This is a genomic window from Kribbella capetownensis (genome assembly GCF_004331485.1).
In the GTDB taxonomy this organism is placed as follows: domain Bacteria; phylum Actinomycetota; class Actinomycetes; order Propionibacteriales; family Kribbellaceae; genus Kribbella; species Kribbella capetownensis.
Map to the genome: position 1 here is coordinate 1,122,950 of NZ_SJKD01000001.1, position 226,709 is coordinate 1,349,658.

221 protein-coding genes and 1 tRNA gene (2 of these 222 running past the window's edge) are annotated in these 226,709 nt (G+C 68.4%); 130 read left to right on the forward strand and 92 right to left on the reverse strand.

The window, feature by feature from the left end; genetic code table 11:
* Nucleotides 1–122, reverse strand: partial view of a hypothetical protein gene (locus tag E0H75_RS05570; RefSeq protein ID WP_131511957.1) — the beginning only. Its footprint begins 472 nt before the window's first position; the window shows 122 of its 594 coding nt (coding positions 1–122); its start codon is at nt 120–122; its stop codon lies beyond the left edge, outside the window.
* A 486-nt stretch (nt 123–608) separates the two neighbouring features.
* The gene (locus E0H75_RS05575; protein ID WP_131511958.1) at nt 609–1,550 is read right to left on the reverse strand and encodes an EamA family transporter; all 942 of its coding nucleotides are present in this window, start codon (nt 1,548–1,550) and stop codon (nt 609–611) included.
* Nucleotides 1,551–1,715: 165 nt separating this feature from the next.
* On the opposite strand from E0H75_RS05575, the gene E0H75_RS05580 reads away from it, so the two are divergent.
* The 4 genes from E0H75_RS05580 to E0H75_RS05595 all read left to right on the forward strand — a co-directional run bounded on the left by E0H75_RS05580 (nt 1,716) and on the right by E0H75_RS05595 (nt 6,747).
* Complete coding sequence (locus tag E0H75_RS05580; RefSeq protein ID WP_131511960.1) at nt 1,716–2,915, forward strand: phytase; 1,200 nt, start codon at nt 1,716–1,718, stop codon at nt 2,913–2,915.
* 342 nt (nt 2,916–3,257) lie between these two features.
* Entirely contained in the window at nt 3,258–4,424 is a 1,167-nt protein-coding gene (gene pdhA, locus E0H75_RS05585) for a pyruvate dehydrogenase (acetyl-transferring) E1 component subunit alpha (protein ID WP_131511962.1), read from the forward strand.
* Nucleotides 4,424–5,401, forward strand: coding sequence for an alpha-ketoacid dehydrogenase subunit beta (locus E0H75_RS05590; RefSeq protein WP_131365003.1), 978 nt, complete (start codon nt 4,424–4,426; stop codon nt 5,399–5,401). Before pdhA ends, E0H75_RS05590 begins: the two co-directional genes overlap by 1 nt.
* Nucleotides 5,401–6,747 (forward strand): dihydrolipoamide acetyltransferase family protein, encoded by a 1,347-nt coding sequence (locus E0H75_RS05595; RefSeq protein WP_202872832.1) that lies wholly within the window; start codon nt 5,401–5,403, stop codon nt 6,745–6,747. Before E0H75_RS05590 ends, E0H75_RS05595 begins: the two co-directional genes overlap by 1 nt.
* A gap of 48 nt (nt 6,748–6,795) precedes the next feature.
* Here E0H75_RS05595 and E0H75_RS05600 read toward each other — a convergent pair whose 3' ends face one another.
* A complete protein-coding gene (locus E0H75_RS05600) occupies nt 6,796–7,722 on the reverse strand; it encodes an NADP-dependent oxidoreductase (protein ID WP_131511964.1) in 927 nt (308 codons plus the stop codon).
* A 61-nt stretch (nt 7,723–7,783) separates the two neighbouring features.
* On the opposite strand from E0H75_RS05600, the gene E0H75_RS05605 reads away from it, so the two are divergent.
* Nucleotides 7,784–8,614, forward strand: coding sequence for a DMT family transporter (locus E0H75_RS05605; RefSeq protein WP_202872833.1), 831 nt, complete (start codon nt 7,784–7,786; stop codon nt 8,612–8,614).
* Nucleotides 8,615–8,979: 365 nt separating this feature from the next.
* Here E0H75_RS05605 and E0H75_RS05610 read toward each other — a convergent pair whose 3' ends face one another.
* On the reverse strand, nt 8,980–10,416 hold the full coding sequence (locus E0H75_RS05610) for a S8 family peptidase (protein WP_131511966.1): 1,437 nt from the start codon (nt 10,414–10,416) through the stop codon (nt 8,980–8,982).
* A gap of 284 nt (nt 10,417–10,700) precedes the next feature.
* Here E0H75_RS05610 and E0H75_RS05615 point away from each other — a divergent pair, with 284 nt between their 5' ends.
* The 4 genes from E0H75_RS05615 to E0H75_RS05630 all read left to right on the forward strand — a co-directional run bounded on the left by E0H75_RS05615 (nt 10,701) and on the right by E0H75_RS05630 (nt 14,728).
* Nucleotides 10,701–11,456, forward strand: a complete 756-nt coding sequence (locus E0H75_RS05615) for a GntR family transcriptional regulator (RefSeq protein ID WP_238162851.1) — start codon at nt 10,701–10,703, stop codon at nt 11,454–11,456.
* Complete coding sequence (locus E0H75_RS05620) at nt 11,453–12,769, forward strand: MFS transporter (protein ID WP_131511970.1); 1,317 nt, start codon at nt 11,453–11,455, stop codon at nt 12,767–12,769. Before E0H75_RS05615 ends, E0H75_RS05620 begins: the two co-directional genes overlap by 4 nt.
* Nucleotides 12,770–12,926: 157 nt before the next feature.
* Nucleotides 12,927–13,916 carry an ATP-binding cassette domain-containing protein gene (locus E0H75_RS05625; RefSeq protein WP_131511971.1) on the forward strand — a complete coding sequence of 330 codons (990 nt, stop codon included), beginning with the start codon at nt 12,927–12,929 and terminating at the stop codon, nt 13,914–13,916.
* Nucleotides 13,913–14,728, forward strand: coding sequence for an ABC transporter permease (locus E0H75_RS05630; RefSeq protein WP_131365015.1), 816 nt, complete (start codon nt 13,913–13,915; stop codon nt 14,726–14,728). The genes E0H75_RS05625 and E0H75_RS05630 overlap by 4 nt, the downstream gene beginning before the upstream one ends.
* 50 nt (nt 14,729–14,778) lie before the next feature.
* On the opposite strand, the gene E0H75_RS05635 is transcribed toward E0H75_RS05630, so the two are convergent.
* Nucleotides 14,779–16,125, reverse strand: a complete 1,347-nt coding sequence (locus E0H75_RS05635; protein WP_131511973.1) for a serine hydrolase domain-containing protein — start codon at nt 16,123–16,125, stop codon at nt 14,779–14,781.
* Between the two features lie 74 nt (nt 16,126–16,199).
* Between E0H75_RS05635 and E0H75_RS05640 the strand changes: the two genes are divergently transcribed.
* The gene (locus E0H75_RS05640) at nt 16,200–19,451 is read left to right on the forward strand and encodes an AfsR/SARP family transcriptional regulator (RefSeq protein ID WP_165553464.1); all 3,252 of its coding nucleotides are present in this window, start codon (nt 16,200–16,202) and stop codon (nt 19,449–19,451) included.
* On the opposite strand, the gene E0H75_RS05645 is transcribed toward E0H75_RS05640, so the two are convergent.
* Both E0H75_RS05645 and E0H75_RS05650 read right to left on the reverse strand, forming a co-directional pair.
* Nucleotides 19,438–20,064, reverse strand: coding sequence for a TetR/AcrR family transcriptional regulator (locus tag E0H75_RS05645; protein ID WP_131511977.1), 627 nt, complete (start codon nt 20,062–20,064; stop codon nt 19,438–19,440). The genes E0H75_RS05640 and E0H75_RS05645 overlap by 14 nt on opposite strands.
* A gap of 122 nt (nt 20,065–20,186) precedes the next feature.
* Nucleotides 20,187–20,714: a DinB family protein gene (locus E0H75_RS05650; protein ID WP_131511979.1), complete on the reverse strand. Its 528-nt coding sequence runs from the start codon at nt 20,712–20,714 to the stop codon at nt 20,187–20,189.
* A gap of 235 nt (nt 20,715–20,949) precedes the next feature.
* Between E0H75_RS05650 and E0H75_RS05655 the strand changes: the two genes are divergently transcribed.
* Complete coding sequence (locus tag E0H75_RS05655; protein ID WP_131511981.1) at nt 20,950–21,639, forward strand: DUF433 domain-containing protein; 690 nt, start codon at nt 20,950–20,952, stop codon at nt 21,637–21,639.
* Nucleotides 21,640–21,732: 93 nt separating this feature from the next.
* Here E0H75_RS05655 and paaK read toward each other — a convergent pair whose 3' ends face one another.
* The 3 genes from paaK to paaI are packed head-to-tail and all read right to left on the reverse strand — an operon-like array spanning nt 21,733 to nt 24,677.
* Nucleotides 21,733–23,028, reverse strand: coding sequence for a phenylacetate--CoA ligase PaaK (gene paaK / locus E0H75_RS05660; RefSeq protein WP_131511983.1), 1,296 nt, complete (start codon nt 23,026–23,028; stop codon nt 21,733–21,735).
* A gap of 15 nt (nt 23,029–23,043) precedes the next feature.
* A complete protein-coding gene (gene pcaF, locus E0H75_RS05665; protein ID WP_131511985.1) occupies nt 23,044–24,249 on the reverse strand; it encodes a 3-oxoadipyl-CoA thiolase in 1,206 nt (401 codons plus the stop codon).
* A complete protein-coding gene (gene paaI, locus E0H75_RS05670; RefSeq protein ID WP_131511986.1) occupies nt 24,246–24,677 on the reverse strand; it encodes a hydroxyphenylacetyl-CoA thioesterase PaaI in 432 nt (143 codons plus the stop codon). The genes pcaF and paaI overlap by 4 nt, the downstream gene beginning before the upstream one ends.
* A 73-nt stretch (nt 24,678–24,750) precedes the next feature.
* Between paaI and paaN the strand changes: the two genes are divergently transcribed.
* The 9 genes from paaN (at nt 24,751) to E0H75_RS05715 (ending at nt 36,583) form a co-directional block, all read left to right on the forward strand.
* Nucleotides 24,751–26,430 carry a phenylacetic acid degradation protein PaaN gene (paaN, locus tag E0H75_RS05675; RefSeq protein ID WP_131511988.1) on the forward strand — a complete coding sequence of 560 codons (1,680 nt, stop codon included), beginning with the start codon at nt 24,751–24,753 and terminating at the stop codon, nt 26,428–26,430.
* Nucleotides 26,423–27,808: a serine hydrolase gene (locus tag E0H75_RS05680; RefSeq protein ID WP_131511990.1), complete on the forward strand. Its 1,386-nt coding sequence runs from the start codon at nt 26,423–26,425 to the stop codon at nt 27,806–27,808. The genes paaN and E0H75_RS05680 overlap by 8 nt, the downstream gene beginning before the upstream one ends.
* Before the next feature lie 13 nt (nt 27,809–27,821).
* Nucleotides 27,822–28,340: a flavin reductase family protein gene (locus tag E0H75_RS05685; RefSeq protein ID WP_131511991.1), complete on the forward strand. Its 519-nt coding sequence runs from the start codon at nt 27,822–27,824 to the stop codon at nt 28,338–28,340.
* A gap of 9 nt (nt 28,341–28,349) precedes the next feature.
* Nucleotides 28,350–29,381, forward strand: coding sequence for a zinc-dependent alcohol dehydrogenase family protein (locus tag E0H75_RS05690; protein ID WP_131511993.1), 1,032 nt, complete (start codon nt 28,350–28,352; stop codon nt 29,379–29,381).
* 205 nt (nt 29,382–29,586) lie between these two features.
* Nucleotides 29,587–30,864, forward strand: a complete 1,278-nt coding sequence (locus E0H75_RS05695) for an ABC transporter substrate-binding protein (RefSeq protein WP_131511995.1) — start codon at nt 29,587–29,589, stop codon at nt 30,862–30,864.
* A gap of 43 nt (nt 30,865–30,907) precedes the next feature.
* Entirely contained in the window at nt 30,908–31,807 is a 900-nt protein-coding gene (locus E0H75_RS05700; protein ID WP_131511997.1) for a carbohydrate ABC transporter permease, read from the forward strand.
* Nucleotides 31,804–32,703, forward strand: a complete 900-nt coding sequence (locus tag E0H75_RS05705; RefSeq protein ID WP_131511999.1) for a carbohydrate ABC transporter permease — start codon at nt 31,804–31,806, stop codon at nt 32,701–32,703. Before E0H75_RS05700 ends, E0H75_RS05705 begins: the two co-directional genes overlap by 4 nt.
* A gap of 141 nt (nt 32,704–32,844) precedes the next feature.
* Nucleotides 32,845–34,479 carry a hypothetical protein gene (locus tag E0H75_RS05710; protein ID WP_238162852.1) on the forward strand — a complete coding sequence of 545 codons (1,635 nt, stop codon included), beginning with the start codon at nt 32,845–32,847 and terminating at the stop codon, nt 34,477–34,479.
* A gap of 325 nt (nt 34,480–34,804) precedes the next feature.
* Nucleotides 34,805–36,583, forward strand: a complete 1,779-nt coding sequence (locus tag E0H75_RS05715; RefSeq protein WP_131512001.1) for an NHL domain-containing thioredoxin family protein — start codon at nt 34,805–34,807, stop codon at nt 36,581–36,583.
* 11 nt (nt 36,584–36,594) lie between these two features.
* Here E0H75_RS05715 and E0H75_RS05720 read toward each other — a convergent pair whose 3' ends face one another.
* The 3 genes from E0H75_RS05720 to E0H75_RS05730 form a co-directional block, all read right to left on the reverse strand.
* The gene (locus tag E0H75_RS05720; RefSeq protein ID WP_131512003.1) at nt 36,595–36,843 is read right to left on the reverse strand and encodes a DUF6458 family protein; all 249 of its coding nucleotides are present in this window, start codon (nt 36,841–36,843) and stop codon (nt 36,595–36,597) included.
* Nucleotides 36,844–37,045: 202 nt separating this feature from the next.
* Nucleotides 37,046–37,816 carry a DUF4097 family beta strand repeat-containing protein gene (locus tag E0H75_RS05725; RefSeq protein ID WP_131512004.1) on the reverse strand — a complete coding sequence of 257 codons (771 nt, stop codon included), beginning with the start codon at nt 37,814–37,816 and terminating at the stop codon, nt 37,046–37,048.
* A gap of 326 nt (nt 37,817–38,142) precedes the next feature.
* The gene (locus tag E0H75_RS05730) at nt 38,143–40,002 is read right to left on the reverse strand and encodes an acyl-CoA dehydrogenase (RefSeq protein WP_131512006.1); all 1,860 of its coding nucleotides are present in this window, start codon (nt 40,000–40,002) and stop codon (nt 38,143–38,145) included.
* Between the two features lie 93 nt (nt 40,003–40,095).
* Between E0H75_RS05730 and E0H75_RS05735 the strand changes: the two genes are divergently transcribed.
* Nucleotides 40,096–40,617 carry a histidine phosphatase family protein gene (locus E0H75_RS05735; RefSeq protein WP_131512008.1) on the forward strand — a complete coding sequence of 174 codons (522 nt, stop codon included), beginning with the start codon at nt 40,096–40,098 and terminating at the stop codon, nt 40,615–40,617.
* Here the strand turns inward: E0H75_RS05735 and E0H75_RS05740 are convergent.
* On the reverse strand, nt 40,614–41,528 hold the full coding sequence (locus E0H75_RS05740) for an endo-beta-N-acetylglucosaminidase H (RefSeq protein ID WP_131512010.1): 915 nt from the start codon (nt 41,526–41,528) through the stop codon (nt 40,614–40,616). The genes E0H75_RS05735 and E0H75_RS05740 overlap by 4 nt on opposite strands.
* A gap of 232 nt (nt 41,529–41,760) precedes the next feature.
* On the opposite strand from E0H75_RS05740, the gene E0H75_RS05745 reads away from it, so the two are divergent.
* The 8 genes from E0H75_RS05745 to E0H75_RS05780 all read left to right on the forward strand — a co-directional run bounded on the left by E0H75_RS05745 (nt 41,761) and on the right by E0H75_RS05780 (nt 48,351).
* The gene (locus tag E0H75_RS05745; RefSeq protein ID WP_131512012.1) at nt 41,761–43,059 is read left to right on the forward strand and encodes an MFS transporter; all 1,299 of its coding nucleotides are present in this window, start codon (nt 41,761–41,763) and stop codon (nt 43,057–43,059) included.
* 1 nt (nt 43,060) lies between these two features.
* Nucleotides 43,061–44,221, forward strand: a complete 1,161-nt coding sequence (locus tag E0H75_RS05750) for an anhydro-N-acetylmuramic acid kinase (protein WP_131512014.1) — start codon at nt 43,061–43,063, stop codon at nt 44,219–44,221.
* A 15-nt stretch (nt 44,222–44,236) separates the two neighbouring features.
* Nucleotides 44,237–44,755, forward strand: coding sequence for an AAA family ATPase (locus E0H75_RS05755; protein ID WP_238162853.1), 519 nt, complete (start codon nt 44,237–44,239; stop codon nt 44,753–44,755).
* A gap of 98 nt (nt 44,756–44,853) precedes the next feature.
* Nucleotides 44,854–46,008: a DNA polymerase III subunit beta family protein gene (locus tag E0H75_RS44535; protein ID WP_131512016.1), complete on the forward strand. Its 1,155-nt coding sequence runs from the start codon at nt 44,854–44,856 to the stop codon at nt 46,006–46,008.
* The gene (locus tag E0H75_RS05765) at nt 46,005–47,180 is read left to right on the forward strand and encodes an MFS transporter (RefSeq protein ID WP_165553466.1); all 1,176 of its coding nucleotides are present in this window, start codon (nt 46,005–46,007) and stop codon (nt 47,178–47,180) included. Before E0H75_RS44535 ends, E0H75_RS05765 begins: the two co-directional genes overlap by 4 nt.
* Nucleotides 47,177–47,701, forward strand: a complete 525-nt coding sequence (locus tag E0H75_RS05770) for an AAA family ATPase (protein ID WP_131512020.1) — start codon at nt 47,177–47,179, stop codon at nt 47,699–47,701. The genes E0H75_RS05765 and E0H75_RS05770 overlap by 4 nt, the downstream gene beginning before the upstream one ends.
* Nucleotides 47,702–47,725: 24 nt before the next feature.
* Nucleotides 47,726–47,959 carry a hypothetical protein gene (locus E0H75_RS05775; protein WP_131512022.1) on the forward strand — a complete coding sequence of 78 codons (234 nt, stop codon included), beginning with the start codon at nt 47,726–47,728 and terminating at the stop codon, nt 47,957–47,959.
* Nucleotides 47,959–48,351, forward strand: a complete 393-nt coding sequence (locus E0H75_RS05780) for a type II toxin-antitoxin system VapC family toxin (RefSeq protein WP_131512024.1) — start codon at nt 47,959–47,961, stop codon at nt 48,349–48,351. Before E0H75_RS05775 ends, E0H75_RS05780 begins: the two co-directional genes overlap by 1 nt.
* A 2-nt stretch (nt 48,352–48,353) precedes the next feature.
* Here E0H75_RS05780 and E0H75_RS05785 read toward each other — a convergent pair whose 3' ends face one another.
* Nucleotides 48,354–49,043, reverse strand: a complete 690-nt coding sequence (locus E0H75_RS05785) for a hypothetical protein (protein ID WP_131512026.1) — start codon at nt 49,041–49,043, stop codon at nt 48,354–48,356.
* Nucleotides 49,044–49,123: 80 nt separating this feature from the next.
* On the opposite strand from E0H75_RS05785, the gene E0H75_RS05790 reads away from it, so the two are divergent.
* Nucleotides 49,124–49,723, forward strand: a complete 600-nt coding sequence (locus tag E0H75_RS05790) for a DJ-1/PfpI family protein (protein WP_202872834.1) — start codon at nt 49,124–49,126, stop codon at nt 49,721–49,723.
* Complete coding sequence (locus E0H75_RS05795) at nt 49,720–50,196, forward strand: MarR family winged helix-turn-helix transcriptional regulator (RefSeq protein WP_131512029.1); 477 nt, start codon at nt 49,720–49,722, stop codon at nt 50,194–50,196. Before E0H75_RS05790 ends, E0H75_RS05795 begins: the two co-directional genes overlap by 4 nt.
* Here the strand turns inward: E0H75_RS05795 and E0H75_RS05800 are convergent.
* Nucleotides 50,174–52,693 carry a polysaccharide lyase family 8 super-sandwich domain-containing protein gene (locus E0H75_RS05800; protein ID WP_131512030.1) on the reverse strand — a complete coding sequence of 840 codons (2,520 nt, stop codon included), beginning with the start codon at nt 52,691–52,693 and terminating at the stop codon, nt 50,174–50,176. The genes E0H75_RS05795 and E0H75_RS05800 overlap by 23 nt on opposite strands.
* A 99-nt stretch (nt 52,694–52,792) precedes the next feature.
* A complete protein-coding gene (locus E0H75_RS42920) occupies nt 52,793–54,919 on the reverse strand; it encodes a DUF8094 domain-containing protein (protein WP_165553468.1) in 2,127 nt (708 codons plus the stop codon).
* Between the two features lie 182 nt (nt 54,920–55,101).
* Here E0H75_RS42920 and E0H75_RS05810 point away from each other — a divergent pair, with 182 nt between their 5' ends.
* Nucleotides 55,102–55,692: a TetR/AcrR family transcriptional regulator gene (locus E0H75_RS05810; RefSeq protein WP_131512031.1), complete on the forward strand. Its 591-nt coding sequence runs from the start codon at nt 55,102–55,104 to the stop codon at nt 55,690–55,692.
* 216 nt (nt 55,693–55,908) lie between these two features.
* On the opposite strand, the gene E0H75_RS05815 is transcribed toward E0H75_RS05810, so the two are convergent.
* Nucleotides 55,909–55,979 (reverse strand) — tRNA-Gly (locus E0H75_RS05815).
* Nucleotides 55,980–56,312: 333 nt separating this feature from the next.
* Between E0H75_RS05815 and E0H75_RS05820 the strand changes: the two genes are divergently transcribed.
* Together E0H75_RS05820 and dcd are read left to right on the forward strand one after the other, a co-directional pair.
* The gene (locus E0H75_RS05820; protein WP_238162854.1) at nt 56,313–56,756 is read left to right on the forward strand and encodes a MarR family winged helix-turn-helix transcriptional regulator; all 444 of its coding nucleotides are present in this window, start codon (nt 56,313–56,315) and stop codon (nt 56,754–56,756) included.
* Between the two features lie 173 nt (nt 56,757–56,929).
* On the forward strand, nt 56,930–57,505 hold the full coding sequence (dcd, locus tag E0H75_RS05825; RefSeq protein WP_131512032.1) for a dCTP deaminase: 576 nt from the start codon (nt 56,930–56,932) through the stop codon (nt 57,503–57,505).
* Nucleotides 57,506–57,553: 48 nt separating this feature from the next.
* Here dcd and E0H75_RS05830 read toward each other — a convergent pair whose 3' ends face one another.
* The 4 genes from E0H75_RS05830 to E0H75_RS42925 all read right to left on the reverse strand — a co-directional run bounded on the left by E0H75_RS05830 (nt 57,554) and on the right by E0H75_RS42925 (nt 61,131).
* The gene (locus tag E0H75_RS05830; RefSeq protein ID WP_131512034.1) at nt 57,554–59,065 is read right to left on the reverse strand and encodes a hypothetical protein; all 1,512 of its coding nucleotides are present in this window, start codon (nt 59,063–59,065) and stop codon (nt 57,554–57,556) included.
* 137 nt (nt 59,066–59,202) lie between these two features.
* On the reverse strand, nt 59,203–59,469 hold the full coding sequence (locus E0H75_RS05835; protein WP_131512036.1) for a hypothetical protein: 267 nt from the start codon (nt 59,467–59,469) through the stop codon (nt 59,203–59,205).
* 88 nt (nt 59,470–59,557) lie between these two features.
* Nucleotides 59,558–60,388 (reverse strand): DUF4097 family beta strand repeat-containing protein, encoded by an 831-nt coding sequence (locus E0H75_RS05840; protein WP_238162855.1) that lies wholly within the window; start codon nt 60,386–60,388, stop codon nt 59,558–59,560.
* Nucleotides 60,385–61,131 (reverse strand): hypothetical protein, encoded by a 747-nt coding sequence (locus E0H75_RS42925; protein ID WP_165553470.1) that lies wholly within the window; start codon nt 61,129–61,131, stop codon nt 60,385–60,387. Before E0H75_RS42925 ends, E0H75_RS05840 begins: the two co-directional genes overlap by 4 nt.
* Before the next feature lie 111 nt (nt 61,132–61,242).
* Between E0H75_RS42925 and E0H75_RS05850 the strand changes: the two genes are divergently transcribed.
* Entirely contained in the window at nt 61,243–62,037 is a 795-nt protein-coding gene (locus tag E0H75_RS05850; protein WP_238162856.1) for an SDR family NAD(P)-dependent oxidoreductase, read from the forward strand.
* A 52-nt stretch (nt 62,038–62,089) separates the two neighbouring features.
* On the opposite strand, the gene E0H75_RS05855 is transcribed toward E0H75_RS05850, so the two are convergent.
* From E0H75_RS05855 to E0H75_RS05875, 5 genes are all read right to left on the reverse strand, one after another.
* Nucleotides 62,090–62,944 carry a discoidin domain-containing protein gene (locus tag E0H75_RS05855; RefSeq protein WP_131512043.1) on the reverse strand — a complete coding sequence of 285 codons (855 nt, stop codon included), beginning with the start codon at nt 62,942–62,944 and terminating at the stop codon, nt 62,090–62,092.
* Entirely contained in the window at nt 62,941–64,524 is a 1,584-nt protein-coding gene (locus E0H75_RS05860; protein ID WP_131512044.1) for an alkaline phosphatase D family protein, read from the reverse strand. The genes E0H75_RS05855 and E0H75_RS05860 overlap by 4 nt, the downstream gene beginning before the upstream one ends.
* A gap of 120 nt (nt 64,525–64,644) precedes the next feature.
* A complete protein-coding gene (locus tag E0H75_RS05865) occupies nt 64,645–65,436 on the reverse strand; it encodes an SCO4651 family lipoprotein (protein ID WP_131512045.1) in 792 nt (263 codons plus the stop codon).
* Between the two features lie 86 nt (nt 65,437–65,522).
* Nucleotides 65,523–67,679, reverse strand: a complete 2,157-nt coding sequence (locus tag E0H75_RS05870; RefSeq protein ID WP_131512046.1) for a (Fe-S)-binding protein — start codon at nt 67,677–67,679, stop codon at nt 65,523–65,525.
* A 103-nt stretch (nt 67,680–67,782) separates the two neighbouring features.
* Nucleotides 67,783–69,234, reverse strand: a complete 1,452-nt coding sequence (locus tag E0H75_RS05875; protein ID WP_131512047.1) for a GAF domain-containing protein — start codon at nt 69,232–69,234, stop codon at nt 67,783–67,785.
* Nucleotides 69,235–69,316: 82 nt separating this feature from the next.
* Here E0H75_RS05875 and adh point away from each other — a divergent pair, with 82 nt between their 5' ends.
* On the forward strand, nt 69,317–70,840 hold the full coding sequence (gene adh, locus E0H75_RS05880; protein ID WP_131512049.1) for an aldehyde dehydrogenase: 1,524 nt from the start codon (nt 69,317–69,319) through the stop codon (nt 70,838–70,840).
* Nucleotides 70,840–71,253, forward strand: coding sequence for a DUF779 domain-containing protein (locus E0H75_RS05885; RefSeq protein ID WP_131512051.1), 414 nt, complete (start codon nt 70,840–70,842; stop codon nt 71,251–71,253). The genes adh and E0H75_RS05885 overlap by 1 nt, the downstream gene beginning before the upstream one ends.
* A 44-nt stretch (nt 71,254–71,297) precedes the next feature.
* On the opposite strand, the gene E0H75_RS05890 is transcribed toward E0H75_RS05885, so the two are convergent.
* The 6 genes from E0H75_RS05890 to E0H75_RS05915 are packed head-to-tail and all read right to left on the reverse strand — an operon-like array spanning nt 71,298 to nt 77,860.
* Nucleotides 71,298–71,783, reverse strand: a complete 486-nt coding sequence (locus E0H75_RS05890) for a hypothetical protein (protein WP_131512053.1) — start codon at nt 71,781–71,783, stop codon at nt 71,298–71,300.
* Between the two features lie 16 nt (nt 71,784–71,799).
* Entirely contained in the window at nt 71,800–74,280 is a 2,481-nt protein-coding gene (locus tag E0H75_RS05895) for a GH116 family glycosyl-hydrolase (protein ID WP_131512054.1), read from the reverse strand.
* Nucleotides 74,264–74,896, reverse strand: a complete 633-nt coding sequence (locus E0H75_RS05900) for a hypothetical protein (RefSeq protein WP_131512055.1) — start codon at nt 74,894–74,896, stop codon at nt 74,264–74,266. Before E0H75_RS05900 ends, E0H75_RS05895 begins: the two co-directional genes overlap by 17 nt.
* A complete protein-coding gene (locus E0H75_RS05905; RefSeq protein ID WP_238162857.1) occupies nt 74,893–75,705 on the reverse strand; it encodes a carbohydrate ABC transporter permease in 813 nt (270 codons plus the stop codon). The genes E0H75_RS05900 and E0H75_RS05905 overlap by 4 nt, the downstream gene beginning before the upstream one ends.
* Nucleotides 75,702–76,568 carry a carbohydrate ABC transporter permease gene (locus tag E0H75_RS05910; RefSeq protein WP_131512057.1) on the reverse strand — a complete coding sequence of 289 codons (867 nt, stop codon included), beginning with the start codon at nt 76,566–76,568 and terminating at the stop codon, nt 75,702–75,704. The genes E0H75_RS05905 and E0H75_RS05910 overlap by 4 nt, the downstream gene beginning before the upstream one ends.
* Complete coding sequence (locus E0H75_RS05915; RefSeq protein ID WP_131512058.1) at nt 76,565–77,860, reverse strand: ABC transporter substrate-binding protein; 1,296 nt, start codon at nt 77,858–77,860, stop codon at nt 76,565–76,567. Before E0H75_RS05915 ends, E0H75_RS05910 begins: the two co-directional genes overlap by 4 nt.
* A 288-nt stretch (nt 77,861–78,148) precedes the next feature.
* On the opposite strand from E0H75_RS05915, the gene E0H75_RS05920 reads away from it, so the two are divergent.
* A complete protein-coding gene (locus tag E0H75_RS05920; protein ID WP_131512059.1) occupies nt 78,149–81,079 on the forward strand; it encodes a M36 family metallopeptidase in 2,931 nt (976 codons plus the stop codon).
* A gap of 189 nt (nt 81,080–81,268) precedes the next feature.
* Here the strand turns inward: E0H75_RS05920 and E0H75_RS05925 are convergent, their stop codons facing one another.
* Nucleotides 81,269–82,276 carry a LacI family DNA-binding transcriptional regulator gene (locus E0H75_RS05925; protein WP_131512060.1) on the reverse strand — a complete coding sequence of 336 codons (1,008 nt, stop codon included), beginning with the start codon at nt 82,274–82,276 and terminating at the stop codon, nt 81,269–81,271.
* A 116-nt stretch (nt 82,277–82,392) separates the two neighbouring features.
* Here E0H75_RS05925 and E0H75_RS05930 point away from each other — a divergent pair, with 116 nt between their 5' ends.
* From E0H75_RS05930 to E0H75_RS05940, 3 genes are read left to right on the forward strand one after another with little or no spacing between them, the layout of a single operon-like run.
* Nucleotides 82,393–83,310, forward strand: coding sequence for an amidohydrolase family protein (locus E0H75_RS05930; RefSeq protein WP_131512061.1), 918 nt, complete (start codon nt 82,393–82,395; stop codon nt 83,308–83,310).
* Complete coding sequence (locus E0H75_RS05935; protein ID WP_131512062.1) at nt 83,307–83,870, forward strand: cysteine dioxygenase; 564 nt, start codon at nt 83,307–83,309, stop codon at nt 83,868–83,870. Before E0H75_RS05930 ends, E0H75_RS05935 begins: the two co-directional genes overlap by 4 nt.
* 28 nt (nt 83,871–83,898) lie before the next feature.
* A complete protein-coding gene (locus E0H75_RS05940) occupies nt 83,899–84,777 on the forward strand; it encodes a bifunctional helix-turn-helix transcriptional regulator/GNAT family N-acetyltransferase (RefSeq protein ID WP_131512063.1) in 879 nt (292 codons plus the stop codon).
* 42 nt (nt 84,778–84,819) lie between these two features.
* On the opposite strand, the gene E0H75_RS05945 is transcribed toward E0H75_RS05940, so the two are convergent.
* Nucleotides 84,820–85,923 (reverse strand): TIGR03118 family protein, encoded by a 1,104-nt coding sequence (locus E0H75_RS05945; RefSeq protein ID WP_131512064.1) that lies wholly within the window; start codon nt 85,921–85,923, stop codon nt 84,820–84,822.
* Nucleotides 85,924–86,056: 133 nt separating this feature from the next.
* Here E0H75_RS05945 and E0H75_RS05950 point away from each other — a divergent pair, with 133 nt between their 5' ends.
* A complete protein-coding gene (locus tag E0H75_RS05950; RefSeq protein WP_131512066.1) occupies nt 86,057–86,452 on the forward strand; it encodes a RidA family protein in 396 nt (131 codons plus the stop codon).
* A 458-nt stretch (nt 86,453–86,910) separates the two neighbouring features.
* Here the strand turns inward: E0H75_RS05950 and E0H75_RS05955 are convergent, their stop codons facing one another.
* Nucleotides 86,911–87,534, reverse strand: coding sequence for a hypothetical protein (locus E0H75_RS05955; RefSeq protein WP_131512067.1), 624 nt, complete (start codon nt 87,532–87,534; stop codon nt 86,911–86,913).
* A gap of 319 nt (nt 87,535–87,853) precedes the next feature.
* On the opposite strand from E0H75_RS05955, the gene kdpF reads away from it, so the two are divergent.
* The 6 genes from kdpF (at nt 87,854) to E0H75_RS05985 (ending at nt 95,709) form a co-directional block, all read left to right on the forward strand.
* Entirely contained in the window at nt 87,854–87,943 is a 90-nt protein-coding gene (gene kdpF / locus E0H75_RS05960) for a K(+)-transporting ATPase subunit F (protein WP_131363646.1), read from the forward strand.
* On the forward strand, nt 87,943–89,604 hold the full coding sequence (gene kdpA / locus E0H75_RS05965) for a potassium-transporting ATPase subunit KdpA (protein WP_131512069.1): 1,662 nt from the start codon (nt 87,943–87,945) through the stop codon (nt 89,602–89,604). Before kdpF ends, kdpA begins: the two co-directional genes overlap by 1 nt.
* A gap of 50 nt (nt 89,605–89,654) precedes the next feature.
* A complete protein-coding gene (gene kdpB, locus E0H75_RS05970; protein WP_272948897.1) occupies nt 89,655–91,691 on the forward strand; it encodes a potassium-transporting ATPase subunit KdpB in 2,037 nt (678 codons plus the stop codon).
* A 49-nt stretch (nt 91,692–91,740) separates the two neighbouring features.
* On the forward strand, nt 91,741–92,370 hold the full coding sequence (kdpC, locus tag E0H75_RS05975; RefSeq protein ID WP_131512071.1) for a K(+)-transporting ATPase subunit C: 630 nt from the start codon (nt 91,741–91,743) through the stop codon (nt 92,368–92,370).
* A 91-nt stretch (nt 92,371–92,461) separates the two neighbouring features.
* Complete coding sequence (locus E0H75_RS05980) at nt 92,462–95,035, forward strand: sensor histidine kinase (protein ID WP_131512072.1); 2,574 nt, start codon at nt 92,462–92,464, stop codon at nt 95,033–95,035.
* Nucleotides 95,032–95,709 carry a response regulator gene (locus tag E0H75_RS05985; RefSeq protein ID WP_131512073.1) on the forward strand — a complete coding sequence of 226 codons (678 nt, stop codon included), beginning with the start codon at nt 95,032–95,034 and terminating at the stop codon, nt 95,707–95,709. The genes E0H75_RS05980 and E0H75_RS05985 overlap by 4 nt, the downstream gene beginning before the upstream one ends.
* 22 nt (nt 95,710–95,731) lie before the next feature.
* Here the strand turns inward: E0H75_RS05985 and E0H75_RS05990 are convergent, their stop codons facing one another.
* Both E0H75_RS05990 and E0H75_RS05995 read right to left on the reverse strand, forming a co-directional pair.
* Nucleotides 95,732–95,971, reverse strand: coding sequence for a hypothetical protein (locus E0H75_RS05990; RefSeq protein WP_131512074.1), 240 nt, complete (start codon nt 95,969–95,971; stop codon nt 95,732–95,734).
* A gap of 18 nt (nt 95,972–95,989) precedes the next feature.
* Nucleotides 95,990–96,409: a hypothetical protein gene (locus E0H75_RS05995; RefSeq protein ID WP_131512075.1), complete on the reverse strand. Its 420-nt coding sequence runs from the start codon at nt 96,407–96,409 to the stop codon at nt 95,990–95,992.
* 77 nt (nt 96,410–96,486) lie between these two features.
* On the opposite strand from E0H75_RS05995, the gene E0H75_RS06000 reads away from it, so the two are divergent.
* A complete protein-coding gene (locus tag E0H75_RS06000; protein WP_131512076.1) occupies nt 96,487–97,329 on the forward strand; it encodes a hypothetical protein in 843 nt (280 codons plus the stop codon).
* Between the two features lie 63 nt (nt 97,330–97,392).
* On the opposite strand, the gene rpmG is transcribed toward E0H75_RS06000, so the two are convergent.
* Nucleotides 97,393–97,560, reverse strand: coding sequence for a 50S ribosomal protein L33 (gene rpmG / locus E0H75_RS06005; RefSeq protein WP_131363661.1), 168 nt, complete (start codon nt 97,558–97,560; stop codon nt 97,393–97,395).
* A 108-nt stretch (nt 97,561–97,668) separates the two neighbouring features.
* On the opposite strand from rpmG, the gene E0H75_RS06010 reads away from it, so the two are divergent.
* The 3 genes from E0H75_RS06010 (at nt 97,669) to E0H75_RS06020 (ending at nt 100,678) form a co-directional block, all read left to right on the forward strand.
* A complete protein-coding gene (locus E0H75_RS06010) occupies nt 97,669–98,763 on the forward strand; it encodes a CobW family GTP-binding protein (protein ID WP_131512077.1) in 1,095 nt (364 codons plus the stop codon).
* Nucleotides 98,760–99,005, forward strand: coding sequence for a type B 50S ribosomal protein L31 (locus tag E0H75_RS06015; RefSeq protein WP_131512078.1), 246 nt, complete (start codon nt 98,760–98,762; stop codon nt 99,003–99,005). Before E0H75_RS06010 ends, E0H75_RS06015 begins: the two co-directional genes overlap by 4 nt.
* Nucleotides 99,006–99,256: 251 nt before the next feature.
* The gene (locus E0H75_RS06020; RefSeq protein ID WP_131512079.1) at nt 99,257–100,678 is read left to right on the forward strand and encodes an aromatic amino acid lyase; all 1,422 of its coding nucleotides are present in this window, start codon (nt 99,257–99,259) and stop codon (nt 100,676–100,678) included.
* Here E0H75_RS06020 and E0H75_RS06025 read toward each other — a convergent pair.
* From E0H75_RS06025 to E0H75_RS06040, 4 genes are all read right to left on the reverse strand, one after another.
* Nucleotides 100,675–101,751, reverse strand: coding sequence for an SGNH/GDSL hydrolase family protein (locus E0H75_RS06025; RefSeq protein ID WP_238162858.1), 1,077 nt, complete (start codon nt 101,749–101,751; stop codon nt 100,675–100,677). The genes E0H75_RS06020 and E0H75_RS06025 overlap by 4 nt on opposite strands.
* A gap of 253 nt (nt 101,752–102,004) precedes the next feature.
* Nucleotides 102,005–102,763 (reverse strand): IclR family transcriptional regulator, encoded by a 759-nt coding sequence (locus E0H75_RS06030; protein ID WP_131363667.1) that lies wholly within the window; start codon nt 102,761–102,763, stop codon nt 102,005–102,007.
* A gap of 24 nt (nt 102,764–102,787) precedes the next feature.
* Nucleotides 102,788–102,982, reverse strand: a complete 195-nt coding sequence (locus E0H75_RS06035) for a hypothetical protein (RefSeq protein ID WP_131512081.1) — start codon at nt 102,980–102,982, stop codon at nt 102,788–102,790.
* Nucleotides 102,979–103,875 carry a GNAT family N-acetyltransferase gene (locus tag E0H75_RS06040; protein ID WP_238162859.1) on the reverse strand — a complete coding sequence of 299 codons (897 nt, stop codon included), beginning with the start codon at nt 103,873–103,875 and terminating at the stop codon, nt 102,979–102,981. Before E0H75_RS06040 ends, E0H75_RS06035 begins: the two co-directional genes overlap by 4 nt.
* Before the next feature lie 102 nt (nt 103,876–103,977).
* Between E0H75_RS06040 and hutH the strand changes: the two genes are divergently transcribed.
* The 9 genes from hutH (at nt 103,978) to hutI (ending at nt 114,460) form a co-directional block, all read left to right on the forward strand.
* The gene (hutH, locus tag E0H75_RS06045; protein ID WP_202872835.1) at nt 103,978–105,534 is read left to right on the forward strand and encodes a histidine ammonia-lyase; all 1,557 of its coding nucleotides are present in this window, start codon (nt 103,978–103,980) and stop codon (nt 105,532–105,534) included.
* A gap of 125 nt (nt 105,535–105,659) precedes the next feature.
* Nucleotides 105,660–107,315, forward strand: coding sequence for a urocanate hydratase (gene hutU / locus E0H75_RS06050; protein ID WP_131512082.1), 1,656 nt, complete (start codon nt 105,660–105,662; stop codon nt 107,313–107,315).
* A gap of 149 nt (nt 107,316–107,464) precedes the next feature.
* Nucleotides 107,465–108,469: an ABC transporter ATP-binding protein gene (locus E0H75_RS06055; RefSeq protein ID WP_131512083.1), complete on the forward strand. Its 1,005-nt coding sequence runs from the start codon at nt 107,465–107,467 to the stop codon at nt 108,467–108,469.
* Complete coding sequence (locus E0H75_RS06060; protein WP_131512085.1) at nt 108,466–109,122, forward strand: ABC transporter permease; 657 nt, start codon at nt 108,466–108,468, stop codon at nt 109,120–109,122. The genes E0H75_RS06055 and E0H75_RS06060 overlap by 4 nt, the downstream gene beginning before the upstream one ends.
* A gap of 1 nt (nt 109,123) precedes the next feature.
* Nucleotides 109,124–109,774, forward strand: coding sequence for an ABC transporter permease (locus E0H75_RS06065; RefSeq protein WP_131512086.1), 651 nt, complete (start codon nt 109,124–109,126; stop codon nt 109,772–109,774).
* A 99-nt stretch (nt 109,775–109,873) separates the two neighbouring features.
* Nucleotides 109,874–110,803, forward strand: coding sequence for an ABC transporter substrate-binding protein (locus tag E0H75_RS06070; protein WP_131512088.1), 930 nt, complete (start codon nt 109,874–109,876; stop codon nt 110,801–110,803).
* Nucleotides 110,804–110,820: 17 nt separating this feature from the next.
* Nucleotides 110,821–111,993, forward strand: coding sequence for an allantoate amidohydrolase (locus E0H75_RS06075; RefSeq protein ID WP_131513081.1), 1,173 nt, complete (start codon nt 110,821–110,823; stop codon nt 111,991–111,993).
* On the forward strand, nt 111,990–113,300 hold the full coding sequence (locus tag E0H75_RS06080) for a formimidoylglutamate deiminase (protein WP_131512090.1): 1,311 nt from the start codon (nt 111,990–111,992) through the stop codon (nt 113,298–113,300). Before E0H75_RS06075 ends, E0H75_RS06080 begins: the two co-directional genes overlap by 4 nt.
* Complete coding sequence (gene hutI, locus E0H75_RS06085; protein ID WP_131512092.1) at nt 113,297–114,460, forward strand: imidazolonepropionase; 1,164 nt, start codon at nt 113,297–113,299, stop codon at nt 114,458–114,460. Before E0H75_RS06080 ends, hutI begins: the two co-directional genes overlap by 4 nt.
* A gap of 61 nt (nt 114,461–114,521) precedes the next feature.
* Here the strand turns inward: hutI and E0H75_RS06090 are convergent, their stop codons facing one another.
* Nucleotides 114,522–115,205, reverse strand: a complete 684-nt coding sequence (locus tag E0H75_RS06090; protein WP_238162860.1) for a DUF559 domain-containing protein — start codon at nt 115,203–115,205, stop codon at nt 114,522–114,524.
* Between the two features lie 537 nt (nt 115,206–115,742).
* Between E0H75_RS06090 and E0H75_RS06095 the strand changes: the two genes are divergently transcribed.
* Nucleotides 115,743–116,135: a phosphoribosyltransferase family protein gene (locus tag E0H75_RS06095; RefSeq protein ID WP_238162861.1), complete on the forward strand. Its 393-nt coding sequence runs from the start codon at nt 115,743–115,745 to the stop codon at nt 116,133–116,135.
* Here E0H75_RS06095 and E0H75_RS06100 read toward each other — a convergent pair whose 3' ends face one another.
* Nucleotides 116,136–116,600 carry a GNAT family N-acetyltransferase gene (locus tag E0H75_RS06100; RefSeq protein ID WP_131512095.1) on the reverse strand — a complete coding sequence of 155 codons (465 nt, stop codon included), beginning with the start codon at nt 116,598–116,600 and terminating at the stop codon, nt 116,136–116,138.
* Nucleotides 116,601–116,881: 281 nt separating this feature from the next.
* On the opposite strand from E0H75_RS06100, the gene dnaK reads away from it, so the two are divergent.
* The 5 genes from dnaK (at nt 116,882) to E0H75_RS06125 (ending at nt 121,937) form a co-directional block, all read left to right on the forward strand.
* Nucleotides 116,882–118,744, forward strand: coding sequence for a molecular chaperone DnaK (dnaK, locus tag E0H75_RS06105; RefSeq protein ID WP_131512096.1), 1,863 nt, complete (start codon nt 116,882–116,884; stop codon nt 118,742–118,744).
* Nucleotides 118,741–119,448, forward strand: a complete 708-nt coding sequence (gene grpE / locus E0H75_RS06110) for a nucleotide exchange factor GrpE (RefSeq protein ID WP_131512097.1) — start codon at nt 118,741–118,743, stop codon at nt 119,446–119,448. Before dnaK ends, grpE begins: the two co-directional genes overlap by 4 nt.
* Before the next feature lie 27 nt (nt 119,449–119,475).
* Nucleotides 119,476–120,645: a molecular chaperone DnaJ gene (gene dnaJ, locus E0H75_RS06115; protein ID WP_131512099.1), complete on the forward strand. Its 1,170-nt coding sequence runs from the start codon at nt 119,476–119,478 to the stop codon at nt 120,643–120,645.
* Complete coding sequence (locus tag E0H75_RS06120) at nt 120,645–121,100, forward strand: heat shock protein transcriptional repressor HspR (RefSeq protein ID WP_131363688.1); 456 nt, start codon at nt 120,645–120,647, stop codon at nt 121,098–121,100. The genes dnaJ and E0H75_RS06120 overlap by 1 nt, the downstream gene beginning before the upstream one ends.
* Before the next feature lie 300 nt (nt 121,101–121,400).
* The gene (locus tag E0H75_RS06125; protein WP_131512100.1) at nt 121,401–121,937 is read left to right on the forward strand and encodes a GNAT family N-acetyltransferase; all 537 of its coding nucleotides are present in this window, start codon (nt 121,401–121,403) and stop codon (nt 121,935–121,937) included.
* A gap of 31 nt (nt 121,938–121,968) precedes the next feature.
* Here E0H75_RS06125 and E0H75_RS06130 read toward each other — a convergent pair whose 3' ends face one another.
* Nucleotides 121,969–125,598 (reverse strand): S8 family peptidase, encoded by a 3,630-nt coding sequence (locus E0H75_RS06130; protein WP_165553472.1) that lies wholly within the window; start codon nt 125,596–125,598, stop codon nt 121,969–121,971.
* A gap of 185 nt (nt 125,599–125,783) precedes the next feature.
* On the opposite strand from E0H75_RS06130, the gene clpB reads away from it, so the two are divergent.
* The 4 genes from clpB to E0H75_RS06150 all read left to right on the forward strand — a co-directional run bounded on the left by clpB (nt 125,784) and on the right by E0H75_RS06150 (nt 130,233).
* Complete coding sequence (gene clpB / locus E0H75_RS06135; protein ID WP_131512102.1) at nt 125,784–128,366, forward strand: ATP-dependent chaperone ClpB; 2,583 nt, start codon at nt 125,784–125,786, stop codon at nt 128,364–128,366.
* A gap of 151 nt (nt 128,367–128,517) precedes the next feature.
* The gene (locus E0H75_RS06140; RefSeq protein ID WP_202872836.1) at nt 128,518–129,117 is read left to right on the forward strand and encodes a hypothetical protein; all 600 of its coding nucleotides are present in this window, start codon (nt 128,518–128,520) and stop codon (nt 129,115–129,117) included.
* Nucleotides 129,118–129,261: 144 nt separating this feature from the next.
* On the forward strand, nt 129,262–129,849 hold the full coding sequence (locus E0H75_RS06145) for a hypothetical protein (protein ID WP_131512103.1): 588 nt from the start codon (nt 129,262–129,264) through the stop codon (nt 129,847–129,849).
* Between the two features lie 33 nt (nt 129,850–129,882).
* Nucleotides 129,883–130,233, forward strand: coding sequence for an ArsC/Spx/MgsR family protein (locus tag E0H75_RS06150; protein WP_131512105.1), 351 nt, complete (start codon nt 129,883–129,885; stop codon nt 130,231–130,233).
* Nucleotides 130,234–130,235: 2 nt separating this feature from the next.
* Here E0H75_RS06150 and E0H75_RS06155 read toward each other — a convergent pair whose 3' ends face one another.
* Complete coding sequence (locus tag E0H75_RS06155) at nt 130,236–131,387, reverse strand: pyridoxal phosphate-dependent aminotransferase (protein WP_131512107.1); 1,152 nt, start codon at nt 131,385–131,387, stop codon at nt 130,236–130,238.
* Between the two features lie 39 nt (nt 131,388–131,426).
* Here E0H75_RS06155 and E0H75_RS06160 point away from each other — a divergent pair, with 39 nt between their 5' ends.
* Nucleotides 131,427–131,975 carry a TIGR03086 family metal-binding protein gene (locus E0H75_RS06160; protein WP_165553474.1) on the forward strand — a complete coding sequence of 183 codons (549 nt, stop codon included), beginning with the start codon at nt 131,427–131,429 and terminating at the stop codon, nt 131,973–131,975.
* A 21-nt stretch (nt 131,976–131,996) separates the two neighbouring features.
* Here E0H75_RS06160 and E0H75_RS06165 read toward each other — a convergent pair whose 3' ends face one another.
* The gene (locus tag E0H75_RS06165) at nt 131,997–132,425 is read right to left on the reverse strand and encodes a MarR family winged helix-turn-helix transcriptional regulator (protein ID WP_131512111.1); all 429 of its coding nucleotides are present in this window, start codon (nt 132,423–132,425) and stop codon (nt 131,997–131,999) included.
* A gap of 95 nt (nt 132,426–132,520) precedes the next feature.
* Between E0H75_RS06165 and E0H75_RS06170 the strand changes: the two genes are divergently transcribed.
* Nucleotides 132,521–134,056, forward strand: coding sequence for a DHA2 family efflux MFS transporter permease subunit (locus E0H75_RS06170; RefSeq protein WP_202872837.1), 1,536 nt, complete (start codon nt 132,521–132,523; stop codon nt 134,054–134,056).
* Here the strand turns inward: E0H75_RS06170 and E0H75_RS06175 are convergent.
* The 3 genes from E0H75_RS06175 to E0H75_RS06185 form a co-directional block, all read right to left on the reverse strand.
* The gene (locus E0H75_RS06175) at nt 134,016–135,974 is read right to left on the reverse strand and encodes a glycosyl hydrolase family 28-related protein (protein ID WP_131512113.1); all 1,959 of its coding nucleotides are present in this window, start codon (nt 135,972–135,974) and stop codon (nt 134,016–134,018) included. The genes E0H75_RS06170 and E0H75_RS06175 overlap by 41 nt on opposite strands.
* Before the next feature lie 87 nt (nt 135,975–136,061).
* The gene (locus tag E0H75_RS06180) at nt 136,062–136,766 is read right to left on the reverse strand and encodes a FadR/GntR family transcriptional regulator (protein WP_131512114.1); all 705 of its coding nucleotides are present in this window, start codon (nt 136,764–136,766) and stop codon (nt 136,062–136,064) included.
* A 111-nt stretch (nt 136,767–136,877) separates the two neighbouring features.
* Nucleotides 136,878–137,546: an HAD-IA family hydrolase gene (locus tag E0H75_RS06185; RefSeq protein WP_131512116.1), complete on the reverse strand. Its 669-nt coding sequence runs from the start codon at nt 137,544–137,546 to the stop codon at nt 136,878–136,880.
* Nucleotides 137,547–137,596: 50 nt separating this feature from the next.
* Here E0H75_RS06185 and E0H75_RS06190 point away from each other — a divergent pair, with 50 nt between their 5' ends.
* A complete protein-coding gene (locus tag E0H75_RS06190; RefSeq protein ID WP_131512117.1) occupies nt 137,597–138,361 on the forward strand; it encodes an SDR family NAD(P)-dependent oxidoreductase in 765 nt (254 codons plus the stop codon).
* 23 nt (nt 138,362–138,384) lie between these two features.
* Here the strand turns inward: E0H75_RS06190 and E0H75_RS06195 are convergent, their stop codons facing one another.
* Nucleotides 138,385–139,284, reverse strand: a complete 900-nt coding sequence (locus E0H75_RS06195; protein ID WP_131512118.1) for a LysR family transcriptional regulator — start codon at nt 139,282–139,284, stop codon at nt 138,385–138,387.
* Entirely contained in the window at nt 139,241–139,576 is a 336-nt protein-coding gene (locus E0H75_RS42930; protein WP_165553476.1) for a hypothetical protein, read from the reverse strand. Before E0H75_RS42930 ends, E0H75_RS06195 begins: the two co-directional genes overlap by 44 nt.
* Nucleotides 139,577–139,676: 100 nt before the next feature.
* Here E0H75_RS42930 and E0H75_RS06200 point away from each other — a divergent pair, with 100 nt between their 5' ends.
* Entirely contained in the window at nt 139,677–140,591 is a 915-nt protein-coding gene (locus E0H75_RS06200) for a LysR family transcriptional regulator (RefSeq protein WP_165553478.1), read from the forward strand.
* A 297-nt stretch (nt 140,592–140,888) separates the two neighbouring features.
* Here E0H75_RS06200 and E0H75_RS06205 read toward each other — a convergent pair whose 3' ends face one another.
* From E0H75_RS06205 to tdh, 7 genes are all read right to left on the reverse strand, one after another.
* Entirely contained in the window at nt 140,889–141,713 is an 825-nt protein-coding gene (locus tag E0H75_RS06205) for an aldo/keto reductase (protein WP_131512120.1), read from the reverse strand.
* 59 nt (nt 141,714–141,772) lie between these two features.
* On the reverse strand, nt 141,773–142,810 hold the full coding sequence (locus E0H75_RS06210) for a winged helix DNA-binding domain-containing protein (protein WP_238162862.1): 1,038 nt from the start codon (nt 142,808–142,810) through the stop codon (nt 141,773–141,775).
* 103 nt (nt 142,811–142,913) lie between these two features.
* Nucleotides 142,914–143,324, reverse strand: a complete 411-nt coding sequence (locus tag E0H75_RS06215) for a type II toxin-antitoxin system VapC family toxin (RefSeq protein WP_131512122.1) — start codon at nt 143,322–143,324, stop codon at nt 142,914–142,916.
* Complete coding sequence (locus tag E0H75_RS06220) at nt 143,324–143,599, reverse strand: ribbon-helix-helix protein, CopG family (protein WP_131512123.1); 276 nt, start codon at nt 143,597–143,599, stop codon at nt 143,324–143,326. The genes E0H75_RS06215 and E0H75_RS06220 overlap by 1 nt, the downstream gene beginning before the upstream one ends.
* 52 nt (nt 143,600–143,651) lie before the next feature.
* The gene (locus tag E0H75_RS06225; protein WP_131512125.1) at nt 143,652–144,482 is read right to left on the reverse strand and encodes an SAM-dependent methyltransferase; all 831 of its coding nucleotides are present in this window, start codon (nt 144,480–144,482) and stop codon (nt 143,652–143,654) included.
* Nucleotides 144,483–144,589: 107 nt separating this feature from the next.
* Entirely contained in the window at nt 144,590–145,771 is a 1,182-nt protein-coding gene (locus E0H75_RS06230) for a glycine C-acetyltransferase (protein ID WP_131512127.1), read from the reverse strand.
* Nucleotides 145,771–146,820: an L-threonine 3-dehydrogenase gene (tdh, locus tag E0H75_RS06235; RefSeq protein WP_131512129.1), complete on the reverse strand. Its 1,050-nt coding sequence runs from the start codon at nt 146,818–146,820 to the stop codon at nt 145,771–145,773. Before tdh ends, E0H75_RS06230 begins: the two co-directional genes overlap by 1 nt.
* A 107-nt stretch (nt 146,821–146,927) precedes the next feature.
* Between tdh and E0H75_RS06240 the strand changes: the two genes are divergently transcribed.
* The 8 genes from E0H75_RS06240 to E0H75_RS06275 all read left to right on the forward strand — a co-directional run bounded on the left by E0H75_RS06240 (nt 146,928) and on the right by E0H75_RS06275 (nt 155,571).
* Nucleotides 146,928–147,479, forward strand: coding sequence for a class E sortase (locus E0H75_RS06240; RefSeq protein ID WP_238162863.1), 552 nt, complete (start codon nt 146,928–146,930; stop codon nt 147,477–147,479).
* Nucleotides 147,480–147,507: 28 nt separating this feature from the next.
* Nucleotides 147,508–148,053 carry an orotate phosphoribosyltransferase gene (gene pyrE, locus E0H75_RS06245; protein WP_131512133.1) on the forward strand — a complete coding sequence of 182 codons (546 nt, stop codon included), beginning with the start codon at nt 147,508–147,510 and terminating at the stop codon, nt 148,051–148,053.
* Nucleotides 148,053–148,769, forward strand: coding sequence for a DUF3137 domain-containing protein (locus E0H75_RS06250; protein WP_238162864.1), 717 nt, complete (start codon nt 148,053–148,055; stop codon nt 148,767–148,769). The genes pyrE and E0H75_RS06250 overlap by 1 nt, the downstream gene beginning before the upstream one ends.
* Before the next feature lie 64 nt (nt 148,770–148,833).
* On the forward strand, nt 148,834–149,649 hold the full coding sequence (locus tag E0H75_RS06255; RefSeq protein WP_131512135.1) for a LemA family protein: 816 nt from the start codon (nt 148,834–148,836) through the stop codon (nt 149,647–149,649).
* Nucleotides 149,650–149,865: 216 nt separating this feature from the next.
* Complete coding sequence (locus E0H75_RS06260) at nt 149,866–152,841, forward strand: AfsR/SARP family transcriptional regulator (RefSeq protein WP_131512137.1); 2,976 nt, start codon at nt 149,866–149,868, stop codon at nt 152,839–152,841.
* A 103-nt stretch (nt 152,842–152,944) separates the two neighbouring features.
* The gene (locus E0H75_RS06265) at nt 152,945–153,334 is read left to right on the forward strand and encodes a hypothetical protein (RefSeq protein WP_238162865.1); all 390 of its coding nucleotides are present in this window, start codon (nt 152,945–152,947) and stop codon (nt 153,332–153,334) included.
* 47 nt (nt 153,335–153,381) lie between these two features.
* A complete protein-coding gene (locus E0H75_RS06270) occupies nt 153,382–154,263 on the forward strand; it encodes a hypothetical protein (protein WP_131512139.1) in 882 nt (293 codons plus the stop codon).
* Nucleotides 154,264–154,443: 180 nt separating this feature from the next.
* Entirely contained in the window at nt 154,444–155,571 is a 1,128-nt protein-coding gene (locus tag E0H75_RS06275) for a hypothetical protein (RefSeq protein WP_131512140.1), read from the forward strand.
* On the opposite strand, the gene E0H75_RS06280 is transcribed toward E0H75_RS06275, so the two are convergent.
* The gene (locus E0H75_RS06280; RefSeq protein WP_238162866.1) at nt 155,561–156,265 is read right to left on the reverse strand and encodes a DedA family protein; all 705 of its coding nucleotides are present in this window, start codon (nt 156,263–156,265) and stop codon (nt 155,561–155,563) included. The two genes, E0H75_RS06275 and E0H75_RS06280, sit on opposite strands and share 11 nt — an antisense overlap.
* Before the next feature lie 60 nt (nt 156,266–156,325).
* On the opposite strand from E0H75_RS06280, the gene E0H75_RS06285 reads away from it, so the two are divergent.
* The 3 genes from E0H75_RS06285 (at nt 156,326) to E0H75_RS06295 (ending at nt 158,462) form a co-directional block, all read left to right on the forward strand.
* The gene (locus tag E0H75_RS06285) at nt 156,326–156,946 is read left to right on the forward strand and encodes a TrmH family RNA methyltransferase (RefSeq protein WP_131513091.1); all 621 of its coding nucleotides are present in this window, start codon (nt 156,326–156,328) and stop codon (nt 156,944–156,946) included.
* Nucleotides 156,946–158,172 carry an alpha-amylase family protein gene (locus tag E0H75_RS06290; protein WP_131512142.1) on the forward strand — a complete coding sequence of 409 codons (1,227 nt, stop codon included), beginning with the start codon at nt 156,946–156,948 and terminating at the stop codon, nt 158,170–158,172. The genes E0H75_RS06285 and E0H75_RS06290 overlap by 1 nt, the downstream gene beginning before the upstream one ends.
* A 101-nt stretch (nt 158,173–158,273) precedes the next feature.
* Nucleotides 158,274–158,462 (forward strand): hypothetical protein, encoded by a 189-nt coding sequence (locus E0H75_RS06295; protein ID WP_131363744.1) that lies wholly within the window; start codon nt 158,274–158,276, stop codon nt 158,460–158,462.
* Here E0H75_RS06295 and E0H75_RS06300 read toward each other — a convergent pair.
* From E0H75_RS06300 to E0H75_RS06325, 6 genes are read right to left on the reverse strand one after another with little or no spacing between them, the layout of a single operon-like run.
* Nucleotides 158,451–160,181 (reverse strand): FAD-dependent oxidoreductase, encoded by a 1,731-nt coding sequence (locus E0H75_RS06300; protein WP_131512143.1) that lies wholly within the window; start codon nt 160,179–160,181, stop codon nt 158,451–158,453. The genes E0H75_RS06295 and E0H75_RS06300 overlap by 12 nt on opposite strands.
* Complete coding sequence (locus E0H75_RS06305; protein WP_238162867.1) at nt 160,178–161,047, reverse strand: intradiol ring-cleavage dioxygenase; 870 nt, start codon at nt 161,045–161,047, stop codon at nt 160,178–160,180. Before E0H75_RS06305 ends, E0H75_RS06300 begins: the two co-directional genes overlap by 4 nt.
* An 11-nt stretch (nt 161,048–161,058) precedes the next feature.
* Nucleotides 161,059–162,255 (reverse strand): thiolase family protein, encoded by a 1,197-nt coding sequence (locus tag E0H75_RS06310; RefSeq protein ID WP_131512147.1) that lies wholly within the window; start codon nt 162,253–162,255, stop codon nt 161,059–161,061.
* Complete coding sequence (locus E0H75_RS06315; RefSeq protein ID WP_131512149.1) at nt 162,252–163,301, reverse strand: maleylacetate reductase; 1,050 nt, start codon at nt 163,299–163,301, stop codon at nt 162,252–162,254. The genes E0H75_RS06310 and E0H75_RS06315 overlap by 4 nt, the downstream gene beginning before the upstream one ends.
* 48 nt (nt 163,302–163,349) lie before the next feature.
* The gene (locus E0H75_RS06320) at nt 163,350–164,117 is read right to left on the reverse strand and encodes a CoA-transferase subunit beta (protein ID WP_131512150.1); all 768 of its coding nucleotides are present in this window, start codon (nt 164,115–164,117) and stop codon (nt 163,350–163,352) included.
* Nucleotides 164,110–164,943: a CoA transferase subunit A gene (locus tag E0H75_RS06325; RefSeq protein ID WP_131512152.1), complete on the reverse strand. Its 834-nt coding sequence runs from the start codon at nt 164,941–164,943 to the stop codon at nt 164,110–164,112. The genes E0H75_RS06320 and E0H75_RS06325 overlap by 8 nt, the downstream gene beginning before the upstream one ends.
* Nucleotides 164,944–165,006: 63 nt before the next feature.
* Here E0H75_RS06325 and E0H75_RS06330 point away from each other — a divergent pair, with 63 nt between their 5' ends.
* On the forward strand, nt 165,007–165,789 hold the full coding sequence (locus E0H75_RS06330) for an IclR family transcriptional regulator domain-containing protein (protein WP_131512154.1): 783 nt from the start codon (nt 165,007–165,009) through the stop codon (nt 165,787–165,789).
* 194 nt (nt 165,790–165,983) lie between these two features.
* Here E0H75_RS06330 and E0H75_RS06335 read toward each other — a convergent pair whose 3' ends face one another.
* Nucleotides 165,984–166,382, reverse strand: coding sequence for a VOC family protein (locus tag E0H75_RS06335; protein WP_238162868.1), 399 nt, complete (start codon nt 166,380–166,382; stop codon nt 165,984–165,986).
* 163 nt (nt 166,383–166,545) lie between these two features.
* The gene (locus tag E0H75_RS06340; protein ID WP_131512158.1) at nt 166,546–167,565 is read right to left on the reverse strand and encodes an SIS domain-containing protein; all 1,020 of its coding nucleotides are present in this window, start codon (nt 167,563–167,565) and stop codon (nt 166,546–166,548) included.
* A gap of 139 nt (nt 167,566–167,704) precedes the next feature.
* On the opposite strand from E0H75_RS06340, the gene E0H75_RS06345 reads away from it, so the two are divergent.
* Both E0H75_RS06345 and fbaA read left to right on the forward strand, forming a co-directional pair.
* Nucleotides 167,705–168,424 carry a GntR family transcriptional regulator gene (locus tag E0H75_RS06345; protein ID WP_131363764.1) on the forward strand — a complete coding sequence of 240 codons (720 nt, stop codon included), beginning with the start codon at nt 167,705–167,707 and terminating at the stop codon, nt 168,422–168,424.
* A 201-nt stretch (nt 168,425–168,625) separates the two neighbouring features.
* Nucleotides 168,626–169,651, forward strand: a complete 1,026-nt coding sequence (fbaA, locus tag E0H75_RS06350) for a class II fructose-bisphosphate aldolase (RefSeq protein ID WP_131512160.1) — start codon at nt 168,626–168,628, stop codon at nt 169,649–169,651.
* A gap of 59 nt (nt 169,652–169,710) precedes the next feature.
* Here the strand turns inward: fbaA and E0H75_RS06355 are convergent, their stop codons facing one another.
* The 3 genes from E0H75_RS06355 to E0H75_RS06365 form a co-directional block, all read right to left on the reverse strand.
* Nucleotides 169,711–170,664, reverse strand: coding sequence for a type IV toxin-antitoxin system AbiEi family antitoxin domain-containing protein (locus tag E0H75_RS06355; protein ID WP_131512162.1), 954 nt, complete (start codon nt 170,662–170,664; stop codon nt 169,711–169,713).
* An 89-nt stretch (nt 170,665–170,753) separates the two neighbouring features.
* Nucleotides 170,754–171,518, reverse strand: a complete 765-nt coding sequence (locus E0H75_RS06360; protein WP_131512164.1) for a GNAT family N-acetyltransferase — start codon at nt 171,516–171,518, stop codon at nt 170,754–170,756.
* 12 nt (nt 171,519–171,530) lie between these two features.
* On the reverse strand, nt 171,531–171,980 hold the full coding sequence (locus E0H75_RS06365) for an HNH endonuclease (RefSeq protein ID WP_131512166.1): 450 nt from the start codon (nt 171,978–171,980) through the stop codon (nt 171,531–171,533).
* 145 nt (nt 171,981–172,125) lie between these two features.
* Between E0H75_RS06365 and E0H75_RS06370 the strand changes: the two genes are divergently transcribed.
* The 5 genes from E0H75_RS06370 (at nt 172,126) to E0H75_RS06390 (ending at nt 175,867) form a co-directional block, all read left to right on the forward strand.
* Nucleotides 172,126–172,533, forward strand: coding sequence for a DUF3151 domain-containing protein (locus E0H75_RS06370; protein WP_131512168.1), 408 nt, complete (start codon nt 172,126–172,128; stop codon nt 172,531–172,533).
* A gap of 43 nt (nt 172,534–172,576) precedes the next feature.
* On the forward strand, nt 172,577–173,323 hold the full coding sequence (locus tag E0H75_RS06375; RefSeq protein WP_131512169.1) for a 2-phosphosulfolactate phosphatase: 747 nt from the start codon (nt 172,577–172,579) through the stop codon (nt 173,321–173,323).
* A gap of 154 nt (nt 173,324–173,477) precedes the next feature.
* Nucleotides 173,478–174,713, forward strand: a complete 1,236-nt coding sequence (locus E0H75_RS06380; protein WP_131512171.1) for an MFS transporter — start codon at nt 173,478–173,480, stop codon at nt 174,711–174,713.
* Nucleotides 174,714–174,852: 139 nt separating this feature from the next.
* Nucleotides 174,853–175,494, forward strand: a complete 642-nt coding sequence (locus E0H75_RS06385; protein WP_131512173.1) for a DUF433 domain-containing protein — start codon at nt 174,853–174,855, stop codon at nt 175,492–175,494.
* Nucleotides 175,472–175,867, forward strand: a complete 396-nt coding sequence (locus tag E0H75_RS06390) for a PIN-like domain-containing protein (RefSeq protein WP_165553480.1) — start codon at nt 175,472–175,474, stop codon at nt 175,865–175,867. Before E0H75_RS06385 ends, E0H75_RS06390 begins: the two co-directional genes overlap by 23 nt.
* 6 nt (nt 175,868–175,873) lie before the next feature.
* On the opposite strand, the gene E0H75_RS06395 is transcribed toward E0H75_RS06390, so the two are convergent.
* Nucleotides 175,874–176,695 (reverse strand): helix-turn-helix transcriptional regulator, encoded by an 822-nt coding sequence (locus tag E0H75_RS06395; protein ID WP_131512177.1) that lies wholly within the window; start codon nt 176,693–176,695, stop codon nt 175,874–175,876.
* 57 nt (nt 176,696–176,752) lie between these two features.
* On the opposite strand from E0H75_RS06395, the gene E0H75_RS06400 reads away from it, so the two are divergent.
* From E0H75_RS06400 to E0H75_RS06410, 3 genes are read left to right on the forward strand one after another with little or no spacing between them, the layout of a single operon-like run.
* The gene (locus E0H75_RS06400; RefSeq protein WP_131512179.1) at nt 176,753–177,238 is read left to right on the forward strand and encodes a VOC family protein; all 486 of its coding nucleotides are present in this window, start codon (nt 176,753–176,755) and stop codon (nt 177,236–177,238) included.
* A 58-nt stretch (nt 177,239–177,296) separates the two neighbouring features.
* Complete coding sequence (locus E0H75_RS06405) at nt 177,297–177,992, forward strand: phosphatase PAP2 family protein (RefSeq protein ID WP_202872838.1); 696 nt, start codon at nt 177,297–177,299, stop codon at nt 177,990–177,992.
* Entirely contained in the window at nt 177,992–178,681 is a 690-nt protein-coding gene (locus E0H75_RS06410; protein ID WP_131512181.1) for a phosphatase PAP2 family protein, read from the forward strand. Before E0H75_RS06405 ends, E0H75_RS06410 begins: the two co-directional genes overlap by 1 nt.
* Before the next feature lie 2 nt (nt 178,682–178,683).
* Here E0H75_RS06410 and E0H75_RS06415 read toward each other — a convergent pair whose 3' ends face one another.
* Nucleotides 178,684–179,493 carry a DUF1206 domain-containing protein gene (locus E0H75_RS06415; RefSeq protein ID WP_131512183.1) on the reverse strand — a complete coding sequence of 270 codons (810 nt, stop codon included), beginning with the start codon at nt 179,491–179,493 and terminating at the stop codon, nt 178,684–178,686.
* Between the two features lie 74 nt (nt 179,494–179,567).
* Between E0H75_RS06415 and E0H75_RS06420 the strand changes: the two genes are divergently transcribed.
* From E0H75_RS06420 to E0H75_RS06435, 4 genes are all read left to right on the forward strand, one after another.
* Nucleotides 179,568–180,521 (forward strand): diacylglycerol/lipid kinase family protein, encoded by a 954-nt coding sequence (locus E0H75_RS06420; protein WP_131512184.1) that lies wholly within the window; start codon nt 179,568–179,570, stop codon nt 180,519–180,521.
* Nucleotides 180,522–180,863: 342 nt separating this feature from the next.
* Entirely contained in the window at nt 180,864–182,144 is a 1,281-nt protein-coding gene (locus tag E0H75_RS06425; RefSeq protein ID WP_131512186.1) for an adenylosuccinate synthase, read from the forward strand.
* A 67-nt stretch (nt 182,145–182,211) separates the two neighbouring features.
* Entirely contained in the window at nt 182,212–182,493 is a 282-nt protein-coding gene (locus E0H75_RS06430; RefSeq protein ID WP_131512187.1) for a hypothetical protein, read from the forward strand.
* Entirely contained in the window at nt 182,490–182,897 is a 408-nt protein-coding gene (locus tag E0H75_RS06435; protein ID WP_131512188.1) for a PIN domain-containing protein, read from the forward strand. Before E0H75_RS06430 ends, E0H75_RS06435 begins: the two co-directional genes overlap by 4 nt.
* Before the next feature lie 28 nt (nt 182,898–182,925).
* On the opposite strand, the gene E0H75_RS44540 is transcribed toward E0H75_RS06435, so the two are convergent.
* Complete coding sequence (locus tag E0H75_RS44540; RefSeq protein WP_131512189.1) at nt 182,926–184,872, reverse strand: protein kinase domain-containing protein; 1,947 nt, start codon at nt 184,870–184,872, stop codon at nt 182,926–182,928.
* 126 nt (nt 184,873–184,998) lie between these two features.
* Here E0H75_RS44540 and E0H75_RS06445 point away from each other — a divergent pair, with 126 nt between their 5' ends.
* Both E0H75_RS06445 and E0H75_RS06450 read left to right on the forward strand, forming a co-directional pair.
* Nucleotides 184,999–185,319 (forward strand): DUF1330 domain-containing protein, encoded by a 321-nt coding sequence (locus E0H75_RS06445; protein ID WP_131512190.1) that lies wholly within the window; start codon nt 184,999–185,001, stop codon nt 185,317–185,319.
* A 77-nt stretch (nt 185,320–185,396) separates the two neighbouring features.
* The gene (locus E0H75_RS06450) at nt 185,397–185,996 is read left to right on the forward strand and encodes a DJ-1/PfpI family protein (protein ID WP_131512191.1); all 600 of its coding nucleotides are present in this window, start codon (nt 185,397–185,399) and stop codon (nt 185,994–185,996) included.
* Here E0H75_RS06450 and E0H75_RS06455 read toward each other — a convergent pair.
* Entirely contained in the window at nt 185,993–186,697 is a 705-nt protein-coding gene (locus E0H75_RS06455) for an SDR family oxidoreductase (protein WP_131512192.1), read from the reverse strand. The genes E0H75_RS06450 and E0H75_RS06455 overlap by 4 nt on opposite strands.
* 91 nt (nt 186,698–186,788) lie before the next feature.
* Between E0H75_RS06455 and E0H75_RS06460 the strand changes: the two genes are divergently transcribed.
* Nucleotides 186,789–187,379 (forward strand): TetR/AcrR family transcriptional regulator, encoded by a 591-nt coding sequence (locus E0H75_RS06460; RefSeq protein WP_131512193.1) that lies wholly within the window; start codon nt 186,789–186,791, stop codon nt 187,377–187,379.
* A 219-nt stretch (nt 187,380–187,598) separates the two neighbouring features.
* Complete coding sequence (locus E0H75_RS06465) at nt 187,599–188,798, forward strand: alginate lyase family protein (RefSeq protein WP_131512194.1); 1,200 nt, start codon at nt 187,599–187,601, stop codon at nt 188,796–188,798.
* Nucleotides 188,799–188,926: 128 nt separating this feature from the next.
* Here the strand turns inward: E0H75_RS06465 and E0H75_RS06470 are convergent, their stop codons facing one another.
* Nucleotides 188,927–189,742, reverse strand: a complete 816-nt coding sequence (locus E0H75_RS06470; protein ID WP_131512196.1) for a siderophore-interacting protein — start codon at nt 189,740–189,742, stop codon at nt 188,927–188,929.
* A 112-nt stretch (nt 189,743–189,854) separates the two neighbouring features.
* Between E0H75_RS06470 and E0H75_RS06475 the strand changes: the two genes are divergently transcribed.
* The 3 genes from E0H75_RS06475 to E0H75_RS06485 are packed head-to-tail and all read left to right on the forward strand — an operon-like array spanning nt 189,855 to nt 192,871.
* The gene (locus tag E0H75_RS06475) at nt 189,855–190,931 is read left to right on the forward strand and encodes a FecCD family ABC transporter permease (RefSeq protein ID WP_131512197.1); all 1,077 of its coding nucleotides are present in this window, start codon (nt 189,855–189,857) and stop codon (nt 190,929–190,931) included.
* Entirely contained in the window at nt 190,931–191,971 is a 1,041-nt protein-coding gene (locus E0H75_RS06480; RefSeq protein ID WP_131512199.1) for a FecCD family ABC transporter permease, read from the forward strand. Before E0H75_RS06475 ends, E0H75_RS06480 begins: the two co-directional genes overlap by 1 nt.
* A 3-nt stretch (nt 191,972–191,974) precedes the next feature.
* On the forward strand, nt 191,975–192,871 hold the full coding sequence (locus E0H75_RS06485; protein WP_131512201.1) for an ABC transporter ATP-binding protein: 897 nt from the start codon (nt 191,975–191,977) through the stop codon (nt 192,869–192,871).
* A 24-nt stretch (nt 192,872–192,895) separates the two neighbouring features.
* Here E0H75_RS06485 and E0H75_RS06490 read toward each other — a convergent pair whose 3' ends face one another.
* From E0H75_RS06490 to E0H75_RS06505, 4 genes are all read right to left on the reverse strand, one after another.
* The gene (locus E0H75_RS06490; RefSeq protein WP_131512203.1) at nt 192,896–193,612 is read right to left on the reverse strand and encodes an MBL fold metallo-hydrolase; all 717 of its coding nucleotides are present in this window, start codon (nt 193,610–193,612) and stop codon (nt 192,896–192,898) included.
* Between the two features lie 29 nt (nt 193,613–193,641).
* Nucleotides 193,642–194,259, reverse strand: coding sequence for a DUF2238 domain-containing protein (locus E0H75_RS06495; protein ID WP_131512204.1), 618 nt, complete (start codon nt 194,257–194,259; stop codon nt 193,642–193,644).
* A 167-nt stretch (nt 194,260–194,426) separates the two neighbouring features.
* A complete protein-coding gene (locus E0H75_RS06500) occupies nt 194,427–194,798 on the reverse strand; it encodes an FKBP-type peptidyl-prolyl cis-trans isomerase (RefSeq protein WP_131512205.1) in 372 nt (123 codons plus the stop codon).
* Nucleotides 194,799–194,929: 131 nt separating this feature from the next.
* Nucleotides 194,930–195,799: an alpha/beta fold hydrolase gene (locus E0H75_RS06505; RefSeq protein ID WP_131512206.1), complete on the reverse strand. Its 870-nt coding sequence runs from the start codon at nt 195,797–195,799 to the stop codon at nt 194,930–194,932.
* Between the two features lie 120 nt (nt 195,800–195,919).
* Here E0H75_RS06505 and E0H75_RS06510 point away from each other — a divergent pair, with 120 nt between their 5' ends.
* Nucleotides 195,920–196,639, forward strand: a complete 720-nt coding sequence (locus E0H75_RS06510; RefSeq protein ID WP_131512207.1) for a hypothetical protein — start codon at nt 195,920–195,922, stop codon at nt 196,637–196,639.
* Nucleotides 196,640–196,676: 37 nt separating this feature from the next.
* Here the strand turns inward: E0H75_RS06510 and E0H75_RS06515 are convergent, their stop codons facing one another.
* Nucleotides 196,677–197,519, reverse strand: a complete 843-nt coding sequence (locus E0H75_RS06515) for an SMP-30/gluconolactonase/LRE family protein (protein WP_131512208.1) — start codon at nt 197,517–197,519, stop codon at nt 196,677–196,679.
* A 186-nt stretch (nt 197,520–197,705) separates the two neighbouring features.
* On the opposite strand from E0H75_RS06515, the gene E0H75_RS06520 reads away from it, so the two are divergent.
* From E0H75_RS06520 to E0H75_RS06530, 3 genes are read left to right on the forward strand one after another with little or no spacing between them, the layout of a single operon-like run.
* Nucleotides 197,706–198,104 carry a YciI family protein gene (locus E0H75_RS06520; RefSeq protein ID WP_202872839.1) on the forward strand — a complete coding sequence of 133 codons (399 nt, stop codon included), beginning with the start codon at nt 197,706–197,708 and terminating at the stop codon, nt 198,102–198,104.
* Between the two features lie 35 nt (nt 198,105–198,139).
* Nucleotides 198,140–199,063, forward strand: coding sequence for a VOC family protein (locus tag E0H75_RS06525; protein WP_131512209.1), 924 nt, complete (start codon nt 198,140–198,142; stop codon nt 199,061–199,063).
* Between the two features lie 36 nt (nt 199,064–199,099).
* On the forward strand, nt 199,100–199,513 hold the full coding sequence (locus tag E0H75_RS06530; protein WP_131512210.1) for a YciI family protein: 414 nt from the start codon (nt 199,100–199,102) through the stop codon (nt 199,511–199,513).
* Between the two features lie 24 nt (nt 199,514–199,537).
* On the opposite strand, the gene E0H75_RS06535 is transcribed toward E0H75_RS06530, so the two are convergent.
* Nucleotides 199,538–200,212 (reverse strand): GntR family transcriptional regulator, encoded by a 675-nt coding sequence (locus E0H75_RS06535; RefSeq protein ID WP_131512211.1) that lies wholly within the window; start codon nt 200,210–200,212, stop codon nt 199,538–199,540.
* Nucleotides 200,213–200,385: 173 nt separating this feature from the next.
* Between E0H75_RS06535 and E0H75_RS06540 the strand changes: the two genes are divergently transcribed.
* Genes E0H75_RS06540 through E0H75_RS06565 form a run of 6 tightly spaced genes read left to right on the forward strand, consistent with a single transcriptional unit; the run spans nt 200,386 to nt 205,724 of the window.
* Entirely contained in the window at nt 200,386–201,237 is an 852-nt protein-coding gene (locus tag E0H75_RS06540; RefSeq protein WP_131512212.1) for a fumarylacetoacetate hydrolase family protein, read from the forward strand.
* 2 nt (nt 201,238–201,239) lie between these two features.
* Nucleotides 201,240–201,992, forward strand: coding sequence for an SDR family NAD(P)-dependent oxidoreductase (locus E0H75_RS06545; protein WP_165553482.1), 753 nt, complete (start codon nt 201,240–201,242; stop codon nt 201,990–201,992).
* A gap of 17 nt (nt 201,993–202,009) precedes the next feature.
* Nucleotides 202,010–202,840: a beta-keto acid cleavage family enzyme gene (locus tag E0H75_RS06550; RefSeq protein WP_131512214.1), complete on the forward strand. Its 831-nt coding sequence runs from the start codon at nt 202,010–202,012 to the stop codon at nt 202,838–202,840.
* Entirely contained in the window at nt 202,833–204,335 is a 1,503-nt protein-coding gene (locus E0H75_RS06555; RefSeq protein WP_131512215.1) for a bifunctional 3-(3-hydroxy-phenyl)propionate/3-hydroxycinnamic acid hydroxylase, read from the forward strand. The genes E0H75_RS06550 and E0H75_RS06555 overlap by 8 nt, the downstream gene beginning before the upstream one ends.
* Nucleotides 204,332–205,159, forward strand: coding sequence for an SMP-30/gluconolactonase/LRE family protein (locus E0H75_RS06560; protein ID WP_165553484.1), 828 nt, complete (start codon nt 204,332–204,334; stop codon nt 205,157–205,159). Before E0H75_RS06555 ends, E0H75_RS06560 begins: the two co-directional genes overlap by 4 nt.
* A gap of 34 nt (nt 205,160–205,193) precedes the next feature.
* On the forward strand, nt 205,194–205,724 hold the full coding sequence (locus E0H75_RS06565; protein ID WP_202872840.1) for a DoxX family protein: 531 nt from the start codon (nt 205,194–205,196) through the stop codon (nt 205,722–205,724).
* Between the two features lie 51 nt (nt 205,725–205,775).
* Here E0H75_RS06565 and E0H75_RS06570 read toward each other — a convergent pair whose 3' ends face one another.
* From E0H75_RS06570 to E0H75_RS06580, 3 genes are read right to left on the reverse strand one after another with little or no spacing between them, the layout of a single operon-like run.
* Complete coding sequence (locus E0H75_RS06570) at nt 205,776–207,188, reverse strand: ABC transporter substrate-binding protein (RefSeq protein ID WP_131512217.1); 1,413 nt, start codon at nt 207,186–207,188, stop codon at nt 205,776–205,778.
* 22 nt (nt 207,189–207,210) lie between these two features.
* Nucleotides 207,211–208,062, reverse strand: coding sequence for a carbohydrate ABC transporter permease (locus E0H75_RS06575; RefSeq protein ID WP_131512218.1), 852 nt, complete (start codon nt 208,060–208,062; stop codon nt 207,211–207,213).
* Entirely contained in the window at nt 208,059–208,976 is a 918-nt protein-coding gene (locus tag E0H75_RS06580; RefSeq protein WP_238162869.1) for a carbohydrate ABC transporter permease, read from the reverse strand. The genes E0H75_RS06575 and E0H75_RS06580 overlap by 4 nt, the downstream gene beginning before the upstream one ends.
* Nucleotides 208,977–209,052: 76 nt before the next feature.
* On the opposite strand from E0H75_RS06580, the gene purD reads away from it, so the two are divergent.
* From purD to E0H75_RS06615, 7 genes are all read left to right on the forward strand, one after another.
* Complete coding sequence (gene purD, locus E0H75_RS06585) at nt 209,053–210,330, forward strand: phosphoribosylamine--glycine ligase (protein WP_131512219.1); 1,278 nt, start codon at nt 209,053–209,055, stop codon at nt 210,328–210,330.
* Between the two features lie 76 nt (nt 210,331–210,406).
* Nucleotides 210,407–211,006, forward strand: coding sequence for an RNA polymerase sigma factor (locus E0H75_RS06590; protein WP_131512220.1), 600 nt, complete (start codon nt 210,407–210,409; stop codon nt 211,004–211,006).
* A complete protein-coding gene (locus E0H75_RS06595; RefSeq protein ID WP_131512221.1) occupies nt 211,003–211,914 on the forward strand; it encodes a hypothetical protein in 912 nt (303 codons plus the stop codon). The genes E0H75_RS06590 and E0H75_RS06595 overlap by 4 nt, the downstream gene beginning before the upstream one ends.
* 42 nt (nt 211,915–211,956) lie before the next feature.
* Nucleotides 211,957–212,391: a glutaredoxin domain-containing protein gene (locus E0H75_RS06600; RefSeq protein WP_131512223.1), complete on the forward strand. Its 435-nt coding sequence runs from the start codon at nt 211,957–211,959 to the stop codon at nt 212,389–212,391.
* 27 nt (nt 212,392–212,418) lie between these two features.
* Nucleotides 212,419–213,855 carry an adenylosuccinate lyase gene (gene purB / locus E0H75_RS06605; protein ID WP_131512225.1) on the forward strand — a complete coding sequence of 479 codons (1,437 nt, stop codon included), beginning with the start codon at nt 212,419–212,421 and terminating at the stop codon, nt 213,853–213,855.
* A 3-nt stretch (nt 213,856–213,858) separates the two neighbouring features.
* Entirely contained in the window at nt 213,859–214,215 is a 357-nt protein-coding gene (locus E0H75_RS06610; RefSeq protein WP_131512227.1) for a hypothetical protein, read from the forward strand.
* 1 nt (nt 214,216) lies between these two features.
* Nucleotides 214,217–214,630 carry a hypothetical protein gene (locus E0H75_RS06615; protein WP_131512229.1) on the forward strand — a complete coding sequence of 138 codons (414 nt, stop codon included), beginning with the start codon at nt 214,217–214,219 and terminating at the stop codon, nt 214,628–214,630.
* On the opposite strand, the gene E0H75_RS06620 is transcribed toward E0H75_RS06615, so the two are convergent.
* Nucleotides 214,613–215,938 (reverse strand): FAD-dependent oxidoreductase, encoded by a 1,326-nt coding sequence (locus E0H75_RS06620; RefSeq protein WP_131512230.1) that lies wholly within the window; start codon nt 215,936–215,938, stop codon nt 214,613–214,615. The two genes, E0H75_RS06615 and E0H75_RS06620, sit on opposite strands and share 18 nt — an antisense overlap.
* 216 nt (nt 215,939–216,154) lie before the next feature.
* Between E0H75_RS06620 and E0H75_RS06625 the strand changes: the two genes are divergently transcribed.
* From E0H75_RS06625 to E0H75_RS06640, 3 genes are all read left to right on the forward strand, one after another.
* Entirely contained in the window at nt 216,155–217,387 is a 1,233-nt protein-coding gene (locus E0H75_RS06625) for a bifunctional glycosyltransferase family 2/GtrA family protein (RefSeq protein ID WP_131512232.1), read from the forward strand.
* Nucleotide 217,388: 1 nt separating this feature from the next.
* On the forward strand, nt 217,389–219,419 hold the full coding sequence (locus E0H75_RS06630; RefSeq protein WP_131512234.1) for an ArnT family glycosyltransferase: 2,031 nt from the start codon (nt 217,389–217,391) through the stop codon (nt 219,417–219,419).
* 1,065 nt (nt 219,420–220,484) lie between these two features.
* Nucleotides 220,485–220,907, forward strand: coding sequence for a hypothetical protein (locus tag E0H75_RS06640; RefSeq protein WP_131512236.1), 423 nt, complete (start codon nt 220,485–220,487; stop codon nt 220,905–220,907).
* Between the two features lie 124 nt (nt 220,908–221,031).
* On the opposite strand, the gene E0H75_RS06645 is transcribed toward E0H75_RS06640, so the two are convergent.
* The gene (locus tag E0H75_RS06645) at nt 221,032–221,610 is read right to left on the reverse strand and encodes a TetR/AcrR family transcriptional regulator (RefSeq protein ID WP_131512238.1); all 579 of its coding nucleotides are present in this window, start codon (nt 221,608–221,610) and stop codon (nt 221,032–221,034) included.
* A 51-nt stretch (nt 221,611–221,661) separates the two neighbouring features.
* Here E0H75_RS06645 and E0H75_RS06650 point away from each other — a divergent pair, with 51 nt between their 5' ends.
* Complete coding sequence (locus E0H75_RS06650; RefSeq protein ID WP_131512240.1) at nt 221,662–222,735, forward strand: FAD-dependent monooxygenase; 1,074 nt, start codon at nt 221,662–221,664, stop codon at nt 222,733–222,735.
* A 120-nt stretch (nt 222,736–222,855) separates the two neighbouring features.
* Nucleotides 222,856–223,731 carry a phosphoribosylaminoimidazolesuccinocarboxamide synthase gene (locus E0H75_RS06655; RefSeq protein WP_131512241.1) on the forward strand — a complete coding sequence of 292 codons (876 nt, stop codon included), beginning with the start codon at nt 222,856–222,858 and terminating at the stop codon, nt 223,729–223,731.
* Here the strand turns inward: E0H75_RS06655 and E0H75_RS06660 are convergent.
* The 4 genes from E0H75_RS06660 to E0H75_RS06675 all read right to left on the reverse strand — a co-directional run.
* A complete protein-coding gene (locus E0H75_RS06660; protein WP_131512242.1) occupies nt 223,728–224,216 on the reverse strand; it encodes a hypothetical protein in 489 nt (162 codons plus the stop codon). The two genes, E0H75_RS06655 and E0H75_RS06660, sit on opposite strands and share 4 nt — an antisense overlap.
* 115 nt (nt 224,217–224,331) lie before the next feature.
* Nucleotides 224,332–225,660: an FtsX-like permease family protein gene (locus E0H75_RS06665; RefSeq protein WP_131512243.1), complete on the reverse strand. Its 1,329-nt coding sequence runs from the start codon at nt 225,658–225,660 to the stop codon at nt 224,332–224,334.
* Entirely contained in the window at nt 225,657–226,334 is a 678-nt protein-coding gene (locus E0H75_RS06670) for an ABC transporter ATP-binding protein (protein WP_131512244.1), read from the reverse strand. Before E0H75_RS06670 ends, E0H75_RS06665 begins: the two co-directional genes overlap by 4 nt.
* Nucleotides 226,331–226,709 carry the 3' portion of a PadR family transcriptional regulator gene (locus tag E0H75_RS06675; RefSeq protein ID WP_131512245.1) on the reverse strand. The gene runs 143 nt beyond the window's last position, so the window shows 379 of its 522 coding nt (coding positions 144–522); its start codon lies off the right edge, out of view; its stop codon occupies nt 226,331–226,333. Before E0H75_RS06675 ends, E0H75_RS06670 begins: the two co-directional genes overlap by 4 nt.

Below are 226,709 nucleotides of genomic sequence, written 5' to 3' on the forward strand. Positions count from 1 at the left end.
CCGGTGTCCTGAGCCTTCTGCTGCGTGTCGTCGAGAACGTTCGCGCTCACAACGGTAGCCAGGCCCAGCGTGGCGACGGTCGCCACTGCCGCGGCAGCGGCGATCTTGCGAGTTACCTGCATTATGCCAGGTTTCCTTTCGGGTTTGACGGATTCGTCTTAGTGGTAACGACACCTGGCCGGGCCGGTTACAAACATTTTTGTCAGCTATTCCATCCGTGCTCGCCCTCATAGGCAGCGTGTGATGAGTTCCCTGACGGCGCAGCAAATCCGCTCTGACCAGGCAACTTGCCGCCGGCCGGGACTGTCGCCGAACCGATCGTCAGTTGATGGGGAATCGGCCGTAACCGAACCCGGAGTACGTCGTTGAGTCAGCGCGGGTGACGGATGAAACCCGGTGAATCGGAAGATTGTTTTCGGTGGGCTCGGTGGTCGCCGAACGAGCAATACCATGATGAATCGGAAATCGTTGAACCATTGCCGGAGTTTCGCGCCGTGTTTTTTCGGGGCAGGGTGCCGGCCGGCAACCATGGCCCGCTGCCGCGCGCATCGGCAGCGGTGGGAGACCCGGGTCCTCAAGGGCCCGGGTTCTTCCGTCTCTGGAAGCCGTCAGGTCCGCAGGCGCCGCTCGGCGGTGACCACGAGCGCGACGCCGATGATGATCACTGCGCCGCCGAGCAGGATCTGCCAGGTGATGTGCTCGTCGAGGATCAGCCAGCCGAGCAGTACGGCGACCGCCGGATTCACGTACGCGTAGGTGCCGATCAGCGAGATGGGCGCGTTCGCCAGCAGGTAGGAGTAGGCGGAGTACGCGAGCAGCGAGCCGAACACGATCAGGTAGCCGAGCGCGAGCCAGCCGGATCCGTCGATCCGGTCGAGGTGCAACCGGCCCGGCTCGCCGCGGACCACGCCGATCAGGACCATCGCCGTACCGCCGAAGACCATCTCGTACAGAGCGGTCACCAGTGGATCGCGCGGCAGGCCGAGACGCGGGGCGAATCGCGAGCCGGTGGCCCAGCAGATCGTTCCGACCACCAGGACGGCGACGGACAGCGGTTTCGCGCTCGTGTTGCCACCCGACAACGCGAGCAGTGCCGCCCCGCCGAATCCGATCAGTACGCCGAGCCACGTCAAGCCGCGGGGACGCTCGCCGCCGCCGACGCGCAGCAGCATCAGCCAGAGCGGGATCGCGGCGACCAGCAGCGCCGCCAGGCCGGACGGTACGGTCTGCTCCGCGATCGCGACCGCACCGTTGCCGAAGGCAAGCAACAGGATGCCGACCGTGGCCGCGCCGAGCGCCTCCCGGCGGGTGATCTTCAGTCGCCGCCACCCCGACTTCAGGCTGAGCGCGGCGGCCAGCAGCAGCGCCGCGGTGAGGAACCGGGTCGCCATCCCGAGCATCGGCGGGATCTCCGCGTCCACGACCACCCGGATGCCCAGGTAGGTCGAACCCCAGACGACGTATACGACCGCGAGCGCGGTCCAGATCATCGCGCTCGAAGCGGGCCGGGCGCCGGCGTCAGGCAGCGCGGCCGGGGCGGAAGCCGCCATCCGGGACCCTCCTCGGTTGTCAGGGGTGTCATACAAAGACGATGCTTACGCTAGGCGGGCGGGCCTCGCCGCGCAAGCCGGTTTCCAGTCAGCAATCCGCTGTTTCCCGCCAGTCCATCAGCGCCAGGCACTCTGCGCCGTACTGCCGATGGTGAGGAGAGTTGGATGCGGATCGCCGGTGTCACGCTTGCTGCGATGGTCGTCACGCTGGGTGTCCAGCCGGCGTACGCCAGTGGGCTCACGGAGGTGACCGCGGTCACCGAGACCGTGCCGAACTGGGACGACGAGGCCGGCGGCAACGCCAACGCCGACGACCCGGCCATCTGGATCGACGCCAAGCACCCCGAGCGCAGCGTCGTCCTCGGGACCCTGAAGAACGGCGGGCTGACCGTGTTCGACCTCTCCGGCCAGGAGGTCCAGCACATCGCGACACCGCCTCCGCCGGCGCCGGGTCAGGAGCCCGGGCGCTTCAACAACGTCGACCTGGTCGGCAACCTCGCGGTCGTCACCGACCGCGGCCGCGACCAGCTCAGGACGTACGCCGTCAAGGCAGGGCGACTGACCGACGTGACCACCGCCAAGGCGCCGCTCGTGTTCAGCAAGGACACCGACGAGGTCCAGGACCAGCACACGGCCTACGGCCTGGCCGCCACCGAGATCCACGGACAGCCGGTCGTCGCGGTCACGCGCCGCAGCGAGACCCGGATCGGCTTCTTCCGGCTCGTCCCCGACGGCCACGGCAAGATCACCTACCGCCCGATCGGCAACGTCGACCTGCCGAGCAGTTTCCGGCTGAGCGACGGCAGCACCTGGTCGCCGTGCGAGGAGCCCGGCGACCGTCCGCAGCTCGAGGGCATGGTCTTCGACCGCACCACCAACGACCTGTACGCCGCCCAGGAGGACGTCGGCGTCTGGCGCATCCCGCAGCACGGCAAGCCCGAGCTGGTGGAGAAGGTCCGCGAGTACGGTCAGCCGGCGGCGTACGACGAGGAGACCGAGGAGTGCGCTCCGACCGGGCCGGTCACCCGGGACGCGGGGAAGTACCTCAGCGCGGACGCCGAGGGTCTGACGATCGCCTACGAGCAGGGCAAGCGGATCATGTACGCGTCCGGCCAGGGTGACTCGACGTTCGCGTCGTACCGGATGGACGGGCGGCGGCTGGTCTACCGCGCCGGCTTCCAGATGGTCGACGGTTCGGCGGCGGACGGCGTACAGCACAGTGACGGCGCGGCGGTGACCACTCAGCCGCTCGGGCCGCGGTTCCCGCACGGTCTGTTCGCTGTGCATGACGGTGAGAACACGCCTGGTGACGGTGACCGCGAGGGCACCAACTTCAAGCTCGTCCGGCTCGAGAAGCTGCCCTGATCGCAACGCAGTTGTGACAGATGCTGTCTGGGCTGCGGACATCTGTAATATGAGCGTGGAGATATGACCAGTGGGTGGACTGGTGTCTCGTGCCAGGACCGGTTTCGGTACCGGCGTACGTGCGAGCGTCCAGACAGTTAGCGGATCAGGCAACCCGCTGGGTACGGTGTCCCGCAAGTAATACAGCCAGGCAGGCCGGTGAGGAGGTCTACTGGTAGTAGTGCCAGTGCATCAACCCTGGATCCACGCGGTCCTGCCTGCGAAGCCTCACCCGGCTGAAGGGGGCCGGCCCGCGCAACGTTGCGGTCGCGGCGATCCCGCGCTCGAACCCGAGGAGTGCATGTGAGTGAGTCGGTGCCGGGGATTACCCCGGAAGTGTTCGCGCCCGTCGAGGCGCCGGTCAGTCCGCCCCAGGCCTCCGAGGAGGTCGAGTTCGTCCAGCTGCTGACGCCCGAAGGTGAGCGCGTCGAGCACCCGGACTACTCGTTCGACCTCGACGACGAGGCGATCAAGGGCTTCTACCGGGACATGACCCTGGTCCGCCGGATCGACACCGAGGCCACCGCCCTGCAGCGGCAGGGTGAGCTCGGTCTCTGGGCGTCGCTGCTCGGCCAGGAGGCCGCGCAGATCGGCTCCGGCCGCGCCCTGAACTCCAAGGACATGGTCTTCCCGACCTATCGCGAGCACGGCGTCGCCTGGTGCCAGGGCGTCGACCCGCTGCGGCTGCTCGGCCTGTTCCGCGGCGTCGACCAGGGTGCCTGGGACCCGCGCGAGAACAACTTCCACCTGTACACGATCGTGATCGGCGCGCAGACGCTGCACGCGACCGGGTACGCGATGGGCCAGCAGCGCGACCACGCCATCGGCGACGCCGAGAACGGCGAGGCGACGATCGCGTACTTCGGCGACGGCGCCAGCAGCCAGGGCGACGTGAACGAGGCGTTCATCTGGGCCTCGGTCTTCAACGCGCCGGTGGTGTTCTTCTGCCAGAACAACCAGTGGGCCATCTCCGAGCCGATCGACCGGCAGACCCGGATCCCGCTGTACCAGCGCGCGGCCGGCTTCGGCTTCCCCGGCGTCCGCGTCGACGGCAACGACGTACTTGCTACGTACGCCGTCTCGCAACAGGCTCTCAGCAGGGCCCGGGAGGGGAGCGGCCCGACCCTGATCGAGGCCTACACCTACCGGATGGGTGCGCACACCACCTCCGACGACCCGACGAAGTACCGGCTCAGCGAGGACCTCGAGCACTGGAAGCTGAAGGACCCGATCGAGCGGGTCCGCGCGTACCTGACCCGCACCGCCGGGGTCGACCACGACTTCTTCGACCAGATCGACGCCGAGGCCGACGGGGTCGCCGCCACGCTGCGGGCCGGCTGCCTGTCGATGCCGGAGCCGGAGCTGACCGACTTCTTCGACACCGTGTACGTCGAGCAGACGCCGCAACTGGTCGAGCAGAAGGAACAGTTCGCCGCGTACGCCGCTTCGTTCGAAGGCGAGGTTCGGTGATGACGAAGATCACTCTCGGCAAGGGCATCAACGCCGGTCTGCGGGCCGCGATGGAGGCCGACCCCAAGGTCGTCGTGATGGGCGAGGACATCGGCAAGCTCGGCGGGGTCTTCCGGGTCACCGAAGGCCTGCAGAAGGACTTCGGCGAGGACCGGGTGATCGACACCCCGCTGGCCGAGTCCGGCATCATCGGGACCGCGGTCGGTCTGGCGCTGCGCGGCTATCGGCCGGTCTGCGAGATCCAGTTCGACGGGTTCGTGTTCCCGGCGTACGACCAGATCATCAACCAGGTCGCGAAGATGCACTTCCGGTCGCACGGCCGGATCCGGATGCCCGTCGTGATCCGGATCCCGTACGGCGGCGGCATCGGCGCGGTCGAGCACCACTCGGAGTCGCCGGAGACGCTGTTCGCGCACGTGCCCGGTCTCAAGGTGGTGTCCTGCGGCGACCCGGTCGACGCGTACTGGATGATCCAGCAGGCGATCGCCACCGACGACCCGGTGGTGTTCTTCGAGCCGAAGCGCCGCTACCACGAGAAGGCGGAGCTGGACGAGTCTGTGCCGCCGGCGCTGCCGCTGCACCAGGCGAAGGTGGTCCGCGAGGGCACCGACGCGACGCTGCTCTGTTACGGCCCGATGGTGAAGACCTGCTTGCAAGCCGCCGAGGCCGCGGTCGAGGACGGTCGGCAGCTCGAGGTCGTCGACCTGCGCACGATCTCGCCGTTCGACCTGCCGACGATCTTCGCGTCGGTCAAGAAGACCCGGCGGGCGATCGTCGTGCACGAGGCGCCGTACACGCTCGGCCCGGGTTCGGAGATCGCCGCGCGGGTGACCGAGGAGTGCTTCTACCACCTGGAGGCGCCGGTCCTGCGCGTCACCGGGTTCGACACCCCGTACCCGCCGTCGCGGATGGAAGAGGACTACCTGCCCGACCTCGACCGGGTGCTCGACGGTGTCGACCGGGTGATGGGGTACTGATGGGCATCCAGCACTTCCGCCTCCCCGACGTGGGTGAGGGTCTGGTCGAAGCCGAGATCGTCAGCTGGAAGGTCAAGCCGGGCGACACGGTCAAGCTCAACGACACCGTCGTCGAGATCGAGACCGCCAAGTCCCTGGTCGAACTCCCGGTCCCCTTCGCCGGCACCATCGCCGAACTCCTCGTCCCCGAAGGCGAGACCGTCCCGGTCGGTACGCCGATCATCGCGGTCCAGACCGACTCCGCGGGCGACGAGCCCCCACCGGCCGATGCCGGCACCGAAGACCTCGTTCCCGCGATCCCCGAACCCGACAACGGCGGCCGCACCGCGGTCCTCGTCGGCTACGGCCCCCGAACCACCGAAGCCAAACGCCGCCCCCGCAAGGGTTCTGGTCCCGCACCGGCTCCAGCGGTCGAGGTGCCTGCACCCGCACCCGTACCTGAACCGGTTGTTGCTAAGAGCAATGAACCGGCGGGTTCTGTGCATGTGCTGGCCAAGCCTCCGGTGCGGAAGCTGGCCAAGGATCTGGGGATTGATCTGGCCGGCGTGACTGCAACCGGGCCGGGCGGGATCATCACCCGGGCTGACGTCGAAGGGCACGTAGAGGCGCCGGCTCCTGTGGTTGAGGTTGCGCCTGTGGTTAGTGGGCGTGGGGATACTCGGGTGCCCGTGAAGGGTGTGCAGAAGGTGATGGCGCAGGCGATGGTTGCCAGTGCTTTCACCGCGCCGCATGTGACCGAGTGGATCACCGTGGACGTCAGCGCCACCATGGAGCTGGTCGACCGGCTCAAGGGTGACAAGGCGTTCCGGGACCTCAAGGTGTCGCCGTTGCTGATCGTCGCGAAGGCGGTCACCCTGGCAGCCCGTCGTACCCCGGTCATCAACGCGGCCTGGGACGAACCGGCGCAGGAGATCGTCTACAAGGGCGCGGTCAACCTCGGCATCGCCGCGGCCACCCCGCGCGGCCTGATCGTGCCGAACATCAAGAACGCCGACGCCCTCACGTTGCCCGAGCTCTGCGCTGCACTGAACGACCTGGTCGCCACCGCCCGCGAGGGCAAGACCCAACCGGCGGACCAGGCCGGCGGTTCGTTCACGATCACCAACGTCGGCGTGTTCGGCGTCGACGCGGGGACGCCGATCATCAACCCGGGCGAGGCAGCGATCCTCGCCTTCGGCGCGATCCGCAAGCAGCCGTGGGTGGTGGACGACGAGATCGTCCCGCGCTGGCTCACCACGCTGGCGCTGTCCTTCGACCACCGCCTGATCGACGGCGAGAAGGGCTCCACCTTCCTCGCCGACGTCGCCGGCATTCTCGAGGACCCCGCCCGCGCCCTGATGTTCTAGCAGTACGCCGCAAGGCCCGGGTGGACAAACCACCCGGGCCTTCGCACGTCACCGCAGCGCGAGCACCAGCTTCCCCGTCACCCGACCCGTCTCGCCCACGCGGTGTGCGGCGGCGGCGTCCTCCAGCGGGAACGTCTGCTCGACGTGCACCCGCAGCAGCCCGCGCTCGACCAGATCGGTCAACCCGAGCAGCCCGATCCGGTCCGGCTCGACCAGCATCTCCGCAGTACGTACGCCGCGTGCCTCGGCGTCCCGCCCAAGCTCCTCCGTCACCCCGCCAAGTACGGCGACCAGCAGCCCACCAGGTCGCACGAACTCCAACCACCGCCGATCCGATTCCGTCCCCACCAACCCGACCACGAGGTCAATCTCGCCGGGGTCAGCCGCCGGATCGTGGTAGTCGAGCGGCTGATCCACTCCGATCGACCGCAGGAACTCATGCTTCCCCGCGCTAGCAGTCCCGACCACCTCAGCCCCACGAGCCTTCGCGATCTGCACCGCCAGATGCCCGACCCCGCCCGCGGCAGCATCAACCAGCACCCGCTGCCCAGCCTGTACGTCGGCCACCTCGACCAGGCACTGCCATGCGGTGAGCCCGGCCAGCGGCAACCCAGCCGCCTCCACGTGCGACATCCCCGCCGGCCTCCGCACGAACTGCCGTGACGGCGCCGTCACATAGTCGGCGTACGCCGCAGCCTCCCGCGGGAACCACGGCATCCCCAGCACCTCGTCACCAACCGCGACTCCGCTGGCGCCCACGCCGAGCTCGACCACCACGCCCGACACGTCCCAACCGAGCGTGTACGGCGGCTTCCCCAGGTACACCTCCTCCGCCCGAGTCACCCAGTCCACCGGGTTGACGCCCGCCGCATGTACCTCGACCAGCACCTCAGTCGGCCCCGGCACCGGCTTCTCGACCTCGGTCAGCTCGAGAACCTCAGGCCCACCGAACTTCCACTGCCTCACAGATCGCATGCCTACAGCGTCTCAAGGCATAGGCGCAGGGCGGCGGTTGTCCCAGTGAGAGGGTGTAGCAGTGCTGGTGTTGATGGTGGTGCTCGGGGCGGCGGTCCTGCACGCGACCTGGAACGCGATGGCGCACGGTGCGCCGGACCGGGTCGCCGGGCTTGCGCTGTTCGAGTTGGCCGCGGGGATCATCGGGCTGACCGCGGTGCTGGTGATGGGTCTGCCGCCGGCCGGTACCTGGGGCTACATCATCGCGTCGGCCGTGCTGCACCTCGCGTATCTCGGTGGGCTGCTGGCCTCCTATCAACTGGGTCAGTTCAGCCAGATGTACCCGTTGGCCCGCGGTACGTCGCCCTGGGTGGTGGCGGTCGTCTCGATCGTCGTACTGCATCAGGCACTGGCGCTGGTCGAGTTGGCCGGGGTGCTGCTGATCTCGGCCGGACTGATCGCGCTGGTGTTCATCGGCCGGCCGGGGCGGCGGCAGGCGCCGGCGCTGCTGGCGGCCGTCGGCACCGGGCTGACGATCGCGTCGTACACGGTGGTCGACGGCCTGGCGGTCCACAAGATGCCCGTGCTGACCTATATGGGCTGGGTGTTCATGCTCCAGGGCTTCCTGATGCCGCTGGTGGTGCTCGCCTGGCGCGGCCCGGGCGTGCTGAAACTGCCGCGCTCAGCGGTGCTGTCCGGGCTCGCCGGTGGTGTTGTGTCGATGGTCGCCTACGGCTTGGTCTTGTGGGCACAGACGCGCGGCACCCTCGCCGCCATCGCGGCGCTCCGCGAGACCAGCATCATCTTCGGCGCCATCATCGGCGCGGTCTTCTTCGGTGAACGCTTCGGCCCGCGGCGCGCGATCGCCGCCGTGGTCGTCGTCGCCGGAATCGTGCTGATCAGCACGGCGTAGCACGTCGGCTCCCATCCACCGCCGGCGGCTGTGCCGGGTCCTACCGCCTCCACCGGCTCGCCTCCACCGCCCGCCCGCGACCATTTGAGCGGATATCCCTCCAAATGGCCCCTTGTCTGCTCGTAATTCGGAGAGAGAAGGGGCGAGTCGAGGGGTTATCCGTTCAAATGGCGGCGCACCGGTGGCCGGCGCACCGGTGGGCTGTGGCTGGGGGCTGTGGCTGGGGGCTGGGGGCTGGGGGGTCGGCTGGGCGGCTGGGTCGGCGGTTGCTGGAGGGTGGGGTGCGTAGAGCCATGTGTGGGGGAGACCGCGGACAGGGTGTGAGTGGGGGTCCTGGGCGGAGGACCCCCACTCGGTCTGGGTCGTCAGCGCTTGACGGCGTCCAGCGCGTCCGCGATGCCTTCACCGAAGAAGGCGTTGTTCGCGGTCGTGCCGGTGCAGCGGGCGTCCGGGGTGGTCGGGCAGGCGGTGTCGTCCGCCTCCTTGCGCAGCGCCCGCTCCAGGTCCTGCGGGCTCCACCACGGGTGCGCCGACTTCATCAGCGCGGCGACACCGGTGACGTGCGGCGACGCCATCGACGTACCGCTCATGTTTCCGTAGCCGCCACCTGGCAGGGTGGACAGGATCGAGCTGCCGGGGGCGGCGACGTCGATCTTGTTCAGGCCGAAGTTCGAGAAGCCGCTGCGGACCCTGGCCTGGGTGGTGCTGGCCACGGTGATCACGCCGGGCAGCTCGGTCGGCATGTCCAGGCAGCTGTTGTTGATCTGCCGGGGGACCGGGGTCGAGTCGTTCGGGCTGCCGTTGTCGGTGGTCTTGTTGGCCAGGTCGTAGTTCGAGTTGCCGGCGGCCGCGACCGACAGCACTCCGCGACCCGTCGCCCAGGCGTACGCACGCCGTACCGCTTCCTGGACCGCGCCCTGGTCGCCGTTGTCCTTGCACCAGAACTCGAACGGGTCGATGAAGTAGCTGTGGTTGGTGACGTCCATGTGGTGCTCGGCGGCCCAGACGATGCCGCAGATCGAGTACTCCGGGTAGATGAAGCCGTCATCGTTGACCACCTTGACCGACGCGATCCGCACGCCGGGAGCGACACCGACGATGCCGACGCCGTTGCGGGCCGCGGCGACCGTCCCGGCCACGTGCGTGCCGTGCGAACTGGTGGTCGGCCGCCACGCACCCGCAGTGGTGTCCGGTACGCCGTTGTTCACACAGTTCACCGAGTCCTTGGCGTCGAAGTTCGGCGCCAGGTCCGGGTGGGTGTCGTCGACACCGCTGTCGTTGATGCCGACCAGCACGCCGCGCGAGCCGTCGGTGACCGCGTGGGCCTGGTCCGCCTTGATCTGGACCATGTCCCACTGATCGAGCTCGCGCGGATCCGGCACCGGCGCCGCCTCGGCGTCCTCGACCGACTTCACTCCGGCGGCGGACTTCGCCGTACCGACCGGGCCCTCGCTGACCGCGGCGGTGCGGGTCGCGCCGACGGACTGGACCTCACGCCCGTTGTGGCCCGAGCGCACGTCGGTGCGGAAGTCCGGGTTGGTCGACTGGGCGATCACCACCCCGAGCTGGCGGTACGACGTCACCACGGTCCCGCCGGCCGCCTTCACGGCGTCCTCGACCTTGCGCACGTGACCGGGTGACGCCTTGGTGTTGACCACGTAGTTCATCAGCGGCCCAGGCGCCGCCGCCGACGCGTGGTCGGACGGTACGGCGTGGGCGGTGGCGGCACCGAGTGTCGTCAGAGTGAGCGCGGTGGCAGCCAGACCGGCTGTCCAGCGGCGCGGACGGGAGCTTCGGGACACGCTGCCTCCTCGGAGCGGGGGCCTGGGTGAGGTCGGGCCAGGCTCGGTATCCCGAGACTCTAGAGCGGATTGCGAACCCGCGGAGTTCTTCATCCACAACGCAGGGGAAACCCTGCACTTGTCACTACCTACAGTCCATCCGTTCACGCTCAGTTGCCCACATGCTGTGGATCGGCCTGTGGATAACTCGTGGACAAGCTGGGGAATACCTGGCCGCAGCGGTGGATTAGAGTGGTGTGTAAGATAGATACAACAGAGATACCGGTCGTATGGGTGGGAGTTCAGTGACAAGCGGGGTGCCGGAGAACGGGCCGACTGTGTCGGCGTCGGCGTCGGGGTCGGCGTTGGAGTTGGGCGACGAGACCGCGGAGATCGCCCGGGTGGTGGTCGAGGCGGCGCCGGGGGTGGAGAAGATCCCGGCCGCCGAGCGGGTCTACGCCTACGTGAAGGCGGCGATCCTGGACCGGGTCTACCCGGGCGGCGAGCTGCTCACCGAAGGTGAGCTGGCCACCGCGGTCGGGGTGTCGCGGACACCGGTGCGCGAGGCATTGCTGCGGCTGGAGGAGTCCGGCCTGGTGAAGCTGTACCCGAAGAAGGGCGCACTCGTTCAGCCGGTGCTGCCGCAGGAGATCGACGATGTCCTGGAGGCCCGTGAGCTGCTCGAGACGCACGCCGCCGCCAAGGTCTGGCCGCGGCGCAAGCAGCTCGTCGAGACCCTGACCCAGCGCGTCGACGAGATGCGTGAACACCGCCGCAGCGGCAACGCCAAGAGCTTCCTGGAGGCCGACCGCGCTTTCCACGAGGCCATCGTCGGTGCCGCCGGCAACCAAATCCTCGCCAAGCTCTACAACAGCCTGCGCGACCGCCAGGTCCGGATGGGCGTGCCCGGCATCGAGATGCAGCCGGCCCGGATGGACAAGTCGATCGCCTCGCACCAGGAGATGATCGACGCCCTCGGCGGGAACAGCGTGAAGCGGTTCCGCGAGCTCGTGGTCGCCCACATCGACACCGCCTCGGCGGACCTGCGGAGTTCGCGTTGACCGAACTCCTCTTCCCCCTGGGCGGACGTCGCGCCTGGGCGGTGTGGACCACTGCTGTCCTCACCTACCTGGTGACCGTGCTGCACCGTGGCTCGATGAGCGTGGCCGGCCTACAGGCCGCAGAGCGCTTCCACATCTCCGCATCCGCGTTGGCCAGCTTCACCGTCGTGCAGCTGACCGTGTACGCCGCCATGCAGGTGCCGGTCGGCGTACTGCTCGACCGGTACGGCTCCAAGCGGCTGCTGATCACCGCGTCCGGACTGCTGTTCGTGGCGCAAACTGCGTTCAGTCTGGTCGACTCGTATCCCGCTGCACTCGCGGCCCGCGCCGTACTGGGTGTGGGCGACGCACTGGTGTTCATCAGCGTGCTGCGGGTCGTCATGTCCTGGTTCCCCGCGTTGCGCCAGCCGGTGATGTCTCAGGCGACCGGAATGCTCGGTGGTCTCGGTGCGATCGTCTCGACCGTGCCGATGTCCGCGGCCTTCCACGCGTTCGGCTGGACCACCACGTTCGCCGCTGCCAGTGTGCTCAGTCTGGTGACCGGCGTACTCGTGCTGTTCCTGATCAAGGACACGCCGTACGACGAGCCGCTGCACCAGAGCAAGCAGTCGGTCACCGAAGTGCGGAACAATCTGCGGCGGGCGTGGAAGGAGCCGGGCACTCGGCTGGGGCTCTGGACCCACTTCACCACCAGCTTCTCCGGCAGCACCTTCGGACTGCTCTGGGGCTTCCCGTTCCTCGTGACCGGTGAGGGGCTGGCGCCGACGACTGCCGCGGCGATGCTGGTCCTGCCGGTGCTGGCGGGCCTCTGCTACGGCCCAATGGTCGGCCGGTACGCCGCTCGCTTCCCGTTCTACCGCTCCTGGATCGTGCTGGCCGTGATCGCGGGGTCGGTGACGATGTGGACCGTCGTACTGCTCTGGCCGGGTCAGGCGCCGCTGCCGGTGCTCCTGCTGCTGATCGTCGTCCAGGCGGCTGGTGGGCCCGGGTCGATGCTCGGACTGGACTACGCCCGGACGTTCAACCCATCCACGCGGTTCGGGGCGGCGAACGGGATGGTCAACACTGGCGGGTTCATCGCCACGCTGCTGTGTATCGGGATGGTCGGCATCCTGCTCGACGCGTCGTCGGGTGGGGCGCCTCAGACCATCACCGATTTCAAGTGGGCGCTGGCCTTCCAGTACGTGCTGTGGGCGATCGGCACCCGGCAGATCCTCAGGTATCGGCGGAAGGCCCGGGCCACGCTGGCCCGGTACAACCCGGAGATCTACGAGGCGCTGCGGGCCAACCAGGTCGTTCCGCTGAAGGGCTAGGTCGTGTCTGCTGTCCCGCAGGCACGACCTGCCAGCGGCTGGCATGACCTGCTGTCGCCTGACATCGGCTGAGATGGCCTGACAGCCGAGTGCCAGGCCGGTGCCAGAGCGGTCCGGCACGGTAGTCCCAGTGAAGTGATTCCACTGGGAGGAACCGATGACCACAACGAACCAGGTCGCCATCGAGGCTGTTGGCTTGGTCAAGAAATATGGCAGCACCACCGCCCTGGCCGGCGTCGACCTGAGTGTGCCGACCGGCACCGTGCTCGGGGTCCTCGGGCCGAACGGGGCCGGCAAGACCACAGCGGTCCGCATCCTGGGCACTCTGCTCCGCCCCGACTCCGGCCACGCCACGGTCGGCGGGTACGACGTCGTCCGCGAGGCCGGCCGGGTCCGCGAGATCATCGGGCTGACCGGGCAGTACGCCTCGGTCGACGAGGACATGTCCGGCCGCCGGAACCTGATCATGATCGGGCGGCTGCTCGGCCACTCGCGGGAGCGGTCCCGCGCCAAGGCGGACCATTTGCTGGAGCGGTTCGAGCTGACCGACGCCGGCGACCGGATCGCGAAGACGTACTCCGGCGGTATGCGCCGGCGACTCGACCTGGCCGCCAGCCTGGTCGGCGACCCGAGCATCCTGTACCTGGACGAGCCCACCACCGGTCTCGACCCGCACGCCCGCAACGGCGTCTGGGAGACGATCCGGAACCTGGTGCTCGACGGGACCACGGTGCTCCTCACCACGCAGTACCTGGAGGAGGCCGACGCACTGGCCGACTCGATCATGGTGTTCGACAAGGGCCGGGTGGTGGCCTCCGGGCGGCCGGCCGAGCTGAAGGCCCAGGCCGGCAAGCAGTCGCTGGACGTCAGTCCAGCCGAGCCGGCCCATCTCGAGCGGGTCGCGGCGATCGTCGCCGAGTCGGTCGGCGTACGCCCGACTGTGGACGTTGTGAACGCCCGCGTCAGCGCACCGGTCACCGACGGTACGTCGATGCCGGTCGTCGTACGCCGCCTCGACGAGGAAGGTATCGCGGTCACCGAACTGGCGCTGCGGCTGCCCAGCCTGGACGAGGTCTTCCTGGCCCTGACCGGGCACACCGCCGAAGAGAAGAAGTACGACGCTGTCCTGGAAGGAGCGGGCCGATGAGCACCGCCGTTGTCGATGCCCCGGCCCACGCGGGCCGCCGTACCAATCCGTTCGCCTGGGTGCAGCAGAGCCTGACCCTGGCCTGGCGCAACATCGTCCGGATCCGGCAGAACCCGGAAGCCCTGGCGGACGTCACATTCCAGCCGATCATCTTCCTGGTGCTGTTCCTGTTCGTCTTCGGCGGCGCGATCGCCCAGGGTGGGACCTGGCACGACTATCTGCCGTACCTGCTGCCCGGTCTGCTGGTGCAGACCGTGGTGTTCTCCACGATGGGCACCGGGGTCGCGCTGAACGACGACTTCGCCAAGGGAGTCTTCGACCGGTTCCGCAGCCTGCCGATCGCTCGGATCGCTCCGTTGGTCGGCGCTGTCCTCGGTGACGCGGTGCGGTACTCGCTGTCGATCGTGATCTTGATGGGGACCGGGTTCGCGCTCGGGTTCCGGTTCGGGAACGGGGTCGGCAACGGCCTGCTGGCGCTGGTGATCGTGCTGCTGTTCGCGCTGTCGATGTGCTGGATCTGGGTCTGGCTCGGGCTGACGCTGAAGACCGCCCAGGGTGTCCAAGGCGTCGCCTTCCTGGTGATGTTCCCACTCACCTTCGGCAGCAACGTCTTCGTCCAGACCAGCACCTTGCCCGGCTTCCTGCAGGCCTTCGTGAACGTCAACCCGGTCAAGTACCTCGTCGACACCATGCGAGCCCTGATGCTGGGCGGCGACCTGCAGAAACCGCTCCTCATCACCTTCGCCTGGATGATCGGCCTGGTAGCAGTCTTCGCCCCCCTGGCCATCCGAGCCTACCGCCGCCGCACCTGACCCAACCCCACGACGAAGGGGCCGAGGAAATCCTCGGCCCCTTCGTCAATTCAGAGGTGTTCGCCGAAGGCGAGGGGTTGGCGGGTGCAGAGGTAGGTTGCCCAGTGCAACTTTGTGGGGGTGCCGGTGGTGTCTCGGGTGATGCGGAGGAGTTCGCCGGCTTCGCGGCCGGAGACGGTGCGGTAGGTGTCTTCGGAGATGCGGGCGAAGACGGCCGGCTTGAGGTGTGCGGGGGCGCCGAGACCGGCGGCTTCGAGGATGCCGGACTTGACCGAGAAGATGAACGGGCGCCCCTCGGAGAACCAGGTGCCGAGGACACCTTCGAGCTCGGCCGGTACGGCGTCGCCCGGCATCCACGGGTCGGCGGGCAGCGGGTCGTCCTCGAGGACCTTGATCACCAGGTCGGTGGCCAGCGCGCTCGGGGCCGGCGACGACGTCGAGTTGAACAGCGCGATCCCGGCTGTGCCGGACGGCCGGTGAACGAACGTCGACGTGATGTGACCAGGCATACCGCCGTCGTGACCGACGAACACGCGGTCGCCGAGACGCATCAGCATGAACCCGAGCCCGAACGCCAACTGCCAGCGCTCCATGTCAGCCATCAACTGGACCTGGCACATCTCGTCCACGGTGTCCTTCGACAGCACCTCGTCCACCGGGTCGGCGACGAACATGGCCCACTTCGCCAGGTCCTGCGCCGTACTCGCCAGACCGCCGCAGGCGTTCAGTGCACCGAGATCGAGCAGCTTCTCCTGCACCGGTACGTCGCTGTACGGCGGCACGTAGTACCCGGTGGCGGCCGGTCCGCCGTCCATGCCGACCGTCGTACGGCGCATCTCCAGCGGGTCCAGGATCCGGGCCTTGATCGCGTCGTACCAGGGCCGGCCGTCGATCCGGGCGACGATCTCGCCGAGCATCGAGAAGACCAGGTTCGAGTAGTGGACCCGGTGGTGCGGCTTGCCGACCCGCTCTGCCTCGTTCCAGCCCGACACCAGCTCCTCGCGGTCCGGGAACTTCATCAGGTCCCAGACGTCGCCGACCGGCTCGCGCTGCATGCCGCTGGCGTGGCTGAGCATCTGCCGCACGGTGATGCCCTCGTGCTTGCTCTCCGGGATCAGCTTCTCGACCGTGTCGTCCAGGCTGAGCTTGCCCTCGTCGCGCAGCGCCATGATCGCGACCGCGGTCAGCGTCTTGCTCTGCGAGGCGATCAGGAACTGCGAGTCCGCCGTCGGCGGCACCCCGGGCGAACCCAGGTCGGCCGAGCCGAGCCCCTGCGACCAGGCCAGCTTGCCGGCCCGGGCCACGGCCCCGACAACGCCGGGCACCCGCCCCTTGGTCTGCCGTTCGGAAACGATTCGAGTGAGAGCGGTCTGCGTACCCGCGGAGATGTCAGTCACGACTGCCGACACTATGCGAAGGACGTGACAAAAGGCAGGGGGATTTGGACGGCCTCATGTGCGAGGCTGGAGGCGTGCGCATAGCGGTGCTTGGGCCTCTCGCGATGTGGGCGGCCGACGGGACTCCGCTGGACGTCCGCGGGGTCCGGCTGCGCGGATTGCTCGCCCGGCTCGCGCTCAGCGCCGGTCGCCCGGTGAGCGTCGAGACGCTGGTCGACGGGCTCTGGGGGAGTGAGGCTCCCAGCGCGAACGCCCTGCAGTCGCTCGTCTCCCGCCTGCGCGCCGGCCTGCCCGCGACCGAGTCGAGCGTCTCGGTCCAATCCGGCCCGGCCGGCTACACGCTGACCATGGGGGCGGACTGTGTCGACGCCCTCCAGTTCGAGGACCTGGTACGCCGGGGACGCGGGCTGATCGGCTCCGATCCGGAGAAGGCCCACGGACTGCTCACCCAGGCGGAGAAGCTGTGGCGGGGGGACGCGCTCGCCGACCTCCGGGACCTGCCGTTCGCGTCGGTCGAGGGCGACCGCCTGAGCGAGCTCCGGCTCGCCGCGGCCGAGGATCTCGCCGAGGCCGCCGTCCGCTGCGGTCACGCCCGCGACCGCATCACCGAGCTCGAACGCCTCGCCGTCGCCCACCCACTCCGCGAACGCGTCCACGAACTGCTGATCAGAGCCCTGTACGCCGATGGCCGGCAAGCCGAGGCGCTGGCGGCGTACGAGCGAGTCCGGGCGACCCTCGCGGACGAGCTCGGTGCGGACCCGGGCACCCGCCTGCGCGAGCTACACGTCGCCGTGCTGCGTGGGGACTCGGTGGACCCGGTGGCGACCGACGGTGTCGTGCCGACGCCGACCGCTGCGGCCCCACACAGCAATCTGCGTGCGCCGATGACCAGCTTCGTCGGACGCCGCGAGGACGTGGCGGAGCTGGAGCGAATGCTGAACAACGGCACGCGTCTGGTGACCATGGTCGGTCCTGGTGGTGCCGGGAAGACCAGACTGGCGACAGAGACCGGGCGGTCCTTGGTTGCGCAGAGCGGGGACGGCATCTGGTTCGTCGAGCTCGCGCCACTCGGTGACGCGGCCGAGGTCGCGCCTGCAGTCCTGTCCGCGCTCGGTGCGACCGAGTACATCGACACTCCCCAGAGCGCTCTGGGGACACCGAGGCGGCTCCCGGCGTCGCGGGCCGCGACCGAGCGGCTGGTGGACGTCATCGCGGACCGCCGGGTCCTGCTCGTGCTGGACAACTGCGAGCACCTCGTGCAGGAGGTGGCCGCCTTGGTCGACTCGTTGCTCGCGGCCTGCCCGCGACTCCGCGTGCTGACGACCAGCCGCGAGCCGCTGAGTATTCCCGGCGAGCTCCTGCATCCGGTCGGCCCGCTGGGGCTGCCGCCCGAGGATGCGGTCGACGACGAGTACCCGGCGATCCAGCTGTTCGTGGACCGGGCCCGTGCCGTACGACCGGACTTCGCGCTGATCGATGCGAACCGGGGAGCGGTCGCGGAGATCTGCCGCCGGCTGGACGGCATGCCACTGGCGATCGAGCTCGCGGCGGCGCGGCTGCGGGCGCTCACGCCGGAGCTGATCGTGGAGCGGCTGGCCGACCGGTTCCGCCTGCTGACCAGCGGCTCGCGGACCGCACTGCCCAGACACCAGACATTGCGCGCGGTCGTGGAGTGGAGCTGGGAGCTGCTCGATTCCGACGAGCAGGCGGTGGCGCGACGGCTGTCCCTGTTCTCCGGCGGCGCGACCCTGGAGGCCGCTGAGCAAGTCTGCAGCGACAGCAACCTGCCGCCCGACGCGATCCTCGGCGTACTGGCGTCTCTTGTCGACAAATCGCTCGTGGAAGCGGCAGCCGGGGAGCGCTCGGTCCGGTACCGGATGCTCGAGACGGTCCGGGCGTACGGCGCCGAGCAGCTCGAGCTGGCCGGTGAGCGCGAACGTTTCCGGCACGCGCACACGATCTACTTCAGCCGGCTGCTGCGGCAGGCCAAGCCGAAGCTGCGGACCGGCGAGCAGATCCAGTGGATCGCCCGCCTGACCGCGGAGAACGAGAACCTGCTCGACGCGCTCCGGAACGCGATCGACACCGGCTCCGCGCGCGTCGCGGTCCAACTCGTCTCGGTGCTGGGCGAGTACTGGAACATGAGCGGCCGTCCGACCGAAGCGGTCGGCTGGATGGAGGCGGCTCTCGCCGTACCGGGGCCGACGTCGCCGCACGACCGGGCGATGGCCCTGATGCTGTACTCGATCGGCACGCTGTCCATCAGCGAGGACCCGGGCGCGAACTTCCATCAGGCGATCCGTGGGCTGGCCGAGGTGCGGTGGCTGAGCCGGCGCCATGCGCACGTCGCACACTCCGGCGTCGGGATGTTCACGAACGCGGTGTGGGCGATGATCCGTCGGGACAAGGCCGGGTCGTTCCGTGAGCTCGAGGCCGCCCGCGAGCACGAGGACCCCTGGACCCGGAACCTGGCCGTGATGATGACGGCGATGTTCCGCGAGAACGACGGCGAGGTCGACCAGATGGCGGCTGACCTGGCCGTGGCGCTGGACGGTTTCCGTCAGCTCGGCGACCGCTGGGGTACGTCGATGGCCCTGCGCGGCCTGTCGAGCTTCCAGGGCAGCCGCGGCGATCACGAGGGCGCGCTGGAGTCGGTGGAGGAGGCGCTCAGCCTGATCAGTGAACTGGGCACGACCGAGGGAGTGTCCCAGCTGCTCGGTCAGAGTGCGGCGGAGCGGGTCGAGCTCGGCGACATCGACGGCGCGCGTGCGGATCTGACCAGAGCGATGCAGCTGGCGGAGGAGACCGGGTCACGTGGCGGTCAGGGCATGGCGTACCTGGGGTTGTCGCGGGTCGCCTACCGGACCGGCCGGCTGGACGAGGCCAAGGAGCTGGGCGAGCGCGCGTACTCGATGCTCGACCTCGAGGTGGAGCGGATGGCGCCGCAGGGCCAGGCGATGATGCTGGCGAACCTCTGCCGGGTGCATGTCGCGCGCAACGAGCTCGACGAGGCGCGCCGCTACGGCAAGCAGGCGATCGAGCTCGGGCTGTCCGCCGACGACATGCCGGTCGCGTCGATCATCGTCGAGGTCCTGGCGGACGTGGAGGAGTTGTCCGGCGAGCCCGAGCTCGCGGCCCGGACGCTGGGCATGGCGGCAGCGATGCGCGGCCTGCGGACGGTCGCGGACGCCGACGTCCGAGCCGCCTTCGAACGACTGCAAGAGGCCCTGGGCAACGATGCGTTCGACGCCGCGTACGACGCCGGCGCGTCGCTGCCCCGGGACCAAGTGGTGCTCGAACTGCGCAAGCGGGTCAGCTCGTCATGAGCTGAACGGCCAGCTCACGCAGAGACTGCTGCACGTCATGTTCGGGCGGTCGCGGGTCGGTCAGCATCCAGTCGTAGACGACCGTGTTCACCGCGCCGAAGAACGCCAGCCCGAGGAACCGGAAGTCCTTGCGCTTGATCTCGCCGCGGCCGACCGCGGTCTCGCCGAGGTCCGTCACGCTGCCGATCAGCAGCTCCCGGAACGCGATCCGCTGCTCCTCGACGGCCGGACTGGTACCGACCACTTCGACGAACGAGATCCGGGCCTGACGCAGATCAGCCATGATCGTGCGCAGGTAGCTGTCGACGGCCGCGGTGATCCGCTCGCCGACCGGCCGGTCGGCGGTGCGGCGCAACGCGTCACCGGTGGTCCGCACCGCCATCTCGATCACCTGCGCGTGCACTGCGAGCAGGACGGCTTCCTTGTTCTGGAACTCGTGGTAGAAGTGCCGGGTGGAGACTTTCGCCTGTGTACACAGGCGTTCCACCGAGGTCGCGGGATAGCCTTCGGTCCCGAACAACTCCAGCGCGGCGGCGAGCAGTCGCTCCCGGCGCGCGGCCTTCCACTCCTCGACGGACCGCCCGGAATAACGGCGTACGGAGGGTTCCCTCATCACACCTCTTGTCGCTACCCCGTGCCAGATGCCGGACATCTTATCCACCACTCGGCGCCGCTGTAACCGGGTTACCGAGGTGGGTGGTCATCAGGTGGAGATCACCCACCCCGGTCTCCGGATCAGTTCAGCTTCTCGTAGCCGGTGGTGCCGTCGAGGAGTTCCCGGATGATGTCGAGGTGGCCGACGTGGCGCGCGGTCTCCTCGATCATGTGGCACAGGATGTACCGCAAGGACGCGGCGTCGCCCTTCGCGGCGTACGGGCCCTGCTCGAGCGCATCCAGCGAATGCGCGGCGATGGTCTCGTTGGATCGCGCGCACTCGGCGTCGTACTCGTCCAGCAGTTGGGCGATGGGTACGTCGTCGACGAACATCTCGGCGTCGGGGTGACCGCCCTCTGTCCATGGGGTCTGGCCGGTGTCGGCGACGCCGGCCAGGTTGAGCTGGAACCACGAGTACTCGTTCCAGCGCAGATGGGCGACCAGGCCGGCCATCGTCATCAGCGGCGACGTCGGCAGAAGCTTGCGGTGGGCATCTTCTTCGCTGAGCCCCTGGCACTTCATCCGGACGAAGGAACGCTGCAGGTCGAGCCATCCGGTCAGCTGGCCGCGCTCGTCGGCGGTCAGCGGCGGACGCTGTACTTCGGTCATTGAAAGCTCCTGTACTGAAATGGAGCCACCCGGTCTCAGCCGCGGGTACGGCGGACGGGCAGCACGACGGTCGAACTCGACATCGCGCTCACCTCCTCTCGGCCAGGCAGCACCGTACACCCCCACTTCGTGCACCCACCAACCAGATTTCCGCTCGCTGGGTGCACGAAGTCGGCTCGGGGCCGTGGCATGCTCGGGTCAAGCACAGCGCCCGCACCGCGCGAAGAGGTGAGACGTGGATCCACGGTTCGACCTGCCGCTGTACACACGTGCCGAGGTGGCGCTCCAACTCGGGCTGCCCGCGACGACGCTCGGGGACTGGTTGCGGTCGGGAGCGCTGGAGGCACGCAGCGGTGGACGCGGGGAGCCGACGATCACCTTCGCCGGGCTGGTCGAGACGCACATGCTGCGACAGCTCAGGTACGCCGGGTTGTCGCTGCAGGCGATCGGTGAAGCGGCAGTCGCCCTGCGGTCCCGCGCCGGACGGCACTATCCGCTGGCGTGGTCCGGGCTGGCGCACGACGGCCGGGATCTGCTGATCGAGATCGCCGCCGAGGGTCGCGAACAGGGCTGGGAACGCCTCCGCGACAGCCAAGGCGGCCTGCCCGGCGTACTGCGCCGCGGATCGGCCGCGATCGGCTGGTCCGACGACGGGTACGCCGGAACGCTGCGGCTGGTGATCTACCACGACGTGGATGTCGTCGTGGATCCGGCACGAGCCGGCGGGCAGCCGCTCGTCGAGGGGTCCGAGGTCCGCGTCGAGGACGTCATCGATCGGGTCCGCACCGGGGCGACGTACCGCGAGATCGCAGCCAAGTTCAACCTCGAAGACTTCGAGGTGGAGGCGTTGGTCCGACCTCACATCCGCCCACCCGCCTTCCGCAAGGCCAGCCACCCACGATCCCAGGCCGACGTACTCCTCTAACGACAGGAGGTAGTCGGCTCCGAGCACGGCCTTCCGCCTGAGCATCCGGGTGGGACGACCACAGGAGGCGACTACCTCCTGTCCTTAGGAGGTCTAGCGGTTGTCTTTGATCCGCTTGGCCTTGCCGAGCGAGCGTTCGAGGGCGTGGGGGGCGAGGACCTCGACGGTGGCGGTGACGCCTACTCGGTCTTTGATGCGGCGGGCGAGGTGAGCGCCGGCGGTGGTGGAGTCGGTGAGGCCGGGGGCTGCTTCGACCTGGACAGTGAGTTCGTCGAGGCGACCCGGGCGGGTGAGGACGCAGAGGTAGTGCGGGGTCAGGCCTTCGACCAGCAGGATCTGTTCCTCGATCTGGGTCGGGAAGACGTTGACGCCGCGGACGATCATCATGTCGTCGGTGCGGCCGGTGATCTTCTCCATCCGCCGCATCCCGGGCCGTGCCGTCCCCGGAAGCAGCCGGGTCAGGTCCCGGGTGCGATAGCGCAGTACCGGAAAGGCTTCCTTGGTCAGCGTGGTGAAGACGAGTTCGCCGAGCTCGCCGTCCGGCAGCACCTCGCCGGTGACCGGGTCGATGATCTCCGGGTAGAAGTGGTCCTCCCAGATGTGCAGGCCGTCCTTGGTCTCCACACACTCCTGTGCGACACCCGGACCCATCACCTCGGACAGCCCGTAGATGTCGACGGCGTGCATCCCGGTCCGCTGCTCGACCTCGGTACGCATCTGCTCGGTCCACGGTTCGGCACCGAAGATGCCGATCCGCAGCGAGGTGTCGCGCGGATCCATCCCGCGCGCCTCCATCTCGTCCACGATGGCGAGGAAGTATGACGGCGTGACCATGATGATCTGGGCGCCGAAGTCGCGGATCAGGTCGACCTGCCGCTCGGTCATCCCGCCGGACACCGGTACGACGGTGCACCCCAACCGCTCGGCACCGTAGTGCGCCCCGAGACCGCCGGTGAACAGACCGTAGCCGTAGGCAACATGACACACGTCCCCCGCACGCCCGCCGGCCGCGCGGATCGAGCGAGCCATCAGGTCGGCCCACGTATCCACGTCCCGCTGTGTGTACCCGACCACCGTCGGCCGTCCCGTCGTCCCCGAGGAGGCATGCACCCGCACCACCTCGGTCCGCGGAACGGCGAACATCCCGAACGGGTAGTTGTCGCGCAGCTCCGCCTTGGCCGTGAACGGCAACCGGCTCAGATCCTCCAGCGACTTCAGATCGTCGGGCGCGAAGCCGACCCCGTCCAACGCGGCCCGATAGTGCGGGACGTTCTCGTACGTCGTCCTGATCGTTGTCTGCAGCAACGACAGCTGGCGGGACCGGAGTTCGTCGACGGACAGCCGTTCGCCGTCGTCGCGCAGGTCCTCGGGACAGGGATCGCCGAGCATCACAGCACCTACCGATCAGGGACGGGCGAGCAGGGTCGCGATGCCCTGACCGACTCCGATGCACATGGTTGCCAGCGCGTACCCGGCGTCGCGGTGGCGAAGCTCCAGGGCGGCGGTGAGAGCGAGGCGGGCACCGGACATCCCCAGCGGGTGGCCGAGGGCGATGGCGCCGCCGTTCGGGTTGACGTGCTCGGCGTCGTCGGGAAGACCGAGCTCGCGCAGTACTGCCAACGACTGGGAGGCGAACGCCTCGTTCAGCTCGATCGCGTCGATGTCGGACAGCGCGACACCGGTGCGGGCGAGCAGCTTGCGGGTGGCGGGCGCCGGGCCGATGCCCATGATCCGCGGCGGCACCCCGGCGGCCGCCGTGCCGGCGATCCGAGCGAGGGGCCTGACGCCGAGCCGGTTGACCGCGTCGCCGCTCATCACCAGCAGAGCAGCTGCGCCGTCGTTGACGCCGGATGCATTGCCCGCGGTGACCGTCCCCGGCGTACGGAACGGCGTCCTGAGCCCCGCCAGCGCCTCCAGCGACGTCTCCCGCGGATGCTCGTCGACCTCCACGTCCGTCACGGCACCCCGCTTGCCGGGCACGGAGACCGGCACGATCTCCTCGGCCAGCCGCCCGTTCGCCTGGGCCTTGGCCGCGCGCTGCTGACTGCGCAGCGCGAACAGGTCCTGGTCCTCGCGCGAGATCCCGAAGTCCGCCGCGACGTTCTCCGCGGTCTCGGGCATCGAGTCGATCCCGTACTGCGCCTGCAGGACCGGGTTCACGAACCGCCAGCCGATCGTGGTGTCGAAGATCTCCGCCTGCCGGGAGAACGCGGTCGTCGCCTTCGGCATCACGAACGGCGCCCGCGACATCGACTCGACCCCACCGGCGATCACGATCTCGTTGTCACCGGCAACGATCGAGCGGGCGGCCGAGGCGACCGCGTCCAGACCGGAGCCACAGAGCCGGTTGATCGTCGTCCCCGGAACGTCGACGGGCAGGCCGGACAGCAGCACCGCCATCCGGGCCACATTGCGGTTGTCCTCGCCGGCCTGGTTCGCGCAGCCGAGGATCACGTCGTCGATCAGCGAGGGATCGAGCGAGCTGTGCCGGGCCAGCAGCGCGGACACCGCATGCGCGGCCAGGTCGTCGGGCCGGACAGTCGCCAGCGCACCGCCGTACCGTCCGATCGGGGTACGCACGCCGTCGACCAGGAACGCCGCACGGGTCATGACTCCTCCTCGGACGCGATGATCGTGCCGGACAACTGACGGCTGCGGCCGCGGAACTCGGCGATCACGTCGTCGCCGCGCCGGACCGTCACGTCGTAGATCGCGTTCCGGCCGAACGCCGTCCGCTCGCGGGCCTCGGCGACCAGCAGGTCCCCGCGCCGGGCCGGGGCGACGAAGACGATGTCGCAGGCCTGCGCGACGGTCACCTGGTTGCGCGAGTTGCAGGCGAACGCGAACGCGGAGTCGGCCAGGCTGAACACGAATCCACCATGCGCGATCCCGTGCCCGTTGACCATGTCCTCGCGTACCGGCATCTCGAGCCGGGCCGTGCCCTCGCCGACGTCGACCAGCCGCATGCCGAGGCCGGCGCTGGCGGTGTCCTCCGCCCACATCGCGGCGGCCACGCGGGCCGCCAGCTCGTCACCCATGGATTCGCCCCATCGAGAACTACTCTTGTGACAACCTATCTCTGATTGTGCCGTTGACTGTAACATCGCAGCCATGACCACCACCGGGACCGATCGGCTCGCCACCCACCGCGAACGCTTGGACGCCGCCATCGCGGCCATCCGCGGCCGCGGCTACCACTCCGCCTTCCCGGAGTCTCCCAGTCCCCGGGTGTACGGCGAGACGGCGGCCGCCGACGGCAAGGCCGCCTTCGGGGCCCATCTGAGTACGACGTACGCCCTGGACACCCCGGGATCGCGCGGCACGGTCATCACCGAGCAGTCGCCGTTCGGGATCACCATGGACGTCGCCTACCCGCGGACGGTCGAGGACGGGCTGGACGAGCTGATGGCGGCGGCTCAGCAGGGCATCTCGGACTGGCGCAAGGCCGGGATCGACACCCGGACCGGGGTCACGCTGGAGATCCTCGCCCGGCTGCACCAGCGGGTGTTCGAGCTGGCCAACGCGGTCCAGCACACCAGCGGGCAGGCGTTCGTGATGGCGTTCCAGGCCGGCGGCGCGCACGCGCTGGACCGGGCGCTGGAGGCGGTCGCGTACGCCTACGAGGAGATGAACCGGTACCCGGCTGAGGCGACCTGGGAGAAGCCGGCCAAGGGCGACCCGATCCGGATGGAGAAGACGTTCACCGTCACGGGCCGTGGTGTCGCGCTGGTGATCGGCTGCAACACGTTCCCGACCTGGAACTCGTGGCCCGGTCTGTTCGCGTCGCTGGTCACCGGCAACGCCGTCGTGGTGAAGCCGCACCCGCTCGCGGTCCTGCCGCTGGCGATCACCGTCGAGGTCTGCCGCGAGGTGCTCGCCGAGGCCGGCTTCGATCCGAACCTGGTCACCCTGGCCGTCGAGCGCGCCGGTGACGGCCTGGCCAAGCCCCTGGCGACCCGCCCCGAGGTCAAGCTGATCGACTTCACCGGCGGCACCGAGTTCGGTGAGTGGCTGGAGCAGAACGCGACCCAGGCGACCGTCTTCACCGAGAAGGCCGGCGTCAACGCGGTCATCATCGACTCCACCGACGCGTTCAAAGCCATGACCGGGAACCTGGCCTTCACGCTCTCGCTGTACTCGGGCCAGATGTGCACCACGACCCAGAACATCTTCGTCCCGGCCGGCGGGATCGAGACCGACGAGGGGCACAAGTCCTTCGACGAGGTCGGGGCGGGCATCGCCGGCGCGATGGGCAAGCTGCTCGGCGACGACGCCCGCGCGGTCGAGATCCTCGGCGGCATCGTGAACCAGGCCGTGATCAACCGGCTCGAGCTGGCCCCGGAGTACGGCGAGGTCGTGCTGGAGTCCCGCGCGATCCAGCATCCGTCGTTCCCGGACGCGGTCGTGCGTACGCCGCTGCTGGTCGCCATCGACGCCAAGGACGACGAGGTGTACGGCCGCGAGTGCTTCGGGCCGGTGTCGTTCCTGGTCCGGACTGCGGACACCGCGGAGTCGATCGACGTGTTCCGCTCGACCGTCACCGAGGGCGGCGCGATGACGGCCGGGATCTACTCGACCGACCCGAAGGTGCTCGACCAGGCCCGCGACGCCGCGCTCGATGCCGGGGTCGCCCTGTCGGAGAATCTGACCGGCCAGGTGTTCGTCAATCAATCGGCTGCTTTCAGCGATTTCCACGGCACCGGCGCGAATCCGGCCGCCAACGCGACATACACCGACGGCGCTTACGTTGCGAGTCGCTTCCGCGTCATTCAATCTAGGCGTCATGTCTGACGCTTCGGATTCCGAGAACCTGCGCGAAGTACTCGCCTACTACGACACCTGGCTGGCGTTCAACCAGCGCTTCCAGCGGGTGCCCGGGGTCCAGGCCGCGGTGTACGCCGGGGACGGCGTCGCCTTCTCGGCGGCGTACGGGATGGCGGACGTGGAAGACGACGTACCGCTGACCGAACAGCATCTGTTCCGGATCGCGTCGCATTCGAAGACGTTCACCGCGACGGCCGTGTTCCAGCTGGTCGAGCAGGGGCGGCTGCGGCTGGACGACAAGGCGTCGCAGCACGTCACGGAGATCCTCGGTACGCCGCTGGGTGAGCGGACCGTCCGTGAGTTGCTGGCGCACGCCGGCGGGGTCACCCGGGACAGCGACGCCGCCGACTGGTGGCAGCTCCAGACCAAATTCCCGGACCGCGACGAGCTGCTGGAGGTACTGCGGCAGGAGTCGTCGGCCGTGACGCCGGAGAACGAGCGCTTCAAGTACACGAACATCGGCTACGGCCTGCTCGGTCTGGTGGTCGAGGCCGCGTCCGGGACGTCGTACACCTCCTATGTCCAGACGGCGATCGTGGACAAGCTCGGTTTGTCCGGACTCGGGCCGGAGCTGGATCCGGCCCGGCTCACCGAGTACGCCGCCGGCTACAGCGCCCTGTCGTACGCGCCGGACCGGGTCCCGATCGAGCACGTCGACACCCGGGCGCTGGCCTCGGCGACCGGCTTCTTCGGCAACGCCCGGGATCTGGTCACCTATTTCTCCGCGCACCTGCCCGGCGACGACCGGCTGCTGACGGACAAATCGAAGCGCGAGATGCAGCACCCGCTGTGGCAGACCTCGCAGGACGACTGGCCGAGGTACGGGCTGGGCCTGCAGATCGCGAAGACCGGCGACCGCCGGCTGATCGGGCACGGTGGTGGCTACCCGGGGCACATCACCCGGTCCATGTTCGACCGGTCCGCCGGGATCGCGGTGTCCGTCCTGACCAACGCGATCGACGGTCCCGCGGGCCAGTTGGCCGAAGGGTTCTTCCGGCTGCTCGATCTGGCCGAGTCGAAGGAGCGCCCGGGCGACGCGGCCGACCTGGCCCGCTTCACCGGTCGCTACGCGAACCTGTGGGGCGTCACCGACATCGTCCAGCTCGGCGGCCGCCTGTATGTTCTCGACCCGGCTCAGGGCAACCCCGCCGACAAACCGACCGTGCTCGAAGCCGACGGCGACACGCTGCTGGTGACCGAGGACGCCGGCTCCGGTGTCTACGGCCAGCGGTACGTGTTCACGTTCGACGCGGACGGACGGCCAGAGACGATCCGCGCCGCGATCGGCCTGCAACTCCAGCCCATTGACCGCTTCACCCTGCCGCCCCGCGTGACCGCGCGGTAAGTACCGTGCGGGTATGACGATCCACGGCGATCACCCGTTCTTGCCGCCCGAGTCCGAGCGCAGTCCGGTCCGCCGGCTGCGCGGGCGGCTGCCGTCGCCGGTCAGCCTGTGGACCAGCTCGTACGACGGCAAGCGCGCGGGGCTCACGGTGTCGTCCATGCTGGTGGCCGACGGCGAGCCCGGCTACGTGATCGGGTTGATCGATCCCGACTCGGACCTGTGGGAAACGTTGCGTCAGGCAAGGACCGCGGTCGTCGCCCTGCTCGGTGCCCCGCAGCAGCAACTCGCTGACGCGTTCGGCTACGTCGCCCCGGCTCCGGGCGGCCCGTTCCGGCTGATCGACTGGACGGACACCGAGTGGGGTCCCGCTCCGACCGGTGTCACCACCTGGGCCGGCTGCACCCTGACCACGCCCGACCCGCCCGAGGTCGGCTGGGCCCTCCAGGTCCAGCTGGAGATCGCCCACGTCGAGCTCGCCCCCGACGAGGTCCCACCCCTGGTCCACCGCCGAGGTCGCTACAGCACCGCCTAAGCTGGCAGCATGCGTGCCACGATGCTTCATGCCCCGTTCGACATCAGGCTGAACGACGTACCGGATCCGAAGATCGACGGGCCGACGGACGCACTGGTGAAAATCGTTGCCTCATGCATCTGTGGCTCGGACCTGTGGCCGTACCGCGGCGAGAACCCGGTCCCGGAGCCGCGGCGGATCGGGCACGAGTTCGTCGGGATCGTCGAGGAGGTCGGCGCCGAGGTGCGCACGGTCAAGCCCGGCGACTTCGTCATCACACCGTTCGTGGTGAGCGACGGCACCTGCCCGAACTGCCAGGCCGGGTACCAGACGGCCTGCCAGAACCGGGTCGGCTACGGCACCGACCAGGCCGACGGCGGCCAGGGCGAGTACGTCAAGCTCCCGTACGCCGATGGCACGCTGGTGGCAACGCCCGAGATGCCGGACGACGCACAGATCCCGTCGCTGCTCGCGCTGTCCGACGTGATGGGCACCGGCTGGCATGCCGCCCGCGCTGCACGCGTGAAGGCCGGCGACACCGTGGTGGTGGTCGGTGATGGCGCCGTCGGACTGTGCGGCGTACTGGCGGCCTCGCGGATGGGGGCCGAGCGAATCGTCGCATTGTCACGGCACGAACCACGTCAAAAGCTTGCCGTCGAATTCGGTGCCACGGACGTCATTTCCGAACGCGATGACGCGGCGCGGGACGCCGTACTCGAACTGACCGGCGGGGTCGGCGCGGACGCGGTGCTCGAGTGTGTCGGCACCGGGCAGGCGATGACGACGGCGTTCGATGTTGCCAGGGCCGGGGCCATGGTCGGGTTCGTCGGCGTGCCGCACGGGGTGGAGCCGCCGATCCCCGTGATGTTCCGGCGCAACATCGGTCTGGCCGGTGGGGCCGCACCCGTGCGCACGTACCTGCCGCAGTTGATGGCCGACGTACTGGCGGGCGAGATCGACCCGGGCAAGGTTTTCGACCTCGAGTTGCCGCTGGCGGAAGTGGCCGAGGGCTACAAAGCCATGCACGAGCGGCGGGCGATCAAGGTTCTGCTGCGTCCGTAGGAAAGTTTCGCGCAACGCGACTGATCAAGGTGCCCGGTTGGGCGCCCGATGTGCGCGCTCTCACACTCGTGCGGCGCGCGGGGTCACGGCTGCGCAACGCGCCTGCGCGGAGCGTTGACACCCGGCAGGCCGCGTGCCCAGAGTTGGGCCGTCAAGGGGGCATCGTTGTCACAGGCGGCTCCACCCAAGTGATCGGAGAGTGAACATGCGTGGTCTGAGTAAGACCCTCGCGGTGCTGAGTGCGGCGGGTCTTCTCGCGGTCAGCGCCTGCGGGAACAGCGATGACGGCGGCGGCGGTGGAGACTCGGCGGCGAGCAAGGACGTCACGGTCTTCACCTGGTGGGCCGATGGCGGCGAGAAGGCCGGTCTGGACGGCATGGTCTCGGTGTTCAACACCGACTGCAAGGACTTCAAGTTCGTCAACTCCGCGGTCGCGGGTGGCGCCGGGTCGAACGCCAAGCAGGTGCTGGCCAACGACCTGCAGGCGGGCAAGCCGCCGTCCACGTTCCAGGCGCACGCCGGCGCGGAGCTGAAGGACTACATCAACGCGGGGCAGGTCGACGACGTCAGCCAGCTGTACAAGGACTACGGGCTGGACAAGGCCTTCCCGCAGAACCTGATCGACAACCTGACCGTCGACGGCAAGATCTACTCGATCCCGGCCAACATCCACCGCGCCAACGTGGTCTGGGCCAACCCGGCGGTGCTGAAGAAGGCCAGCATCGACGGCGCCAAGGCGCCGGCCAGCGTGGACGCCTGGATCGCGGACATGGACAAGTTGAAGGCGGCCGGCGTGAAGGCGCCGCTGGCGATCTCCAAGGGCTTCGCACAGGAGATGCTGGTCGAGGCCGTGCTGCTGGCCGACCTCGGGGCGGACAAGTTCAGCGGTCTGTGGGACGGCAAGACCGACTGGGCCGGTGCCGACGTGACCGCGGCACTGGAGAAGTACAAGAAGCTGCTGACCTACACGAACGCCGACCGTGAGGCGATCGACTGGCCGGACGCGCTGCAGTACGTGAACAAGGGCCAGGCCGGCTACACGCTGATGGGTGACTGGGTCGCCGCGCAGCAGCTGGCCGACAAGGTGCCGGACTCGGCGTACACCTACTGGCCGGCTCCGGGGACCTCGGGAACCTTCCAGTTCCTGGCGGACTCGTTCACGCTGCCGACCAACGGGGCTGACCCCGACGGTGCGAAGTGCTGGCTGAAGACCGTCGGTTCGGCCGAGGGCCAGAAGGCGTTCAACACCAAGAAGGGCTCGATCCCGGCCCGCTCGGACGCGCAGCCGGCCGACTACCCGAAGTACCAGCAGGGCGCGATGGCCGACTGGAAGAGCAACAAGATCGTGCCGTCGTGCGCCCACGGTGCTGCCTGCACGCTGGGCCAGAACAACGACATCCTCTCCGCGCTCAGCCAGTTCAGTGGCAGCCCCGACGTGGCCAAGTTGCAGACGGCGCTCGGTAACGCGATGAAGACGAGCTGATGCGCGACGAGTTGCGGATCCGACCCGGCTGGGAGGACTGAACGTGCACGGAAGAATCCGCACCTGGGGACCTGGCGCCCTGGTGCTGCTGCCGACCGTGCTCTTGCTCGGGTACTTCGTCTACGGGCTGATCGCGTGGTCCTTCAACACGTCGCTGACCGACCGGCACACGGCCCGCAAAGGCCCGGCCCACTACGTCGGCTTCGAGAACTACGTGAACCTGTTCGGCGAGGACCGGTTCCTCAACTCGCTGAAGAACCTCGGCGTGCTCACGGTGGCGTTCATCGTGGGCACGCTGATCTTCGGCCTGCTCTGGGCCCTGCTGCTGGAGAAGGGGGTCACCGGCGAGGGCGTGTTCCGGTCGATCTTCCTGTTCCCGATGGCGATCTCGATGATCGCCTCGGGCGTGGTCTGGGGCTGGTTGCTGAACCCGTCCCAGGGTGACGACGCCCGCGGCCTGAACCGGCTCTTCGCGATTCTCCATCTGAACTTCCTGGAGAATCCGTGGTGGACCGCGGGGAGCAGATGGACGACGATGGCGGCCATCGCCCTGCCCGCGGTCTGGCAGATGTCCGGCTACATCATGGCGCTGTTCCTGGCCGGCTTCCGGGGCATTCCGCCGGAGCTGCGCGAGGCCGCCCGGGTCGATGGCGCGAGCGAGTTCAAGCTGTACCGGTACGTGCTGTTCCCGCAACTGTCGCCGATCGCGTTGTCGGCGCTGATCATCCTCGGCCACATCTCGCTGAAGCTGTTCGACCTGATCTACGCGATCACCGGGCCGAACCAGTTCCGCACCGAGGTGCCGTCGATCTACATGTGGAACACCTTGTTGCGCAGTGATCAGGCCAAGGCGGCCGCGATCGCGATCGTCCTGCTCGCGTGCGTCGCGGTCCTCGTCATCCCGTACCTCTCGTGGACCGCCCGGCAGGAGGCCAAGCAATGAGCACCGCAGAAGCCGCCACCGGTCAGGCCGCCGCGGCGCTCACCCGCAAGCCGCGGCGCAGTACGATCGCCGACGGTTCGACCCGGCGCAGCCGGACCTTCCGGTACCTCTTCCTGCTGCTCTTCCTGCTGTTCGTGCTGACTCCGGTGTACGTCGTCGTGGTCACCAGCTTCAAGACCGCCAGCGACACCACGGCCGCCGCACAGTGGTCGTTGCCGGAGACCTGGACGCTGGAGCCGTGGAGCAAGGCGTGGGACGTGCTGCGGCCGTACATGATCCGGTCGCTGTCGCTGGCGATCCCGGCCGCGATCATCTCGTCGATGATCGGTTCCGCGAACGGGTTCGTGCTGGCCCGCTGGCGGTTCCCCGGCGCGAACATCGTGTTCGCGTTCATCCTGTTCGGGATGTTCATCCCGTACCAGGCGGTGATGCTGCCGCTGCGGACGACGTTCACCGAGCTGGACGTGACCCGGGGTGTGCCGACGCTGATCATCGCGCACTGCATCTACGGCATCCCGATCTGCACACTGATCTTCCGGAACTACTACGCCACGATCGTGCCGACCGAGATCATCGAGTCGGCCCGGGTGGACGGCGCCGGACTGATCCAGACGTACGCCCGGATCATTCTGCCGATCTCGATCTCCGGGTTCGTGGTGACGTTGATCTGGCAGTTCACCTCGGTCTGGAACGACTTCCTGTTCGCCCTGTTCCTGACCCAGCAGAACAACGGTCCGGTGACGTTGGGCCTGGCGGCGCTGTCCGGCGGCCAGAAGGTCGACTACGCGGCCAGCATGGCCGGCGCGCTGATCACCTCGTTCCCGACCCTGCTGGTCTACATCCTGCTGGGCCGCTGGTTCATCGGCGGCCTGATGGCGGGTGCCCTGAAGGGCTGACCGGCAGGACGACGTACGACGCGGCCCGTGCTACTCCAAGCACGGGCCGCAGTCGTTCCGTGACGGCGTGTCGAGCTCGTTGTCCACAGGACGCGCGCAGGGGCCTGCGGCGGACTGGGACTGGACGGTAATGTCGCGGACGTGACCAAGTCACCACGAGGCCGGGACGGACGGCGCAGCCACCTGCGGCTGGTCGATTCGGCGCCGGGCCCGACCCACGGACCCACGGCTGGTGTCGACGTCGACACCACGCCGAGCGTCGCCGTGCTGGAAACCCTGCTGGAAACGCTCTCCCTGGACCTGGCCGCCGCGCCGCCGGCGCTGCACCCGGTGATCGCCGAGGCCTCCGTCGCGCGGTCCGCGGCGATGCTCGCCGACCAGCTCTGGCCGGCCGGAAGGCCGGACGAGATCGGCGAGGTCGAGCGGTTCTTCTGGGCCGATGCCGCGCGGGTGCTCGGTGAGCGCCGCGACCTCGAATCCTTTGTCCTGCTGACGAGTCTGGCCCGCACGGTCGGTCCGGCCGGGCGGTTGCCGCTGCAGCGGGCACACCTGTCCCGGCTCCGCACCGAGGCCGAGGTGCCGGAGTGGGTGACCCGGATCGCCGGCTTCCGGCTGACCAGCGCGATCGTGTCCGAGGACATCAGCGGTGACGGGCTGAGCGTCGTACTGGACTACGACGACGACCACCATCCGCACACCGTGGTGGTGTTCATCGACAACAACATCGGCGCGATCGTGAAGGACGTGTTCGTCGGACCGCCGGTGGACCGGGTGCTGGAGGCGTACCAGCGCGGTGGCCGGGTGACGATCCGGTCGGTCCGCCCGCCGACCGCGGCCGGGATCATCCTGCAGGCGCTCGGCGAGACCAACGACTACGACGATCCGCCGGTCAGCGAGGACTTCGAGTTCTTCTCGGCCCTGCTGGTGAACCGGCTGACCCAGTTGCCGGAACGCCCGATCCGGCCTCCCGTTCGCCCGCTGCTCTCCCCGCGGCAGCGCGATCAGTTGGTCGACGATTTCCTCGGGTCGCCGTACGGCGCGGGCCTGTCCGGCGACGCGGCGGACATCGTGCGGCTGTGGATCGACCATGCGGTCGACCACACCGTCGGCGGTCCGCTGCGCGTGAGCGCCGTACTGGTCGAGCTGTTCCTGGCGCACTGGCTGCCCCGGAAGGTGCTTGCCGACAGCACCTACTTCGAGGCCGTGCCGGTGGTGGTCAAAGCCTGGCTGGGATTCGCGGGGGATCGGACCCAGTTGGCGCTGGACGCCATCGATGAGGCTGTCGACGCGGTGGACGTGTGGACACCCGCCCTGGAGGCCGCGGCGATGGTCGACCCGGTCGGCTCGAAACCGGGCGAGCGGGTGTTCCTCGACGACACCACCAATGACCTCGAGGACGCCTACCGCGCCCTGTCCGGTCTCGGCTCACCGCCACAGCCCGATCTGCACGGCCTGGACAAGTCCCAGGCCGCCACCTTGTCCGTCCTCGCCCCGCACGCCTGGCTGATGGCCGGCGAAACCTTGGGCAACGCCTACGCTCCCGACGCCTTCGACATCGCCGAGCGCCTGGTCCGCGAGGCCCCCGACCTGCTCGCCAAGGCCCGCCTGTCCACTTGGCCGCGCGCCATCGTCTGGCTCCTGGCCCACCGCCACCGCCTCGTCGGCCCCGGCGAACCCCTCACCCCCTACGCCCTCGCCGCCGACCTCTCCTCATCCCCCGCCACCCTCCGCAAAACCGCCAAACTCCTCACCGACACCCTGGTCCTACCCCGCTGATCACACCCCGCCGTCCGCACCCACCCCGCCGTCCCCGCACCCCGCCGTCCCTGCACCCCGCCGTCCCCCGCCGGCCCGCCACCCCGCCGGCCCGCCACCCCGCCCGCGCCGGTTCCGCGAGTGGCATTTGAACGGATATCCCCTCGCGTTGCCGGTTCTCCCCCCGTGATACGAGCTGAGAACCGGCAACGGCAAGGGATATCCGCTCAAATGCCTGAAGTCAGGGTGGGACGGGTGGATCCCGGATCCCGGATCTTGGATGGCGGGCCTGCCCGCAAGGCGGGGCTGGGGCTGGTGTGCTTGTGCCGAGGCGGACAATGGCGGCATGCATGTGCGTGCGCCGGAGCTCAAGGGTCGTGGGTGGTTGAACACCGGAGGGCGGGAGCTGTCGCTCGCGGACTTCCGGGGGCGGTTCCTGTTGCTGGACTTCTGGACGTTCTGCTGCATCAACTGCCTGCATGTGCTCGACGAGTTGCGGCCGCTGGAGGAGAAGTACGGCGACGCGCTGGTGATCGTGGGCGTGCATTCGCCGAAGTTCGCGCACGAGGGCGAGGAAGTGGCGGTCCGGTCCGCGGTCGAGCGGTACGAAGTGGGCCACCCGGTGCTCGACGACCCGGAGCTGGTGACGTGGCAGAACTACACCGCCCGGGCCTGGCCGACGCTGGTCCTGGTCGACCCGAACGGGTACATCGTCGCGCAGTACTCCGGTGAAGGACACGCGCACGCACTCGATGCCCAGCTGGCCGAGCTGATCGAGGAGCACGAGCGCGCCGGCACACTGACCCGAGGCAAGTCGCCGTACGTCGCTCCCGCGCCGGAGCCCACCGACCTCCGCTTCCCGGCCAAGGTCGTTGCCCTCGACAAGGGCTTCCTGGTGGCCGACGCCGGGAACCACAGCATCGTCGAGCTCGCCGAGGACGCGACCACCGTCGTACGCCGGATCGGCACCGGGCAGCGCGGATTCGCCGACGGCGACGCACAGGCCAGCTTCTCCGAGCCGAACGGGCTGACGCGGCTCCCGGCCGACGTCGCGACCAAGCTCGGGTACGACGTCGTCGTCGCCGACACGGTCAACCACGCGCTCCGCGGCATCGACCTGGCGACCGGCCGGGTCACGACCCTCGTCGGCACCGGCAAGCAGTGGATGGACGGCGACGGGACCGACGTACTGAGCTCGCCCTGGGACGTCGCGTGGTGGCAGGACAAGGTCTGGATCGCGATGGCCGGAGTCCACCAGTTGTGGACGTACGACCCGTTCACCAAGGTGACGGAGGTTGCCGCCGGCACCACGAACGAGGGTCTGAAGGACGGCGCGCCGGCCGAGGCGTGGTTCGCGCAGACCAGCGGCCTGGCAGCGGACGGGGACCGGCTCTGGCTGGCTGATTCCGAGATCTCCGCGCTGCGCTGGATCGACACCGAGGTCCACACCGCGGTTGGCACCGGCCTGTTCGACTTCGGCCTGCGCGACGGCAAGGCGAGCGAAGCCCTGCTCCAGCACCCGCTCGGCGTGACCGCTCTCCCGGACGGCACGATCGCGATCGCCGACACCTACAACGGCGCCGTACGCCGCTATGACCCACGCACCGACGTGGTCGACACCATGGCCACCGGGCTGGCCGAGCCCAGCGGTGCCGTTGTCATGGGCAACGAACTGCTGGTGGTCGAGTCGGCGGCCCACCGGCTGACCCGGATCCCGCTCGGCGCGTCGGCGAAGGTGGACGAGTTCAGCACCAGGACCCAGCGGCCGCCGATGGAGGTCAGGGGTGGGGACGTGACGCTGGAGGTCGTCTTCACACCACCGCCGGGGCAGAAGCTGGACGATCGGTACGGACCGTCGACCCGGCTGCTGGTGTCCTCGACACCGGAGAACCTGCTACGTGAAGGCGCCGGCGACTCCACCGAGCTGAGCCGCCGGCTCGTCATCGACGAGCGGGTCGGGGACGGCGTACTGCACGTCGCCGTCCAGGCGGCCTCGTGTGACGACTCGGCCGAGGTCGAGTTCCCGGCCTGTCACATGCACCGCCAGGACTGGGGCGTCCCGATCCGGGTCACCCCGGACGGCGCCGCCCGCCTCGAACTGGTCCTGTCGGGCGCCACCGTCTAACCGCGCTCCCGCTACTCCTTGATGTCGCGGTGGTGTTCCTCGACGACGCGGTACTCCTCCTCGACCGCGGGGTCGATCGCGTCGGTCTCGACGCGGCGGCGCCGGTTCGTGATGTAGAAGGAGAGCAGGATGCCGGCCAGACCCGCGAGCATCAGGATGTAGCCGACGGCGGTCAGGTCGACCGCGTCCCACGAGTCCCGGACCGCGAACGCCAGGATGGCGCCCACCACCATCAAAAAGATCCCCACACCGATGCTCATGCGCGTCCTCGCTTCGCTCCGGGCGCGCACGAGACACGAGGTGCGCTGCCCTGGATGATGTGCTCGCTCCGCTCGCCCATGCCGAGCCTCCTAGTGAAGTCGCCGTACATCCTCGACGCTACTCCGCGTTGGCGGCGTTATCCATCAACACCCGATGTCGCTTGCGCCACCCCATCTGTACCCGGAGGGTAAACACGGACCGTCAGTGTGCGTGGAGCTCGATGTCACCGGAGACCGTGGTCGCCTCGAGGGAGTGAGACCCGTCGGCGTCGTTGCCGAGCTGGTTCTCCACCTCACCGCTGCGGGTGTCGGTGCTGACCTTGTAACCACCCGACGGCGCGGAGATCTCGATGTCGCTGCTGGTGCCCTTGGCCCGTACGTCGTTCGCCTCGCTCAGGTCGAGTTCGATGTCGCCGGAGGTGGTCTCGACATTCACCGGGCCGCCCTTCAGGCCGCGCGCCTCGATGTCGCCGGAGTTCGCCGTCACGTCCAGCTTGCCGGTCAGATCCGACACCTCGACGTCGCCGGAGGTCAGGTCGAGCTTCACGTCACCGCTGATGTCGCTGAGTTCGATCTTGCCGGACGTCGACTTCGTGTCGACGCCGCTGACGCCGGCGATGGACACGTCACCGCTGCCGTTGTGGCCGATCACCTTGGTACCGCGCGGGACGGTCACCTCGAAGTCGGCGCTGCACTGCCAGCCGCAGTCGCCGTCGAGCTTCAGGGTGCCGTTGTCGACGGAGTACGCGTCGCCGTGCTTCCAGAGCCAGTACTTGCGCTTCTCCTGCACAGTGGTCCGGTCGTCGCCGGACACCTTGATCGTGACGTCGGCGTTCTTGGCGGCCAGTTCGACCGTGGTGATCCGATCGTCGATCGTGTGGGTGTCGTCGGAGTCCCGGTCCCCGAAGGTCCAGAACGCCAGTCCCGCCGCGACCACCAGGAGCACAGCCCCCAGTTGCTTGCTCTCCGCCATCGTCCGCCTCTTCTTCTACTGCCCCGCCACGTTGTCCGCTCGACAGTAGGCCGACCTGCGGTGCCGCAGGATCCGGCAGATCCCCCGACGCGTCCCTGAGGGCTTCCTGAGGTCACCCCCGGCGTACGGCGGGGGACAGGGGACGGCCCTGGCTCGGACAGGGGAAGCCAAGCCAGGGCCGTTGTGTTGCCACGGGCAGAAACGCTCCTACAAACAGCCGTTCCTCACCAGGGCAGATCGTGGGGGCAACCCGGGGCAGATCCATCTGCCCCGGAACCGGGCCTCCGGCTCGACCCGCGCAAGTGGTCGAGCCGGAGGGGTTCGGGTCAGAAAGCGGATTCGGGCAGGTCCATGATGTCGAGGTCGGTGAGCTCGGCCTTGATCCGCTCGGCCCGGACCGTCGGCATGGTGGAGCGGACGAACCACTGGGCCGCGGCCACCTTGCCGGTGTAGAAGTCCAGGTCGGCGGCGGAGAGCTCGCCACCCAGCTTGTCCAGGGCGACCTCGGCCTGCCGCAGCATCAGCCACGAGCAGACCACGTCGCCGAGCACGTACAGCAGCCGCGAGGTGTTCAGGCCGACCTTGTAGATGTTGCGCGGGTCGCCGTTCTCCGCCTGCGGGTTGCTCGCCATCAGCGCCTGGCCCATCACGCCCAGGATCTTCTGCGCGTCCTCGAGGCCCTTCGCCAGCAGGCCGCGCTCCTCCTTCAGCCGGCCGTTGCCGGCCTCCGAGGCGACGAAGCCCTGGATCTGCTCGGCCAGGTGACCGAGCGCCTTGCCCTGGTCCTTGATGATCTTGCGGAAGAACAGGTCCTGGCCCTGGATCGCCGTGGTGCCCTCGTACAGGGTGTCGATCTTGGCGTCCCGGACGTACTGCTCGATCGGGTAGTCCTGCAGGAAGCCGGAGCCGCCGAATGTCTGCAGCGACTCGGTGCCGAGCAGGGTCCACGACTTCTCCGAGCCGTAGCCCTTGACCAGCGGCAGCAGCAGGTCGTTCACGCCCTCGGCGACCACGTCGTGCTCACCGGCGTACCGGGCCTGCTCGGCGCGGTCCTGGTACGTCGCCGTGAACAGCACCAGCGCCCGCAGCGCCTCGGCGTACGCCTTCTGGGTCATCAGCGACCGGCGGACGTCGGGGTGGTGGGTGATGGTGACCCGCGGCGCGTCCTTGGCCGGCTGGGTCAGGTCGGCGCCCTGCACCCGCTCCTTGGCGTACTCCAGCGCGTTCAGGTAGCCGGTGGACAGCGTGGCGATCGCCTTGGTGCCGACCATCATCCGCGCGTACTCGATCACCTGGAACATCTGTGCGATGCCGTCGTGCACCTCGCCGAGCAGCCAGCCCTTGGCCGGTACGCCGTCGCCGAAGGTGATCTCGCAGGTGGTGGACACCTTGATGCCCATCTTCTTCTCGACGTTCGTGACGAAGGCGCCGTTGCGCTCCCCGGTCAGCTCGCCGGTCTCCAGGTCGAAGTCGTACTTCGGGACCACGAAAAGGCTGAGGCCCTTCGTACCCGGACCGCCGACACCGTCGATGCCCTGCGGCCGCGCCAGCACCAGGTGGATGATGTTCTCGGTCAAGTCGTGCTCGCCCGAGGTGATGAATCGCTTGACGCCCTCGATGTGCCAGCTGCCGTCCTCCTGCAGCGTGGCCTTGGTGCGCCCGGCACCCACGTCGGAACCGGCGTCCGGCTCGGTCAGCACCATGGTGGCGCCCCAGCCACGCTCGATGATGTGGTGCGCGATCTTCTGGTCCCGCTCGGTGCCGTTGCGCCAGAGCACGTGCGCGAAGTTCGGGCCGGCGGCGTACATGTGCACCGCCGGGTTGGCGCCGAGCACCAGCTCGGCGGCGGCCCAGCGCAGCGACGGCGGGGTCGGCTGTCCGCCCAGCTCGGCCGGCAGCTCGAGCTTGAACCACTCGGCGTCCATGTAGGCGTGGTAGCTCTTCTTGAACGCCTCGGGCATCCGGACCTCATGAGCCTCGGGGTCGAACACCGGCGGGTTGCGGTCGGCCTCGGCGAAGGACTCGGCGAGCTCGTGCTTGGCCAGCCGGTCGATCTCCGCCAGCACCGCACGCGCGGTGTCGACGTCCATGTCGGCGTACGGGCCCTGCCCGAGCACCGCGTCACGGCCCAGGACCTCGAGCAGGTTGAACTCGATGTCCCGCAGATTCGACTTGTAGTGGTTCACAGGGTTCCCCTACCTCTTCGCAGCGCAATACTCACGAGTAACTTGAGTATATACCGGCCGGTAACGAAGGCAAAGTGAGATTAGGTGTGAGGTGTGACCACGACACTGATCTACGAGACCCACTCGATCACCCTGGACAACGAGCGCGGCATCTCGACCGGATGGCTGCCGGGGCAGCTGTCGCAGGCCGGGATCCGGCAGGCGATCGCGATCGGCCCGCGCCGGCGCGACGTCGATGTCGTCTTCAGCTCCGACCTGCGGCGGGCCGTCCACACGGTCGAGCTGGCCGGCCTGAGCGCGCCGCACTTCCAGGACTGGCGGCTCCGCGAGTGCAACTACGGCGAGCTGAACGGAGCGCGGTCGGGGGCACTCGAGCCGCGGGCCGAGCGCGTCGGAACGCCGTTCCCCGGCGGGCAGAGCTACGCCGACGTCGTCGAGCTGACCCGCTCGTTCCTGGCCGACGTCAAGCACTGGTACGACGGCCAGAAGGTGCTCGTGGTCGCCCACTCGGCGAACCGGTGGTCCTTCGAGCACCTTCTGGGCAGTCGCGCGCCGATCGAGGAGCTGATCGCCGCGCCGTTCGACTGGAAGCCGGGCTGGGAGTACGAGTTCTAAGGCGTGTAGACGGCGGCGCTGCCGTAGAGCTCCTGGGTGAACGCCGAGATGTAGGTGTGGGTGTCCGCCGACGTCAGGTTGTAGGTGAGGAAGACGCCGTACCCCTCGTCGACCGTGCGCTGCGCGAGGCCGGCCGCGGTCGACGAGCTCGTCGCGGTGTACGAGATGGCGGCCGGGGAGAGGCGGGCCTTCGACGTCGGGCCGCTCGGGACACCCCAGGTGCCGTAGTACGGGTTCCAGGCGTAGTCGAAGGTGTTGGCGATGCTCTGGCCGTTGTAGGTCAGCCGGTCCGAGGCCGGGCCGATGTCGTAGAGCGTGATCAGCTTGGTCGGCAGCTTCTGGCGCAGCGCCTGGACCAGGTAGACGAAGGAGAAGTCGTTCGGCTGGCCGGTGCCGTTGTTGCCGTACTCGACGTACTCGTCGTCGAAGTCGATACCGTCCAGGCCGTACTGGCTGACCGCGTCGGCGAGCTCCTGTGCGAATGCGTCGGCGGCCTGCTGGGACGGGAAGTTCGCGAAGCCGGCGCCCTGGTGGTTGCCGAGGATCGAGAGCAGGACCTTGATGCCCTTCTGCTGCAGCGGGCGGACCTGGGTGGCCACGTTGTCGAGCACGTTCTGCACGTTCTCGTTGAAGGACAGGTAGGCCTTCGTACCGTCGTAGTTGATATTCGCCGCGAAGATCACCGCGACGTCGAACACCTGCGCGCCGCCGCTTGCCAGCGTGTACTTCGCGACGTTCGTCATGGGTTCGTTGTTGACCTCGACGTACACCACCGAGATCGGGCCGTTCTTGCGGGCGCGGCACCGTTTCGGCTGCGCCTGGGCCGGCAGCGCGACCCCGGTGGTGGCCGCCGCGGTGCCCGCGGCCAGGGCTGACAACAGGGTCCTTCTCCGCATGAGCTGTGGACTCATCGATCGACTCCTCGTCAAAGGTGGGCGGTGCGCTATATCGGTTAAGTCCAGTTCGCCGCCTGGCGGCATCCGCAGGCGGTGAGTGGAGATAAACCGGTATAGCGTCACCGATCATCGATGGGCGCTCACCCGGTGTCAAGGCCTCCGGGGGTCGCGGTGGCGGTGACTGATGGACCAAGATGGATCCAGGGGCGGGAGAAACCTACGGGGGCCAGGCAGGAGAGGACCCGAGGTGAGCACTCCAGCAGCAACCGGCCAGGTCGGTACGGCGCGGACGCGGCGATCACTGGTCGCCGGGACGGTCGGGAACTTCGTCGAGTGGTACGAGTTCGGCGCCTACGGTTTCTTCGCGACCGTGATCGCGGCGAACTTCTTCAGCAGTACGTCGACCAGCGACGCGGAGAGTCTGATCAAGACCTACGCCTCCTTCGCGCTGGCGTTCTTCTTCCGTCCGATCGGGGCCGCGGTGTTCGGCCGGGTCGGCGACCGGATCGGCCGGCGGCCGACGCTGATCCTGGTGCTGCTGCTGATGGCCGGGTCGACCACGCTGATCGGCGTACTGCCGACGTACGAGACCATCGGGGCGGCTGCGCCGTGGCTGCTGACGCTGGTGCGGGCGCTGCAGGGGCTGTCGGCAGGTGGTGAGTTCGGTGGCGCGGTGTCGATCCTGACCGAGTTCGCGCCGAAGACGAAGCGTGGGCTGTACGGCGCCTGGCAGTCGTTCACGGTCGCGCTCGGACTGCTCGCGGGAGCGGGGTTGGCGGCGATCCTGGCCACGACATTGAGCAAGGAGGCGCTGAACGACTGGGGTTGGCGGGTGCCGTTCCTGGCCGCGCTGCCGCTCGGCCTGGTGGCGCTGTGGCTGCGGCTCAAGTTGGAGGAGACGCCGAACTTCGCGCGGGTCCAGAAGCGTGAGCCTGAGCCGGCCGCGGTGGGTGAAGTGGCGAAGGCGATTGCCCTGGGCATCGGTCGGCTGATGGGCTGGTCGGCGGCGGGCTACACGTTCCTCGTGGTGATGCCGTCGTACTTGCAGGCCACTCTGCACGCGACGTTCCAGCAGGCTCTGGTTGCGACGGTGCTGGCGAATCTGGGGTTCGCGTTGTCGATCCTCCCGGCCGGGTGGTTGAGCGACCGGATCGGGCGGCGGCCGGTGATGGCGACCGGCGCGGCTCTGGTCGTCGTACTCGCGTTGCCGTTGATGAACCTCTTGCAGGACAAGGAATCCGGGAACGCAGCCAAGGGGATCGCGGTGTTCGTGGCCGGGCTGGTCGTGGGGCTGATGGCCGGGCCGGGGCCGGCGATGCTCGCGGAGATGTTCCCGACCCGCACTCGCTACACCGGCCTCGGGTTGGCGTACTCGCTGTCGAACGCGGTGTTCTCCGGATCGGCCGGGCTGATCATCACCGAGCTGATCAAGCGGACGGACAACATCGACATTCCGGCCTGGTATGTGATGGTGACGTGTGCGGTCAGCGTTGGCGCGCTGCTCACCTTGCGCGGAGACGACCACCGACGGGAGTTGCGGGACTGACATGCGAGTCATCGGCCTGATGTCCGGGACGTCGTACGACGCCATCGACGCTGCTGCGGCGGACCTGCGGCTGGACGGGGACGAGTTGGTGCTGACCCCGCTCGGGATGCTCAGCCAGCCGTACTCGGACGACCTGCGCGCTGCTGTGGCCGGGTCGTTGCCTCCAGCAAGTACATCGATGGAGCAGGTGTGCCGGTTGGACACGGGGATCGGACAGGCATTCGCGGACGTCGCGCGGCAGGCGGTCGAGCAGCTGTGCGGTGGGTACGCCGATCTGATCGTTTCGCATGGGCAGACGGTGTTCCACTGGGTCGAGGGCGGCACGGTGCGCGGGACGTTGCAGTTGGGGCAGCCCGCGTGGATCGCTGAGGCGACTGGCATTCCGGTGGTCTCGGATCTGCGGGCCCGGGACGTGGCGGCTGGTGGGCAGGGTGCGCCGCTGGTCAGCATCATCGACGTGCTCTGGTTGCGCGGGCGGTCCGGCGTACCGATTGCTCTGAACCTTGGTGGGATCGCGAACATCACCGTCGTGCATGGTGAACCTGTTGCCTTTGACACCGGTCCGGCGAATGCACTGATCGACGCGGTGGTGGCCGAGCTGACGGGTGGACGGCTCGGGTTCGATGCGGATGGCGCGATGGCTGGGCGTGGACGGGTGTATCCGGAGCTGTTCGAGCGGTTGCTGGCCGAGCCGTACTACGAGCGGGCGGCGCCGAAGAGCACCGGGAAGGAGTTGTTCAACCTCTCCTATCTCGCTCGGGCCTTGGAGGGTCTGCCTGATGTGCCGGCCGACGATCTGGTCGCGACGGTGACCGCGTTGACGGCCCGGACCGTGGCGGACGCCGTACGACGGTATGGCGGGACCGAGGTGATCGCGTCCGGGGGTGGGATCCGTAACCCGGTGCTGATGCATCTGCTGGCGGGGGAGCTCGGGGCGGTGCCGTTGCGCAGTACCGACGAGCTGGGGTTGCCGTCGGCGGCGAAGGAGGCGTACGCGTTCGCCGTACTCGGGTTCCTGACGGCTCACGGACTCGGCGGGACGGTGCCGAGTTGCACGGGCGCGCGGCACTCGAGCGTGCTCGGGTCGATCACTCCCGGCCTGCGCGGACTACCTGAGGCTGAGCCTGACGTGCGGCCTCCCGTGCGTCTCTTGATCCAGTGACCCCACACTAGGACTGTGACGAGGTTGTTCGTGGTGACAGGTGCACCCGGGGCCGGGAAGACGACGGTCGTGCCGGAGTTGGTCCGGCTGAGCCCGGGAAACATGGTCGTGATGGACATGGACGAGTTACTGGACGATCACGGCCGGTTGCTCGGAATCAACATCGCCAGCCCGACGGCGGCGCCGATCTGGCCGGCGTACAACGCGCTCTGGCTGCGCATCACCGAGCTGATCAGGCGGTCGGGCATCCCGGTCCTGCTGCTGTCGCCGCTGTTGCCGGCGGAGCTGCCGGAGGGCCGATGGCTGCATCTCGACTGCTCGGACGCGGTACGGCGGAAGCGGCTGGCCGGGCGTGGTTGGGCCGAGGCGCAGATCGAGGAGGCGCTGGCGGACGCGGCCGAGATCCGCAAGCACGTGCCGCGCTCGGTGCGCGGCGACGTGTCGCCGGAGCGGTCCGCCAAGGGCATCCTCGACTGGATCCGCGGCGAGCGCTTCGGCAAGACCCTGAGCCTGTGGGGCCGGCTACGCAGTTGACGCCCGTCGACGCCGGTCGCGGAGTTGACCGGTGGGTTGGTTCAGGGCCGGGGTCGCGGCATTGACCTTCGAGTTGGTTCAGGGGTGAGGGTCGCGGCATGACTTCGAGGTTGACGATCAGTGAGTTCGCCCGGCTGGTGGGGTTGGCGCCGAGCGCCCTGCGGTTCTACGACGACTGCGGCCTGCTCCCGCCCGCGTCGGTGGACGGCTCCAACGGCTACCGCTATTACACGCCGTCCCAGCAACCCCGCGCGCGGCTCCTGCGCGACCTCCGGGAGATCGACCTCCCGCTGGCCGAGGTCCGCCTGGCCCTGGACGCCGACCCCGCGGAGTTGGCGGTTCTCGTCCGCGCACACCTCCGCACCGTCGAGGCCAAGACGGCCGCCGCCCGAGCCGCAGCCGACCACCTCCTCACTCACCTGACTGCCGACCACACCCGAGCAGTCCTAGGCGGCCCCGAATTCGCCAGCGCCATCCGCCAGGTAGCCCCCGCCGCCGCAAACCCCACCACCCCACCACCCACGTCACCCACACCCACGTCAGCCGAGGCCGCCTCAGCGCCTCCCGCTCCGCCAGCGGGCTCGGCCTCTGCCTCTTCGGCCTCAACCACCACCGCGTCGGCTCCTGAGGGGGCGGCGGGGGTGTTGGCTGCGCTTGATTGTGTGTTGGTTGAGGTGGGGGCGGATGAAGTGGTGTTTGTGGCGACGGATCGGTATCGGTTGGCGGTGCGGACTGTGCGGCCGGTGGAGTTTGACGGGGCGGCGGGGCGGGTGCTGGTGCGGGCGGATGAGCTGGCCGGGCTGAGCCGGTGGGCGGCTGCGGGTGAGGTGGTGGAGCTCGAGATCCGGGGTGAGGGTGCGGTGATCGTGCGGGACGGGGAGTCACGCGAGATCGCGGTGGTGGACGCGGAGTACCCGGCGTACCAGGGAATCCTCGACGGCCTCGCGCCCCCGGTGTGCCGAGTGGTTGTGGACCGCGCGGCGCTGCGGGCGGCGCTGGAGGGGCGCGAGGTTGTTGCCTTCGACATCGGTTCCGGGGAGCTGCGGATCGATGATGGCGGGCCGATCGAGGTGATCGGGACGGGCGCGGCGCGGATCGGGTTCACGGCGTCGTTGCTCGCGGCGGCCCTCGACGTGAGTGTCGGTCCCGACGTACTGCTCGAGATCTGCGCCCAGGACCGGCCGGTCGTCGTACGCTCGGCCGACCAGGGCACGTTCACCACGCTCGTCATGCCCGTCCGGCTGGACGGGTGAACCGGAGCTACTACGGCTGGCTGGCAGGCTCCACACTCTCGGCGTTCGGCGACAGCGCGCTCTTCTTCGCCCTCGGCTGGGCGGCGACCGGCATCGCGCCGCACATCGCCGGCCTCGTCCTGACCGCCTTCTCCCTGCCGCGCGCCGTACTCCTCCTGCTCGGCGGCGTCCTCGGCGACCGTTGGGGTCCACGCCGCATGCTGCTCGTCTGCTCGGCCGTCGTCGGCACCTGCTGCTTCGCGCTGGCAGCCGTCGCCTCAAACGTCACCGCTGCGCTGTTGCTGGTGACCGCAGCCGTAGTCGGGACGGTCGACGCGTTCGCACTGCCCGCCGCGGGCGCACTGCCTCGGTTGTTCGTGACAGAGGAGGAACTGCCGAGAGCGATGGCGTTGCGTACGTCGGTCACGCAGACCGTCACGCTCGGGGCCGGACCGATCAGCGGCGTGATCGTTGCCTTTGTCGGTCTGGTGGGTGCGTTGGTGGTGGATGGGGTGACGTTCGCCGTCCAGTTTCTGGTGCTTCTCGCGATCAGACCGCCGTACGACGTGGGTCCTGAGCGTGCACCGCGGTCGGTACTGCGGGAGGCGGGCGACGGGATCCGGGTGGCTTGGCGGGATCCGGTGCTGCGGAGTGTGCTGCTGGTCGTCGCGCTAGTTGCGGCGTTCGTGCTGCCGGTGCGGTCGTTGTGCGTGCCGTTGCTGGCCCGCGCAAACGGTTGGACCGCGTCGGAGACCGGTCTGGTTGTCGGTGTGGGCGTGGCCGGCGGGTTGATCGTGACGCTGCTCGTGGCGCGGTTCGGAACGTTCACACGACCGGGATTGGCCGGCGGGCTGGGGTGCTTTCTGGCGGCGGCCGGGATCGCCGGTCTGGGTGCGGCGACGTCTGTTGCGGTCGCGGTCGGTGTCACGTTGGTCCAAGGAGTCGGCGTCGGGATCTTCACGTCGCACATCGCGCCGGTGTTCGTCCGCAGTACGCCGCGATCGCACCTCACCCGCCTGCAGTCGCTGCTGTCGTTGGCGCAGACGATCCCGCTGCTCGGCTCCACCAATCTGCTGGCAGCACTCGACATCCAGGGTGCTCTGGTCCTGTCCGCCGTGGCGACTGCGGTCGCCGGGATCGCGCTCCTCCGCCTCGAACCGATCACCGCAGCGGAGCGTCGTACCGCAACATGACGATCATCTGGGTGAACGGGACGTTCGGTGCGGGGAAGACGACGACGGCCGGGAAGCTGGTCGAGCTCACCGAGGGGACCCGGCTGTTCGACCCCGAGTACGTCGGCTACATGCTGTCGGCGAACCTGAAGGACCAGCAGTTCACCGACTTCCAGCAACTGCCGCCGTGGCGCACCCTCGTCCCCGTCGTCATGGACGAGGTCGCCCGCTTCACCGGCCAGCACCTGGTCGCCGTACAAACAGTCCTGGTCGAGGACTACTGGCGCGAGATCTCCACCGCCCTTCACGCCCTCGGCCATCCCGTGATCCACGTTCTCCTCGACGCCGACGCCGAGACCCTCCACACCCGCATCGACGCCGACCCCGAAGGCAAAGACATCCGCCCCTGGCGCCACGACCACGTCCCCGAATATCAAGCCGCCCGAACCTGGCTCCTCCCCACCGCCGACCTAGTCATCGACACCACCAAACACACCGCCGACTCCGCAGCCACCCAGATCAAGGAGTCGTTGGCGCTGTAAGACATTGTGTCTTACATTGGGTGCATGGCAGACACGATCACGATTCGCACCGATGCGGAGACTGAGCATGCGCTGGACGTGCTGACGCACGACGGCAGTTCGCGCTCGGCGGCGATCAGGCTGGCGGTGCTCGAGGCCGCCCAGCGCAGAGAGCGTGCTGCCGCGATGCGTCGCGCAGTACTGCGGATGCCCCTCGGCGAGCCCGACGGAGTGGATGTCGCCGCCGAGATCTCGCGCGACCGGGAGGGCGAGCGCTGATGATCTACCTCGACTCGGCCGCCATCGTGAAGCTCGTGCACGCCGAGTCCGAGTCACTGGCGTTGCGGTATTGGCTCGACGAACGAGCCGACGTCGGGTGGGTGAGTTCGGTGCTGGCCGAGATCGAGTCGGCCCGGGCGCTGGCCCGGCACGCGCCCGAGGCGGTGACCCGGCTGCAGTTGGTCCTCGACCTGATGGACCTGGTGGAACTGGACGCCGGGACGCGGATCCTCGCGCAGACTGTGAAGCCGGCGGTCGTCCGCAGCCTGGACGCGATCCACCTGGCCACCGCCCTCCGCATCCACCCACAGATCACGTCGTTCGTCACCTACGACAAACGCCTGGCCGACGCGGCCCACTCAGCAGGCCTAATCGTCGACCTGCCTGCATGAGCTCAGTTCCTGGGTTCCAGGGGGTATGGCGATCGGCCGGTGAAGTGGCGGGGATTGCCGTAGTCGAGGTTGTCCTGGCCGCCGAAGTTCGTGTGCAGGAACTGCTGGGATGATCTCGCGCGACTGAAGTAACCGGCTCCGTACGGCGCGAAGGCGGGACCGGCGTCCCAGTACGGGAGTTGATGTCCGCCCTGTTCGACATAGCGGATCGACGGCTGCGTGCCTGCCGTGATGCGGGCGGCGTCGTCTGCGCACGCGGGGAGCCTCCGGGTGCCGCGTCCTGGCTCGGTCCACAGCACGTCAGCAGCCGACGGACCGTGCTGTGGGTTGAAGAAGCACGGCACCCGCTGCTCGGGCACCGACTGCTCGGCGATAGTCGACGTATAGCGCAGTACGGCGTACTGCGCGTCGGCCAACGTCTGCGTGATCGCGCCGGCCGCAACCGGGTCCCGGAAAGCCCGACTCGCCTCGAGTGCAGAGGAGTAGGCAACCCCTGCCTGTGTGTAGTCGGTCGAGCCACTCTCTGGCAGCTGCCGATACAGCTCTCCGAATCGAGTGACGTCGTCCGCCACCATCGCGCGCAAGGACGCCAGTTGTTCGGCCGCCAGTTGCAGTCGCAGGTGCCGACGCCACGCGAACCACCCTGCGATTGCGATCCCCACTACCCCCAGGCTGATGAACAGCCACAACATCTTCCAACGCTACAGAGGTAGGGCGGTGCTGTACATAAGTCTTCTTGACAACATGTTGTCGTTGTGACAGTATGTTGTCTATGAGAACAGCTTATGCGGCGGTGTATGAGACGTGGGCGGACTGGGAGATCGGGCATCTGCTGGTCGAGTTGCGGACTGGGCGGTTCACGGGGGTGCCGTGGACGGTGGTGACTGTGGGGGAGACAGTCGAGCCTGTGGTGACGATGGGTGGGATGCGGATCGTGCCGGACGTGGCGTTGGCTGACGTCGAGCCGGATGAAGGGGATCTGCTGGTGCTGGCGGGGTCGGGTCAGTGGGACGACGGGCGCGGGGACGAGTTCGCGAAGTTGGCGCAACGGTTCCTCGACGCCGGCATTCCGGTGGCGGCGATCTGTGGCGCGACGGCTGGGCTGGCGCGGGCCGGGTTGCTGGACGAGCGCAAGCACACCAGCGCGGCGAAGGAGTACCTGCAGGCGACCGGTTACCAGGGCAGCGACAACTACGTCGACGAGCGAGCGGTCATTGGCGGCGACCTGATCACGGCCGGACCGGACTCGCCGGTGCAGTTCGCGCGGGCGACGCTGCAGCGGCTCGGCCTCGCGGACGAACGCAAGCTGGATGCGTACGAAGGCGTGTTCCACCGCGCCGACCCATCGGCGTACCCGATCCTGGTCGGATGACGGTTCCACCTCGCAAGGAGTGGCCGCAGCCGGGGCCGGCGACGGAAGGTGGTGTGCTGGTGACCGACGTCATCCTCGCCACCTTCCGGCTGAACGCCCGGCTGATGGAGGCCGCCCAGGACCTGGCCGCGCACGGCGGGCTGACCGCCGCGTGGTGGCAGGTCCTCGGCGGCGTCCTGGATGAGCCGCGGTCGGTCGCCGAGGTCGGCCGCATCATGGGCGTGAGCCGGCAGGGCGTCCAGCGCATCGCCGACCTGCTGGTCGAACGCGGCCTGGCCGAGTACCAGCCGAATCCGGCGCATCGCCGCGCCAAACTGCTCGCCTGTACTGAGGCCGGCTACTGGGCGATCCGGCAGATCGCCGTCGCCCAGCACCCGTTCGCCGCCCAGCTCAGCAAGGACGTCGCCCTCGACGACTTGCGAACGACGCTCGACACGATGCGGACCCTGATCACCAGGCTGGAAGAAGCCTGACCGTCATGCTGCGCCCGTAGGTGTGCCGCGTCGTGAACGTCAGCCGCGTCCCGGTCACCGTCCGCACGATCTGTACGCCGGGATCCGCGGACTCCGGCCGGAGGTACTGCGCCCACAGGTTCACCGTGATCGTGTCGCGCTGCGTGGTCGGGTCCGCCACCGCAACCGTGGTCGTCCGATCGGCATGCCGTTGCAGCAACACGGACGCGGGCCCGTCGATCGTCAGTCCCGGCAGGTTGTGATGACCGGACGTGAACGTGTTCGCACCGGTCAGCCGCAGCCCGAGATGCTGGATCGCCTGCAGCCGTGACGTGTTCGCCAGTACCGCGATCCGCCCGTGCTGGTAGCCGCGCAACGCGGATTCCGTTGCGTTAGGCACCAATGCGTACGCGAGCGACCGCGTCGCCCGGGCCGGCTGCGAGACGGTCAACCCGAACACCTGCTTGGTCACCGCCGTGTCCGGATTCGACGTCCGCACCACCCGCCGGCTCCGCGTGACCGCCTCGAGCCCGACCGAGATCTGACTCGGCTGCAGGAAGTAGTACCCGAGCGCCACGCCGCCATCCGTGTACCGCAGCCACCGCGGATCCGTCGTACCCGTCCCACTCCACGGGCGTCCATCCCGACGTACGCCGGTGATCGCGACCGGCGCGCCCGGTGCCGCGATGCGAGTGTCGAGAGTCGTCGTCACGGCCCGCGACTTGTCGCCCACCCCGGCCGCCAGAACGACGATCTCGTCGTCCAGCAGGAACCACGACTTGGTCGCCGACGCGTTCCGGTAGACCACGAAGTCGTCCGGAAGGATGTCGCGCGACGCGTAGGCGAAGTCGTCCGACTGCACCCACCCGGTCGCACCGTACGCGCCGAGCGTCGCGCCGCCGGAGTACGCGTTGGTCCCGACCGGGAAGTACACGTAGGTGTTCTGCGACTCCGACGACGAGGTGAAGTTGAGCGGGTGCGACGGATTGTCGTAGTACGGCGTCCCGTAGAGCTCCGGGATCGTTTTGCGGGTCTCGACCGGCGCGGTCACGCCGCCGAGCGCGTACGGCGAGACGGTGGTGAAGTAGTCGATCCCGAACGCCTGGGTCTGGTCCTGGCCGGCCAGGTAGAGGTAATGCGCGCCGTCGCCCTGGAACCACGGCATCAGATTCTCGCCACTCATGTACTCGTACTTGCTGATCCGCGCCGAGTTCCGCGCCAGTGCGAACGCGAAGCCGGGCCGCCGGTGCACGGTCCGGTCCATCGCGTTGAACGCCGTACTGCTCGCCGCTGGGTTGAGGTCGGCCGGGACGATCGCCGGGTCGGCCTGGATGTCGGCGTACCGGGCGACGCTGACCGGCGAGACGAAGCTGGTCGGGTTGATCGTCGGCCGCGACGTGAACTTCGCGAACGACTTCAGCCGGCCGGCGTCGTCACCCGTGGCGTAGTCGGCCAGATCGACGATCGCCTCCACCACGACGGCCACGTCGGCGTACCCGGTGCCGGTCCGCGAGACCGCGCGGCCCTTGACGATCTCCATCATCCAGCCCTCGAAGATCAGCGGCGCGAACCCGTCCTCGACCCAGCCCTGCACCACCCCGACCAGGTCGTCGCCCTGTGCGTAGTCCGTCCCGTCGAGCACCTTGATCGTCTGCACGACCCGGCTGAGCAGGCCCTTCCCGTACGACCCGGTGTAGGCGACGGACGCGTGCTGGATGAACGAGCCGTCGGCGTAGTACCCGTCGGTGACGCCGTGCTGGAGGTTGTACGGGTCGACGGTGGCGAAGACGGTGAACTGGTCCTGCAGCGCCTTCCGGATCCGCGCGTCGTCACCCGTCAGTGCGCCCTGCAGTACCCGGTTCGCGGTGATGTCGACGAGGTTGGCGCCGGTGTGGAAGCGCGAGTCGAGGTCGACGTCGCCGTCCTTGCCGTTACGCAGATACGCGTCCATCGAGGCGACGTACGTCGTGATGAGATCGGCCGGGGCGTCGATCAGGGCCAGCGTCTTCGACACGAACGTCGAGATGCCGATCTCCCAGGTGAACCAGTTGCCGTAGTACCCCTTCGACTGGTCGCCGTAGTAGTTGTCGTGCAGCCAGCCGAGCTTCTCGGCGACCCTGGCGCGGACCTGCTCGTTGCCCTGCAGGTCGGACGCCGGGCCGGGACGCCGGAACGCGAGCGCGATCTCGTAGAGGTGCTGGTACGACGCGCTGAGGTTCGGGTCGCTGGTGCCGAGGGGGAGACCGCCGAACAGTTCGCCCGCGCCGGCGGTGTCCAGCGCCGCCAGCCAGGTCCGGGCGGTGTTGTCGAGGCTGGTGAGCTTGGCCGCGACCTCGGTGCGCGCGTTGGACTCCGGCGTACCGGCGTAGATGCCGATCGCGTTGGTGAGCAACTGGCCGGGGCCGGCATCCATCGCAGTCATGGTCTCGGCCGCGCGGGCGGCGGGTGCGGGGTTGACCGCGGTCAGCAGCGCGGTGGCGGGTACGAACGACAGCAGGCGGCGACGGGTGATGTCCACTGGTACTCCCGGGCGGATGGGAAAAACCTCACACCCGGAGTCAACCAGCCGGAACTATCCTTCAGCAACCGCTTGCCGCTGACTAATCAGGAACGCGGCTCAGGACCCTCCTGCGCCGACCAGCTGCCCGTCCATCGAGATGATGCGGATGGTCCCGCAGCTCGCCTTGGTGGGGATGACCAGCGCGACCTGGTGCAGGTAGTCCTGGTGCAGGGTCTGCGTGTACTTGACCATGCTGCTGAACGCGGTCGCCTCACCGCTGGTCCAGTACGCGTTCGAGCCCGGCTCGACGCGCTGCAGGTACTGCTCGGTCAGGGCCAGGAAGACGAGCGCCTCGCCGGACGACGTGATGAAGGTCAGCGGCTCGCCGGACGGGGTGAAGGTGTCCGAGACGCTCGCGATGTACGTCTCCTTGGCGTCCGCGACCTTCGACTTGGCGCGCTGCTCGAGGAGCTTCGCGGACCCGGGTGAGGGGACGAAGTACTTCGCCCGCGCGGACTTCGCGCCGCCGGACAGGTACGCCGCCAGGTTGGTGGCAGCGGAAGCCGGCAGGCTGTACAGCTTGTCCAGATCGGCCTTCTGTGGCGTCCGCAGCCCCTCCATTGGCGGCAGCTTCATGGAGGCAGACGGGTAGACCGAGTTGGTCAGCAGCCACGGCGTACCCGCGCTCTGCCGCTGCCAGACGCCGAGCTGGCGGCTCTCCGGCTCACCGGAGACGCCGGAGCTGACCACGAACCGCATCGGGTACGACCCGAACTCCGGAGCGCCGATCTGCGGATCGGTGTAGGTGAACGGCTTGGTCGAGTCCTTGCCGGCCGCGTCGAGTGTGCGGCTGATGACGAACCCGGCGCGGGTCTGCGCCAGGGTCGGATCCGCCTCGATCGTCTCGGACAGCTTCGCGTCGCGGTTCGCGTTGGCGCGGTTGTTGAGCTGGTTGTACTTCGCGACGACGGCCTGCGCGTCGGCGAGCGTGACGGCGGGGCGGGTGTCGGAGGCGACGATGCTGTTCTTGGCCGGGAGCAGACCGCAACTCGTTGTCGTTAGCAACAAAGCGCCGCTGGCCAGGAGTGCGGCCGTCTTCCGGACCGCCTCGTCACTCTTCTCGAACTCCGGCGACTCCACCAGCGACACCGTCTCCGGCTCGACGACCGGCTCGACGACCGGCTCCTCGTACGGTGCCTCGTACGGTGCCTCGTGCGGTGCCTCGTCGTACGCCGGGGCGCCTGCGCCGACCGGGGTGAGGAGGGCGGGGGACTTGGCTCGGGCGACTGCGGCCGGGGACATCAGCATGGGGGCGGCCGGGATGGATTGCTTGGCCGGCTTCGGCTGGGGCTGCGGGTAGGTGATCGCCGGCAGGCAGACCGGGATCTCCTCGGTGATCGGTTCGTCGGCAGGCGCTCGGTACGCCGGGGGATCGGTCGCGACCGGCGCGAACGGGCTGATCCGCTCGGGCGCGAAGGGCGAGACCGGCTCGACGGCGGGCGCGGAGGCGGCCGGAGTGGCGGCGACCGGGGTTGCGGCGACCGGGGCGGAGGTCGACGGCGCGGAGGACGCCGGCAAGGACCGAGCCGGGGGCGGGACGGACGCGATGCGCGCTGGTGTGAAGGCTGGGACCGGGGTGGCCGGGCGGCGGCGGAAGGCGAGGGCGAGGCCCAAGGCGAAGAGAACGATGCCGGCGCCGAGGACGAGCAGGCAGATGCCGAAGGCACGGTGCACCTCGACGCCGAAGCGGACGTCGGCGCCGACCGCCGGGCTGCCGTCCGCGTTCATCACCACGACGTCGAACTTGCCGTCCTCGATCGGCCAGGCGATCGACCGAGGGCCGTTGCCACCCGACTTCGCGACCCACCAGTCGAGGTCACCGGGCGGTGTCAGCCGCGGGATGCCGCCGCGCATCTGCTGGGTGCTGAACGTCGACGGAAGGTCGTACCGGATCACGCGGGTGTGGGCCGCGCCGGCCAGGTAGTTGGAGACGTCCAAGTCCTGTCCGACGCCGACGAACACGGGCTTGTCCCCGGTCGCGGTCACGTGCAGGGTCGGGCCGTGCCGGTCCAGCAGATCTGGCGCGGTGATGACGGCCAGGCCCTTGCTGGTCAACGGCTGACTGCCGGTGGAGATCGTGTTGTCCGGGCCGACCAGCCAGAAGGCGGCCGCGGCTCCGGCGACGGTGACGACCAGGCCTATCAGGGTCAGCAACAGGCCCAAGGCGGTGCGGGCGAAACGCATGAAGAGGCTCCCGTTGGTACGACGAACCCAGTCCGCGGCGGGTGGACCGGGCAACGAGCACCCACGCGGGCCCTCTCCGGGTCCCGCTGTTCACCCGTTGCCATTGACTAACTGATCCAACAAGGATCTGTTACTGTCTCGTCATTAACGAATGACGGTTCACAAACTCGAGGGTGGTGGGGATGGCTCGGCCGCGGCTGGTCAGCGACGACGCGGTCCTGGACGCCACCCGCCAGGTCCTCGCCGAGCTGGGACCGGTGAAACTGACGCTCGCGGCGGTCGGTGCCCGCGTAGGTCTGGCGGCTCCGACTCTGGTGCAGAGATTCGGCTCCAAGCGCGGTCTGCTGCTTGCCTCCGCCGCCCGGTCGCCGGTGATGGTGCTGCGGGCGGCCGAGGAGGCCGAGGCGCGCAACACCTCCCCCTTAGCGACCCTGCGGGACTTCGCGCTGACGGCCGTTGCCCACATCAAGCACCGCGAGGAGCTCGGCAACGGGCTCGGATTCGTCCAGCTCGACGTCGCCGATCCGGAGTTCCGCAAGCACGCGCTGGCGCACTCCGCCGCGATCGTCGACAGCTGCGCCCGGTTGTACCGCGCGGCCCAGGACGCCGGCGAGCTGCGCCCGGATGCCGACCTACCGGCGCTGGCTCGCCACACCCTTGTCTGTTTCAACGGCGCGCTACAGGTCTGGGCAGTGAACGGCTGGGGCTCGCTCAGTCAGTTCCTCTCCGAACAACTGGACCTGCTGCTCGCGCCCTACCTCACCCAGGACTGACGCTGTTCTTCCGCGTGCTGGTCGCGGCCACAGCTGGCCAGCCGAAAGTCTGCCGTTTCCCTTAGGAGCGTTGGCGCACCGACCCACCGCCCGCAACCACATCCCCCAGTCCGTTGACCGAGGCAACAGTCAGGTAGATCAACCGTTTGAGTAGGAGCGAAAAGCAAAGGAAAAGTCCAGGTCGCGAAACGACCCGGACTTTGTCCTGACAAGCGGAGCGGGTGACGGGAATCGAACCCGCACTGTCAGCTTGGGAAGCTGATGTTCTGCCATTGAACTACACCCGCGCTGCCTGGCGGTGGGACCCGGCAGGCGGTGAAGAGCATAGCCGATCGGGCGGGCCGCGGGCACGCCGGGTGCGGCGCGGCGGACCCGGTGGTTGCTGCCGGATCAACCGAACGGGACGAAGACGATGCCCGGTGCATCGAAAAGACGGGTGCGCGCGGTTTGCGCGAGGGGTTCTTGGGGAGTTTTCCACAAAGGGCACGCTCAGGACTGGGCAGGTTGGTCATCTTCTGGCAGATTAGAACGCGTTGCCGGGGGCAACATTTGACGCAACGTGAGGACACGGTCCTCGGGACCGGACAAGATGGTTGCGGGGCAACTGGATGAAGGGGTGAATGGTGGCAACAGACACGAGTGACGCGCTGGAGAACCTAGAGAAGGAGCTCGTCACAATGGCGCGGCGGCTGCGCAGCCTGCAGCGGACGCTGTCCGACGAGGCGCACCCGGACCTGGAGCCGGCGCAGTACGCGTTGCTGAACCACGTCGAGGAGTTGGCGCCGGTGCGGATGGCCGACCTGGTAGCCGCGCTCGAGGTGGACAAGGGCCCGGTCAGCCGGGCCTGCGCACGACTGGAGGAGGAGGGTCTGCTGAAGCGGGCCGCCGACAAGTCGGACGCGCGGGCGACTCTGCTGACCCTGACCGCGGCCGGTAAGCGCAAGCTGACGGCGGCCCGGAAGAAGCGGCACAAGGTGATCGAGGATCTGCTGAAGGACTGGTCGCCGGCGCAGGTGAAGACCTTCGCCACCCAGGTGTCGAGGTTCAACAAGCTGGCCGACTGATCGTTGCCTGAGGCCCGGGTTTCGGTGCGCCGCAACGGTGCCGGAACCATCGCCGGGACGGTCTGGTGGTGAGGTCACGCCGGGGAGCTGAGGGCTCCGGACGATCCGCCACCAGGCACCCGAACGGGCCGGCAGAACTGGGCGGAGAGGCAGCACGCTGCTAAGTTCCTGTCGTGCTGCTCTCCGACCGTGACATCTTGGCCGAGCTCGACGCGAAACGGGTCCAGCTGGATCCGTTCGATGCTGCGATGGTGCAGCCGTCGAGTGTCGACGTACGGCTGGACCGGTTCTTCCGGGTGTTCGAGAACCACAGGTACCCGCACATCGACCCCGCCGAGGAGCAGCCCGACCTGACCCGGCTGGTCGAACCCGACGGCGAGGAGCCGTTCATCCTGCATCCCGGTGAGTTCGTGCTGGGATCGACGTACGAGCTGGTGACGCTGCCCGACGACGTGGCGGCGCGGCTGGAGGGCAAGTCCTCGCTGGGCCGGCTCGGGTTGCTCACCCACTCCACCGCCGGCTTCATCGACCCGGGCTTCTCCGGGCACGTGACGCTGGAGCTGTCGAACGTGGCGACGCTGCCGATCAAGCTCTGGCCCGGGATGAAGATCGGCCAGCTGTGCTTCTTCCGGCTGTCGTCGCCGGCCGAGCATCCGTACGGCTCGGCGAAGTACGGCTCCCGCTACCAGGGCCAGCGCGGCCCGACACCGTCGCGGTCGTACCAGAACTTCCACCGCACCGACGTCTGACAAGAGAAATAGGCCCCGGGGATCCGGGGCCTCTTCGCATCAGCAAGGTCAGGCGGTCGGCTTCAGGTAGACGAGGACCGACTGCAGGTCGCCGGAGCCGTAGCCACCGCCGCCGTTCGGCAGCTGTCCATAGACGCCGCCGTACGGCGATACCGCGTCCGGCGACACCAGCTTGCCGTCGTAGAGGCTCATGTCACTCCCACCGGCGGACCTGCTGTCCGACGGGGTGTCACCGGCCGTCGGGGAGTCATTGCCCGAGGGAGTGTCGCCGGCCGATGGGCTGTCGCTCGAACTCGCGCTCGGACTGCCGGATGTCGACGCGCTCGGGAGGTCCTGACCCGTCTTGGCGTCCAGCAGCACCGGCTGCTTCTCCGTCTGCACGTATACGACTCCGTGGAACGCTGCGGTCACGCGGGGCACGACGCGTCCTCCGGACTCGCTGGTGAAGCCCCACGCCTTCTTGCCGGTGCTGTCGTCGAACCCCAGGATCTCCTGCGGGCCGGTCACCGCGGCCTCCCTGCAGACGATCGAGCTCACCTGGTCCCAAGTGCAGTCGTAGCCACCAGAGTCCCGAGCCGACAAACCCGGTGCCGACCTCACCACGGCGCCCGTTGACAGGTTCACCGAGAAGAGTGAGGCGGTCTCGCTCATGGTGGCCCCCGCGTACACCGTGCCATAGAAGAACGCGTGCTTGGCGCCGCCGGGAAGCGGCTTCAGGAAGCCCTGCTTCAGCGGGATCTGCTGCGTGACCTTGCCGGTCGCACCGTCGATGAGCAGGACCCCGGCGTCGCCGGCGTCGGTCTTGCTCTCCTGCTTCGCGCCCGCGACCACACCGTTGTGTACGGCGCCCGGGACGACGTCCGGCACGACGGTGGACTTCTTCGTCTGGGGGTCCGCGTACACCGTCGCGTTCTGCGTCTTCACGGTCAGATTGCCCCGGGCGGTCACACCGATGGCGACCTGGCCGGTCTCCGGATCGTACTGCGCGGCGATCAGACTCGGCAGACCGGCCGCGGCGATGCCGGTCCCGTTCACCGTGCTCACCGGCGTGGACACCTCGGCGAGCTTCTGCCCGGACGCCACGTCGATCCACTGCACCAGCACCAGACCCTGCGGCTTCTGAGTACCGTTGCCCTTGTCGGCCTCCCCGTAGGCGATCACCGCGACGTCCTTGCCGTCGACCTTGACCGCCATCGGGTCGGTCACGTCGCTGACTGTGGTGGTGTCCGCCGCGGTCGACTCGATCTCCCAGGCTTTGCTCGGGTCGACGACGTCGCGGCCGGTGAGACCCCGGTAGTTGGCGACCACGGCGACCTGGCCGACCATGCCGAGCTTGGGTTCGTCGTACAGCTCCCGGCCCTTGAAGTCGGGCACGGGGTAGGCCGCAGCGGCGGTGAACGCCTTGGGAGGATCGAACGACGGTGCTGCCGGTGTGGTCGGCGTCGAGGCCTGCTGGCCGTTGTCGCCGCCGGAGCTTGATTCGGAAGCCTTGTCGTCACCGCCGCTGCAGCCGGCCAGCAGCACGACCGCAGCGGTTGCGGTGATCAACGGACGCAACATCGTTGTTTCTCTCCCCAGTTTGAACCAAGAGTGACGGCGTGAACGCTAGCAGCGTCCGAAGGTCCGAACCGTCACCAAACCCAGGCGTTGCAGCAAGTTGCAAAGCGCGGCCGCCGGGCCGTTGATCGGCGAGCCGGTCATCGGACGACCGACAGGCCGGTACGGCGGTGGCCGGCCTGCGGCTCGACCAGGCTGCGCTGCGAGTCGAGGCGGCGCTGCGAGTCGAGGCGGCGCTGCGGGTCCAGGCGGTCGGCGATCCGGCGCAGGACGCCGGCCAGTTCGTAGCGGGGTCCGCTGGTGCGGGTCCGGGTGGCCTTGCGGCCGTGCCGCTCGGCGCGGGCCTCGGCGGCGCGCAACTGCTCGTTGACGCGGTGGCGGGCAACCTCTTGGTGTTCGGTGATCATCGTTGTGCTCCCCTCTGGATGGTTTTCGGCAATGCTTCGCCCAGGTCCCGCCGGGCCGTTGCCGGCGGGACCTCCTGGGTGGTGGGTGTCAGACCTTGGTGACGGTGATGTCGCCGGAGACGGTGCGGGCCCGCAGCATCAGCGCGCGGTCGCCCTCGGCCGGCTTGTCGCTCGGCTCCAGATCGCACCGGATCCGTCCGGTGACCGTCTTCAGGTCCAGGTACGTCGGGACGCCGTCGGGTACTCCGATCTGGACGTCCCCACGGGCCGTCTCGGCCTGGATGCTCGGCGCGTCGGCGATCTCGACCGTGACGTCGCCGGAGCCTGAGGTGGCGACCGAGTGGTCGCGGATCCGCTCGATGGTGATGTCACCCGAGCCGACCTTGACGCTGGCGGGGCCGGCCACGTCGCCGACCCGGACGTCGCCGGAGCCGGTGCTCAGCCCGACCGCGTCGCCAGCCTCGCCGATGTTGATCTCGCCGGAGCCGGTGCTGCCGCGAACGGAGCCCGCGACGTACTCGGCCCGGACGTCGCCGCTGCCGGTGTTCACCGCGAGGTCGCCCTCGACCCGGTCGAGACGGACGTCGCCGGAACCGGTCGACAGCCGTGCGGTGGCCAGCGGCGCCCGCGAGTTGATGTCGCCGGAGCCGGTCTTGATCCGGGCTTCCATGGTCGCCGGGGTGGCGATCCGGACCTGGATCTCCGGTCCGCGGCGGACGTTGCGCGGGCCCTCGATGATCAGTTCGCCGTCGCGGACCGCGACGACGACGTCGTCCTCGGTGCCACTGTCGACCTCGAGCGAGACTGTCGTCTCGGTGCCGTCGGTCGGCACGATCTCGACCAGGCCGGAGCCGATCTCGATCCGGAGCTTCTCGATCTTGGTCGCGTCCTCGACGATCTGCTGGCTGAAGCCGCTCACTGCGCCCACCCCGTCATCCGCTGGCCCGGGCCGTGGCCGCCACGGCGACGGCGGTCCCGGTCACGGTCGTCGCGGTCCCGGTTGCGGTCGCGGCCACGCCGGCCGCGCTCGGGTCCGAAGACGCCCTCGTCGCCGAAGGGGCCACCGGGACCGAACACGCCGTCCGGTCCGAAGACTCCGTCGGGTCCGAGCGGTCCGTTCGGGCCGAGCGGTCCATCCGGACCGAAGACGCCACGCGGCGGACGCGGGGGCCGGGGCGGGCGGTTGCCGCGGCGGTTCCGGTCGCCCAGCTCGGTCATCACGGTGCGCATCAGCCACGCGTTCGAGGAGATGCCCTCGGCCGCGGCGGCCTCGTCCACCTTGTTCTTCACCGACATCGGCAGCCGCAGCGTGATCCGCGCGGTCGGCTCGTCGGCGTCCAGGGTCACCTGGTCGGTGTCCTCGGTCTCGGTGTCGTCATCGGTGTCGTCGTCGGCCTCGTCGGGGCCGGTCAGCTGGCTCGGGGCCGGCGTGACCACGAACTCGGGACGGCCACCGGCCATCCGGAGCTCGACCGAACCGGGGGACAGCTCGCGGCTGATCTCCCCGGCGGCGTCGGACAGGGCTGAGATGAGGGCCAGGCGGCCCGCGTCATCCAGCGTGGCCCCGAGGCGCTGCGCCACGGAGCGAGTTTGATCGTCGGCCAGGGCGGTGGCGTTCTCCACGCTTCGCCGGACCGATTCGAGATAGTGGTCAAGTTCCATGTCTAGAACTATGACGTCATGGTGACGTCACTGTCAACCCCTTCTGATGTCATGGCGTCGTCATGGTGGCGCCAAGGCAGAATGTGGGTCAGTCGAAGACCGGGAGGAACAGTGTCCAGAGGAGTACTCGTCACAGGCGCGTCCAGGGGAGTCGGCGCCGCCGCCGCGCGGGCGTTCGCGCGGGCCGGCGACCGAGTCGTGCTGCACTGCCGCGGTGCGGTCGACCGGGCCGAGGAGGTACGCGCGAGTCTCCCTGGCAGCGGCCACGCGGTGGTCACCGCGGATCTCGGTGACGCGGCCGCAATCCCTTCCCTGGTTGACGAATCGGCCGCTGTGCTCGGCCGGATCGACGTACTGGTGAACAACGCGGCGTTGTTCGTCGACGAGCCCGTCGCGGGGTCGCGCCGGATCGGGCATCCGCTCGCGGAGACGCCGTACGACGAGTGGGTCGCGGCCTGGCGTCGTACTCTCGCGGTGAATCTGGAAGGGGCGGCGCACGTGACCTGGTGCGTGGTGCGGCAGATGCTGGACAAACAGCCTGAGGAGGGCGGCCGGCGGGGCGCGATCGTCAACGTTGGGTCACGCGGCGCTTACCGGGGAGAGCCTGACGTGCCCGCGTACGGCGCTGCGAAAGCCGGATTGCACGCTCTCGGGCAGTCACTGGCGGTATCGCTGGCGCCACATGACATCACCGTGACGTCAATTGCGCCCGGATTCATCGCCACCGACATGACCGAGTCGTTCCTGGCGGGTCCCGGCGGCGACGCGATCCGGGCGCAGAGCCCGTTCGACCGCGTCGCCACCGCCGAGGAGGTGGCCGACGCGGTCTACTGGCTCGCGTCGCCGCAAGCGACCTGGTCCAGCGGCTCCGTCATGGATTTCAACGGTGCCTCATACCTTCGTTGACAGCTGTCTCGCAGTGTCCCGACAGGATTAAGAGATGGAGGAAGTGGGGGGACTAACTCCCGTAGACGTCGAGTTCGACGATGCGGGAGTAGGCGTGGTCGTTGCTGTCCAGGCAGAGGATGCGTACGGCGTCCGCCTGGACCGGATCGAACGTCGACGTCACGTGCCCGAGGGTGTTGCCCCGGACCTGGGTGACGGTCTGCCAGTCGCCGCTGCCGCTGCGGACCTGGACGTCCCAGTCCCGCAACCCGTTGGTCAGGGCCGGGTACTTGGTCGAGTCGAGCGTGTAGAGCTCGACCCGGTTGACGGTGGTCGGTGCGGCCAGCGCGACGTCGTAGTCGTCGGGGAAGACCGCGCGGGTGCCGTCGTTCCAGCCGGTCAGGGTGTCCCAGTGTTCGGAGTCGTTGTCACCGTCGAGCGCGCCGCAGAGCGTGAAGTTGCCGTGCGTTGACGACGCGGCGGCCTGCTCGCCCAGCGCGAGGTTGCTGCCCGGGCCCTTCGAGGGCAGCGGATTCACCGTCACTGGGACAGTCAGCCGCGTCTTGTCGACCTGGAGGTCGATCTTGTAGCTGCCGGGCTTGGTGTCCCGCGGAACGCGGACCTCCACCGGTGCGGACACCGGCTGGTCGGGGTCGACGGCCGGGAGCCAGGAGGAGAACAGTTCCCGGGACAGTTGCAGCGGACCACTCGGGTCCAGGGTCAGGTCGGCGTACCGATCCTCGCGGCCGGTGTTGGTCATGGTCAGTGTCAGGTTGCCCGGGAAGCAGGGCAGGCCCACCACGCTCAACTGCTGCGGATCGGTGCTGACCTGTACGTCGGTTGTTGCCTGAGGCATCGAGCCGGACGTGATCAGGGTTGTTGCGGCCACAGCTCCGAAGGCGACGGCCGACTGCCAGCGAATGCTCATGCCTGCACCTCCGAGATGCCTGGGCGGCCGTCCTCGACGAGGAGTTTGGCGCGGGAGCTGACGGCGCCGTTCTGGACGCTGACCTTGTCGACGACGCGGTAGTCGGAGATCCACCGCTGCGGGGTGATGCTGCAGCTCACGTACCCGCGCTGGAAGTTCCCGAATTTCATATGCGGGTTCTCCTTGAGCAGGGTCGCGCCACCCGGATCGAGGTCCATCCCGTCGATGCCGGATGTGATCGACGTACCGACGAACTCGGCTCCGACGGTTGCGGACGCCGGATCGGTGAAGTCGAGCTTGAGGTCCGAGGCGACGCTGCGGTGCAGGTCGCCGGCGATCGAAACCAGGTTGCGGACCTTGCGTTGCGCGGCGCCACCGAGGACCCGGTCGCGGGAGGCTTCGTACCCGTCCCAGGTGTCCATCGGGACCAGGACGTCCGGACCGTCCTTGGTGTCGAGGCGGGCGATCGCGGTCTGGTGCGCCATCACGTTCCAGCGCGAACGCGACGCCGTCCAGCCGTCAAGCAGCCACTTCTCCTGCGCGGCACCGGTGATCGTGCGGGCCGGGTCCTTGGACTCCGGACCGGGCGCCTTGGTGCCGTCGCCGTTTGCCTGGTCCGAGCGGTACTGCCGGGTGTCGAGCACGCTGAACTCCGCCAGCCGGCCGAACTGGAACCGCCGGTAGAGCTGCATGTCCGGGCCCTTCGGCAGTTGGGCGAGCCGCAGCGGCATGTGTTCCCAGTACGCGCGGAACGCGTTGGCGCGACGTACCAGGAACTGCGCGGGCGGCGCACTCGGGTGCGCGTCGTCGGCCCAGTTGTCGACCACCTCGTGGTCGTCCAGCGTGACGATCCACGGCGCGACCGCGTGCGCCTGCTGCAGGTCCGGATCGAGCTTGTACGCCGCGTACCGCTGGCGGTACTCGTCCAGCGTCACGCACTGCTGCGTGATGTAGGGCTCGTTCGAGTCCGGCCGGATGCCGCGGTCGATGCCGAACTCGTAGATGTAGTCGCCGAGGAAGAACACGACGTCGTGGTCGCGCTTGGCCATGTCGGCGTACGCCGTGTACCAGCCCTCCCAGTTGGCCTGACAGGACGCGAAGGCCAGGGACAGGCTGGAGAGGTTGGCGTCTGCCGGCGGTGCGGTCTTGGTCCGGCCGACCGGACTGAACCGCCCGTTCACGCGGAAGCGGTACCAGTAGTGCCGCCAGGGACGCAGCCCTCGTACGTCGACGTGCACCGAGTGACTCGACTCGGGCCGAGCCTGGGTCGTGCCGTGACGGACGACCCGGCGGAAGTGCTCGTCCTCCGCGACCTGCCATTGGACTTCGACCGGGCGGCGATCCATCCCGCCGAACGGCGCGAGCGGCTCCGGTGCGAGCCGGGTCCAGATCACCACCCCGTCCGGCAGTGGGTCACCCGAGGCGATCCCGAGGGTGAACGGGTCTCGCCGGTCGGTGCGGCCGGTGGCGCCGGCCATCGCGCTCCCGATCTCGGGAAGACTGCCGGTCAGCGCCAGTCCGGCCGCCGCTCCGGTCAGGGTCAGAAAGGTTCGTCGAGTACTACCCACGCGCAAGCTCATCGGCACCAGTCCACCCGATCATCCGTCGGTGATCACTTCTGGGACAGGTAAGTTTCTCCCTGTGTAACATGAGGCTACGAGAAGTTCTCACCGACGAATGTGATCTGACCGGATCCGGCCTCAGCGCGCGAGTTTGCTCGCCGGCGGTGCGGTGATGCTGACCGGCTTGTTGTACTCCGACATAGTCATCACCATCGACACGCCCATCAGCGCGAACGACATCCGGCGAACCAGGTGCGCCTTGTCCATCCAGAGCGAGTAGGTCAGCGTCTTCGGCACGCCGGCCGGGACCTTCTTGCCCTGGGCCGCCAGCGCCTTCGCGGTGTTCACGGTGACGTCGTACCGGTCGAGCTTCTGGCCGCCGATCGTCTCGGTGCGGACGAACTTCAGGCTCGCCATGCTCGAGTCGAACGACTTGTAGATCTTGGTCGGGTCGCCGCCGTCGAGCAGTTCGCCGAGCTGCCCGGTCTGCTTGCTGTCGACCGTCACGAACTTGCCGGCCGGCGTGGTGCCGGGGATCGACACGTAGAGGACACCCTTGACCAGCAGGATCTTCGCGGTCCCGGTGCCGAACGCGGCGCCGGTCATCTCCATCGACATGGCGGCCGGCTTCGAGGTCTGCACGCCCTTCATGCTCATCACGGTGGTGCCGTCGGCGGTCATCGTGCCGACGATCTTCCACGACTTCTGCTTGGACAGTGCGGTGGTCATCGCCGGGACGAAGGTCGTCCGGTTCAGGTGCACCACCGGCGCCTGCTTGAGCGGCTCGGCGGTGGTGGTTGCCGCCGGCGTCGCGGCGGGCATCTGCCCCCAGTCGCGGCCGGCTTCGGGCTTGTCGTTGTTACCGCAGGCGGCCAGGCCGAGGGCCAGTGGCAGCGTGGCGACCGTGGCCACAGCGGCACGGAACTTCATGATTCTGCTTCCTCCCCAGGTGATGCGAGGACCGGATCCTACGGCCCGCATCACCTGCGAGGGAAGTGATTTGCAGCTACCTGCACTCAGCCGCGCTTGACCGAGGCGAGGAGCAGTTGGGCGACGTCCTGGACCTCGACGGACTCGCGGGCGGTGCCCTCGGCCTGCTGGGCGGTGAGGCCGTCGGACAGCATCACCCGGCAGAACGGGCAGCCGGTGGCGATCTTGTCCGCGCCGGTGCCGACCGCCTCGGTGGTCCGGTTCAGGTTGATCCGGCTGCCGATCTTCTCCTCCATCCACATCCGGGCACCACCGGCGCCGCAGCAGAACGACTTGGTCTTGTTCCGCGGCATCTCGGCGTACTCCGCGCCCGGGATGATGTCGAGCAGTTCGCGCGGGGCGTCGTACACCTGGTTGTGGCGGCCGAGGTAGCACGGGTCGTGGTAGGTGATCTTCTGGCCGTTGAGGGTGCTGTCGGCCGGCGCGACCGGAGTCAGCTTGCCCTCGCGGACCAGGCGGTTCAGCAGCTGGGTGTGGTGGATGACGTCGAGCTCGACACCGAGCTGGGAGTACTCGTTCTTCAGTGTGTTGAAGCAGTGCGCGCAGGTGGAGACGACCTTCTTCGCGCCGGTCTCCTTGAAGACCTCTGCGTTCTGCATCGCCAACTGCTGGAAGACGAACTCGTTGCCGGACCGCCGGGCCGGGTCACCGGTGCAGGTCTCGCCGTCGCCCAGTACGGCGAAGCTGACACCGGCGATGTTCAGCAGCTCGGCGACCGCCTGCGTGGTCTTCTTCGCACGGTCCTCGAAGGCGCCCGCGCAGCCGACCCAGAACAGGTACTCGACCTCGTCCAGCGTCTCAACGTCTGCACCAACCTGCTTGACCTCGAACGGCAGGTCCTTGGCCCAATCCATCCGGCCGGACGGGTTCATGTTCCACGGGTTGCCCTTGTTCTCCAGGCCCTTGAACAGGCCGTTGAGCTCGGACGGGAACGACGACTCGATCAGCACCTGGTAGCGGCGCATGTCCATGATCGCGTCCACGTGCTCGATGTCGACCGGACACTGCTGCACGCACGCACCGCACGACGTACACGCCCACAGCGCGTCCTCGTCGATCACCGCGACATCGGCGGGACCGACCAACGGCTTGTCCTGCTCGGCGAGCACCAACTCGGGCAGCGACTTGCGCTCGTCGTCGGACGACGCCAGCAGGTACGGCGCCTTGGCGTACGCGTGCTCGCGCAGACCCATCATGATCAGCTTCGGCGACAGCGGCTTCTCGGTGTTCCAGGCCGGGCACTGCGACTGGCACCGGCCGCATTCGGTGCAGGTGGTGAAGTCGAGCAGGCCCTTCCAGGTGAAGTCCTCGACCTTGCCGACCCCGAGGGCCGCGTCCTCGTCGAGCTCCTCGATGTTCTCGAAGTCGATCGGCGCGCCGTTGACCATGATCGGCTGCAGGGCGCCCAATGCCAGACCGCCGCCGTCACTGCCAGGCTTGCGCTTGAACCAGATGTTCGGCCAGGCGGTGAACCGGTGCCAGGCCACCCCCATGGTGGCGTTCAGCGAGATCGTGATCATCCAGGCGAACGAGATCAGGATCTTGATCATCGCGACCAGGTAGACCATGGTCTCCAACGCGGACACGCTCAGCCCGCCGAAGAGTGCCTCGCCGACGAAGAACGTACTCGGGAAGTGGAACTTGCTGCCCGCGCCCAACTCGTACTCCAGGCCGCGCAGCAACAGGATGCAGATCAGTACGCCGAGAATCGTGTACTCGACGTAGTACGCCTGCCAGGCGGTGGAACCGAAGAACCGGCTGTAGCGGCCCTTCTCGCCCTTCGGCAGGTTGCGCAGCCGGATCGCCATCAGCCCGATGATCGAGACCAGACCGGTCCAGGTGAGGAACTCGCTGACCCACTCGAAGACGAACCAGTGGCCGATCACCGGCAGCGCGTAGTGCGCGTCGAACAACTGGCCGAACGCCGTCACCAGGCTGAGGAACAGCCCGATGAAGCCGAACGCGACGAACCAGTGCAGTACGCCGATGTGGCTCCACTGCAGCATCCGGGTATGACCGAGCGACTCCTTGACCAGCGTGGTCGTGCGCTGCCCCGGACTGTCGGTCCGCCCGGCCGGCAGGCCGAGCTTGATGACGGACACCATGTGCCCGATCGTCTTGCCGAACAACGCGACCCCGACCGCGGCGACCGCGAGCGAGACGACGATGGCGAGGATCTGCATACCAGCGATGTTATTGGTTGGTTACCCGCGAGTCATGTCGGTGTCGGGCTCGTCACGCCAGAGATGTGATTGTGCCCTCACCGATACAGAGGTTCCGCAGGCTCTAGTCGACCAGCCGTTCCAGCCGGGCGGCGACCGCCGCGCGCCGCGGGTCGTCGGGCGGCAGACCGGCGTTGAGGGACTCGAAGATCTCCTGGTCCTCGGCGCCGGTAGGCGTCTGGGCGAAGCGCCACACCAGCTCGGAGTCTTCGGCGTCGAGGACGGCGCGGCGGAAGGTGGCGTCGAGTTCGTCGCGCTCGGCGCGCAGAGCCGGGGCGTCGGAACGTGCCAGCAGGGGACCGGCGTACAGCTCCAGGGCCGCGTGCAGATCGCCGTCCCGGAGAGCCTTCTGTACGTCGGTCACGTCCCCGGTGACATCGGCAACGATCCGGTACGGCTTGGTGTCGAGGACACCGCCACCGAGGAGATTGCGCAGTCGGTGCATCTCCGCGCGCACGGTCGTCGGATTGCCTTCGTCGCCGTACAACTGCAGCATCAGCTGTTCGGCGGTCAGTCCGGACGGATGCAGAAGAAGCAGTGCGAGTACTTCGGCCCGCCGCAGCGTCAGGGCGATCTCGCGGCCGCCGACGACCGCGATCGGCTGGCCGGCGCCGAGCACCTTCAGCCGGAGCGACGGTCGGCCGCGGCGGACCGGCGTACCGGGGATGCGGAGCAGGAAGCCCTCGTCGAGTTGTTCGATCATGCCCTCGCGTCCGTCGCCGAGGTCGATCCGGTCAGCACCGTCCGGCACGACGAGCCGGTCGGGCAGCCACTCGAGCGGCTGCACTGCGAGCACCCTCCCGGTCGGAGTGAGCAAGGCACCGGGTGCGTCGCCGAGCGCCATCAGGTGGCGCATGTTGCGGGCGCGCAGCATCTCGTCGGCCGCGGCCATCCGAACTCGCAGCTGTCCCTCCGCGAGCTGAGCAGCGGCGGTCACCAGCGCGACCATCGCGGGATGGACCGTGCGCAGCGGTCCAGAGACATCCACCGCGCCGAGCAGCTTGCCGGTGTCGGGGTCGTGGACCGGCGCGGCGGCGCACGTCCAGTCGTGGATGCGGCGGACCAGGTGTTCGGCTGAGTGGATCTGCACCGGTCCGCCGACGGCGAGCGCCGTACCCATGCCGTTGGTGCCGATCTGGTCCTCCGACCACACCGCTCCCTCCGACAACGCGATCCGGTCGGCCTGACGCCGTACGTCGGCCGCACCCTCGCGCCACAGGATCGTGCCCTGCGCGTCGGTGATGATCATGATGTGCGACGCCTCGTCGGCGATCGTGGTCAGCGTCTGCCGCAGCACCGGCAGGACCGCGCGGAGCGGATGGTTCTCCCGGATCGACTCGACGATGTCGTGGTCGACGATCACCGGCGGCGCGTCCAGCTCGGGATCGACCGCGGCCGCGAGCGACCGTTCCCAGGACGCGGCGACGAGTGGGCGCGGCGCGTCCGGTGCACGGTTCCCGCCGAGCACGTCGTCGTACAGCCGGCTCAATCGGCGGGCCTGCTCCGGTGAATCCATGCCGCCTCACTTCACGCTGCAACGTCCGTGCAACGTCGGTCGACCTAGGTTCGGTCCACCGTCGGGTTTCCAAGGAGGACCTATGACGATCTTCGCAGCTCCCGGGCAGGATGGCAGCCCGGTCACCTACAAGTCCCGTTACGAGCACTTCATCGGCGGCGAATGGGTGCCGCCGGCCAAGGGTGGATATTTCGAGAATCCCACGCCGGTCACCGGCGAGAACTTCACCGAGATCGCGCGCGGTACGGCGGATGACGTCGAGCGAGCCCTCGACGCCGCCCACGGTGCCGCGCCGGGCTGGGGACGGACGTCGCCGGCCGACCGCGCGAACATCCTGAACAAGATCGCCGACCGGATCGAGGCCAACCTCGAACTGCTCGCGGTCGCGGAGACGTGGGACAACGGCAAGGCGGTGCGGGAGACGCTGGCCGCCGACCTGCCGCTGGCGGTCGACCACTTCCGCTACTTCGCCGGCGCGCTGCGGGCCCAGGAGGGCTCGGTCTCGGTGGTCGACGACGACACCATTGCGTACCACTTCCACGAGCCGCTCGGCGTGGTCGGGCAGATCATCCCGTGGAACTTCCCGATCCTGATGGCGACCTGGAAGCTGGCGCCCGCGTTGGCGGCAGGCAATGCCGTCGTACTGAAGCCGGCCGAGCAGACGCCGGCATCGATCCACGTGCTGCTCGAGCTGATCGCCGACCTGCTGCCACCCGGCGTACTGAACGTGGTCAACGGGTTCGGCGTCGAGGCCGGCAAACCGCTTGCCTCGAGCAACAGAGTCGCCAAGGTCGCGTTCACCGGTGAGACCACGACCGGCCGGCTCATCATGCAGTACGCCTCGGAGAACATCATCCCGGTCACGCTGGAGCTCGGCGGCAAGAGCCCGAACGTGTTCTTCGACGACGTCGCGGCGGCCAAGGACGAGTTCTACGACAAGGCGCTGGAGGGCTTCACGCTGTTCGCGCTGAACCAGGGCGAGGTCTGCACCTGCCCGTCCCGGGCGCTGATCCAGTCGTCGATCTACGACCAGTTCCTCGGCGACGCGACCGCGCGGACGCAGGCGATCAAGCAGGGCAACCCGCTCGACACCGACACGATGATGGGCGCGCAGGCCAGCAACGACCAGTACGAGAAGATCCTCGCCTACCTGGACATCGGCAGGGCCGAGGGCGCCAAGGTCCTGACCGGTGGAGCTCGCGCCGAGCTCGAGGGCGACCTGGCCGGCGGGTACTACATCCAGCCGACCATCTTCGAGGGCGACAACAAGATGCGGATCTTCCAGGAGGAGATCTTCGGGCCGGTCGTCTCGGTGACCCGGTTCGACGACTACGCCGACGCGATGAAGATCGCCAACGACACCCTGTACGGGCTCGGCGCCGGGGTCTGGTCGCGCGACATCAACACGGCGTACCGGGCCGGGCGCGAGATCCAGGCCGGGCGGGTCTGGACGAACTGCTACCACGCCTACCCGGCGCACGCGGCGTTCGGCGGCTACAAGAACTCCGGCATCGGCCGGGAGAACCACAAGATGATGCTCGACCACTACCAGCAGACCAAGAACCTGCTGGTCAGCTACAGCCCGTCGAAGCTCGGCTTCTTCTGATGGTTGTCGAGCGACCGGGGCGGTGGGGCGGGGAAGCTATTGAGCGAGTGCTGCTCACGGACGAGGCGGCAGAGTTGCTCCGCCGCCTCACCGCGATGCACGGTCCGCTGATGTTCCACCAGTCCGGAGGCTGCTGCGACGGCAGTTCGCCGATGTGTTACCCGGACGGGGAATTTCGAACGGGGTCGGCGGACGTGCATCTCGGCGATCTGGTCGTCGACGGCCTGGACCAGCCGATCGCGTTCTGGATGTCCGCGAACCAGTACGAGTACTGGAAGCACACGCAGCTCACTGTCGACGTGGTGAAGGGCCGCGGCAGCGGCTTCTCGGTGGAGGCCCCGGAGGGCGTCCGCTTCCTGATCCGCTCCCGCCTCTTCACCGACCAGGAGTACGCCTCCCTGGGCTTCCTCTGACCGAGCCCCGGCCGTCCGGTGGCGTTGCCGGACGGCCGGCGCTCTTACTCTCCGAGTACGTCGCGGTAGATGGCGGAGCTGTCGTGGTTTGGGGTGGTGGCCTTCAGTTGCAGGATTTGTAGGCGTTGGTCGTCGGTTGCGTTGCGGAGTCTTAGGGCGTCTGCGACGTGGGGACGATCGACGACATGTAGCCAGAAGGTCAGGTCGATTTTCCAGGTGCTTGTGTGGAGGACGGCGTAGAAGCGTTCGTCGGTGATTGCGGGGGTCGGGCGGCGGTCGCCACGTTCGTCGCGGAAGTCGACCGTCTGCAGGTCCACTCGCTGGGCGAGTGTGGTGAGGCCGGTCAGGATGGTTGCCGCGGTGGCGTCGGGGGCGTCGAACATGATGTCGAGGTCTCGGACGACGATGAGTCCGGAGAGCGCGCTGCCGATGAGCACCGGCTGCCAGGGGAACGCGGTCTGCAGGTCGAGGCGCTCCAACAGTTGCTGAGCCTCGGCCTGTAGAGCCTGTGCGCGTTCGACGAGCGACATGCCTCGACGGTAGAGGTCAGGTTGTTGCGATCACCAAGGGTTTTCCGGGTTCGGCGGTTTGGTTGACGGGGAGGGCGGTGCCGTCGACATGGATCGTGTGGGCGTTGATGGTGCCGGCGTGGCAGGTCAGGGTGAGGGTGGTGGGGGACTTGGTGGCTACTCCCCAGCCGGTGGGGGTGACGAAGGGGACGGTCCAGTCGTCGTTGGTGCGGGTGATGTCGAGTGGGGCGAAGGTGAGGGTGGCGGTCAGGGCGTTGTAGCGGTAGCCGGTGAGGGCTTCGAGGACGGACCAGCCGGCGGCGTTGCGGATGTAGTGGTCGCCGCACTCGATCGGGTTGAACGGGTTGCGACGGGTGCCGTCGTACCGGTTCCACAGGCCCTGCAGGATGCTGAGGCCCTCGTCGATGAGGCCTTCGTAGAGGCAGTGGGCGGCGACCTGGTACTCCGAGCCGGTCCACACCTCGTCGCAGTAGCGGGTGGGTACGTCGGGCCGCCCGCCGTGCGGCCAGGTGCACATCAGCAGACCGGTGTCATCGCCGTCGGCGAACACGCGGTACGGGTGCTGGAAGTCGGCGAAGCCGGTCCGCAGGTTGTGCCGCAGTACGTTGCGCAACGCGGTCTTCACGTGGTCCTGCGGCAGCAGGTAGCCCAGGTCGAGTTGATGCGCCCACCACTGCCCGATCAGCTGGTCTGCAAGACAGCCGTCGCCCCACTGGAAGTCCGGCTTCTCCTCGGGCGACAGGATCTGCCGGTAGTACTCGCCGGTGTAGAGGAGCTCGTCGTACGCCTTGCTGCCGGCCTCGAAGAGCGTCCGGTACTCCTTCGCGTCCTCACCCAGCAGCAGCGCCATCTCCTCGGCCGCGCGCAGTGCGGCCAGCCACAGCGTGCCCATGAACGAGTTGACGCCACACAGGTCGATGTCGTGCGTGCTGGGCTGAATTCCACGCAGTACGCCGGTGCCGTCCGCGTCCCACTTCCTACGGATGTGGGTGAGCAGTCGCTGAACGTTTGGCCAGCGGTCCCGCAGCCACTCGAGTCCTGCCCCGTGCCGCACCTCGCGGTAAGTCTTCAGCACGTTGCCGAGCATGCCGTCGAGGGCCGGCTCCTCCGGACCGCCGATCACGACGTCCCACAGTTGCCGGTGGTACGTCGGCGCGATCACCCGGTGCGGGATGTACCCCTCCGGTGCCTGCATCACGTCGTACTCCGTGTCCCGCATGTTCCGCTCGAGTGCCGGGAACAGCCGGGACAGCGTCTGCTCGTAGTTCCACACATGCGTGCAGTTGAGCGGGCAGGACCCGCCGGACCGGCCTCCCCACATCACTGTGGACGCGCCGAGCACACCCTCGAAGCCGAGCACGGTTCCGTCGGCGGTCTGGAAGACAGTGGGGCTGCGTACGTCGGCCACCAGCGCAGCGAGCCGTGAGCCCGCCTCACCAGGCAGAGTGCTCGACTCGAAGGCGTCGGCCCAGGCAGTACTGAGTGCCTGCAGCGACGGCCAGCGTGCGATGAACGACTCGGCCACGGCGACGGCATCCGGCGTACGACGGGTGTACGCATTGCCGAGCCAGAAGCGGCTGTGGCCGTAGTCATGCCGCGGACCGAACTGGTTGAAGTCGACATATCGGTTCGGGAAGTGCCACGCGATCAGGAACCGTACCTGCCTCGTCTCACCCGGGTCGAGGTGGAACGGCACGGCCAGTCCGCCGTTCCACGTCGACCCGGGTGCACTGGCCCCGCTGACCAGGGTGGTCGGACCGTTGAGGAAGGCAATGAACTCCTCGGGCCGGGACCACTGTGCGCAGGTCAGTGCACCGGCGCCGTCGGTGGTGAGCACCAGTTGTCCCGCGCCGGGGTGGTCCGCGGGCAGTGTGGTGTTCTCCAGGACCAGCGAGGTCCAGTCGTCGTGCCGCCGGATCCGGTTGGTGTTGCCGCCGTACAGGCTGTTGGCGACACCGTCGATCGGCGTGACGCCATCCCAGCCGACCGAGTTCTGCAAGGCACCGGCGAGTTTGCCGTGCACTGCGATGTCCCCGGGGTTGTGCAGCGTGAACGAGAACGCGGCCACCGGCTGGGAGCTCGCCTCGGCGTCCGACGGCACCAGCGGGTTGAACACGTCCATGCTGACGTCGATCGGGAGGTCGGTGTCGAAGTCGACGCGTGCACCGGGGTAGGTAGCGGTGACTGTGGGCTCGCCGACCGGTCTCAGCAGTTCCTGCAGTCGTGCCTCGCCGGATGGTACGACGTCGTCGGTGACCAACGGGGTGCCGGAAGGACTCAGCGAAGGCCCTTGCAGCACACGGATCTCGTCCACCGGCGGCTCGACCCGCGAGAGCCGCAGCGCGAAGAAGCTGTCCGGCAGATGTCCCTCGTGGTTCCCGATGTTGTGCAACTGCCACTGCCGCAACGCACCGTTGCCGGCCAACGCGAGCGTGCCAGTGCCCAGACCGCCCAAGGGCAGCGCGAAGTGCCGAAGGTTGTCACCGGTGTAGCGCATGATTCTCCGTCCATGTACCTGCGGAGGCGAACAACGCCACCGGGCCGGGGGCAAGCAGAAGCAGTGAGGCGGTCACCGACGTACCGAGCAGCAGCGCGACAAACGCCAGTGCGAGTACGCCGAGGGGGACCAGCGGTGCACGTGCGACGAGGTGGAGTGCGGTCAGCCAGAGGGTCTTGCCCCGGAGCCCGGCAGTCACGCGCAGGCTGAACGCATAGCAGGACGCCAGCAAGGCCAACACTGTCGCACAACCGCTGACGGCCAAGGGGATCGCGAAGATCGGACCGGTGTAGATGGCCTGGTTCAGCACGGCCAGCGCGGCGATGACACCAGGGACCAGAGCCACCTCGAGGCCGGCAAGCCAGTGTCGGCGCAGGTTGCGCAGCAACAACAGCACACCACCGCGATCATCGCGCACGACCGAGTCGGCGGTGGCGACCACGGCCGCCCAGACCGGACCGATCAGCAGTGCGCCGAGCAGCACGCTGACCGGGGACAGTCCTGGGCTGAGCAGGACTACGACGCCGGACGTCGTACAGACCATGACTCCGGCCGCGGCGAGCAACGGGAGCTCGTGCCACAGCGCGCGGAAGGCGGCAGGCAGATGGTCGGTCATGCGCGCAGGCCGGTGGTCGCGATGGAGGCGATGAACGACCGCTGGAAGATGAGGAACAGCACGAGGATCGGCAGCACCACCAGAGTGATGGCGGCGAACAGCACCACGGCCGGGCCGCCGCCCATCGCGCCCTGCAACGACACGAGGCCGACCGGCAACGTCATCTTCTCCGGTGACGACAGGAAGATGTACGGCCAGAAGAAGTTGTTCCAGGAGGCCTCGAAGACGAAGATCCCGAGCGCGGTCAGGCCCGGCCGGGCCAGCGGCAGGATCACCCGGAACAGGATCCAGAAGTGGCTCGCGCCGTCCATGATCGCGGCCTCGTCCAGCTCGCGCGGGATCGACGCGATGTACTGCCGCAGGAAGAAGATCCCGAACACGTTCACCAAAGCCGGCAGCCAGATCGCCACCGTCGTGTCCACCAGGTGCAGCCAGCGCATCATGATGAAGATCGGTACGACGGTCAGTTGCACGGGTACGACGAGCGCCGCCAGCAGCACCGAGAAGATCTGGTCCCGGCCGGGGAACCGCAGCCGCGAGAACGCGTACGCCGCCAAAGCACTGGTCAGCAGCGCACCAGCGGTCGTGATCACCGCGATCTGCAGGCTGTTCCAGGCCATCTGTGCGAACGGGATCAGCTCCGGCACCTGCTGGAAGTTCTGCAGCGTCGGCGGTCGCGGGATCCACTGCGGCGGCAGCTGGAACGCGTTGATCGGCTCGGCCAGCGCGGTGATGATCAGCCAGACCAGCGGTGCGATCATCAGCAGCCCGCCGAGGACCAGGACGAGGTCGAGCAGCCGGCCCCTCACAGGTGCACCCATCGCCGGCTGAGCCGGAACTGCAGTCCGGTCACGATCATGATCACCACGAACAGCACCAGCGACAGGGCGGCGGCGTACCCGATCTCGAAGGACTGGAAGCCCTTCTCGTAGGTGTACTGCACGATGCTGCGGGTCGCGCCGTCCGGACCACCCTGCGTCATGATCACCATCGGGTCGAAGATCTGGAACGCGCCGATGAACGTGATCACGGTGGCGAAGAAGATGGTCGGCGACATCACCGGCAGCGTGACGCTCCAGAACCGCCACCACGCGTTCGCACCGTCCACCCGGGCCGCCTCGTGCAACTGGGCCGGCACGGTCTGCAGGCCGGCCAGCAGGATGATGAACGTGTAGCCGATGGTGTGCCACCAGTCGACCACGATCAGCGTCGGCAGCGCCCAGGTCGGCGACGCCAGCCAGTTGGTCGTCGCCGAGAGGTAGTAGTTGGCCAGACCGAAGGTTGGATCCAGCACGTATTTCCAGACCAGCGCGACCGCGGCCCACGAGACCAGGAACGGGAAGAAGAACGCCGTCCGGACGAAGTACTTCGTTCCGCGGGTCATGGTTCGGTGGACGCCGAGCGCGAGCAGCATGCCGATGCCGATGTGCGTGATCACCGAGGAGATCGCGAAGACGAAGGTGTTGATCACCGCGCGGATCGTCGCGCCGTCGGTGACGAGCTGGCGGAAATTGTCCAGCCCGGCGAATTCCGGCGTACTCAGCAGATCCCAGTGGAACAAGCTCAAACCGAACGCGGCGACCAGGGGCGCGGCGACGAAGACGAGAAAGAGCAGTACGGCGGGACTGATGAACAGATAGCCCGGCAACCAGTCTCGCCGCTGAGGTTTCAAACGAGTCCTTCGAGCGCGGTCTGCGCCTTGCCGAGTGCGTCGGCCGGCGACGCGTTGCCGGTCAGCACCTGCTTCCAGCCGTCCTCGACCGCCTTCTGTACGGCGGCACCCTTGTCCGGCGACGGGATCGGGGTCGCGTAGCTGAGCGCCTGGTACAGGTACTCCGTCCCCTTCGGTGCGTCGGTGAGGAACGACTCGCTGTTCGCGATCGACTTGCGGGCCGGGACGATGGTGCCGCCGAGTTGGGCGAAGAACGACGAGCCTTCGGTGGAGATCAGGAACTTGATGAAGGTCCAGGCGTCGTCCTTCTTCTTCGACGCCTTCATGATCGGGTAGCCGTTCCAGCCCACCGGTGAGCCCTGCTCGACCTTGGTCGGCCACGGCACGATGCCCATCTTCGCGGTCGCCTTCAGGTTGCGGATGCTGATGATCGGCCAGCGCCCGCCGCCGAACATCGCCAGCTTGCCCTGCGCCGCCGCGGTCGTCGCGTCGAACGTCCCACCGGGCGGCGGTGACAGCTTGTCGGCGACCAGGGCCCGGTTGAACTCGGCCGCTTCGATCGCTTTCGCGTCGTTGTACGTCGGCTTGGACCAGTCGTCACTGAAGCTGCTCGTCCCGTTGGTCAGCAGCCAGGGCATGATCGCCGCGAAGTACTCCGGGCCGGCGGCGTACCCGAAGGCCCCGGTCTTCGCCTTGATCTGCTCACACGCGTGCCGGAAGTCGTCCCAGGTCCACTTCGCCGTCGGCTCCGGTACGCCGGCCTTGGCGAACAGGTCCTTGGAGTACCACATGCACATGGTGTTGAACTCGCCCGGCAGGTAGTAGGTCTTGCCGTCGGTGGAGCTGTACTTCTTGTTCCACTCGATCAGGTTCGGGTCCATGTCGGCGTAGTACTCGTCGATCGTCGACTTGTCCTTGGCGATGTAGTCGTCGAGCGGCGCGAGCAGACCCTTGGACGCGAACAGCCGCTGGCCCTCGGTCGCCACCTGGATCACGTCCGGCACCTGGCCGCCGGCCAGCCGGGTGGAGAGTTTGTTGAAGAAGTCGCCCCAGTTCGACAGCGGGATGCCCTCGGCCTTCAGCTTGATCTCGGGGTGCTTCTCGCTGAACTTCGCGAACAGCTTGTTCCAGGTGGCCTGCTGTTCGGCCGTTCCCATGTAGACGAACGACAGTTCCTTGGTGCTCGATCCACCGCCGCCGTCACTTCCTCCGCAGCCGGCCAGTGCGGCCGCGAGCGCCGTACCGCCGGTCGCCTGGAGGAAACGTCGCCGGCTGAGCTGGGACTGGTTCATCGGAACGCCTCCTGGGGCGGGAAATCGATTTCTCGACAGCATAGGCCCGACGGCCGAAACCCTGTCAAGACCCGGCGCTTCGACAGTACGACACTCAGCGCGATCGAGTCGTAGCCGGGTGCAACGAATCGGCCGTCGCTCCTAGTACTGTTCCGTGCACGAAGGACAACCCTCGTCTCCACGCGAATCCGGTGATATCTCTTCCCCGGACTGTCCGCCAGGCTTAAGGTCAGGCGCGGACGGATCGTGGAGGGCGACCCGCGCAGACACTTTTGATGGAGCGTTTCTGTGACCACATCACGCAGACGGCGGGGGCTCTTGGCAGCCACCGCGGTCTCCGCCGCCACTGTGCTGGCCGTGACCGCCGCTGGCGGCGCCACGGCCGCGCAGACGGCCGGCCCCAATGAGGGCAAGGGCAAGGCCGCCCAGGCCGAGAACACCAAGGGCAAGGAGCGGAAGGGCAACTACGACGCCCGGACCCCGAACGCCAAGACCACCACGACCCGCTCGGCCAAGGTTGCGGGCCAGGAGTCGGCGGCGTCGGAGAAGTTCCGCAACTCGCTCGGCACCCAGGGTGTCGTCGAGTTGGACCCGAACACCGGGACTCCGGCCCAGGTGTCCAAGCTGAACGGCTTCCTGACCGGCAAGAGCGGCAAGAAGGCGACCGACGTCGCGCTGGGCTACGTGAAGGCCCACCCCGAGGTCTTCAAGCTCTCCGCCGCCGACCTCGGCACGCTCAAGCTCCGCAAGGACTACGTCGACGACCTCGGCACCCACCACATCTCGTGGATCCAGACAGTCGACGGCGTCGAGGTGTTCGGCAACGGCCTGAAGGCCAACGTCACCAAGCACGGTGAGCTGATCTCGCTGATGGGTGCGCCGGTCGCCGGGCTGGCGTCGCAGGCTCAGGCCCGGTCCGCCGCGGCCGCGCCGAAGGTGTCCGCCGCCGCGGCCCGCACCGCCGCCGCCGAGGACATCGGCGGTACGGCGAAGTCCGCGACCGCGAAGTCGGCCGGTACGGCGACCTCCTGGAGCAACGGCGACACCGCCAAGCAGGTGTGGTTCCACACCGCCGACGGGCTGCGCAAGGGCTGGCTGACCTACGTCAACGCCGGCGGCATGAAGATCTACAGCCACGTCATCGACGCCCAGACCGGCGCCCTGCTCTACCGCAAGGACCTGGTCAGTGAGGGCAACGGCGACGCACTGGTGCAGGACAACTACCCGGGCGCCGCGAAGGGCGGCACGCAGCGGGTCGAGAACCTGATCTACAACAAGTGGCTGCCGAAGAACGCCAAGACCCTGCTCGAGGGTACGTCGGTGGCCGCCTGGGCCGACGTGAACGACGACAACGCGCCGAACCCCGGCGAGACGGTCAAGGTGCCCGGCACCAAGACCGGCGCCGAGTACAAGCTGGTGCCGTTCCAGACCACCGCCTCCTCGTTCTGCTCTACGTCGTTCGTCTGCACCTGGGACCCGGCCAAGCCGGACTCCTGGAAGACGAACATGAACCAGGACGTCACCAACGCTTTCTACCTGGCCAGCAACTTCCACGACTGGCTGGCCAAGCCGCCGATCAGCTTCACCCCGGCGGCCGGTTCGTTCGACACCGCCGGCGGAGACCCGGTGCACCTGAACGCGCTGGACGGTGCGGCGACCGCTGCCAACGGCGGCCCGGACGCGAACCACATCGACAACGCGAACATGTCGACCCCGCCGGACGGCACCTCGCCGACCATGCAGATGTACCTGTGGCACTTCCCCGGGACGACGGACGCGCAGGACCCGTTCGTGCCGGCCAGCGGCGCGAACGACGCGAGCGTGCTGTACCACGAGTACACCCACGGTCTGTCCAACCGTCTGGTCGTCGACGCCACCGGCAACTCGACGCTGAACAGCATCCAGGCCGGTTCGATGGGTGAGGCGTGGAGCGACTTCTACGCGATGGACTACCTGGTCTCGCACGGCCTGGAGAAGGACACCACCGCTCCCGGTGAGGTCCTCGAGGGCAAGTACGTCGCAGCCGGTCAGCTGTTCCGCACCCAGGCGATCGACTGCCGCGTGAAGGCCGTCAGCCCGAACTGCATCCAGCCGGACGGCTCGAAGGGTGGCTACACCTACGGCGACTTCCCGACCATCGGCGGTACGCCGGAGGTGCACGCCTCCGGTGAGGTCTGGGCGCAGACTCTGTGGGACCTGCGTGAGCGCTTCGGTCGCAGCTACGCGGTCAGCCTGATCACCCGCGCGATGGAGCTGTCGCCGGCCGACCCGACCATGCTCGACATGCGCAACGCGATCGTGCAGGCCGACCTGGTCGCCAGCGGCGGCAAGAACGCCGACACGATCTGGACCGTCTTCGCCAACCGCGGCATGGGCTGGTACGCCGGTGTCATCGACGGCGGCGACTCGTTCCCGGCGGAGGACTTCCACAAGCCGCCGACGGGTGCGACCACGACGCTCAGCGGCACCGTTCTGGACAAGGACACCGGTGCTCCGGTGGCCGGCGCGCTGGTCTACATCGGCGGTCACTCCTCCGGCTACGCCGGCGACTACGCCGGCTCGACCAACTCCAAGGGCCAGTACAAGATCACCGGTGTCGCGCCGGGGACCTACCCGAAGGTCGTCATGTCGGCTCCGGGCTACGAGCTGCTGGTGCAGCCGGCGACGGTCTCCAAGAGCGGCTCGAAGTCGAACTTCATGCCGCGCCGCAACTGGGCCGCGTCGTCCGGTGGCGGTTCGGTGGTCGACTTCAACGGTCCGGACTTCACCCCGCAGTGTGGCCCGGCGATGGCGATCGACAACGCCCAGGGCACTGGCTGGGGAAGCACCACCGGTGACGACGCCGGTACGCCGACCAACCAGATGATCGAGAAGCACATCGACATCAAGCTGTCCGGCAAGGTCAACGTCTCGGCGTTCAACGTCGACCCGTCGAACACCTGTGGTGACCCGGGCAGCTCCTCGACCGGTGGCTACCGGATCGAGACCTCGGTCGACGGCACCACCTGGGCGGTCGCCCAGCAGGGCACCTTCACCGCGGACAACCGGGGCAAGTACAACCTGCTCACCCCGAGCGGCAACGCGACCGGCGTCCAGTACGTCCGGTTCGTGATGACGAGCCCGCAGGTGCCGGACTTCGCGACCAACTGTCCGGACGGTGCGTTCGGCGGTTGCCAGTTCACCGACATGACCGAGATCCAGGTCTTCGGTACGAAGTAACCCGCACCACCCCGCGAAGGCCGGCCGAGCATCCCGCTCGACCGGCCTTCCGGCGTTCTCAGCCGTCCTTCGACGGCTTCGCGGGCGGGGCCGTCGCCCTTCTCACACTGTGGGTGATGAACAGTAAGTGCAGTGAATTAGTCTAGTTTCGAGGATGTGGAGATCGGAGCCGGGAGGTCGTCGCGTTGCTCAGGTGGGCGGGGCGGCGACCGAGCCGCGCTCGATCAGGGCTGGAGCCACGGTCGTACGACGGACGCGGCGGTTGGTGTCGACGGCGGACGTGACGCGGGCGACGACGTCGGCGACCAGCTCGGCGAGCGGCCAGTGGAACGTGGACAGTGGCGGCGTGAGCAGCTGCGACATCGGCTGGTCGTCGTACCCGAGCAGGGACAGGTCCTCCGGGACACGGAGGCCGAGCTCGCGGCTGGCGGCGTACACACCGAAGGCCATCGAGTCCGCCAGCGCGAGGATGCCGGTCGGCCGGTTGCTGCCGGAGAGCAGCTCGCGGGCGACCTCGGTCGCGCCGGCCAGGTCGTGCGGGCACTGCAGGATGCGGACCTTCAGCTTCAGGTCCACGCCGATGCGCTGAGCGATCTCCTCGGCCGGCCGCTCGACCTCGAACCGGCGGGTCGGGCTGAGGACAGCGACGCGTCGGTGGCCGGCCTCCGCAAGTCGGCCGAGTGCGGTGCTGACGCCGGTCTCGTTGTCGAACACGACCTCGGACTTCGCCTTCGCGCCGGGCAGTGCGTCGCCGATCGCGATCACCGGCGCGTGCTGCGCGATCGCGGCCCAGCCCTTGTCGGCCGGGTTGATCGGGATCACCACGATCGCGTCCGCGCGGTGGTCGACCAGGTGCTGGGCGAGCTCGAGCTGGCGCTCCGCGTCGCCGGCCGAGTCGATGATCCAGGCGTTCCGGTCCGGGGCGAGCAGCTCCCGGCCGAGCGCGGCGGCGAGCCGCTGCTGCCACAGGTCCTCGAGCGACGCGCACAGGACGCCGATCGAACCGCTCCGGCCGGACGCGAGCGCCCGGGCCACCGGGTCGGCCTGGTAGCCGAGTCGGTCGGCGACATCCTGGACTCGCTGTCTGGTCTCGGGCGTGCCGTGCAAGCCGCGCAGCGCGTAGGACACGGCCGCCATCGACAGTCCGGTCTCCGCGGCAATGTCCTTGAGGGTTGGCCTGCGGCCGGTTCCGGACATGCACCGCAGCCTAGACCGCGGTGCGGACAGAAACTTGACAAGACGGTCTTTGAAGCGCTTCACTCTAAGAGTCCTGAAGCGCTTCAATCTGATCAAACCGCCGGGAGGAGGAGCCGATGATCGACGTCCACCAGCACCTCTGGCCGGCCGAGTTCGTCGACCGCCTCCGCGCTCGCTCCGAGCCGCCGTACCTCGACGGCTGGACGCTGCACACCGCGACCGAAGCGCCGTACGAGGTCGATCCGGCCGCGCACGCGGTGGACAAGCGAGTCGCCCTCGAGCAGGACACGGGTACGACGCTTGCGGCGGTGTCGCTGTCGAGTCCGCTCGGCATCGAGCAGCTTCGCGACAACGCGCTACTCGATGCGTGGCACGCGGGTGCGGCCGTGCTCCCGGAGCCCTTCAAGGCTTGGGCTTCGGTGAACCTGATCAAGCCCGACGTCGACGGCCTCGACGTACTGCTGGCCGACGGTTTCCTCGGACTGCAGTTGCCGGCGCATGTACTCACAACCCCGGCCGGGTGGGCCGAGGTCGGCGACTTGCTCGCTGTCGCCGAGCGGTCGGACAAGCCGATCCTCGTGCACCCGGGCACAGCCCGGACCGACTGCGAGGTGCCTGGGTGGTGGGCGCCCGTCGTCGACTACGCCGGCCAGCTGCAGGCCGCGTGGTGGGCCTGGCATGCGTACGGCGGCCGCCACCAGCACCCGCGACTGCGGTTGTGCTTCGTGGCCGCGGCCGGACTCGCCCCCGTCCACCACGAACGGCTGGCCGCCCGCGGCGGCCGGCTCGGCACCATCGACCCGAACCTGTACGTCGACACCTCGAGCTACGGCCCGCAGGGGATCGACGCGGTCGCACGGGTCCTCGGCATCGACCAGGTCGTGCACGGCACCGACCGGCCGTACGCCGGGATCACCGACCTCCGCCAAGGCGACGCCGCGACCGCGGTGATCCGCCACGCCAACCCACACCGGCTCCTGTACGGCGTCAATCCCGGGGCCGGGACACCATCTCCTGAGAGGGGAGTGCAGTGACTGCCCAGCCGATCACCGACGTTCCGAACGTCCCGGCGCGCCAGCCCAGCCGGCTTGTGGATCTGAACAACTGTCTGTCGCTGGACAACCTTCCGGGCCGCGACCTGGCCGCCGCCGAACTGTCCGAGCTGGCCGCGTCGGTTGCCGCGCAACCGCACCTGTGGGAGGACAAGGTCGCCTACAGCGACGAGGAGCGGGTCTTCGCCTCCCTCCATCGGGACGCGAACGTCGACGTCTGGCTGATCTGCTGGACGCCGGTCAACGACACCGGCTGGCATGACCACGACGTCTCGTCCGGCGCGGTCGCGGTGGCCAAGGGCAAGCTGGTCGAGCACAACCTGGCGATCGGCACCGACTCGGTCGAGACCGAGGTGGCGGCCGGCGACGTCTACGGCTTCGGACCGGACCACATCCACCGCCTCACCGGCCTGGACAAGGGCAGCGTCACGGTCCATGCCTACAGCCCGCCGCTGTGGCGCATGGGTCAGTACTCGGTCAAGGACGGCGTACTCCGTCGCACCTCTGTCTCCTACGCCGACGAACTCCGGCCGCTCGACTGAGAGTCCATTCTCTGACTAAAGTCAGAGAATGGAGATCGCGGCGGTCAGAAGGTTCAACCGGATCGTCACCGAGCGGGTCGGTGCGCTCAACGACGCCTATCTGTCCAGGGACCGTCCGCTCGGGCAGGCCCGGGTGTTGTGGGAGATCGGCGCGGATGGGTGCGACGTACGGGCGCTGCGGACCAGGCTCGGCCTCGACTCCGGGTACCTCAGCCGGTTGCTGCGGTCACTTGAGGAGGACGGGCTCGTTCGGGTCGAGCAGAGCGGTGCGGACGCGCGGGTCCGGATCGCCCGGCTGACCAGGACGGGTGCGAAGGAGTGGCGCTTGCTGGACCGGCGGTCCGACGAGTTGGCCGGGTCGATCCTGGCGCCGTTGAGCGAGCGCCAGCGGGATCGGCTCATCGCCGCGATGGACGATGTGTCACGGCTGCTGACCGCGTCGATGGTCGACGTCGGCATCGTCGACCCGCGGCGGCCCGAGGCGCAGCTGTGCCTGCGCGCGTACTTCGACGAGTTGGGCGACCGGTTCGACAACGGATTCGACCACGCGCGCAGCATTTCGGCGGAGGACGCCGAGCTGACGTTGCCGGCCGGCCTGCTACTGGTCGCGACGCTGCATGCCGAGCCGATCGGCTGCGGCGCGTTGAAGCTGCACGGTGAGGAGCCCGCGGAGATCAAGCGGATGTGGGTGTCCCGCGAAGCCCGCGGTCTGGGACTCGGACGGCGGTTGCTCGCCGAGCTCGAACGCGAGGCAGCCGCCCGCGGTGCGAACGTCGTACGGCTGGAGACCAATCGGTCTCTGACCGAGGCGATTGGTCTGTACCGCGCGTCGGGCTATCAGGAGGTGCCCGCGTTCAACGCGGAGCCGTACGCCCATCACTGGTTCGAGAAGTCGCTCAAGACCTGAGTATGTCCGGGGAGGCCCCGATCTCCCCGGACACTGAGGTGGTCAGCGTGCGCGAAGTACGCCGAGGAGGCCGTGGGACTCGTCGTCGGGGCCGGCGGAGAACCACAGGGAGTCGGTACCGCCGGTGGTCGCCGTGCCCTGGAGAAGTGCCCAGAGACCGTCGATCACGAGGGTCTTGCCCCGCGCGTTCTTCACCTGGCCGGCGAAGTCGTACCTGCCGTGGGACTTCGGCCGGAAGATGTTGATCCGGCCGTCGCCGAAGTTGCCGACCAGAAGCGTGCCGGCCGGCTGACCCCAGGCGCTGGGAGCGAAGGCCATACCCCACGGCGCGTTCAGCGTGCCGCGAGAGCCGACGCGGCTGACGAACTTGCCCTCGACGGTGTACTCGTCGACGAACCCGAGGCCGCGGCCGGCGATCTCATCGTTGGTCTTCGGGTCGAGCTTCGCGTAGGCGACGAAGATGTGCCCGTTCAGCGTCTGCACGTTGAAGGGAGAGAACCCCTTGGGCAGGTGGGAGTCCCGGAACGCCCACCACGGCTTCTTCACCGGCATGAAGGAGCTGTCGAAGACGTCGATCCGGCGCTGCGAGAAGTTGGCGGCATACAGCTGGTCCCCTGCTCGGGCTGTCGCGATCGCCAAACCCTTGTAGACCGCGCCCGGGGTGGTGGCCTTGATCTCGGCGGCGCCGATCAGCGGGCTGACCGGCGGACCCCAGGCCGCGATCTGGCCGGTCTCGGTGGCGAAGATGAACCGAGCGGGTGCGCTGACGGTCCCGTTGCTGAGGACGAAACCGGTGCCGGGGTTGTTGACCTGCCCGGTCGGGACCGGCATGGTCACCCGGACCGCGGACATCTTGGTCGCGGTGGTCGAGCCCGGTGCGGACGAGTACAGCGTGGACGACGACGTACCGTTGTTGGAAGCCCACACGGGGGTGGTTGCACCGAGGGACAGACCCCACGGGTTGACCAGATCGTCGTCCTGCAGCGCAGCCTTGCCTGCCTGGTCCGAGACCAGGTTGACCTGCTGTACGGCGAGCGGACTGTGGTGGGACTGGTGTGCGCTGGCGGTTGCCGGGCTGAGCAGCGCGAGACTGCTGATCAGTGCGGTCGTCACCGCGAGTGGTCGGCCCTTCGAACGGAGTGACATGTCACTTTCCTGTCGGTAGGGATGCGGAACACCATCGATACGGCCGGGTGGCCTAGGCGGTTCAATGCGCGCAGGGTAGACATGGCGGAGTAGCTCGGGGTGGGCACGCATTGGTGAGTAGAAGGGGGCGTACATGTCAGGACTTGCGATCGAGCCGTTGAATCCGGGGATCCTGCCGCCGGCGACGGGGAACTACACGCACGGCGTGGTCGTCGGTGGGGCGGAGCGGACGGTGTTCGTCAGCGGTCAGGTGCCGTGGGGCAACGAGCACGGCCGGGTGCCGGAGAGTTTCGAGGCGCAGTGCCGGATGGTCTGGCGCAACGTGCTCGCGGTCCTCGCCGAGGCGGGCATGGGAGTGCTGAACCTGGTGAAGGTGACGACCTATCTGTCCGACCGGCAGTTCCGGGCTCTCAACTCGAAGATCCGCGAGGAGGTCCTCGGCCAGCACGCACCCGCGCTGACCGTGATCATCTGCGACATCTACTCCGAGAACTGGCTCCTCGAGATCGACGCCGTCGCCATGGGCTAGCGCTGCCCAGTCAGGACGTCGGTGGTGCTGGCACGAACGCGCGCCCTCCTGCATCCATCAACCGTCACCGATCTGGTCGATGCGTGCCTGACGTCGTCTGCGGTGACACTGGGCTCGTACCGGTCCGCGGCCGCCCGTGCACCTGGACAGGAGGTGTCGGGTGGTCGGGGCGTTGTGCAGGTGCCGCTGAGCGTACCGAGTTCCCTGTTCGGCGTGACATCTCCTGTCGAAATGCACGCCCCCACCGGCCAGGCCCCGCGCCCCCACTGGCCAGGCCGCGCACCAGCCTGGTCTTCGGCCCTGCCGCTCGGTCATTTCGACGGACAACCCCTGAACTTGCCGGTTGTCAGGCCGCGTTTTTGGGGTAGAACCGGCAACTTCAGTGGATAACCCATGAAATGCGTGGGGGCGCGGGGGCAGCGGGGGCTGGCTGCAATCGACCTCCCGAAACTGCTTGGTCAGGCCCAGGTTTCGGCGTGGGTGGCTACGCCGTTCGGAGCGATGAGTTCGGTGACGACGTCCTCGGCGTCCGCGTCGAGGGGCTCGAACGGGAGCTCGGGTACGACGTACGCGCGGGCGCCGGCGACCATCTCGATGCCGGGCAGCTCGAACCAGGCCTCGCCGACCTCGCGGCTGATCTCGTAGATCGCCTGCTCGGCCGAGTCCACCGGCTCGTCCTCGCCACCGTCGTCCAGTTCGGCCGGGTGCCGTTCCTGCGCCGCGCGGCCGGCCTCGAGCAGTGCGTCCAGGTCGACCACGCGCAGGTCGAACCTCGACACCACGCTGATCACCTGGTCCTGCTCGGCCTCGTCGTCGTCCTCGTCGTCGATCGAGTCCTCCAGCAGCAGCGGCGCCGTACCGGTGTGCTCGAAGACCGCCTCGTTCCAGCCCTCGACGAGTTCCTCGAGGGCGGCGTTCTGCTCGTAGAGCGCGGACTGCTCCTCGGCGCCGGTCATCGCGAGCAGGGCGTCGGTGTGGGCCTGGAGACGCTCGGCCAGCCGGCGGCTCGCCTCGGCCAGCGCCTCCCGGGTCTGCGCGGAGAAGAACTGCTCTGCGGGGGCGGTGATGTCGACTTCAGTCACGTGCTGTTCTTCCCTTGTCTGTGCGTGGGCTGTGCCTGGATCTGGGATTGCCAGGCGTAAGTATGCGGACAGAACGGCCAGGGGCGAAGTCCGGTCCGGAATGAGGACCTGCGACTACCTGTGAGAACCCTGTGAGAGCTGTGAGAGCGGGTGTGAGAGGCCTGCGAGAACACTCCTGAGCGGGCAGCTAGCGGTGTGCAGTGGCTTCATGAGCACTTTAGCTGTGAGGCGGTGCCGTCGTGTCTGACGTCATCTATCTCGCCGTCACCGTTGTCGTCTTCGCGGCCGTCTGGCTCGCGCTGCGTGGAGTGGAGAAGCTGTGAGCGCCGAGAACATCGCCGGCCTGGTGGTGGCCGTGGCCCTGGTCCTCTACCTGGTCGCCGCCCTGATCTTCCCCGAGAGGTTCTGATGTCCGACACTGCGGCCGGCCTGTTGCAGGTCGGCTTCCTTCTCCTGTGCCTGGCGGCCGTGTACCGGCCGCTGGGCGGTTACATGGCCCGGGTCTACACGTCCGACAAGGACCTGCGGATCGAGCGGGCGACGTACAAGGTCTTCGGCGTCGACTCGAAGGCCGACCAGACCTGGGGCGTCTACGCCCGGTCGCTGATCGCGTTCTCCGCTCTCAGCGTCGTTCTGCTGTACCTGCTCCAGCGCCTGCAGCACTGGCTGCCGTTGTCGCTGGGCCTGCCGAACGTCGAGTCAGGGCTCGCGTTCAACACCGCGGCGTCCTTCGTCTCGAACACCAACTGGCAGAACTACTCGCCTGAGGTGACGCTGGGCCACCTGGTCCAGTTCGCCGGCCTCGCGGTGCAGAACTTCCTGTCGGCGGCGGTCGGCATCACGGTCGCGATCGCGCTGATCCGCGGCTTCGCCCGGGCCAAGACGGACCGGCTCGGCAACTTCTGGGTCGACCTGACCCGGACCGTCCTGCGGGTTCTGGTGCCGATCGCGATCATCGGCACGCTGGTGCTGGTCGCAACGGGTGTCGTGCAGAACTTCTCCGGCGGGCACGAGGTCACCTCGGTGGTCGGCCAGAGCCAGACCATCCCCGGCGGCCCGGTGGCCGGCCAGGAAGTCATCAAGGAGCTGGGCACCAACGGCGGCGGCTTCTACAACGCCAACTCCGCCCACCCGTTCGAAAACCCGAACGGCCTGTCGAACCTGTTCGAGATCTTCCTGCTGCTGATGATCCCGGTCTGCCTGACCCGGACCTTCGGCCTGATGGTCAAGGACAAGCGGCAGGGCTACGCGATCCTCGGCGTGATGGGCACGCTGTGGGCAGCGTTCACCTTCTCGGCCACCTTCTTCGAGAACCGGGGCGCCGGTACGGCGACCCAGGCTGCGGGCGCCGCGATGGAAGGCAAGGAGACCCGCTTCGGCGAATGGGCTTCAGCACTCTTCGCAACCTCGACCACAGGTACGTCGACCGGAGCGGTGAACTCGGCGCACGACTCGTTCACCGCACTCGGCGGCGGTACGGCGCTGTTCCACATGATGCTCGGCGAAGTCTCACCGGGTGGTACCGGCACCGGTCTCTACGGCATGCTCATCCTCGCCGTCCTGGCCGTGTTCGTGGCGGGCCTGATGGTCGGCCGGACGCCGGAGTACCTGAAGAAGAAGATCACCGCGCGCGAGATGAAGCTGGTCTCGCTGTACATCCTCACCACGCCGACGCTCGTCCTGGCCGGTGCCTCGATCGCGATGGGCCTGGCCGTGGCACGGGCCTCGATCCTCAACACCGACAGCCCGCACGGATTCTCCGAGGTGCTGTACGCGTTCACGTCGGCCGGTAACAACAACGGCAGCGCGTTCGGTGGCCTCAGCGGGAACATCCCGTTCTACAACACCGCGCTCGGCCTGGTGATGCTGCTCGGCCGCTTCGTGCCGATCGTGCTGGTGCTGGCGCTGGCGGGCTCCCTGGCCCGGCAGCAGCCCGTGCCGGTGACCCAGGGCACGCTGCCTACCCACAAGGCCCTGTTCGTGACGCTGCTGGTCGGCACCGTCCTGATCGTGACCGGCCTGACGTATTTCCCCGCTCTGACTCTAGGACCCCTCGCGGAGGGACTGTGACCACGCTAGTGAAGACCCCTTCCCCGGGTGCCAAGAACGACACCCCGAAGGTGGAGAAGAAGGCACCGTCGGGTCTGTTCGACCCGAAGATGCTGCTGACCTCCCTGCCGGACGCGCTGCGCAAGCTCGATCCGCGGGTGATGGTGAAGAACCCGGTGATGTTCGTGGTCGAGGTGGGTGCGGTCGCGTCGACGATCTTCGCCTTCACCGACTCGAGTGTCTTCGTCTGGTGGATCGTGGTCTGGCTCTGGCTGACCGTGATCTTCGCGAACCTGGCCGAGGCCGTCGCGGAGGGCCGGGGCAAGGCCCAGGCCGAGACGCTGCGCCGGGCCAAGACCGAGACGACGGCACGCCGGTTGCTCGGCGACCGTGAGGAGCAGGTCCCTGCGACCCAGCTCCAGCTCGGCGACCTGGTCGTCGTCGAGGCCGGCCAGATCATCCCCGGCGACGGCGACGTCGTCGAGGGTGTGGCGAGTGTCGACGAGTCGGCGATCACCGGTGAGTCGGCGCCCGTCATCCGCGAGTCCGGCGGTGACCGGAGTGCGGTCACCGGCGGCACCAAGGTGTTGTCGGACCGGATCGTCGTGAAGATCACCACCAGACCCGGTGAGAGTTTCATCGACCGGATGATCGCGCTGGTCGAGGGAGCGTCGCGGCAGAAGACGCCGAACGAGATCGCGCTGAACATCCTGCTGGCCAGCCTGACGATCGTGTTCCTGGTCGCCACGGTCACGCTGCCGACGTTCGCGGCGTACGCGAAGACGGATCTGAGCATCGTCATCCTGGTGGCGCTGCTGGTCTGCCTGATCCCGACCACGATCGGCGCTCTGTTGTCGGCGATCGGTATCGCCGGCATGGACCGGCTGGTGCAGCGCAACGTGCTGGCGATGTCGGGCCGCGCGGTCGAGGCCGCGGGTGACGTGAACACACTGCTGCTGGACAAGACCGGCACCATCACGCTGGGCAACCGGCAGGCGTCGGACTTCATCCCGGTCCAGGGCGTGACCGACACCGAGCTGGCCGATGCGGCCCAGCTGTCGAGCCTCGCCGACGAGACGCCGGAAGGACGGTCGATCGTCGTACTGGCGAAGACCGGGTACGGGCTGCGTGAGCGGCACACCGGAGAGTTGCCGCACGCAACCTTCGTCGAGTTCACCGCGCAGACGCGGATGAGCGGTGTGGACGTGGACGGCCGGCAGGTCCGCAAGGGCGCGGCCGGTGCGGTGAACGCCTGGATCCACCAGCACGGCGGCACCGCCGACCCGCAACTCGGCGACATCGTCGACGGCATCTCCGCTTCCGGCGGTACGCCGCTGGTCGTCGCCGAGAGCGTGAACGGGACGGCCCGGGCCCTGGGGGTCATCCACCTCAAGGACGTGGTCAAGGAAGGCATGCGGGAGCGGTTCGACCAGATGCGCGCGATGGGCATCCGGACCGTGATGATCACCGGTGACAACCAGTTGACCGCGAAGGCGATCGCCGAGGAGGCCGGGGTCGACGACTTCCTGGCCGAGGCGACGCCCGAGGACAAGATGGCGCTGATCAAGAAGGAGCAGGAGGGTGGCCGGCTGGTCGCGATGACCGGTGACGGGACCAACGACGCACCCGCACTCGCCCAGGCCGACGTCGGCGTGGCGATGAACAGCGGAACGTCGGCGGCCAAGGAGGCCGGCAACATGGTCGACCTCGACTCCAACCCGACCAAGCTGATCGAGATCGTCGAGATCGGCAAGCAGTTGCTGATCACCCGCGGTTCGCTGACCACGTTCTCGATCGCGAACGACGTGGCGAAGTACTTCGCGATCCTGCCCGCGCTGTTCGCGGCGGCGTACCCGGGGCTGGACAAGCTGAACGTCATGGGGCTGCACTCGCCGGAGTCGGCGATCGTGTCCGCCATCGTGTTCAACGCGCTCGTGATCGTGGCGCTGGTCCCGCTCGCCCTGCGCGGCATTCGCTACAAGCCGTCGTCGGCCTCGGCGATGCTGCGGCGCAACCTGCTGGTGTACGGCGTCGGCGGCCTGATCAGCCCGTTCATCGGTATCAAACTCCTGGATCTGGTGATCTCCCTGATCCCTGGTCTGCACTGACCGGGGCGGTGGGGTGGGGAAGGTCTCCAACACAGAAAGGTAGTTGTTCATGGCAAGCAATCTGCCCGGCTCGGTCCGGCAGTTCGGGGTCGCACTGAGGGCACTGCTGTTCTTCACAGTGCTGCTCGGTCTCGCGTACCCCTTGGTGATGACCGGTGTGTCCCAGGTGGTGTTCCACGGCAACGCGAACGGCTCGATCGTCCAGGTCGCCGGCAAGGACACCGGCTCGGACCTGATCGGCCAGGCGTACACGCAGGACAGTGGGAAGAAGGACGCCGACGGCAACGCGATCATGGTCGCGGGCCCGAAGTGGTTCCAGACCCGGCCGTCCGCGGTCGACTACGACGGCAAGGGTAGTTCGGCCTCGCAGCTCGGCCCGAACAACGCCGACCTGCTGGCGATGGTCGAGGAGCGGCGGAAGACGGTCGCGGCGCTGGAGGGTGTCCAGGAGTCACAGGTCCCGCCGGACGCGGTGACAGCCAGTGGCAGCGGTCTCGACCCGGCGATCAGCCCGGCGTACGCCGCTTTGCAGGTGAACCGGGTGGCGCGCGAGCGTGGCCTGGACGTCGCCAAGGTCCAGCAACTGGTCAAGGCGAACACCAAGGGCCGCACCCTGGGCTTCCTGGGGGAGCCGTACGTCAATGTCGTCACGCTGAACAACGCGCTGGCGTCGAACTGAGATAGTCGAAGCATGAACGAGCGAAGCGAGTTCATCAGTTGGCACAGTGGACTCGAGCCTCATCCGCGCCCGGAGCGAAGCGAGGACGTGGATGAGTAAGAGCGGCCGTGGGCATCTGCGGATCTACCTGGGTGCCGCGCCCGGCGTCGGGAAGTCCTACAAGATGCTGGGCGAGGGTCAGCGCCGGCTGGCCCGGGGCACGGATGTCGTGGTCGGATTCGTCGAGACCCACGGCCGCGAGCACACCGCGGAGATGCTCGAAGGACTGGAGATCGTGCCGCGGCGGATCATCGACTACCGCGGCGCCAGCTTCACCGAGATGGACCTCGACGCGGTGCTGGCCCGGCGGCCGGAGGTGGCGCTGGTCGACGAACTGGCGCACACCAACGTGCCAGGCAGCCGCAACGAGAAGCGCTGGCAGGACATCGACGAGTTGCTCGCCGCAGGGATCGACGTGATCTCGGCGGTCAACATCCAGCACCTCGAGTCGATCAACGATGTGGTCGAGAAGATCACCGGCGTACCGCAGCAGGAGACGGTCCCGGACCGCGTGGTCCGGGCCGCCGACCAGATCGAGCTCGTCGACATGACTCCGGAGGCGCTACGCCGCCGGATGGCCCACGGCAACGTCTACTCGGCGGACAAAATCGATGCTGCCCTGGGCAACTACTTCCGGGTCGGCAACCTGTCCGCCCTGCGCGAACTGGCGCTGTTGTGGCTCGCCGACCGAGTGGACGTCGGCCTGCAGCAGTACCGTGCCCAGCATGACATCGACTCGACCTGGGAAGCCCGGGAACGTGTCGTGGTCGCCCTCACCGGCGGCCCCGAGGGTGGGACCCTGATCCGGCGTGCCGCCCGCATCGCCGCCCGGTCCTCCGGTGGAGACCTGCTCGCCGTTCACGTCGCCCGCTCCGACGGGCTGACCGGCGCCGACCCGAAACGCCTCGCCGAGCAACGCATTCTGGTCGAGAGCCTCGGTGGTACGTACCACCAGGTCGTCGGCGACGACGTACCCGCCGCGCTGCTGACCTTCGCCCGGGCCGAGAACGCGACCCAGCTGGTCCTCGGCGGCAGCCGCCGCTCCCGCTTCGGCTCGCTGACCGGTCCAGGGATCGGTACGTCGACCATCCGGGACTCCGGCGACATCGACGTTCACATCGTCACGCACTCGCAGATGGGCCGCGGTCGGCTGCCCCGGCTGCGCGGCAGCCTGTCCACTCGGCGCAAGGTCGAAGGTTTCGTGCTGGCCGTCGTACTGCCGCCGCTGCTGGCGCTACTGCTCGGATTCGGTGGAGACAGCCTCAACCTGACCAGCAACGTGCTCGCGTTCCTGCTGGCCGTGGTCGTGGTCGCGCTGGTCGGTGGGTTGTGGCCGGCCATGGTGACGGCTGTGGGCGGGACCGTCGTACTGAACTACTTCTTCACGCCGCCGACGCGCACGTTCACGATCGCCGAGCTGAACAATGTGCTCGCGCTGGCGATCTTCGTCATGGTCGCGGCGATGGTGAGCTCCGTCGTCGACCGGGCCGCCCGCCGGACCAGGCAGGCAGCCCGGGCAGCCGCCGAGTCGGAGACCCTGGCGACTCTCGCCGGGTCGGTACTGCGGGGTGAGACCGCCCTGCCTGCCTTGCTGGAGCGGGTCCGAGAGGCCTTCGGGATGACGAGCGCCTGCTTGATGGAGCGGGTCGACGATGACGAGCTGACCGAGGTCTGGCGGCCCATCGCCTCGGCCGGTACGCCGACCTGCCGCCGACCCGAGGACGGCGACGCCGAGATCCCTGGGCGGGATGATCTGGTCCTGGTGCTGCAGGGTCGGCAGCTCGCCGCGGACGAACGCCGGTTGGTCGGTGCCTTCGCCGCCCACGCGGCCGCGCTGGTCGACCGCGCCCGGCTGAGCGCGGCGGCTGCGGAGGCCAAGCCGCTGGCCGAGGCGGACAAGCTTCGTACGGCGCTGCTGCGCGCGGTCGGCCACGATCTTCGTTCCCCGCTGGCATCGGCGAAGGCATCCGTGACGAGCTTGCGCAGTGACGATGTCGACTGGAGCGAGTCGGAGCGGGCCGAGCTGCTGGAGACGGCAGACGAGTCGCTGGACCGCCTGTCACGTCTGGTGGACAACCTGCTCGACCTCAGTCGCCTGCAGGCCGGCGTACTGCCTGTCTTCACCCGACCGATGGCGCTCGACGAGATCCTGCCCAGCGTCCTGGCGGAGCTCGGCGATCAGAGCGAGAAGGTCTCCGTCGACATCCCGCACACATTGCCCTTGGTCGAGGCCGATCCGGCACTGCTGGAGCGGGTCGTGGCGAACCTGCTGGCCAACGCGATCCGGCACTCGCCGCCCGGCCGGGCGCCGTTGGTCACCGGCAGTGCGCTCGGCGACACGGTCGAGATCCGGGTGATCGACCGTGGACCGGGCATCCCGCGCGAGGACCGGGACCGGGTGTTCGCGCCGTTCCAGCGGCTGGGCGACACTGACAACACGGTCGGCGTCGGTCTCGGGCTGGCGCTGGCGCGTGGCCTCGCCGAGGCGATGCACGGCACCCTGCAGCCCGAGGACACTCCGGGTGGTGGGCTGACGATGGTGGTCTCGATGCCGACCGCGAACCTGCGGCCGGCCGACGCGCCGATCCCCGGATCGCGCGAACGCTCCGAGCCGGAGGTGTCATGACCAGAGTGCTGGTGGTCGACGACGAACCGCAGATCGTGCGGGCGTTGCAGATCAACCTGAAGGCCCGCGGCTACGAGGTGCATCTGGCCGGCAGTGGTACGGCGGCCTTGAAGGTGGCGGCGCAGCACCCGCCGGAGCTGGTCATCCTCGACCTCGGGTTGCCGGACTTCGACGGCGTCGACGTGATCCGGGGCCTGCGCGGCTGGACCGAGGCGCCGATCCTGGTGCTGTCCGGCCGGACCGACAGCACGGACAAGGTCGAGGCGCTGGACGCCGGCGCGGACGACTACCTGACCAAGCCGTTCGGGATCGACGAGTTGCTCGCCCGGATGCGCGCCGTACTGCGGCGCAGCAACATCGCCCAGGACCAGCCGGTGGTGACGGTCGGCGGGATCCAGGTCGACCTGTCCGCGAAGCGGGTGACCCTGGAGACCGGCGAGGACATCCGGCTCACCCCGACCGAGTGGCACCTGCTCGAGGTCCTGGTCCGGCACCCCGGCAAGCTGATGTCGCAACGCCAGCTCCTCACCGAGGTCTGGGGGCCCGGGTACGAGAACGCGAGCGGCAACCTGCGCTTCTACATGGGCCAGCTCCGCCGCAAACTCGAGCCCGACCCGGCCCGCCCCAAACACCTCCTCACCGAACCAGGAATGGGCTACCGCTTCGAGCCGTGACGACCGGCGTCGCCTCACGCCGTCAGTAGGCGCGGATCCCTTCGGCCTCGAGGGAGACGATGTTGGGGTTGTTGCCCGCGTGCCCCCGGCCGCCGCTGCCCGGCAGGATCGCCAGGTGTACGCCGGCCAGGTCGGTGTGATGTGCCTTGCCGTCCAGGTGGTCCCCGATCCACTGGCGGACCTCCGCAGAGGACTCGCCGAGGGCGAGGTCGGCGGTCAGCTGGAGGTGCGCGAGGATCCGCGCGATCATCGCCTCGTTCACGGTCTTGCCGAACCCGACCTACGCGTTGATCCAGGAGGCGTTGCCGCCGCCGGTGTCGCAGTACCCCTTCTGCTCCTGGGCTGTCCCGCAGATGCTGTACGAGTCGATCGAGTACACCTCGGTCCCTCTGGTCTGCGAGCAGGCGGTGACGTGGATGTCGGGCTTGACCTTGCAGGTGAAGCCCTTGCTCCGCGCGGCCCGGGTCACCTTCGCCACGGTGGCCTTGGTCTGGCCGTCCAGCAGGATCTTCGGGCTCGTGCCCTTCGCCGTCAGTGTGAGGTCGTGCCGCGTGTTCCCGTCGTCATGGCTCTGTCTCGCCTTACCCCAGCCGATGCGGGGTTTCCGCTCCCTGGAGGTCCGGCTGAGGTCAGCGCCGAGCCGACCGCGTCCAGCTTCTCCGGGCTCATTGTCGGTCTCCCCTCCCGTGGATTCGGCCACAGGATGGCACGGTGGTGGGGGCACCCGATGTCCGTTTCGTTCAAGACCGAAGCGTCGTACTGCGCCAGAGTGGAGCCATGGACACCTTCACCGCTGGTCGTGATTTCGTACGCCGGGAGGCCCGGCTGGTCGAGAATCGGCTCTTCGCCACAGTCTTCGAGGACGCCGATCCGCAAGGAGTGGTCGAGGTACTGCGCGGCTATCAGAACGCCGATGGCGGCTTCGGTCATGGACTGGAGCCGGACAAACTGGTCCCGGACAGTCTGTCGCTGGATGTGGAGGTGGCGTTCAACACCCTGCTAACCTCCGGCGCCCGACCCGAAGACATGATCCGCCGGGCCGTCGACTGGCTGGACCGGACCGCGAACGCCGATGGCGCGGTGTCGCTGGCCGCGCCGGTCGTCGAGCAGTACCCGCGCGCCGAGCACATGACCGAGTGGACCTACCAGCCCGGTCTCAACCCGACGGCAGGCCTGGTCGGACGGCTGTACAAGCTCGGCTTCGAGCACCCGTGGCGCGATCGCGCCGGCGCGTGGTGCGCGACCCAATTGGCCGAGAGTCTGCCCGAGGACGCCCATGGGCTGCACGAGGCGCTGGAGTTCCTGGAACACGCCGGCGACCCGGACCTCGAACGCATCCGGGACTGGCTGCCGAAGCTCCAGTGGTTCCGGGCCGACGCCGCGGATCCGACGTACGGCGTGACTCCGCTGCACCTGGCGCCGACGCCGGACAGTGTCTGGCGGCCGCTCTTCGACGACGCGCAGCTCGAGGCCCACCTCGACCGCCTGATCGCCGACCAGCAGCCGGACGGCGGCTGGGCGATCACCTGGGAGCCGCCGAGCCAGGCCTCCACCCTCGCGTACCGCGGCATCCTGACCGTCGGCGCACTCCGCACCCTGAAGGCCTACGGCCGGCTCTGAGCTGCGCTTGAACGCACGACGGCCCGCCACGAAATGCGTGGCGGGCCGTTGACGTTTGGGTCGTTACCGCTCTTCGCGGAAGTCGACGTGCAGGCGGACTGCCGGGTCGTACTTGCGCATCACCAGGCGGTCGGGGTTGTTCCGCCGGTTCTTCCGGGTGACGTAGGTGAACCCGGTCCCCGCCGTACTGCGGAGCTTGACGATCGGGCGGAGGTCGTTGCGCTTGGCCATACTGTCCTTTCCTGGCTCACCTGGCGGGTGACCCTCATCGGACTGAACGCCGGTAAGGTGGCCGCTATTCCAGTGTTGGTTATCGTTTTCAATTAGGCGGGAGTCTGGATGCTACCGGTGACGCTGCTGACGGGCATCGACGAGCCGTTCCGGGCGGCCGTGGCGGGCAATCTGCTGGCCGCCGCGGGCCGGGCAGGCGTGCTGGTCGAGTACGACGTCAGCGGCCTGACCGGTGGGTCGGTCGTCCGTATCGCGCGGACCGCGGACGGGGTGATCGACCGCGAGGTGATCCGGATGGAGCACCCGTGCGTCTCCTGCGCGATGCGCGACTCGCTCGTCCCGCTGCTGGTCAGCATCGCCGCGGTCGACCGGTACGACGTCGCGATCGTGTCCGTCCCGGGCGCCGGGGACACGAAGGCGCTGGCCGCTGAGATCGCGCGGGACGCGGCCGGGGATCTGCTCACGGTGTCGATCATCACGACGATCGACACGGCCGGCGTGGTCGGCGATCTGACCGGGGAGCAGTTGATCCGCGAGCGCGGCATCCCGACAGCCGCCGAGGACGGCCGGGCGATCGCCGAGGTGATCGTGCACCAGGTCGAGTTTGCGGATGCCGCCGTACTGAGTGGCGATGACGAGACGGCTCGAGCGCTGGTACAGGCCGTCAACCCGCGGTTACTCATCCGGACCACATCGGCCGGGCTGCTCGGCGTACGCCTGCACGATCCGGACCCGACGGAGCCTGGGTCGATCAGCGCACCGCTGGAGGGCGGGCCGGTGCAGACCGTCGTCTGGCAGTCGGACCGGCCGTTCCACCCCGAGCGGCTGTACGACGCGTTGGAGGATCTGGTCGCCGGTACGGCGCGGGGCCGGGGGACCATCTGGATCGCGACGCAGCACCGCCACCGGCTCAGCTGGGACAGCTTCGGGACGAACATCGCGATCGGGGTCCTGGGTCCGTGGCTGGCCGATCTGCCGGCCGACCGGTGGTCCGCGGTCGGGCAGCAGCACCAGGCCCGCTCGGCCCTCGAGTGGCACCCCGAGCACGGCGACCGGGCGTCGTACCTGTCCTTCACCGGGATCGGCCTGGACGTCCGGGAATTACGGGAGCGGCTGGATGGTTGTGTCCTTCGTGCGGATGAACCGGTCCACCCCTTGACCGATCCGTTCGCCCCTTATCTGGAAGGAAGTGCGGCTGCATGAAGAAGGACATCCACCCCGACTACCGCCGGGTCGTCTTCCGGGACAAGTCCGGCAACTTCAGCTTCCTCACCGGTTCGACGCGCGAGAGCAGCGAGACGGTCGAGTGGCACGACGGCAACACCTACCCGGTGGTCGACGTCGAGATCTCGTCCGCGACGCACCCGTTCTACACGGGCCAGCAGCGTGTGATGGACACCCAGGGCCGGGTGGAGAAGTTCAGGAAGCGCTACGGCCAGAAGTAACCCCTGGCCTTCCCAGCCCGTCGCCTCACCGAGGCGGCGGGCTTTTGCTTGTCCTTGGCGTCCCTAAGGACAGGAGGTAGTCCCCGGAATACGCGCCGGGGCGAGCGGCCTGAGCGTGGCCGGGCGCTCCCGGGCGCTCCCGGGCGGAGGACCTCCTGTCCTTGGGCGCAGTGCCGCGCTGTCTCGGGTCTCAGACGTTGACCTGCGCGCGGCGGCTGTCCGAGAGCCGTGGGCGGTCTCACACTGGGCGCATGGAACCGGTGGAGGTGTCGGGTGCTGGGCTGACGCCGCTGGAGGCCGTCGCGCTCGCGCAGCGGCGGACGGCCGTGCGGTTGAGCGATGACGCCCGGAAGCGGATGAGCGAGTCCGCGGCGGCCGTGGTCGAGGTGGCCCGGCGGCAGCCGGTGTACGGACGGACCACCGGAGTCGGCGCGAACCGGGACGTGCTGACCACGGACCCCGAGCACGGCGCCCGGTTGCTCGGATCGCATTCCACCACCGGTACGACGTCGTACCCGAAGGACGTGGTCCGGCTCGGATTGTTGATCCGGGTCAACCAACTGGCGTCCGGTGGGTCCGGGCTCGATCCGGACGTCGCTGACGCAATCGTTGCCCTGCTCAACGATGGTGATCTGCCGGACCTGCACCGCGGCGGCGCGATCGGCACCGGGGATCTCGGCCCGCTGGCCGAACTCGGGCTCGCACTCGGTGAGGTCATCGACGGCACCAGCGCGCTGCCCCTGCTGTCCAGCAACGCGATCACCCTGGCCGAGTGCTGTCTGGCGTTCGTCGAGGCCTCCACGCTGATCAACGTCGTACCCCTGGTCGGTGCGTTGTCGCACGTCGCGCTCCGGGGCAACGCCGAGGTGTACGACGTTCGCGTGCACGACGCCCGCCCGCAACCCGGTCAGGTGCGGGTGGCCCGGCGGATGCGCGGGCTGCTGGACGGCCTGCCGATCCCGCCGGCCCGGGTCCAGGACCCCTTCGGGCTGCGAGCCTTCGCCCAGGTGCTTGGCCCGGCCGTCGACCACGTCGATGCTCTAGGCAACAGTTTGCGGATCGACATCAACGCGTCCGCGGAGAACCCGTTGGTGGCCGAGGACACCGTGCTGCACAACGGCAACTGGCATGCGATGCCGATCGCACTTGCTCTCGACTCGCTCCGGCTCAGCCTGCACAGTGTCGCCACCCTGTCCACGTCGCGCGTCGCGAACCTGGTCGACCCGGAGTACACCGGACTGAGCCGCTTCCTCGCCAGCGGTGCGGAGGCGAGCTCGGGCGTGATGATGATCGAGTACGTCGCCCACGACGCGCTGGCCGCAGTCCGGTCAGCAGCCCAGCCGGCCACTCTCGGTACGGCGACGTTGTCACGCGGAGCCGAGCACCACGCCAGCTTCGCGCCACAGGCCGCCGTACTCAGTGCTCAGCTTCTCGACGCGCTCCGGGAGGTGCTGGCCAGCGAACTGGTCACTGCGGTCCGGGCGATCCGGCTGGCTGGGCTCACACCTGAGGATCTTGCGCCGGCCGCGGTCGGGCCGTGGCTGGCGGACGCGTTCGCCGCGCTGCCACCCGATCTCACCGACCGGTCGCTGCGGGAGGACCTGGAGATCGCCCGCGGTCTGATGACCCAATGGGGCGATCGCCAGGTCGAGCATCCCGCCGAGTCCGGCTAGAGTTGCTTGAGGTCGAACGCGGCGGCCATCGCCTTGAAGCCGTCGGCGTTCGGATGCAGGTGATCGCCGGCGTCATACGCGGGCAGTATCTTCGTCGGCGCCGCGGGATCCCGCACCACCTTGTCGAAGTCGACCACGCCGTCGTACTCGCCGGACGTCCGGATCCAGGTGTTCAGCGCCTGCCGGTCCGCCTCACCCGCAGGCGAGTAGTAGCCGGCACCTTCGTACGGCGTGAGCGTCGCGCCGATCGCCTTCAGTCCGGCCTGATGCGCCCGCTGGATGAACTGCCGGTGCACCGCGATCAGGTCAGCCGGGTCGGTCGCTCCGCGGCTGCCGCCGATGTCGTTGATGCCTTCCAGCAGGACCACGGTCCGTACGCCGGCTTGCCCGATCACGTCGCGGTCGAACCGGGCCAGCGTCGAGTCACCCGCCGTACCCGCGTTGCTGAGCAGGCGGTTGCCGCCGATACCGGCGTTCAGGACGCCGAGTTCGCGGGACGGCGGCTGGGCCAGGAGTCGGTCGGCCAACTGGTCCGGGTATCGCAGGTTCTGGTCGACGGGCGACACGACGCCGTCGGTGATCGAGTCGCCGAACAGCACCACCGAGCCACGCACCTGGCTCTTCACGTCGACGCCTTCGATGATGTAGCGCGCCGCTCCCGGAATCGCCTGGTACTGCGATCCGTCGCCGGCGGTCTGGTCACCGGTGGCCGAGAAGCCGGTCGCGAACCCGGCCGGATGCTGCGTGAGCGGACCGGTCGGGCCCGGGAAGTAGGTGCTGATCACGAGGTCGGTGTCCTCGGGTACGACGACGCGCACCGGATCGGATACCCATTCGGCGCCGACCGGGATCGTGACGGACGTGCGGCCGCCGAACAGCACCGGGACCAGCTTGCTCGGATCGACTGTCGGCGTACCGGCAAGCTCGTCGGCCCGCGGCGTGACGGTCGCCTTGCCGACGAGGAGTGCCGACGTCCCGTACACGTTCGACAGCCGCAGCCGCAGCTCCGAGCCCCCGACCGACACATGCGCCACCTGCCGCAACGTCGTATCCGTGACCCCGGTCGCCGACATCCCCGACGTACCCGGCGGAGTCACAGCGACCGACCAACTCCCAACCCAGTCCGCCGGCGCCCCGGCCGAAGCCGTAGGACTAACCGCAACAACAACCAAAGCCACCGCAACCACAAGCTGCTTGACGCGACGCATGAGACCACCTTCGTCTGGGCGGATACGTGAGGTGTTCACCTTCGATCCCACCCGCAGTCACCACCCCGAAGCAACCAGTCGTCGACGAACGGTCGAACCGCTGCGCTGGGCGGAGAGATCAGCCGTGGAGGCGGCGGGTTAGGGCTGTGGCTGCTTGGCGGATTCGGTGGGCCAGGAGGTGGCGTTCGGAGGGGGGTACGGCGTCGGTGCGGAAGGTGACGCTGATGGCGGCGGCTGGGTGGCCGGAGTGGTCGAGGGCAGCGCTGGCTACGGAGGCCAGACCGGGGGTGATGAAGGAGTCCTCGACCGCGTAGCCCTGGCGTTTCTCGTCGGCCAGGAGACGGCGCAGCTGGGTCAGGGTCTGCGGCCCGTGGTCGGTCCGGCGTACGAAGCTCTCCGGGTTGGGGAAGAGCGCGCGGACCTGCGCCGGCGGGAGCTCGGCGAGCAGAGCGCGGCCGGAGGCGGTGAGAGTGGCTGGGAGACGGACGCCGACATCCGTGACAAGGGTGACCGGACGAGGTGGCTGTTCCTTCAGCAGGTAGACGAGCTCCCGCCCGTGCAGCACGCCGAGGTGCGCGGTCTGGCCGACCTCGGCGACGAGTTGGGCCAGCAACGGACGCGCCAGCCGCTCGAGCGGATCGTGCCGCAGGTACGCCGACCCGATCTCGAACGCCGCCACACCGAGCCCGTACCGCTTCTCCTCCGGCAGGTGCACCACGAAGCCCTCGTCGATCATTGCCCGCAGCAAGTGGTACGTCGACGAGCGCGGCAGGCCGACCGCGGAGGCGATGCGCTCCATCGGCACCGGACCGGGCTGGGTGGCCAGGAACGTCAGCACCCGCAGAGTGCGGGTCGAGGCGGGAACGTTGCCGCTCACAACGGCAGGGTAACCGCCCTGGTCTCAGATTCCGGACGATTGGTGCTTCTTGGCGCGGCTCCGCCTCAGCCAGAACCGCACGCCCTCGCCCGCGACCGCGAGCGCGAACAGCCCGCCGGTGATCGCCCAGTCGATGGACTCGTCGGCCCCGGACAGCATGATCCCGACGCCGACCGCCAGTACGGCGAAGAACAGCAGCGAGATGATCAGCCGGTTCACAGCGTCTTCTCCCCGGTCCAGGAGGCGCCCGTCACCCGATAGCCGAGCCACTCGTTCACCGCGAGCATCGGCGCGTTGCCCGCGTCGTTCCCGGTGTGCGCGGTGAGGAACCCCGCGTCCCGGGCTCGCGCCAGCGCCGTCGACTTCACCACCTTCGCCAGCCCACGTCCTCGCGCGGCCGGGATCGTGCCGGTCAGGTTCGACCAGATCACCCGCCGGTCCGGATCCGCTGTCGTCGTCACGAACGACAACACGGTGTCGCCGTCGACCACCGCCGCGCTCAGGTCGCGGCGCAGGTCCGGATGACCCCAGGCCGTCGCAAGCCAGTCGTCGTACGGCGGTGAATCCGACAGGCCACTCGGATCGCCGTCGGCGACGGCCATCGAGGCGAGCCAGAGCTGCTGCGGCGCCACCTGGTCGTAGTCGACGACTCGCAGGCCGTCGGGTGCGGGCAGCGGTTCGGGTACGGCGCTCAGGTCGGCGCTGGAACGGCTCATCCGGCGGCCGATCACGAAGCCACGCTTGGTCGCGAACTCCTTCGACGCGTCGTCGTCGCTGACCACGATCAGCAGGGACGCGGCACCGACGCGCGCCGCCTCGGCGCTGATCGCCTCGGCCAGCGCACTCCCGATGCCCTGCCGGCGCAGCTCCGGCGGCACATGCACCGTGATCCGGACCCGCGGTTTCTCCTGCTCCGGATCGGGGAGGTACACGTTCCCGTAGCCGACAACGTCCGGTCCGTCGACGGCGATCAGCACTATCCTCGTCGTGCTGTTGCGTAGCCCGGCCTCGACCCCGCGGGGCGTCATCACCAGTTGCGGCATCACGGCGGCCCAGACCCCGGCGATTCCTCCTGCATCCTCCGGCCCCGCCGTCCGGATCTCGAACACCATTCCTTGACTCTAGTGGGACGCGGGCCTTGGATGTCTCAGATTCGAGACAGAAAGTGCACGGCGCTGCTGTCGGTTCGGAGTGCCGCGCGGTGCAATGAGCAGGTGAACGAGGTGAAGAACACAGCCGAGGTGATCGTCGGCACCGGACCGCTGGCTCCCGCCGATGTGGTCGCGGTGGCGCGGTACGGCGCGCGGGTACGGATCGACGACCAGGCGCTGGAAGAGATCGCGAAGTCGCGCGCGGCGATCGAGGCCCTGGCCCACGCGGACACTCCGCACTACGGCGTCTCGACCGGCTTCGGCGCGCTCGCGACCCGGCACATCGCACCCGAACTGCGGGCCCAGTTGCAGCGCAGCCTGGTCCGGTCGCACGCGGCCGGCTCCGGACCCGAGGTCGAGACCGAGGTCGTCCGGGCGCTCGCTCTGCTGCGCCTGTCCGCCCTCGCCACCGGCCGCACCGGCGTGAAGGTCGAGACAGCCCAGGCGTACGCCGGTCTCCTCAACGCCCACCTGACTCCGGTGGTCCACGAGTACGGCAGCCTTGGTTGCTCCGGCGATCTCGCGCCGCTGTCCCACGTCGCGCTCGCGGTGATGGGTGAAGGCCCGGTGCGTGATGCCGAGGGCAACCTTCTCCAAGCCGGCGAGGCATTGGCGGCGCACGGACTCACACCGGTCGTGCTGGCAGAGAAGGAAGGCCTCGCGCTGATCAACGGCACGGACGGCATGCTTGGCATGCTCGTGCTCGCGCTGGCCGACCTCGACCGCCTGTTCAAGACCGCCGACATCGCCGCCGCGATGAGTGTCGAGGGACAACTCGGCACCGACCGGGTGTTCGCCGAGGACCTGCAGGCGCTGCGACCGCACCCCGGCCAGGCCTTCGCCGCGGCCAACCTGCGCGCGATCCTCGCCGACAGCGCCATCGTCGCGAGCCATCGGGGTCCGGACTGCAACCGGGTCCAGGACGCGTACTCACTACGGTGTTCGCCGCAGGTGCACGGTGCGGCCCGGGACACCGCCGACCACGCGGCCACGGTCGCCGGCCGCGAACTCGCCGCCGCGATCGACAACCCGGTCGTCCTTCCCGACGGCCGGGTCGAGTCCAACGGCAACTTCCACGGCGCCCCGGTGGGGTATGTGCTCGACTTCCTCGCGATCGCCGTGGCGGACGTGGCCGGCATCAGCGAACGTCGTACCGATCGCTTCCTCGATGTTGCGCGCAACCACGGGCTGAACGCGTTCCTGGCCGACGATCCCGGTGTCGACAGCGGCCACATGATCGCGCAGTACACGCAGGCCGCGATCGTCTCCGAACTGAAGCGGCTCGCCGTACCGGCCAGCGTCGATTCGATCCCGAGCAGTGCGATGCAGGAGGACCACGTCTCGATGGGCTGGTCGGCCGCACGCAAGCTGCGCAAGGCGATCGACGGGCTCCAGCGGGTGCTCGCGATCGAGATCCTGACGGGCGCGCGGGCACTCGATCTGCGCGCACCACTGACTCCGGCCCCGGCGACCGCCGCCGTCCGGTCCGCCCTGCGCGAGTACGTCGAGGGGCCTGGCGCCGACCGTCATCTGGCTCCCGAACTCGAGCACTCCGTCCGTCTTGTTGCTGACGGCACCTACTTGTCCGCAGTCGAGGCCGTCACCGGCCCCTTGTCCTAAGGAGGTGTCTGATGGGTCCACGCCTACTGCGCGGCACTCGGCACGGCACCTCGCCGCACTGCACCGAGCACCTGCTCGCGACGGCGTGGACCCATCAGACACCTCCTAGAAAGGCTGGATCACCTATGTCCGGACCCCGTCCCGTGCGCGCACCCCGCGGCACCACTCTCACCGCCCGCGGCTGGCAGCAGGAGGCCGCGCTGCGGATGCTGCAGAACAACCTCGACCCCGAGGTCGCCGAGCACCCCGACGAGCTTGTCGTGTACGGCGGTTCCGGCAAGGCGGCCCGGGACTGGAACTCGTTCGACGCGATGGTCCGGACCCTGACCACGCTGAAGGACGACGAGACGATGCTGGTGCAGTCCGGCCGGCCGGTCGGCGTACTGCAGACGCACGAGTGGGCGCCGCGGGTGCTGATCGCGAACTCGAACCTGGTCGGCGACTGGGCCACCTGGGAGGAGTTCCGCAAGCTGGAGGCGCTGGGGCTGACCATGTACGGCCAGATGACGGCCGGGTCGTGGATCTACATCGGTACCCAGGGGATCCTGCAGGGCACGTACGAGACGTTCGCCGCGGTGGCGGCGAAGAAGTTCGGCGGCACGCTGGCCGGCACCATCACGCTGACCGCCGGGCTCGGCGGCATGGGCGGCGCGCAGCCGCTGGCCGTCACGATGAACGACGGTGTGGCGATCTGCATCGACGTCGACTCGTCCCGGATCGACCGGCGGATCGAACACCGGTACCTCGACGTTCGCGCCGACTCGCTCGAGGACGCGCTGCGGCTCGCCGAGGAGGCCAAGAAGGCCCGCCGGCCGTTGTCGATCGGTGTCCTGGGCAACGCCGCGGTGATCGTGCCGGAGCTGCTCGAACTGGGCGCGCCGATCGACATCGTCACCGACCAGACGTCGGCGCACGACCCGTTGATGTACCTCCCGGTGGGGATCGACTTCGACGACTGGACCGCCGCCCGGGAGAAGGACCCGGCCGGCTTCACCGAGCGCGCGCAGGCTTCGATGGCCCGGCACGTCGCCGCGATGGTGGGCTTCCAGGACGCGGGAGCCGAGGTGTTCGACTACGGCAACTCGATCCGCGACGAGGCCCGCAAGGCCGGGTTCTCGCGCGCGTTCGAGTTCCCCGGCTTCGTGCCGGCGTACATCCGGCCATTGTTCTGTGAGGGAAAGGGCCCGTTCCGGTGGGCGGCGCTGTCGGGCAACCCGGCCGACATCGCGAAGACCGACGCAGCGATCCTCGATCTGTTCGGCGACAACGAGCACCTGACCCGGTGGATCAAGATGGCCGGCGAGCGAGTCGCGTTCCAGGGCCTGCCGGCCCGGATCTGCTGGCTCGGCCAGGGCGAGCGGGACAAGGCCGGCGTCCGGTTCAACGACATGGTCGCCTCGGGTGAACTCGAGGCCCCGATCGTCATCGGCCGGGACCACCTGGACACCGGCAGCGTCGCCTCGCCGTACCGCGAGACCGAAGGAATGCTCGACGGCTCGGACGCGATCGCGGACTGGCCGTTGCTGAACGCAATGGTGAACGTGGCCAGCGGCGCGTCCTGGGTGTCGATCCACCACGGCGGCGGTGTCGGCATCGGCCGGTCCATCCACGCCGGCCAGGTATCGGTTGCCGATGGCACCGACCTGGCCCGGCAGAAGCTGGAGCGGGTACTCACCAACGACCCCGCGATGGGTGTCATCCGGCACGTGGACGCGGGCTACGACAAGGCCGCGGAGGTCGCGGTCGAGCAGGGTGTCAGGATTCCGATGCAGGAGTCCTGACCCGGGATCATGTGACAGCGTGCGACCATGGCATTCTCCACCGTTATGGTGCACTTTCCCAGGGAACGGAAACCGGCCGACCGCGTGGTTTCGGTCTCCGGTTCCGCTAGGGTCTTTCGGGCGACCGACGACGAGCGCGAAGGGGCGCCATGATCGAGTTCGAGGACGTCACCAAGCGGTATCCGGACGGCACCGTGGCCGTCGACAACCTGTCCCTGCGGATCCCGAGCGGTCAGATCACCGTGTTCGTCGGGCCTTCGGGCTGCGGCAAGACCACGTCGTTGCGGATGATCAACCGCACGATCGAGCGCACCGGTGGGCGCATCTCGATCGACGGTGAGGACATCAACAGCAAGGACGCCGTGACGCTTCGGCGCGGCATCGGCTACGTGATCCAGCACGCCGGGCTGTTCCCGCACAAGACGGTGGTGGACAACGTCGCCACCGTGCCGAAGCTGCTCGGCTGGGACAAGCGCAAGACCCGCGCCACCGCGATGGAGTTGCTCGAGCGCGTCGGCCTCGACCTCAAGCTGGCCGAGCGGTATCCGGCCCAGCTGTCCGGTGGCCAGCAGCAACGAGTCGGTGTCGCCCGCGCGCTCGCGGCCGACCCGGCGGTCATGCTGATGGACGAGCCGTTCAGCGCCGTCGACCCGATCGTGCGCAACCAGTTGCAGGAAGAGCTGCTCCGGCTGCAACGCGACATCGGCAAGACGATCGTGTTCGTCACCCACGACATCGACGAGGCGATCAAGCTCGGCGACAACGTCGCGGTACTTCGCACCGGCGGCAAGCTCGCCCAGTTCGCGCCGCCGGCCGAGTTGCTGGCCAACCCGGCCGACGATTTCGTCCGGGGATTCGTCGGGCAGGATCGTGGTTACCGGGCCCTGACGTTCGTGCACCCGGACGACCTGCCGCTGAAACCGTTGCCGTCCGACCTGATCCTGGACGACGGCGGCGCGCCGGTCGGCTGGCGGATCGACACCGCGGACGAGATCCAGCCGCTCGGTTCCGTGTTCACCCGCGGCGACTCGTTGCGCGCGGCCCTCGATGCCGTCCTCACCTCGCCCTCCGGCCTCGGCGTCTGCGTGGACGCCGACAGCCGCGCGGTCGGTGTCGTCGACCAGGCGATCGTCGCAGAGGCGTTGCGGCCATGAGTTGGATCAACGACAACCTCGGGCTGATCTGGGAACAGTTGCGCGAGCACATCTACCTGTCGATCGTCCCGGTGATCCTCGGCTTGCTGATCTCGGTGCCGCTGGGCTACGTCGCGGTCCGGTTCAACTGGCTGGCGAACCCGCTGATCGCCTTCGGCGGGGTGCTGTACTCACTGCCGTCGATCGCGCTGTTCATCGTGATCCCGGCGATCCTCGGCACCCAGGTGCTGTCGACGGTCAACATCATCATCGCTCTCACCATCTATACGGTCTCACTGCTGATCCGGAACGTGATCGACGGACTTCGTTCCGTACCGGCCGACGTCAGACAGTCGGCGGTCGCGGTCGGGTACAGCCCGCTGCACCGGCTGATCGCGGTCGACCTGCCGATCGCCGTACCGGTGATCTTCGCCGGTCTGCGGGTCGTCACCGTCGCGAACATCTCGATGGTCAGCATCGGTGCGGTGATCGGCATCGGCGGCCTGGGTGAACTGTTCACCCTGGGCTTCCAGAAGGACTTCCTGACCCCGGTCGTCGTCGGCGTGGTCCTCTCGCTGCTGCTGGCTCTGGCGGCCGACGTGGTTCTGGTCACCTCGCAACGGCTCCTGACGCCGTGGGCCCGCATCACCGCCACTCCGGTGGAGGTGGCCTGACATGTGGGACTACCTGACCGACGCCTACAACTGGTCCGGGAACGAGGGGATCTGGACACGGATCCTGCAACACCTCTGGTACACCTTCGCCGCGCTCGGGATCTCCGCGGTGATCGCGTTACCGATCGGTCTGCGGATCGGGCACACCCGCCGGGGCGCGTTCCTCGCGATCAACCTCGGCAACGCGGCCCGCGCACTGCCGAGCCTCGGTCTGCTGATGCTCGCAGTGCTGATCACCGACCAGATCGGCTTCGTACCGGTGCTGATCGCCCTGGTGGCGCTCGGCGTACCGCCGATCCTGGCCTCGACGTACGCCGGTCTGTCCGGTGTCGATCCGGCCACGATCGACGCCGCCCGGGGGATGGGGATGACCGGTCGCGAGATCCTGACCAAGGTGGAGATCCCGATCGCGATGCCGCTGATCATCTCCGGTCTGCGTAGCGCCGCGTTACAGATCGTGTCCACGGCCACGATCGCCGCGCTGGTGGCGCTCGGCGGTCTCGGCCGCTATGTGGTCGACGGGCTGAAGCTCCGTGACTTCCCGCAGATGTTCACCGGCGCGCTGCTGGTGGCTCTGCTCGCCATCGGAATCGACGCGCTCTTCGCCCTGATCGGCCGGTTCGCCGTCTCCGACGGCCTCAAGGTCGACTGACTGTCCGACGTATCTGATGAACTGGACGAACCTGAAGTACCGCCCCATCGAAACATCCATCGGCACGGGCCGGTGGCTGACGAGACACTGGAGGCTCTCGTGTTGAGATCCACACTCATCCGTACTGCGATCGCCGGGGTGGCGGTGCTCGGCCTGGCCGGTTGTGGGGGTGGAGGCGACCAACTCGGCGACAACGACGCGGGGTCTTCGCCCGCACCCTCCAAGGTGAGCAGCATCACGGTCGGCTCCGCCGACTTCTCCGAGAGCCAGCTGCTGGCCGAGATCTACGGCCAGGCGCTGGCCGCGAAGGGTATCGAGGTCAAGAAGAAGCCGAACATCGGCAACCGCGAGACCTACATGGCCGCGATCAAGGACGGTTCCGTCGACCTGGTGCCGGAGTACACCGGGGCCGCCCTGGCGTACTTCGACAAGAACTCCACCGAGACCGACGAGCAGGGGGCCTACGACGCGCTCAAGAAGGCGGTGACGCCCGGCCTCGAGGTGCTGGACAAGTCTCCGGCCACCGACGAGGACACCATCGTGGTGACGAAGGCGACAGCGGACAAGTACAGCCTGAAGTCGCTGGCGGACCTCAAGCCGGTCGGGAAGGACATGGTCGCCGGCGGTAGCTCGGAGTTCAAGGTCCGCGAGGCCGGTCTGAAGGGTCTGAAGGAGAAGTACGGCGTCGAGTTCAAGCAGTACCTGCCGCTGGACGCCGGTGGTCCGCTGAGCCAGAAGGCGCTGCTGGACAACAAGATCCAGCTGACCAACCTGTTCACCACGCAGTCGGTGATCAAGGACAAGGGCCTGGTCCAACTGGACGACCCGGAGAAGATCCTGCCGCCGAACAACGTCGTTCCGCTGATCCGGACCGACCACAAGTCCGACGACGTCGCGACCGTGCTGAACGCGGTCTCGGCCAAGCTCACCACCGACGACCTGACCGAGCTGGTCAAGCGGATCGACGTCGACAAGGAGAGCGCTGACGCGGTGGCCAAGGACTGGCTGTCGAAGAACCCGCTGACCTGACCTTGAGCTTCGAACAGATGTGGGCGGCGCTGGCCGCCATCGGCAAGGACCCGTCCACGGGCGGGTACCACCGAGGCGGCTGGACCCCCACCGAACGCACGGCGACGCACTGGTTCCAGGACCAGTGCGCCGCCCGAAACCTAACCCTCGAATCCGACGGCCTAGGCAACCTGATCGCCTGGTGGGGTCCGTCCGGCCGACCGGGCATCGTCACCGGGAGTCATTTGGATTCGGTGATTGAGGGTGGGGCTTTTGATGGGCCTTTGGGGGTGGTTTCGGCTCTGGCGGCGGTGGATTTGTTGCGGCGCGAGGGGTTCACACCGAGTGTGCCGATCGGGGTGGGGGCGTTCGTTGAAGAGGAGGGGTCGCGGTTCGGGATGCCTTGTTTGGGGTCTCGGGTGGCGGCCGGCGTGTTGCCTGCCGAGAAGGCGTTGGGGTTGAAGGACCGCAGCGGCGTGACCCTCGCGCAGGCATTGGAGGCGGCGGGAACGGACCCGGCGGGAGTCGGACCATCGGCGTTCCTCGACCGGATGGGCACGTTCATCGAGCTGCACGTCGAACAGGGCCGCGGACTCACGGCACCCGTCGGTGTAGCGAGCTCGATCTGGCCGCACGGCCGCTACCGGTTCACCTTCAGCGGCGAGGCCAACCACGCCGGCACGACGCTGATGGAAGACCGCCACGACCCGATGCTCACCTACGCCATGACCGCCCTCGCCGCGAACAAGCAGGCCCGCCTCGCCGGCGCCCGCGCCACCTTCGGCCGGCTCTCCGTCGAGCCCAACGGCACGAACGCCGTACCGTCCCAGGTGACCGCCTGGCTGGACGCCCGCGCCGCAGACGACGCAACCCTGAACTCATTGCTCGCAGCAATCACCAAGCAGGCCACCGAGCGCGCCGAGCGGGACGGTACGACGCTCACCGTGACACCCGAGTCCGTCTCACCCATCGTGGACTTCCCGGCCGGCCTCCGCGACCGCCTGGTCGGCGTACTGAACGGCGCACCCGTCCTACCAACCGGCGCCGGCCACGACGCCGGAGTGTTCTCGGCCGCCGGGATCCCGACCGCGATGCTGTTCGTGCGGAACCCGAGCGGCATCTCGCACTCCCCGGCGGAGTACGCCGAAGAGGACGACTGCCTGGCCGGCGTCGAGGCCCTGGCCGCCGTACTGAGGGATCTCGCGAAGTGACGTCGTACTGGTGCGCGCGGGCGTTGCTCCCGGGCGGCATCGCCGACAACGTACTGGTCACCATCGCGGACGGACGCTTCACCGCGGTCGAGACCGGCGCGGACCCAGGCGACGCGACCTGCCTCGACGATCTCGTCCTACCCGGCCTCGCGAACTGCCACAGCCACGCCTTCCACCGCACGCTGCGCGGCCGCACGCAGACCGAGCGCGGGACGTTCTGGACCTGGCGCGAGCAGATGTACGCCGTCGCGTCGATGCTGACCCCGGAGTCGTACTACGCCCTCGCGCGGGCCGTGTACGGCGAGATGCTGCTCGCCGGCATCACCGCCGTCGGCGAGTTCCACTACCTGCACCACGCCCCGGGCGGACGCCGGTACGACGACCCGAACGCGATGGGTGCGGCGCTGATCGCGGCCGCCCGCGACGTCGGCATGCGCATCACCTTGCTCGACACCTGCTACATCGCCGGCGGGATCGACCAGCCGCTGAACTCGGTCCAGGAACGCTTCAGCGACGGCGACGCCGCGAGCTGGGCCGCCCGCGTCTCGCTGCTCACCAGATCCGACGACGTCGTGATCGGCACGGCCGCCCATTCCGTCCGTGGCGTGCCGCAGGAGCAACTCGGCGCGGTCGCCTCGGCGTTCCCCGACGTACCGCTCCACATCCATCTGTCGGAGCAGGTCGGGGAGAACGCCGCCTGCCTGGACGCGTACGGCCGGACGCCGGCGCAGGTGCTCGACGAAGCCGGGTTCCTCAGCGGCCGGACGAGCGCCGTCCACGCGACGCACCTCACCGATGTCGACGTCGGTCTGCTCGGCAGCTCGGCGACGTACTCGTGCTTCTGCCCGACGACCGAGCGGGATCTGGCCGATGGCATCGGCCCGTCGGTGGCGCTGCGCGATGCCGGTTCGCCGTTGACGCTCGGGTCGGACAGCCACGCGGTGATCGACCTGTTCGAGGAGATGCGCGCGGTGGAGCTGGACGAACGTCTTGCCTCGCGGGAGCGCGGCCACTGGTCCGCGTCGGAGCTGCTGAAGGCCGCGACGACTGATGGTCACCGATCGCTCGGGTTCGCCGACGCCGGCGTGATCCTGGTAGGCGCGCGCGCCGACCTGGTCGCTGTACGGCTGGACAGCGCCCGTACGGCGGGCACCGGAGGAACTGTGGAGACCGTGGTCTTCGCAGCCTCGGCCGCCGATGTGACCGACGTGATCACCGGCGGGCGGCATGTAGTTGCTGGAGGCAATCACATGACGATGGACGTGGCCGCCGAGCTCGAGGCCTCGATCGCGGCGGTGACGCAATGACGTCCCTGCTGCTGACGGGCATCGGTTCGCTCGTGACCAACGATCCCGCTCGCGGTGGATTGCTCGGCGAGGTGCGGGATGCCGCGCTGGTGATCGAGGGCAGCACGATCGCGTGGGTCGGGTCACGGCTGGAGGCGCCGGCCGCGGACGGTGCGATCGACGTCGGCGGGCGCGCGGTGATCCCGGGCTTCGTGGACTCGCACGCGCATCTGGTGTTCGCCGGAGACCGGGCCGAGGAGTTCGCTGCCCGCATGACAGGTACGCCGTACTCGGCCGGTGGGATCCGGACGACGGTCGCGGCGACCCGGCAGGCGACCGATGAGCAGCTGACCGCCAACGTCGCCCGGCTCGTCACCGAGATGCGGCGGCAGGGCACGACCACGGTCGAGATCAAGTCCGGATACGGGCTGACGGTCTCGGACGAGGCGCGGGCGCTGGAGATCGCGGGACAGTTCACGGAGGAGACGACATACCTGGGCGCGCACGTCGTACCAGCGGAGTACGCCGACGACCCGTCGGGCTACGTGTCGCTGGTGACCGGGCCGATGCTCGAGGCGGTCGTCGGGCATGCCAAGTGGCTCGATGTGTTCGTGGAGCGCGGCGCGTTCGACGAGGACCAGGGCCGCGCGATCCTCGAGGCCGGCCTGGCTCGCGGTCTGGGGGCCCGAGTGCATGCGAATCAGCTCGGCGAGGGTCCGGGCGTCCAGCTGGCCTGCTCGGTCGGTGCTGCCGCCGCTGACCACTGCACCTACCTCACCGACGCGGACGTTGACGCCCTCGCGTCCAGCGGTGTCGTCGCCGGGCTGCTCCCCGCGATCGAGTTCTCCACGCGGTCGCCGTACCCGAATGCCCGCCGCCTCATCGACGCCGGCGTCACCGTAGCCCTCGCAACCGACTGCAACCCCGGCTCGGGCTACTCCTCATCCATGCCCTTTTGCATCGCCCTCGCAGTCCGCGAGATGCACATGACCCCCGACGAAGCCCTCTGGTCCGCCACCGCCGGCGGCGCCGCCTCCCTCCGCCGCACCGACGTCGGCCACCTGACCCCCGGCGCCCAAGCCAACCTCACAGTCCTCGAAGCCCCCACCCACCTCCACCTCTCCTACCGCCCGGGCGTCCCCCTCATCAGCCAGACGTACATGGCTGGGCGGATGGGGTAAGTCGAACCGCCCCCACTCACCAAGTCCGCCCGCGGCCGAGGCGGCACGCTCCGATCGGCGTTCAAGCTGCACGGAGTTCGTGCTTGGTGAGTGGCGGGCGTCCGCCCATCCGCTCGACGGCTCCCACCACCCACTCTCCGTCGTACATCACGTCTTCCCAGCTGAAGCGAAGGGTCCGCCAACCGCGGACGGTCAGGTTCACGTGCCTGCGGCAATCCCTGACCAGCGCCCGGCGGGTGCCGTGATGTTCGAATCCGTCCGCCTCCAGGCCGATCCGCAGAACGGGATGCGCGAGGTCGAGCCGCGCCGAGAACCCATCGTCCTGAACCACCAGTTGGGGGACGAATCCGTCGATCCCCGCATGGATCAGCAAGGCGCGTAGCGCTGACTCCAGCACAGATTCCGCACGCCCGTCGGCAAGAGCCACGACCTGCTGGACGCGGCGCCGATGTGGTCCGCGGAGCTTCGCCGCCGCGTCGAGGATCTCGTCCTGGTCGACACCGCCTGCACGCAGGGCGGAGTCTGCTACAGCGAGTGCCTCGGCCAGCGGCAAGGTGCGGATGCAGTCGAGGACGGTCCGCACGGGAGTCGTCGCGTCGTCCAAGGAAGCTACGTCCGCCCAATGCAAGACGCACGGCAGTCCGGTCCGACGTCGGACCCGGCCCGGCGGCAGGGTGACATGCGGCAGGGGTGGCAGGTTGATCACTCCGAAGCCCCAGTGCCCCGCAGCGCTCAGATGAGACACAACGCCTCCGTGGCTGCGTGCGGCCGTCAAGGCGGGTGGCGCCTGCGGCAGAGCGTAGACACCTTTCGCGACGCGGCGGATCTGTCCTGCAGCCAACGCATTCCGGATGCCTCGTGCGGACACGAGGGCGCGTAGATCGGCGAAGGTCGAACTCCCGCCGCGCCTGCCGAGCACCTCGGCCACGTCTGCCACGACCCCATGATGGCGGGCTCGGGCGGACTGCGGCCCGGGTTGTCCACAGGCGGACCGCCCCCACTCATCAACGCGCCCTGCATCGCCCGATCCCGCCAGCGCCGAGCGTGCGGCTGCACGCAGTGGACGACTTACTGAGTGGGGGCGGTCCGCAAATCAGGTGCGCTTGTCGCCTGGCGCCGTCAGGCTGGGGGTATGGACAGGGAGCTGAGGGGTCGGTTGCGGGGCGCTTTTGCCTGGCGGACGGATCGGGGCGTGTGAAGTAGTTACGCCGACGTCACCGGGTGGTGGCGGGATGCGGTGTTGTTGCGGGAGTTGGGGCCGGCGTTGGGGAGTTTGTACGACGTGACGCCTACGGTCGTGGTCGGGCCGGTTTCGCGGGGTGCGTTGGTTGGGGCGTTGACGGCGGCGGCTCTTGGGGTCGGGTTCGTGGAGATGCGGAAGAACCAGGCGCCGGCGACGGACAGCGACCGGTGGGTGCAGCGGACGACCGCACCGGACTACCGCGACCGCCATGTCGTGTTCGGGTTCCGGCGGGATCTGGTCCGGGCCGGTGACCGAGTGCTTCTGGTCGACGACTGGGCGGATACGGGCGCAACCGCGGTCACTGCCCGCCAACTGGTGGAGGACAGCGGCGCGCAGTGGATCGGCGCGGCCTGCATCGTCGATGCCTTGACCGATGCCAGATTGCGCCACGACCTCCCACTGCGGGCGCTGCTCAACGTCCGAACGCTGTGATCAGAGGTCTTTCGCCATGAGCGCCATGGTGGCACCGGTGGGCAGGCGCTGCTTGCCCACCTCGGTGTACCCACGGGAGCCGTGGAAGCCCAGGCCGGCCGGGTCGGGCGGGTCGGAGCGGACCCGGGCGACAACCCGGTCGAACGGCTTCGCCGCCCGCTCGATCGCGCGGTAGACCGCCGTGCCGATCCCGCGGCGGCGACGCTCCTCGGCGACCACTATCCGCTCCACCAGCAGGAACCGGTCGGCGTACGTTGCGGCGAACCACTCGAACTCGAGACCGTCGTACGCCGACCCCGGCGTGAAGGTGAGGACGAAGCCGACCGGGCGGCTGTCCTCCTCGACCACGACAGCATGAGCGGCGATCAGGCGGAGCCAGTCGAGCCGGGCAGGTCCGAGCGGCTCGACCAACCCTTCCGCGGTGGCATTCAAAGCAAGCACCGCGGCGTCGTCAGCGGTTGTCATCGGGCGGAGCTTCACGGTGAACACCCTCCCACGGAAAGCGTTGTCCACGGCAGGGGTCAGTTCGGGTCCACCCTGGCCTGTCCCTGGCCGTGACCCGGAAAATGGGGGCTCACCTTGGGAATGACCCACGGGGTGTGCAATGTTGAGCCAGGTGTACTCAAGTTTGCTCGACCACGGATTTGAATCCGAGCCGGTCGAACGGCAACATTGAGTCCGCATCACTCAAGTTTCCGGGGGTGCGGGGGTTGTCCCCCGGACTCACTCAGTGTGGAGGTAAGCACATGGCCCGCGCGGTCGGTATCGATCTCGGTACGACGAACTCCGTCATCGCCGTACTGGAAGGTGGCGAGCCCACCGTCATCCCCAACGCCGAGGGAGCGCGCACGACGCCCTCGGTGGTGGCTTTCGCCAAGAACGGCGAGGTCCTGGTCGGCGAGGTGGCCAAGCGCCAGGCCACCACGAACGTCGACCGCACCATCCGCTCCGTCAAGCGCCACATGGGCGAGGACTGGAGCGTGAACATCGACGGCAAGAAGTTCACCCCGCAGCAGATCAGCGCGTTCGTGCTGCAGAAGCTGAAGCGGGACGCCGAGGCGTACCTCGGGGAGCAGGTCACCGACGCGGTCATCACCGTGCCGGCGTACTTCTCCGACGCGCAGCGCCAGGCGACCAAGGAGGCCGGCGAGATCGCCGGTCTGAAGGTGCACCGGATCGTCAACGAGCCGACCGCGGCCGCGCTGGCCTACGGCCTGGACAAGGGCACCGAGCAGACCATCCTGGTCTTCGACCTCGGTGGTGGCACGTTCGACGTGTCGCTGCTGGAGATCGGCGACGGCGTCTTCGAGGTGAAGGCGACCAGCGGTGACAACCACCTCGGTGGTGACGACTGGGACGCCCGCATCGTCCAGTGGCTGGTGACCCAGTTCAAGAACAAGAACGGCACCGACCTGTCCGGCGACAAGATGGCCATGCAGCGCCTCACCGAGGCCGCCGAGAAGGCCAAGATCGAGCTGTCCGCCGCGGCCGAGACGACCATCCACCTGCCGTACCTGAGCCTGACCGAGTCGGGCCCGCTGCACCTGGAGGAGAAGCTCTCCCGGGCCGAATTCCAGAAGATGAGCAACGATCTGCTGGAGCGCGCCCGCGCCCCGTTCAAGGCCGTCATCAAGGACGCCGGCATCGACGTGTCGAAGATCGACCACGTGATCCTGGTCGGCGGTTCGACCCGGATGCCCGCTGTGGCCGACCTGGTCAAGGAGCTGACCGGTGGCAAGGACCCGAACAAGGGTGTGAACCCGGACGAGGTCGTGGCCGTCGGCGCCTCCCTGCAGGCCGGTGTGCTGAAGGGTGAGGTCAAGGACGTCCTGCTGCTCGACGTGACCCCGCTGAGCCTGGGCATCGAGACCAAGGGCGGCGTGTTCACCAAGATCATCGAGCGCAACACCACGATCCCGACCAAGGGCTCGGAGATCTTCACCACGGCCGAGGACAACCAGCCGTCGGTGATGATCCAGGTCTACCAGGGCGAGCGGGAGATGGCGCGCGACAACAAGTCGCTCGGCAACTTCGAGCTGACCGGCCTGCCGCCGGCGCCGCGGAACGTCCCGCAGATCGAGGTCACCTTCGACATCGACGCGAACGGCATCGTGCACGTCAACGCCAAGGACCTGGCCACCGGCAAGGAGCAGCGGATGACCGTCACCGGCGGTTCGGCGCTGCCGAAGGACGACATCGACAAGATGGTCCGCGACGCCGAGCAGTACGCCGAGGAGGACCGGCTGCGCCGCGAGGCCGTCGAGTCCCGCAACCAGGCCGAGGGGCTGGTCTACCAGACCGAGAAGTTCCTGTCCGAGAACGAGGACAAGGTCCCCGACGACGTCAAGACCGAGGTCAAGGACGGCGTCGCCGAGCTGAAGAAGGCCCTCGAGGGTGAGGACGCCGACGCGATCAAGGCCGCGTCGGAGAAGCTCGCCCAGTCCAGCCAGAAGATGGGCGCCGCGATGTACGCGAACGCCCAGGCCGCCGGCGGCGGCTCCGAGGAGAGCGCGACGGCGGACGACTCGGCCGGCAGCAACGACGACGACGTCGTCGACGCCGAGATCGTGGACGAGGACCGGCCGCAGGACAAGACGGAGGACAAGTGACGGATCGACCCACTGGCAGCGAGTTCGGCGACGGCGAGCCCGTCGTCCGGGACAAGCGCCGGATCGACCCGGACACCGGCGCGCTGCGGGAGCCTTCCGAGGCTCCCGCACCGGGCCCCCAGCCGGGCATGCCGGGCACCCCGGGCGCACAGCCGCCGCGGGATCCCTCGGACTTGATCGGCCCGTCTGCCCAGGAGGCTCTGTTGACCGAAGCGTTGGCCGAGCGTACGGCGGACCTGCAGCGACTGCAGGCCGAGTACGTCAACTACAAGCGCCGGGTGGACCGGGACCGGGAGGCGAGCCGCGAGCTCGTCATCGGCACGGTGCTGACCGAGCTGCTCGGGATCCTGGACGACATCGGCCGGGCCCGCGAGGCCGGCGAACTCGAGGGCGCCTTCAAGGCGGTCTCGGAGTCGCTGGAGCGGGTCACCGAGAAGCTCGGCCTGGTGCGGTTCGGCGAGAAGGGTGACACCTTCGACCCGCGCATCCACGAGGCCCTGCTGCACAACTACTCCGACGAGGTGGACGGCCCGACCGCGACGATGGTCATGCAGCCGGGGTACCGCCTCGGGGAGCGGGTCCTGCGGGCGGCCCGGGTGGCCGTCTCGGAACCGACCGAGCAACTACCTGGTGACGCCGCGCAGGACGGCGTACCGGTGGAGAGTGCAGATGACGACCAGGCCGCGGACAAGTCCGCGGAGTAGGCGACACGACGGGAGGGGAGGCGTCGGATGAGCACGAAGGACTGGCTCGAGAAGGACTTCTACAAGGTTCTCGGCGTCTCCAAGACCGCCGAGGCCGATGAGATCAAGAAGGCCTACCGCAAGCTGGCGCGCAAGTACCACCCCGACTCCAACGCCGGGGACGCCAGCGCCGAGGCCAAGTTCAAGGAGGTCTCCGAGGCGTACGACGTCGTCGGCGACCCGAAGAAGCGCAAGGAGTACGACGAGGCGCGCCGGCTGTTCGGCAGCGGCGGCTTCCGGATGCCGAGTGGCAGCGGACAGGGCGGCGGGTTCAACTTCGACGTCGGCGACCTGTTCAACCGCGGCGGCAGCGGTGGCAGCGGCGGTGGCCTCGGCGACATCCTGGGCGGCATGTTCGGCGGTGGCGGCCGGACCACGACCACCTCGTCGACGGCCCGGCCGCGGCGTGGTGCCGACATCGAGACCGAGGCGTCGATCGAGTTCGCCGAGGCCGTGAACGGTGTCACCGTGGCGTTGCGGATGACCAGCGACGAGCCGTGCAAGACCTGTCGCGGTACCGGCGCGAAGTACGGCACGGTGCCGAAGGTCTGCCTGAAGTGCGAGGGCACGGGCATGCAGACCTCGGTCCAGGGCGGCGTGTTCGCCATGACCGAGCCGTGCACCGAGTGCAAGGGCCGCGGCCTGGTCGTCGACCAGCCGTGCGAGACCTGCCATGGCTCCGGCCGGGGCCAGTCGAGCAAGACCATGCAGGTCCGCATCCCGGCGGGCGTGCAGGACGGTCAGCGGATCCGGCTGAAGGGCAAGGGCGCGGCCGGCGAGCGAGGTGGCCCCGCGGGTGACCTCTACGTCACCGTGCACGTGCACACCCACCGGATCTTCGGCCGCCAGGGCGAGCACCTGACGCTGAACGTCCCGGTGAGCTTCACCGAGGCGGCACTGGGTGCCGAGATCAAGGTGCCGACCCTGGACGGCATGCCCGTCACGGTCCGGATCCCTGCTGGTACGGCGAACGGCAGCAAGCTGCGCGTCCGTGGCAAGGGCTCGGTCCGGCGGGACGGTACGAAGGGCGACCTGCTGCTCACCATCGAGGTGCAGGTGCCGCACGAACTGACCGAGGAGCAGCGCACCAAGCTGCAGGAGTTCAACTCGGCCTCGGAACACCCTGACCTGCGGGCCGGGCTGTTCGGGAGTTCCTGATGGGCCTCCCGTTCAGCCAGGTGCCGACCTGGGACGACCGCACCCCGATCTACGTGATTTCGGTGGCGGCCCAGCTGGCCGGCATGCATCCGCAGACTCTGCGCCAGTACGACCGGCTCGGCTTGGTCACGCCGAGCCGGGCGTCCGGCCGCGGCCGGCGGTACTCGGCGTACGACGTGGCGAAGCTGCGCTACGTGCAGCACCTGTCCCAGGAAGAGGGCGTCAACCTGGCGGGAATCCGGCACATTCTCGCGCTGCAGTCCGAAGTGGAGGACCTGCGCAAGCGGGTCAACCAGCTCCTGGCAGAAGTCCAGCGGGGTGTGGGTGTGTCCCGGCAGAGCAGTAGCAGCCGGGTCTTCTCGGCCGGCCCGGCCGGCGACGTGATCGCCATGGGCCGGCAGCAGACCACGACCCGCTGGATCCGGACCCAGCCGCTCGAGCTGGGACCGCGCTGACCGGCGCCGCCATACCGGCCACGGGTCAGCGCTGACCCCCTCCGACCACCGGAGGTGTTCCGATTCCCCCGTCGGAGCCTCCGGTCCGTGGAGGCCGTCGTCCCCCTCGACGCCTCCACCCGCCGAAGGTGTGCTCTCCCCCCAGCACCCTTCGGCCCCCGCAGGGTGGTCCGTTCCAGGACCGCCCTGCGGTTCGATCACACAGCGAGCAGCCCCCGGCCGGTCCGGGGGCTGCTCGCGTTCATCTGCCGGTCACCCGCGACCCTCGTCTGTCTTGGTGCGGCGGCATACCCTGGCGGGGTGACGCTGAGCCTGCAAACGGACCGGCTGCTGATCCGGGACTGGGAAGAAGACGACGCCGACGCCGCGCTCGAGATCTACGGCTCTCCCGACGTGGCGCCCTGGCTGTCACCGGCCATCGACAAGGTGACCGACGTGGCCACCATGCGCCTGATCCTGCAGGCCTGGATCGAGGCCCAGCCGAACTTCGTCCCGCCGGCCGGCCGGTGGGCGATCACCAGACGCGACGACGGCGAGGTCGTCGGTGGCCTGCTGATCCGGCTGCTGCCGCCGTACGAGGAGGATCTCGAGATCGGCTGGCAGTTGCGGCCGAGTGCCTGGGGCAACGGGTACGCGACCGAGGCCAGCCGCGCGCTGATGCGGTGGGCGTTCAAGGACGGTTCGACCGACGAACTGTTCGCCGTCGCCCGCCCGCACAACAAACGCGCCATCGCGACCGCCGCCCGGCTCGGGATGGTCTGGGTCGGCGAGACCGACAAGTACTACGACCTGACGCTCCAGGTGTACCGCATCCGCGCAGCAGAGTTCAGCGGCTGAATGGGGGTGGCCGCGGCCACCCCCCTTCGCACTACTTCAGGCCGTAGGCCTTGGTGATCTCCTGGACCAGCTTGTTGCCCTTGGCATCAACAGCGGTGATGCGGAACGACGGAGACTGCTTGGCCGTGACAGTCGTCGTGTACTGCGCTGAACCGGTCTGCCGCAACGGTAGTCGGGTCCACTGCTGACCGTCGTACGACAGCTCCAGTTGGACGGTCTTGAACGTCGCCGCCTGAGAACCGGCCTGGTGTCTCAGGCCCAGCCGGACCTCGGTGGGCTTGCCGGACGGCACTCTGCTGAGCGGATCCGCGGCCGGTACGTCGAGATCGGCCAGCACGAGCGGCATGACCTCGTCCTCGCCGCCCTGGGTCCGGAACGTCCACTCCGACTGCACCCGGGTCGAGTACTGCCAGAACTCGTGCTCCCGCGCGGTGTCCAGCGTGATCTTGTAGTCGGCACTGTCCGCCGGCACATCGGCCCAGAGTCCCGAGGCCGGCTCCGACGCGACCACGACACCATTGCGCTCCAGCGTCAGCTGCGAGTTCCCGTAGTCCATCTCGCCGATCTCGTCCGGCCCGTGGCGGTACGGGCTGATCGCGACCGACAGTCCGCCGTCCAGACGTCGTACTCCGGCTAGCGGAGTCGCGGCCACCGGGAGGCCGGAGTTCTGCACTGGTGCCACCCAGCGGGCCGAGGTGTGCTGACCGGCGCGGTAGACGCGCTCGGTGCTCGACACACCCATCAGTTGCTCTCCGCCGTTGTTGAGCGCCAGTGTGCTCGACCAGCGGATCTGGTCGCTCCCGAGGAGGTACGACGTACGCCGTGCCGGAGTACTGAACGTCGGTGCGAGCCACCCACCGAAGACGAAGCCGGCAGGCGTGGTGGCGTACCGCGTCTCCGAGGTGGGCATGCCCTCGGCGTGCGACCCGAACACCTCGTCCACCCGGGCGAACTGCTTGGGTTGTGCGGTAACGGTCGGGTTGGCAGGCACCTGGTTCCGCCAGGGGATCGCCAGATCGTAGACGTACGGCGTCGCGGCCTGTCCGGTGATGCGGACCGTGCCCTGGTGCTCGAGCAGGCGACGGACCGTCTCCCGAGAGGTGCGCATCGCAGGGATGGTGGCCGCCTCGCCCTCACCGGTCGCCCAGAAGGCGTTGACTCCGTTGTCGCCCGCCACATCGGGGTTGTAGAGCAGCGCGGCCGCAGCGCCCGCGTCCTGGGCGGCCTTGACCAGCTTGCCGTTCCAGTCCTCGTCCTTGAACTTGATGACCGCAAGCTTTCCGCGCACGTCCTGAAGGTCCTCGCTGACCTCGAGGTCCTTCACCCCGGTGAACCGCGGACCGAAGTAGTAGTCGAGTACGTCGTACTGGTCCTTGCCGGCAGTGATCCGGTACGGCGGAACCTCCAGCCGTGACGCGGTGGCGAACTCACTGGTCCCAGTGGCCGGCTTGCCCACCGGAGTGGCGGTGAAGACCCGCGGTGCGCCGGTCGTGCTGATGGAGTTGCCGCCGGTCGGAGTCCCGTCCGTGTTGAACCGGGTGTAGACCGCACCGCGCTCGCGAGCCGTCAGACCGGACTGGCCCTTGACCTTCAGGTCCACCGGTTTGCCGCGGCGCGCATCGAGGGTGACCGTCGCGTCCTTTGTGAGGCTCGCCTCTGGGCCGACAGCCAGGTCGAAGTGCTCCAGTTCGGTGTCGGTCGCTTCGCTGAAGAACACCACACTCGCCTCGTACCTGCCCGGTGCGAGCCGAGCTGTGGCAGTGCCGTTCTGCATGATCACGCCGCCCGGAATGCTGACCGGATCGCCGTCGAGTCTGCTGATGGCGACCTGACCGGCACCGGGTGCACCGGTGCGGGTGATGCCCTTGATGGTCAGGTTGTAGAGCTCGGGCTCCGCGTACCAGCCGTACGTCGTGACAATGGGGTCCGCGCCTTCTGCGGTGGCGCTGATCCGGCCGGAGAAGGTGCCCGGTCCAGCGGCAGCGCGGTTGGCGGTGACCCTCAGTGTGGCTTCACCGTTGGCCGGGACAGTGAGGTGGTCGGCGCTGAGCTTGATTGTGGCCGGACCGGCGGTCAGTTGCAGGGAGACCGCCGTACTCGCGGGGTTGCGGTAGGTCAGGACTCGGCTGACCTCGTCGTCCGCCGGGTAGGGCCAGCTGAGGAGGCCGAGCTCCAGCTCACCGGAGTCCACGGTCACGCTGGTGTCGGTCGCCTGGTCGGCGTCCACTCGGCCGGCGCCTTGTTCGTCAACGGTGTTGTTGGGCTGCGGGTCCGCAGTGGAGATCAGACGTTCGCGGAGCTGGCTGAACGACCAGTCCGGGTGTGCCTGCGCGAGCAGAGCCGCCGTACCGGCCACATGTGGCGTGGCCATCGACGTACCACTCAGCTTGGTGTAGTTGTCGTCGACCGGTTCGCCGAGGCTGGTGCCGGCAGCACGGGCCGCGACGATGTCGGTGCCTGGCGCCGAGATCTCCGGCTTCAGCGCACCGTCGCCGTACCTGGGGCCGCGGCAGGACCTGTCGCTGACCGAACCGTCGCGCAGCAGGTTCCCGACCGCCAGCGCGTCGTCGGCCGCCGCGGGGGAGGTGACGGTGGCGGGTTCGGGTGCGAAACAGTTGCCTGCAGCAACGACGAAGAGAGTGCCGGTGTCGCGGCTGAGTCGGTTGACCGCCTGGGACAGATCGTCCGTGCCGTCACTCGGCTCCTGGCCGCCCAGGCTGAGGTTGATCACATCCGCGCCCTGTGCGGTGGCCCATTCCATCCCGGCGATGATCCCGGAGAACTCACCGCTGCCGTAGTCGTCGAGAACCTTGCCGTTCAGCAGCGTGGCCTCTGGGGCGACGCCCTTGTACTTGCCACCCGACGCTGCGCCGTTGCCGGCCGCAATGCTCGCGACGTGTGTGCCGTGGCCGTAGTGGTCGCCGGCATCCTCGGTGGGCGTGAAGTTCTGCGAGGCCGCGATGCGGCCGGCAACATCCGGGTGGGTGGCGTCGATGCCGGTGTCCAGGATGGCGATCTTCGAGCCCTTGCCGGTCAGGCCGCGCTCCCACGCCGCCGGCGCGCCGATCTGCGGCACGCTCTGGTCCAGGCTCACCTTGACCTTGCGGTCCAGCGTCACGCGCTCGACCTGCGGGTCCTTCAAGAACGCGGTGGCCTCGGACTTGGTGATCGCCGCAGCCCGTGCACCGATGCTGTCGAGCGTCCGGCTGCTGGCCGCGCCCGGGATCGTCGCGTGCTGGGCGCGCGCCGTCGCGGCGGCATCGGAGCCAGCGTAGTGGACGATCACCGGCATCGTGGACGAGTGGGCATCGTCACGCTGCTCCGCGATCAAGGTGGTGACGTCGAACAGGGTCCGGTCGAGCTTGCCGCTGGTCACATCCGCAGCCGCTGCCGTCGGTACGACGTAGGTGTGGCCGCCGGACAGGGTGGTGATCGCGGAGTCGGAGCTGCTGTGGCGGTCCGGCTCGAACACGATCGCCGGCGGCCGTCCGGCGTACTGGGTGACCTGGATGCGATCGCCTGTGATCAGGGTGATGCGGCTGGTGGTCGCCGTGGTCGCCGTCGTCTCGGGGACGGGCTTGGCGCCGGCAGGGAGGGCGACGGTGCCGCCGAAGGTGACGGCTACGCAGAGGAGTGGGATGGTCCAGCGATGTCTTCGCAAGGGAGAGCCTCCGGGGCGGAACGGGCAAAGGATTTCCAGGACGGAGGACGCCGTACCGCGGCCGAAGGTTCTGCCCCGACCCTGAGATTTCCCCGGGATTTCTCAGAGTTGAGTGGAATGGACTCAAGTTTGGATAGGTTGTACCCAGTGTTTGCTGTTGCTTGAGCTGAAAGGCTGGAACCCATATGGACGTTCAGCGGTTGACCACGCTGGCCCGGGAAACCCTGTCGGTCGCGATCCGCCAGACCTCCTCGGCGGGCAATCCGACCGTCGAACCGATTCATCTGCTGTCCGCACTGCTCGCGCAGCCCGAGGGGACGACCGTCGGCCTGCTCGAGGCCGCGGGCGGTGACCTCGACGCGGTACGCCGCCGGACCGCCGAGCAGCTGAGCCGCCTGCCGAAGGCGAGCGGTGGCAGCGTGCAGGCGCCGAGCCTGTCGCCGAAGACCGGCGATGTGCTGAGCCAGGCGGAGCAGCGGGCTCTCGGGCTCGGGGACGAGTACGTCTCCACCGAGCACCTGCTGATCGCGCTGGCCACCGTCGAGGGCAACGCCAAGACCGCGCTCGGGGTCACCGCCGACGCGCTGCTGCAGGCGTTCGACCAGATGCGCGGCAACCGCCGGATCACCTCCCCGGAGGCCGAGGGCACCACCAAGACGCTGGAGAAGTACGGCGTCGACCTGACCGAGCGGGCCAAGGACGGCAAGCTCGACCCGGTGATCGGGCGTGACTCCGAGATCCGCCGGGTCGTCCAGGTGCTGTCCCGGCGTACCAAGAACAACCCGGTCCTGATCGGTGAGCCTGGCGTCGGCAAGACCGCCGTTGTCGAGGGACTGGCCCAGCGGATCGTGGCCGGCGACGTGCCCGAGTCGCTGCGCGGCCGGAGGCTGATCAGCCTCGACCTGGGCGCGATGGTCGCGGGTGCGAAGTACCGCGGTGAGTTCGAGGAGCGGCTGAAGGCCGTGCTGACCGAGATCAAGGACTCCGACGGCCAGATCATCACCTTCATCGACGAGTTGCACACCGTCGTCGGCGCCGGTGCGACCGGCGACAGCTCCATGGACGCCGGCAACATGCTGAAGCCGATGCTGGCCCGTGGTGAGCTCCGGATGATCGGTGCCACCACCCTGGACGAGTACCGGACCCGGATCGAGAAGGACCCGGCGCTGGAGCGACGCTTCCAGCAGGTGTTCGTCGGTGAGCCGTCGGTCGAGGACTCGATCGCGATTCTGCGCGGTCTGAAGGAGCGGTACGAGGCGCACCACAAGGTCGCCATCTCCGACTCCGCCCTGGTCGCCGCGGCCACGCTGTCGCACCGCTACATCACCGGCCGCCAGCTGCCGGACAAGGCGATCGACCTGGTCGACGAGTCCGCGTCCCGGCTGCGGATGGAGATCGACTCGTCCCCGGTCGAGATCGACTCGCTCCGGCGTACCGTCGACCGGCTGAAGATGGAGGAGCTCGCGCTGTCTCGCGAGGAGGACCCGTCGAGCCAGGAGCGGCTCGGCCGGCTGCGCGCCGACCTCGCCGACCGCGAGGAGGAACTGCGCGCGCTCGAGGCCCGCTGGGAGAAGGAGAAGTCCGGCCTGAACCGCATCGGTGAGGTCAAGGAGCGCATCGACGAGCTCCGCGGCCAGGCCGAGCGGGCGCAGCGCGACGGCGACTTCGAGACCGCCTCCCGGATCCTGTACGGCGAGATCCCCGAGCTGACCAAGGAGCTGGAGAGCGCTTCCGAGGAGCCCGAGGTCACCGAGGGGCCGGACGCGATGGTCAACGAGGAGGTCGGTCCGACCGAGATCGCCGAGGTGATCGCGATGTGGACCGGCATCCCGACCGGACGGCTGCTCGAGGGCGAGACCGGCAAGCTGCTCCGGATGGAGGACGAGCTGGGGCGCCGGCTGATCGGCCAGCGCGAGGCGGTCAAGGCCGTGAGTGACGCCGTACGACGTGCTCGTGCCGGCATCTCCGACCCCGACCGGCCGACCGGTTCGTTCCTGTTCCTCGGTCCGACCGGTGTGGGTAAGACCGAGCTGGCCAAGGCGCTCGCGGACTTCCTGTTCGACGACGAGCGCGCGATGGTCCGGATCGACATGTCGGAGTACGGCGAGAAGCACAGCGTCGCGCGGCTGGTCGGTGCCCCGCCCGGGTACGTCGGGTACGAGGAGGGTGGCCAGCTCACCGAGGCTGTCCGCCGCCGTCCGTACTCGGTGATCCTGCTCGACGAGGTGGAGAAGGCGCATCCCGAGGTCTTCGACATCCTGCTGCAGGTGCTGGACGACGGTCGCCTGACCGACGGCCAGGGCCGTACGGTCGACTTCCGCAACGTGATCCTGATCCTGACCAGCAACCTGGGGTCGGCCTACCTGGCTGATCTCGGACTGGACGAGAAGGCCAAGCGCGATCAGGTGATGGCGGTCGTGCGGCAGTCGTTCAAGCCGGAGTTCATCAACCGGCTGGACGAGATCGTGCTGTTCGACGCGCTCGGCAGCGAGGAGCTGACCCAGATCGTCGCCCTGCAGATCAAGGCGTTGCAGCGCCGTCTGGCCGATCGCCGGATCACCCTGAACGTCGACGAGGGCGCGATGGAGTGGCTGGCGATGACGGGCTACGACCCGGTGTACGGCGCTCGTCCGCTCCGCCGACTGGTGCAGTCTGCCATCGGTGACGAGTTGGCCCGGAGTCTGCTCAACGGCAGCGTCCGGGATGGTGACACCGTCAACGTCACCCTGAACGAGGCGAAGGACGCGCTGGACGTCAGTCCCGCCTAACTCGTTGGAATGCTGGGCCGGCTGTGTGCCGGCCCAGCTTTGTTTCTCATCGACGAGACCGTTCCGCAGCAGGCTGTCCAGGAGCGTCGGGTTGCCGTACGTGATGAGGTCCTTGCCGGTCTCCGCCCAAGGAATCGGCGAGAATGGGCGGGTGACACGAGCTGACTGGGTGAACACCACGCATGACTGGGCTGGATCAGTGGATCGGGAGCACCTGGCTCAGATCCGGGGCGACGTCGGCCGGTATGCGCCTGGCGGTCTGCTGCACCTCGTGCAGGAGGTCGTTGCCTACCCCGACGACGAGGCGGAATCGTCTGGGCGACGGGGTGTCTGCACGATCACGCTGCATGCCGACGGATCGATCACCGTGGTGGATGACGGGCGGGGAACGGATACGCGCGTCGACGAACACGGTCGACCGATCAAGAAGCCGGTCATGGCCACGCAGGACCTTCGCTTCTTCGAGGATCCCGCCGCGCCACTCCTCCCCGACGGGCACCCGCGCCGCGGCATGTCAGTGGTCGCAGCCCTCAGCGATCGCCTCACCCACACCAACCGCCGCCTCAACGGCTCCTGGACCCAGCGCTACGAGTACGGCGTACCCGTGACCGACCTCGACCCCGTCGACTCCCACGGCACCACTGGCACCTCGGTCCACTTCCACTCCACGTACTTCGGTCCCGTCAGCGTCGCCGACCTCCAGGCTTGCCTGGACTTCCGCCACCTCGACATCATCCTCAGCGAGTCCTAGAGCGTCGTTCCGCGGAAACTTTTCGTCGCCTGGCGGCACCTTGTTTCCGCGCAGCCAAGGGAACACCTGTCCGCGGCCGAGCGGTGGGGCTTGTGGGATCTGCGAGGATCAGGGGTGGGGGATGGTGGAAGGAATCTGTAACGCATGACCGAGCAGCAGGGCAACAACTCCGGCGAGGAGCCGGGCCGGGCTGGGCGCGTGGACGGTCCTGGTCCGTACCAGGGTGTCTTCGGCTCGGCCGACGGCCTCCCCGGTCCGCCGCCCGGCTCGGCGCCGTACGGTGATCGCGCTGGTTCGTACGGCGATCGGCCGGGAGCGTACGGCGGTGTGTTCGGCGCCGGCCCGACGGCGTACGCGCCGGCGGCTCCGCCCAAGCAGGTGACGATCGCCGCGGTCATCTCGCTCGGCCTGGGCGTGATGAGCATCCTGCTCGCCGGTCTGGCGTTAACGTCGGCGGGTGAGCAGATCTCCGAGGTCCTCACCGGCACGAAGGACGCGCAGGGTGTCGCTGTTGCGGCGGCTGTGATCTGCGCGTTCATCTACATCCTGCCGGCGATCTTCGTCCGCAAGCGCCGCGCGTGGGCCCGAATCATGCTGATCGTGGTCGCTGCGATCGGCATCGTGGGCGGAGTGGTGGCGCTGCCCAGTGGCATCCTCGGGCTGGCGATTCACGGCACCCTGCTGTTCCTGATGCTCCAGCAGCCGACCAAACTCTGGTTCCACCACCGCTGACCCCTCGACCGCTGACCCCTAAGGACTTCATCCGTGGAGATCTGGATCAACCCGGCCTGCTCCAAATGCCGCATCGCGACCAAGGCCCTCGACGAGGCCGGCGTCACCTACACGGTCCGCCGCTACCTCGACGACCCGCCCACCGCGGAAGAACTGACCGAGGTCCTGGCCCGTCTCAACCTCGAGCCCTGGGACCTGGTCCGCCACAACGAACCCGACGCCAAACCCCTCCGCGACCTGCCCCGAGACCCCGCCAACCGCCCCGCCTGGATCGAAGCGATTGTCACCCACCCCATCCTCATCCAACGCCCCATCCTCACCGCCGACGACCAAACCACAGCCGTAGCCCGAGACCCCGAAACCCTCTCCCACTTCCTCCCCTGAGGTCAGAGGGTTTGGAGGCGGGTCAGGGCTTCTTGGAGGACTTGGGGTTGTTTGCAGAAGGCCCAGCGAACTAGGGGGCGGCCGGGGGCTGGGTTGTCGTAGAAGACCTGGTGGGGGATGGCGACGACGCCGGCGCGTTCGGGGAGCATGCGGCAGAAGGCGATGCCGTCGGTGTGGCCCAAGGGGCGGATGTCGGTGGTGACGAAGTAGGTGCCGGCCGGACGGTGGACCTCGAAGCCTAGGGCGGCGAGGCCGTCGCAGAGCAGGTCGCGGCGCGACTGCAGGTCGGCGCGCAGGGCGTCGAAGTACTCGTTGCCCAGGGCAAGCGCATTCGCAACGGCCGGCTGGAACGGCGCACCGGACGTGAAGGTGAGGAACTGCTTCGCGGTCGTCACGGCAGTCACCACCGACGGCGCACCGGTGACCCAGCCGATCTTCCACCCGGTCACCGAGAACGTCTTGCCCGCGCTGCTGATCGACACGGTCCGCTCGGCCATTCCGTCGTACGACGCCAATGGGGTGTGCTGGCGTCCGTCGTACACGAGGTGTTCGTAGACCTCGTCGGTGATGACGACCAGGTCGTGTTCGATCGCGACCGCGCAGATGCCGCGGAGTTCGTCGTCGGTGAGGACGGTGCCGGTCGGGTTGTGCGGTGAGTTGATCAGCAGCACCTTCGTGCGCGGCGTGACGGCGGCGCGGAGTTCGTCCAGGTCGAGGCGGTAGTCGGGAGCGCGCAGCGTGACCGGCACCCGGCGACCGCCGGCGAACGCGATCCCGGCGGCGTACGAGTCGTAGTACGGCTCGAGCGCGATCACCTCATCACCCGGCTCGACCAACGCGAGCAGCGCGGCGGCGACCGCCTCAGTAGCGCCAGTGGTCACGAGGACCTGGGTATCCGGGTCGTACGACAGGTCGTAGAAGCGCTTCTGGTGGTCGACGATCGCCTGCCGCAACGCGGGGATGCCACGCGCCGGCGGGTACTGGTTCGCGCCCGCCCGGATCGCCGCGATCGCGTCCTCCAGCAGCGAGTCAGGCCCGTCCGTGTCGGGGAATCCCTGCCCGAGGTTCACCGATCCGGTCGCCACCGCGAGCGCCGACATCTCGGCGAAGATCGTCGTCCCGAGCCCGTCCAACCGCACAGCGTGTTCGCGCATGCCCCCGACCCTAACCCCCGCATCAGGCAAGATCGTGGTGTGCGGAACGACGAGCGGCTCACCCTCCTGGCGAACACCATCAAGATCACGCAGGAACTGGTCGACGCGGTGCGGCCCGCCGACCTGACCCGGTCGACGCCCTGCGGCGAGTACGACGTACGCCGTCTGCTGGAGCATGTGATCGGCTGGCAACGCGTCACCGCGGCCTGCGCGGCCGGGACCGAGCCGGAGTTCGCCGACGGATCGCCCACCTACACCCTCACCGACGACCCGGCCCGGGATCTTCGCGAAGCGGCCCTGGTCACCCACCTCGAACAGGCCCCGGCCACGATCGACATGCCCTACCGCGGCGAAACCCCGATCGAGCACGTCGTCGAGGAAGTCGTCGCCGAACTCGTCATCCACAGCTGGGACCTCGCCACCGGCCTCGGCCGATCGGTCCGGTACGACGATGCGACCGTCGCGCTGGCGCATTCCGGGCTGACCCGGATGCTCGGGGCATCCTTCGCCGCGGAGGGCTTCCGGTCACCGACCGACGTCACGGCAACCACCGAGTTCGAACGCCTGCTGGTCCGCAGCGGCCGCTAGCGCCCTCCGACGCAGCGGACCCTAGCCGGCGTTCTCGACCATGTGGTGCAGCCAGGCGCGGGCGGCCGCGCGGTCGGCGTCGCTGAACGACGCCTCCAGATCCTCCTCGACCTTGCGGACGGCCGGACCCACATCGATCAGCCGTTGCTCGCCGTCCGGGGTGAGATGCACCTGCTGGGTCCGCCGGTCATTCGGGTTCGGCCGCCGCTCGAGCAGACCGGCGCGCTCCATCCCGCTGATCAGTTCGTTCGCGGACTGACGCGCCGTACCCACCTCGCGGCCGACCTCGGCGACGGTCCGCCCCGGCACCTTCGAGACCAGCACGAGTACGCCGTACTGCTGCACGGACAGCCCGTGCTCGTCGAGGGCGTCGGCGAGCGCGGAGCGCATGCTCAGCCAGGCGTGCCGGACGAGGAAGGTCACGCAGCCGGTCGGGTCGTCGAGGTCCATGCACCCAATTCTGCCGATAAATAGGATTGACAGGTTCCTGACAATCGAGGGAAACTCGAATCCTCGTCAGGGTCCTGTCAATCATAGGAGACTTCGTGTCCTCGATCGAGCCCGCGCGGCAACGCCGCATCCTCACGATCCTCGTCGTCTCATCCCTTCTCATCTGGATCGACTCCACCGTTCTGGGCATCGCCCTCGAACGGCTCGCCGACCCGGTCGAAGGTCTCGGCGCCACGCCGGGCCAACTGCAATGGGCCATCGGCATCTACTCACTGCTCTTCGCCACCGCACTCTTCGCGGCCGGCGCACTCGGCGACCGCTACGGCCACCGGACTGTCCTGATGGTCGGTCTGGTCGTGTTCGGCGCCTCATCCGCGTGGGCGGCCTGGGCGGACGGTCCGACCTCGCTGATCATCGCCCGCGCGACCATGGGCCTCGGTGGCGCGCTGCTCGGCCCGACGTCGATGGCCATCATCGGTTGGACCTTCCCACCAGAACGCCGCGCCGGTGCGATCGCGGTCTGGTCGTCGGCGGCCGGTCTGGGCGTGGCCGTCGGTCCTGTGCTCGGTGGCCTGTTGATCGACCACTTCTGGTGGGGGTCGGTGTTCCTGATCAACCTGCCGATCGTCGCTGCCGGTCTGCTCGGCGCTCGCCTCGTTCTGCCGAACCCCAGAAGCCCGCAGCGACGCCGGCTCGACCCGCTCGGCCTCGGCTTGTCGACAATCGGTCTGCTCGGCTTGTCCTACGGCCTGATCGAGGGCGGTCACCAAGGCGGCTGGAGCCGCTGGCAGGTGTGGGCAAGCATCGCCGCCGGTCTGGTCCTGCTGGCCGGATTCCTCTACTCGGAATGGCGTGAGCACGAGCCGAGCTTCGATCCGCGGCTGTTCCGCAACCGTCGTTTCGCGACCGGCAACCTCGTGCTCGCCGGGGTGTTCCTGACTCTGACAGGTCAGAGCTTCTACCTGGCCTTCTACCTGCAGGGTGCGCGTGGCATGAGCGCACTGTCGGCCGGTCTGATGTCGTTGCCCAGCGCAGCAGGCGTCGTACTGGGCTCGCCGCTCGGTGCGCGACTGGCCGGCCGCTTCGGTGTCGCGAAGGTGTGCGGTACGGCGTTGGCCGCGTTCGCACTGTGCCACGCGCTCAACCTCACCTATCTGGTCGACACCTCGTTGGTGTGGGTCGGTCTGGTCGGGGCTCTGGCCGGGCTGGCGATCGGTGCGACTGTGGCGCCCACGACGGCGGCAGTGATCGCGACTCTGCCGATGGATCGCATCGGTGCGGGGTCGGCGGTCAACAATGCGATCCGCCAGGTCGGCAGCGTTCTCGGTGTCGCCGTACTCGGCACGATCGTGTCGTCGACGTACCAGCACGCCATCGCCCCGTCGCTGACCGGTCTGCCGGCCGGCGCGCGTGACGCGGCCTCGGTATCCGCCGAGGCCACGCGTCACACGGCCGGAGCCATCCACCGCCCGGACCTGGTCGGCGCCGCGAACGACGCCTTCCTGCACGCGATGCACACCGCCGCCGTGGTGGCGGCGTGCTTCACTCTCGCCGGGGCGATCATCCTGACGCTGGCCTTCCGGCAGCGGGTCAGTGCCACGCCGAAGGTGGTGGAGGCGGTACGACGGTAGGCCGGTCCTCGCACCAGGTCGCGCCGGACCAGTCGCCGTCGTTGCCGGACAGCAGACGTACGTCGAACTCCGGCGGACCGTCGAAGTGGAACGTGCCGCAATTGTTGACAAAAGGAGCGCCGGCATTCCGCGCGTCGACATTCTCGAACGTCGCCCAGCCGCCGACCCGGGCGTTCACCACGTTCGTCCCGGTGCCGTCGACCTTGATGTTGCGCACGGCAACATTCGTGAGCGCGTAGTCGTCCTTCACCGGCCAGTCGACGACGAACATCATCGCGTTGTAGGTCGAGTCGAGGAACGAGCTGTCGGTGATCTCGATCGTGCCGGACATCGTCGACTGCAAGGCGTACAGCCAGATCGCGCCGAGGCCGAGATCCCAGTTGAGGTCGCGCGGACCACCTCGGACCGTGGTGTTCCGTGCGAACCTCAACGTTCCCTCGAACGGGGTCGCATTGAACCGCGAGCCGGCGTGCAGGGTGCTGCCTTCGCGGATCGGGTCGGCGACCAGGTTGTCGGTGACCGCGTTGTCGCGCCCGCCGTAGACGGCGATGTTGTTGGCGAGCACCGGTGTCTGGACGGTGTTGTGGTCGTAGACGTTGTCGTGGTTGACCAGACCGTCGGGGTTCGACTCGGACCACATCGCCAGGCCGTCGTCGCCGCTGTTGCGGACGAAGTTGTTGGTCGCCCGGACGTTCGAGACGCCGAGGTGCAGGTTCATCCCGTCGGCGATGGCGTCGGTGATGATGTTGTTCCGGATCAGCAGACCGTCCATCGGACCGTCCAGCCAGATGCCGACCTTGGTGTGGTGCAGGTACAGGTTCTCGATGGTCGAACCGCCACCGATCGCGCCGCCGATTCCGTTCACTTGGTCGGTGTCGATGCGTTCCCGTACGTCGCTCTCGATCGCGAAGTCGGACAGGTGTACGTCGGTGCTGCCGCCATCCCCGGCGTACTTCCCGTAGAAGCCGGGGGCACTGTGGATGGACTTGTCCGGCGCGGGTTCGTCGAGTGGCAGGACCTTGCCTTTGATGATCGTCCACCAGTTGCCGGCGCCGCGGACGGTGACCTGGTCGACGACGATGTGCCGGTTGACCTGGTATGTGCCCGGCGGGATGAACACCGACAGGCCGAGGCGCTTGGCCAGTGCGATGGAGCGTTCGATCGCGGGCGCCGCGTCGTACCGGCCGGTGGGGTCGGCGCCGAACAGGCGTACCGACAGGGATCGCGGTGGTTGCTTGAGCGGTGCTTTGACGAGCTCGAAGTCGGCCAGGTCGACGACGTACCAGGCGGCTACGGTGTTCCGAGGTACGGCGAATCGGACGCGGTCGCCGGCTTGGTAGGTGCGGTCGAGCAGGAGTCGTTGCTCATCGTAGAAGTGATTCGGACGGAACGGTTTGGCGACCGGGTCCGGTTCGGGCTTCCACCAGCCGGGGATCGGGTCGACATTCGGGTCGTTGGAGAACGGATACATCCCGTACAGCCAGGCGTACTCCGACGTGAGTGTCATCGTGCGCTTGTGCTTGCCGTTGACCGTGACGTCCAGGGGTGCGCGGAGACCGCCGCCGGTCGGCGTGTCCGGGATGCTGTAGCGGAGGGTCAGCGCGTTCGCGGGATGGGTCAGGGTGAATTCGACGTACTGCTTGGGTTGCAGCCGTACGGCGGTCCGTCCGGAGGCTTCGGCCGGCAGGGTGTAGGCCTCGCGGCTCGGGCCGATCTTCTCGCCGGTGAAGTAGGCGTTCTCAGCCTCCTGCTCGAGGAACGGGACCTGCGCGCCGCGTCCTGCGACGAGTGACGGATCGAGGCCGGCTCGGGTGATGCGGGGAGCCGGGCGGGTGGCAGTCGCGGGGGTGGTGAGCAAGGCGCCGAGGAGAGCGGTCGTCAACGCGACCGCAGTCAGGCGAAGGTGAGATCGGGACATTGGCGGATCCCCTCCGGACGAGTTGCCTGGAGGTTATGCACCCGACTGCCACTCCGCAATATCTCGACAGTCAGAAGAAAATTTCTGTCAGCCGGTAGGGAGTTCGGGTTGGGGGGCGGGGCGGAGGGCTCGGAGCCAGAGTTCGGTTTGGGCTATGTGGGCCGAGGCGGCGGTGGCGGCGGCCGAGGGGTCGCGGCGGGCGATGGCGGCGAGGATGGCGCGGTGGCCGCGGTCGCTGGTCTGCTTGATCGCGGCGAAGTCCTCGCCCGGCTCGAAGATGCGGTAGTGACCGCCGCGCCCGCGGATCACGCTGGTGAGCGCGGTGACGGTCGGATTGCCCCCCGCCGTACAGATCGCGCCGTGGAACTCGGCGTCGAGGTGCTGGATCTCGATCGAGTCAGTGGTCGACTCGAGCCGATCGAGGATGTCGCTCAGTTGCGCGGCCAACTCCGGATCCTGCCGCGCGGCCGCCGCCGCGGTGGCATGCGCCTCGAGCACCCGGCGTACCTCCAACAACTCGAGCACACCCTCGAGCGGGATCAGCTCGACCGACAACGAGAACCGGCTGATGATCTCCGCCGGATCCAGCGCTGACACATACGTGCCCGACCCATGCCGCGACTCGATGACGCCAAGCGCCGCCAGCGAACGTGCCGCCTCGCGCAACGAGCTGCGCGACACCCCGAGGTGGTCGCACAGCTCCGGCTCCGGCGGGAACTTCGCCCCCGGCCCCAGCTGACCGGATGCGATCATCTGACGCAGGCCGGCCAGCGCCTTGTCGGTGGCTGCCATTCGCTACCTCCCTGTTCCCGCAAACTCAGGTGTGCAGCGTAAGTCCTCAGACCACTCGCGGTCACATCGCGCGGTTAACGGGGGCCGTACGGCGAGGCAACGGCCGACTCATCAGATGTCAGCGGGCGCAACCATGAACCGGAGAACGGCCGGCAGATCCCACGCGTGCCACTGCCTCGGAGCGATCCGCCGGTACGGCGTCCCGTCCGGCACCGGCTCGCCCGACACCCACACGGTCGTCATCCCGCGCTCGTGCGGCAGGGTGAGGTTGACCTGGAGATCGTCGACCATGGCCGCCCGGGCAGGGTCGATCGCGAAGCGGGTCAGGAACGCGTCGAGGCTCTCCGGATACGGCTTCGGGATCAGGTCGCCGGCGAGGATGTCGAAGACGCCGTCGAAGTGGGTCGTCAGTCCGAGCCGCGCGAGCGCCTGCTCGGCGTGGTAGACCGAGCCGTTCGTGTAGACGAAGCGGCGTCCGGGCAGCGCCTCCAGCGCGGTGGCGAGAGTCGCATTCGGAGTGAGCACCGAATAGTCGATCCGCCGCTCGAAACCGAGGAACTCGTGCGGGTCGATGGCACGGGTGACCATTGCGCCGCGCAGGGAGGTGCCGTACTCCGCGACCAGTTCGGCCTGGATCCGCCGGGCGCCGACGAGGTCGGTGTCGTAGAAGCCTGCGACCGTCGACAGGATGCCGTGCGTGAGCTGCTCGGCGAGTGCGGAGCCCGCGGGGTACAAGGTGTTGTCGAGGTCGAGGATCCAGGTGTCGAGGTCAGGCGGCATCTGGCCAGGGTAATGACAGACTGGGTGCGTCACCGACGGGAGGATCGAACGTGCCGACTGCGCTCATCACCGGACCTGCGACCGGGATCGGCCGGGCCTTCGCCGACAAACTGGCGGTGGAGGGGTACGACCTGGTCCTGGTGTCGCGGGACGAGGCGCGGCTGAAGGAGGTCGCGGCCGACCTCACCCGCCTGCACGGCGTGGCCTGTGAGGTGATCGCCGCCGACCTGACCGATCGGGACGACCTGGCCAGGGTGGAGGAGCGGTTCCGGACCGGGCCGATCGAGGTACTGGTGAACAACGCCGGCTTCGGGCAGAGGAAGCCGTTCTGGGCGAACTCGGTCGACACCGAGGAGAAGCAGCTTGACCTCCTGGTGCGCGTCGTCCTGCGGCTGACGCATGCCGCCGTACTCCCGATGATCGAGCGGGGGTCGGGAGCGGTGATGAACGTGTCGTCGGTGGCCGGGTTCTTGCAGCGCGGTCCCTACAGTGCGCACAAGTCGTGGGTGACGACGTTCTCGGCCGGGCTGGCGATCCAGTTGCACTCCAAGGGAGTCGCCGTGATGGCGTTGTGCCCGGGCCTGGTGCACACCGAGTTCCACGACCGGATGGGAATGGACAAGTCGGTCATCCCCTCGTTCATGTGGCTGGATGCGACCGACATGGTCGACGCCGCGTGGAAGGATCTGATGCGCGGGAAGGCGATCTCGATCCCGAGCCTTCGTTACAAGCTCCTGATGGCTGCTGCTCGCTACACCCCGCGCACGCTCATCGCGCGCCTGTCCACAGTGGGTCTGGACGGCCGGCGCCGCTGACCTTGGTGGCCTCTGGCAACGACTCAGAGCTTTTCGGCGACCTCGGTGAGGACGTCGAGGGTCGCGGTGACGAGCGGGTGATCGGCGCGACCCGGGCGGACGGCGGCGTACACGCGCCGGGTGGGGACGGGGTCCGGGAGCGGGCGGATCAGTGCGAGTGTCGGAGCCGGTACGGCGAGGCGTGGGACGAGCGACACTCCACCACCGGCGGCGACCAAAGCGGCGACGGCTCGGAAGTCGTCGGACTGATGGACGATGCGCGGCTGGAAGCCGGCTTGTTCGCAGGCCAGCACGACCACATCCCGGATCGGATTGCCCGGCGCGGTCATCACCCAGTCGTCGCCCGCGAGCATCGCCAGTTCAATCGCCTCGTGGGCCGCAGCCGGATGTGACGGCGGCAGTACGGCGACGAAAGGCTCGGCGTACAAGGGGATCCGGACCAGCCGCTGGTCGTCGGGTCGCGGCGAACCGCGGTGTTCGACGGCGATCGCGATGTCGACGTCACCGTCGAGTAGCTGGGTGATGCCTTGATGGCCTTCGGCATCCCGGATGACGAGTGCGAGGCCGGGGTTCGTCTCGCGGAGTCGGGCGAGGGCGGGCGCGACCAGCAAGCTGATCGCGGTGGCGAACGCGGTGATGCGGACCTCGCCGGTGCTGCCGTTCGCGTGCAGCCGCATCGCCTCTTCGGCGCGCTCGACCTCGGTGAGGATGGTGTCGGTGTGGGCCAGCAGCAGGCGGCCGGCCGAGGTGATCGCGACCCGGCGGCCGCGCCGTTCGAGCAGTTCCTGGCCGACCTCGGACTCCAGTGCGGCCAACTGCTGCGAGACCGCCGAGGGCGTCAGGTGAAGCACCTCGGCGGCCGCAGTCACGGTGCCGTGATCAGCAAGCGCGCGCAGCACTCGCAGTCGTCGTACCTCGATCACGAACCTCAGCTTCGCACAGCTCCCTGGCAGACCCGTTCGGCTCGGCCGTGGATGAGACCAGCGTCAGCGCCGGAACCGCCTCGGTAACACGCGCCGATTCGGCAACGGGCGCCACCTCGGCGACGGGTGCCGCCTTGGTCACGGTGGTCGGCCGCTGCATCAGCCGCCGTAAGGCGCGCAGCGGGCGCCGGCGTGGGCCGCGCGGTATGTGCGGGACGACCGGTGCGTTCGGCATTGCTGAGTGGGTCTGCTCGTGAATCGACTTGACCACGGAGAAGGGGATGTAGTGCATGGTGATTTCCTTTCGACCCTTCAACGGTAGGAACCAGACCCTCTATACGTCCAATGGATTCTTTTCGCAGAGTTGATGTGTTTGGTGCATGATCTTGCGTATGGAACTCCGTCAGCTCAGGTCGTTCGTGGTCGTCGCCGAGGAGATGAACGTGGGTCGGGCGGCGACCCGGCTTCACCTCACCCAGCCGTCGCTCAGCCGGCAGATCGCAGCCCTCGAGCACGATCTGGGCGTCGAGTTGTTCGCCCGGGTCCGGCGGCGCTTCGTGATGACGGCAGCGGGGGAGACGTTCCTGGCCGAGGCCAAGGATCTGCTGCGGCGCGCCGATGAAGCGGTACGGGCAGCACAGCGCACACAGCGCGGGGAGCTCGGGACGTTGCGGTTCCGGTTCGTGCAGTCGGCGACGTTCGAGGTACTGCCGCGGATCCTGGGCGCCTTCCGCGCGGCGTACCCCGAGGTCGTGCTCGACCTGGAGTCGCTGACGACCTTGCGCCAAACCGAGGCGCTGCGTGACGGCCAGATCGACGTCGGCCTGCTGCGTCCGAACACACCAGCAGCTGGGGCAGGTACGTCGCCCCGAGGGACCGCCGTCGTACAGCTTGCTCCCGGGCTGGCGTCGCGAGTGGTGTCGTCGGATCCGCTGGTCGCGGTACTGCCCGCGCGGCACCGGCTGGCCAAGCGCAAGCGGTTGCGACTGGCGGAGCTCGCCGACGAGCCGTTCGTGTTCTACTCGCGGTCCAGCGGACCCGCCGTCCACGACACGATCGTCAGCTTCTGCCGGGCGGCCGGGTTCACGCCGCGGGTCGAGCAGGAGGCGGCCGACGTCCAGACAATCGTCTCGCTCGTTGCCGCCGGGCTCGGCGTCTCGTTGCTGATCAGCCCGACGCCGCCCTCCAACCCGGACGCGGTCGTGTACCGCGAGTTGTCCGACGACCTACCACCTTGGCAACTCTCCGTAGTCTGGTCGCCGGACAACCGATCACCCGTGCTGGCCCGCTTCCTCGAGGTGCTCTAACCACCGCCCCGTCCCGCCACGCCTCCCCGCCACGCCTCACCGCCACGCCTCACCGCCACGCCTGACCGGCACGCGTCACCGGCGCGCCTCGGGCATTTGACCGGTTATCCCTTGAAATGCACGGTTCTACCCTCGGAATTCGGGCTGAGAACCGTCAACCCGAGGGGATATCCGCTCAAATGTCCGCCGACCGCCCGCCCGCCGACCGCCCGCCCGCCTGCCGCCGCCCGCCTGCCGCCGCCCGCCAGCGGGGGCGCGGGGAGCGCGGCGGGGGCGAGGGGAGTGGGGGTGAAGGGGTCAGCCGAAGACGTCTGGGTCGCCGCCGGTGCGTACGCCGGTCTCGAGGTCGGCGATCGCGGCCATGTCGTCGTTGTCGAGCTGGAAGTCGAAGACCTGGAAGTTCTCCTGGATCCGGCTCGGCGTCTTCGACTTCGGGATCACCACGTTGCCGAGCTGCAGGTGCCAGCGGATGACCACCTGCGCGGAAGTCTTGCCGTGCTTGTCCGCCAGCGTCTGCAGGGCCGGCTGCGCGAGCAGTTGGCCCTGCGCCAGCGGACTCCACGCCTGGGTGACGATGTCGTTCTCCGCGTTGAACGCGCGCAGTTCGTCCTGCGGCAGCGCCGGGTGCAGCTCGATCTGGTTCACCGCGGGACGGATCCTGGTCTCGTCGAACAGCCGCCGCAGCGCGGGCTCGTGGAAGTTCGAGACGCCGATCGCGCGCACCCGCTTGTCGGCGTACAGCTGCTCGAACGCCTTCCAGGTGTCGACGTACTTGTCCCGCTTCAGCGACTGCCAGTGGATCAGGTACAGGTCGACGTACTCGAGGCCGAGCAGGTCGATGCTCTGGTCGAACGCCTTCAGGGTGGAGTCGTAGCCCTGGTCGTCGTTCCACAGCTTGGTGGTGATGAACAGTTCGTCGCGCGGCAGGTCCGACGCGGCGATGGCTCGCCCGACGCCGGCCTCGTTGCCGTAGGCGGCCGCGGTGTCGATGTGCCGGTAGCCGGCTTCGAACGCGGTCGTGACGACGTCGGTGACGATCTCGTCCTCGACCTGCCAGACCCCCAGGCCCAGCTGCGGGATCTCGACGCCGTTGTCCAGAGTGATGGTGGGGACTGTGTTCATTCGTCTATTCCACCGGGTCCACTGGTTCTGGCCCAGTCATCCGACGTGTGACAACAACCTCATTCACCCGCCGTAACCACCTCGTACGTCTTGGCGTCCGGCTCCAGGAACCGCAGCAGCGCGGTCCCTTCCCGCTCCAGCTCGGTCAGCGTCTTCTTCAGCGTGCGGCCGAACGGCGTCAGCGTGAGAGTGGCCACACCGCGCTTCTTCTCGGCGTTCCACAGCCCCGCAACCAGGCCGTCGACCGTGTACGTCGACTTGACCCGCAGGTTCTTGGTGAACACGGCCGGCCGGTGCTCGTCGGCGATGATCCGCTCGCGCTTCGCGTGTGCCAGCAGCAGATTGTCGAACTCCGGCAGGAACCGCACCGGGACCTTCGTGTCCGGATCCGGCCGAGGCGCATCCGGTACGTCGTACAGCGTCTTGCCGGCCTCGTCGGTGAACGTCTCGAGGTCGAGCGCGTCGAAGAGAGGCTTCGCCTTCTGCAGTCCGGACCACGTCTGGAAGTCGGCGGGCGTGGCCGGCCCGAAGGCTTGCAGGTATCTGGTGACGAGCTCCTGGGCCTCGGCCTTCGGGTGGAGCTTGGCGCCGATCCAGTCCTCGGCCGGAGTGAAGCGTGCGTTGGCCGGCCAGCTCCAGCGGGCGTCGGTCGGGTACATCACCAGCGGGACGAGCATCCTGGTGCAGAACCCGAGTGCGCGTTCATTCACGGCCGGGAACTTCTGCTGCAGCGCGTCCCGCACTTCGGTGAAGGTCAGCGGCTCCTTCGCGAGCAGCTTCCGGGCCGTCGCGACCACCTTGTCCGGCTCGAGCCCTTCGCCCCGATCGCCGAGCACCCTCAACCCAGCCTCGAGCACCGGTGCCACCGTCGATCGAAACCGCAAGTAATCCGCCGCAGTCACCAGATGCAAGGTCCCGCGGAACATGGTCGCCCGCACCACCTCACGCCTCTGCACCGCCGCGTCGAGCTGCCCCTCCTCGAACCCACCGACCCGCGACCACAGCCCGACGTACGGATGCTTCGGCTCCTGCCCCTGCATCCCCACCAACCGCCCGACGGCGTCCCCGACCGACACGTCCGCCCGCTCCACCAACATCTGCCGAGCCAACGTCGCTCGACTGACCGCCCGCCCACTCATCACCACCATCCCCGCATCCTGCCCGACCCCATCGACAAAAGTCAGGCGACCGTTGCGTAGGTCAGCCGCGGCCGGGCGACTCGACCGCGAGGGAGTTGCGACGGCATGCATCCGCCAGCCGATCGTCGTACGTGACGACGAGATCGACGTCGATCAGCACAGCTGTCGCCAGGTGAAGAGCGTCCAGGCTGCGCGAGACGAGCGGCTCGATCCGGCGGGCAACGCTGATGACGTCTGACGTGAGCGGCCGTTCGTCGACGCCGGACATCGCGGCGTCGATCAAGTCGCCTGCGCTGGCCGGCGACTTCACGCGGGCGAGAACCGCACGGGAGACCTCGACCCAGGCGAGCGATGACGAAGCCAGCAGATCGCCCTCCGCGTGCCGACTGTCGAGGAAGTCCACCAGCTCGCCGGACTCCTCCTCAGCGATCACTCGCTTGATCAGTGCGCTGCTGTCGAAGTAGACCCGCATCAGAAACGATCGTCCCGGTCGAGCAGATCGAGGCTGGTGGTGCCCTTCGGGAGGCGGAGTCGCGGCATCACCTTGCGATAGGCCACTCGCGCCGGACGTACTGCCTGCGAAGCCCTCGCCTGCTCTCGATCGCTCGTTCGGGTCTCGTCTGCGATCAGGTGCAGATGGCGGCTGACTGCTTCCCGGACGATCTCCTGTTGGGACCGTCCGGTTCGGTCCGCCTCCGCCTGGAGCGCCGACGCTGCTTCGGGGGTGAGCCGCAGGTTCATCGCCATGCCTGAATGGTACCGCGGATGGTACTACCAGCGGTACCACATCAGCTGAGGGTCAGGGTTTGCGGGCGACGCCTACCCAGAGGCTGCAGCTGATGTCGGTGAAGGTGCGCTTGGCGACGAGGGCTTCGGTTTCGTCGTCGGGGTGCCAGCGGAAGGGGGCGGAGACGCCGGGGGCGACCAGTTCGAGGCCGTCGAAGAAGCGGGTGACCTCTTCCTTGCTGCGGACCTGGGCGTCGCCACCGTCGGCCTTGTAGACCTGGATCGCCTGCTCCCACAGGTCGGGCGCGAAGTCCGGCGTGCAGTGCGAGAAGATCAGGTACGACCCCGACGCGAGCGGCTCGACCAGTTCCTTGACCAGGTCGTACGGCTTGAGCGCGTCGGGCAGGTAGTGGAAGACGCCGACCAGGCTCAGCGCCACCGGCTGGCTCAGGTCGAGCAGGTCCTTGACCTCGTCCGAGCCCATGATCGACTGCGGGTCGGTCACGTCGGCGTCGAGGTACGCCGTCCGGCCCTCGGGCCGGCTCGTCATCAGGGCACGGGAGTGCGACAGCACGATCGGGTCGTTGTCCGCGTAGACGACGTGCGCCGCGGGCACGGTCTCCTGCACGACCTCGTGCAGGTTCGGGCTGGTCGGGATGCCGGTGCCGATGTCGAGGAACTGCGTGACGCCCTGCTCGGCCACGTAGCGCGCCGCGCGGTGCATCCACATCCGGTTCGACATCGCCGCCGTTCGGAATCCGGGGAACGCCTCCAGCAGATGCTCCGCGGCCTGCCGGTCGACCGCGAAGTTGTCCTTGCCGCCCAGGAAGTAGTCGTAGACGCGGGCCGGATGCGGCCGGTCCATCCCGAGTCGTGTCAGGGTGGATTCGTCGCTATCGCCCATCGAGGAACTCCCTACTCCGGTGCTGTTCGGTACGGAGCGATCGTAGCTGATCTGCGACCGTACGTGACCGGCAGCGGGTCAACCTTTTCCGGAATCGAAGGTAGTCCTCAGGCCAGCGCGGCCCGGGCTTCGATGAAGGCGGCGATGGCGCGTTCGACATCCTCGGTGGAGTGCGCGGCGGACAACTGGACGCGGATGCGGGCCTTGCCGTGCGGTACGACGGGGTAGGAGAAACCGACCACGTAGATGCCGAGGTCGAGCAGCTTGTCGGCGAGGCGGCCGGCCTGCGCGGCGTTGCCGATCATCACCGGCGAGATCGGGTGCTCGCCGGGCAGTACGTCGAAGCCGGCCTCGGTCATCTTGGTGCGGAACAGGTTGGTGTTGGCGGCGAGCTTGTCGCGCAGAGTGCTCGAGCCGCCGATGAGTTCGAGCGCCCTGAGCGAGGCCGCGGTCACCGACGGCGCGAGGGAGTTCGAGAACAGGTACGGACGGGACCGCTGCCGGAGCAGTTCGACGATCTCGCGGCGGCCGGAGACGTAACCACCGGAAGCACCGCCCAGCGCCTTGCCCAGGGTGCCGGTGACGACGTCGACCCGGTCCTTCACGCCGAACAGGGACGGCGTACCCGCGCCGTCCGATCCGACGAAGCCGACCGCGTGCGAGTCGTCGACCATCACCAGGGCGTCGTACCGCTCGGCCAGGTCGCAGATCTCGTCGAGGGGAGCGACGTACCCGTCCATGGAGAAGACGCCGTCGGTGGCGATCAGCCGGTAGCGGGCGTCGGCGGCGTCCTTGAGCTGGTCCTCCAGGTCGGACATGTCGCGGTTCTTGTACCGGTAGCGCTTGGCCTTGGACAGCCGGATGCCATCGATGATGCTCGCGTGGTTGAGCTCGTCGGAGATGACCGCGTCCTCGGCGCCGAGCAGGGTCTCGAACAGGCCGCCGTTCGCGTCGAAGCAGGAGCTGTAGAGGATCGTGTCCTCGGTGCCGAGGAAGGTGCTCAGGGCACCTTCCAGGTCCTTGTGGATCTGCTGCGTCCCACAGATGAACCGCACCGACGCCATCCCGAAGCCCCACTGGTCGAGCGCCGCGCGGGCCGCCGCGATCACCTCCGGGTGGTCGGCCAGGCCGAGGTAGTTGTTCGCGCAGAAGTTCAGTACCTCGTTGCCCGAGGCAACCGAGATCAGGGACTGCTGGGGTGAGGTGATCACCCGCTCGGACTTGTACAGCCCGGCATCCCGGATCTCGCCGATGGCCGCCGTCAGGTCGTCCCGCATCCGCCCGAACATCAGTGCTTCTCCTCCAGGGATTCCGTCGTCCAGTCCATGATCACCTTGCCGCAGTGCCCTTGCCGGGCCACGTCGAAGGCCTGCTCGAAGTCGGCGTACCCGAACCGGTGGGTGATCACCGGTGTCAGGTCCAGGCCGCGCTCCAGCATTACCGACATCGAGTACCAGGTCTCGAACATCTCCCGGCCGTAGATGCCCTTGATCGTCAGCATGTTGAGCACCACCGTGCTCCAGTCGATCGCGATCTCGTCCGCCGGCAGCCCGAGCATCGCGATCCGGCCGCCGTGTGTCATGTTCGCCAGCATGTCCCGCAGCGCGGCCGGCTTGCCGGACATCTCCATGCCGACGTCGAAACCCTCGCGCATGCCCAGGCTGTGCTGTGCTTCGGCGATGGTCTCCGAGCCGACGTTCACCGCGCGGGTGACGCCGATCTTGCGGGCCAGGTCCAGCCGGTACTCCGACAGGTCGGTGATCACCACGTTGCGCGCACCGGCGTGCAGCGCGACCGCCGCCGCCATCACCCCGATCGGACCGGCTCCGGTGATCAGCACGTCCTCGCCGACCAGCGGGAAGGACAGAGCCGTGTGTACGGCGTTCCCGAACGGATCGAAGATCGCAGCGACGTCCAGGTCGACCGGGTCCTTGTGGACCCACGCGTTGCTGGCGGGCAGGGCGACGTACTCCGCGAACGCGCCGGGCACGTGGACCCCGAGGCCGCGGGTCTTGATGCACAGGTGCCGTCGGCCGGCGCGGCAGTTGCGGCAGCGGCCGCAGACCAGGTGGCCTTCGCCACTGACCAGGTCACCGACCGCGACGTCGCGGACACCGACGCCGATCTCGACCACCTCGCCGCAGAACTCGTGCCCGGTCACCATCGGCACCGGCACGTTCTTCTGTGCCCACGGGTCCCAGCTCTGGATGTGCAGGTCGGTGCCGCACAGACCGGTGCGCAGCACCTTGATCAGTACTTCGTCGGCCTCGATCTTCGGCTCCGGGACGTCCTGCAACCACAGACCGGGCCGGGCCTCAGCCTTCACCAGCGCCTTCACGCGCACCTCCACTGACGACGATCGTCCACATCGTCGTCCCGGGCAACCACCGGCGTCCATCGACACGTCGTACACAGCCTGTGCAGTTCAACTGCATACTGTTCCGCATGCGGGGGACGTTTCGGGGACTGGGGATTGTCCTGCTCGTGGCGGGGCTGGGGCTGCTCGGGTGGGTGGGCCGGCAGTACGCCGGAACCGGGGCGAAGCCCATGACCGAGGAGCCGATCGTGCTGGTGCGGATCCCGAAGTTCGGCCAGGACTGGGAGAAGCCTGTCGTGGAAGGGGTCGGCACCGACGACCTCGCGCGCGGCATCGGGCACTACCCGCACACGCAGCTGCCCGGCCTGCCAGGGAACTTCGCGATCGCGGGACACCGGGTCGCGCACGGTTCGCCGTTCCGGAAACTGCTCGACCTGCGCAAGGGCGACCAGGTGATCGTCGAGACCACGGAGGCTGTCTATACCTACGAGTTGGACGGCTCGCCGCGCGACCTGACCGTGAAGCCGACCGACAACTGGGTACTCGACCCGGTGCCCGGCAAGCCCGGGGAGACCGCGACGAAGTCGACCATCACCCTGACCACCAGCCAGGACCTGTTCCGTTCCCCCGACCGCTCAGTCGCCTTCGGTCACCTGGTTCGAGTGATGAAGAAAACGTGAACTGCCCCGTCATCTAAGCTCGACGCCTATGAGCTACGACCGGGACGGACTGCTGGAGCAGGTGAAGTCGAAGGCCATCGTGCACGGCCGGGTGACGCTGGCGTCGGGGAAGGAAGCCGACTACTACGTCGACCTGCGCCGGATCACGCTGGACGCGACCGCCGCGCCGCTGATCGGCCCGGCGATGCTCGAGCTGACCAAGGACCTCGACTACGACGCCGTCGGCGGACTGACCCTCGGCGCCGACCCGGTCGCGATGTCGATGCTGCACGCGGCCGCGCAGCAGGGCCGGACGCTGGACGCATTCGTCGTCCGGAAGGCCGAGAAGACGCACGGCCTGCAGCGCCGGATCGAGGGCCCGGAGGTGAAGGGCCGCCGGGTGCTCGCGGTCGAGGACACGTCCACCACCGGCGGTTCGGTGCTCACCGCGGTCGAGGCGTTGCGCGAGGCCGGTGCCGAGGTGGTCGCGGTCGCGGTGATCGTGGACCGCTCGACCGGCGCCAAGGAGAAGGTGGAGTCGGAGGGGCTGCCGTACCGGGCGGTGTTCGGTCTCGAGGACCTGGGCCTCGGCTGATGAACGTCAGCCCGGTTCTGCTGATCCTGGTCGCGCTGGTCGTCGCCGGCGGCATCTTCTACTTCAACTACCTGGCCGCGAAGAAGCGGCGCGAGCTGTTCGCCGGGTTCGCCGCCCAGCAGGGCTGGTCCTACCTGCCCGACAACAACGCGCTGGCCGGGCAGTGGTCGGGTACGCCGTTCCAGACCGGTGACCACTGGCGGGTCAAGAACGTGCTGTCCGGGGCGTACAACGGTCATCAGATGGTTGCCTTCGACTACAGCTACCAGACGCATTCCACCGACTCGAAGGGCCGTCGTACGACGACCACCCACAAGTTCGGCGTGGTCGTGGTGCAGTTGCCGGGCGCACTGCCGCACCTGGAGGTCACCCACGAGGGGATCTTCGGTGGCGTGGTGGCGAACGCGCTCGGGTTCCGCGACCTCCAGTTCGAGAGCGAGCAGTTCAACCGGGCGTTCCGGGTGAAGGCAGACGACGAGCGGTACGGGCACGCGGTGGTGACGCCACGGATGATGGAACTGCTGCTGGCCCGCGGCGAGATCGGCTGGCGGATCGAGGGCAACTCGCTGCTCGGCTGGGACAAGGGCGATCACAACCCGACCGAGGTGATGAACCGCCTCACGCTGCTGCAGCAGGTGCTCGAGCAGGTCCCGCCGTACGTCTGGCGCGACTATGCCGGCGTCGACCCTCGCGTACAGCCACCACCAAGCTACTGACAGTACGGCGGACCCGAGGACCCGTAGAGTCGCACGCAGCATCACCGACACTCGGGAGCAGGGCATGACCTTCGTCATCATCGCGGTCGTCGCGATCATCGTGATTCTGGGAATCGCGCTGATCGTCTCGTACAACCGCTTCGTCAAGCAGCGGAACCTGATCCAGGAGTCCTGGCGGCAGATCGACGTCGAACTGCACCGCCGGTACGACCTGATCCCGAACCTGGTCGAGACCGTCCGGGCGTACGCCGCGCACGAGCGGCACGTCTTCGAGGAGGTCGCCCGGCTGCGGACCCAGGCGGTGAACGTGCAGGGCGCGCCGCCGGAGCAGCGGGCCGCGGCCGAGGGCGAGCTGTCCGGTGCGCTGCGTCAGATGATGATCTCGGTCGAGGCGTACCCGCAGCTGCAGTCGAACCAGAACTTCCTGAACCTGCAGCGGGAGCTGACCGACACCGAGGACCGGATCGCGGCCGGCCGGCGGTTCTTCAACGCGAACGTCGGCGACTACAACACCCGGGTCGAGGCGTTCCCGTCGAACCTGATCGCGAACGGCTTCAAGTTCGAGAAGGCCGGGTACTTCGAGGTCCGCGACGAGCAGGTGCGGTCGGTGCCGCAGGTGTCGTTCGGCACGATCGGCTCGGTCGCCGGTGAGCAGGCGCCGCCGCAGATGCAGGCCGGGCCACAGTCGTCGGGCCAGATCCAGCCGGAGATTCCGGGTGAGCAGGGCAACTATCAGGGCCAGCCGCAGATGCCTGGCTACCAGCAGCCGGGCCAGCCGCCGCATCAGGGCCAGCCTCAGGCGCAGCCACCGGTGGGCGGCCCGCCTGCGGGTTCCCCCAGCCCGCAGGACGGACAGCCGCCGTTCACCGGTGGCCACTAGGCACCGGTTCCCCGTAGTCCAGGACCCCCGAACCAGGACTCCCTACCAGTGCCAGACCCGGGTGCGACGGCGGTCAAGTCGCCACTCCCGGGTCCTGCCTCCCCCCGGTACCTGAGTCAACTGTGACCGACTGAGATACATCCGGCGTACATCGGCCTTCACGCCGGGCACGGGGGATGACACCATAGGTCGGTTCATCACGGAGAGGGCACAGCAGTGGACAGTCTGAGGTACGCAATCCTCGGACCCCTGCGCCTTGTTCACGTCCAGGGCCAGCCGCTGCGCGCAGCCAAGCCGCGGCAGTTGCTGGCAACGTTGCTTCTGCACCCCAATCGGTTCGTCTCGACCGATCTGATCGCCGACGCGCTCTGGGAGAACAGCCCGCCGCGGTCGGCCGTCGCGAACATCCGGACGTATGTCCGGGCACTCCGCGGTGTCCTGCAGGAGGCCGGGTTGCCGGCGCCGATCGACACCTCGGCCGCGGGGTACAGCATCGAGGTCGGTGTCGATGAACTCGACGCGAGCCTGTTCGAGACGCTGCTCGCGGAAGGCGGTCACCTCCGCGATGCCGGCGACAGTCGCCACGCCATGCAGGTGCTGTCCCGGGCGTACTCACTCTGGCGCGGACGCCCACTCGAGGGTCTGCCGATTCCGGCGGCCTGGGAGGGCTCGATCGCCCGCCTCGAAGCACAGCATCGCGGGCTGGTGGACACCCTGCTCGACCTGCGACTGGAGCACGGCGACGCGAGTGGCGCGGCCGTCCTGCTCAGCGCGCGTCTCACCGAGGACCCATACGACGAGCAGCTGTGGCGGCGGCTCGTCGACGCGCTCCTGGCCGCCGGCCGTGTCGGTGAAGCGCGGGCGGCGTACGGCAAGGCGGTCCAGACTCTGGCCGACGAGCTCGACATCAAGCCGGGCCCGGAGCTCGAAGCCGCCGGCGCTCGCGCCGAGAACGGCCGCTCTGCCAACTGGCCAAACCCGGGCATCCCCTCGGTCCGTACGGCGGAACCCGAGGCCGTACAGCCGGGTCCGATGGCGGCGCCCGAGCTGACCGATCCGCAGCGGCCACCGAGCCAGTTGCCGCTCGACCTGGCCGACTTCAGCGGCCGGGAGGAGCACCTGGACCAGCTGCGCGATCTGGTCTGCGGTCGTGATCCGGTGCGTCCGCCGATCGCCGTCATCTCCGGAGCGCCCGGGACCGGCAAGACCTCCCTGGCCGTCCGGCTGGGTCATCTGGTCCGGGATTCGTTCCCGGACGGGCAGATCTATCTGGACATGCACGGCGCGACGCAGCCGCGTGATCCGGCCGGAGCACTCACCGACGTACTGCTCAGCCTCAACCTGCCCGACTTCGCGATCCCGGCCGACCCGGAGCGCCGGTCAGCGATGCTGCGATCCGAGCTGGCCAGCCGCCGGGTGCTCATCATCCTCGACGACGTCGCGACCGCCGGCCAGGTGACTCCGCTGATGCCGGGGACCGGTGCGTCCGCGGTGGTCGTCACCAGCCGGAACCGGCTGATGGATCTGGCCGGCGCGGACAGCCTGCCGCTCGACACCTTCGACGACGGCGAGGCGGCGGAGTTGCTCGAGCTGGTCGCCGGTGCCGGCCGGGTCGACCGTACGTCGACTGCCGCCGAGGAGATTCTGACCGCCTGCGGGAACCTGCCGCTGGCGATCCGGATCGTCGGCAGCCGGTTGGCGCAGCGGCCGGACCTGAGTCTGCGTGAGCTCGCCCGGCGGCTCGGTGACGAGACCTCGCGCCTTGATGAGCTGAGCATCGGTGAGCTCGCCGTCCGCACCAGCGCCGACCTCAGCTACGACGCACTCAGTCCGGAGGAGGCCCGGCTGTACCGCCTGATCGGTCACTTCGCCGTCGGCGTCTTCTCTGCTCGCGCGTTGGAGGCGGTGGCCTCGCCGGCGTCGGTCCGCCGCAGCCTGGACCGCCTGATCGAGGTCAACCTGGTCCGGATCAGCTCGGTCGACCACCGCGGTACGGCGCGCTACCGGGTCCACGACCTGCTCCGGCTGCACGCGATCGGCGTCGGCGACGAGGAGCAGAAGGCGCAGGCGGTCCGGGATGTCGAAACTGTGCTCGACGCGATCCTGAACAAGATCCGCCGGGCCAACGCCGCCTTGAACTTCGAGTACTTCGGTGTCCTCGAGCACTACGGCCCGCTGGACGCGCCCGATCCCGCGCCGTTCACCGAGACCGACGCGATCGCGTGGTTCGACAGCGAGCGCAGTACGTTCGTGCCCTCGATCCGTGCGGCCGCGCAGAACGGTCTGCACGACTACGCCTGGCGGATCGCCTGCGCGTGGGCGCCGTACCTGGACATGCGGGCCGGGTTCGACGACTGGCACGGGTCGCACCATCAGGGCCTGATGAGCGCCGTCTCCTGTGGGGATCGCCGCGGTGAGGCGATCATGCACCGCAACCTCGGCCAGCTCGCGCTGTACCAGGACGACTGGGACACCGCCTGGCACCATCTGGAGGAGGCTGCACGCGTGTTCGGCGGGATCGGGGACCGGCTCGGGACCGGCGTCACCGCGGTCGGGATGGGCACCTGGCTGCGCGAACGCGGCCGGCGCGACGACGCCTTGGTGCAGTACGAGGCCGCGATCGAGGCGTTTCTCGAGGCCGGTAACGCGAACGGCGAGGCCCTGGCGCGGACCGCGGCCGCCAACATGTGGCTGCACCGCGACGACACCGACACCGCCGGCCGCTATCTCGCCCAGGCGTTCCTGCTCGCAGTACGGCGGGTGGACAGCCACCGCGAGGCCAAGGTACGGCGACGGATCGCGGCGCTCCGGGTGCAACAGGGGCGGTCCGAGCAGGCCGTGCGTCAGTTGCGGCGTGCGCTGGAGATCTTCAACGGCATGGGTGACGACCACTGTGCGGCGTACACGCGGTCCGAGCTCGGTAGGGCGTTGGTGGCGCGCGGTGAGGTGGCGGCGGCGCGGAAGATGCTGCTGGATGCGATGGATATCGGACACCGGCTGGGTGATCGCAGCGTCGAGGGTCAGGCCGCACAGCAACTCGGCCAGCTGTATGTGTCCACGGGCAATCTCGACTCGGCCCGCCGTACGCTCGACCGCGCCGCGCGCGTGTGGCAGCAGGCCGGAAACGACGAGCAGGCGGCCGAATGCCGTCGCGAACTGGCTGCTTTCGACACCGGAGTAGCCGCCGGCTGAATGTACGGCGGCTGTATCCGGCTTGGGCAGACTCACTGGCACACGACGGCACAGGCCGGCGGGGAATCGGGGGATGGAACCTATGGCCTGGGGGGAGGCAGTTGTGGAGCGCCGGAACGTCCCGCGGGTGGCGAACCCGCGGGACACCGAGGCGGCGCTGAACTGGCAGCTGGAACGGGTGGGATCGACGGCGTGGCAGGACTGGACGCTGAAGTTCCAGCGGATGGCCTTCGGCTATGCGCACGACAGCGGCTGGCAGGATTCGGCCGACGCGGTGCGGTGGCTCGACCACCATGCCCTTCTGCACGAGGGGACGGCGCCACGGGGGGCGCTGGTCTGGTACCAGGCGGTTGACCGGATCCGGGTTGCCTGCGCGGTCGGCTCCGGTCAGGTGGTCGGTCCGCTGCCCGCAGGGTCGGTGGAGGTCGCTACGCTCAGCGACTTGAGCACCGACTGGGTATGGTCGGACCCGCACTTCCCGTTCGCCCACTGAGGAGTAGTCCGATCGACCAACCAGTCACCGTCGAGGGTGACTGGCGCGTGGTGCGATGTGCCCAGGGGACCGTTGTCACCAGCCCAGCGATCGATCGCAGCCTGGACAGGCCCGTCGTCCTTGCTGAGCAGCCGTACGTCCTGCCGCCAGATCTGGCCGCGATCCAGCCCGAGGTCCTCGCGCTGGACCGATCGGTCCCGGGTGCGCAGTCGTTCAACGGCCTGAACGCCGGTCTCAGCGACGACCTCGATCCGGCCGGCGGTGACGCTCGCCTCCAGCCGGTTCGGTACTTCGACACGATGGCGTCCACCTACCTCGCCGGTGAGCAGTGGCGGACCGGCACACTGGCCGGAGTCAGCGCCGACATCACGCATCACCTCTTCACCGCTGACGGCCGGCTGGTCCCCCTGAGCAAGAACGACCTCAGCAACCAGATCGGCGTCTCAACAGTGGCTCTCACCTTGGACGGCTGGATGCTCCTGCTCCACCAGGGCCTCGGCTCCCGATCGTCACCCGGTCTGATCGCCCCCAGCGGCTCCGGAAGCCTGGAACCGAAGGACATCATCGGCAAGACCCGCCTCCCCGAGGCAGTCTCCACCGGCATGGAACGCGAACTCCGCGAGGAACTGGGCCTCCTCACTCCCGCCATGCGCAGGATTCCCCTCGAAACCACCGTCCTCGGCTTCGCCCGCTGGCTCGACAAAGGCGCGAAACCCGAGTTCTACGGCACCACCCGCATCCACGCCGAGATGGCGGACATCGACCTGAGCATCCACGAGTCCGAGCTCGAGTACGTCGGCCGGCACGAACCCATCCCTCCCGCAACTGTCGCCCGCCTCCGCGCCGGCGAGGCGTTCAGCACCCTCGGCCGTGGAGCCCTCTCGGTCCCCTTGGAAATGTGCTTGAACCGTGTGTTCGTCAATCATTGACGAACACACGGACCGTAACGGTGCTCTGGCGGCCGCGATAAGTCGGCTGAGGGGGAACTGATGGAGGAATCCGAGGTAGTCACACCTGTCCGAACAACACTGGCCCAACCACTACGTCACGGCGTCCGCCTGTGGATCCTCCACCGAGTCTGGGCCGCGTGGGGCTGGGGAAAGCTGGTCATGCCGAAGAGTTGGCCCACCGCGCTGGGGTCCGCCTTCGCGGTGATCGCTGTCATCAGCCTGGGCGTCGAGAGTCTCGGCACACCGATCGTGGCAGCGGCGCTCGCCGTCCTGGGCTTGGTGCCGCTGGTCGGCGACTGGCGCGAGGTGCGGGAGGATCTGCACGATCTCAACGACGTGAAGCAACCCATTCCTGATGTTGCCGTCGATGGTGATTGGGAGCTGATGCGCTACCCGCAGGGAAGGATGATCGTCAGTCCGTCGGTCGATCGAAATCTGGACAGGCCGTTCGTGGTCTCGAGCCGCACGTACAAGCTTCCGCCGGACCTGGCCGCGGTGAAGCCCGCGGTGATCGCGCTAGCCAGATCGAAACGGTCGAGAGCGGCGTCCCAGCCGTTCGACGGGTTCAACGTCCGTCTCTGCGAGGACCTCGATGCGGCGGGCAGCGAGGTCAGGCTGCAGCCGGCTCGATACTTCGACACGATGGCGTCCAACTATCTGGCCGGCCAGGCCTGGTGGAGTAAACGCTTGCATCGTGTTGTCGCCGATGTGACCCGCAACATCATGACGGACTCGGGCAAGCTGATCCCGCTCGCGCACAGTGGCCTGGCCAACCAGATCGGCATCTCCACGATCGCGCTGACGACGGACGGGTCGATGCTGCTTGTCCACCAGGGACCCGCGGCGCGTTCGTCGGGCGGACTGGTGGCACCGAGTGGCTCCGGCAGCCTGGAGCCCGCTGACCTGGCGGGCTGTTCCAGCCTGGTCGAGGCGATCGCGGCCGGGATGGAACGAGAACTGCGCGAGGAGCTCGGGCTGGGTAGGGCCGAGATGCGCGGCGTGGTGATCGATACCGAGGTGGTCGGGTTCGGTCGCTGGCTGGAGAAGGGCGCGAAGCCGGAGTTCGTCGGCATCTCCTGGATCCACGCCACCGAACGGGATCTGGACACGAGGATCGACCTGTCCGAACGGCAGTTCGTCGCGGATCATCTGCACATCCCGCCCCAGCAGGTCGACAGACTGCTCGCTGGTGAGCGCTTCGAGAACCTCGGCGTGGGCCTGCCGTCGGTGCCGCTGGAGCTCTGCCTGGCGCGGTGGCGGGAGCGCGAACAGTCCGTCAGTCGTTGAGGTGGTTGGTGGTGGCGGCGTGCTTCGGGGCTGCCGGGGGCTCGTCGGCGGGTGGGGTGTTGCGGGCGCGGCGCCTGGCCAGGAAGTACTCGACGACCATCGGGATCAGCGAGATCAGGACCAGCAGGATCAGGGCCGACTCGAGGTGGTCGTGGATGAACTTGACCCGGCCGAGGGCGTGGCCGAGAAGCGTGATGCCGGTCGCCCAGAGGAGCGCGCCGATGCCGGTCCAGAGGAAGAACTTGCGCGGGTCCATCTTGCCGGCGCCGGCCACGATCGTGATGAAGGTCCGCACGATCGGCACGAAGCGCGCCAGCACCAGCGCTCGCGGGCCGTACCGCTCGAAGAACTCGTGCGTCTGCTCGATGTACTTCGGTTTCAGGAACCGCGCGTTCGGGTTCTTGAACAACGTCGTCCCGAGCACGCGGCCGATGTAGTAACCGGACACGTTGCCGAGGAAGGCCGCGACGGTCAGGATCACGCAGGCCAGCCACAGCGGTATGTCGATCGTGCCGTGCGCGATGAACAGGCCGACGGCGAACAGCAGTGAGTCACCGGGCAGGATCGGGAACAGCAATCCGCACTCGATGAACACGACCGCGGCCGTGCCCCAGAGGGCCCAGTCACCCAGCCAGTTCAGCAGGTACTCCGGGTCCATCCAGTTCGGCATCAGCATCGCGACAAGAGAAAGCACGCGGACAGGGTAGCGTCCCCAGCTGTGCAGGAGCTGAGTGGAGAACTTCGCGGAGCGGACATGGTCGGGCCGAACGAGGTCGGAGTCGGCCCGTGGCAGGGCGATCGGCCCGACGATCCGCGGCTGGACCCGGAGCTGCTCGCGTCCGGTGACCGGCGCAATGTGGTCGACAAGTACCGCTATTGGACCCTCGACGCCATCGTCGAGGACCTGGACCAGCAGCGGCACCCGTTCCACGTCGCGATCGAGAACTGGCAGCACGACCTGAACATCGGCTCGGTGGTCCGCACGGCGAACGCTTTCCTGGCGGCCGAGGTACACATCGTCGGCAACCGGAAGTGGAACCGCCGTGGCGCGATGGTCACCGACCGCTACCAGCATGTCCGCCACCACCCCCGCCTCGAGGACCTGGCGTCGTACGCCGGCGAGCGGAGTCTCCCGGTGATCGGCATCGACAACCTGCCCGGCTCGGTCCCGTTGGAGACGTACGACCTGCCCGCCGGGTGCGTGCTGCTGTTCGGCCAGGAGGGACCGGGGCTGACCGCCGAGGCACACGCCATCTGCGCCGACGTGCTGTCGATCGCGCAGTTCGGATCCACCCGGTCGATCAACGCGAGCGCGGCCGCGGCGATCGCCATGCACGCGTGGGTCCGTCGCCACACCTTCGGTCAGGAGGCGTGATGTGGGCTGACCATACGATCTGGTGGCAGGTCTATCCCCTCGGCTTCACCGGCGCCGAGAAGACCGCGGGTACGTCGGTCGTGCATCGCCTGCCCCAGTTGGAGAACTGGCTCGACTACGCCGTCGAACTTGGTTGCTCAGGGCTACTACTAGGCCCGGTGTTCGCCGCGGAGACGCACGGCTACGACACCATCGACCACTTCCGGATCGATGCCCGGCTCGGTGACGACGCGGACTTCGACCGGTTGGTCGCGGCCGCGCACGACCGTGGTCTGCGGATCGCGCTGGACGGTGTGTTCAACCACGTCGCGCGATCCTTCAACGGGCCGGACGAGTGGTTCCGGCGTCGCCCGGACGGGACGCTTGACACTTTCGAGGGTCACGACCACCTTGTCGCGCTGGATCACAGCCGGCCCGAGGTGGTGCGGTACGTCTCCGAGGTGCTCAGTCACTGGCTCGAGCGGGGTGTCGACGGTTGGCGGCTGGATGCGGCGTACGCCGTACCGCCCGAGTTCTGGCAGGCGGTGCTACCGCGGGAGCGATTCCCGGACGCGTGGTTCTTCGGTGAGGTGATCCACGGCGACTACGCCGGGTACGTCACGACGAGTGGACTCGACTCGGTGACGCAGTACGAGCTGTGGAAGGCGATCTGGAGCTCGCTGAACGACGGCAACTTCTTCGAGCTCGCCTACGCCCTCGAACGGCATGACGCGCTGCTGGACACGTTCGTGCCGCAGACGTTCGTCGGCAATCACGACGTCACCCGGATCGCGACCAAGCTGGACGACGAGCGGCACCTCGGTCACGCGCTGGCGATCCTGTTCACCGTCGCCGGTGTGCCGAGCATCTACTACGGCGACGAGCAGGCCTTCCGCGGGCTGAAGGAGGACCGCCTCGGAGGCGACGACGCGATCCGGCCGGAGTTCCCGGGCACCCCCACAGGGTTGACTCCGGCCGGCTGGTCGACGTACGAGCTGCATCAAGAGCTGATCGGCGTACGGCGGCAGCACCCGTGGCTGACCGGGAGCCGGACGAAAGTCGAGCACCTGACCAACCAGGCGATCGCCCTGCGGTCCTTGAGAGGCGACGACTCGGTGCGGCTTCTGCTGAATGTCTCCGATGAGGCCTACATCTTTCCCGGTGATCCGCTGACTGTGGCGGCGCACAGCTGGAGACTGTTGACGGAACGCGTAACCCCCGACGAGGGTGCCGCGTTGTCCCAGTGACAGAAGTGAGGCTTCTCGACCAAAGTCAGCCCCAACTCGGGCGGGGCGGCACGCATTGTCGGTGTCGTACTGGGTTTGTGACGGGAAAAAGGGGGTAGTTGATGAGTTCTCTGTGGGACGAACTGATTCATGAGCTCGGGACCGTGCGCGCCCTGAGCGCTGCTGCACTCGAGGCGCGCACGGAGACGTCGCGGGTGGCGCTGATCACCCTCCTCGACGCCGAGACCGCAGAGATCTCGGCGATCCTCGACCAGATCCTGCGGGAGGCCCAGCAGACCTCAGCGGCCTAGCAACTGCGCGAAGGCCTGCTGGAGGGTCTCGGTGGCGTCGTCGGGCAGCTCGGACGCGCGGAAGGCGATGTGCGCGTCCGGGCGGACCAGGAGACAGCCGTGGTCCGGGATCTCCCGCGCCCGCGACCAGTCGCCGTACAGGTCCTCCAGCTCGCGACCAGGCCCGATCACATACGGCTCGATCGGTACGCCGAGATGCTCGGACACGGACTGCGCCGCCTTCACCCACGCCTCGCCACCGATCCCGGTGAGCAACGTGAACCGGCCCTTGCCGACCATGTCGAGAGTGCTGACGGTCTCCGAGCCGTGGGTCAGCCAGCAGTGCGGGATCCGGGCGCCCGGCCAGGTCGTCGGGTGGTAGTACAGCTCCGCATCCCGCTCGTACGCCGGCTCCCGCGTACCGTCCGGAATCACGGCAGCCGAGTGGTACCGCTGGCCGAGCTCGACACCGTGCGCGTTGAACTCGTAGTCCTTGAGCTCGATCGCGGTCCGCAGTTCGTCGCGCTGTGCGGCGCCCTCCGGGGTGTCGTCCTTCAGCGATTCGATCGTCCGACCGGCCGGTGCGTCCGGCGTCATCCCGAGCGCGCGGAAGATCTGGCCGAACTGGGTCCGGCTCTTGTTCGCCCGCTCGACGATCTGCTGCGCGATCGGGGTCCGCTCCGCGTCGTACGTCTCCAGCAGGCTCGGATCCGCCTGGCCGCGGAGCACCAGTGCCAGCTTCCAGGCCAGGTTGTACGCGTCCTGGATGGACGTGTTCGAGCCGAGGCCGTTGCTCGGCGGGTGCCGGTGGATCGCGTCACCCATACAGAACACCCGGCCCTTCGAGGCCTTCTCGGCGTACATGTGGTTGACGCTCCACACCGACGTACTCTTCAGCTTCACGTCGATCGTGTCGTCGCCGACCAGGTTGTGCACGATCTCGGTCGCCATCGCCTCGTCGACCACCGGCGCGGGCTGGGAGATGTCGTAGCCCCAGACGATCAGCCACTCGTTCCACGGCCGGACCATCCGGACCAGGCCGGCGCCGATCCCGCCGATCTGCGCGCCCGGCTGGAGCACCCAGTACAGGACGCTCGGGCGACGGGCGACGTACTTGGACAGGTCGGCCTCGAAGACGATGTTCATCGAACCCTCGATGTCCATCGCGCCCGCCATCGGCAGCCCGATGTCCTGGGCGACCTTGCTGCGGCCACCGTCCGCGCCGATCAGGTACTTGGCGCGGATCTGGTACGTCTCCCCGCTCAACCGATCGCGGACCGTCGCAGTGACGCCGTCCTCGTCCTGCTCGAGCGACACGTACTCCGTGTCGAAGCGGACTCGCGCACCACGGCCGGCCGCCGTACTCACGAGGATCGGTTCGAACAGCGTCTGCGGCAGGTCGCAGGGGAGGGTCGGGCTCGCCTCGGTGTAGTCGGCCAGCCGGCGCGGGTGCGTGCCCCAGGTGCGGATCCGGCCGATCTCCTCGCCGGCCAGGCTGGTGCAGAACGCGGTCTGGCCCATCAGATGGTGCGCTGTGCCCTTGTCGATGATCTGGTCCTCGATGCCCATGTCGCGCATCAACTCGACCGTGCGCTGGTTGGTGATGTGGGCCCGCGGCGTGTTGGCGGTCCAGCCGTAGCGGGTCAGGACGATGTTGTCGATGCCGTACGTGGACAGGAACAGCGAGGCGGCGCCACCGGCAGGACCGGTGCCCACGATGAGAACATCCGTCGTGATCACTGCTGCGCCTCCTCGGTGGTCGCGAGAATCAGGTCGTAGTCGACCGTGTAGAAGGGTTCGCCGAACGTCCTGCCGTCCGGCGCCGTACCGGCCGGGTGCTCGACGAAGTCGGCGATCAGGGAGTCCTTGACGCCGAAGACCGCGTCGCTCGCGAGGTACTTGTCACCTCTCGCGAACACATGGGTGATGAGCCGCGCGTATCCAGGCGCGGTCACCATGAAATGGACGTGGGCCGGCCGCATCGCGCCGCGGCCGCCTGCCCGCAGCAGCTCGCCGACCGGTCCGTCGTCCGGGATCGGATAGGCGACCGGCCGTACCGCCCAGAACGAGTAGTTGCCCTCAGCATCGGTCGTCAGATGGCCGCGATTCTGCGATCCGTCAGTTTCCTTTTGAACGTCGTAGAAGCCGTCCTCATCGGCCTGCCAGGTCTCCACCAGCGCTCCCGCGATCGGTTCGCCCTTGGTGCTCAGGACCCGGCCGCTCACCAGGCACGGATGTCCGGGAGCGCCGTTCGAGATGTCCCCGCCGAGCTCGACCTCGGGCGAGCCTTCGACGAAGAACGGCCCGAAGACGGTCGACTCGGTGGCACCCGTCGACTTCGGGTTGCCGAGGCCGACGGTGAGCATCGACAGCCCGAGTACGTCGGCCAGCAGGACGAACTCCTGTCTGGTGTCCGTCGAGATCTGCCCGGTCCGGGTCAGGAAGTCGATCGCGGTGAAGTACTCCGCCTCGGTCAGCTTCACCTCCCGCGCGAACTCGTGCAGGTGGCGCACCAGCGCGCTCATCACCTCCTGCGTTCGCGGGTCCTGGCTGCCGTCGAAGCTGGCCACCACCGCATCGGTCAGGTCGTCGCCTTGCAGATCCATCCGGTTGCTCCTCATGCCTCGATCACCATCGCCAGGCCTTGGCCGACGCCGATGCACAACGTCGCCAGGCCGAAGCCACCACCGCGCCGCTTCAGTTCGTGCGCGAGCGTGGTCAGAATGCGGGTTCCCGAACTGCCCAGGGGATGCCCGAGCGCGATCGCCCCGCCGTTCACATTCACCTTGTCGCGGTCCAGTTCAGGCCATTGCTGCAGGCAAGCAAGGCTCTGGGCCGCGTACGCCTCGTTGAGCTCGACCAGGGTGAGATCGTCCCAGCCGATGCCCGCCTTCTTCAGCGCCTTGTTCGACGCCTCGACCGGGCCGATCCCGAAGTACTGCGGATCCACGGCATGAACCGCCCTGCTGACGATCCGCGCCATCGGGGTTCGGCCCAGCCGGCCGGCAGTTTCCTCATCGGCGATCAGTACGGCGGATGCGCCGTCGTTCAACGTGGATGCGTTGCCGGCGGTCACCGTCCCCGTGCCGTCGGTGCGGAAGGCCGGCTTGAGTTTGGCCATCACCTCGGGGGTGCCGCCGTCGCGGATCGACTCGTCGCGGGTGAGCGGGTGCCCCTTGAGGTCGAGGCGCCCCCACGGCACGATCTCCGCGTCGAAGGCGCCGGCGGCCCATGCCTTGGCGGCCTTCTCGTGGCTCTCCAGCGCGAACAGATCCTGCGCTTCGCGGGTGACGCCGTACTTGTCGGCCAGTCGCTCGGTCGCTTCGCCGAGCGAGATCGTCCAGTCCTTCGGCATCTTCGGGTTGACCAGCCGCCAGCCGAGGGACGTCGACTCCGCGGTCATGCTGCCGTGCGGGTAGGCGCGTTCGGGCTTCGGGAGCACCCACGGTGCACGGCTCATCGACTCCACACCGCCGGCGATGACCAGGCTCGCGTCGTTGGTTTCGATCGCCCGGGCTGCCTGGATCGCGGCTTCGAGGCCGGATCCGCAGAGGCGGTTGACCGTCGTACCGGGGACGCTGGTGGGGAAGCCGGCCAGCAGCGCGGCCATCCGGGCCACGTCGCGGTTCTCCTCGCCGGCGCCGTTGGCGTTGCCGAGGAAGACGTCGTCGAGTTCCGCCGGGTCGATGCCTGTCCGGCTCGCGAGCTCTTGGAGGGTTGCGGCGGCGAGGTCATCGGGTCGTGCGGCCGCGAGTGCGCCGCCGAGTTTGCCGACGGGTGTGCGGACCGCGTCCAGCAGGAAGGCGGATCTCATCGGGTCGCTCCTTCGGGCCGGGTGCCGGCCCATGCGCGGGTGAGGATGTCTTTGACGAGCTGGAGTGGGGCTCCCTGGAACGTGCGCGCGGCCTCGTCCGCCTGGTCCTCGGTCAGGCCGAGGTCCTTCAGGTTGGTGGAGATGCCGGCGTCGGCGAACAGGTCGTACAGCCCGGTCGCCAGGTCGTTGGTCCCGAGCGCCGCCTCGAGCCGTGCCTTGGCCTGCGGTACGTCTGGTGCCTTGATCCGGGTCACCTGGGGGAGGACCGCGGCGTGGGTCTCGGCGTGCGGGAGGTTGTAGGTGCCGCCGAGGAGATGGCACAGCTTGTGGTGCAGGCCGGTGCCGGCTGTCGCCAGCGCGGAGCCGCCGAGGCAGGCGCCGTACAGAAGGTTGCTCCGGGCATCGATATCCGTTGGATCCTGCCGGACCTTTCTGAGTCCCGCCGCGAGGGCTCGAGCTCCTTCGACAGCTGTCGTCTCGGTGATCGGGTCAGCCTTGGGTGTCCACACCGCCTCGACGCAATGTGCGAGGGCGTTGGCCACGCTGGCAGCCGTGACCTTCAACGGCAGATGCTGGCTGAGGACCGCGTCATAGACCACAACCCTCGGCAACACCTTCAGGTCGGTGCCGGTGGTTTTACTGCCGCCGGAGGTCTCGCCCCAGACAGGCGTCATCTCCGACCCGGCGTACGTGGTTGGAACCGCCACGATGGGAAGGTCCCTCGTCAGCGCGACCGCCTTCGCCAGGCCGATCGCCGAGCCGCCGCCGATCGCGATGAGTCCGTCAGCGTCGATCTCGCGCGCCTTCGCGCGTGCGTTCTCCGCAACCTCGGTCGGCACGTGCTGCGTCACACCGTCGATCCGGCCCGCGAACCGATCCTTCAGCTCGACCTCAACCACATCGGCCGCGTCCCGCGCCGAGTTGGTCGCCACCACCAGCACCCGCCGTACTCCGAGCAACTCAACCTCGGCCGCCACCTGGTCGAGCGACCCGGCGCCGAACACCACCCGCCCGGGAAAGAAAGTGTGCACGAAGTTGGTCGTCATCCACGACCACCCCGCGCAGGCCCTGCGACGTACCGGACTCGATCCGCATCACGCATCGACGGCCTCCCGGTTGCGGAGACGGTGCAGAGCCGTCAGCTCCACCTCGGACGGCGGCTCGACGGACTTGATGCTGTCGGCAACCTTCAGAGGCCAGCCAGTTGCTTCGCGCGCCTGCTCGACGGTCACGCCCGGGTGCAGACGGGTCAGCGTCAGTTCGTTGGTCTGTGGGTCGGGCTCGAGTACGCCGTGGTCGGTGATGACCAGGGTCGGACCGGCGCCGGGGGCCTGCCGTTCGCGGCCGGAAGGGCCGTACCCGACCGAGGTCACGAAGTCGACCTGCTCGACGAACGTCCGCGGCGACTGCTTGACGATCACGATCACCCGCCCGGCCGCCGCCGCGATCTCCGGCGCACCGCCGGCGCCCGGCAGCCGGGTCTTGGGATCGCTGTGCTCGCCGATCACGGTCGTGTTGATGTTCCCGAACCGGTCGATCTGCGCTGCGCCGAGGAACCCGACGTCGATGCGTCCCGCCCCGACCCAGTAGTTGAACATCTCCGGCACGGACACGACTGCGGTCGCTGTCGCAGCCAGATCGTCGTCCCCGATCGACAACGGCAGCCGGCGCGGCTTCGCGTCGATCGCCCCGGATTCGTAGACCAGCCGGCAGTTCGGCGCATGCGTCCGCCGTGCCAGGTTCGCCGCCAGATTTGGCGGCCCGACCCCGACCAGGCACACATCTCCGTCCCGCAGTTCCCGCGCCGCCGCGACATTCATCATGTCCGCGGAGTTCCACTCAGCTGTGTCCTGCTTACGCATGTGCGGTCACCTCCTCCTGGGCCGCGGGCAGGCCGTTGTCCTTGGCCCACTGCAAGAACGCGGTGCGATCCCGGGAGATGGCGTCCCATTGCTGGTAGAAGTCGTTGTCGCGCACGGAGTACCCGGCGGCGTACGACGGCCACGCCCCACCCGGTACGACGCTCACCGCGGACAGCACCCAGTTCGGCAGGATCACCGCGCCGGTGTGCTCGGGGAACTCGTCGACCACCTCTTCGACCGTCACGATCGCTCGCTCCGCCGCGAGCACCGCCTCGCGCTGCACCCCGGTGATGCCCCAGAGCATGACGTTCCCGTCCCGGTCCGCCAGTTGCGCGTGGATCACCGTGACGTCGGGATTGACCGCCTTCACCGCGGCCAGTTCCTCGCCGGTGAACGGGCAGGTGACCCGGCTGATGATGTCCCGCTGCTCCTCGAGATCCGTACCGCGGTACCCCCGCAGTACGGCGAACGGCAGTCGCGCGGCACCGGCGACGTACGCGTTGGCCAGACCGGCGTGGCTGTGTTCGTGGACCACGAGCCGGTGCGGCCAGTGCTTCTCAACCGCGTCGCGGAGCCGATGCAGTGAGCCGACACCTGGGTTGCCGCCGTACGAGAAGACGAGCTCGTCCGCGACGCCCAGCCCGATCAGCTGGTCGTAGACGAGGTCGGGTGTCATTCGGACCAGGGTCAGGTGGCGCCGGCCCTGCCGGGCGATCTCGTGCGCGGCGGCGAACGGGATGAGGTGGGTGAAGCCTTCGAGCGCGACGGTGTCGCCGTCGTGGACATGCGCCGCGATCGCTTCGCTGAGAGGAACTGGACTTGGCATGCGGGCTCCGCTAGGATTTCGCTGAGCGAAAAGTTCTTCTTTCAACGAAAAGTAGGCTAGCCGATGGCTGGTGAGACGTCTAGCGGGACCTTCCTGCAGGGCCTCGAGCGTGGGCTCGCGGTGATCCGTGCGTTCTCGGCGGATGCGCCGTCGCTGACGCTGAGCGAGGTGGCGCGCGACGTCGGGATCACGCCGGCGACGGCGCGGCGGATCCTGCTCACGCTCGGCGAACTCGGGTACGTCCGCAGCGACGGCCGGCGCTTCTCGCTCACCCCGCGGGTGCTTGCGCTCGGGTGGGCGTACCTGTCGTCGCTCGATCTCGGCGAGCTGGCCGGCCCGTTCATGGAGGAGCTCAGCGCGAAGACCCGCGAGTCCTGCTCGATCGCGACGCTGGACCTGCCGGACATCGTGTACGTCGCCCGCGTCCCGACCAGCCGGATCATGACCGTCGCGCTCGGCGTCGGCGCGCGGCTACCGGCGTACCCGACCTCGATGGGGCGCGTGTTGCTGGCCGGTCTGCCAGAGGAGAAGCTGACGACCTACCTGTCGACGCTGGACGCCGAATCACTAACCCCCCGGACGCTGACGTCGCTGGACAAGCTGCGCGACACCATCGACCGCGCCCGCGTCGACGGGTATGCCTTGGTCGATCAGGAGCTCGAGCTCGGCCTGCGCTCGATCGCCGCCCCCATCCACAACGCCCGCGGCCGCACCATCGCCGCCCTCAACGTCTCCGCCCACGCCTCCCGCTCCACCCCCACCACCCTCCGCACCGACGTCCTCCCCCACCTCCAGGCAGCCGCCGCCCAAATAACCACAGCCCTAACCCACCGCGGCCACCTCTAACCCACCGCGACCACCGGCCGCGGTCGTTCGGCGGGCGTGGATCGAGACATCTCCTGGTGGGCGGGAACATGAAATGTCCTGTTCATGGCCACAGCTTCGTGTCCCAGCGCTGGGTGCTGCCGCCGGGTGATCGCCGCCGCGACCCGGACTGCGAACCCACGGCCCAGATGGCGCTCCGCGGCCGCGGCGTCCGCTCAGGTTTTCAGTTCGGTGAGGATCTCGAGGTAGTGGGGGTTGTTCATGATTCCGATGATGTTGCCGAACGGGTCGACCACGAACGCCGTGCGGAAGCCGCTGTTGTTGCCTCGCTCAACGATTCCTTCGAGCAGGGTCGCTCCGTGCGCCAGCAGGTGTTCGAGCTCGCCCTCCAGGTCGTCGACATGCCAGTGGACGATCGCGCCGGCCGGCCCGTGGCTGACGTCGTGCCGTGCGTACTTCGCGTCGACGATCCCCAGCTCACACTGGAAGTCCCCGAACCGGAACTCGACGTACGCCGGCTCCTCCACGGACGGCACCGCGTAGTACGCCTCGATCCCCAGCAGCTTCGAGTACCACTCCCGCGCCGCCTTCACGTCGTCGGCGAAGAAACTCACGGTCGCAAACCCTCGCATCATCGTCCTGCCCCTTCCTCGGTTGCTCGTGACCACAACCCTCCCAGCCAAACTGCTCACCAAATGAGCACTTTTCCGGGAGATCTTCGAAGGAGGCCGCCGAGGAGTCGTGCGACCGAGGCTGAGGTCAGTCGGGCAGGTCGGGTCAGTCGGTCTGGGTTACCTTCCGGAGGCCTCGCGGCGCGTCGGGGTTCAGGCCCAGCTTGCGGGCCAGGGACTCGATGGCTCGTTGGGCTGGGATGACCAGCGCCAGGGGAGCCAGGGTCTCGGGAAGGTCGGGACCCGGCAGGTTGACGTCGCACCGGGCGGCGAAGGTGGGGTCGCCACCGATGCCGAGGATCTTGCTTCCCTTCTCGCGGACGATGCCGGCCAACTCGGTCATGCCAGGCAGGGCAGGACCTTCGCCGGCCGCGACCAGAATGGTGACCAGATCGGCGTCGACGACCGCGATCGGCCCGTGCTTCAGGTCGGCGTACGAGAGGCCGCGGACCGGCTGCAGGCAGGTCTCCTCCAGCTTGAGCGCAACCTCGAGCGTCGTACCGAACGTGAGCCCACGCCCGCTGGCGAGTACGTCGTGCGCGCCGGCGAGCAGATCCGCCGCTTCCTCGACGGAGTTCTCCAGCATCTTCGTCGCGGCGTCCGGAACTCGGGCGATGTCCGCGTCCAGCGTCCCCGGCCGCTGCGCCAGCGCGTCGACGGCGACCGTGATAGCCGCGAGCTGCGTGGTGTAGGTCTTCGTCGCCGGGACCGCGAGCTCCTTGCCGGCCTGGGTGATCAGGGCGACGTCGGCGGTCGAGGCCAGCGGGCTGTCGCCGTCGTTCGTGATCCCGACGATCGCGGCGCCGTTGCGCTTGGCCCACTCGGCCGTGTCGATGATCTCCTGGGTCGCACCGGACTGGCTGACCGCGACCACCAGCGAGTTCGAGAGATCGAGGTTGGCGCCGTACAGCGTCGCCACCGAGGGAGCGGCGAGTGACGCCTGTCGGCCGGCGTGGATCTCGGTCAGGTAGCGGCCGTACACGCCCGCGTTGTCCGACGATCCGCGAGCCACGAAGATCACGTGCCGGCGTCCCGCGGCCAGTCGGGTGATGTCGTGCCGCAGCGGCAGCACATGCTCGAACGTGGCGGCCAGCGCGGCCGGCTGCTCGGCGATCTCGCGCGCCATCTGGGTTTCCTGAGTGGGGACAGACACCACTGCGATCACTGGTCCTATCTGGTCTTAACAGGTATGCTGCGCACGATAGCAGTGAGCGGCGCCGCGGGGCACCCCCGAGGCCCGCCCAGGTCTGGAGGATCGAGAAGCGATGGTGGCGACCAAGCGGGCCCAGGTCCGATCGGTACTGGAGCGGCTGATCGATGTCGAGCTGCATCCAGGGGATCCGATCCCCTCCGAACGCGCCCTGGTGGACAAGTTGAACGTCTCCCGGGTGACCGTCCGGCAGGCGATCAGCGACCTGGTCGAGTCCGGCGCGCTGGAACGCGTGCACGGCAAGGGCACCTTCGTCACCGGTCCACAGGTCGACTCCCAGCTGCACCTCACCTCGTTCTCCCGGGAGATGAGAGCCCGCGGCCTCGAGCCCGGGACGGTGGTGCTGTCGGCCACTGAGATCGAGGCGTCCGACGAGACCGCGAAGGGCCTGCGGGTCGCCAAGGGCACCAAGGTGATCCGGGTCGAACGGCTGCGCACCGCCGACGCCTCGCCGATGGCCTACGAGGTCGGCTACTACCCGTCCGCGCTCTTCCCCGGCCTGCTCGGCCGTGAGCTCGGCACCCTGTACGACGTCTTCGCCAGCGAGTACGACGTCGTCGTCACCTCTGGTGAGCAGACGGTCCGGGCGGACAACGCCGACGGTCACGTCGCCCGAGTCCTCGGTGTGGCCAGGCGGGCACCCCTGCTGGTCCTCGAGCGAACCACCTTCGCCGGCCGCAAGGTCGTCGAGCTGTCCTGGTCGGCCTACCGGGCCGATCGCTACCGGCTGCACATGGCCCTGACCCCGCGCGGCCCGAGAACCGGGTCCGCCTGAATGCCCGCGGCCGGACCCCGGACGGACGTCCGGCCGCAACGAACTGGATCCGTCCTGTTCATCAACTGGTCTACATCTCTGCCGATCGCTCCCCGGCCGCCCGGCCGGTCCGGCAGGCGGGCCGCCGGATACGACGAGGTACCGGGCGGCAATACTGGAGCTCGACCCACAAGAACTGTGTTGTGAGGAGTACCGCGAGACATGCCTATTGCCACCCCTGAGGTCTACGCCGAGATGCTGGACAAGGCCAAGCAGAACCGCTTCGCCTACCCGGCCATCAACGTCAGCTCCTCGCAGACGCTGATCGCCGCGATCCGCGGTTTCGCCGAGGCGGGCTCGGACGGCATCGTCCAGGTCTCCACCGGCGGTGCGGAGTACCTGTCCGGCTCGACCGTGAAGAACATGGTGACCGGCTCGGTCGCCCTGGCGGCGTACGCGCACGAGGTCGCCAAGAACTTCGGAGTCAACATCGCGCTGCACACCGACCACTGCCCGAAGGACAAGCTGGACGGCTTCGTCCGGCCGCTGCTGGAGATCTCGGCCGAGCGCGTCGCCCGGGGCGAGAACCCGCTGTTCCAGTCGCACATGTGGGACGGCTCGGCCGTGCCCCTGACCGAGAACCTCGAGATCGCCAAGGACCTGCTGGCCAAGACGGCCGCGGCGAAGATCGTGCTGGAGATCGAGGTCGGTGTCGTCGGCGGTGAGGAAGACGGTGTCGCCAACGAGATCAACGAGAAGCTCTACACCACGGTCGAGGACGGCCTGGCCACGGTCGAGGCGCTGGGCACCGGCGAGAACGGCCGCTACATCACCGCGCTGACCTTCGGCAACGTGCACGGCGTCTACAAGCCGGGCGCGGTCAAGCTGCGTCCGGAGATCCTGAAGGAGATCCAGGACCAGGTCGGCGCCAAGGTCGGCAAGGAGCGCCCGTTCGACCTGGTCTTCCACGGCGGCTCCGGCTCGACCCTGGAGGAGATCCGGGCCGCGGTCGACCACGGTGTGATCAAGATGAACGTGGACACCGACACGCAGTACGCGTTCACCCGGCCGGCTGCCGCGCACATGTTCAAGAACTACGACGGTGTGCTGAAGGTCGACGGCGACGTCGGCAACAAGAAGGCCTACGACCCGCGCGCGTGGGGCAAGGCCGCCGAGGAGGGCATGGCCAAGCGCGTCGTCGAGGCCTGCGAGAGCCTCCGCTCGGCGGGTACGGCGATCAACGCCTGACATCAGATCCTCCTGAAGGGTCGTGGTGGGGCTCACCGCTGCGTGCGGTGGGCCCCTTGTCACATGCGGGCACGGGCGAGGTCGAACTGGCGGACGCCGGTACGGCGGGATGCTCGGGCGAAGGTGGAACGGACGCGGTCGATGACGGCGGGCGGATCGTTGAGATCGGCCCAGGGAATCCAGCAGTGCTCGATCGGTAGTGGGGCGGACGAGTCGGGGAGTGGGGTTGGCGCGGCTGACTCGTCCTCATCCGGCTCGAATTCGTCGTACCAGAAGGGGAAGCGCGGCTCGAACTCGAGCACTGTGCGTTCGTCCGGGAACCAGAGGGACGTGGTCTCGGGCTGACCTGGGTCGGGTGTGTCCGCGTCTGGGGCCGGTAGCGGTGATGGGGTGGGGAAGCCGGCTCCGGCGAGGATGAAGCGCAGCCGGGATTCGGCCACCGACGCCGAGTTCGTGCAGGCGAGGGACGTGATCTCGACCGATCGTTCGTTGCCATGGTCGTGGGCTGCGCGTTTCAGCGAGCGTCTGGTGACCAGACCGGCGTACAGCGCGGCGTCGGCCAGGACCACGGCCTGGGTCTTGGGCGCGGTCGCCGCCACCTCGGCAACTGCGCGGGCAGGGGAGACCATCCGGAGCTTGTTCCACAGCTGGATGCCTGGGCCGACTGGATCGCGGATGTGACGGTGCACGCCGCCGACGCAGCCCGGGCGACCGGCCGGCGCGGTCACGTGCACGCGGGACAGGTCGAGGCCCCAGACCGGTAGGGCATGCAGGGCCGCGGCGGACTGATGGCTGGCATACACGTTGGGCCCGCCGGAGCGGAGAACGCGCGAGACCTTGCGCAGATGCAGGACTTCCTGAGTGATCAGGATGAGCGACCGGCGCTCGGCATACGTCCCCGGCCGGATCCGGCGCCAGCCGCCGGTGTCCAGCATGGAGTCGATATCCGGATCGGGGTAACCACACGCCCGAGCATCAGCCCGAGTGAACACGCCACCCCGAATCGAGGCCATCACAGCAAGTTGAGGATTCATGCCCTAGAACCTGCCGCGATCAGCCCCCTCCGCGAACCACGACTTCGAACCTGTGGAGAACCTGGGGATCACAGCCGATGCCGAACCAACACGTTCGGTTCCACATACACAGCACAACCGGCCTCGACGTCGCACTGCACGGAGACGAGAGCACCAGGAACCTCGACCGAGCCGTCCTGGTCGAACGGCAGGCCCGTCCACCGACGCCACTCCTCCAGCGACCCGGCGACCAACCAGGACGTCGGAGCCAGGCCAGCGATCTCCCCACCGGCCCGGACGTGCGTCCGAAGCCAGGGGTCGATCGGCAGGCCATCCGAGCGAGTCCGACTGGCGTACTCGTGCATCGGCGTACCGGGTTCGAGGTGTTTGTGGCTCGGTCGGACAGGTGCATGGAGCTGCCCGAGTCCAAGGTCGGTGGCAGCGTCCCGGAGGGCAGCCAGGAGGTGGCCGGCTACACCCTGGCCCTGGAACTCTTGGGCGACGCTGATGTTGAGCGCGCAGGCGACCTCCGGCTCGAGTCCACGCCGGGCGTCCGCGAACGCCCAGACAACCGCCTGTTCCCACCCTCCGGCTGGGAGCTCGTCGCGACTCCTCAGCTGTACGGCGTGGGCGTCGCCGACGACCACGCCGTCACTGGTTGTCGCCACCAAGCAGGTCGTTGGGAACGTCTCGACCGTCTGCCAGAAGTACGCCTCGGACACCCGGTTGTGGCGCATGAACTCAGGCCAACCCGCGACGTCGATGTCTGCCCCGGCCAGCTCTGGCCGCTCAGCGACCGTGGTGATGTCCAGGAGCTGCGCGGACGGTAGTTCAATACGCCTGGCGACGGGCATGAAAAAAGCCCGTCATGTCTGTATGACGAGCTCTGCGCGGGTTGGTACCCAGGGTTGCCAGAGGAGCGGCATGCCGGCCTCCGCGGGTGTGCGGTTGCCCTTCCGCTCGTTGCAGGTGGCATGGGCGGCCACGGCGTTCAGCCACTCGGTGCGGCCGCCCCTGGATCTGGGTTGAACATGATCCATGGTGTCGGCATTGTCCAGACCGCAGTACGCACACCGGAACTTGTCACGCCGGAGCACACCGTGCTTGCTGTACTTCATCCGGCCGGCCGCGTAGCGCCAGTGGGTGACGACGTACCGGACCAGGCGCAGAACGCGCGGAACCGGAAAAGGGCCGATGGTCCGCTCTCCGTGCGCCTCTTCCACCACTGCGACCTCTCGGACCAGCATCCGGATGGCGTGCTGGATCGAGACGGTGTGCAGCGGCTCGTATGACGCGTTCAGGACTATGACGCTCATCCGGTGCCTCCTTCCGGCCGTAGCTGGGAACCACGGCGGCTATCACGCAGGGTCTCAAGCATCCGTGGCCGGTCGGTGAACGGTCAACGGATTTCGCCAGACGGTCACGTACCGGTTCGGCTGCGTGATCGGCGAAGATGTGCTTATGGAATTGAACAATCTGCTCTCAGGTCCTCCCGAGACACTACTCCCAGTCGACCCGGCCGCGGCGGAACTCGCCGCCGGGGCAGCTGCGGCGGACGTCGCGGCCAAGTTCCCCACGTCCTCGCTGGCCTGGGGCGTGCTGGCCGAGGCAGCCCTGGCGGACGGCCGCACGATCGAGGCCTACGCGTACGCCCGGACCGGCTACCACCGCGGCCTGGACCTGCTCCGGCGCAACGGCTGGAAGGGCCACGGACCGGTCCCGTGGGAGCACGAGCCGAACCGAGGCTTCCTGCGCTGCCTCGCCGTACTGGGCAAGGCCGCCGCGCTGATCGACGAGAAGGACGAGGCCGAGCGCTGCGCCACGTTCCTGCGCGACTCGTCGCCCACCGCGGCCGACGTGCTGAGCTGAAACCTGGTTGTCGGGCTGGTGACTCGGCGGCATGATCCGTCGGGTGACCAGCCCGTATGCGCAGGACGAATACAGAGTCGGCTTCGACTGGGGACCGGTCGGTGCGAAAGTGGTCGCCGGCAACCTGGTGGCTGTCGTGGACGTGCTGTCGTTCACGACAGCGGTGACCGTCGCCGTCGATCAAGGCATTGACGTGTACCCGTACCGGTGGCGCGACGAGACGGCCGTTGCCTATGCCAAGCAGTACGACGCTCAGCTCGCGGTCGGCAGGTCCGATGCGGGTCCGGGCGACATCAGCCTGTCGCCGGTCACCATCCGTCAAGCGCACGGAGTCGAGCGGCTGGTGCTCCCTTCGCCCAACGGCTCGACCATCTCGCAACAGCTCAGCGACAGCGGCGCCACAGTGATCGCAGTGTCGCTCCGCAACCGGTCTGCGGCGGCGGCCTGGGTGAACGAGCGATGCGCCGAGGAGCCCGACCTCAAGGTGGTCGCGATCGCGGCAGGGGAGCGGTGGACGGACGGATCGCTCCGGCCGGCTGTGGAGGACCTCTGGGGTGCCGGTGGGTTCCTGAGCGCCCTGCAAGTGGACGGGTTGTCGCCGGAGGCCCGAGCGGCGGTGGCGGCGTACGAGGCTGTGGCAGACGAGCTGCCTGCACTGCTGTACGACTGCGCCGGCGGTCGCGAACTCACGCAGTACGGCTACCCCGACGACGTGGCGATCGCGGCGGAGGTCGACACCAGCCAATTCGTCCCCGTTCTGAGGGACGGTAAGATGAGCGCGTCAACCTGAGCTACGACTTACTGCCCGTTGATAGAGCCGGTAGGCGGCGCGCGTCCCCGCTTCCTGCCCGAGATATGGACGGTTGTAGGCGGACTCGGACAGATCGGTGCAGCAGGACGCCCACGGTCGGTCCCCGCCCCTCCGGGCAGCGGAAGGTACTACCGTGCCGGCACTCACCGGACGGATCCGCACGCCTGCAGCGACCTACGCAGAGGTACTGCGTACTCCCGGGGCGTGGAAGTTCTACCTAGCAGCGGCACCGGCTCGCATCGGTATCGCTATGACCAGCCTGGGCATCGTGTGGCTGGTCCACAGTTCCACCGGCTCGTACGCCGCCGCCGGCAGCGTGACTGGTGGATTCGCAGTCGCTGAGGCACTGGCGGGTCCACAGGTCGCACGCCTGATCGACAAGTACGGCCAGACCCGCATGCTGCCGATCACTCTGCTGGCTCATGGCCTGGCGGTGGCTCTACTGATCGGCCTCACAACGCAGTCGGCACCGCTGCCGGTGCTGGTCGCTGCTGGCGTTCTGGCCGGCGGATCGCTGCCGCAAGTAGGCGCGCAGACCTCAGCCAGGTGGTCGCATGCTCTCCGTGGCGGGCCTGGACTGTCCTCGGCGTACGCGCTGGAGTCACTCGGCACAGGCGTCGCGTTCATGGTCGGCCCGGCTCTGATCGGTACGGTCAGTAGCCTTGCCAGTCCGGTCGCCGGATCGATCCTCGCGACGACTCTGCTGCTCGCCGGCGGGCTATCGCTGTCCGTGCAACGCAGTACGGCGCCTCCACCGGCGGTGCACGAGCGTGGGACCGGCAAGGCGCGGCTGATGCGCCCGACCTTCCTCGGCCTGATCGGGACCAACGTCGGCATCGGTCTGTTCTTCGGCAGCATGCAGGTGTCGGTGACGGCGTACGCACTGAGCAGAGGTAGCCCCGGACTCGCCGGACCGCTGTACAGCGTGACCAGTCTGGTCAGTCTGTTCGCCGGACTCGCCTACGGCGCACGGCGATGGCGGACTCCACCGCTCACTCAGCTGGCGATCACCCTGGCTGGTCTGGCGTTGACCTGTGTGCCGTTGCTGATGGTCGAAACCCCGCTGCAGGCAGGTATCGCGTTAGCCCTTCCAGGCTTGGCGATCGCGCCGTTCCAGATCCTGTCCGCAGTACTGGCACAGGCAGAGGTGCACCCCGCCGTACTCACGCAGGCCTTCACCTGGCTCAACTCCGGCTGCGCCGCGGGCATCGCACTCGGCGCAGCCTTCGCCGGCCACATCGTCGACGCCCACGATCCGCACTACGGCTTCCTCCTAGCGTTGCTCTCAGCAACAGCCGCTGCCGCGGTCGCCGTCGTGATCAGGGCTGGCAAGCGGTGCCGGGAATCACGAATGACTGTGCGTGGATGATCATCGGCGTCTCCTTCGCGGCCTGTCGAGTGGTCCATCGAACTGTGTCGGTCGCGCCTGCAAGACTGTCACTGGTCGAGGATTGCATGACGAGGCTTGGTCGGAGATAAGCTCGGAGGCCACGCTCAGAGAGGGTGCGATGACGGACATTTACACCACGCCGCTCCTTACCGCGCGAGAGACGGCGCGCTATCTCAAGATGCCTGAGTCGACCCTGGACACCTGGCTGTCGGACAACTCAGGGGCGTCGCTGGTACACGCGGTCAGGCCAGAGCGAAGGGGATGGCCCAGGGTTCCGTTCGTCGGGATCATCGAGGCCTACGTGCTGCGAACACTTCGTGATGAACTCGGCTTCTCGATGCCGACTGTCAGGCGGGCGGCCGACCTGGTGAGGTCCGAGTTTGCGGATGCGTATGCCCTGGCGAGCGAGCGGATTGCAACAGACGGCATCGAACTGTTCGTGAGAGTGGCCGACGAGTCTTTGGTGCGCGCGCCAGACCGCCAAGGCGCATTTCCCGAGGTTCTTGCGGACTATCTGAGGTACATCAGCTGGGATGCGGCTGGAGCCCCTGAACGTCTCAGGCTGCCGCAGTATCCGTCAGAGGCTGAGGTGGTCATTGACCCACGGTTCGGCTGGGGCGCACCTGTGCTGGCCAAGAGCAAGGTTCCGGTCGAGGCGATGGTCTCCCTGTGGAGGACGGGCGAGCCCATCAGCGTCGTTGCCGAGGAGTACGAACTCCCCGCGGATGTAGTCGAGAATGTCCTCCGCCAGGCCGCCTGAGTTCTTCTTCGATCGAAGTCTCGGAAAGGCATCGGCCAATCGTCTCCGTGATCATGGCTGGACGGTGCACCTCATCGCGGAGTTCTATCCCGACGATGCAGCTGACATTGCGGACGAAGAGTGGATCGCCGAGGGTTGCTCGCGCGGCTGGGTCCTGCTCACGAAGGACAAGAAAATCCGCTACCGTGCACGCGAGCTAGAGGCCTTGGATCGTGGGAATCTCTTCTGCCTGGCCTCAGGCAACCTGACCCTTGATCAGATGGCGCAACGCTTCATAGACGCTGAGGCCGCCATCTTTAGGGCGACTGACAGAAACTCTGTCGGGTTCTGGCACGTCCTCGATCGCGGTCGTGTCACCAAGATGTGGCCGTAGGCATGCTCAGGGTTGGTAGGTGATTTGGCGTTCGGCTGCGGCTCGGGCGGCGTATTCGGCTGGGGTGAGGCCGATTTGTTGCTTGAACTCCTTGGAGAAGTGGGCCTGGTCGAAGTAGCCGAGGGAGGCGGACAGTTCCGCGAGCTCGGCTACTTCGCCCTGGGCCAGGAGTTCGGCGCCGTCGTGCAGGCGGTAGCGGCGGAGCACCCACTTCGGGCCGACGCCGACGTACCGGCGGAAGAGTCGCTGCAGGGTGCGGATCGGGATGTCGAACTGCTCGGTGATCTGGTCCACCCGGGCCACTGAGCGGTCCGCCGACATTGCGGTCACGATCTCCCGGACCAGTTCGTACGACGGGTCCGGGGGAGCGAGGTGATCGCGCAGGAACGCCTCGAACACCGCACGGCGCCGTACGTCGGACTCCTCGGCGAACATCAGGTCCGCGAGCCGGTCGCCGTCCGGGAACACCGCGGTCAGCGGCAGGATCTCGTCGCGGAACGACGCCACGTCCAGTCCGGTCACCGCGCCGAACCCACCGGCCCAGAACTTCACCCCGAAGGCTCGCCCGCGGCCGACCAGCTCACGCTCGAACTTGCGAGTGCAGATGCCGTTGACGAAGGCGCCCCCGGGCTGCTCGAAGGTGACGTTGACGCTCGGGAACGGCAGCACCTCGGCCGTATACGGCTCGTCCAGATCCCACTCGACGATCCAGTACCACTCCACGAAGCGGCCGATCTCAGGTCCCGCGGCGAGGCGGTGCAGCGAGCGGTGCCGGGCCTGCTCGCGCGGATGCAGGATGCCCTTCTCGCTCTCCGGCGGAGTCGTCACCAGTGGCTGTCGCTTTCTTACAAGACCGGTACGGCGGTCAACGGATTGACTACCGACATGACGGAGAACACGGTAAACCCCATCCCCGACGGTTATCACTCGCTGACCCCGTACCTCGCCGTGGCGGACGGGCCGAAGGCGATCGAGTTCTACCGGTCGGTGTTCGGGGCCGAGGTGATCAGCCGGCAGGACATGCCGGACGGGCGGCTCGGACAGGCGGAGCTGAAGTTCGGGAACTCGATGCTGCAGCTGAGCGACCAGATGCCGCAGATCGGACTGCAGGCACCGAACGGCGAGTGGGTGCATTCCTCGCTGGTGCACTACGTGCCCGACGTGGACGCGACGTACGCGAAGGCGATCGCGGCCGGGGCGAAGCCGGTGGAGGAGGTCCAGACCTTCATGACCGGCGACCGCTTCGGGACGGTGATCGACCCGTTCGGCCACCGCTGGGCGATCCTGACGAAGGTCGAGGACGTGTCACGGGAGGAAGCGGATCGGCGGGTGAAGGAGTGGCTGGCCTCCAACCCGGAGGAGCTGCAGTAGAAGAGTGAAGGCGCGCTGACCTGCGAACTCAAGCCGCCGGCAGTGTAAGGATGCCGTCATGGACCCCGCCGCCGTCTCCCCCTGGCGCCGACTGACGCGTGCGGTCGTCTACGCGGTCGTCGTCGCCATCCCGCTGGCGATGCTGGCGTTCCTCGTCCGCACCGAGTACGACCCGCTGGTGAGATTCGACCAGGACCTCATCGTCGCCGCAACCGACTACACCCGCGGCCACCCACGGTTCCGGACGTTCGTCGACACGTGGGAGCTGATCAGCCAGCCCTGGGTGATTTTCCTGTTCCTGGGCCTGCCGGTGAGCCTGTACGTCTGGTTCGGCAAGCACCTGCGGACGCGGGCCTGGTGGGCGCTGGCGACGATGGCCGCCGGCTGGGCCATCGCGGCCGGGCTCAAGCTTCTCGTCCACCGTGCCCGCCCCGAGATCGACGACCCGTTCGCCCAGCACGCCGGATACTCCTTCCCCTCCGGTCACGCCACCAACAACGCCATCGTCGTCACCGTGGTCGTGCTGTTGATATGGCCCCTGGTGGGTACCGGTCTGCGGAGGCTGCTGGTCGGCCTCGGTGCGGTCTGGGTGATCGTGACGTGTGCCGACAGGCTTTTCGCGGGCGCCCACTTCCTGTCCGACGTCACGGCCGGTGTGCTGCTCGGGTGCGGGCTGACGGCCGCGTCGTACGCGGGCTACAAGGGCTGGAGGCCGCCAACCCCCATCGACAGCACGACGGAAGGGTCAGACTGATGGCGTTCCTCGCCCGCTGGCAGGAAGACACGTCCCGACCCACGGCCAAGGAGGCGGGCCGCGACCTGGCGGTCCGCGCGCTGGCGCCTCTCGTGGTGTGGTGGTTGGTCGTGGTCGGGGTGGGCTGGCTCCTCACCGACGGCCCGCTGAAGGACCTGGGCGGCTCCGAGGAAAGCGTCAGCAAGAGCTTGGAGTCGTCACGGATGGCGTTCGGTGACGCGGTCACGCTCTTCTTCTCGTGGACGGGCGCGACGGTCAGCATCATCGGCGTGTGCCTGGTCGTGGTCGTGCTGGTCTGGCGGCGGACGAAGCAGTGGTGGTTCGCGGTCGTGCCGCTGATCGCGATCAGCCTGCAGGGGTTGGTCTTCTTCGTCACCCAGCTCCTCATCGTCCGCGAGCGGCCAGACGTCGAGAAGCTGGACAACTCGGCGCCGACGTCCAGCTTCCCGAGCGGGCACACCGGCGCCGCGACCGCGCTGTACTTCACGCTGGGGCTGATGGCCCTGCGGATCGCGAACCCGGTGCTCCGCACCGTGGTGGTCAGCGTGTGCGTGGCGGTCCCGTTCCTCGTCGCGACGGCACGGCTCTACCGGGGCATGCACTTCTTCAGCGACGTGACGGTTGCCATCCTCAACGGCTCGGTTGCGGCCCTGCTCGCCTGGTGCTGGCTGCGTCGCGACGATCGGTAGGATCAGACCCGCGCGTAGCGGGCACGCGCGAAGGAGTACACGCCGTACGCCGCCAGGCCGAGCGCGATGCCAAGCAGAATGACCGTGCCGGCGGGCAGGTCCCGCATCGATCGGAGGCCGCCGTCCAGGCCGGTCGCCTTGCCCGCCCGGTGCTGGATCGCGGCCGTGATGAAGAGGATGCCCACGGCCGCCAGTGCGATGCCCTTACCGATGTAGCCGACCCTGGCGGCGAGGACCACCCCCCGACCCGGGTGCTCCTGCAGGTCCTGGAGGAACCGTTTCCGCCAGCCCTTGTCCACGTGGTAGGCGGCGATGCCGATGATGGCGACGCCGACCAGACCGACGAGAACCCGGCCACCCGGTGCCTCCATCAGGGTTGCGGTGAATTCCTTGGTCTGTTTGTTGGTCGACGTACGACCGCCCGAGGCGAACGTGAAGGACGTCCAGGCGAGCGCGCCGTACAGCACGAGCTTGGCGCCGGCCTTCGCCTTGTCGGACGCCTCGTGCCGGGTGATGAGCTCCGTGAGCTGCCAGAGGGCGAGCAGGGCGAACCCAACCGCGATCACCCAGAGCAGGACCTGTCCCGCCGACTCCTCGGCGAGTGTCGCCAGCGCCCCCGACTGACTCGCCTCCTGGCTGCCGCCGCCGAGAGCGATCTGCGCGGTCAGGTAGGCGAGCAGCAGGTGCAGGACGCCGCTGGCGCCGTAGCCGAGGCGAGCCCCCCACTCGACCACGGGATGGTCACCGGCCCTGGCTGCGGTCCTCTTCGCCGAGTCGCTCCCCCCGCCGAGCCGATCGCCACTGCTGCTCATGATGTCTCCCTCGCCTACGTGTACCCAGCCACCACCGCTGGTAAGCCTCGCAGGCGCCGTGCAACAGTACGCGGGTGAAAGCCAAGGGTCCTGAGATCGCCGTCGTCGTCAACCCAACGAAGGTCGACCTCGCCGAGGTGCGTGAGGTTCTCCAGGACGCGGCCGCCGCGGCGGGCGTCGAGGCGCCGACGCTGGTCGAGACGACCGAGGACGATCCCGGCTTCGGCCAGACACGCGAGGCCGTTCGCGACGGCGCCGGTCTGGTGTGTGCCCTCGGGGGCGACGGGACCGTGCGGGCGGTGGCGCAGGAGCTCGTCGGCACCGGCGTCGCGATGGGTCTCCTTCCAGGCGGTACCGGGAACCTGCTGGCCCGCAACCTCGGCCTCCCGATCGACTCCCTGGCCGAGGCGGCCGCCGCGGCCTTCTCCGGCCAGGACCGCACGATCGATGTCGGATGGTTGGTCGTCGACCCCGACGAGAGCCAGCGCGCTGGTGACCTGCGCACCGGCGCGGACAACGTCCACTGCTTCACCGTCATGGCCGGGGTCGGTTTCGACGCCCAGATCATGAATGACGCGCCCGAGGGCGTGAAGGACAAGGCCGGCTGGGCGGCGTACGTCGCCAGCGGCGGAACGCACCTGAAGGACGACCCGTTCGCGCTCGACCTGGCGGTGGATGGGCGCAGTGCGGGCCCCGGCCAGGCCCGCACGGTCGTGGTCGGCAACTGCGGCGAGCTCACCGGCGGCATGGTGCTGCTGCCCGATGCCGAGGTCGATGATGGCCGGCTGGACGTGGCGACGCTCAGCCCCGACAGCCTGACCGAGTGGATCGGGGTGGCCTCGCGGGTGCTGGCCGACCGGGGCGACGGACCCTCGCTCCAGCGTGATCGGGGTCGTGACCTCACGGTGCGAGTCGACCCGCCACAGCTGTGCGAGGTCGACGGTGACGTTCTGACCGAGGCAGGCCTTCTGCGCTTCGCGGTGCAGCCGGCCTGCCTTGTGGTACGCGTCGGCCGAGACAGCGCCTGACCAGCGGCTCGGATCTCGAGACTGTTCTCGTCAGACAACGAGACAGCGGCCCGCCGGAACCGTCCCCTGCGGCAGTTTCGGCGGGCCGCTGACTAAGAGTGTGCACGCGATCACGCTGAATGGCAAGCTGTCGATTGATGAAACAACTACTTGAAGTGACTGTTTCAAGGCGATGAACGGCGGGCCGAACCGTGGACCGGGGTCCGGTAGGCTTTGGTCGCAAGAGCCTGGATGCGTTGCCGGATGAATGTCCGGTGAACGTCTCCGGGCTTCACCGTTTCCAGCGTCCGGCAGTCGCGGAGTCGTGAGGCCGTCAGCCGGCGCGTGAAGAGGAGGGCTGAGATGCCCGCAATCGTGCTCGTCGGCGCCCAGTGGGGCGATGAGGGCAAAGGCAAGGCGACCGATCTGCTCGGCAACACGGGCGAGGTCATCGACTACGTGGTCAAGTTCAACGGCGGCAACAACGCCGGCCACACGGTGGTGATCGGCTCCGAGAAGTACGCGCTGCACCTGCTGCCGAGCGGGATCCTGACCCCCGGTGTCACCCCGGTGATCGGCAACGGGGTGGTGATCGACCTCAACGTGCTGTTCGAGGAGCTCGACGCGCTGCAGGCCCGCGGCGTCGACACCTCGCGGCTCGTGGTCAGCGCCGGTGCGCACCTGATCCCGCCGTACAACCGGACTCTCGACAAGGTGACCGAGCGGTTCCTCGGCAGCCGTCGGATCGGGACCACGGGCCGCGGCATCGGGCCGACGTACGCGGACAAGATGAACCGGATCGGCATCCGGGTCCAGGACCTGTACGACGAGAAGATCCTCGAGCAGAAGGTGACCGGCGCACTGGAGCAGAAGAACCAGCTGCTGGTGAAGGTCTACAACCGGCGCGCGGTGGAGATCTCCGAGGTGCTGGACGAGCTGCTCGGGTACGCCGAACGCCTCCGGCCGATGGTGGCCGACACCAGCCTGCTGCTGAACAAAGCGCTGGACGACGGCAAGACCGTGCTGATGGAAGCCGGTCAGGCGACGCTGCTGGACGTCGACCACGGCACGTACCCGTTCGTCACGTCGTCCAATGCGATCTCTGCCGGTGCGTGCACGGGTGCCGGCATCCCGCCGACCCGGATCGATCGCGTGATGGCGGTTGTGAAGGCTTACACGACCCGCGTCGGCGAGGGTCCGTTCCCGACGGAACTGCTGGACGCGGACGGCGAGTGGCTGCGGCAGCAGGGCGCGGAGTTCGGTACGACGACCGGCCGGCCGCGTCGCTGTGGCTGGTACGACGCGGTCATCGCCCGGTATGCCGCCCGCGTGAACGGCGTCTCCGACTTCGTCCTCACCAAGCTGGACACCCTGACCGGCCGCGAGAAGATCCCGGTCTGCGTCGCGTACGACGTGAACGGCGTACGGCACGAGGAGATGCCGATGACGCAGACCGACTTCCACCACGCCGTCCCGGTCTATGAGGAGTTCGACGGCTGGTCCGACGACATCACCGGCTGCCGCACCTTCGAAGACCTCCCGAAGCAGGCCCAGACCTACGTCCGCGCTGTCGAATCCCTCAGCGGCGCCCGAATCTCCGCCATCGGCGTAGGCCCCGAAAGAACCCAAATCATCCAGCCCTGACCTCAGCCTGCGGCCACCTCGCATCCCGGGGTGGCCAGCAGTCATACCGTGGTCATACCATGGTTGGGTGGCGGTGAAGAAGAAGACGTTGTCCTTCGACGAGGAGCTGTGGTCGGCGGTCGAGCGCCGGGCCCGGGAGGCGAACACGACGCCGTCGGCGTACGTGAACGAGTTGGTCGCCAAGAGCGAGAGGTTGTACCGCGGCCTCGAGGCAATCTCCGACTGGGAGTCCGAGCACGGCGCTCTGACTGCGGATCAGCTCGACTGGGCCGATCGGGCGCTGGCGGATGCTCAGCGCGAGGCAGTGGACAGCGGGGAGCCGGACGACGGTCAGGGCACGAAGGCGTGACGCAGCTCGTGTACGACGCCGGTGCCCTCATCGCTGCCGAGCGGAACGACCCGCGGTTGTGGGCGATCCATCTGCGCGCGTTGATGCGCGGTGTCGAGCCGAGTGTGCCCGCCGCGGCGCTGGCCCAGGTCTGGCGCGGACACAAGCAGCGTGGTCTGCGTCGGCTGATCGACGGGTGCGACGTCGTACCGCTCACACAGGAACTTGCGACCCGGGTGGGAGAACTGCTGGCCGTCGCGGACCGGGCCGACGTTGTTGACGCTCAGGTGTTGGCGTGTTGCTTCGAGTCGGCGGCGACCTGTGTGACCTCGGATCGGGGCGACATCGCACACCTGGCGGAGGCTGCGCGTACCGGAGCCTGGCGTGGCAACACCCGCTGGAAGGTGCCGATCATCTCGCTCTGAACTTCGGCCTCAGCGGCCGATGCTGTTCTCAGCGGCCGATGAAGGGGAGGTCTCGGATGAAGGGGGCGTCTCGGAGGTCGTTGAGGGTGGGGCGGTCGATGGTGGGGGTTTCGATGGGGGTGCGGGCCCAGGTGGAGCCTTGGCCCTGGGTGGCTTGGTAGAAGGTGAGGGCGCCGATCGCCAGGAGTACGGCGGCGATGGTGGCGGAGAGCCAGTGCCGGCGGAAGGTAGTGCGGGCGGCGATGTGAGCTCCGCGGCGGAGTGAGGTGCCGCCGGGGACCCACCAGGCGGTGACGAGTGCGGTGAGCGCGGCGGAACCGAAGCCGAAGGCTGACAGTGGCTGCCAATCCAGACTGTTGGCCGTGGCGGCCACTCCGGTCACGACGACGCCGACGATGCCGCCCATGACGACCGGCAGGATCAGGCAGGGCAGGGTGACGAGACCTGCCATGACCAACTGCAGGGGTGTGGATGCCGCCGCGACCACGCTGTCCGAGCGGCCGGACCGACCGCGCATCTGACGGCGTCGCATCAGCGCAGTACTCGAGCGGTCGACGGTCCGCGCGATCACGAACAGCACGATGGTGATGAGCGAACCCAAGCCCGGATAGAGGGCAATCAGCCCGGTCAGCGCCACCATCAACCCGACCATGACCGCAGTACGCTTCCCGGTCGGCGGAGTCTTCTCCGGCCGAGGTGCCTGCGGCTGCGGCGAGCGCTCCGGCTGCGGACCGGGCTGTTGGTACGGCGGACCGCCCTGCTGGTACGGCGCCGGCACCGGACTCTGCTGCTGGTACGGCGACGGTGCCCCGTAGTACGGCGCGACGCCCTGCGGACCGCTCTGATACGGCAACGGCATCGCGGCAGGCGGCGCCGCAGTAGGCGTCGGGCTGTAGTTCACCGGATGAACCGGCGGAGAAGCCTCCGGCAACGGCTGAGCCGCCTTCTTGGCCGCAGCGGCCTCACGCAGCTTGTCGCGGATCGGAGCGAACGCCGACAGCGGCGGAATCACCGACGGAATGAGCCCCGCCACCTCAGTGGCTGAGTGCTCGTCCGACGGCATCTCGCGAGTCATCAACGCGGTAGGCGGATTCAGGTGCACAGTCTCCGGCGCGGGCGTCTCCTTCGCCGGCAGTGCGTCGCGGCCCTCGGCGTACCGGTTGAGCCCCTCCATGATCTCGACCTGCGTCGGCCGGTCGTTCTTGTCGGGTGCGAGCGCTGCGGCGAGCAGTGGCTTCAGCCGCGGGTCGAGTCCCTCCAGGTCGGCCTGTCCGGTGTGCACACGATGCAGCACAGCCTCGAATGGTCCCTTGCCGAACGGCCGCCGTCCGGTGGCCGCGAACGCCACAGTGGCGGCCCAGCCCCACCAGTCCGCCGACTCCGACACCATTTCGCCCTCGATGAGCTCAGGTGCGAGGTAGCCCGGCGTACCGATCACCAGACCGGTCTGAGTGAGCCGCAGGTCGTCGGCGGCCTGCGCGATGCCGAAGTCGATCATCACCGGCTTGCCGTTGAACATCATCACGTTGCCGGGCTTGAGGTCGCGGTGGATCACACCGACCTGGTGGATCGCCTGAAGCGATTCCGCCAGGCATCCAGCCAGCGGCAGCCACTTGCGCGGGGTCAGCGGCCCGCGGTCGTCGACCTGCTCGTCCAGCGGCCGTCCCGGCACGAACCGGGTCACCAGATAGGGCTGGTCGCCCTCCAGATCGTGGTCGAGGATGCCTGCCACGCCGGGGTGGCTCACCTTCTGCAGTGTGGTTGCTTCACGCTGCAACCGGGCCCGCGCGATCGGATCGTGCGCGACGTGCGGGCGCAGTACCTTGAGCGCGACCTCCTGGCGCTCGGGACCTTCGGCCAGGTAGACGACGCCCATGCCGCCCTGTCCGAGCCGCCGGATCAACCGGTACGGCCCGACCCTTTCCTCCCCCACCTCCTCGACAGGCGCGGAAGGCGGTCCCCCTGTGGCTGACATGCCATCTACGGTACGTGGGCAGCAGACCAAGCCGACCGGATGACCTCTGACGTAATCGTCTCGATTCGGCTTCTGCCGCAGGCTTGTCGCAACGGAATCATCCGAAAGAACGAGGAGACAGTCACCATGACGGCGTACGCGATCGCCTATCTGCGCAACATCGAGTTCGGCGACGACATCATCGAGTACCTGCACCGCGTCGACGCGACCCTGGCGCCGTACAACGGGCACTTCATCGTGCACGGCGACGACGCGGAGCCGATCGAGGGCGAGTGGAGCGGTGCTCCGATCGTGATCGAGTTCCCCGACTACGACCAGTTGCGCGGTTGGTACGACTCTCCGGCGTACCGGGCGATCCTGCACCTGCGCACCGACAACGCCGACAGCACGGTCATCTTCGTCAACGGCTGCGGTCGCGACCACAAGGCCACCGACGTGCTGGTCTGATCTTCGTGGCCAGATCCTTGCGAACACCGTCATCTCGGCCACTGGCTGGCGGCGCTGCCGGGCGGTTGGGTAGAGCTATGCGAATCGAGATGCTGGTGTTCGACGGTGTGGACGAGATGGACGTGATGGGTCCGTTCGAGGTCTGGAGCCATGCGCGGCGGCGGCCGGAGTTCGACATGGCGCTGGTCGGCCTGGACGGTCCGGTCGAGGTGACCGGGCTGCACGGCCTGCAGTTCAAGGCGCCCGAGGGTCTCGGTACGCCGGACGCACTCTTCGTCCCGGGCGGCGGCTGGATGAATCGGGCGGAGACGGGCTCATGGGCAGAGGCGCGGCGCGGAGTGATGACGGCGAGGATCGCCGAACTCGCGCCGACGCTCAGCCTGATCACCTCGGTCTGCACCGGCGCGATGCTGCTCGCCGAGGCCGGGCTGCTGAAGGGCCGCCCAGCCACCACGAACCGCGGCGCCTGGGCCGAACTCGAGGCGTTCGGCGCGGACCTCAAGACGAATCGCGTCGTCGACGACGGCGACCTGATCACCGCCGGCGGCGTCACCTCCGGCATCGACCTCGCCCTGTACGTCGTCGAGCGGGTGTGCGGAGCGGATGCCGCCGACGGGATCGCGGGCGCACTGGAGTACACCCGCGATCGCGACGTCTACATTGCTGCAGGCAACTAAGCCTGCGCGAGCTCCGGGTAGAGGGCGGTCAGGTCGCCGGAGATCGCTGCCTTCGCGCCCCGGGCAGTGTCGTCCGCCAAGACCTCGTGAGCGCCGGCCTCGATCCCGTCGAGTGCCTGCTTGGCGATGTCCTCCGGCCGGGACTTCGGTGCCGTGACCGCAGCGGCCATGTCAGTGTCGACGTACCCCATGTGCAGGCCGGTGACGCCGATGCCGCGGCCGAGCAGTTCAAGCCGGATCGCGTTGGTCTGCAGCCAGAACGCGGCCTTGGTGGCGGAGTACGCGCCGTGCCGCGCCACCCAGGACAGCGCCGAGTGGGCGTTCAGGATGTGGCCGCCGCCGTTGCGCTCGATGATCGGCACGAACGCCTTGGTCAGCTCGAGCGGACCGAAGAAGTTCGCTTCGAAGACCGCGCGGATGTCGTCGATCGGCGCCTCGAGGTAGGTGTCCGGCGAGCTCGCGCCGGCGTTGTTGATCAGCACGGTGACGTCCGGGGCCGCGACCGCGAGGGCGTCGATCGAGGCCTGGTCGGTGATCTCCAGCGGCAGCGGGACCACGCGCGGGTCGGCGCTCGGCTCGGGGGTGCGTGCGGTCGCGTAGACCTTCGCCACGCCGCGGTCGAGCAGGTCGTCGACGATCGCCTTGCCGATGCCGCGCTGGCCGCCGGTGACCAGGACGACGGCGCCTTCGAGTGTGGTCATGTCGCTGCTCCTGAGGGTTGGAAACCGATCTGTTTCCATGACTATAAACCGATCGGTTTCTGACATCAAATCCAGCCGGTACCCTCGTTGCATGACCACCTCGGCGACACCCCGCGAACGCCTCCTCGAGGCCGCGGGCGAACTCTTCCACCGCGACGGCGTCAACATCGGAGTGGACGCGCTGTGCAAGGCGGCCGGGGTGTCGAAGAAGTCGATGTACCAGCTGTTCCGTTCCAAGGACGAGCTGATCGCGGAGAGCCTGGCCAGCCGCGGCCCGTCGTACCAGGCGTTGCTGCATCCGGGGCCGGAGGACGAGCGCCCGGCCCGGGACCGGATCCTGACGGTGTTCGAGCGGCAGGACGAATTGGTTGCCCAGGGCGACTTCCTCGGCTGTCCCCACGTCAGTACGGCGGTCGAGCTGAAGAACCCGGAGCACCCGGGCTCGGTGGTCGCCCGGCACTTCAAACAGCACCTGACCGACTTCTTCCACCGTGAACTGGTGAAGGCTGGTGCCGAGGATCCGGGCACGCTGGCGATCCAGCTGACGATGATCTTCGATGGCGCCAGTGCCCGGGCGGTCGTCCGCGCCCAGAACCTGGGCGGCATCGGCGTACTCACTGCCGCCGCGCTGCTGGACGCGGCCGGTGTGCGTGCGAGCGAGCTGGCGGCCCAGGCGGGCTGAATCGCCGATTGCCGAGGGTAGTGGCCTGCGGTTCTGAGGCGTGCACAGAGGTGGGACAGATTCTCACTTTGTTCCACTGAGCTGGGAAAAGATCCCGGTGCGTTCCGTCGTCGACGGGATCTTGACGTGCTCACCGTCTGTCGTCAAACTTTCGAAAAGACCCTGCGCTAGTGGGGGAAGCGCAGGTGTCTACCGCCCCGAAGAACAGGACATCCGCCCATGCGAAAGAAACCCCTGGTCCTGGCTGCAGCCTGCGCGGCGCTGGTCGCCGGGACACTCAGCAGCCCAGCAGTTGCCGCTTCGAAAGCCGAGCCCAGTGCCGTGCAAGCGCCCGCGACGTTCACCCACCCAGGTGTCGGATCGAGCCAGGCCCAGCTGGACTTCGTCCGGGCCAAGGTGCAGGCCGGCGCGCAGCCGTGGACGAACGCGTTCAACCAGGCCAAGAACAGTTCCTACGCGTCGTTGTCCCGTACGCCGAAGCCGCGCGCGGTGGTCGAGTGTGGGTCGTACTCGAACCCGAACTACGGGTGCACCGACGAGCGTGAGGATGCGATCGCGGCGTACACGGATGCGCTGCTGTGGTACCTCACCCGCGACGATCGCTATGCACAGAAGGCGATCCAGCTGATGGACGCGTGGTCGGGGACGATCCGCGACCACACCAACAGCAACGCGCCGCTGCAGACCGCGTGGTCCGCGTCGTCGTGGCCGAAGGCCGCCGAGATCATCAAGCACGTGTACGGCAACTGGCCGAACGCCGGCCGTTTCGCCACCATGCTGCGCAACGTCTACCTGCCCGAGATCATCAACGGCTCGAACTCCAACGGGAACTGGGAGTTGAGCATGACCGAGGCAATCCAGGGCATCGGCGTGTTCCTCGACGACAAGGCCGTGTACGACAAGGGCATCGCGCTGTTCCGGCTGCGCGTCCCGGCGTACGTGTACCTGGAGTCCGACGGTGCGCTGCCGAAGACGGTGCCGAGCCAGAATCTCAACACCCGCGACAAGATCGTCAACTACTGGCAGAAGCAGGAGACGTTCGTGACCGGTCTGACTCAGGAGACCTGTCGCGACTTCGTCCACACCGGCTACGGCATCTCGTCGATCTCGCACGTACTGGAGACGGCGCGGATCCAGGGGATCGACATGTACCCGGAGTTCGGTGAGCGGCTGCGGCAGGCGCTCGGCTTCCAGTCCAAGTGGGAGCGCAACCTCGAGCCGGTCCCGTCCTGGCTGTGCAACGGCACGCTCAAGCGCGGTCTCGGCCCGATCACCGAGGTCGGGTTCAACGCGCTGCACACCCGGCTCGGGATCGCGATGACCAACACCCAGGTCATCACCGAGTCCCGCCGTCCGGCCGGGTCGAACAACCTCTTCGTCGCGTGGGAGACCCTCACGCACGCGGAGAACCCCGCCTGACAGGCTTCCGGGAGGGCTGAACCCATCTGCCCTTCAGCTCTCCCGGATCACCACCGGCCGGCCACGTCACGTCGACGTGGTCGGCCGTTGTCGTCGGCCGTTGTCGTTGTCAGGCCCCGTTGTCGTTGTCAGACCTGGGCCTCGCCGCGCTTCCAGTAGCCCTGGAACGAGATCGCCGGCTTCGGCATCCCGGCGGCGTTGACCAGGTGGCGGCGTACCGACTTGATCATCGACGAATCCCCGGCGACCCAGGCGTAGTCGGCGTCGTACGGCAGCTCGGCGCCCTTGAGGGCCTCGAGCAACGAGTTCGGCGGCGTGACCCAGGTGACGTCGGCGGTGCCGGGTGTCGGCAGCGGCCGGATGTCGCCGGCGTCCGGCACCTCGACGAAGACGGTCGCGTGGGCGGTGACGGGCAGCTGCTCGAGGATGCCGGCCAGCGCGGGCAGCGCGGTCTCGTCGACGACCAGGATCCGGCGGACGCTGGTCGCCGGTGGGACGTAGTCGACGCCGGAGTGGAGCAGTCCCTTGGTGCTGGTGGTGTCCACCGCGAACGGGAGGATCAGGCCGATCTGGTCACCCGGCTGCGCCTGGCTGACCCACGCCGAGGCGGGTCCGTTGACGCCGTGCAGGACGAACTCGATGTCGAGCTCGGCCACCTCGGGCCGGAGCGCCCGGATGGTGTACGTCCGCATGATGAAACGCTCGTCGACCGGCTGGGCGCACCACTCCGGATACCACTCGGGACCCGACGGCAGCTTGATCTCGCCACCGTTGGGCGGCGTGAGCAGGACCTTGATCCGCTGGTCCGGACCGGCGGACACCACGTCGGCGATCCGCGGTGCGACGAAAGTCACGCGGCGCAGGTGCGGGCTCAGGTCGTCGACCGCCGCGACGGTCGCCAGCAGCGAGTCGAACTCGATCGGCCGCTCGAGCACTGTGGTCATGTCCGGTTTCTCCAAGGGGAGCGCAGGGGAGGCTCAGATGCGGACCCGTGGACGACCGGGTTATTCTGAGGCGTCTAGAGGTTAGCCTTACCTAAGAGGGTCTCAAAGTCCAATGCCTCCGCCCAGTGCTCTCGCTGAATCCGCCGGCCGTGACACCTCTGCTGTTGCTCCGTCACGCCCGCGGCGGACCCGGCGGGTCACGCTGGTCGCCGGGCTGATCGTGTGTGTCGCCCTGCTCGCCGTGGTGTCGCTGCTCAGCATCGCGGTCGGCTCGAAGCAGATCCCGTTCTCCACGGTGATCGATGCCCTGCGCCACTACAACGAGGCGAACACCGATCACGTGATCGTGCACTCACTGCGCGTGCCTCGGACCGTGATCGGACTGCTGGTCGGGGCCGCGCTCGGGTTGTCGGGGGCCCTGATGCAGGGAGTCACGCGGAACCCGCTGGCCGATCCCGGCATCCTCGGCGTCAACGGTGGCGCCGCGTTGTTTGTTGTCGGCGGCATCTATTGGTTCGGGCTGTCGAGTCTGACGTCGTACGTCTGGCTCGCGTTCGTCGGGGCGGCAGCGGCGTCGGTGGTGGTCTATCTGCTCGGGTCGCTCGGTCGTGAGGGCGTGACGCCGGTCAAGCTGGCGCTGGCCGGTGCTGCGATGACGGCGATGCTCGGGTCGCTGACGACCGCGTTGCTGATCGGTGACGTCGATACGTTCGACCAGTTCAGGTTCTGGTCGGTCGGGTCGCTGGCCGGCCGGGGTTCCGACATCGCCGGGCCAGTCGCGCCGTTCATCCTGATCGGCATCGTGTTGGCGCTGGTGTCGGGCCGCGTGCTGAACGCGTTGTCCCTCGGTGACGATGTCGCGAAGTCGCTCGGTCAGCGGGTCGGGCTCGCCCGGTTGTTCGTCGCGGTGATCGTCGTACTGCTGTGTGGGGCTGCGACCGCCGCTGCGGGACCGATCGGTTTCATCGGGCTGACCATCCCGCACGTCGCTCGGTTGGTGACCGGCCCGGACTACCGGTGGATCCTGCCGTACTCGATGCTGCTGGCGCCCATTCTGCTGCTCGCATCCGACATTGTCGGCCGGATCGTCGCGCGGCCCGGTGAGCTGCAGGTCGGCATTGTGACCGCGGTCATCGGCGCGCCGTTCTTCATCATTCTGGTCCGTCGACGGAAGCTGGCGGACCTCTGATGGCCACAGCCGAAGCGGTTCAGGTCATCACCCGCGCGCGGGCGGCCCGGCAGGCGCGGTTGCTGCTGGTGATCGTGGTCCTCGCGGCCATCGTGTTCGTGACCTTCTGCGTCTCGCTGTCGCTGGGTGACTTCAAGATCCCGGTCATCGACGTGGTGAAGACGCTGTTCGGTGGCGGCGACAAGGCGACCGAGTTCATTGTCAACCGGCTGCGGTTGCCCAGGGCACTCACCGGCCTGATGGTCGGCGCCGCCCTCGGCATGTCCGGCGCGATCTTCCAGAGCATCGCCCGCAACCCGCTCGCCAGCCCCGACATCATCGGCGTCACGTACGGCGCCAGCGCCTTCGCCGTCTTCGCGATCGTCACGCTGGGACTGACCGGCGTCGCTGTGTCGGCCTTCGCGATCGTCGGTGCCGTACTGACCGCGTTCATCATGTACGTGCTGGCCTGGCGGCACGGGGTGTCGAGCTACCGGCTGATCCTGATCGGCATCGGAATCGGTGCGATCGCCACGAGCCTGACGTCGTTCTTGTTGACCAAGGCAAGGGTCGAGATCGCCCAGCAGGCGTTGATCTGGCTGACCGGCAGCCTGAACGGCCGGGACTGGTCGAACGTGCGGTCGATGGGGATCACGCTCGCGGTGCTGGCTCCGCTGACGGTGTTCATGGTTCAGCGGCTGCGGATCCTGCAGCTCGGCGACGAGACGGCGTACGGGCTGGGGCTTCGGGTGGAGAGTTCGCGGCTCGGGCTGATCGTGATCGGGGTGCTGCTCGCGGCGGTAGCGACCGCTGCGGCCGGGCCGATCGGGTTCGTCGCGTTCGTCGCGCCGCCGATCGCTCGGCGGCTGACCCGGTCGCCGGGGCCGGCGATGATCGCGTCCGCGTTGCTCGGGGCGCTGGTGGTGGCCTTGTCCGATCTGATCGCGCAGCATGCCTTCGGGGACACTCAGTTGCCGGTCGGTGTGGTGACCGGCGTGGTGGGGGCGCCGTACCTGATGTTCCTGCTGGCCCGGTCCAACCGGGTGGGGAGTGGTGGCTGAGAGATGGAGAACCTTGTGGAACACAGCCTCGCCGCCGACGGCCTGGCGGTCGGATACGACCAGCGCGAGATCATCCACGACCTGTCGGTGCGGATCCCGACCGGGAAGATCACCGTCATCGTCGGCGCCAACGCGTGCGGCAAGTCGACGCTGCTGAAGACCATGGCACGGTTGCTGAAGCCGTCGCGCGGGAGCGTGCTGCTGGACGGTAAGAGCATCCAGTCGATCCCGACCCGTGAGGTCGCGACGAAGCTCGGATTGTTGCCACAGTCACCGACCGCACCCGAGGGGATCACGGTCGCTGACCTGGTCGGGCGCGGGCGGTACCCGCGGACCCGGTGGATCCGGCAGTGGAGCAAGGCCGACGACGAGGCGGTCGCGGCCGCGATGACGTCGACCGACGTACTCGAGATCGCCGACCGGCCGATCGACGAACTGTCCGGTGGCCAGCGGCAGCGGGTCTGGATCGCGATGGCGCTCGCGCAGGAGACCGACATCCTGCTGCTGGACGAGCCGACGACGTTCCTCGATCTGACGCATCAGTTCGAGGTGCTTGATCTGCTGGTCGACCTGAACAAGCAGGACGACCGGACCATCGTGCTGGTGCTGCACGATCTCAACCAGGCGTGCCGGTTCGGGGATCACCTGATCGCCATGAAGGATGGCGCGATCGCGGCCGAGGGTAACCCTCGCGAGGTGATCACCGAGGAGGTCGTGCAGGACGTGTTCGGGCTCGGGGTGAAGATCGTTCCGGATCCGGTGGCCGGTACGCCGATGGTGGTTCCGATCGGACGTCATACGACTCGGGCCGACGCTCAGCCAGCCTCCGTCTCGTCAGCTGCTGCCGCGTTGGCGGCGTCCGCTGCTGCCAACGGGGTCTGCCGGCCGACGGACCGCTGACTCGCTATCTACAGCACGCGGCGCTCAGAGCGGGACGCGGAGGCCGTCGTACGCGACCTGCCAGGTGGAGAGGTCCGCGGCGAGTGCTGACTGCGACAGATGGGTGAGGATGAGCTTGCGGCAGGTGAAGCTGTCGCGGTGCCGGGTCAGTGCCTCGAGGTCGAGGTGCCAGCGGATCGGCGTCGGGCTATACCCCTCGCAGAGGAACAGGTCGACATCGTCGGCCGCGTCGAACAGCGCATCGGTCCACTCGGTGTCCCCTGAGTACGCCAGCGATCCACCGGACGTTTGCAGTTGCACGGCGTACGCCGGGGCCCCGGATGCGTGGCGTACTTCGAACGGCGTGATCCGGATGTCGTCGACTTCATGTGGACGGCGGTCGTCGTGTTCGACGACCTGGACCTGGAAGCGGCGCTGCACCTGGGACGAGCCGGGATAGAGCGTCTCCATCGCGGTGGTGAGCCGCTCACTGGTCCCGGGCGGTCCAACGACGGTGAGATCCTGCGTCCGCCGACGGAACTGGCCGTCGAGGATCAGGAACGGCAGCCCGCCGAAGTGATCGCCGTGCAGGTGCGTGATGACGACGGTCCGGATCTCGTTCGGATCGAAGGCCTGCTGCCGAAGTGCGGTCAGGCTGGTCGCTCCGCAGTCCACCAAGGTCTGTGTACCCACCGCGATGCATGTCTGGAACCGTCCGCCTGCCCCGAACGCGTCGCCACTTCCGACCACCGTCACGTCCATGGCCTCACCCTGCCATGGCTCGTGATCCGTCAGTAGCGCGGCTTGAGGCGCACCTGGTAGAGGATCAGACCGGCCAGCAGCGCCCCAAGAGTTCCTAGGGCCAGGTCGCCGAGGGTGTCGGTGTAGGCGGACTGGAGTTCGGGGGAGCTGCGGATGAAGGCGAAGTACTCGCCGACCTCCCAGATGACCGCGGCGGTCGCGCCGAAGCCCAGGGCCACGAAGGCCGTCAGGCCGCGGGAGAGATCGCGCGGGGCGAACGCGAGCAGGACGCCGGCGGTGAGGAAGCCCCAGAGGATGAAGTGCATGGCGTCGTCCCACCAGCTGACCGTGTCGAACAGGTTGAAGCGGTTGCCGACCAGGTCGATCAGCCACGGCAACGTCATCAACAGGTCTGCTGTCCAAGGGAAACGTTGGTGCAGCTTGCTCTTCGTCCGCCCGTACGCCCACCACCACAGCGGCAGGATCATCGCGCCGATCGGGTACACGACCAGCCGTGCGGTCGACGCCTTTCCCTTGATCCCGCTGAGATCCGGCCAGATCAGTGCCGACAGCAACAAACCGAACAGCAGCGCCTTCGCGGCCAGGGCGGCGTACCGCGCCCAGCTCACTGGCGTGGCGGCAACCGTTGTCGCAGTCATCGTCGTCATGCCTCTCAGTCAAACCGACCGCTGGGCGAGGCGGATGAGTACAACTACGCGAAGGACCCCCGCGATGTCCGCCATTGTGACGGATCGCGGGGGTCCCGAACAGCGGTCGGCATCGCCGGCCGGACCCTGCGGTCCCAGCTGGCTGATGCTGAGGGGACGGGCCGGTCTCAGCTGACGCTGATGAGGTCCACGACGAAGATCAGGGTCTCGCCAGGCTTGATCGCGGCGCCGGCGCCGCGGTCGCCGTACCCGAGGTGCGGCGGGATGACCAGCTTGCGCCGGCCGCCGACCTTCATGCCCTGGACACCGTTGTCCCAGCCCTGGATGACCTGGCCGACGCCGAGCTGGAAGGCCAGCGGCGCGCCCCGGTTGTACGACGCGTCGAACTCTTCGCCGGTCGAGTGGGCCACGCCCACGTAGTGCACGTTCACCCGCGACCCGGCCTTGGCCTCGTCGCCGTCGCCCACGGTGATGTCGGTGATCTCGAGATCCGCCGGCGGCGGACCGTCCGGAAAGTCGATCTCTGGCTTCTCAGTCATACCCACCAGCTAACCAGACCTGCGTCCCGATCCGCGCGCCCAGGGTCCCCTGCGGCAGGAACTTCAGGCCTCGCGTCGGCGTCGGTGTGGGGGCGTCGTACCTGGTGGAGGAGGTACGACGCCCCAGAAGGCTAGCGAGCGAGCACCTCGCGGAGTTTGGTGGCGAACTCCTCGGGTTTACCGGGCTGGCCGTACTCGTTGCCGAGGAAGCCGGCGTGGCCACTGGGGAAGACGACGGGCTCGAGGTCGAGGCGTGCGGCGACGGCCTTGCCGCCACGACCGGCCAGCTGGTTGCCGGACTCCTCGCCGACGCCGATGACGATGCGGTCCTTGGCCTTGTCCAGGGCGTCGAAGTCGGGTTGGTACGACGTACAGCCGCGGATGTTCTGGCCGAGGAGAGCGTCATCGCGGGTGCCGTCGTCCTCGGTGGGGAGGCCGAACATGGCCGGATCGGGGGCCGGCTGCTCGGTGTAGTCCGCCGGGATCTCGCCGTCATAGCTGACGATCGCGATGAACTTCGCCATCCCGGCGCCCATGCCGTCACGCTGGTAGGTCTGGTAGATGTCCTGGCAGGCCGCCAGCGCTGCCTCGCTGTCTGGCACGACGCCGGCCAGTGGCGGCTCGTGCGCGACGAGGGTGTGGAGGAGGTCGGGTCGCTTGGCTGCCAGGGCCAGCGAGTTCACCGCGCCGCCGCTGCTGGCGAACATGTCGACCGGGCCGACGTCGAGCGACTCGATCAGCGCGACGAGGTCGGCGGCGTGGTCGTCGGGCCTCAGCTCGCCGGCGCCGTCGCTGCGGACGCTCCGCTCCACCCCGCGCGGGTCGTAGGTGACGACCGTTCGGTCGGTGAAGTGTGACGCCAGGGTCGGGAAACCGCTCGCACCCATTGGCGAACCGATCACCAGCAGCACCGGCTGGTCGCGATCGGCGAGATCCCCGCGGACGTCGTACGTCAGGGTGGCTCCGGGTACGTCGAGCGTGCGGGTGACAGGATCCGGCATGACAGCTCCTCTGCTCCGGCCCATCCCCACCGGTTGGGCTCGTGAGGTGAGCCTAGACCGGGTCCAGGTGACCGGAACAGGTACGCAGAGTGCACCCATCCGGCACTAATCTCGCACTCTGTGCTGAAGAAACTCGCCGTCGTGACCGCCGCTGTCCTCGTGGCCGCCGTCGTACACGCGGGGAGTTCTGACGCGAGTACGACGGCTGAGAACTATGGGCGGTACTCGCTGATGTTCGAGAAGTCGGCGGGGCAGTACTGGGCCGGTGAGGCCGCGGCGGGGCAGTGGGCGTGGACGCCGTTGAGCGCTACCGAGTCGGACATCTCATGGGGCGATCCGAAGGCGTGGCCGCCGAAGTCGGCCGAGCACTTCATCCACGATGGCGAGTGGGTGCTGCTGGACGGCTACAACGACGGCGCCGGCCGCCCGCTCACGCAGATCCAGCGCGTTACTGCCGAGAAGATCGGCGACGCGGACTGCAACAAGCTGCAGCCGATCCCGTCAGCCGGCGGCCGCCAGCACTATGTGAAGTGGACGATCCCGGCCACCAGCTACTGCCTGGACGCGTCGGGCACGATCAAGCCGCCGAGCGGCTCGACCACTGTCAACTTCCGGCACCTACAGAAGTGGCTCCCGCCGCACCCCTGCTCCAACCCGTACTTCACTGGTCAGACGTGCATCACCCAGTTCGAGCAGTGGTGGGACGACAACAACCACTCGTACTCCCTCCAGCTATCCCGCACCTTGGAGATCGCCCGCGGCAAAGGCATGGCCTTCACCAACCGCACCACAGTCCCCGTCCCTTGGAACGCCGACGCCTGCTACTACTGGCACTACTAGGCGGGCGGTCGGCTCACGGTCAGCGCGGCCGGTCGGCTCACGGCCAGCCGGCGGGTGGGCGCGGCGCGGGGTGGGTGAGGATGCGGCCGGTGCGGTCGGAGAGCAGGCGGTCGAGGTTGGACTCGAAGGACTCCTGCATCTGCCAGTCCGCGGTCAGCATGTAGAGAGTGTTGTCGCCGAGGGTGCAGGCGAAGCCGGCGTGTTCCAGCGGCACTGTCTCGAGGATCTCGCCGCCTTCAGCGATGCGGAGGCAGGCAGGGCCGTTGTCTGCCCAGCCGGGGGTCCAGATCGCGCCGTCGGCGTCCATGACCATGCCGTCGCCGGTATGAGGTGCCCACACCCGCCGGTTCGACAACGAGCCGTTGGGTGAGACGTCGTACGCCGTCAGAGTCTGAGCGAAGGACTCGGCGATGACGAGTGTCGAGTTGTCCGGCGTGATCACCATGCCGTTGGGGAAGGCGAGCTCGTCGGCCACACGTCGTACGGCGCCGTCGGGGGTGACCAGCAGGATGAAGCCGGGTCGCTCACCCTCACCTGGGTGGAAGTCACAACCGCCGTTGACGTAGATGTTGCCGCGCCCGTCGACCACGATCTCGTTCAACCCGCCGTACTCCGAGAGGTCCGCGTGCACGACCAGATCGCCGGATGGCTCCTGTCTCAGCACCAAACCCTCCGGACCTGACGTCACCAGCAAGCGCCCATCCGGAAGCCAATCAATCGAGAACGGCAACGTGGTCGGGACGCGAGCCATCACCTCACTCTTACCGGACGCATCGACTGCCAGCACCTCCTGAGCACCCCAGTTGGAGCACCACAACCGCCCGTCACGCCACCGCGCCGACTCCCCGATCACCAGCCCACTCATCAGAACCTCGGACATCACGCGAACTCCTTCCGTCTTTACGACTACACGAACGGGAGCAGCCGAATCGACAGGGACGAGAGATGAGCCCGCATCGGGCTGCATCGTCAAACACTGGACGCGAATATCGATTATTTGCTTGACAATCGGATGGTCTATGACAGGATTTCAAGGACCTGTAGATCTTGTGGAGGAGCGTGGGTAGTGAGTGAACCAGTGATGCCCTGGCAGCAGCTGATCCGCGACGGTCGGGAGCGCGGCTTCCTGACCAAGCAGCTCTATGCGGTGTTCAGTACGCCGGTCAACGGTCTCGGGCCCATCCTCGAGGTCCTCGATGAGCATGCCGCGTGGCAGGTCAAGCTCGAGGAGGATGGGGTCATGTTCGTCGCAGGGCCGCTCGCTGACGACGCCGAGGAGCGCTGGGAGGGCGAAGGCTTCTTCGTGTACCGCGCATCGTCGCGCGACGAGGCGATCCGGATCGCCGAGGAGGATCCGATGCACCGTAGCGGTGCCCGCACCTTCCGCGTCCGGCCCTGGCTCCTGAACGAAGGCTCGTTCCGCACCCACATCAACTACTCGACCGGTCGCGCCGAGATCCTCTGACGACGCCACCGGTACCGATCGCTGAGGAGGTTCCCGTGCCGCTGCATCGCATGAAGTCCGTGACGATCGGAGTGCCGAACATCGCGGCGACCCGCTCGTACTATCAAGAGTTCGGCCTCGCAGAGACGGACGGCGGGTGGCTCGCCACGACCGACGGGGGGCCTCAGCTCCGGATCGTGGAATCTCCGACGCGGCGTCTGGTCGAGCTCGAGATCGGTGCCGACGACAACGATGATCTCGACCGGATCGACCGTCAGCTGCGTGGTCTGGACCTGACCGCGATCCGCGCGAATGGTTCGGTGACGGCTGTCGAACCCATCACCCGGACGCGAGTCGTGGTCAGCACGGCCTCGCGACTGGATCAGCCGGCCCGGCAGGCAGAGCGCTACAACGGACCGGGATTCACCGATCGGCCCGGTGTACGGGCGGCGGCCATCCTGCGCACGGAGCCGGTCCAGCCTCGGAAGCTCGGTCACGTGGTGATCGGTTCGACCGACCAGGCTCTCACTCAGGCCTTCTTCACCGACGGCATCGGGCTGAAGGTCAGTGACGTCATCGAGGGATCCGCCGCGTTCATGCGGTGCTCGACCGACCACCACAACGTCCTCGTGCACCAGGCGCCGATCAACTTCCTTCACCACACGTCGTGGCAGGTCGACGACGTCGACGATGTGGGCCGCGGTGCGACGAGAATGCTGGACGAACATCCCGAGCGGCATGTCTGGGGATTGGGCCGCCACCACATCGGATCGAACTTCTTCTGGTACCTCAGGGACCCGGCCGGCAATTTCTCGGAGTACTACTCCGACCTCGACTGCATTCCGGAGGACGACCTGTGGAAGCCGGAGGTGTGGGGTGAGGCGGAGAGCCTCTACACCTGGGGCCCGCCACCACCGCCGTCGTTCATCCATCCGGAGGATCTGGCCGAGCTCATGACCGGAGCGCATTCCACCCGCTGAGGTATCCGAGTCGAATCAAGAGAAGGGCGACGGGCCGTGGACACAGCGGATGAGGGCCGGATCGGTGCGGAGGATCCTTCGCTCGACAACCTGATGAAGCGGCTGCGGGGGATCCAGCTCTACATGGTGCGCATGGACATGGTCGCTGAGACCGACGATCCCATGGCGACCCTGATGCCGTACCTGCGCGAGCACATCCTCTGGCTCCGCGATCAGGAGCGTGCAGGCACACTCTTCCTGTCCGGTGCGAATCGCGACGAAGCCGGCTGGGACGGCAGCGGTACGGCGATCGTGCGTGCCGGCTCGCGGGCGGAGGCCGTCGCCGTCGCCGAGACCGAACCTTTCCATGTTGCCGGCGTACGGCGGAACACGGTGCACGGCTGGCTGCTCAACGAGGGCAACGTCAAACTGTCGTTCCGCCTCTTCGACGACGAGTACGAGATCGGCTGATCCCGCGCCACCAGCCCGTCCGGCTCAGGATGCTGCGGCATCCTCGCCGGACGGCTCGCGGCTGAGTAGGGTCTCCGTGGTCCGGCGGATGTGCTCCGCCAGGAGGCGCTCGGCGGTGGCGGAGTCCCGAGCGATCGCCGCATCGACGATCGCGGTGTGTTCTGCGTGGACGTCACGCTTCTCGCCGTCCCTCGGTTTGGCCCACCGGCGGTAGATCTCCGACGCGTCGTACGGGCCTCGCCTGAGCTCGAGGAGCAGCGGGCTGGCGCAGCCGGCGGCGAGAGCGGTGTGCAGCGCGGCGTGCGCGTCCGACCATTCCTCCGACACCTGTGGCTCTGGATCCTCGGTGTACATCGGCGTCCGCCCGAGTTTGTACAGAGCCGCGACGACCGAGGTCTCCCAGTCCAGGTCGGCCCGCTCGATCGCCCACCGCAGCGCGAGGGTCTCCAGTTGCACTCTGACCTCGGTCAGGTCGACGAGGCTCGCCCGGTCCAGCGTCGCGACGGTGAAGCCGTACTGCGGCACCGAGCGCACGAGGCGCTGCTCCGTCAGCCGGGTCAGGGCCTCGCGGACCACGGACAGGCTGACGCCGAAGCGGGCGCACAGTGGATTGACCTTGAGGCGTTCGCCCGGTGGCAGGCGGGCGGCCAGGATGTCGCTCCGCAACTGCTCGTACACCTCGGCAACGCGGGTTGTCATCGCTCCAGGATACAGCTTTGTCGTAAGTCTCGGCGAATAACGAGCACGGCGTGAAGAATCGATCACACGCACACCACCGGGCAGATCCGATCGCTCATGCACTTGACACCTTGATCGAGATTATGGCTAAGTATCGATATTGACTCGAGGTTCACGTCGATCAGGAGTGTGAAGTGCGCGTTGCGAACTTGAACGGCCGTCTGGTCGTCACTGCGCCCGCCGGCGCGATCGACATCCACACGGCGAGTGCCGGCAGATTCGGCCCGGACCCGCAGGGTGTGTACGACGTGTGGCCGGACTTCGTCGAGTGGGCGCGGACCGGACTGGCCGGGCATCAGCCGGTGCCGTACGACGCGGCGCAGCTCGGCGCACCGGTGCCGCGGCCGCGACAGGTCTTCGGCATCGGCCTGAACTACCGGGAGCACGCCGACGAGAGCCGCATGGATGTTCCGGCCGAACCCACGGTGTTCACCAAGTTCCCGACGTCCGTCACCGGTCCCACCGCCGTGGTCGATCTGCCCGCGTCGACGGTGGACTGGGAAGCCGAACTGGTGGTGGTGATGGGTGCGGTCGCACACCATGTCCAGGCCACCGACGCCTGGTCGCACGTCGCCGGAGTGACCGTCGGGCAGGACCTGTCCGAGCGGACCCGTCAGCTGCTGCCGCCGGTACCGCAGTTCAGCCTCGGGAAGTCGTTCCCGGGCTTCGCGCCGCTCGGACCCGAGGTGGTGACGATCGACGAGCTGCCGAACCCAGACGACCTCGAGGTGGGGTGCTCGTTGAACGGCGAGATCCTGCAGCAGGGCCGGACCAAGGACATGATCTTCGACGTACCGGCCCTGATCGAACGGCTGTCGGCCATCGTCGCGCTGCAGCCGGGCGACATCATCTTCACCGGAACGCCGAGTGGCGTCGGGCATGCCCGAGACCCGCGGCGCTACCTCAGCCCCGGCGACACGCTCACCACCTGGGTCGAAGGGGTCGGGCAGTTGTCGAACGGCTTCGTGCAGAGCCCGGTGACCTGACCGTGCGAACCGTCATCGTCACCGGCGGCACCGGCGGCATCGGACTGGCGATCGCCACCGCGGTCCTGGACTCCGACCCCGAGCGCTCGGTAGCACTGGTCGACCTCGAGGTCGGCACGGTGCCGAGCGAGTTGGCGCACTACGGCGCCCGGATCGCAGCCTTCAGGTGCGACGTCACCGATCCGGACAGCGTCGGTGACGCGGCCAAACAGATCACGGCAGCCATGCCGCCGATGATCGGCCTGGTCAACGGTGCCGGCATCGTCCACAACGACGCCAGCATCGACATCAGTATCGACACCTTCCGGCGCATCCAGTCTGTGCACGTCGAGGGAACACTGTCGTGGTGCCAGCACTTCGCTCGCGAGGTTGAGGCCGCCGGCACCAGTGCGGCCGCGATCGTCAACATCAGCTCGATCGCCGCGCAGTTCGGGCACCCGCGACGGATCGCGTACGCCGCCGCGAAGGCAGCGATCCAGTCGGTCACCAAGACGCTGGCCGTTGAATGGGCCGCGCGTGGAATCCGGGTCAACGCCGTCGCCCCGGGCTACATCGCCACGCCGATGATGACCGAGGTCGCCCGGATCGGACTGGTCAACCTCGAGACCTCGGCGAACTGGGCCGCGATGAAGCGGTCCGGCGAGCCGGACGAGGTCGCGGCCGCAGTTCGGTTCCTGCTGAGCGACGAGGCAGGCTTCGTCACCGGTCAGACGCTCAACGTCGACGGTGGCTTCGCGGTTCTGAAAGCGGAATGAACGAGCGGAGTGAGCCTATGAGTACGATCCTGACGGTCGCCACCACCGGGCCGATCGCGATGAAGCCGGACAATCCCCACCTGCCGACCCAGCCGGAGGAGATCGCCGCCGAGGTGGCCCGAGCCTACGGCGCCGGAGCCTCGGTCGCGCACTTGCACTTCCGCAACGAGCAGGATCGGCCGACCGCCGACCTGGACGTCGCCAAGCGAACCATCGAGCTGATCAAAGAACGGTGCGACGTCCTGCTGCAGGTCTCGACCGGCGTCGGGCTCGACGTCGAGTACGACGACAGGGCCCGGCTGGTCGAGCTCCGTCCCGAGATGGTCACACTCAACCCGTGCTCGATGAGCTTCGGTGCCGGCGAATTCAGCAACCCACCCCGCAAGGTGGAGGCCCTGGCCCGCCGGATCCAGGAACTGGGCATCCGGCCGGAGCTCGAGATCTACGACTCCGGTCATCTCGACGCCTGCCTGCGGCTGCGCGACGCCGGTCTGCTGGACGAGCCGCTGCAGTTCTCGATCGTGCTGGGCGTACGTGGCGGCATGGCTGCCACGCACCAGAACCTGGTCGAGATGGTCCGCCGGCTGCCGGCGGACTCGATCTGGCAGGTGATCGCCATCGGACGCGAGAACCTCCGCCTGACTGCGATGGGACTGGCCCTCGGCGGGAACGCCAGGGCCGGACTGGAAGACACCCTCTACTACCGCCGAGGAGAGCTGGCGACCAGCAGCGCTGCCCTCGTCGCACGCGCCGCTGACCTGGTGAAGGCGCTGGACGGCGAGGTGGCGGACGTGACGTCGGCCGCTCACCAGTTGCGCCTTGAGAGAACGGAAACAGATCATGACTGAATCCGCTGCCGACTACGACGTCGCCGTGGTCGGGGCAGGACCGACCGGCCTCGCCCTGGCGAACCTGCTGGCCGCCCAGGATGTCCGTGTCGTCCTGATCGACCCGAACAAGATCGTCTGCCAGCACCCGAGAGCGTCGCATCTGGACGACGAGACGATGCGCACGTTCCAGCAGTTCGGGCTGAGCGAGGCCCAGCAGGGCTACCTGGTCATGGACGGCTACCAGATCATGAACCAGGACGGCAAGCTGCTGTTCAGCTGGGAGATCTCCGACGGGGAGACCGACCAGGCGTGGCTCAGCGACTACATGTTCTTCCAGCCCGACTTCGAAGCCGCGCTCCGTGGCAGGCTGGCCACGTCGAAGAACGTCGACCTGCTGCTCGGCTGGGACCTGGTGGACCTCGCCGACGACGGAACCGCCGTGACCCTCGATGTACGGCAGCGGCGGTCGGACGCCGAGAAGTCCGTCACCGCGGCGTTCGTGGTCGGGTGTGACGGCGCCAACTCCTTCGTCCGTCAGCGGCTGGCGCCGGATCTGGTGGACTTCGACGGCGACGAGCGGTCCCTGATCATCGACGTGGTCAAGTTCAAGCCCGCGGCCGGATTGTCCGAGACGATCGGGACGATCGTGTCCGGGACCCGACCGTTCACCCACATGCCGATTGTGGCCCCGATGTCCCGGTTCGAGTTCATGCTGCTCGCCGACGAGGACCGCGAGACGTACGAAGACCCGGCCATGGTCTACTCGCTGCTCGAGCCGTGGATGGAACCCGGCAGTTACCGCATCACCCGATCCGACGTCTACCTGTGGCACGCGTGCGTCGCGGCCAAGTGGCGGGTCGGACGCGTGTTGCTCGCGGGCGACGCGGCTCATCAGATGCCCCCGATGCTCGGGCAGGGAATGTGCTCCGGCATCAGGGACGCGGCCAACCTCGCCTGGAAACTCGCTCTCGTCCTGCGCGGTACCGCGGGCGACGGCCTGCTGGACAGCTACGAGCCCGAACGCGCACCGCATGTTCGCGAGATGGTTGTCGAGTCGACCCGGCTGGCCAAGAACATCGCGGCCCTCGGCCAGGGACAGGCACCGCCGAAGGAGGCGGACGGAGAGGTCGCCGACAAGGCACACCCGCCCATCGAGCCGGCGATCGGCGGCGACGCGGACCTCCCGATGGCCGGCCAGTTGGCGCCGCAGCCCCGGCTTCGGGATGGCCGGCGGCTGGACGATGCGGTCGGCTTCGTGTTCACGCTGCTGGCTCCCGGTGAGGTGCTCGGTGGGGTCGACGAGTCGACCCGGCAGCGGTGGAAGCGGATGGGCGTCGTACCGGTGCGCGTCGAGGACCTCGAGCCGTCCGACTGGCTCGACACACATCAGGTCACCGGCATCTTGGTGCGGCCGGATCGCTACGTCTTCGCCGGATTCCGTTCGGCCGAAGAACTTGAAACGGTGACGCGGCACCTGTCCGTGTCGGTATTCGAAGAGGAGATTCAGCAGTGACGACCTATGCGAAGGGTCTCACCTGGGGCGAGGGCCCACGACGCCACGGCGGCGCCCTGTGGGCGTCCGATCCGCAGGGCGGCAAGTTGTGGACCGATGCAGGAGGCACCTGGGAAGGTCTCGCCCTGGAGTCTCAGTCGAACGGGCTGTGGTTCCTGCCCGACGGGCGCCTCGCCGCTGCGATCCAGCGTGAGTGCCGGGTTGGGATCTGGGACGGAACCGGCTTCGGCGAGTACGCCGATCTGCACGCGGTGGCAACCGGACCGCTCGGCGACATGGTTGGTGACAGCCGAGGCGGCCTGTACGTCGACGACGTCGGGTACGCCGCCCACCTCGGTGAGGAGCCGAAACCCGGCCGGATCGTCTACGTGACCCCTGCCGGGGACAGCGTGGTGGCCGCCGAGGGTATCGAGTTCCCGAACGGGATCGCGGTCATCGACGACGGCCGGACGCTCGTCGTCGCCGAGACCTGGCTGCAGCGTCTGATCGCGTTCGACATTGACCGTGAAGGTGCCTTGAGCAACCGCCGGACGTACTCGGATCTGCGCGAGGTCGTCTCCCCGGAGGCGAGGCCGGACGGCATCTGCGCCGCCGCGGACGGTGGAGTGTGGGTGTCGACGCTGCATGCGCACAAGCTCGCGCACGTGCGGGGTGCCGACCTGGTCGACACGATCGACACCGGCGACGCGTTCCCGATCGCCTGCTGCCTGGACGCGGACACCGGTCGCTTGTACGCGACCGTCGCGCACACCGGCGGACTGCCCGTCATGGAGGCCATCGCCCAGAAGCAGGTGCAGTCGACCGTCGAGGTGTTCGAGGTCTGACCTTCAAATCGCCCGGACAGAAAGAGAAACCATCATGTCGATCGACATCGGGCTGCTTGTTCTCCGTGTGCTCATCGGGTTCGTGCTCTTCGTGCACGGTACCCAGAAGCTGGCCGGCTGGTTCGGCGGACCGGGCCTGGACAAGGCAGCCGAGGGCCTCGAGGCCTTGGGGCAGATTCCGGGAAAGCCGATGGCCGTGCTCGCGTCCCTGTGCGAGTTGTCCGCGGCCGCGCTGCTCGTGCTCGGCCTCGCCACTCCCCTCGGAGCGGCGGCCGGGATGGGCACGATGCTCGTCGCGGGGGTTTCCCTGACAGCGAAGGGCGGCTCGGTCTGGATCATCTCCGGGGGTGGTGAGTATCCGCTGGTCCTGGCCGCGCTCGCGGGTGGGCTCGCCTTCACCGGTGCCGGTTCATGGTCCGCCGACGAACTGCTGGAACTACCGTGGGTCGGGATGGCCGAAGCGAAGGCCGCAGTACTTGGATGTGCTGCCGTCGGGGTGGCGGTCCTGACTGCCGTTCCACCGATCGCCCGCATGCGGACGACCACCGCGCAATCACATCGGTAGACCCTGGGGACTGCGCCGCCCGGGACGATCCCGGGCGGCCCGGTCATGGGGTTACTTCTTGACGGTTTTGTTGTATTGGTCGATTTGGGGCTTGATGGAGTCGGCGGCGGCCTTCATGGCCTGGGTCGGGTCGGTGCCCAGGACTGCCTTTTCGAGGCCGTCTTCGGAGGCCTTGCGGGCTTGGGGCATGACGCCGAGGATGCAGCCGGAGGAGGCGTTGGTCGGCTTGGTGTTGTGGAGTTGGGTGATCGCGGTGGTGAACTGCGGGTACTGCGCCACCCAGGCCTTGTCCTCGGGGAGGTCCAGGGCCTTGGAGTTGATCGGGAAGTAGCCGGTGCCGGTGTGCCACGCGGCCTGCTGCTCCGGCGAGGAGGCGAACTTCACGAACTCCCAGGAGGCGCGCTTCTCAGCGTCGGAGTGTCCCGGGCCGTCGATCCACAGCGATGCGCCACCGATGATCGGGCCGCCGCTGTCCGAGGCGGTCAGGTGCGGGAACGGCGCGGTGAGCACGGTGAACTTGCCCTTCGCCGCGTCAAGGTAGCCACGCAGCGAGCCGGTCGACTCCAGGTGCATCGCCGACGTACCGGACTTGAACACGGCCTGCGCGTCGTCGGTCTTCTTGCCGGTGTTCGGCATCAGGCCCTGCTTGACCATCTGCTGGTACCAGGTGGCGACCTTCACGCCCTGCTCGTCGGCGAAGTTCACCTTGGTGGCCAGGTCCTTGCGGCCGTTGTCGTTGTCGCAGTACGTCGACCCGGACTGCGCGATCAACTGCTCGATGAACCAGCCGTAGATGGCGGCGTTGAAGCCGTACTGGACCGTCTTGCCGCCCTGCTTGACCGTCAGCTTCTTCGCGTCCGCCATGATCTCGTCGAGGTTCGTCGGCGGCTTGTTCGGGTCGAGGCCGGCCTTCACGAAGGCCTCTTTGTTGATGTACAGCAGCGGCATCGACGTGTTGAACGGCATCGAGTTCAGCTTGCCGTCGATCGAGTAGTAGTTGGCGATGTTCGGCTCGATCGAGTCCAGCGCGTAGCCGTCCTTGTCGGCGAAGCTCTGCACCGGCACGGTCTGCTTGGAGTCGATCATGAACCGCGAGCCGATGTCGTAGATCTGTACGACCGAAGGCGTGTTGCCCTGCTGCACCGACGTCTTGTACTTCGTGATCGTCTCGTCGTAGTCACCCTGGTAGACCGCGGTGACCTCGATCTTACCGGTGTGGGCGGCGTTGAACGCCTTCACCATCTTGTCGACGGCCTCGCCGTTGGCGCCCTTCATGCCGTGCCAGAAGGTGATCTTGGTGACGCCGGACGCCTTGTCCAGCGCGTCCGCGCCGGGCACGTCCTGGCCCCCGCTGCCGGAGTCGCCGGAGTCGTTGTTGCTGCTGCCGCAGCCGGCCGCCACCAGGGCGAGCACGGCCAGCAGCGAAGCGCCGATCGCCGTACGTCGTTGTCGGACTGATCGCATCACAGTCACCTCTCTCGAAGGATCATCGGATGGCGCCCGCGGTCAGTCCGCGGACGATGAATCGCTGGCCGAAGATCACGATGGCCAGGGTCGGAACGATGGACAGGGTGACGCCGGCCAGGATCAGGCCCGGGTCGGCGGCCTCGACGTCGTTGAGTTGGCTGATGCCGATCTGCAAGGTGCGGCGGGAGGCCGAGTCGCCGATCAGCAGCGGCCAGAAGAACTGGTTCCACGCGGACAGGAACACGTACAGCCCGACCGCGGTGAGGGCCGGCTTGTTCAGCGGCAGCAGGATCCGGCGCAGGAATCGCCAGTGCCCGCAGCCGTCGATGGTTGCCGCGTCCCGCAGTTCGGTCGGGAACTGCAGGAACGACTGCCGTAGCAGGAACACCCCGAACGCGTTCGCCAGGAACGGCAGCACCAGCGCGATCATGGTCCCCGCGTACGTCGCGGTGAGCCGTTGGCCACCGAGCTCCCAGCCGGTGATGGTCAGGTAGTTCGGCAGCACGATCGATTCCCACGGCACCATCAGCGTGGCCAGGAACAACCCGAACAGCACCGAGCGTCCCCACATCTTCATGAAGGCGAAGGCGTACGCCGCCAGCACGCTGGTGATCAGCTGCGAGACGGTGATGATCGAGGTCTGCAGGATCGAGTTCAGGTACTGCTGCCCGATCGGGGTCCCGGACGACGACGCGCCCTTGTAGTTGCCGGTGAAGATGCCGTGCGGGAACAGGTCCGGCGGGTACGACGAGATCTGCCCGGGCGACATGATCGAGCCCGCGATCACGTAGTACACCGGGAAGATGACCGCGAGGGCCGCGAGGATCAGGACGACGTACGTGATCAGCCGTCCGGCGGTGAGTCGCCTCACTTGTAGTGCACCCGCCTCTCCAGTACGCCGAACTGGACCGCGGTGCAGACGAGCAGGATCACCAGCAGCACGATCGCCTGCGCGGACGCGGCGCCGAAGTCACTCGCGTTGTTGGCGAAGGCGGTGTGGTAGATCGAGTAGACGAGCGTTTTGGTCGACTGCTCCGGCCCACCTTCCGGCGTGAGGATCTTGATCTGGCCGAACCCCTGCAGCGACTGGATCGTCGAGATCACGATCAGGAAGAACAGTTGCGGGCCGAGCAGCGGGATGGTGATGTGCCGCGACGCCCGCCAGCCGCCGGCGCCGTCCAGCGTCGCCGCCTCGTTGATCTCGGCAGGGATCGCGCCGATACCCGCGGACAGGACCAGCACGTTGTAACCGATGCTCATCCAGACCGTGGTGATCGAGACGCTGATCAGCGCCCAGGACGGATCCGTGAGCCAGCCGATCCGGTCCACGCCGAAGCGGCCGAGCAGGCCGTTCGCGAGTCCGATCGCCGGGTTGTAGATGGTGGCGAAGATGACGGACGCGCTGGCGACCGAGAACGCGAACGGCAGTGCGAACGCGGTCCGGAAGATCCTGATCCCCTTGATGTGCTGCTCGAGCAGCAGCACGATCACCAGGCCGCCGAGGACGCCGGGGATCACGGTGAGCAGCACGAACGCGAACGTCACCCAGAGGATGTGCCGGAACTCGGCGGAGCCGAGCATGTCGCGGTAGTGCTGCAGTCCGACGAACGCATCCGGCCGACCGAACAGGTCGGAGCCGTGCAGCGACAGCGAAACCGACTTGCCGAGCGGCCAGACGATGAAGAGCGCGAACACCACCAGGCAGGGCACCAGCATCAGCCAGGACAGCAGGGACGCAGGGGTCGGGCGGCGGCTTGTTGCGGCCGACGCCGTACTTGTAGTCAATCGCTTACCTCCAGTCAGGCGCAGTCTTACACCGCCCGGGGGCCGTCCGGGCCCGGGCACGCTAGGCTGAGGGCCCGTGAAGGTCTTGGTGGTCGGCTCGGGTGGCCGCGAACATGCACTGGTCTGGGCGCTGGCCCAGGATCCTGAGGTCGACGAGGTCGTCGCGGCCCCGGGTAACCCTGGCATCGCCGTGTTGCGTCCGGCGTACGACGGGCAAACGATTGTTTGCCGTTCGGTGGACATCTCCGACCACGATGCGGTCGTCGCGCTGGCGAAGGACATGAGCGCCGACCTGGTCGTGGTCGGGCCGGAGGCGCCACTGGTCGCCGGGCTGGCCGATCCGCTTCGCGACGCCGGCATCGCGGTCTTCGGGCCGTCCAAGGACGCCGCCCAGATCGAGGGGTCGAAGGCGTTTGCCAAGGACGTGATGGCCACGGCGAGCGTGCCGACCGGCCGGGCCTACGTCTGTACGACGCCCGAGCAGGCCGCGACCGCGATCGACGCGTTCGGGCCGCCGTACGTCGTGAAGGACGACGGGCTGGCCGCGGGCAAGGGGGTCGTGGTGACGTCCGACCGCGACGAGGCACTCGCGCACGCGGCGGGCTGCGAGCAGGTGCTGATCGAGGAGTACCTCGACGGCCCGGAGGTGTCGCTGTTCGCGATCAGCGACGGTACGACGGTGCTGCCGCTGCAGCCGGCGCAGGACTTCAAGCGCCTCGGCGACAACGACGAAGGCCCGAACACCGGCGGCATGGGCGCGTACACACCGTTGCCCTGGGCACCGGATCGGCTGGTCGAGGAGATCACCGAGACGGTCCTCCAGCCAACGATCGACGAACTGCGCCATCGCGGTACGCCGTTCACCGGCCTGCTGTACGCCGGTCTCGCGCTGACCTCTCGCGGGGTCCGGGTGATCGAGTTCAACTGCCGCTTCGGCGACCCGGAGACGCAGGCACTGCTGCCGTTGCTGAAGACCCCGCTGGGCGGAGTCCTGTACGCCGCCGCGACCGGGAAGCTAGCCGATCAGGAACCTCTGAGCTGGCAGAACGGTTCCGCCGTGGCGGTCGTGGTCGCCGCGAAGAAGTACCCGGCCAGCCCGCGCAGCGGCGACGTGATCAGCGGCGTCGATCAGGCCGAGGCCGACGGCGTCCACGTCTTCCACGCGGGTACGGCGCTCGACGGTGACGACCTGGTCACCTCGGGCGGTCGCGTGCTGGCGGTCAGCGCGGCCGGTGAGGACCTGGACGAGGCCCGCCGGCGTGCGTACGCCGCCGTCGGCCAGATCCGGATCAAGGGCTCCCAGCACCGCACCGACATCGCTTTGAAGGCCGCCCGCGGCGAGGTCACCGTCTGACCCGGCATTCCGCGGGAACCTCCTCGCTCGGCCCGACACATACACAGTGCAAGGGTCGTGAGGTGGAGGGAGCGGCATGCAGGCGGTGTGGGACGGAGTGGTGGTGCCCGCGGGATCGGAGCGGCGGCTGTGGGATCGGACCGCGGACGGTGACGCGGAGGCATTCGCGCGGCTGTACGACCGGCATGCCCGGGCGGTCTACAACTTCCTGCACCGGCGCACGGCGTCCTGGAGCGATGCCGAGGACCTCACCTCGGCGGTCTTCCTGCAGGCCTGGCGGCGACGGCACGAAGTGGTGCTCGACCGTGACTCAGCGCTGCCCTGGCTGCTCCGGACCGCCGACTACACGGTGCGGAACGACTGGCGCTCCAAGCTCCGCTACCGCCGGGCTCTGGCCGCGGCGGAACAACTGCCCACCGAGATCGGCGACCACGCCGATGACGTGGCCGGTCGCCTCGACGACGACCAGCGGATCCGCGCGGCCCGCGAGTCGCTGAAACACCTGCGCCGGCACGAGCGCGAGATCGTCGAACTCTGTGTCTGGGCCGGTCTGGACCAGGCCGCGGCCGCCGTCGCGCTCGACGTACCGATCGGGACCGTGAAGTCCCGCCTGTCCCGCGCCCGCAAGCGCCTGCGCGAACTCAATCTTCCTGCTGCCGTGGAGAGCGACCGATGAACACACTGCCGCCCGAAGGGGATCTGCGCCCGGCGACGCGGGAACGCCAGCGCGCCGAGTTGATGGCCATCGTCGGGCACGAGTCCGCCGACGCACGCCCGCGCCGCCTGCTCGTTCCACTGGCAGCCGCGGCTGCGATCGCCCTGATCGCCGGCGCCGCGATCGCCGTACCCGCACTGCGCGACCTCAAGTCGGCCGGCCCGGCCGGAAACCCCACGCCCGCGGCGTTGGGTGTACGCACGGCCTTCGAGCCGATCGACCGGCCCAAGCAGACCGTCCTGACCAAGGAGTGTGGAGACAACATGACCTACAGCCCGCCGGCACGGCAGATCGCGGCGTTCCGCGCCACGAACCCGCCGGCGGACGCGGTCGCGACCCAGTTCGTGGTCATGTACGCGATCGGTGACTGGAAGTTCTGCGGGTACGACGCGAACGGCAAGCGGTCGACCGGAGGACACCACAAACAGGGTGACCCGATGATGGACCCGGTCGAGATGAACGGGGCCGGGGGCGGGTCGTACGTCGAGGGTGTGGCTCGCATCACCATCACTCCGCTCGGCGGACATGCGTACGAGGCGGACCTCCAGAACGGGTTCTTCTTCGCGTCCGTGCCGAACGTGCCCTTCGCCGGGAGGGGCACCGACAGCACGCCGATGGAGTACATGGTCCGCGCGTACGACGCGAGCGGCGCGCTGATCTACACCAGCCCGAAGACCAGGGGCGAACGCCGGGCCCGCGACGACCGGTGTGCTGTCGACGCCACCGGTGAGAAGTTCCTGCGGCCGATGCCGCCCGGGTTCAAGATCGAGAGCCTCGCCGCGCCGAACATGTCCACCAAGTACCCCGCGCCGGGGATGCCCGACCCGGAGACCTGTATCAGGGCGCAGACCTGGAACTGGCTGGGCTGACCTCCCGTCCGTCCCGCCGGCCAGGGCTGCGACGATAGTGAAGTGCTGCGTAGCTGGAGATTCCCCGGGTTGTACCTGCTGATCGGAGTGGCGCTGGCCGCGTGGTCGGCGGCAGACGGCTCGCGTGGGCTCGCTGTCGTGCAGTTGGCGGTGTTCGTCCTACTCGCGCTGCTGCTCTCGCCGCTGGTGTTTCCCCGGTCGGTGAGTGCCGCGGAGGCGGTCACCCGGGGTAAGCCGACCGTCTACTGGCGACCAGGCTGCCAGTACTGCCTGCGGCTGCGGCTGGCGCTGATCGGTACGGCGCGGCGAGCGTCCTGGGTCAACATCTGGACGGATCCGGAGGCCGCTGCCGCGGTGCGGGCGGTGGCGAACGGTAACGAGACCGTACCGACCGTGGTGGTGGACGGCGTGGGCCGGGTGAATCCCGGGCCTCAGTGGGTGCGGGAGCGGCTGCGCACTGGACCGGTGGCCGAGTAGCGCGCGAGTACCAGGGAGAATAGAGGCGTGTCGAAGCCCAGCAAGCCCCGGATCCCCAACGTTCTCGCGTCGCGCTACGCCAGTGTGTCGATGGCCCAGCTGTGGTCGCCGGAGTACAAGATCGTGCTCGAGCGGCGGCTGTGGCTGGCGGTGCTGAAGGCCCAGAAGGAGCTCGGGGTCGCGGTGCCGGACGGCGTGATCGAGGACTACGAGCGGGTGGTGGAGCAGGTCGACCTGGAGTCGATCGCGGCCCGCGAGCGCGTCACCCGGCACGACGTGAAGGCGCGGATCGAGGAGTTCAGCGCCCTCGCCGGGCACGAGCACATCCACAAGGGCATGACGAGCCGGGACCTGACCGAGAACGTCGAGCAGCTGCAGATCCGGGCCGGTCTCGAGCTCGTCCGGGACCGCGCGGTGGCGACCGCCGTACGGCTGGGTCAGAAGGCGGCCGACCACGCGGCGCTGGTGCTGACCGGCCGCTCGCACAACGTCGCCGCGCAGGCGACCACGCTCGGCAAGCGGTTCGCGTCGGCCGCTGACGAGTTGCTGGTCGCGATCGCGCGGATCGAGGAGTTGATCGAGCGGTACCCGCTGCGCGGCATCAAGGGCCCGGTCGGTACATCGCAGGACATGCTGGACCTGTTCGGCGGCGACCCGGCGAAGCTGGACAAGCTGGAGAGCGACATCGCCCAGCACCTCGGCTTCAGCCGGACGCTGACCAGCGTCGGCCAGATCTACCCGCGGTCCCTCGACTACGACGTCGTGTCGGCGCTGGTGCAGCTTGCCGCCGGCCCGTCCAGCCTGGCGACCACGATCCGGCTGATGGCCGGGAACGAGCTGGTCACCGAGGGCTTCAAGGAGGGCCAGGTCGGTTCGTCGGCGATGCCGCACAAGATGAACACCCGGTCCTGTGAGCGGGTGAACGGTCTGGCGGTGATCCTGCGCGGCTACGCGTCGATGGCCGGTGAGCTGGCCGGCAACCAGTGGAACGAGGGCGACGTCTTCTGCTCGGTGGTACGGCGGGTCGCCCTGCCGGACGCGTTCTTCGCGCTGGACGGGCTGTTCGAGACGTTCCTCACCGTGCTGGACGAGTTCGGGGTCTACCCGGCCGTGGTCAGCCGGGAGCTGGAGCGGTACCTGCCGTTCCTGACCACGACCAAGGTGCTGATGGCCGCGGTGAAGAACGGCGTCGGCCGCGAGACCGCGCACGAGGTGATCAAGGAGCACGCGGTCGCCACCGCGCTCGACCTGCGCAAGGGACTGGTGGACAACGACCTGTTCCGCCGGCTCGGCCAGGACGGCCGCCTCGGCCTGACCGAGGACCAGATCGTCGGCATCGTCGGCGAGCCGCTGTCCTTCACCGGCGCCGCCGTCGCGCAGGTCAACGCTGTGGTCGCACAGATCGACGATCTCGCCAAGCGCTACCCGGACGCCGCGACCTACACGCCAGGTGACATCCTCTAGCTCGTGTTCGAACCGCTGACCTGGGTGCTGGTAGGCCTCTCGCTGGCCGCGATGGTGTACGCCATCGTGCTGGCCGCGCTGAACAAGCGGATCAACTGGACGTTGCTGGCTGTCCTCGGCGTGATCGAGGTCGGCCTGCTGGCGCAGTTGGTCATCGGCATCGTGCAACTGGCCGGTACGTCCCGCGATGTCTCCAGCCCGTTCTTCATCGGCTATCTGATCGGCTCGCTGATCATCCTGCCGATCGGCGCGCTGTGGGCGTTGGCGGAGAGCAGCCGCTGGGGTGCCGGCGCGCTCGCGGTCGCCTGCCTGGTGATCCCGGTGGTCGAGCTGCGCCTGTACGAGATCTGGACTGCCTGACATGACCGACCCTGTCGAGACCCAGCACGATCCCGAGGCGACCAGGCACGGGCCCGGCCGGATTCTGATCGCGGTCTACGGAGTGTTCGCGCTGGCCGCGACGGCCCGGGCGGGGGTGCAGATCGCGACCAAGTTCTCCGAGGCGCCGATCGCCTACGTCTTGTCGGCCGTTGCCGCGATCATCTACTGCGCCGCGACCTTCGCGTTGGCCAAGGCAACAAAGGTCTCGCGCCGGGTCGCAACCGCTGCGATCGCGGTCGAGCTGATCGGCGTTCTCGCCATCGGCGCCTTCAGCTACGCCGCCCCCGACGACTTCCCGGACGCGACCGTGTGGTCGCACTTCGGCCAGGGCTACGGGTTCGTCCCCGTGGTGCTGCCGGTCCTCGGTCTGCTCTGGTTACGGCGTACTCGCTAGGAGCTTCCAGCGGAGGGCTCGCAGCAACGTCTGGGGGCGGGCCAGGGCGCTCGGGTGATCGAGCATCGTCGTCACCCGGTTGAACTGTACGTTCACGCGGGGATCGCCGGCTGCGGCCTGGAAGACCAGGCCCGAGATCCACTTCACCAGCCGGTAGCCGCGCGGGTACGGCCCATCGACGTGCGGGAGCTCGAGATCGGCGAACGTCGAGACCTGCCACGCCGCGTCGACGACGACGCGGACCTCGTCGAAGTACGCGCGGGCAGGCTCGTCGAGTGAAGGGCCGGACCGCAGGTACGCCGACAGACACGACGCGTGGAGCGTCGCCGACGTCATGCCCTGGCCGTAGACCGGATTGAACGACGCCACCGCGTCGCCCGCGACGATCAGGCCGGCCGGGATCCGCTCGAGTTGGTCATAGTCGCGGCGCCGGCTGTCGGCCTGGTGATAGGTCACCACGTCGCCGATGAGTTCGCCGTGATCGGCGATCTGCCCGAACGCGGGTGGGAAGTCCTCCCGGCAACGCTTCCGGAAGTCCTCGAGGTCGCGGGTCGGCCGGTCGTCGGCGTACCCGGCCACCAGCACCAGCCAGCGGTCACCCTCGACCGCCAGAACGCCGCCCTGCCGCGGTGGCTGCCCGCTGCCGGGGTGGTTCTGCGCGATCGAGATCCCGATGTCGGAGATCTTCGGGTCCTGCTTGAACAAGGCGCTGGCGTAGTTGAGCTTGATCGGCATCCGCCGCATCGTCGGCTGCGGCCGGCCGGCCGCGCCCAGCCAGTCGCTGAGCCGGCTCGATCGTCCGGTCGCATCGACCACCAGGTCGGCGCCTTCGGTGGTCAGTGGGCCGTCGGTTGGCTGGTATCGCACCGCGCTCACCCGGTCGCCGGTGAAGTCGATCCCGTCGGCTCGTCCATGGATCAGCCGGATGTTGCCGATCGCCAACGTCCGCCGCCGGACGAGCGACTCGAGGAACGGCCGCGTGCTCACCAGCGACTTGCCGAGCGAATCCCGCGGCGGCAGCGGGCGCAGTACGCCGTTCACGTAGTTCCGGATCGTCTCCGGCTCCGGGTTCATCGCCCCGGCCGCGATCGCCTCCGCCGTGAAGCCCGGGAACCAGCGGTCGAGCTGCGCATGGCCCGACGGCAGCAGCGCGTGCACCTGACTGCCTTGAGGTACGCCGGGCCGGGGCTTGCTGGACTCCTCGGACGTGTCCCGCTCGATCACCAGCACCTCGTCGGCGTGATCGCTGAGCACCCGCGCCGCCATCAGGCCGGCCATGCTCGCACCGAGCACGATGGCGCGCCGCATCAGAATCCTTGTGTCCGCAGGGCGTTCGCCGGTGGCGATCCGTGCGAAGCGTTGAGCGGCGGACATGACCATGAGCAGCCCCCCAGGCAGCGGCGATGGAGACTCAACCCTAGTTCGGAGGCGGGCGGTCCGCGGATAGGCGCATGTCGCGGACTCCCAGCGAACTGCCAGCCGCGCGCAGGGGTTGGCCAAGGTTCGCCGGACAGCATCGGTTGCATGCAGATATCCGGTCATCCTCGGGTCGAGATCGTCGTACCCGCCCTGAATGAGGGAGACGACCTCGGCCCGAACATCAGGCGACTGCGTGAGTTCCTCGACACCGCCTTCCCGTTCCCGGCCGAGGTCTGCATCGCGGACAGCGGAAGCACCGACGCCACCTATGAGATCGGCGCGCTGTTGGCCGCCGAACTGCCTGGAGTCCGGATCGTCCGGCTCGAGCAGTCCGGTCGCGGCCGGGCACTGAAGCAGGTCTGGTCCGAGAGCACCGCCGACGTACTCGCCTACATGGACGTCGACCTGTCCACCAACCTGAACGCCCTGCTGCCGTTGGTCGCACCACTGTTCGCCGGGCACAGTGACATTGCCATCGGCACCCGATTGTCGAACGGCTCCCGAGTGGTACGGCGGCCGAAGCGGGAGTTCATCTCGCGCTCGTACAACCTGTTGCTGCGGGCAACCTTGAGTGTGCACTTCTCGGACGCCCAGTGCGGGTTCAAGGCGATCCGCGCCGACGTCGCCCGCGAGCTGTTGCCGCTGATCCAGGACACGAACTGGTTCTTCGACACCGAGTTGCTGGTGCTGGCCGAGAAGGCCGGACTGCGGATCCACGAAGTACCTGTCGACTGGATCGACGACCTCGACTCGCGGGTCGCGATCGCCAAGACTGTCGGTGAGGACCTGCGCGGGATCGCCCGGCTGACGCGGGGTCTCGGTCACGGGCGAATCGCTCTCGATCCGGTCCGCTGGACCTACGGCCGTCCCCGGATCCTCGATCCCCGGACGGCGCTGGCCGCGCGGGTACTGCGGTTCTGCGCGATCGGTGTGCTGAGCACAGCGGCGTACGCGCTGCTCTATCTCGTACTGCGGCAAGGCATGCCGGCCCAGGTGGCGAACCTGCTGGCGCTGCTGATCACGGCCGTCGGCAACACCGCGCTGAACCGGCGGATCACCTTCGGCGTCACCGGCGTGGAGAACCGCTGGCGACATCAGCTGCGCGGGCTCGTTGCCTTCGGCATCGGCTGGAGCCTGACGGCCTCTTCCCTGTGGCTGCTGCACACCGCGATGGCTTCGCCCCATCAGGCGGTGGAGGTCACCGTCCTGACCATCGCGAACCTGGCCGCGACCGTGGTCCGGTTCAGCCTCTTCCAGGCCTGGGTCTTCGACGACGACGCACCCACCCTGCCCACCTTCGAACCCCCGGCGGTTCTCGACCAGACCCGGAGCAACTGACATGGCCACCATTACTGATCCCGTCGAAGCGCCCCCGCGCCGCGCCGGATCCCGATCGGTCGCCACCCAGTACACGATCGGCCGGGACAAGATCCTGTACGGCGGCCTGCTGGTGCTGACCGCAATCGCGTACCTGTGGGGACTGTCCAGGAACGGCTACGCCAACGAGTACTACGCGGCCGCAGTACAGGCCGGGTCGACCAGCTGGAAGGCCTGGTTCTTCGGAGCTTTCGACGCGTCCAGCTTCATCACTGTCGACAAGACCCCGGCCGCCCTGTGGGTGATGGGATTGTCCGGACGGATCTTCGGGTTCAACACCTGGAGCATGCTGGTCCCGCAGGCGTTGATGGGCGTCGCGAGCGTCGGCTTCGTGTATGTGTCGGTGCGGCGGTGGTTCTCCGCGAACGCCGGGCTGCTGGCTGGTGCGATCCTCGCGATGACGCCGGTCGCCGTACTGATGTTCCGCTTCAACAACCCGGATGCGCTGCTGATCCTGCTGCTGTGCGTGGGTGCGTGGGCGGTGACGCGGGCGATCGACTCCGAGACGCACGCGGCACGGTGGATGATGCTGGCCGGGGCACTGGTTGGCTTTGGTTTCCTGACGAAGATGCTGCAGGCGTTCTTGGTCCTGCCTGCGTTCGGGATTGCGTACTTGGTGGCCGGCAAGCCCGCGCTCGGGAAGCGGGTTGTGCACAGCGTGCTTGCACTGGTCTCACTGATCGTGAGTGCGGGGTGGTGGATCGCGATCGTGGAGTTGCTGCCGGCGTCGGCGCGGCCGTACATCGGTGGTTCCTCGACGAACAGCATTCTCGAGTTGACGCTTGGCTACAACGGGCTCGGGCGGTTGAGTGGGAACGAGTCGGGCTCTGTCGGTGGTGGTGTCGGCAATCCTGGCTGGGGTGGCGCTACCGGGTTGCAGCGATTGTTCGGTGGTGAGTTCGGTTCGCAGATTGCTTGGCTGTTGCCGGCGGCTCTGCTCGCGACGATCGTGCTGGTTGTTGCTGCGGGCAAGGCTCCGCGGACGGATCGGACGCGGGCGTTCGCGCTGATCTGGGGTGGATGGCTGGTGGTGACTGGGCTGACGTTCAGCTACATGCAGGGGATCATTCACAGCTACTACATGATCGCGTTGGCTCCGGCGATCGGTGCGCTGATCGGTGCGGCGATGATGGTGCTCTGGCGGCGACGGTCGGAGTGGTTGCCTCGGGCAACGCTGGTGGGCGGGATCCTGCTGACCGCCGGGTGGAGCTTTGCGCTGCTGAACCAGAACTCGTCGTGGCATCCGTGGTTGCGGTGGGTGGTGCTGCTGACCGGCGTACTCGGAGCTGGCGCGGTGTTGTTGCTGCCGGAGTTGGGGTTGCACAAGACGGCTGCTCGGCGAGCCGGGATGTTCGCGGCCGTCCTGCTGGCCGTGAGCGCGCTGGCCGGACCTACGGCGTACTCGGTCGAGACGATCAGCACGGCACACGCCGGCGCCCTCCCGTCCGCCGGCCCCTCGGGCTCCGGTGGAATGGGCGGTGGCCGTGGTGGTGGCTTCGGCGGACGTCAAATGGGCACACCCCCCGGCCAAACCCCCAACGGCACAACAGGCAACGGCGCCACCGGAAACGGTGCGACCGGGAACGGAACTGGCGGGACCATGCCGGGTGGGAACGGTGGTGCCGGGGGATTCCTTGGCGGTGGTGGGACCAGTGGAGTGTCGAGTGAGCTGGTGACGATGCTGCAGCAGGGGGCGAAGGGCTACACGTGGGCGGCTGCGGCGGTGACAGCCAACGGTGCCGCGCCACTGCAGATCGCGTCGGGCGAGCCGATCATGGCGATCGGTGGGTTCAACGGGACCGACCCGGCGCCGTCCCTGGCGGAGTTCCAGGACCTAGTTGCCCAAGGCAAGATCCACTACTTCGTCGGCAGCGGTGGAGGCGGCTTCGGCGGCGGCCGCGGCGGCACCTCCAACGAGATCGCCACCTGGGTAGCCGAGAACTACGAGGCCCAAAGCGTCGGCAACACCACCATCTACGACCTCACAACCTGAACAGGAGCACGACCATGCCCCATAACCCCACCCATCCAGCAAACGCAACCCCCGAAAACCAACCGCACCCAGCCCAAGCCACCCCCAACGCACCCACCCCACCACCAACACCCACCGCACGAGATGCTGGCGCCGCGAACCAGTGGCAAGCAGCCCGAGCCGGCGCCAACCCAGCCTCTCCGTCGGGACGCAGCGTCGGTGCGCCGCAGACAGGCGCGTCGCAGGCTGCGGGCGCTCCGGCGGCGGATCCCTCCGCGTCCACGGGGTACGGCGCGGGCTCCGCCAACCCTGCCGCGCCGCAGGTGGCGGGTGTGGGGGAGGGGAAGAGTGGGGGGCGGCCGGGCAATGTGGTGTTGGCCGGGGCGGGGTCGTTGCTTGCGGTGTTGGCTTTCCTTGGTGGGATGGCGGTCGGGCACTCGTGGGACGGTACGGCCAATCAGCAGAACCAGGTTGGGCCCGGTGGTCGGCAGTTCCCGGGGCAGGGGAACGGGCAAGGTGGCACGGGGCAAGGGACTGCCCCGGGGCAGCAAGGTCAGAACGGACAGAGCACGGTCCCGGGACAGCAGGGCCAAGGCACTCAGCCTGGGACGGGAACTCAGCCGGGGACGGGAACTCAGCCTGGCACCGGCACTCAGCCGGGGACGGGAACTCAGGCTGGCACCGGCACTCAGCCGGGGACGGGAACTCAGCCTGGCACCGGCATTCAGCCTGGGACGGGAACGGGGACTGGCACGGGAACCTAGCCTGGCACCCCCACTCGGTCGGGGACGGGGACTCAGCCGGGCACCGGCACTCATTCGGGGACGGGAGGTCAGGCTGGGACGGGAACTTGACGCGGCAGCGGCACTCGGTGGGGGCGGGGAGCGGTGGTTCGGGTGGGCGGGTGGGGTGAGTTGATGGGGGGTGGAGCAGCCCGGCGGGCTTGAGCGGACACTTGGCCCGTCGGGCGACGGCGTGGTTTTGGCCGGTGGGAGAGGCAACCAAATGGGGCGGACTGTCGGCGACGGAAGGTGACGACACGCGGAGACGGTTCGGGGTGGGCGTGGGTGGGGTAGGGATGGGGGCGTGGAATGGTCGAACGTCACCTGGTTCCTGACCGCCCTGGGGGCGGTCGTTGTACTACTGACGCGCGTCCGGCTCGGTGGAACGGTGGTGGACGGCACGGGCCATGGCGCCGGCCGCCACGGGTATTCCGCTGTCCTGCTGCGACTTCACACCACCGTCGGCGTGCTCACGCTGATCGTCTGGGTCGTTGCCCTGGTCACCGGACGGCGGGAGATCGCTCTCCTGGCCCTGGTCGGATGGTGGCTGCTGGCAATCGTCGGATTGTTGCTGCTGGCCCGTTGGCTGCCCAGCGGCGGTAAACATTCGGAGGAGGCGGCAACAGATGCCTGGGGCTCCGGCGCCGGCCTGTCCCTGCTGGGCCACCTCGGGATGGTCATCGGCGTCGGCTACTTCACCTTCGTCACCCTGACCGATCGCCTCTGAGCCTCTCCACCAGCACTGCGACCGAACGCGCTGTCGTCGGCAGGTCAGACTGGAGTCGATAGCGGGTTACATCACCACTAGCGGCTAGTTGACCCGCCATCGGTCAAACAACCCGCCATCGGCATCAGCCCGTGGTTAGCCCGTCCAGGAGTGCGGCGATCGAGCGGCGTACGCCGGCCTCGAAGGCCTCCTGGCTCAGCGTGGCGCCGGCTCCGGCGACCCGGTCGTACAGCAGCCCGTCCATCATCGCGGCCGCCGGCCAGGCGGCTTCGTCCGGCCGCGGAATGCCCAGCATGTCGAACAGCCGTGCCAGACCCGCCCGCAACTGCCGTCCGCCCTCGTCGATCGCCGCCCGCAGCTCGGGCTGACGGCTCGCCTCCAGCGACAGTTCGTAGCGCGCGACCAGATCATCCGGCCGGTCTCGCGCCAGCCCGATCGTCATCCCGATCAGCAGGTCGAGCGGGCCGTGGTCGGCGTCCGGTGGCATCGTCGCCAGGTCCCGGCTGACCATCCGGTTCACGCAGGCTGTCAGCAGCGCGCTCCGCGTGCGCAGGTAGTACGACGTGGATCCCGGCGGCAGCCCTGCCTCCGCGTCGACCGCGCGGTGGGTCAGCCCGCGCAGGCCCCGGGTCGCGACGAGGTGGATCGCGGCGTCGGCGATGGCGTCCCGGCGATCCGCGCCGAGCGGAACCTGCTTCGTCACCCCGACAGTCTCCCATTCCTTCGCAGGCTCTACAGGTGTAGAGTATCGCTCATGAGTACGGCGATCGTGGTGGGAGCGGGAATCGGCGGGGTCACGGCGGCCGTCGCACTGCAACGGTGCGGATGGCAGGTCTCGGTGCTGGAGCGAGCGCCGGAGCTGGGCGAGGTGGGTGCTGGGATCTCCGTCTGGCCGTCGGCGGTCGCCGTTCTGGAGGAGCTCGGGGTCAAGGGCGTCGAGAAGGCAGCCGTGGTCTCGAAGCCGGCCGGGATGCGGAAGCCGAGCGGCCGCTGGGTGCTGGCGGCGGCGGACTTCGGCGTCGAGATCCCGGTGATGATCCACCGCGCTCAGTTGCATGAGCTGATCACGGCCGAGTTCGGCCCAGCCGTCACGGTCCGGACCGGGTACACGGTCACGAAGATCAGCCAGGACGAGACCGGGGTGACCGTCAACGACGAGCTGCGGGCCGACCTGGTCGTCGCGGCCGACGGGATCCGGAGTGTTGTCCGGAGCACCCTCTACCCGGAATACGGGGGACCGCGGTACTCCGGGTACACGGCGTACCGGGGAATCGCCGACCTCGAGGTCGACGACGGCGGAGGTGAGACGTGGGGGCGCGGGCGGCGGTTCGGGTTCGCGCGGCTGATCCACGGGCGGATCTACTGGTACGCGACCGCGAACCAGCCGGCCGGCCGAGGCGGCGATCACGCGGCGGTGATCGCCGCCGAGTTCGGCGATTGGCATGACCCGATCCCGAAGCTTCTCGCCGGCACCGAGAACGTGCTGCACAGCGACATCTACGATCTGGGGCTGCCGCTGGTCCCGTTCGTCCAGGGCCGCGTGGTCCTGCTCGGCGACGCCGCCCACGCGATGACTCCGGACCTCGGCCGCGGCGCCTGCTCAGCCATCGAAGACGCCGGCGCCCTCGCCCGCCAACTCCGCGAGACCCCCGAGGTCACCACCGCCCTGAGCCAGTACGACGCCGAACGGCGACCCGCCACGACCAAACTGGTCAAGCGATCACGGGTCATCGGCCGAGTCGGCCAACTGGAGAACCCGCTGGTCCGCGCCCTCCGCGACGGCCTCTTCACCATCGGCGGCAAGTTGGCCGGGCTCCGTCGGCGGTGAGCGGATCCCCACCACTCACCAACCTCGCTTGATCGGAGCGGCCGGCGTCCGCGCAGGCGGATCGGTGGCCGGGCCCAGGGGGTTGGTGAGTGGCGGAGATCCGGGTGGAAGAATCCTGGGGTGACCACATCTCCTCAGGCAGCCGAGATCGCCGGTGCGAAGCACATCCACTCGGGCAAGGTCCGGGATCTGTACGAGCTGGATTCCGGCGAGCTGCTGATGGTGGCGAGCGACCGGATGAGTGCGTTCGACTGGATTCTGGAGACGCCGATCCCGGACAAGGGCAAGGTGCTCACCGCGATGAGCCTGTGGTGGTTCGAGCAGCTCGACGTGCCGAACCACATCCTGTCCACCGACGTACCGGCCGAGGTCGCGGGCCGTGCAGTCGTGTGCGAGAAGCTGGACATGTTCGCGGTCGAGTGCGTCGCTCGCGGCTACCTGAGCGGCACCGGCTTGCTCGACTACAACGCCACCGGCGCGGTCTGCGGCATCCCGCTCCCGTCCGGGCTGGTCGAGGGCTCGCGGCTGGACGCGCCGATCTTCACGCCGGCGTCCAAGGCCGAGCTCGGCGAGCATGACGAGAACGTCTCGTACGACGCTGTGGTCGCGACTGTCGGTGCGGACACGGCGGCGGCGCTGCGGGACCTGACGCTGGACATCTACGCGCGGGCGCACGGGATGGCGGAGGAGCGCGGGATCATCCTGGCCGACACGAAGTTCGAGTTCGGTGCGCGGGCCGACGGCACGATCGTGCTCGCCGACGAGGTGCTGACTCCGGACTCGAGCCGCTTCTGGCCGGCCGACCAGTGGTCGTCGGGTCAGCAGCAACCGTCGTACGACAAGCAGATCGTCCGCGACTGGCTGCAGTTCGAGTCGGGCTGGGACCGCACGTCCGGCGACGCCCCGCCCCCGCTGTCCGACGAGGTCATCGAGCGCACCCGCTCGGCCTACATCGGGGCGTACGAGCAACTGACGGGACGGAAGTTCACGGCCTAGAAGAGGCCGACTCCCAGCGCGAGCAGGATGAAGCGGGCGACGCGGCCGGCGAGGGTGGAGAGGGCGAAGGTGACCACGCCCATCCGGGAGGCGCCGCCGATGAGCGCGACGCCGTACAGCGGCGGGATGCCGACCGAGGCGCTCAGCAGGGTGACCGGGACGCCCCAGCGGCGGTCGCTCATCGCGTCGAGGAGCCGTTTGCTGACGTCACGGTTCCACTGCACGAACCGGCCCCAGCGGGTGTCCAGGTTCACCGCCTTGGGTTCCTTGGACATCCGGTCGGCGTACCCCGGGCGATAGCGGACGGCGAGGAACATCGCGACCTTGCCGAGAGTCTGGCCGACGGATACCCCGATCGCGGCGACCACAGGGTCCAGCGCACCGGAGACGCCGACGCCGAGGACATAAGCCTCCGCGTTCATCACCGGTATGACGGCGGACCCGATCCCGAATCCGACCGCCAGCGCTAGCTGCCACACCCACATGCATGGAAGCGTAGGCGGCGAACCCAGCCCGGGCAGTGGTGCCTGCACCACTTCAGGGAGGAACCCGGGGCCCCTCAACCCCGGATCCCGCCCGTCCTAGGTGGAGCACGGGCCCCTAGGTGGTGCGGAGGTTGGCCGGATCGACCGCGTCCCGCACCTGACCACTCAGCACGCCGCTCGCCAGCGCCGCAACCCCTCCGGCCAGTACGCCGACGACGGCGGCCGCGATCAGGACGAAGACGACCACGGACGACGTGTCCGCGGGCGGGTCCACCCGGTTCTGAAGGCTGCAGACGAGCCCACCGCCGATCAGCACACCCGCACCGACAGCTACTGCGGCCGGTCCGGTCAACTGGATCCGCACGGACCGCAGGACCTGCGATGCGCCCATCCCGAAGACGTTGAGTGCGGCCAGTTGGCTTCGCTGGTCGAGCAGATCGTCGGCCGCTCCCGCCAGCATCGCCACCCCGGCCGCGAAGGCGGCGAACAGGCTGAGCAGCGCGACGAAACCGAGGCCGGTGTAGATGAAGTCGCCGCTCGCGGCCAGTTCACGCTCACTGAGCTGGCGGTCCCGGCCGATCGCCAGTACTGCCCCGACGACGCCACCGCAGACGACCAGCAGGGCGAGCATGCGGCCGATCGATCGCGAGGTGTGGAGGAGGCGGCCGCCGGCCAGCATTCTCACTGGGTCGCCCGACCGCTCCAGCCGCCGGGCGTACGCAGCAACGGCGACGGGCGCGAATCCGGACGCCGCCAAGAGGACTCCAGCGGCCTGGACGAAGATCAGGATCGGGCTGAGGGGCATCAGACTCAGCGCGACCAGAGCTGCTCCGACGGCGCCGATGGTCAGGTACCTGCCTTGCCAGGCTGCTCGGTCCGGCTCGCTCTTCGGCTCGGTCGAGAGCTGCCGACGGAGGAGACCGCCGGCGCCGGCAGCAACCAGGGCGAGGACGACAGCGAGGACGGGCCAGGCTGCCAGGTCACCCACAGCCGGAGAGGGCAGCACTCGACCTACCTGCGGCAGAGACTGCACGACAGCTGCCACTGCGAAGTACAACGGTCCGGCGAGCACGCCACCGAGCAGACCGCTAGTGCCGGCATCAGCCGCACCGATCAGCCGAACCTGGCTCGGCGTCGCGCCGGCCAGTCGCAGCGCTGCCAGTCGCCGGTCACGAGCCGCCGTACCGAGTCGGAGCGCCTGGAAAGCCAGAGCGCACGCGGCAGCCGCCAGGAGTACCGCGGCTGTTACGACGCCGGGGCGCAGGCCGTCCTCGGTCAGATAGCTGCTGTACGTCGCGCTGTCGAGACTGCCGACTCGCACGATGCGCTGGCCGACGAGGAGGAAGACACCGGCCACAGCGACGGCCGCGACCAGCAGCGTCGATCGGCGGCGATCGGTGGACGACTTCGGCCGGGCCAAGGTGATCAGAGTCGTGACGGTCATGACAGCCTCACCTCATGTTGGACGACGCCGTCACGCAACCGGACCTCTCGGTCGGCGTAGGCGGCGATCAGGTTGTCGTGCGTGACGATCACCAGCGCGGCGCCGCCGTCGCGGGCGGACGCGACGAGCAGCTCCATCATCTGCTCGCCGGCGCGGCTGTCGAGACTGCCTGTCGGTTCGTCGGCGAATACGACCGCCGGTCCGGTCACCAGCGCCCGCGCCACTGCCGCACGCTGGTTCTGACCGCCGGACAGTTCGCTCGGCAGCGCCTCGCTGTCCTCAGCCACTCCGACCCGCTCCAGCCAGCCGAGGGCTGCCCGGCGTGCAGCCGCGGCATGGTGTCCTTCCAGCAGCAACGGCAGGGCGACGTTGTCCTTCAGCGAGAGGTCGGGCACGAGCTGGCCGAACTGGAGCACGATGCCGACCTGAGTACGGCGTACTCGTGTCCGCTCGGCCTCGGTGAGCTCGGCGAGGTTGCGCCCGGCCAGCGTCACCGTGCCCGCCTGTGGGCGGAGGATGCCGGCGGCGCAGTGCACCAGGGTGGACTTGCCACATCCGCTGGGTCCGGTGACGGCCACGATCTCGCCGGCGTCGACTCCGAGTGAGACACCGCGCAGGGCGACGTCACGACTGTAGGCGTACTCGACCCGCTGGATCTCCAGGGCGTCGGTCATCGATTGGTCTCCTTCTGCTCGGTGATCCGGTCCAGCGCTCGGTCCAGCCAGCGCAGGTCTGCGTCCAGGTGCAGCGCCACGTAGTCACGCACCAGCCACGACGACGAGTCGCCCCCGGCTTCGGCGGACTTGAGCTCGCGGATCCGGTGGAGGTAGATCGCCCGCTGCCGGGCCAGGTAGGCGGAGGCGTCCTCGCCGGTACGGATGGTCGCCACCACTTTGCGGACCATCTCGTCGACGCCGCCGGGGGCGGGCTCGATCGGCTCGGCGAGCCAGCGGGCCAGGCGCTCGCGGCCCTTCGCGGTCAGCGCGTAGACGGTCCGCTCCGGACCGCCCTCGGATGCCCGGTCGACCACCTCGACCAACTCGTCGCGC

Bases quoted from the DNA above. Each gene is read 5' to 3' on its own strand.
- E0H75_RS05885 (WP_131512051.1), top strand. From the start codon at position 70,840: ATGGTTGTCGAGCGACCGGGGCGGTGGGGCGGGGAAGCTATTGAGCGA.
- E0H75_RS05835 (WP_131512036.1), bottom strand. From the start codon at position 59,469: ATGATCACCGAACACCAAGAGGTTGCCCGCCACCGCGTCAACGAGCAG.
- E0H75_RS06015 (WP_131512078.1), top strand. From the start codon at position 98,760: ATGAAGAAGGACATCCACCCCGACTACCGCCGGGTCGTCTTCCGGGAC.
- E0H75_RS05875 (WP_131512047.1), bottom strand. From the start codon at position 69,234: ATGGATTCACCGGAGCAGGCCCGCCGATTGAGCCGGCTGTACGACGAC.
- E0H75_RS05600 (WP_131511964.1), bottom strand. From the start codon at position 7,722: ATGCGATCTGTGAGGCAGTGGAAGTTCGGTGGGCCTGAGGTTCTCGAG.
- E0H75_RS06040 (WP_238162859.1), bottom strand. From the start codon at position 103,875: ATGGTGTTCGAGATCCGGACGGCGGGGCCGGAGGATGCAGGAGGAATC.
- E0H75_RS06495 (WP_131512204.1), bottom strand. From the start codon at position 194,259: ATGACGACGATGACTGCGACAACGGTTGCCGCCACGCCAGTGAGCTGG.
- E0H75_RS06165 (WP_131512111.1), bottom strand. From the start codon at position 132,425: ATGGACCTCGACGACCCGACCGGCTGCGTGACCTTCCTCGTCCGGCAC.
- E0H75_RS05925 (WP_131512060.1), bottom strand. From the start codon at position 82,276: ATGTCCGGAACCGGCCGCAGGCCAACCCTCAAGGACATTGCCGCGGAG.
- E0H75_RS05890 (WP_131512053.1), bottom strand. From the start codon at position 71,783: ATGTCGCTCGTCGAACGCGCACAGGCTCTACAGGCCGAGGCTCAGCAA.
- E0H75_RS42930 (WP_165553476.1), bottom strand. From the start codon at position 139,576: ATGCACTACATCCCCTTCTCCGTGGTCAAGTCGATTCACGAGCAGACC.
- pcaF (WP_131511985.1), bottom strand. From the start codon at position 24,249: ATGACCCGTGCGGCGTTCCTGGTCGACGGCGTGCGTACCCCGATCGGA.
- E0H75_RS06480 (WP_131512199.1), top strand. From the start codon at position 190,931: ATGGCCACAGCCGAAGCGGTTCAGGTCATCACCCGCGCGCGGGCGGCC.
- E0H75_RS06075 (WP_131513081.1), top strand. From the start codon at position 110,821: ATGTGGGCGGCGCTGGCCGCCATCGGCAAGGACCCGTCCACGGGCGGG.
- E0H75_RS06025 (WP_238162858.1), bottom strand. From the start codon at position 101,751: ATGTCGGCGACCGGGGTCACGGATACGACGTTGCGGCAGGTGGCGCAT.
- E0H75_RS06660 (WP_131512242.1), bottom strand. From the start codon at position 224,216: ATGTGGGTGTGGCAGCTAGCGCTGGCGGTCGGATTCGGGATCGGGTCC.
- E0H75_RS42925 (WP_165553470.1), bottom strand. From the start codon at position 61,131: ATGGAACTTGACCACTATCTCGAATCGGTCCGGCGAAGCGTGGAGAAC.
- E0H75_RS06670 (WP_131512244.1), bottom strand. From the start codon at position 226,334: ATGACCGACGCCCTGGAGATCCAGCGGGTCGAGTACGCCTACAGTCGT.
- E0H75_RS06615 (WP_131512229.1), top strand. From the start codon at position 214,217: ATGACCGACCCTGTCGAGACCCAGCACGATCCCGAGGCGACCAGGCAC.
- E0H75_RS06550 (WP_131512214.1), top strand. From the start codon at position 202,010: ATGAGTACGATCCTGACGGTCGCCACCACCGGGCCGATCGCGATGAAG.
- pyrE (WP_131512133.1), top strand. From the start codon at position 147,508: ATGAGCTACGACCGGGACGGACTGCTGGAGCAGGTGAAGTCGAAGGCC.
- E0H75_RS06410 (WP_131512181.1), top strand. From the start codon at position 177,992: ATGGCGTTCCTCGCCCGCTGGCAGGAAGACACGTCCCGACCCACGGCC.
- E0H75_RS06145 (WP_131512103.1), top strand. From the start codon at position 129,262: ATGACCGAGCAGCAGGGCAACAACTCCGGCGAGGAGCCGGGCCGGGCT.
- E0H75_RS05695 (WP_131511995.1), top strand. From the start codon at position 29,587: ATGCGTGGTCTGAGTAAGACCCTCGCGGTGCTGAGTGCGGCGGGTCTT.
- E0H75_RS06295 (WP_131363744.1), top strand. From the start codon at position 158,274: ATGAGTTCTCTGTGGGACGAACTGATTCATGAGCTCGGGACCGTGCGC.
- E0H75_RS05590 (WP_131365003.1), top strand. From the start codon at position 4,424: ATGACGAAGATCACTCTCGGCAAGGGCATCAACGCCGGTCTGCGGGCC.
- E0H75_RS06320 (WP_131512150.1), bottom strand. From the start codon at position 164,117: ATGCGTAAGCAGGACACAGCTGAGTGGAACTCCGCGGACATGATGAAT.
- E0H75_RS05865 (WP_131512045.1), bottom strand. From the start codon at position 65,436: ATGAAGTTCCGTGCCGCTGTGGCCACGGTCGCCACGCTGCCACTGGCC.
- dnaJ (WP_131512099.1), top strand. From the start codon at position 119,476: ATGAGCACGAAGGACTGGCTCGAGAAGGACTTCTACAAGGTTCTCGGC.
- fbaA (WP_131512160.1), top strand. From the start codon at position 168,626: ATGCCTATTGCCACCCCTGAGGTCTACGCCGAGATGCTGGACAAGGCC.
- E0H75_RS05715 (WP_131512001.1), top strand. From the start codon at position 34,805: ATGCATGTGCGTGCGCCGGAGCTCAAGGGTCGTGGGTGGTTGAACACC.
- kdpC (WP_131512071.1), top strand. From the start codon at position 91,741: ATGGCAAGCAATCTGCCCGGCTCGGTCCGGCAGTTCGGGGTCGCACTG.
- E0H75_RS06275 (WP_131512140.1), top strand. From the start codon at position 154,444: ATGCCGAAGAGTTGGCCCACCGCGCTGGGGTCCGCCTTCGCGGTGATC.
- E0H75_RS06555 (WP_131512215.1), top strand. From the start codon at position 202,833: ATGACTGAATCCGCTGCCGACTACGACGTCGCCGTGGTCGGGGCAGGA.
- E0H75_RS05900 (WP_131512055.1), bottom strand. From the start codon at position 74,896: ATGACCGACCATCTGCCTGCCGCCTTCCGCGCGCTGTGGCACGAGCTC.
- E0H75_RS06100 (WP_131512095.1), bottom strand. From the start codon at position 116,600: ATGACAACCGCTGACGACGCCGCGGTGCTTGCTTTGAATGCCACCGCG.
- E0H75_RS06355 (WP_131512162.1), bottom strand. From the start codon at position 170,664: ATGGCCTCGATTCGGGGTGGCGTGTTCACTCGGGCTGATGCTCGGGCG.
- E0H75_RS06340 (WP_131512158.1), bottom strand. From the start codon at position 167,565: ATGGCGCGCGAGATCGCCGAGCAGCCGGCCGCGCTGGCCGCCACGTTC.
- E0H75_RS05625 (WP_131511971.1), top strand. From the start codon at position 12,927: ATGACCACAACGAACCAGGTCGCCATCGAGGCTGTTGGCTTGGTCAAG.
- hutU (WP_131512082.1), top strand. From the start codon at position 105,660: ATGTCCGGACCCCGTCCCGTGCGCGCACCCCGCGGCACCACTCTCACC.
- paaN (WP_131511988.1), top strand. From the start codon at position 24,751: ATGACCACCACCGGGACCGATCGGCTCGCCACCCACCGCGAACGCTTG.
- E0H75_RS05810 (WP_131512031.1), top strand. From the start codon at position 55,102: ATGGCTCGGCCGCGGCTGGTCAGCGACGACGCGGTCCTGGACGCCACC.
- E0H75_RS05980 (WP_131512072.1), top strand. From the start codon at position 92,462: ATGAGTAAGAGCGGCCGTGGGCATCTGCGGATCTACCTGGGTGCCGCG.
- E0H75_RS05795 (WP_131512029.1), top strand. From the start codon at position 49,720: ATGACGGTTCCACCTCGCAAGGAGTGGCCGCAGCCGGGGCCGGCGACG.
- E0H75_RS06445 (WP_131512190.1), top strand. From the start codon at position 184,999: ATGACGGCGTACGCGATCGCCTATCTGCGCAACATCGAGTTCGGCGAC.
- E0H75_RS06200 (WP_165553478.1), top strand. From the start codon at position 139,677: ATGGAACTCCGTCAGCTCAGGTCGTTCGTGGTCGTCGCCGAGGAGATG.
- E0H75_RS06455 (WP_131512192.1), bottom strand. From the start codon at position 186,697: ATGACCACACTCGAAGGCGCCGTCGTCCTGGTCACCGGCGGCCAGCGC.
- E0H75_RS06470 (WP_131512196.1), bottom strand. From the start codon at position 189,742: ATGACCACAGTGCTCGAGCGGCCGATCGAGTTCGACTCGCTGCTGGCG.
- E0H75_RS06425 (WP_131512186.1), top strand. From the start codon at position 180,864: ATGCCCGCAATCGTGCTCGTCGGCGCCCAGTGGGGCGATGAGGGCAAA.
- E0H75_RS06485 (WP_131512201.1), top strand. From the start codon at position 191,975: ATGGAGAACCTTGTGGAACACAGCCTCGCCGCCGACGGCCTGGCGGTC.
- E0H75_RS05645 (WP_131511977.1), bottom strand. From the start codon at position 20,064: ATGAGGGAACCCTCCGTACGCCGTTATTCCGGGCGGTCCGTCGAGGAG.
- E0H75_RS05575 (WP_131511958.1), bottom strand. From the start codon at position 1,550: ATGGCGGCTTCCGCCCCGGCCGCGCTGCCTGACGCCGGCGCCCGGCCC.
- E0H75_RS06460 (WP_131512193.1), top strand. From the start codon at position 186,789: ATGACCACCTCGGCGACACCCCGCGAACGCCTCCTCGAGGCCGCGGGC.
- E0H75_RS05680 (WP_131511990.1), top strand. From the start codon at position 26,423: ATGTCTGACGCTTCGGATTCCGAGAACCTGCGCGAAGTACTCGCCTAC.
- E0H75_RS05945 (WP_131512064.1), bottom strand. From the start codon at position 85,923: ATGTCACTCCGTTCGAAGGGCCGACCACTCGCGGTGACGACCGCACTG.
- E0H75_RS06240 (WP_238162863.1), top strand. From the start codon at position 146,928: ATGCGGGGGACGTTTCGGGGACTGGGGATTGTCCTGCTCGTGGCGGGG.
- E0H75_RS06535 (WP_131512211.1), bottom strand. From the start codon at position 200,212: ATGACAACCCGCGTTGCCGAGGTGTACGAGCAGTTGCGGAGCGACATC.
- E0H75_RS05940 (WP_131512063.1), top strand. From the start codon at position 83,899: ATGGAGATCGCGGCGGTCAGAAGGTTCAACCGGATCGTCACCGAGCGG.
- E0H75_RS06500 (WP_131512205.1), bottom strand. From the start codon at position 194,798: ATGACTGAGAAGCCAGAGATCGACTTTCCGGACGGTCCGCCGCCGGCG.
- E0H75_RS06330 (WP_131512154.1), top strand. From the start codon at position 165,007: ATGGCTGGTGAGACGTCTAGCGGGACCTTCCTGCAGGGCCTCGAGCGT.
- E0H75_RS06290 (WP_131512142.1), top strand. From the start codon at position 156,946: ATGTGGGCTGACCATACGATCTGGTGGCAGGTCTATCCCCTCGGCTTC.
- E0H75_RS05895 (WP_131512054.1), bottom strand. From the start codon at position 74,280: ATGCGCTACACCGGTGACAACCTTCGGCACTTCGCGCTGCCCTTGGGC.
- E0H75_RS05750 (WP_131512014.1), top strand. From the start codon at position 43,061: ATGCGAGTCATCGGCCTGATGTCCGGGACGTCGTACGACGCCATCGAC.
- E0H75_RS05725 (WP_131512004.1), bottom strand. From the start codon at position 37,816: ATGGCGGAGAGCAAGCAACTGGGGGCTGTGCTCCTGGTGGTCGCGGCG.
- E0H75_RS05855 (WP_131512043.1), bottom strand. From the start codon at position 62,944: ATGAGCATTCGCTGGCAGTCGGCCGTCGCCTTCGGAGCTGTGGCCGCA.
- E0H75_RS06570 (WP_131512217.1), bottom strand. From the start codon at position 207,188: ATGCGATCAGTCCGACAACGACGTACGGCGATCGGCGCTTCGCTGCTG.
- E0H75_RS05705 (WP_131511999.1), top strand. From the start codon at position 31,804: ATGAGCACCGCAGAAGCCGCCACCGGTCAGGCCGCCGCGGCGCTCACC.
- E0H75_RS06315 (WP_131512149.1), bottom strand. From the start codon at position 163,301: ATGACGACCAACTTCGTGCACACTTTCTTTCCCGGGCGGGTGGTGTTC.
- clpB (WP_131512102.1), top strand. From the start codon at position 125,784: ATGGACGTTCAGCGGTTGACCACGCTGGCCCGGGAAACCCTGTCGGTC.
- E0H75_RS06400 (WP_131512179.1), top strand. From the start codon at position 176,753: ATGACGGAGAACACGGTAAACCCCATCCCCGACGGTTATCACTCGCTG.
- E0H75_RS05985 (WP_131512073.1), top strand. From the start codon at position 95,032: ATGACCAGAGTGCTGGTGGTCGACGACGAACCGCAGATCGTGCGGGCG.
- kdpA (WP_131512069.1), top strand. From the start codon at position 87,943: ATGTCCGACACTGCGGCCGGCCTGTTGCAGGTCGGCTTCCTTCTCCTG.
- E0H75_RS06060 (WP_131512085.1), top strand. From the start codon at position 108,466: ATGAGTTGGATCAACGACAACCTCGGGCTGATCTGGGAACAGTTGCGC.
- E0H75_RS06590 (WP_131512220.1), top strand. From the start codon at position 210,407: ATGCAGGCGGTGTGGGACGGAGTGGTGGTGCCCGCGGGATCGGAGCGG.
- E0H75_RS05690 (WP_131511993.1), top strand. From the start codon at position 28,350: ATGCGTGCCACGATGCTTCATGCCCCGTTCGACATCAGGCTGAACGAC.
- E0H75_RS06155 (WP_131512107.1), bottom strand. From the start codon at position 131,387: ATGCGCGAACACGCTGTGCGGTTGGACGGGCTCGGGACGACGATCTTC.
- E0H75_RS05580 (WP_131511960.1), top strand. From the start codon at position 1,716: ATGCGGATCGCCGGTGTCACGCTTGCTGCGATGGTCGTCACGCTGGGT.
- E0H75_RS06650 (WP_131512240.1), top strand. From the start codon at position 221,662: ATGAGTACGGCGATCGTGGTGGGAGCGGGAATCGGCGGGGTCACGGCG.
- hutI (WP_131512092.1), top strand. From the start codon at position 113,297: ATGACGTCCCTGCTGCTGACGGGCATCGGTTCGCTCGTGACCAACGAT.
- E0H75_RS06210 (WP_238162862.1), bottom strand. From the start codon at position 142,810: ATGTTGGTGGAGCGGGCGGACGTGTCGGTCGGGGACGCCGTCGGGCGG.
- E0H75_RS06385 (WP_131512173.1), top strand. From the start codon at position 174,853: ATGACGGACATTTACACCACGCCGCTCCTTACCGCGCGAGAGACGGCG.
- E0H75_RS06250 (WP_238162864.1), top strand. From the start codon at position 148,053: ATGAACGTCAGCCCGGTTCTGCTGATCCTGGTCGCGCTGGTCGTCGCC.
- E0H75_RS06325 (WP_131512152.1), bottom strand. From the start codon at position 164,943: ATGCCAAGTCCAGTTCCTCTCAGCGAAGCGATCGCGGCGCATGTCCAC.
- E0H75_RS06215 (WP_131512122.1), bottom strand. From the start codon at position 143,324: ATGCGGGTCTACTTCGACAGCAGCGCACTGATCAAGCGAGTGATCGCT.
- E0H75_RS06175 (WP_131512113.1), bottom strand. From the start codon at position 135,974: ATGTCCCGATCTCACCTTCGCCTGACTGCGGTCGCGTTGACGACCGCT.
- E0H75_RS05930 (WP_131512061.1), top strand. From the start codon at position 82,393: ATGATCGACGTCCACCAGCACCTCTGGCCGGCCGAGTTCGTCGACCGC.
- rpmG (WP_131363661.1), bottom strand. From the start codon at position 97,560: ATGGCCAAGCGCAACGACCTCCGCCCGATCGTCAAGCTCCGCAGTACG.
- E0H75_RS06390 (WP_165553480.1), top strand. From the start codon at position 175,472: ATGTCCTCCGCCAGGCCGCCTGAGTTCTTCTTCGATCGAAGTCTCGGA.
- paaI (WP_131511986.1), bottom strand. From the start codon at position 24,677: ATGGGTGACGAGCTGGCGGCCCGCGTGGCCGCCGCGATGTGGGCGGAG.
- E0H75_RS06565 (WP_202872840.1), top strand. From the start codon at position 205,194: ATGTCGATCGACATCGGGCTGCTTGTTCTCCGTGTGCTCATCGGGTTC.
- E0H75_RS05630 (WP_131365015.1), top strand. From the start codon at position 13,913: ATGAGCACCGCCGTTGTCGATGCCCCGGCCCACGCGGGCCGCCGTACC.
- E0H75_RS06230 (WP_131512127.1), bottom strand. From the start codon at position 145,771: ATGTTCGGGCGGATGCGGGACGACCTGACGGCGGCCATCGGCGAGATC.
- E0H75_RS06120 (WP_131363688.1), top strand. From the start codon at position 120,645: ATGGGCCTCCCGTTCAGCCAGGTGCCGACCTGGGACGACCGCACCCCG.
- E0H75_RS06365 (WP_131512166.1), bottom strand. From the start codon at position 171,980: ATGAGCGTCATAGTCCTGAACGCGTCATACGAGCCGCTGCACACCGTC.
- E0H75_RS06415 (WP_131512183.1), bottom strand. From the start codon at position 179,493: ATGAGCAGCAGTGGCGATCGGCTCGGCGGGGGGAGCGACTCGGCGAAG.
- E0H75_RS06225 (WP_131512125.1), bottom strand. From the start codon at position 144,482: ATGGGCGATAGCGACGAATCCACCCTGACACGACTCGGGATGGACCGG.
- E0H75_RS06505 (WP_131512206.1), bottom strand. From the start codon at position 195,799: ATGCCGGATCCTGTCACCCGCACGCTCGACGTACCCGGAGCCACCCTG.
- E0H75_RS06475 (WP_131512197.1), top strand. From the start codon at position 189,855: ATGCCTCCGCCCAGTGCTCTCGCTGAATCCGCCGGCCGTGACACCTCT.
- E0H75_RS05780 (WP_131512024.1), top strand. From the start codon at position 47,959: ATGATCTACCTCGACTCGGCCGCCATCGTGAAGCTCGTGCACGCCGAG.
- E0H75_RS06625 (WP_131512232.1), top strand. From the start codon at position 216,155: ATGCAGATATCCGGTCATCCTCGGGTCGAGATCGTCGTACCCGCCCTG.
- E0H75_RS06255 (WP_131512135.1), top strand. From the start codon at position 148,834: ATGACCTTCGTCATCATCGCGGTCGTCGCGATCATCGTGATTCTGGGA.
- dnaK (WP_131512096.1), top strand. From the start codon at position 116,882: ATGGCCCGCGCGGTCGGTATCGATCTCGGTACGACGAACTCCGTCATC.
- E0H75_RS05650 (WP_131511979.1), bottom strand. From the start codon at position 20,714: ATGACCGAAGTACAGCGTCCGCCGCTGACCGCCGACGAGCGCGGCCAG.
- E0H75_RS06010 (WP_131512077.1), top strand. From the start codon at position 97,669: ATGCTACCGGTGACGCTGCTGACGGGCATCGACGAGCCGTTCCGGGCG.
- E0H75_RS06180 (WP_131512114.1), bottom strand. From the start codon at position 136,766: ATGGCAGCCACCGACAAGGCGCTGGCCGGCCTGCGTCAGATGATCGCA.
- E0H75_RS05915 (WP_131512058.1), bottom strand. From the start codon at position 77,860: ATGAACCAGTCCCAGCTCAGCCGGCGACGTTTCCTCCAGGCGACCGGC.
- E0H75_RS06000 (WP_131512076.1), top strand. From the start codon at position 96,487: ATGGACACCTTCACCGCTGGTCGTGATTTCGTACGCCGGGAGGCCCGG.
- E0H75_RS05595 (WP_202872832.1), top strand. From the start codon at position 5,401: ATGGGCATCCAGCACTTCCGCCTCCCCGACGTGGGTGAGGGTCTGGTC.
- E0H75_RS06620 (WP_131512230.1), bottom strand. From the start codon at position 215,938: ATGCGGCGCGCCATCGTGCTCGGTGCGAGCATGGCCGGCCTGATGGCG.
- E0H75_RS06185 (WP_131512116.1), bottom strand. From the start codon at position 137,546: ATGCCGCCTGACCTCGACACCTGGATCCTCGACCTCGACAACACCTTG.
- E0H75_RS06285 (WP_131513091.1), top strand. From the start codon at position 156,326: ATGGTCGGGCCGAACGAGGTCGGAGTCGGCCCGTGGCAGGGCGATCGG.
- E0H75_RS06205 (WP_131512120.1), bottom strand. From the start codon at position 141,713: ATGAACACAGTCCCCACCATCACTCTGGACAACGGCGTCGAGATCCCG.
- E0H75_RS05770 (WP_131512020.1), top strand. From the start codon at position 47,177: ATGACGATCATCTGGGTGAACGGGACGTTCGGTGCGGGGAAGACGACG.
- E0H75_RS06465 (WP_131512194.1), top strand. From the start codon at position 187,599: ATGCGAAAGAAACCCCTGGTCCTGGCTGCAGCCTGCGCGGCGCTGGTC.
- E0H75_RS44540 (WP_131512189.1), bottom strand. From the start codon at position 184,872: ATGTCAGCCACAGGGGGACCGCCTTCCGCGCCTGTCGAGGAGGTGGGG.
- E0H75_RS06515 (WP_131512208.1), bottom strand. From the start codon at position 197,519: ATGTCCGAGGTTCTGATGAGTGGGCTGGTGATCGGGGAGTCGGCGCGG.
- E0H75_RS06055 (WP_131512083.1), top strand. From the start codon at position 107,465: ATGATCGAGTTCGAGGACGTCACCAAGCGGTATCCGGACGGCACCGTG.
- paaK (WP_131511983.1), bottom strand. From the start codon at position 23,028: ATGCTCGGCGATCCCTGTCCCGAGGACCTGCGCGACGACGGCGAACGG.
- E0H75_RS06220 (WP_131512123.1), bottom strand. From the start codon at position 143,599: ATGGCGATGAACCTGCGGCTCACCCCCGAAGCAGCGTCGGCGCTCCAG.
- adh (WP_131512049.1), top strand. From the start codon at position 69,317: ATGACGATCTTCGCAGCTCCCGGGCAGGATGGCAGCCCGGTCACCTAC.
- E0H75_RS06345 (WP_131363764.1), top strand. From the start codon at position 167,705: ATGGTGGCGACCAAGCGGGCCCAGGTCCGATCGGTACTGGAGCGGCTG.
- E0H75_RS06450 (WP_131512191.1), top strand. From the start codon at position 185,397: ATGCGAATCGAGATGCTGGTGTTCGACGGTGTGGACGAGATGGACGTG.
- E0H75_RS05950 (WP_131512066.1), top strand. From the start codon at position 86,057: ATGTCAGGACTTGCGATCGAGCCGTTGAATCCGGGGATCCTGCCGCCG.
- E0H75_RS05830 (WP_131512034.1), bottom strand. From the start codon at position 59,065: ATGTTGCGTCCGTTGATCACCGCAACCGCTGCGGTCGTGCTGCTGGCC.
- E0H75_RS05685 (WP_131511991.1), top strand. From the start codon at position 27,822: ATGACGATCCACGGCGATCACCCGTTCTTGCCGCCCGAGTCCGAGCGC.
- E0H75_RS05790 (WP_202872834.1), top strand. From the start codon at position 49,124: ATGAGAACAGCTTATGCGGCGGTGTATGAGACGTGGGCGGACTGGGAG.
- E0H75_RS06310 (WP_131512147.1), bottom strand. From the start codon at position 162,255: ATGAGATCCGCCTTCCTGCTGGACGCGGTCCGCACACCCGTCGGCAAA.
- E0H75_RS05860 (WP_131512044.1), bottom strand. From the start codon at position 64,524: ATGAGCTTGCGCGTGGGTAGTACTCGACGAACCTTTCTGACCCTGACC.
- E0H75_RS42920 (WP_165553468.1), bottom strand. From the start codon at position 54,919: ATGCGTTTCGCCCGCACCGCCTTGGGCCTGTTGCTGACCCTGATAGGC.
- E0H75_RS06020 (WP_131512079.1), top strand. From the start codon at position 99,257: ATGGAACCGGTGGAGGTGTCGGGTGCTGGGCTGACGCCGCTGGAGGCC.
- E0H75_RS06360 (WP_131512164.1), bottom strand. From the start codon at position 171,518: ATGCCCGTCGCCAGGCGTATTGAACTACCGTCCGCGCAGCTCCTGGAC.
- E0H75_RS06405 (WP_202872838.1), top strand. From the start codon at position 177,297: ATGGACCCCGCCGCCGTCTCCCCCTGGCGCCGACTGACGCGTGCGGTC.
- E0H75_RS44535 (WP_131512016.1), top strand. From the start codon at position 44,854: ATGACTTCGAGGTTGACGATCAGTGAGTTCGCCCGGCTGGTGGGGTTG.
- E0H75_RS05820 (WP_238162854.1), top strand. From the start codon at position 56,313: ATGGTGGCAACAGACACGAGTGACGCGCTGGAGAACCTAGAGAAGGAG.
- E0H75_RS06065 (WP_131512086.1), top strand. From the start codon at position 109,124: ATGTGGGACTACCTGACCGACGCCTACAACTGGTCCGGGAACGAGGGG.
- E0H75_RS05785 (WP_131512026.1), bottom strand. From the start codon at position 49,043: ATGTTGTGGCTGTTCATCAGCCTGGGGGTAGTGGGGATCGCAATCGCA.
- E0H75_RS06305 (WP_238162867.1), bottom strand. From the start codon at position 161,047: ATGGATCTGCAAGGCGACGACCTGACCGATGCGGTGGTGGCCAGCTTC.
- E0H75_RS06665 (WP_131512243.1), bottom strand. From the start codon at position 225,660: ATGACCGTCACGACTCTGATCACCTTGGCCCGGCCGAAGTCGTCCACC.
- E0H75_RS05775 (WP_131512022.1), top strand. From the start codon at position 47,726: ATGGCAGACACGATCACGATTCGCACCGATGCGGAGACTGAGCATGCG.
- E0H75_RS05740 (WP_131512010.1), bottom strand. From the start codon at position 41,528: ATGAGTCCACAGCTCATGCGGAGAAGGACCCTGTTGTCAGCCCTGGCC.
- E0H75_RS06630 (WP_131512234.1), top strand. From the start codon at position 217,389: ATGGCCACCATTACTGATCCCGTCGAAGCGCCCCCGCGCCGCGCCGGA.
- E0H75_RS06595 (WP_131512221.1), top strand. From the start codon at position 211,003: ATGAACACACTGCCGCCCGAAGGGGATCTGCGCCCGGCGACGCGGGAA.
- E0H75_RS06370 (WP_131512168.1), top strand. From the start codon at position 172,126: ATGGAATTGAACAATCTGCTCTCAGGTCCTCCCGAGACACTACTCCCA.
- E0H75_RS06490 (WP_131512203.1), bottom strand. From the start codon at position 193,612: ATGGACGTGACGGTGGTCGGAAGTGGCGACGCGTTCGGGGCAGGCGGA.
- E0H75_RS05720 (WP_131512003.1), bottom strand. From the start codon at position 36,843: ATGAGCATCGGTGTGGGGATCTTTTTGATGGTGGTGGGCGCCATCCTG.
- E0H75_RS05870 (WP_131512046.1), bottom strand. From the start codon at position 67,679: ATGCAGATCCTCGCCATCGTCGTCTCGCTCGCGGTCGCCGCGGTCGGG.